Source organism: Priestia sp. 179-F W1.4 NHS (assembly GCF_045369295.1).
GTDB lineage: Bacteria > Bacillota > Bacilli > Bacillales > Bacillaceae_H > Priestia > Priestia zanthoxyli.
Genome location: NZ_JBIQFF010000002.1, coordinates 1 through 230686, shown reverse-complemented (window position 1 = coordinate 230686; position 230686 = coordinate 1). Strand labels below are relative to the sequence as shown.

Genomic DNA, 230686 nt, shown 5'->3' with positions numbered 1-230686 from the left:
TTAGGGCTAGCCACGAACGCGTTGTTAGAAAATATTGAAGAGCGAAACTGGCTTCAAACGAACATTGCTCATGCTGTAACGATGTACCAAGGCATAGCATCTGTAGACAAGCTTGCGGAAAAATTTCTCTTTACGGTTTCAGAAATGACACAAGCTTCTTTCGGAGCATTTTATGTTCGAGAGGAAAATGATAAAGGAAACTTATTCGTCAAACAAGCTGCTTTTGCAGATAGAAAAGGCGACGCGGGAAGAGAGAGCTTTTTGATAGGCGAAGGGCTCATTGGACAAGCTGCTTTAGAGAAAAGAACCTTTGTCATAAACGATGTACCTGACACGTACCAGCTCATTACTTCAGGATTAGGAGACGTAAAACCTAAGAGTATTTTTATTGTACCCGTCTTGTTTGAAGATGAAGTAATTGCTGTTATCGAGCTTGCATCGCTGCACGAGTTTACAGTTTTAGAGCAAGAACTTATTAGTCAAGTGATTGAAACGTTTGGTCTCACTATCAATGGCGTAATTAGACGTATGGAAATTGCTCGTCTATTAAAAGAATCTCAGGCGATGACAGAAGAGCTCCAAGCTCAGTCTGAAGAACTTCAAACACAATCAGAAGAACTGCAAATGCAGTCTGAAGAGCTGCGTATGATTAATGAACAGCTAGAAGAAAGAACAAAAGACGCAGAAGAAAAATCGTTTGAATTAGAGGCTGCAAAAGAAGATTTAGAAGAAAAAGCGCATCAGCTGGAGTTGAATTCTCAATATAAATCTGAATTTCTTGCTAATATGTCGCATGAGCTTCGAACACCACTTAACAGCATTCTTATTCTGTCTGAAATGCTTGAGGAAAACGCAGCTAAAACGCTATCTGAAGATGAAGAAGAATACGCTCGTATTATTCATTCTTCAGGAAAAGACTTGCTCGCGTTAATCAACGATATCTTGGATTTATCAAAAGTAGAGTCTGGAAAACTAGATATTTTACTAGCTGAGATGAATATGAGTGAGCTTCCAGATCAAATCGAACGTAATTTCAGCCACGTTGCTGAACAGAAAAACGTACAATTGAAAATTAATAAAGCACAAGATGTACCGGACATCATTCACACAGATGAAAAGAGATTCCAGCAAATTGTGAAAAATCTTTTATCAAATGCATTTAAATTTACAGAATCAGGATCTGTCACCGTATCCATTCAACGAGTAGCTGACCATCGTCTTACAACAGCTATGCGTACAGTTGATACGGATTGCTGGCTAGAAATAGCTGTAGCTGATACAGGGATTGGTATACCAAAAGAAAAACATCAGCTTATCTTTGAAGCGTTTCAGCAGGCAGATGGAGCTACGGTCCGCAAGTACGGAGGAACGGGACTTGGCTTATCTATTTGCAGTGAGTTTGCAAAATTATTGGGCGGCTGGATTTCTCTAAGCAGTGAAGTAGGAAAAGGAAGTACGTTTACGCTATACCTTCCTAGCCTCTCTAATGGTCTTATTGACTATGAAAAAGTGAATTTTGCATATGAAGAAGTAGCGGTATCTGTAGAAGAAGCTGAACCTGAAGCAGAAATAACTGAAATTGATCATCCTGTACAACCAGTTGAATCTTCACTGCAAGATGATGAAAATGTGTTTCAAGATAAGCGAGTGCTCATCGTAGATGATGACCAGCGCAACATCTTTGCCTTAAAAACTGCGCTAGCTAAACAAGGTATGACCATTATGACAGCTCATAACGGAATAGAGTGTCTTGAAATGATGGAGAATAGTGAACCATTTGATCTCATTTTAATGGATATTATGATGCCGCAAATGGATGGATATGAAGCCATGCAGAAAATCAGAGGAGAGCTAAAGCTTGTTGATTTGCCTATTATTGCATTAACCGCTAAAGCGATGAAAAACGATCGTGAAAAATGCTTGGAAGCTGGAGCTTCAGATTATATCAGTAAACCTTTAGATTTAAATCAGCTGTTCTCCGTTATGCGTGTATGGCTAGTAAATTAAGCGGGGTATGAAACATAAATGGATATGAAGCACCTAGATTTAAGTGAAGACTTAGTTATGAATAAAAAAACAGATTTAGAGATCGATTTACTGCTGACGGCTATTTATCGATTAACGGGATTCGATTTCAGACAGTACGCTAAATCTTCTATTTGTCGCCGAGTCTATAATCGAATGAAAATTGAACGTATTCCAACCGTGTCTCGATTGTTAGAAAAAGCGATTCACGAAGAAGAATTTATGAATCAGCTTTTAAATGATTTTTCAATAAATGTAACAGAGATGTTTCGCGATCCAAGCTTTTTTAAAGCATTTCGCACAAAGGTGATTCCGGTATTAAAGGATTATCCGGAAATTCGTATTTGGCATGCTGGCTGTGCAACAGGTGAAGAAGTATTTTCTATGGCGATTCTTTTGGAAGAAGAAGGGTTAATGGATAAAACAATCATTTACGCAACCGATATGAACGAAGATGTATTAGAAAAAGCAAAGCAAGGTGCCTTTTCTTTACGTAAAATGAAGTCCTATACAAAAAATTATATCCAAGCCGGTGGAAAGAATGCCTTCTCGGAATATTATCAGACGGATCATCACTATGCATATTTTCATCCGTCTCTGTTAAAAAATATTATTTTTGCTCAGCACAATTTAGTCACCGATCAGTCATTTAATGAATTTCACGTCATCATTTGCCGAAACGTTCTTATTTATTTTACAGCTCAGCTGCAAAATCAAGTGTATAATTTATTTTCAGAAAGCCTGTGTACAAAAGGGTTTCTTGGACTTGGCGATAAAGAAACGCTTCGCTTTGCTGAGGGAGCAGCTTCTTATATTGAGTTTGCAGGGAACGAGCGCATCTATCAAAAGCAATAAAAAAAGACCTCATTTGTGAGGTCTTTTTTATTATGCTTGTGCTTGAATCATAAGCACGCACATGTCATCAGGCTGATTTAACTTTTGTTCTTCTGAGAAAATTTCATTCATAAATGCCTGCGGATTTGTCCATTTTTGTTCAGTAAGTTGTTGAAGACGAAGAGCAGATTCATTTTCGCAAGGGCCCATCGATTCAAGAGCTCCGTCTGTAAATAGCAAAATTTGCACATCGTTCTCAAAGCTGACAACAGATTTCTGAACGTCCATTTCTTCAAAAAACCCTACAGGGCAGCTTCCTCGTTGAAGAGGGACGAGCGTATGTTCATCCACTAACATATAACCTTCTGGGTGCCCGGCATTCACATATTCTACTGTCTTAGCTTCCGTATCAATCACTAAATAAATAGCAGTGAAATAGTAAGGAATTTCATCTTTTTCGCTGTGCAATAATTCCATGTAGCGATTCAACTCTGTAATAACCTGCTCAGGGTCTATGAGGGACTTGATAGCTTCTCTGAGCACAGACGAAATAAACATACAAACAAGCGAGGCAGAGATGCCGTGCCCCATCATATCAAAAAGAATAATACCGTACCGGTGCTCGTCAATTTTGTGCCAATAGTACATATCACCCGCTAATTTAAAAGAAGGATAATATGAAACTTCCATTTGAATATCTTTCTCTCGTAAAGGGGGGCTGAGTAAGTTTTGCTGTACGTGCGTAGCTAAATCTAACTCAGTTTGAATTTTCTTTTCATGTTCCGTGTGCCAGTCAATTTCTGCTTTAAGGCGTAAGGCTACCCGCATACGAGCCAGCAGTTCCACTTTATTAATCGGCTTTGTGACGTAATCTGTTCCGCCGGCGTCTAGAGCTTCTACTAATTTGCTGCTGTCTTCTAGGGCTGTGACAAAGATAATTGGAATATGTTTTAAGCGTTCTACCTGTTGAATTCGCCTGCAGGCTTCGATTCCATCAATTTCGGGCATCATAATATCAAGTAAAATCAAATCGACCGAATTCGTTTTTGAGTTCTCATCGTCCAGGTTAAGATAGTCAAAAAGCGCATGGGCAGACGTAAGAGACACACAGTTATCGTAGCCAGCGCCTTTTAGAATTTTTTCAATCACAAATAGATTGACTTGATTGTCATCTACGAGAAGAATGGTCATGCTTTATTTCCCCTTATTATGTTTGAAGACTATTGATTGAGTATGTAGTTTTCAAGCATTTTTTATACTTTTTCTGTTTTTCTATTTATCTATTATACAGAAAACACAGCGTTTAGGGTATTTTTTAAGATTATTCTTTTCTATTAAAAAAGTCACTTGTCCCCAGAAAAGGAGACAAGTGACTTTTTATAGCAACTTGTATAACGCAAATATCCCGAAAGTCAGTACCACCGCTCCCGAAATACGATTTATCCAGATCAAGCTGTTATTCGTAAACTTCGACCGGGCAAGACTAATAGCAAAACTGAGCGAAAGCCACCAGCAGGCCGATCCTAAAAATACGCCTGCAACCATTGTCAGCGCAGAAGCAACATCAAATGCTGATTTACTAATGCCTACACCAGAAAACACGCCAATAAAAAATAAGATCGTCATTGGATTCGTAACCGTTAAAAAAAGAACGGATGTATACGAACGAAGCAACCCTTCTCCTTTAGCAGCAGCAGCGTGCTCTGCAGGTTGAGAACGAAAAGTTTGTACACCTAAATAGCATAAAAATAATCCCCCAATCAGCTGAAGCCAAATCTTTTGGGTTAATAAAAAGGTTGTAATGAACGTTAGGCCAAACGCAGCGATGCATCCATAAAGAGCATCTGCTGTAGCTGCTCCAAGCCCGGATACAAACCCGTGTAATCGCCCTTTAGATAACGTGCGATTAATGCATAAAATACCAATGGGACCGACGGGAGCAGCAACGGAAAAACCGATCACTAACCCCTTTAGAAAATAAAATAAGTTCATCTTTTACGTTGCTCCTATGAAGTTTTTCTTTAGTATAGTACAAAAGCAATTATGAATGAAGCTAATTTTGAGAAAGGTGTTAACGCATGTTTTTAGTCTGTTCGGGTACATCATAATGGTGTGATAGAAAACATTATTAGTGATTTTGTTTTAATCATTAAAAAGTTCAAAGAATAAATTATTTTACATAGAAAATTAAATGTAGTAAAATAATTCACTGTTACATATATAGAAAGATCTACCACTATAAAGTAGTCATTCGTAATGAGATGAAGAGAGGTTAGTCATCATGAGTAATCTGTTTGCAAAAAAAGATGTTAATAAGCTGTTAGAGGAAAATGCAGCAAAAGAATCAGCTAAGACACTAGGGTTATTTGATGTTATTTTGATGGGAGTAGGAGCAACCATTGGGACAGGAGTGCTGGTTATAGCAGGACTAGTTGCCGCCAGGGATGCAGGGCCCTCGGTCTCCATTTCATTTATTATTTCTGCAATAGCCTGTATTCTTGTTGCGTTGTGCTATGCAGAATTTGGTTCAGCTGTTCCAAGTTCAGGAGGCGCATATACATACATATATGTTTCATTAGGAAAATTTGTAGCGCATTTAATAGGGTGGTCCATTGTAGGATGCTATACGGTGTCTTTAGCGTCTGTAGCAGGCGGATGGTCTTCTTATGTGAATAATGTGCTTACTGAGTTTGGTATTAGACTTCCTGAATCGTTAACCGCCATACCGAGCGACGGAGGTATTATTAATCTTCCGGCAGTATTTATTGTCCTATGCATGTCGTTTTTATTAACACGAGGGGTAAAAGAAAGTAAAAAAATAAATAACTTAATGGTTTTAATCAAGATAGGTATTGTTCTTTTATTTGTAGCGGTCGGCGTCTTTTTTATTCATACAAATAACTGGCACCCATTTACTCCTTTTGGTGTGAAAGGGATCTTTGCAGGCGCAGCTTCCGTCTTTTTCGCTTATAACGGATTTGATGCCATTTCTACTTCGGCAGAAGAAGTGAAAAATCCCCAAAGAAACTTGCCGCTAGGTATTTTGATTGCACTGAGTGTTTGTGCAGTCATTTATGTAGTCATTGCATTAGTATTAACAGGGATGGTTTCTTATAAAGAGCTAAACGTGGGCGATGCGTTGTCATATGCGCTCAATAGTGTAGGACAAGAATGGGCAGCGCTCATTGTATCTATCGGAGCGGTTATTGGTATTATGGCCGTCGTATTTGCTTATTTGTTTGTCGTGCCCCGCATACTGATGTCAATGAGTCATGATGGATTATTGCCCTCTCTTTTTTCAAAAGTAAACCGAAAGAACAGTGAGCCTGTTATATCCACATGGCTTGTCGGCGCATTAGGCGCGATTGTAGCTGGTTTTGTTGATTTAAAACAGCTGGCGGATTTAGCAAATATGCTAGCGATTGTTACGTTTGCTGCCGTTTCATTTTCAATTTTAGCTCTTCGAAAAAGTCAGCCTAACTTAAAGCGCGGTTTCAAAGTACCTTTTGTACCGTTCATTCCAATTCTTGCTATTCTGTGCTGTATCTTTCTGATGTTTAACTTATCAATGCAAACGTGGATGTATTCAGTCGGCTGGATGCTGATTGGCGTCTTTATTTACGTTGGATACGGTAGAAATAAAAAGAGCGTTTAACCAAAAAGACTCTAAGCCAACGAGCTAGAGTCTTTTTGGTTTATATATTTTTCTTGAAAGTAGTCCATGCGCATAACGTAAAGAATAAAATTTCATTTGGGACATATGTCCTTTTTATTTTAGGGAGTGTTATTGTTTAATAAAAAGAAACCGTTATGATGGAGAGGAAAACATGAGGGAAATTACAAGTCACAAACAGCTGCTGGAGTATATAAATACTTATAAATTAGAGTCAGTTTTCAAGAAAGACTTAATACCGCATTTGTCACTGTATGAGGTTGAAGCAGGAGAACGCGTTTGTTCTCAAGGAGATGCGTCTCATTGTTTGTACATATTGGTGAAAGGCAAGGTTAAAGTTTATACCATATCGCCCGAAGGTAAGACGCTTGTTCTTTCCTTTAAACAGCCCCTTGAAGTAATAGGCGATATTGAGTATGTACAAGATGTTGATATTATGAATACGGTTGAAGCCGTTTCACCTTTAGTTGTGATCGGTATACCATACAAACGATTAAAACAATATGCGAGCAATGACCCACAGCTGCTGACATTTTTACTGGAAATGCTCACAAAAAAGTTTTGCGCAAAATCGAACTCGCTCAGCTTTAACTTAATGTACCCAGTTGAAGTGCGGCTGGCTAGCTATTTACTTTCTATTTTTTGTGAAGAATCACATTTGGTTATGAACCAAAAAACAGAAAGCCTAAAAGATATAGCTAATTTAATCGGAACGACTTACCGGCATTTAAATCGTGTTCTTCAGAAATTTGTAGCACAAGGAGTTATTGAAAAAAAGAAAGGCTCCATTATTCTCAAAGATAAAGAAAAACTGAGCTGTCTAGCAAATGACAATATATACGAGTAGAAAAAGCAATAGATTAGTTGAAGGGGAGAGAGAAGAATGAAAACATACCAAACGCTGCTATTTGACATTGATAATACGCTTTTAGATTTTAACGCAGCCGAAGAGCAGGCTTTACAGCTTCTTTTTGCTAACCACGATATTCCGCTGACTGAGGAAAGCAAAAAACGTTATAGCTTGATAAACCAGGGGTTATGGACAGCTTTTGAAGAAAATAAAATAAGCCGTGAACAAGTTGTAAATACTCGCTTTTCCATCCTATGTAAAGAATATGGAATAGAGAAGGACGGTCAGCTGCTTGAAGCAGAGTATCGAACGTATTTGAACAATGGTCATCAGCTAATTGATGGAGCAATTGAGGTAATTAAAAACCTGAGCGGTCACTATGAGTTATATGTGGTTACAAATGGCGTATCGGCTACACAATATAAGCGCCTTCAGGACTCAGGTCTATATCCTTATTTTAAAGAAGTATTTGTTTCAGAAGATACAGGTTTTCAAAAACCTATGAAGGAATATTTTGATTATGTTTTTTCACGTATAAAAGAGCTATCCGTACATGAAACATTAATCGTTGGAGATTCTTTGAGTGCAGATATTCAAGGCGGGCAGCTAGCCGGTATTGATACGTGCTGGTTTAATCCTCAGAAAAAAAAGAATGATACAAATTGGAATCCTACCTATGAAATAGGAAGGCTTCAAGAGCTTTATAACCTGCTGAACGTAAATAATGAAGTAGCTTCGGTACAAGTGTAAAAGTGTATAAACGGTAGAAAAACTAAAAAAGCGCCAGCTCTTTTGTTAAATAAAAAGGGCTGGCGCTTTTTCTGTTTTATAGATTTCACAGAGCTTAAAATACTCTAGGGATATCGGTCTAGGTAAAGTAATCAATACAAATTTAAACAGTTTTATCCCAAATGCAATAGGGTATTTTACCAATATCCCAGATAAAGTAAGTAACTAGGAGGTCGTAAAAGATGATTAATGGAAAAAATTTATCTCGTTCAGGAAAGAGTTCATATAGAAGAGAAACAGCGGTTGGAAAAACAGGAATGGTAGCCAGTGCTCATCCAATTGCAACAGACGCCGGAGAACAGATACTAAGAGCGGGAGGCAATGCAATTGATGCGGCAATTGCCGTTCAGTTTGGGCTCAATGTTGGAGAACCGATGATGACTGGTATTGGAGGCAGCGGCTTTTTTATGGTGTACCACAATGAAAGCAAAACAACTAAAATTTTTGACGGGCATTCTCAGGCTCCTAAAGCAGCTTATCCTGAAATGTTTCTTGATGAAAATAAAGAAGTTATTCCGTTTAGAAAGCGTTCTACTCATGCAACGGCAATTGGAATTCCAGGGATTTTAAAGGCGATGGAAGCAGCTCGTAAAGAATATGGAACAAAACCTCTTGCTGAATTAATTGAACCGGCTGCCAAAGCAGCAGAAGCAGGTGTGGAAACAAACTGGGTGCTTGGAGATATTTTAAAAACATATGCCTATCGACTAGGAGAACATGCTAAGCAGCTATATTCCCCAAACGGCAAGCCTATGCAAGAAGGAGATATGATTAATAAAAAAGATCTGGCTAAAACATTCCGTATTCTTCAAGAAAAAGGTATCGAGGCTTTTTATGAAGGTGAAATTGCAGAAGCCATTATTTCAACGATAAAAGAGCACGGCGGTTTTATGGAACTGTCGGATTTGAAAGAATACGAGATTAAGATCGATGAGCCCGTGTGGGGAGATTATAAAGGGTACCGAATTGCTTCTTCCAACATGCCTAGTGCAGGAGGAGCTACGGTGCTGCAAATTTTAAAGCTATTAGAGAACTTCGATGTGTCTCAGTACGACGTGAAATCGTGGGAAAAGTATTATTTGTTTGCAGAAGCTATGCGCATTGCATTTTCAGATAAAATTGCATTCTCTGGAGATCCAGCCTACAGTGACATTCCATTAAAAGGGCTTTTAAATGACGAATATATAAAGGAACGTCAAAAACTAATTAATTGGAAGCATAAAAATGAGAAAGTTGATTTTGGTAACCCGTGGGATTATGAGAAAGGCCAAAAAGTGAACGTTGTGCGTCAGCCTTATGAACCTGAACGTGAGCTTAGTGAAACAACTCACTTCACGGTAGTTGACCGCTGGGGCAATATTGTCGCTTGTACATCAACTGTGGAACATCCTTTTGGTACAGGAATTATGGTTAAAGACCATGGATTTTTACTCAACAACGAGCTTACTGATTTTGATGCTATTCCTGGAGGGTTAAATCAAGCGGATGCGGGAAAGCGTCCGGTTAGCTGTAAAAGCCCAACCATCGTTTTTAAAGACAGTGAACCTGTACTCACTTTAGGGTCTCCAGGCGGACCAACGATTGTAGGCTCTGTGTTTCAAACGCTTATTAATATCTTAGACTATGGAATGGATATAAAAGAAGCGATTGAAGAACCAAGAATTTTTAATAGTACAGGATCACTTATCGGTTGGGAAGCCGGAGTGGATATGAATGCCAAAGGAGAACTAGAAGCCATGGGGTTTAATTTTGGAGATGAACCATTCCCAATCGGAAATGTTCAAGGTATTCAAATTGATAAAGAAAACGGTCGTTTATTTGGAGCAGCTGATTCCAGCCGTGAAGGAAAAGCAACTGGCTTAGACTCTTAATATTTAAAAAATGCATCATACGCTCTCTCTTTTGTAAGAAGGGATGGCGTATGATGCATTAAAAAAGATAAAAATGAGTAGGTAAAAAGAAGGAATATTTTTTTCAGAAAGCATACTTTAGACCTTTATTAGCATCATCCTAATCTCCAGAAAGGAAAAAGAATAGAACGTTTTCATGTCCGAATAATAAAAAAGAGTACTGATTTTTCAAGATATTGATGAAAACAAAATGATTGGAAAGCATAAAAAAAGGAATAGCGCTTTCAATGCTAGAAAGATAGAGTATTTAATCGTGTAAAGAGTATAAAACGCAACGGCTGGAAAACGTAGTTTGGAATGGAAAAAAAGTCGTACACTTTTTTTGAAAAACGGTTACATAAAAAATCTCTTACACGTAAACTTTGGTCCTAGTTACAGCTCAATGAAAAAGATGAAAATGAGAAATAGCTACATTTGGCACGTTTGACTTTCGTCATTTATCCAAGTAATCTTTTGGTTGAACGGAACCGGTTCTGTTTTCGGATTTTTGATAGCTAATTGAATTAATAAATTTATATTTTTTACTAACCCAAAAGGAGAAAACATATGAAAATGAAACGAGTTGCTAAGCATACAACTGCTGCTACACTGGCTGCAGCCCTACTGGTAGGCGGGGGATACCAAACATTTGCTAAAGGAAATGACAGCAAAGACTTTAATAATAGCTACGGAATTTCACATATTACTCGCGATAATATGGTGAAAATTCCACAGCAGCAAAACAGTGATCAGTTTAAGGTTCCTGCTTTTGATGAATCCACTATTAAAAACATTGCTTCTGCTAAAGGAAAGGATGCATCGGGAAATACAATTGACTTAGATGTATGGGACAGCTGGCCATTACAAAATGCTGACGGAACAGTGGCGACTTATCATGGATATCAAATTGTGTTTGCCCTAGCAGGTGATCCAAAAGATTCGAATGACACGTCTGTTTATCTTTTCTATAAAAAAGCTGGAGACAAATCGATTGACAGCTGGAAAAACGCTGGAAGAGTGTTTAAAGACAGCGATAAATTCGTTCCGAATGACCCGCATCTTAAAAATCAAACACAAGAATGGTCTGGTTCTGCCACATTAACGAAAGATGGGAAAGTTCGTTTATTCTACACGGATTATTCAGGTAAACAATACGGAAAACAAACGTTAACGACAGCTCAAGTGAACATGTCTCAGCCAAACGATAATACGTTAAAAGTTGACGGAGTAGAAGATTACAAGTCAATCTTTGATGGTGACGGAAAGATTTATCAAACGGTTCAGCAGTTTATTGATGAAGGCGGTTATGACACAGGCGATAACCATACGCTAAGAGATCCTCATTACATAGAAGACAACGGACATAAGTACCTTGTTTTCGAAGCTAACACTGGAACAGAAGATGGCTATCAAGGCGAAGACTCTCTTTATAACAGAGCATACTACGGAGGAAACAATCCTTTCTTCCAATCTGAAAAGAAAAAGCTTCTTGAAGGATCTAATAAAGAAAAAGCTTCTTTAGCAAACGGGGCTTTGGGCATTATTGAGTTAAATGATGACTATACGCTCAAAAAAGTAATGAAGCCGCTTATCACATCAAATACAGTTACAGACGAAATTGAACGTGCAAACATTTTCAAAAAAGATGGAAAATGGTACTTGTTCACTGATTCTCGCGGATCTAAAATGACGATTGATGGAATCGGACAAGATGATGTGTATATGCTAGGCTATGTTTCAAATACGTTAACAGGAAAATATAAGCCTTTAAATGATACGGGATTAGTTCTTCATATGGATTTAGATCCTAATGATAAAACATTTACGTATTCTCACTTTGCCGTACCGCAAACAAAAGGTAATAATGTCGTTATTACAAGCTACATGACAAACAGAGGCTTTTATGAAGACAACCACTCTACATTTGCACCAAGCTTCTTAGTAAATATTGACGGTTCAAAAACATCTGTTGTAAAAGACAGCGTTCTTGAGCAAGGTCAGTTAACAGTGGATGAAGACTAAGCCCTTTGCAATAGCAACAAAAGAAAATGGTGATTACAATCACCATTTTCTTTTGTTTTATTCGATGTAGACAGAAAAGAGAAAGGCGGGGTTTGTTTGAAGAAAAAAGGTGCTTATAAATGGATAACGCTTGCCGTTCTTTTAGTTGTAATAGCCGGAATCATTATAGCAGGCGTATCCAAAAAAGAGGACACAAAAGATCAAGGAAAAGAAAAAGGGAATAAAAGTGAATCCACTTATCGCCCGGTGTATCATTTTAGCACGCCTGATAAATGGAAAAATGATCCTCAAAAGCCCATTTATTTTGACGGAGAGTATCATTACTATTACTTATATAATCATGATTACCCTAAAGGGAACGGGACGGAATGGCGACATGCAACGTCTAAAGATTTGGTTCATTGGAAAGATAAAGGAGTAGCTATTCCAAAGTATACAAATAAAAATGGCGATATATGGTCCGGATCCGTTGTAGAAGATAAAGAGAACACAGCAGGTTTTGGTAAAGGCGCAATTGTAGCAATTATGACCCAGCCTTCTGCTGATGGACAAAAGCAAGAACAGTATCTATGGTATAGTACCGATAGAGGAAAAACCTTTAAATCATATAGCAAAAATCCTATCATGCCTAATCCAGGCACCAAAGATTTTAGAGATCCCAAAGTCATATGGGATCATGAACATGACAAGTGGGTTCTCGTCATGTCAGAAGGTGAAAAAATCGGATTTTATGAATCTTCTAATCTAAAGGATTGGACGTATACAGGAGGATTTGTAACCAAAGATATTGGTATTACAGAATGTCCAGATCTTTTTCAAATGAAGGCGGATGACGGGACAGTTAAGTGGGTTCTCGGGACAAGTGCAAATGGAAAAGAAAGCGGAAAGCCAAACACCTATGCTTATTGGACAGGAAATTACGATGGAACAACATTCACTCCCGATATGGATGAGCCGCAATGGCTAGATCATGGTTTTGATTGGTACGGAGCAGTCACGTTTAAAGACGGTAAAAATGAGGATTCTTTAGAAAAACGCTACGCTTTTGCATGGATGAACAACTGGGATTATCCAGATAAGACACCAACGATGAAAGATGGGTTTAACGGATTCGATTCAGTAACCCGTGAAATTACGCTTTCAAAACAAGACAACGATCAGTACAGCCTGTTATCAAAGCCTGTCGAAGAATTAAATCAGCTAACTGATTCAACAAATTCTCTCAAGCAAGTAGAAGTAAGCGGAGAGAAAAAGTTAAAGATAAAAGGTGAAGCTTATCAACTTGATACAGATATTTCATGGTCAGATGCAGAAAATGTAGGCTTACGACTTCGAGAGTCCGCAGATCAAAAGCGGCACATTGATGTGGGCATTTTTGCAAAAGATAACGTCTCATATGTGAATAGAAGCTATAGTAATCAGCCTGATCAAAGCAAAAAATATGTGGAAAGCCGCGATTACTTTGATGCAGGCAAGAAAAATGTTCATTTGAAGATATTGGTAGATAAAACAAGTATTGAAGTCTTTATTGATGATGGAAAAACCGTACATTCTAGCGAGGTGTTTCCTCGTCACAACGACCAAGGAATTACACTTTTTTCCCAAGGAGGAACGTCTTTCTTTAAGAACATAGAAATCAAACATTTTCGTTCCAGTCAGTAAATTCCCTATTTTTAAAAAAGGGAGCAGAATATCACCTTATTATGGTTTAGGACTCGTTAAAAAGGGTACATGTCTACTAACAGTAAATGAAAGGGTGTTTATTCAAATGGAAGAGAAAATGAGACAACTAATAGAGGGACTTAATACCGATTTAGCGGGTGAATATTCAGCGGTTATTCAGTACACTTACTATGCGTCTACAGTAACCGGCCTAGAATATCAAATTTTAAAACCTTTCTTTGAAGGAGAAATTCCTGACGAGCAAGGGCATGCCCTTTATTTATCAGAAAAAATTAAAAACCTTGGCGGTGAGCCAACAACAAAGCCAGCTGAGGTGAAGCACGTCTCAAACGTGACGGAAATGCTTAAAGAAGCGAGCAAGGCTGAAAAAGAAACGATCCAGCGCTACGAAGAGCGTAAAAAACAAGCAGAAGAGTTAGGATTAACAGAGCTTGTTGTCAAACTTGAGGATATGATTGCAGATGAAACAAATCATATGGAAGAAATGGAACGTTTATTAAAAGATCCCCGACTAAGTTAATCATACAAAATACGTAAAAAGCATCCCGTAACACCTGTTACGGGATGCTTTTTGTGGTTTGAAACAGAAATAAAACATCATGTACGCATGTTTTTATAAATGAGAGGAAAGTCATATTTTTGAAATTCTCTATCGCTTTGAAAAATTTTATAGTAAAATAATTATTTGGCTGCATATGGCAGTAACTATATGCGGAGCATCACATACATATAAAGGCTAAAAGGGTTTAAGTATATTGAAACCGCTTTTATCTTCTGTAAAAAAAACGATGGTATGCCCGCAGTTGCAAGGAGAGAAAGAGATGAGGAAACGAATCATGACAGCGCTGCTGCTTGTCACTGTTTTAGCTGCAATGGAAGGAACCATTGTCAGTACGGCTGTTCCAAGAATTACAAGTGATTTGTCGGGTATTGAGCTAGTTAGCTGGGTATATGCCATTTATATGCTGACAACCGCTGTATCTACACCTATATACGGAAAGTTAGCGGATTTATTCGGCCGCAAAAAAGTTATGCTTGTTGGAATTATTATTTTCTTAATCGGATCGATACTTTGCGGGCTTAGCTTTTCGATGCAACAATTAATTGTCTACAGAGCAATCCAAGGGCTAGGCGCCGGGGTCGTTATGCCCCTTACAATGATTATTATTGGCGACTTGTATGAAGAAGCAAAAGAAAGAGCCAAAGCCCAAGGTTGGATTAGCGCAGTTTGGGGAGTTGCTGGAGTTCTGGGTCCTCTTCTTGGGGGATTTTTAGTCGATACGCTGTCTTGGCGCTATATTTTCTTTTTAAATATACCGTTTGGACTAATGGCTTTTATTGTTCTTCTAGTAAACTATAAAGAAGAAGTGGTAAAAGAAAAACGCTATATCGATTACATTGGAGCGGTGACGTTTTCAGTTGGAACCATTGCATTTTTATACGCGCTGTTAACCGGAAGTCAGCATCAAAACTGGGGAGATCCGGTCATTATAGGGTTATTTGTTCTAGCTGTTCTGACATTCATTGGCTTTATTTATATCGAAAAGAAATCGCCGGAACCTCTTATTCCGCTTGAGCTGTTTTCTATTCGAAGTGTATCTGTTATAAACTTATTAACACTTCTTGTCGGATCAGTAGTTATTAGTATTACGGTTTACCTGCCAATTTGGAGCCAAGGAGTGATGGGAAAAAGTGCAACCGCTGCCGGTTTTGTGTTAATGCCCATGCCAGTATGCTGGACAATTGGTTCACTGCTTTCAGGGAATTTAGTAGGGCGTCTTAAAACGCACTCCATCCTTACGCTAGGGACGGCAATCGTAAGTACGGCATGTTTTATGCTGTTTTTAGTCTCCACGCACTCACCCGTATTTTTAATTTATGTAGCCGTTGGGATTCTTGGGTTAGGAATGGGGATTATTACGCCTATCTTTATGTTAGTTATTCAATCAGCAGTCCCAGCTAGCAAAAGAGGAGTAGCGGTGGCTCTTAATACGTTTACAAATACATTTAGTCAAACGCTAGGTTCCGCAGTGTTTGGTACAATTTTTAACTTAGTGACGCTTTCACAGGCAAAGAAGTTAGGGCAAGAAAATTTGAATGCTTCGTTTGAGACAGGCGGAGTACCGGCAGAAGAACTGTCAAAGCTGCATGAAATTCTTGCATCAGGTGTTCACATTATTTACAGTGGAACGTTTTTAGCTGCTTTATTAAGCTTTGCTGTCTCATGCTTATTAGTAAAAAACGGCCATAAAAAAATAAAAAACATATCTGTGCAAAAGTAACGGAAGAGACTGTTACAAGAGTAGTTTAATTGAAGGACAATCCGAACGAGTTTGATTAAGGACCAAACTCGTTCGGATTTTTTTATTGGTAGGTGAATGTAGGTGCTTTTAGCTGTTGAATTAGTTATGCATTAGTCTCTTTTTTAAAAGAATTATCAAAGAGAGAAAAGAAAAAAGATATTGTCTAATAGCGTTTGAGAAAAATCGTTAACAGAAGGACGGATTTTTATTATTGCCGGAAATTTCTTATTTTTTGTTTTTTTAGTATGGACATTTACTTGGTTGTTGATTATTATAAATTCTATAAGTATTGAATTTTAAGCGCTTTCAAAAGAAACATTTGTCTTTCTTAGGAATACACTTGAATTTTAACTCATATACTGTAAGTGCTTAGATTAATCTTTTAATGGGGAAAAGAGAAGTTTATAAGACGTGTTGAACAACAATGAGGGGGTATGGAAGATGACAAGCAGACGTTTAAAAGAATTCTTGAATAATAATTTAGAAGATTTAAAAGATAAAGGGCTATACAACGTCATTAATCCAGTAGAGGGACCAAACGGACCTGTGATTCAAATTGAGGGAAAACAATTAATTAATTTATCATCCAACAACTATTTGGGGCTTGCTACAGACGAAAGGCTTATTAACGCGTCCAACGAAGCCACTGAAAAATACGGGGTGGGAGCTGGAGCTGTCCGAACGATTAATGGAACTCTAGATATTCATATTAAGCTAGAGGAAAAGCTTGCCGAGTTTAAGTATACGGAAGCAGCTATAGCTTACCAATCTGGCTTTAACTGCAATATGGCAGCCATCTCTGCAGTTATGGATAAGCATGACGCGATTTTATCAGATGAGCTGAATCACGCTTCAATTATTGACGGGTGTCGGCTATCAAAAGCAAAAATTATTCCTTACAAACATTCGGATATGGAAGATCTCCGTGCAAAAGCAGGCGAAGCACAAAAGTCCGGTGCCTATAATAAAATAATGGTAATTACCGACGGTGTATTCTCAATGGATGGAGACATTGCTAAGCTTCCGGAAATTGTAGAAATCGCACAGGAATTTGATTTAATCACATATGTAGATGATGCTCACGGATCGGGCGTATTAGGTAACGGCATGGGCACAGTCAAACATTTTGGCTTATCTGAAAAAGTAGACTTCCAAATTGGAACATTGTCAAAAGCGATTGGAGCTGTAGGCGGATACGTAGCTGGAAAAAAAGACGTAATTGACTGGTTGAAAGTACGAAGCCGCCCGTTTTTATTCTCGACTGCTATTACACCAGGCACGGCTGCTGCATGTATTAAAGCGATTGAAATTCTAAGCACAAGTACAGAGCTGCAGGATCAAATGTGGGAAAACAGCCGTTATTTAAAGCAAGGATTAAAAGAGCTGGGCTTTGATACCGGCGAAAGTGAAACACCTATTACTCCGTGCATTATAGGAGATGAAAATCAAACGCAGATTTTTAGTGAGAGATTAATAGAAGAAGGGGTATACGCTAAATCAATTGTTTTCCCTACCGTTCCAAGAGGAACAGGACGCGTTCGCAATATGCCAACGGCTGCTCATACAAAAGAAATGTTAGATGAAGCACTTCGTATCTACAAAAAAGTAGGCAAGGAAATGAAATTAATCTAAACGTTGAATCTAAGCAGTACATGAGGAGGATATTGAGATGAAAAAAGTATTAATAACGGGGTCTCTAGGACAAATCGGTTCTGAATTAACAATGAAAATGAGAGAGAGATATGGTTCAGAAAATATTATTGCCACTGATATTCGCAAGACGACGAGCGATGTTGTGACTTCAGGTCCATTCGAGATTTTAGACGTAACGGATCAGACTGCGTTATTTACGATCGCCGAAAAGCATAAAGTCGATACGGTTATTCACTTGGCTGCGCTGTTATCAGCGACAGCTGAGCAAAAGCCGCTTCTAGCTTGGAATCTAAATATGGGCGGATTAGTAAACGCGCTCGAAGTAGCGCGTGAGCTGAAGTGCCAATTTTTTACTCCAAGTTCAATTGGTGCATTTGGTCCAACAACTCCAAAAGACTGGACGCCGCAGGATACAATTCAACGTCCTACCACGATGTATGGTGTTAATAAGGTAGCGGGTGAATTACTTTGCGATTACTATCACCATAAATTCGGAGTCGATACACGAGGGCTGCGTTTTCCAGGCTTAATTTCATATGTAACGCCTCCAGGTGGAGGGACAACGGACTACGCTGTTGAAATTTATTATGAAGCCGTTAAACATAAGCGCTATACGTCTTATATCGACAAAGGAACATATATGGATATGATGTATATGCCTGATGCACTAAACGCTGTTATCCAACTAATGGAAGCAGACGGTTCTAAGCTGAAGCACCGAAATTCATTTAACGTTTCTGCCATGAGCTTTGATCCAGAACAAATGGCAGCGGAAATTCGAAAAACGATTCCGGAATTTGTGCTGAATTACCAAGTAGATCCTGTTCGACAAGCAATTGCTGAAAGCTGGCCTAACCATATAGATTCCAGCTGTGCGAAGGAAGAGTGGGGATTTAAAGCAGAATATAACCTAGAAAAAATGACGAGAGAGATGCTGGGAAAGTTAAAAGTTGAATCACAGCTTGTCTTAACGTAAGCAGAGAAAAATGATTTCTTTCTCGAAAATAAAGTAAGCGCTTACTAAAAGGCAGGTTGCTTGTTTATGCAAGTTCTACTTCGTAAAAGTGGTGGACGGTACACATAGATCTTCTGCCCCTTTAAGTGAGCGCTCGTTCGTTGAATAATCAGCACCCTTTTAGGTATTCGTCTGTTAAAATAATAAGGGGATAGAAGGGAGGGAATGACAGTTGAATAATAAGTTTCAACAAGTTAATGATTTTTCAATGGGAAGATTAACATCTTTACTCGTTCTTTTACACAATACGGAACTAGCTGAAGGTATTGAAAAGGAAATCAATGAGAGAGGATATAGCTACACAGTAGGAAAAGTCGGAGCGATGGAACTGTCTAAAGTCGTGGCGGCAATTGAAACGAGCGCCAAGACAAACAAAATTATTAATGCCCAGTCGTACCGGGAAGTCCACGCTCTTTATCATGCTATACTTGAAGCTATTCAAGGAGTTAGTCGAGGAACCCTGCAGTTAGGTGATATTTTACGGACGGTAGGACTCACATTTTCAATTGTGCGCGGAAAAATTGAGTTCTCAGGATCAAGCGACGAATGGATTAGCGTTTGTGTGTATGGAACAATAGGTGCGCCCAAAAAAGGCTTTGAACATGATACATTAGGCTTTGGTTTTAACCATATCTAAAGAGTAATTGATGAAATAGTATGATAATAAAAAGCGAGTAGCAGATGTACATAGCTGTTTTAAAGAAGATATTTTTCTTATTGAAAGGTTCTGTGCGGCGTGTTAACATAGTGATTAATATAATAACTGCCTTTAAGACGGTCCAGAGAGGCCGAAAAGGACGGATAACTTGTTTACTGCTTCTATGCCTATCTGTGCCCTTTTGCCCTCTGCGACAAAAGGGCTTTTATGCGTTACTTACCTCTTTTAAACGAAGTCCAGAGAGGCTTCAAAAGAGAATGGACATATATTATTTATCCATTCCTTCAAAAAAGAAAGAGCGTTTATACAGACAGAATACAGTGGAGGGTGGAACAACATGAATTATCGTAACAAGACAGTTGTAGCATCAGTAGCAGGTTTGACGTTAGAAGGGATGGACATTATGTTTATCTCGTTTGCTATGTCAATGATTATTGCTGAATTTCACATTGATTTAGCAACAGGTGGACTTATTTCTTCTATTACAAATATAGGAATGCTGATAGGCGGAGTCATCTTCGGAATTTTAGCAGACAAATTTGGAAGAGTGCGGGTTTTTACCTACACGGTTCTTTTATTTGCAGTCGGAACGGCATTAACAGGTTTTGCAGCAAATGTGGAACAAGTGTATGCTTCACGATTTATTGCCGGAATTGGGGCTGGAGGAGAGTACGGAATTGGTATGGCCCTTGTAGCAGAAGCGTGGCCGAAACATAAGCAAGGAAGAGCTTCATCTTATGTTAGTATTGGCGCGCAATTTGGAGTTATTCTTGCGGCGCTTTTAAGTTCTCTGATCCTGCCAATGTTCGGATGGAGAGCCTTATTCTTTGTCGGAATTATACCCGTCATTTTTGCTTTTATCGTACGAAAAAATTTAAACGAATCTCCTGAGTGGCTAAAAGCTCAAAAAGAGAAAACAGCGGTTGCTAAAAACAATGGCAAGCTTCGCCAACTATTTGCTACGCCTAAGACGGCGATGACAACCATTTCGCTGGCAGTGATGGCTACCGTTCAAATTGCAGGCTATAACGGACTCATGATATGGCTTCCGTCTATGCTTCAGCAATCACAAGGCCTCTCTGTTTCAAGTTCAGCTCTTTGGACAATCAGTACAGCTGTTGGAATGATTATAGGTATGCTAACATTTGGTCAATTTATGGATTGTTTTGGTTCGAAACGTACTTTTGGAATCTTTCTCCTTGCTTCAGCGTGTGCGGTGTTTTTATACTCGTATGCCGAAGGAAGTGCAGGGCTGCTTATAGGAGGAGCTGTTGTCGGATTTTTCTCAAATGGAATGTTCGCAGGATACGGAGCCTTGATCAGCAGTCACTATTCGGTAGAAGTTCGCAGTACTGCAACGAACACCATTTTTAACTTCGGGCGAGCGCTCGGAGGGTTGTCACCCATTCTTGTCGGCTATCTTTTGCAAAGCTATGATATGACGGTAGCGATGACGTACTTGGCGGGGCTGTACTGTATTTCGTTTATTTTTATGGTGAGTCTTAAAAAAACGGGAGAAAAGAAAGTGAAACAAATGAACGCTCAATCTGCTCTTTAACATAAAAGATAGATTCTATGCTTTTCTGGAAAAAACCGCGCTTACTCAAAAGGGCGGTTTTTTTGAGTGTATAAAAAAATAAGTTCAGGTGTTAGATGATTGTTTCTTTCACAGATGCTTTATTAACAAAGGCGTCCACAGTATCTATAAAAATATTTATGGATAAGCAGATATTTTCTAATTTGTATTATAGTAATTCCTCTCTTACAATATGATGTGTAAGGCCGAAATAGAAAATACTATCTTTATTTACAGGAGGACGTTACTATGTCTAAACATATATTAATGGTCGTAACAACGGCTGACAAAATGAAGGGAAATTATCCAACAGGCCTTTGGCTTTCAGAATTTGGTGAAGCGTACGTAGAGTTTGAAAAAGCTGGATTTACAATTACTGTAGCAAGTCCTCTAGGAGGAAAAGCGCCGGTGGATGCTCGCAGCCTTGAAGGAGAGACTTCTCAAGAAATCTTAAATACAGCTAAGCATCTAGAGAATACCCTAAAACTTGATACAATTACAGACAGTGCTAAATTTGATGCTGTTTTCTTACCAGGCGGTCATGGCACAATGTTTGATCTGCCAGATAATCAAACGCTTCATGCTTTAATTCGTGAACTATACGAAGGAGACAAAGTAGTAGCCGCTGTATGCCATGGACCCGCAGGCTTAGTAGGTGTTACATTATCAGATGAAAAGCCGTTGGTGGAAGGAAAAGGTGTTGCTGCGTTTACAGATGATGAAGAACGTGAAACAACATTAGACCGCTTCATGCCGTTTCTTTTGGAAACACGTCTGCGTGAACTTGGTGCAAATGTAGTAACTGCTCCAAACTGGACAGATAATGTACAAGCAGATGGCAACCTAATAACAGGTCAAAATCCTCAGTCAACAATCAGTGTAGCAAAAGCAGTCGTGAAACAATTATTAAACTAAGATGTAAAAAAGCCTGTAGGACTACAGGCTTTTTTATTAACAGCATCAACAAAGACCGCCGTAGATAATGTGTATGTTTTGGACTAGAGAGATCCATCATCATACAAAAAATATGATGGTCAGTGTAATGAATACAAAAAGAGGGAAGCTTTTTATGGAGACTATTTTTTAAAAGAAATGAGGAAAAACGATGTCAGAAGTTATTATTAACGCCATTTTACAAGCCAAGCCAGGAAAAGAAGAAGAGCTTCGATCAGAGTTAGTAAAAGTTATTGAACCATCAAGAGAAGAAAAAGGATGTATTCAATACACTCTCCACCAGGATACAGACAAAGCAGGCACATTTGTTTTTTATGAGAAATGGAAAAGCAAAGAAGATGTTGAAGCTCACATTGAAACACCTCACTATCAACAATACAGACAGCAAACAGAACCGTTAATTGAAAGCAGAGCAGTACATCGTTTACAAGAAGTACGTTAATAAAAAAGAAGCTGGAACAAAAGTGTTTTAGTTGAAGGAAGATCCGAACGAGTAATCGAGATTCTTGATGGAGAATCAAACTCGTTCGGATTTTTTTGTGGTTATGGTGAATATGAGTTTCATTTAGTGAGACCAAGCAGAAGCGTAATCGATGAGGAGGCTAATCGACCTCACGCAGAAAGAAAAGGTTTGCAGGGAAATCAACAGCGGAATAACAAATAACCCATACTAGGTCCTTTATCCCATTCGTTTATCTTTAGATCGGATTGATTTCGCTATGACTACATCTCTGTTTGTTATAAAGAACTAAAAAGCTTCAGGGGAAAAATAATTTCAGCTGCGAAAAGCCGACTGGAAAAGGGATAAGGCAGTGAGAGAAACAAAAAATAATATCAGTGGTGTTTGAGAAGCAGACAGGCGGGTAGATAAAAACTAGATGACATAGTTCAACAATTAACAAACTAAAAGGAGAGATCAAATCAATGCGTACAAATTTAAAACACTTTATTAACGGAGAATGGGTTGAATCAACAGGAAACGAAACGTCAGATGTGATCAATCCTGCTACTGAAAAATCAATTGGTAAAATTAGCTTAGGTACAAAAGAAGATCTAGATAAAGCCGTGGCAGCAGCTAAAGCAGCCCTTCCCACATTTTCAAAAACAACAAAAGAAGAGCGAATTAAAATGCTTCGAAATATTGCAAAAGGATATGAGAAGCGTAAACAAGAGCTTATTGAAGTTATGACTGAAGAGCTTGGCGCTCCTTTAAAGATTTCAGAAGAAGTTCACTATGAAATGGGACTTAGCCACTTTAAAGAAGCAGCTAATGCACTTGAAGATTATACATTTGAAAAAGATCATGGAAGCTACAAGGTCGTAAAAGAGTCTATTGGAGTAAGCGGACTTATTACACCATGGAACTTCCCAACAAATCAAACGTCTACTAAAATTGCAGGAGCTATCGCAGCAGGAAGTCCAATGGTATTAAAACCATCAGAACTTACACCGTATGCAGCGATGATATTAGCAGAAATCATTGATGAAGCTGGTGTACCAAAAGGTGCCTTTAACCTTGTAAACGGAACGGGAAGCACAATCGGTGACGGTATTAGTTCTCACCCGGACATTGATTTTGTATCATTTACAGGGTCAGGTGCTGTAGGCGAGAAAATTATGCAAAATGCGGCTAAAACAATCAAAAAAGTAGCCCTTGAGCTAGGCGGAAAATCACCACTAGTTGTATTAGAGGATGCGGATGTAGAAGAAGCGGCTAAAATAGCAGTTTCACACATTGCAATGAATACGGGACAAGTATGTACGGCAGCAACGCGCATTATCATTCCTGCCTCTATGAAAGAAAAATTTGAAGAAGCAGTGAAGAAGGTTCTACCATCATTCCCAGTTGGCGATCCGTTAAATAAAGACAACGTAACTGGACCGCTCGTAGCGGAAAAACAGTGGGATCGCGTACAGGATTATATTAAAAAAGGAATGGATGAGGGTGCAAAGCTTCTTACTGGCGGAACGGGCAAACCAGACGGCTTAGAGACAGGATACTTTGTTAAACCGACAGTCTTTACTGACGTTTCAAATGATATGGTTATTGCACAAGAAGAAATCTTTGGACCTGTAACCACTATTATCACGTATGATGACTTAGAACAAGCTCTTGAAATCGCAAATGATACAGTCTACGGACTTGCAGGCTATGCGGTCGGAAAAGACCAAGAAACGCTTGACTATGTTGCTAAAAATATTAGAGCTGGTCAAATCATCGTCAACGATGCTGAGCAAGACAGAGCTGCACCATTCGGTGGATTCAAACAATCTGGTATCGGACGCGAGTGGGGAGCATTTGGTATTGAAGAATATCTAGAGCCAAAAGCAATCATGGGCGTTAAAGTTCCGGCAAAAGTATAATTGATGTAAAAAAAGAAAGGAGTTTTTCTCCTTTCTTTTTTTTATGGATACATAAAAGAGAGCTAGTTAAAAAAAGAATAACGGAAGCAAAGGTGGATAGCATAAACGTGTATCACATATATGAAGTGCCACGTTAAAGGAGGGAATTATAAAGTGAACAGAGAGATGCATGGAAGTTCATCAACGGAAAGTTTTATTCCCATGAGCTCTATAGCCAGTGGAAAAGGAGTCGAAGTGACGCCGGATATCTACAGCTACACTACACAGATTGTTAACGTATGTTTTATAGGGAACCCAGCTAAGAACGATCACTTTGTCCTAATTGATGCAGGCATGCCTAACTCGGCTTCTATGATTATGAACGAGGCAGAGGAAAGGTTTGGAAAAGGAAAAATACCAAAAGCAATTATTCTTACACATGCACATTTTGATCATATTGGATCTATTATTGAATTAGTGGAGAAGTGGAAAATACCGGTATATGCACATCCGCTTGAACTTCCATATGTGACGGGTAAAAAAAATTATCCCACACCAGACGGTACAGTGGAAGGCGGGCTTGTAGCAAAGCTTTCTCCGCTATTTCCAACGGAATCCATTGATTTAGGTTCTCATGTGCAAGCTTTACCAGCCGACGGCTCTGTACCACATATGCCCAAATGGGAATGGGTTCACACCCCTGGTCATTCTCCAGGACATATTTCTCTTTTTAGAAAGCGGGATCTTGCCCTTATCGCCGGGGATGCTTTTGTTACCACTAGGCAAGAATATTTACTGGATGTACTAGAGCAAGAATTGGAAATTAGCGGTCCTCCTCGTTATTTAACTACGGACTGGGCATCTGCCAAAAAATCAGTTGAAGTTCTTCAGTCACTTTATCCATCTGTGGCGGTGACAGGACATGGAAAACCGGTTTCAGGCGAATGGCTTTCAACTAATTTATTGAAGCTTACGAAGAATTTTGATGAGATTGCTCGTCCGGATTATGGAAAGTATGTATAAGGCTAAAGAAAAAAGTTTACTCTTTACGCAGCTCTTAAAAGCTGCAGGTGAAGATCAAAAGCTCTACGAACTCAGTGAGTTCGTAGAGCTTTTTTAGTTTTTCGTATAAAAGTAAAAAAAGTTACAACTACCCTTATTAAAAATTTTGCTGAATAGCCTGCTGCGCTTCACGTAAATGTCTTAAGTGCTCTTCCATTCGTCTTAATTCTTTATCACCAGACGCAGCTTCTTTTTGTTCATTAATTTGCTGCTGAACGATATTCAAATGCATTTGAGCATTTTGAAAATTAGCTCCATTCAAATTCATCTGTCCTTGATAAACAGCCTGCTCAGCTAATTGTAGTGCTTCTTTAATATGAGTGTATGAATTCATGCCTCTCATCCTTCTGTATAGTATTTACAGTTAACATGCGCCGCTTTTCCGCAGCTATACAAAAGGATTTAGAAATAAAATAAAAATTACGTAGTACAAGCTAAGTAGGCTGCATACATTTATCATAGTTCAATTTATAAAACCTCAGAAGCAGGGAGGGATGTATGTGGGAGCTTTTTTCAGCTATATGTTATTAGGGCTATCGTTAGCCGCACCAATCGGTCCTATCAACGCCGCTCAGCTTGATAAAGGAATTAAAAATGGTTTTTTACATGCTTGGTTCTTAGGGATAGGAGCAACATCGGTTGACGCTCTTTATATGCTTGTAGTTTATTTTGGGTCCGTTCATTTTTTAAGCAGCGATTTTATGAAAACATTTCTTTTTTCGTTTGGATGCTTCGTATTAATTTATACCGGTATTGAAGGATTAATGAGCGCAGGGAAAATTACACAGCATCGGAACGCAAAAGGAGATTCGGTAGTAAAGTGTTTTTTTTCAGGTTTTTTCATTTCATTAACAAACCCGCTTACTATTCTTTTTTGGCTGGGTATTTATGGCTCTGTTTTAGCCAAAACAGCTAATACATACGAAACAGAACAGCTTATTTTATACAGCTGTGCTATTTTTACAGGGATTTTATGCTGGGATATTGCTATGGCAGCTTTAGCAAGCACTTTTCGAAGGTATTTAGCGGCGCCGTTTTTGGCTGCAGTCTCCGTTATATCCGGCCTTTCTCTAATAGGATTTGGTATATATTTCGGCTGGCAAGCTGTACAGCAATTCATTATTTAAAAGGGGAAAAGCAGAATTTAATTTAAAGCGTTCTCTATCTGCTGAAAAATAGTAGAAAGCTGCCTCTTTTTGCGCATAAATTTTTCAAACTATCACACACTACATCGAGGTGTAAGGAGTGATAGTATGAAAAAGAAAATAGGCTGCGGAAGTCAGGTTGAAGGGAAATTAAAATGGTGGCAGCTGTCTTTAATCGGAGTAGGGTGCATCATCGGTACAGGCTATTTTTTAGGATCAAGTATTGCAATAAAAGCCACGGGTCCCTCTGTATTAATTGCTTTTTTACTAGCAGCAGTATGTACATTTATTGTATTTGACGCTCTTGCTAAAATGAGTGCTCAAGATCCTCAAAAAGGTTCGTTTCGCTCCTATGCTAAAAAGGCTTATGGAAGATGGGCAGGTTTTAGCAGCGGATGGGTGTACTGGAGTTCAGAGATGCTGATCATGGGGAGTCAGCTCACGGCTTTATCTCTTTTTACACGTTTTTGGTTTGAAGATATTCCACTGTGGGTCTTTGCCTCTATTTATGCTGTTTTAGGCATTGCTGTTGTATTAATCGGAACAAAAGGCTTTGAACGAATGGAAAATGTATTTGCTGTCACAAAAGTAGCTGCCATTTTGATGTTTATTGTACTAGCTAGTCTCGCTTTATTTGGATTTTTAGACGAAGGTGCCAAACAAGGAGTGCCGCGAACGATAAGTGAAGTATTTCCTCATGGATTTTTAGGTTTATGGGGCGCTTTGCTTTATGCCTTTTATGCTTTCGGCGGCATCGAAGTTATGGGGATCATGACGGTTCGTTTAGAAAAAAAAGAAGACGCACCGAAAGCGGGAAGAAGTATGCTTATTCTCCTTGGAATTATTTATATTGTTTCACTGAGTTTAGCTATTTTAATTGTGCCATTTCATGATTTTCATGGAAATCAAAGTCCATTTATAACGGCTTTAGAAACATATCATCTTCCATTTTTCCCTCATGTTTTTAATGGAGCAATGATTATTGCGGGTTTCTCAACAATGTCAGCGTCTTTTTTTTCCGTAACAACAATGATTGTCACTCTTTCAGAAGATGGAGATGCTCCTGCATTGTTTTCAAAACAAAAACAGAAAAAGCTGCAGTTTCCTTTACCGGCTTTACTTTTAACAACAGCAGGATTAATTGTTTCTATTGTTCTTTCCTTGCTATTGCCCGGGAAAATTTATGAGTACATTACAACAGCAGCTGGACTGATGCTGATTTATAATTGGTTCTTTATTTTAATTTCTTTTCATCGCTTAATCAAACAAACCGTTTGGGATAAAGTAAAACAAGCTGTGGGCCTCTTATTAATTCTGCTAGCAGTAAGCGGTACGCTGTTAGAATCTGCAAGCAGGCCAGGTTTCTTTGCAAGCTTAGGCTTTTTAATTGTTATAAGCGCTGTTATTTTAAAACTGCGCCATAAGTGGAAAGAAGAAGAAGCCGCTAGCTAACATATATTTAATCTTTATGAGGGACACTATGCACGTTGTACAATTACAAAAACAAAAGGTGGTTATGATCATGCCAAAAAACAAGCAGACTCCTTCTTCACAAGTAGATCAAAAACAAGTAGTAGATGACAAAGCAAAAGCGCTACGAGAAAATAATTATGAAGATGGTCATATTCGCAAGATAACTCAAAGCGGGGCAGACGGCCAATAATAAAAAAAGACGCGTTCGCGTCTTTTTTTTGTTGAAGTGTATCCTTACCAACGATGAGCTTTTGCATTACTTCGCAAGATGATGTTCGTTTGAGACATCTCTGTATGTCCATTTACTTGGGACTTTGAACGCTTCGGTCTCGTCCAGTTGTGGCGGAATAGTTCTGAATGCTGATCTACTTGATTTTTATCATTCATCATAATCACCTCAAGGATAGGATACTTTCACGAGATATTTACGGTGAAATATCTCTCTTATAGAATGGGATAAAAAAGAAGAAATACACCTAACACTTTTAACCATACATATAAAGGGAGTGCCTATTCATAAACTATAAAGGGCAACTTCTAACTTTGGACTAAGCTTCGGATTTATAAAGTAAAACTGCCTTAGTGGGGACTAAGGCAGTTTTTTAGTTGAGTAATCAAACTTCAATAATGATGGGAAGGATCATAGGTCTTCTTTTGGTTTGGTTATATAAAAATTGGCCAAGCGTTGTCTTGATTTCTTTTTTCATAATGCTCCATTGGTGAACATGAGCTTTTTGTAATTGATTTACAATTTTAGTCACTTGTCGATTAACATCTTTCAACAACTGTTCTGAATCTCTTGTATAAACAAAGCCTCGTGAAATGGTATCTGGACCAGACACAATTTTCCCTTCCGCTTTATTCAGAGTAATAACAATAACCAGCATACCATCTTCTGAAAGCTGTTTGCGGTCACGTAAAATCGAGTTTCCAACATCCCCAATGCCAAATCCATCTACATATACATTGCCTGCAGGAATTTTCCTTGTTTGAACAGCTGTTCCGCCCTTGATATCAACAATATCACCGTTATTTATAATAAAAATGTTCTCTTTTTCCACCCCGACGGATTCTGCTAATAAGCTGTGGTGATGAAGCATGCGAAACTCGCCGTGAATCGGGATAAAATACTTTGGCTTCATCAATGTAGCCATTAATTTTAGCTCTTCTTGATAGCCATGTCCTGATACGTGCATACCTGTTGCGCTTCCTGAACCGTAAATCACATGAGCCCCGAGTGTGAAAAGGCTGTCGACAATACGAGAGATATTACGTTCATTACCAGGAATAGGCCCTGCTGATAAAATGACCGTGTCTTCAGGAAGAATTTCTACTTGGCGGTGATTTCCGCTGGCTAATCTAGATAAAGCGGCCATCGGCTCGCCTTGGCTTCCAGTACAGAGAATAGCGACTTGTTCAGGCGCAAGTGAATGTACTTCATAAGGTTCAATTAGCATCCCTTCAGGAATGGTTAAATACCCTTTCTCTAACGCAACCGATACAACGTTAACCATGCTTCTTCCTAGCAGCGCAAGTTTTCTGTTCGTTTTAATCGCTGCATCTACAATTTGCTGTACGCGGTTAACATTTGAGGCGAAAGTAGAAATAATCACTTTTCGCTTTGCTTTACGAAAGGCCTCTTCTACATGTTTGCCAACTAGCTTTTCTGAAGGCGTAAATCCAGGGCGCTCGGCATTTGTGCTTTCTGATATTAAAGCGAGTACACCTTCACTTCCGATTTTTGCCATTTTATGAAGATCTGGATATTGGTCGTTAACAGGAGTTAAATCAAACTTAAAATCCCCGGTATGCACAACAGCTCCTTCAGGCGTATGAAAGACAATGCCAAGACAATCTGGAATGCTGTGATTCGTTTTAAAAAAAGAAAGTGGAATATTGCCTAATGTAATTTCTGACTCTTCGTTGATTTCAATAAGCTCCGTCTCTGCAGATAATTGATGTTCTTGGAGTTTAATGTCAATTAATCCAAGGGTAAGGCTTGTTGCATAAATGGGGAGGCTTAACTGTTTTAGAAGATAAGGAATGCCTCCAATATGATCTTCATGACCATGAGTAACAACCAGTGCTCGAACTTTTTCTCGATTCTCTTGTAAGTATGTAATATCAGGTATGATCAAATCAATTCCTAATAAACTTTCGTCAGGAAATTTAGAGCCGCAGTCAATTACAATGATGTCATCATCATATTGAACGGCATACATATTTTTTCCTATTTCATTAATGCCGCCTAAAGCAAAAATCGATAGTGTGTTTCTATTTGTACTCACACTTATTTCCTCCTATATTTTCAAAATGAATGTGCAGAATTTCTATTCTTAGTATGAACATTTATTTCTGGTGCATTCTGTTAAATATGGAGATTTTATTTTTATTTAATAAGAGGGATGCAAGTAAAAAGAAAAGAAGGTCATTTTCCTAATACTACCTCTTATTTTCTTTTTATAACTCCATAAAATATAGACGTTACACATGGAGGTGGATGGAATGAGTAAACAAAATAAAAGCAAAAATCAAGGAGTCAGCAGCAGTGCAGCTGCTGTCGATAATGTGAATAAAAGTATTTTATCAAACGATATTCATACAGATGAGCTTCAAAAAGCAAAAGTAAGTCGTCATAATAAGTAAAAGAATGACAACCAAAAGAGCAGCTTTGAGCTGCTCTGGATAAAATAGAGATAGGGAAGTGAAAAAACGTGTCCGAAAACAAAAATTATCACTATAAAGAAGAAAATAGTTCAACGCCTAGTCGTCCTCTTGAATATAAAGAACGCACAAATGAATCACAGAGTACAAGGCAAATGCTGCGTAGCATTCTCGAATATTCGAGTCGATATCGTTAATAAAATTCTACATATAAAACTGTAAGGATAAGCGGGCAATATAAAAGTTGAAGCACCGCTTTAATACAAAAAAAGCAAGCAGCTATGCTTGCTTTTTTTGTATGTATAGCCCTGTACATATTGAAAAAAAAACATACATACGTTATTTTAGATAAACGTATGTATAATGGTAAAACTGTACATGTATTTTTGGGAAAAGTTAAAGTTTGGAGAAAAGAAGTGGGGGATTTTATGAATTTACATGATTTTGTTCATGGAGTAGATCCAACAATAAAGCTAGTTATTGAAGATGAGTTTCCTGGAACGCGGTGTGTAGGCGGAAAGTACGTTCCTAGCACACATTCTATTTTTTTATATGAAAAAGATATTAACATACAGTGTCAGCACTTATTTGGTTCAAATGATTGTTTAGAATCTTATCAATGGATTATTTTAGCTCACGAATTAGGTCATGCTCTAGATGAAGACCTTTTATCTTTGAGTGCAAAGTTTGATCAAACAGACGATAAAGGTCTCTTGTATCAAATTGAATGTAATGCTTGGGAGATAGGAGAGAAATTGATTCCTTTTATTGATTCAGAACTATTCTCATTCATAAAAGATCAATCGTTAGCCCATTACCATAAAGAGATGGAGAAGATTAGTTAGAAGAAAAAAAGTTCCTATGACTTGTACTATAAGGAACTTTTCTTCTTCGAGTTGTTTATATACTTCAAATACTAGTTAATTATTACGCTGGCTGCTGGATCTGCCGCCTTTTCTTCCAATTTCCTCGTAAAATTCTTTACCTTGATTTTTGGAAGTAGCTTCTCCGCCTTTTTCACCAATTTCTTGGTAAAACTCTTTGTCATGATTTTTGGAAGTAGCTTTTCCACCTTTTCTTCCTGCTTCTTCACGACTCATTTTTTCATTCTTTTTATTAGTTGCCATCTTGCATCCCTCCTAATAAATTTGAATTCATAGTCTGTCTTCCCGGTCAAAAAAGGATTAAACTGGTTATTTTATATTTTTTCTAAAAATTAGATTTTTCTCAAAATCATCAGACCACGAAGCCCTGTATAGCAGTATTTATTAAGTTGAAATTAATCTTAAAAAATTTTATATAAAATATGATATGGTTAAGAGAAATAAGAAAAAGGAGCTTAGAAATATGTCAAAATATGTAGAAATGGATACCGCTTCGCTGCGACGCAAAATACAAGAATACAAAGAATTAATTTGGAGAGTAGGGCCAGGAAGTGAAAGAACAATAGAAGCTGTTCAAGAGATTCAAGGAATGGAAAAAGAGTTAAAAGCACGGGATGCAGAATTTGAAGCTACGGATTGGAAAGCTTTTACTCAGGAAATAAGAGAGAACTACGATTTTATTTATTAAGAAGACACATTCATCATAATGTGCTTGAGATAAATATCTCCAAGTAGAAGGCTTTCTGTTTTCTACTTGGAAACGATAAAAGTAATATGAAGATGATTAAGAGAAATGATCCAGTATCAATGAAGCAAGTAATCCAAGTGCAGCAATCAATCCTGTAATGGAACCTCCTTCTTCATAGGCCTCTGGCATCATTGTAGAACCTACCATAGCAATAATACCACCGCCAGCAAAAGCAGCAATAGCAGCCATAAGTGTCTCAGATGCATGATCTAAAAAAACAAAGCCTGTCCATGAACTAAAAGCTGAAATGAACAAAACAGCTGCCCATAGTAAAAAAATTTTCCTCTTAGAGAATCCGCTTTTTACTAGACCGGTCGTACTGGAGAGTCCTTCAGGAATATTACTTATAAAAATAGCGATAACAAGAAGCCAGCTAACGGTTGCATTTTCAATTAAGCTAGCTCCAATCATAATGGACTCTGGGATTGCATCCATGACGGTTCCTATAAATATAGCAATTCCAGAACTATTCGCGGCCATTTGTTTTGTAGACCTTTTTCTTTTATTCGCTCCTTGACGTGAAATTAGATAGTCTAAAAAAGTAAAAACGACAGCCCCCGCAAGGAACCCAAGAGAAGTAGCTTTTAACCCGCCGCTATGAACCGAGTCTCCAAGCAGCTCATAGGTAGATGCTCCAATTAATACACCCGTCCCAAAAGCCATAATATAACCAATTATCTTTTTGCCGATAGGCAAAAAAACTGCTGCCAAAGCACCAAGAAGGACAGCTGATCCTGAAATTCCGCCCCACATCGCAGCTTGCCACATGAAAAATCCCTCCTCATCTCTATTTTCTATGGATACTTTCCCTAAGAAAAGAAAGAAAAAACGTAAAAGTAGAAAAAAGGAATTTATTCGATTAAGTAATGGTTTCATTTCGTTATCCTTGAGAAAGAGAGTGTTCCAGCATCCAAGCTGAGACTATATTTATTTTAATATTCATAAAATTTTAATTATACTGAAATAAAAAACTATTTTACGAAAATGACTGATTTGACAGAGGTAAATGGTTTACTTAAGTGTTTTTCTGAAAAAAACAATTGTATTTCTGAGGAAAATTTATTATTATAAAATAAGTAATTATACAGTCGAATAGCTAAAAATAGAAAAAATAGTTTAGTTGTAAAGGTACTAGGTAAAAATGGAATGATTTAAAAACGACAGCTGTTCCATCAGAAACAGAAAGTATCTTTCCTAACAGAGCTATAACAAGTTTAGGAGGAGGAAATGGAATGGCAGACAAAGAGTTAAAAAGAGGCTTAGAATCTCGTCACATTCAAATGATCGCGCTTGGTGGAACAATTGGCGTTGGATTATTTATGGGATCAGCAAGCACGATTCAATGGACAGGTCCATCGGTATTGCTTGCTTACGCAATTTGCGGAATGTTTATTTTCTTTATTATGCGTGCTATGGGCGAAATGCTGTACATGGAACCAAGCACAGGTTCATTCGCTACATTTGGCCACAAATATATTCATCCATTAGCAGGTTATATGGCTGCTTGGAGTAACTGGTTTCAATTTGTAATCGTAGGGATGTCTGAAATTATAGCGGTAGGAGCATATATGCATTATTGGTTCCCTCATTTACCAGCTTGGGTGCCTGGTATTATTGCCATGTTGATTTTAGGCACAGCAAACTTAATTTCAGTAAAATCATTTGGAGAGTTTGAATTTTGGTTTGCGATGATTAAGATTGTAACAATTATTTTAATGATTATCGCAGGACTTGGGTTAATTTTCTTCGGATTTGGAAACGGGGGAGACGCGATTGGACTATCAAACCTTTGGGCACACGGCGGCTTCTTTGCAGGCGGATGGTCAGGCTTTTTCTTTGCTCTATCTCTTGTTATTGCAGCCTATCAAGGAGTCGAGCTAATTGGTATTACAGCTGGTGAAGCAAAGGACCCTAAAAAAACGTTAAGAAACGCAATTCAAAGCATCATCTGGCGCATTTTAATTTTTTATATTGGAGCTATTTTCGTTATCGTGACGGTATATCCTTGGAATGAGTTAGATTCTTTAGGAAGTCCATTTGTATCTACATTTGCTAAAGTTGGTGTTACGGCAGCTGCAGGTATCATTAACTTTGTAGTCATTACGGCAGCGATGTCAGGCTGTAATAGCGGAATCTTTAGTGCAGGACGCATGCTTTATACGCTCGGTATAAACGGTCAAGCACCTAAATTCTTTACAAAAATTTCTCGCAACGGCGTTCCAATTTACAGTACGCTCGCTGTTATGATTGGATTAGTAATTGGTGTTGTTTTAAACTACATCGCTCCACCTAATGTATTTGTTTATGTATACAGTGCTAGCGTGCTTCCTGGAATGATTCCTTGGTTCATTATTCTTATCAGCCAAATTCGTTTCCGTAAAGCTAAAGGTGCTGAAATGGATAGTCATCCTTTCAAAATGCCTTTTGCGCCTGTAACGAACTATGTAACCATTGCTTTTCTACTAATGGTGCTTGTAGGCATGTGGTTTAATGATGAAACGCGTATTTCACTTATTGTAGGGGTTATTTTCCTCGCTCTCGTTGTCATTAGTTTTTACGCATTCGGAATAAATAAACGTATGATACCTGATACAGAGAACGGTCAAATAAAGAAATAAATATGCTTTTTCATAATCGAAAAGCAAAACAAAAAAACGGCTGATAAAAGCCGTTTTTTTGTTTTGCTTAAATAAAAGACATAAGAAAAAATGTCATTGTGTACTGATAGTTTGGATAAACTATATTCGTTCATATAACGTAAAGGAGCGAATGTCATGAGAAGTCACAGATATATTATCAAAGATTCACTAAAAGCTGATGAAGTTGCCAAAGATTTGGAACTGCAGCTGGATATAAACCGAATGTCGGATGTCAGAATTCTTTCGGTAAATGCACAAAACGAAATACTCGTTCAAATGCAGGAGGAGAACGAGGAAGCAGGAGATGTTATTGATGTATTTATGAAAGAGTATAAAACAGGAGAAATTATTGAATAGCACGTAATTGAGAAGAATATTGAGTGGTTTTGTTGAATAAATAAAAAGAAAACACCTTTATTTTTTATTGAAAAAGAAACGGACGTAAGAAAACTTCTTGTTTATCAAGAAGTTTCTTTTGTATCTGAACAGTAGTTTGTATACGTAGGGGAGAGGTGATGAAGGTGAAAAAAAATGGTGAAGGTCACGTCCTTTTTATTATTCTCGGAGGCCTGTTTATTTTAATAGGTACACTCTTTGCAAATACTTCCGTTTATTTTCTCATCTCCGGATGGATAGCAGCTGTCTGTTGTTTGGGAATCAGTGCTGTACTAAAGAAAGGAAAAACAAAATCAGTCAGTAAAGAGGATGAGCAATAATAATTTTTATATAAAGATGGAAATTAAATATATGAAAAGGAAGAATGGATATCCATTCTTCCTTAAGTCATGGTGTGTATGAAATTGTCTTAGAAACGTCCGCCGCCAAGTTGTTGCTCAGCTAATTGTACAAGACGTTTTGTGATTTCGCCGCCTACTGATCCGTTTGCACGTGCAGTAGTGTCAGCTCCTAAATTTACTCCGAACTCGCTAGCGATTTCATATTTCATTTGATCGATTGCTTGTTCAGCTCCGTATACTAATAATTCATTATTATTGCTGCTTTTATTGTTTGCCATTGTATTCAACTCCTTTCTGTAACGTTAAGGTGTGAATAAAGGAAGAAGAATATGCAACAAACTGATATTTATTTTATAAAAAACGTATTTTTACGTTGTTTGCCCTTCTAGAAGCTTAACTGGAAGACAGATTTCACGGGGGACATTACTAAATTCTCCTTCAATTTCTTTTAGTAAAATATCAATGGCTGTTTGAGCAATCGATTCAATGGGCTGTTGAATTGTAGTTAGACCAGGTAACAAAGTCTGACTGGCTTCCGTTCCGTCATAGCCCACGATTTTTAAATCTTTTGGAATGCTTTTTCCTCTTTTTTGTGCTTCAGCAACTACTAAAGCTGCAAGTAAGTCATCGCTTGCAAAAATACCATCTACTTCCGGATGTTCTTCAAAAACCTTAGAAATAGTTTCTCGCTGAATGTTGCGGTCAAAGGTATTTGAAATTTCATACGTGATAGGCTGTTTTCCATACTGTTTCATCACATTTTCATAAGCTTTCCTTCTTAAGTTAGCTGGAGTTTCAAGTTTAAGGGGACCGTTAATATGAATAATATGCTTACAATCTTTTGAAATAAGCAATTCCGTGGCTTGTTCTCCTCCAGAATAGTTATCAGAAGATACGGTAGGAATACCTTTTGATAAATAATGATCTACTGCTACTACAGGAAGGCTTTGACTTTCAGAATCAAAAATACCTCTATTATAAGTAACGGCAATAACACCGTCTACCTGATTTCTGATAAGCATTTCTACATATTTTTTTTCTTTATCAATGCGATTCAGACTGTTACAAAGAAGTACTTTGTAGTTAAGAGAAGCACATATACTTTCAATATGAAAGGCTAACTCTCCGAAAAAAGGGTTGCTCGTTTGCGGGACAATCATACCGATTAAATTTGTTCGCTTATTAAATAGCGAACGTGCAATATCATTTGGGAAATAATTAATTTCTTTCATTGCTTTATAAACATTTTCCCGCGTTTCTTTGCTTATGTAACCACGGTTATTTAATACACGAGAAACTGTAGTCGGTGAAACACCTGCAATTTTTGCTACATCACTAATTTTGGCTTTCATCTAGTTTCCTCCTAATTTCTCCAAAACCTTGCTTTTATAGTATATATCAGACATGTAAAAGCCTTAAAATAAATGCAATCAAGCAAGCAGCTTTCCAGTCGCTACGTTTTATTTTGATACATAAAAATCTATGTAAAGATTGTAAACGTTTTATTGAACAATTTAAACATACCATAAAGCTCACTTTTACGCCTAATACAATCTTTTTGCCATATAAAATGTGAAACCGGTTGACATATGAAACCGGTTGACATAAAATCAAATTGAAAGTGCTTTCATTTTGTTAGATAAAAGATTTTATATCTTAAGCTAAAGGGGTAACTAAAATGAAAAGTTCAAAAAGTTTATATTGGAAGCTGAGTGCATATTTTTTCTTCTTCTTTTTTACGTGGTCGTCGAGCTACTCTTTATTTTCTATCTGGCTAGGGCAAGAGATTAAGTTGAACGGATCAGCTACAGGCTTAATCTTTTCTGTAAACGCTATCTTTGCTTTATGTATGCAGCCTTTGTACGGATATATATCTGACAGGATAGGTTTAAAAAAACACATTTTATTTTTTATTAGCTGTCTTTTAGTGTTTGTAGGACCATTTTATATTTTTATTTATGGGCCTTTGCTTCAATACAATGTGTTGATAGGAGCGATTATCGGAGGCTTATATTTAGGAGTAGCATTTTTGGCGGGCATCGGAGCGATTGAAACATACATAGAGAAAGTCAGCCGAAAATATAAATTTGAGTACGGAAAATCTAGAATGTGGGGGTCATTAGGCTGGGCTGCAGCTACATTCTTTGCAGGACAACTATTTAATATTAATCCTCATATTAATTTTTGGGTGGCATCCGTTTCAGCGGTTATCCTAGTGGCTATTATTTTTTCTGTGAAGGTAGAAATGAGCAGCTATGAAATGGAAAAAGCTGAATCCGTCACGCTGAGAGATGTAGGTAATTTATTCTTATTGAAGGAATTTTGGTTTTTTATGATTTATGTTGTTGGCGTTACGTGCGTGTATGGGGTATACGATCAGCAATTTCCTATCTATTATGCATCTTTGTTTCCTACTGAATCGATAGGTAACCAAGTATTTGGCTACTTAAATTCGTTTCAAGTATTTTTAGAAGCTGGAATGATGTTCGCAGCACCGTTTATTGTAAATAAGATTGGTGCAAAAAATAGTTTGATTTTAGCAGGATTTCTAATGGGATTTCGTATTATTGGGTCAGGACTTGTGGTTGGTCCAATTGGAATATCTTCAATGAAGCTTATTCATGCATTAGAACTTCCTATTATGCTCATTGCCATCTTTAAATATTTGGCAGCTAACTTTGACACGCGCCTATCTTCTATCCTTTATTTGGTTGGATTCCAATTCGCTTCACAAATAGGTGCTTCAGTCCTTTCACCTATAGCGGGAGGATTATATGATAGCGTAGGTTTTTCCCATACCTATTTAATTATGGGAGGTATGGTTTTGGTATTTAACGTTATTTCCATGTTTACATTACTAAACTCTAAAAAACATAAGTTTATAAGAAAAGATGTACAAAAAAACACACAGATTATATAGGGGGATATGATGATGTTAACGATAAATAAAATCGAGCAAGCTCAAAATTCATTAAATGAAGCAGAGAAAAAGGTAAATCATCAATATCGGTTGGGGTATCATATTATGGCGCCTGCGAACTGGATTAATGATCCGAATGGGTTGGTTCAGTATAAAGGGGAATATCATGTTTTTTATCAACATCATCCTTATGACGAGAGTTGGGGGCCGATGCACTGGGGACATGTAAAAAGCAAAGATCTTGTTCATTGGCAGCATTTACCGATTGCTTTAGCTCCTGGAGATACATTTGATAAAGATGGATGTTTTTCTGGAAGTGCCGTGGATAACGAAGGAGAGCTTACGCTAATTTATACAGGACATAATTATATAAACAAAGAACTGGATACTTTTTTTCAAAACCAAAATATAGCTGTTAGTAAAGACGGCATTACCTTTGAAAAAGCAGAGGTCAACCCAGTTATTGCTGAGCCGCCGGCAGATAGCTCTCATCATTTTCGAGATCCCAAAGTATGGAAGCACGAGGATTTCTGGTATATGATTCTAGGAAACTCAACAAAGAAACAAGAGGGACGTGTTATCTTATACAGATCTTCAAATTTACGACAGTGGGAATATGTTGGCGTCCTTGCTAAAAGCGATGGAGATCTAGGATACATGTGGGAGTGTCCGGACTTCTTTGAGTTAGACGGAAAGCATGTGTTAATGATTTCTCCTCAAGGGATAGAAGCAAAAGGTGATTCCTATCACAACCTTTTCCAAACGGGATATTTAGTTGGAGAATATAGTTATGAAACCAATACATTTCATCATGGGTCATTGACTGAATTAGATCACGGCCACGATTTTTATGCTGTTCAAACGCTTTTAGATGATAAAGGAAGACGAATTGCAATTGGATGGATGGACATGTGGGAAGCTAATATGCCAACGAAAGAGGATGGATGGTGCGGTGCGCTAACGCTTCCGAGAGAACTAACTTTAAGAGAGGATAAAGTGTTAATGAACCCCGTCCAAGAGCTTACATCACTTCGGCAGACTCAATATAATATGCTAACCAATAAAGCTCTTTTTGAAAGCTATGTAGTAGAAGTAAATGAAGACTTGCTAGAGATACAAGCTGTATTTGATTTAACGGACTGCCAAGCTTCATCAGTAGGAATAAAAATTCGTGGAATAAACAACGAAGAAACGCTTATGTGTTATAACCTTAATGAGCAAAAGCTAGTGCTTGACTGTACTCACTCGGGAAAAGAAGAGGGAGTGAGGAAAGTAGCGTTGCAAGCAGGTGAGACACTAGCTTTACGAATATTTTTGGATCGTTCTTCCATCGAAGTATTTGCAAACGAAGGACAAGCTACCATGACAAGCCGCATTTATCCAAAAGAAAGCAGGCTTGGAATTGAGTTATTTACTGAAGGAGGAGACGTAATCGTAAAAGAGTTAACATATTGGAATTTAAAAGATATTTGGGGGTAAAATACAGAGGAAGAAGTATATTAATACTTCTTCTTTTTTGAGCATTTAATAGCTCGTCAACAAAGTGGCGGTATATAAATGGATAAGGCACTTTAGATTAAAAGTACGAGCAAATACGATATAATAGTAAAAGAGATAATGAATGAAAGAGAAACTGTCCTGCTCTAAGATGCCCAAAAGAAAGCAGGATAGAGCAGGGCTGCTGCACTTATAAAACCACGATCAGTAAAGAAAAGAGTTATGTTTTAAGACACAAGAAGAAAAGGAGATACGATGACTAATCAAAAAGAAACAGGATGGAATTTGCGTAATAGCTATGCGGAGTTGCCAAACATCTTTTTTACCCCCCTTGATCCTAATCCAGTGAGTTCACCTAAAATAGTTAAATTTAACGACTCTTTAGCCGCGTCTCTAGGGTTACAAAAAGAACAGCTGCAAAGCCCAGAAGGAGTTAGTATTTTGGCTGGAAACAGTTTTCCAAAAGGTGCTTTCCCGCTTGCACAAGCTTATGGGGGGCATCAATTTGGCCACTTTAACATGCTAGGAGACGGCCGGGCTATGCTGATAGGGGAGCAAGTTACGCCTTCGGGTGAGAAAGTAGACCTTCAGCTTAAAGGCTCAGGCCGAACACCGTATTCCCGAGGAGGAGACGGCCGGGCAGCTCTAGGACCTATGCTGCGTGAGTATATTATTAGTGAAGCCATGCATGCTCTTGGTATTCCGACTACTCGGAGCCTGGCAGTCGTAACAACAGGTGAATCCATTGTTCGCGAAAAAGAACTGCCGGGGGCGATTTTGACGCGTGTAGCTTCCAGTCACCTTCGTTTTGGCACATTTCAATTTGCTGCCAAATGGGGAACAGTCGAAAACCTTCAAGCTTTAGCTGACTATGCATTAGAACGTCACTTTTCCCACATAGAAAAGAATGAAAAAAAATATTTATCATTGCTTCAAGAAGTGATTAAGCGTCACGCTACCCTAGTTGCTAAATGGCAGCTTATTGGTTTTATTCACGGCGTCATGAATACGGATAATATGACAATTAGCGGAGAAACAATTGATTATGGGCCATGTGCATTTATGGATACCTATGATCCAGAAACTGTATTTAGTTCAATTGATGTACAAGGGCGCTACGCTTATCAAAATCAACCGGGCATTACAGGGTGGAATCTTGCGAGGTTTGCTGAAGCTTTATTACCTCTGTTGGATCAAGATATAGAAAAAGCAGTTGAAATAGCACAAAGCGCCGTGACAGAATTTCCAAAACTCTATCGAGAAAACTGGCTGGCGGGTATGCAGGCTAAACTTGGACTTTTTAACGAAGAAAAAGAAGATGAAGCATTATTCCAAGAGCTTCTTACCATGATGAAAACCTATAAAGCTGACTATACAAATACATTTCGTGCATTAACTTTCAATAAGCTAGGAAAGAGTGACCTGTTTGAAAGCGAAGAATTTGCACAGTGGCAGGAGTTATGGCAGAAAAGACTAGGCAGACAAAAACAATCTAAAGCAGAGTCGGAAAAGCTTATGAAACATAACAATCCCGCTGTCATTCCTCGAAATCACCGAGTAGAAGCAGCGCTAGATGCAGCACAAAAAGGAGACTATAGCGTTATGGAAGATCTTCTAGAAGTGCTTTCTAGCCCATATGAATCGCCGGATCAGTCAGAGTATTGTACACCGTCTGCTCCGTCTAATCAGCCTTATCAAACGTACTGCGGCACTTGATTTATTTAGATAAGAACAGCTATTTAAAGACAGCATAAATGAAATCAAAGAGAGCTCTTTATAAAGAGCTCTTTTTGATTTTCTGAAAAATGTATGATTGATTCATTGAAATGATAGCAATTCCTTGGGAAGAGCTGCATAAAATTTAACAGTATAAAAGAATCAAAAAAAAAAGAGATTACCTAATTCTTTTGTCTCTTATTATTACCAGTAGAAACTATTATATAATAAATTATTCCACTATTTCACAAAAAATACATTAAAGATATTTTTTTGAAAATGGTCTACTTTAATAGCTGTAGAAGAACTTATAAAAAATAGCAGGTTAAATATGACGATCAATTTGCCTACTTAATCAAAAAGTTAAAGATTTAAGACTTTATAACTAAATTGAAAAAATAAAGGGAGAAACAAGGGCATGGTTAATCCATTTTACCTATTTGACTTTTCAATATTATGCAAGTAATCTTGGAAAGGTAATGGAACCGGTTCTGTTATTTCACCAGATTGATATGACTTCTCGATACATAGAAAATGAATTGCTTGTGAGTGATACAAGAAAAAGTATTATACAAAAGGGAGAAAAACAGATGAATATTAAGAAAATCGCAAAGCAAACTACAGCTTTATCTTTTGCTACAGCTCTGTTAGTAGGTGCTGGATCTCAAACATGGGCTGCCGAAAGCAATCATAAAGATACTAATAATAATTATGGAGTTTCCCATATTACGCGTGATAACATGCTGAAAATTCCTCAGCAGCAAAAAAGCGAACAGTTTAAAGTTCCAGCTTTTGATAAATCAACAATCAAAAATATTGCCTCTGCAAAAGGGTATGATAAATCGGGCAATTTAATTGATTTAGACGTATGGGACAGCTGGCCCCTGCAAAATGCTGACGGAACAGTAGCCAACTATCATGGTTACCAAGTTGTATTTGCGCTAGCAGGTGATCCGAAAGATGCTGATGATACATCTATTTATGTGTTTTATCAAAAAATAGGTGAAGAGTCGATTGACAGTTGGAAAAATGCAGGAAGAGTGTTCAAAGACAGTGAAAAATTTGTACCGAATGATCCTCATTTGAAAAAGCAAACACAAGAATGGTCAGGATCTGCTACTTTAACATCAGATGGAAAAATACGCTTATTCTATACTAACTTTTCAGGTACAACCTATGGAAAACAAACCTTAACAACAGCTCAAGTAAATGTATCTCAGCCAAGTGCAGATACGTTAAAGATTGAAGGTGTTGAAGATCATAAATCCATTTTTGATGGTGATGGTAAAAAATATCAAAATATTCAGCAGTTTATTGACGAAGGCGCATATGGTTCAGGAGATAATCACACGTTGAGAGATCCTCACTATGTAGAGGATAAAGGGCATAAGTACCTTGTGTTTGAAGCGAACACAGGAACTGAAGATGGTTATCAAGGTGAAGATTCCCTTTACAATCGAGCTTACTACGGTGGGAATAATCCATTTTTCCAATCAGAAAAAGAGAAATTACTTCAGAGCTCTAATAAAAAGAAAGCCGCTTTAGCAAACGGTGCATTAGGCATTATTGAATTAAATAACGATTATACCTTGAAAAAAGTAATGGATTCACTGATTACTTCAAACACGGTGACAGATGAAATTGAACGCGCAAATGTATTTAAAAAAGATGGAAAATGGTACTTATTCACAGATTCTCGCGGATCTAAAATGACTATTGACGGTATCGGCCAAGATGACGTATATATGCTAGGATACGTATCAAATACGCTGACAGGAAAATACAAACCGCTAAATGATACAGGACTTGTTTTACATATGGACCTCGATCCTAATGACAAAACGTTCACGTATTCACACTTCGCAGTTCCACAAGTGAAAGGAGACAATGTCGTGATTACAAGTTACATGACAAACAGAGGCTTCTATTCAGAGGAACATTCTACGTTTGCTCCTAGCTTCTTGTTAAATATTAAAGGATCAAAAACAGCTGTTGTGAAAAATAGTATTTTACCACAAGGACAATTAAGTACAGATAGATAATTTTTAAAAACGAAAGAAAATGGCGACAACTGCTGCTGTTTTCTTTCGTTTTAGTATGTAATCACAAATATGCTGTAACTGCAGTGCTGATTAAAATAAAAAAGTAGTATATACAGATTCATAGTTATTTTATTTAAAGAAAATGAAACATTCAGACAGACTATAACTTTAAGAATGAAACCGGTTGACATGCAAGGTTGACTAACTTAATATATTTACATATAATGGCTTGAAACGCTTTCATAGATTAGTATAACATGATGATACTTATAGATGAAATAACTTGTAGTAGTAGGGAATGTTTCATTTCTTTGAAAGAGAAAATCCCGTTCGTTAACTGAAAATAAAGAAGGTGCTTCTTAATGAAACGAATTGATAAGGTATATAATCAGCTGTTGAGTAATTTTCAGGAGTTTACAGAAGTAGAACTTTTACATAAACAAGGAAGCTCAGCGATTGAAATTGCTGAACAGTTAGATTTAGAGAGATCTAATGTAAGTCTTGAACTGAATAAACTTGTCCGCATGCAAAAAGTAATTAAAATTAAAATGTTCCCCGTTCGCTACGTTCCGCTAGAGGTTGTCGAAACCATTTTTCGTCAAAAGTGGGATACGAATAAGATGGAAGTGGAAAAACTAGAGCAGCTATCTAATGGAGGAAAAGAAGAAGCACTTCCTGCTAATCCTTTTGAATTAATGATTGGAGCCACAGGCAGTTTAAAAAAATCGATTTCTCAAGCAAAAGCCGCTGTCCTTTACCCGCCCAATGGGTTACATATGCTGCTATTAGGTCCCACGGGATCAGGCAAATCTCTTTTTGCAAAACGAATCTATCAATTTGCTTTATATTCAGAGAGGTTAAAAACAGGGGCCCCGTTCATTACCTTTAACTGCGCTGATTATTATCACAATCCTCAATTACTTCTTTCTCAGTTATTTGGTCATAAGCAAGGGAGTTTCACTGGAGCAACTGAAAGTAAAGTAGGTTTAGTAGAACAAGCAAATGAAGGCATTCTCTTTATGGATGAAATACACCGGCTTCCTCCTGAAGGTCAAGAAATGCTTTTTTACCTCATTGATCAAGGTACGTACAATCGCCTAGGGGAGACAGATCATAAGCGAACATCTAAAGTGTTAATTATTTGTGCTACAACTGAAAATCCTGGTTCAGCCTTACTGCAAACTTTCTTAAGAAGAATTCCGATGACTATCCATATTCCCTCATTAGAAGAGCGATCTCTAAAAGAAAAACTTCGTCTCACAACGTTTCTTTTAGAACAAGAAGCTAAACGAATTAATAAAAAGCTAAGTGTCCACATTGATGTATTAAATGCTTTAATCCACACTGAAAAATTCGGGAATGTAGGGCAGTTAAAGTCCAATGTACAGCTCGTTTGCGCACACGGATTTTTAAATAACCTTGATAGTAAACATATGGTGGAACTTACAGTAAGAGATTTGCCTGATGATATTAAACGAGATTGGATTTCGAATAGTAAAAATATGGAGCGCAGCAGAAAAATTTCTGAATATGTAAACCTCAAAACGATCATTTCTCCCGCTATGGAGAGCCAAGAAATAAAAATGGAGGAAGACGTATCATTTAATTTATATCAGTTAATAGAAGAAAAAGTAGATGTTTTAACAAAAGAAGGTTTATCTCAAGAAGACATCAATCAATATATTCTTACCGACATTCATTTGAATGTTCGGAGCTTTTTTAATCAAAAAAATGGCCAGAGTTCTAATTTAATGAAATTCGTAGAAGACGACGTGATTCAGCTTACAAAAGAATTAAAACATTTAGCAGAAAAAGAATTGAACTGTAAATTTGATCGCAGATTTATTCATTTTTTAAGTATGCATATGGAATCTTTTTTAAAGCGAAAAAAACAAGTAGACGTATTAAATACAAAGGAGATAGATGAAATTCGCGAAACATACCCAAAAGAATATGCGGTAGCCCTGCTTTTTAAAAATCGAATTGAAAAGTTGTTTAACATTGTCGTGCCAGAAATAGAAGTCATTTATCTCACAATGGTTATTCAATCCATTCGAACGTTAGAAGAAAATAAGCGAGTGGGGATTGTAGTTGCTGCACATGGAAACAGCACGGCAACTTCTATGGTAGAAGTGGCTAAGGAGCTTTTAGGGAGCACTCCTATTATAGCTATTGATGTGCCTTTGACGGTATCTCCAGTCGAAATTGTAGATAGGTTAGTCCAGGGAATTAAGAAAGTAGACGAAGGAGAAGGCGTATTAATGCTTGTGGACATGGGCTCGCTTGCCATGTTAGAAAGCAAGTTGGAACAAAAAACAGGGACTAAGATTAAAACAATCAGCAACGTGACGACGTCTATGGTGTTAGACACCGTTAGAAAAGTAAATTATTTAGACTTAAATTTATATGCCATATTTGATTCGGTGCAAAAAGACTTTATGGAATTTATAGATAAACAGCAGCATGTGTTTGGAAAAAAGAAAGCCCTTGTTTCTATTTGTACAACAGGAAGCGGTACAGCAAAACAATTAGAAAAAATCTTAACGATTATTTCACGGAAAGTATCTCAAGAGCCTATTAAAATTCTAACCGTTTCTTCTATTAAATTAGCAGCAAACATTCGGGAAATTCAAAAAGAATATGAAATTGTCGCAACAGCAGGTACCAAAAACCCTAAGATTGATGCGCCTCATGTATCGCTAGAAGTCCTTATTGAAGGGCAGGGAGAGCGGATACTTCAACAGGCAATTACAAAAGAAACGATACGCTATGATGAGGAGCCGACCGAAGGGAATATTGTAGTGCGTGAACTTTGCGAAGAAAACTTACGAAAGTACCTTCTATTTATTAATCCGTATCTCATAAGTGAAATTTTGTTAGAGTGGTTAAATCACGTACAAGATGAGTTAGAAATGGAATTAAGCAACACCGTTATGATTCGAATTGTGATGCATACAGCCTTTGCTTTAGAAAGAATGATAAAAAACGAACCTCTTGCTTTTCCGGAGGATGAAGAAATCACTCCTCAGTTAGAAAATATTTGTCAAAAAACGGAAAAAACATTACAAGCCGTCGAAAAAAAGCTTAAACTTACCTTAACAAGAGATGAAAAATTATTTATTGCCACCATTTTTGCGGATGAAATGTAAAAATCATATGATAATTCTGAGAAACTAGTTTGATTTATATGCCACTAGTTTCTTTTTTTATCCCACTTTTTAAATAACAGAAAAACCTGTATTAAAACGCATGACGTTTTGATACAGGTTTATTTATTTTAAGAAACCTGTATCAACAACAAAGAAAAAGGTATTGAAAAATAAATGAAAGCGCTTAATACTCTTTGTTGGCACGATACTTGCAATAAATAAGTGTAGAACGTAAAAGAGAGGAGCAAGTGTACATGATTTCAGTCATTATTAGTGGGCATGGTGATTTCGCACCAGCATTAGAAGGGTCTTCCAAAATGATATTTGGTGAAGAGAATCACGTAGTAGCCGTACCTTTTCTAAAAGGAGAAGGTATCCAAACGCTTGAAGCAAAATATAAGCAAGCATTAGAGGAAATGCCCTTAGAAAATGAAGTGCTTTTTCTAGTCGATATTTTTGGAGGTACACCTTACAATGCGGCTACTCCCTATATCCTTAAAAATGAAACAGCGGATATGGTATCGGGAGTTAACTTGCCTATGTTATTAGAAGTGTTAGCCATGAGGGAACACGTTACATTAAAAGAGATGCTAGGAAGATTAAAGCAGGTGAATGAAGAAAGTTTTCAAGTGTGCAGTGAACATTTGGAGAAAATCCAGCAAGCAAACCAAATCGGAGAGGATGGATTATTATGAAAATCGTTTTAGCAAGAATTGATGACCGCTTTATTCACGGGCAGGTATTAACAAGATGGATCAAAACAAATGCAGCAGATCGAATTATCATTGTTTCAGATGAGGTGGCAGCGGATGAAATGAGAAAAACGCTGATTCTTTCTGTAGCTCCTTCGAATGTAAAAGCAAGTGCTGTCTCGATTTCTAAAATGACAAAAGCCTTTCATAGTCCGCGTTACCAGGATACAACAGCCATGCTGCTGTTTGAAAACCCCGCAGACATTGTCGCTCTTGTTCAAGCAGGCGTACCTATTGAGACAGTAAACGTAGGGGGCATGCGTTTTGCTAATGACCGAAAACAAATCACTAAATCTGTAAGCGTTACCGAAAAAGATATCGATGCTTTTGAGAAACTGCAGGAACTAGGCGTAAAGCTTGAGCTGCGCCAATTACCTTCAGATTCTAGTGAAAATTTTATTCAACTACTGAGAAACGAAACAAAAATCAAATAAGGAGATGAGTTTATGTCTTCCATACAAATTATTTTATTATTAGTCATTGCAGCGATAACTGGCATCGCAAGCGTGTTGGACGAAGGGCAATCCCATCGTCCTCTCATTGCCTGCACGTTAGTAGGCTTGGTGCTTGGAGATTTAAAAACGGGCATTATTTTAGGTGGAACATTGGAATTAATGGCTCTTGGATGGATGAATGTTGGATTGGCGATGGCACCTGATACGGCTATTGCTTCTGTTATTTCAACTATTTTAGTTATCACAGCTGGTCAGGGTATTGGTGAAGGAATTGCGGTAGCCATAGCTTTAGCAGCTGCAGGGCAAGTACTCACCATTTTTGTTCGTACCATCACAGTATTTTTAATTCATCGAGCTGATAAGTACGCGGAAGAAGGGAACTTTAAAGGAATTGAAATTATGCATATTACTGCTATGGGTTTTCAGGCTCTCCGCGTTATGATTCCAACGTTAATTGTTACATTAATCAGCGTAAGCGCCGTGCAAACTTTCCTCGGAAATATTCCGGAAGTTATTACAAAAGGTCTGCAAATTGGGGGAGGCATTATCGTGGTCGTAGGATATGCCATGGTTATCAATATGATGAACATTCCTCATTTAAAGCCCTTTTTCTATATCGGGTTCTTATTAGCGGCATTTACAGGGTTTAACCTGGTAGGATTTGGGGCGTTAGGTCTTTGTTTAGCACTTCTTTATCAGCAAGTAATGCAGCAGCGAAATCAAATGCAGCCGGCAGGCGTTCCCGCAGCTACAGGGAGCGAACAAGTATATGATGATGACGATGATGATTTAGATGCCTAAACGGCGAACTTAAGGGAGGGATAGAGATGGAAAATGAAAAAAGATTAACGAAAAAAGACATCTTTAGCATGTTTATTCGCTCGAATTTTTTACTCGGTTCATTTAACTTTGAGCGTGTTCAGGCAATGGGCTACTGTTATGTTATGATTCCAGCAATTAAACGTTTATACGGACCAGGGGTACAGCGAAATGCAGCATTAAAGCGACATTTAGAATGGTTCAATACACATCCATGGATTTCCGCACCTATATTCGGCGTCACGGCAGCAATGGAAGAAGAAATGGCAAACAAAAAAGATTTTGATGAAAAAGCCATCAGCGGAATGAAAATTGGATTAATGGGACCGCTTGCTGGCGTAGGAGACCCTATTTTCTGGGGAACGCTGCGACCAGTCCTCGCAGCACTAGGCGCATCTCTTGCGTTAGGCGGGAATATTGCCGGGCCACTGCTGTTTTTCATCTTAATTAATGCAATTCGATTAAGTACAAAATATTATGGGTTAAAATATGGCTATTTAAAAGGAACAGAAATCTTAAAAGATTTAGTAGGCAATCGAATTCAAAAACTGACGGAAGGTGCGTCCATTTTAGGACTCTTTGTAATGGGAGCATTGGTTTCGAAATGGACCACTATTAATATACCAGTGGTTGTTTCTAGGATCAAAGATGATTCTGGTAAAGTTGTCGTAAAAACCGTGCAAGACGTGCTCGATAGTATTTTACCGGGACTGCTTCCTTTAGCGCTAACTCTATTAGTAGCATGGATGCTTCGAAAAGGTACAAATCCGCTTCTTATTATTTTCGGTATTTTCTTAATCGGTATAGGAGGTTATTGGATCGGCTTTTTAGGCTGATAAATAAGAGGGAGTCATCTATTCTTCTAGCATCTGCTGGTGAAAATGTTTTACATAGCCAGTATGCCAATAAAGGAGGAAAGGAAGATGAAAAGAACCGTCAAAAAGTTATTGATGATTGGAGTCGCTTGTTCCATAAGCTTGTTTTCTGTATACCCTGTATTAGCTGATAATACAGGGTATTATCAAGAAAAATATCGGAATCAATTTCATTTTTCTCCAGAAGCGAACTGGATGAACGATCCAAATGGAATGGTCTACTATAACGGGGAGTACCACCTTTTTTATCAGTATTATCCTTATGGTACCACCTGGGGACCTATGCACTGGGGGCATGCAGTTAGTACAGACTTAGTGAAATGGAAACACCTGCCGGTTGCTCTTTCTCCAGATGAGAACGGAGAGATCTTTTCAGGAAGTGCCGTTATCGATTGGAATAATACCGCAGGATTTGGAAAAGAAGCGATGGTAGCTATCTTTACGCACTCGGGCAGTAAAGGGCAAGTTCAAAGTCTAGCATACAGCACGGACAGCGGAAGAACATGGACCAAATATGAAGGAAATCCTGTTATGCCAAATCCCCCAGTTCCTGACTGGCGCGATCCAAAAGTCTTTTGGCACGAGCAAACCAAGCAGTGGGTGATGTCTTTAGCTGCTAAAGATAAAATTATGTTTTATACATCACCTGACTTGAAAAATTGGAAATACGCAAGTGAGTTTGGACCTGATGGAGGCATCCAAGCAAACGGTCAAAGCGGTGCCTACTCATATACTTTATCCGAACAAAAAGGTCAATCCTTTACTCTAGAGGGAGAAATTACGCTTGTAGAAAAGAATGGACGCGAAGGGGCAGGAGGCCTTGTTTTTCGTTCTAATAAAGATGCAACAAACGCATATACCGTCAATTTAGATGCTGAAAAGAACCTCTTAACACTTAACAAAGTAGAGAAAGGAAGCGTAACGACCGTTGTTTCAAAGTCAATGAGGCTTGATACGTCACAAGCGTATCATGTGAAAGTAGAAGCAAACAGTCACCACTTTAAGATACTGCTAAATGGGAAACAGGTTTTAGAAGGTAGTGATGCATCCTTTGAAAACGGTCAGTTTGGACTAACAGCATGGAATTCCACAGCTGTCTTTCGTCATGTTAAATTTACGAATCAATCTAATTTCATAACCAATCTATCTAACTGGAAATCTATTACTGGAACGTGGAATGATACTGCTGCTGGAAAAATCGGTAAATCTGACAGCGACGGATATATTATGAGTGAAGAACAGGGAGACCAGTTCATTTACGAGTCAAATATGACATTTTTAGATGAAAACCATGGTTCAGGTGCACTACTTTTCCGAGCAGACGCGGAAGCCAAAAACGGATATATAGCTAGCGTAGATGCTTCTAAGGGTACAATCAAACTAGTAAAGCTTCAAAATGGCATTTCAACTGTCCTTGCTGAAACAAACAAAAAAATTGATACGAGCAAATCACATCAAGTAAAAGTAACTGCATCGGGAAATGAACTTGATTTGCATATAGACGATAACTTCACCCTTACTGCAAAAGATGAAACTTTTTCAAAAGGATTGTTTGGACTACACGTTAATCAATCTTCAGTCCGGTTTCAAGACGTTAACATGACCAAGTTTATTGATACAGATGAACAAGAAATTAAAAATAAAAGTTTTGAAACAGGGGATCTCACCGGCTGGGAAACGATAAAGGGAAATGCATTCACAAACGATCATGTAACGGATGCAACCGCAAATTGGAGCGGTCTTTTTGAACAAAAAGGAAAGTATCATTTATGGGGTTTTTCTGATAAGCAAGATGGCGATAATGCCACTGGAGAATTACATTCGTCTTATTTTAAATTGAGCGGATCAGGTGAAATCAATTTGTTAATGGGAGGCGGAAACGACCCCGCAAACCGTTATGTAGCCTTAGTCCGGGCATCCGACGACAAAGAATTGATTCGTCAAGCGAATACAAAGTTTGCAGATGAAAAGTATCAGCGCTATGTATGGGATGCTTCTAAGTATATAGGAGAAGTACTGTACATTAAAGCCGTTGATCAAGCTGTAGGCGGATGGGGGCATATTAATCTAGATGATGTGAATGTATTTAATACAGAAAAAATGCCGGATAAAGTAGACAGTGTAGCAAAAGAACCAGAGGAAGCTAAACAAAGAGAAGGCGGAGAGCTTTCAGATTGGAACACAGTGTCAGGAGAATGGGTGAAATCAACTCACGGAAGCAACGGCGGCATTTGGGAGTGTCCTACTTTACTCGAACTGCCGGTTGATGGAGACAGCACGAAGAAAAGATGGGTGCTGCAGGTCAGCATCAATGATGGAGCGGCAGCTGGAGGTTCAGGGATGCAGTACTTTGTTGGCGATTTTGACGGGAAAACATTTAAAAATGAAAATCCGCCAGAAGAAGTACTTTGGACAGATTATGGTGCCGACTTTTATGCCGCTGTAGATTGGAGCGGAGTTGAAGGAGATAACGGAGAAAAGTATTGGCTAGGCTGGATGAGCAACTGGCAATATGCAAACAATACTCCCACTACTACTTGGAGAAGCTCTATGTCAATCCCAAGAAAAATAGAACTCACCAACACAGCAAAAGGGCTTCGTTTAAAACAAATACCTGTTTCAATTGATTCAATCCGCAACAAGCAAGAAAAAAAGATATTGAAGAATCTCATGGTTACTGAAAATGGAAATCTTCTGTCAGGCATACAGGAAAACAAATATGAAATCATTGCAGAATTCGATGTTTCTACTACAGATGCAAAAGAATTTGGTTTTCAAATTCAAAAAGAAGGCAGTGAAAATACGAAAGTCAGCTATAACATAAACAAACAGCGATTATCTGTTGATCGAACAAACTCTGGAAGTTTTGATTTTGGTGAAAATGTGAAAGGCAAACACTCTGTTTCCATGCTTCCAAAAGACGGAAAGGTTAAGCTTCATATGTTTGTAGACCAGTCGTCTGTAGAAGTATTTGGTAATGATGGCACGGAAGTAATAACAGACCAGCTCTTTCCAACGCTTTCAAGTAATAAAATAAAGCTTTATAGCAAAGGAGGCGCTGTAAAATTAAATTCTCTTAAGATGTATCCGTTAAAATCTATTTGGAATAAAAGTCCTGTTGATACAAACTTATCTGGATGGAAGAATATTAGCGGACTATGGGCCGATACAATTAACGGGAAACAAGGACGAAGCAAAGAAGATTCCTTTACCTTATCATCAAAAGAAGCAAAAAATTTCACATATGAGGCAAAGATAAAGGTGTTAAAGGAGGCTGTTTCAAATTCTACAGGAGCAGGAGCAGGAGCGCTAGTATTCCGTTCGGATGAACAGGCAAATAACGCTTACGCTGCGAATGTAGATGTGCTCAATAATCAAGTGAAACTCATTGCGTTTAGAGATGGAATAGGAAAGGATCTCATTATTTACGACGATGGGGGAAAGCTGGATTTAAAACCAAATACGGATTACCATCTAAAAGTAAGGGCTGAAGGAGAGCACATTCAAGTTTATCTTGATGGCAAGCTGGTAATCGATACAATGGACCCTGCCTTTTCAGAAGGTTATGCTGGGCTGAATGTGTGGAATTCTACTAGTTTGTTTAATGAAGTGAAATTTGAAATAGTGAAATAACGGATTGTGAGAGCTGCCGCTTACTAAGGCAGCTTTTTTGAATTTCATAGGTTAATGAAGAGGATTTTTACATATGATAAATATCTTACTAATCTAATTAATCATACATTTTAGTTCTTAAAAGGTCTTTTGAAAAATCCTCATAAAAATATGATAAAATCGGATAGGATATATATTTCGAGGAAGGAAAGTGTTTTTTTATGATTATTGGTAACGAACAAGATTTAGAAAGTTTACGCAAAATTGGACGCATCGTTGCACTTGCGCGCGAAGAGATGAAAAGCCAAGCAAAAGCAGGTATGACAACAAAAGAACTTGATATGATCGGTAAAAAAATATTGGATGAACACGGTGCTATTTCTGCACCTGAAAAAGAATATGATTTCCCAGGTGTAACGTGCATTAGTGTAAACGAAGAAGTGGCTCACGGTATTCCGGGAGATCGCGTATTAAAAGATGGCGATTTAGTAAATGTGGATGTATCTGCCGTACTTGATGGCTATTATTCAGATACAGGCATTTCATTTGTTATCGGGAAAGATGAAGAAAAAGAAAAGCTGTGTCAAGCTGCAGTAGATGCATTTTGGGCGGCTATGAAAAAAGTAAAAGCTGGTTCAAAACAAAACCAAATTGGTCGTGCTGTTTCTAACTTTGCACACCAAAACGGATACGCGGTTATTGAAAATTTAACGGGTCATGGTGTTGGCCGCAGCTTGCATGACGCTCCTAACCACATTTTAAACTATTATGATCCAATGGATAAAGCCCTCTTGAAAAAAGGTCTTGTTATTGCTGTAGAACCGTTTATCTCTATGAAAGCTGATCATATCATTGAACGCGGAGACGACGGCTGGACGTTTGTTACACCTGATAATAGTCTTGTAGCACAATGTGAACATACGATTGTTGTAACAAACGGTGAACCGATTATTTTAACTGAACTATAATCAAGTTGCTCTATAGATCTCGGTAACAAAAAAGCTACTTCACTTAGCAATGTTTTTTCGTTGCATTATAGTGAGGTAGCTTTTTTATTACTATGTAATGAATGACTATTATATTGACTTGCTTTGTTCATACAACGTTTGAAAGATAGTGTAATTGAATATGCTCAAGGGAATGCTAAGTATAAATCGAAATGAAAAGGGGTATGAAATGTGGAATATGTAGGAAGAGAAGCGATTGTAAGTGAACTGACTCATCATATGGATGACATTTTAAACAAATATAACCTTCAAGGCGTTTCTGTATATGAAGAAGAAGGAGAAGGGAATCATTATTATCTTGGGTATACAGTAAAGAAGAATGATCAGGTGTTTATGGTTAACAAACCTTATATAAAAGATAAAGACGGGAAACTAGCAGTAGAAAAGCAAGAATGGACTCTTCAAGGTAACGAAGGAGAAACAAACGGATATACTTCACTTGAAGATGCATTTCAAAAAATTGATGAAACCATACATTAAATAATTTTTTGAATTTCAAGTTCAGATTTTTTCTTTGAATGCGTGAATCTGAACAGTAGAGCGCTAATGGCTGTCGTGCTTCTTTCACCTATACTATCTAACTTTTCTTTGCTATAAAGTCTAGAAAATTACATGTAATAAAAAATTGTTTTTTTAGGTTTTACTATATAAATACGGGGTACACATATAGTACAGCAGCTATTATGCAAATGGTTGTTGTGAAAGGTTAAATACTTAGCGTTTGAAGGGACTGATTAGTTTTGAAAGGCTTAACAGCGACTTCAGCAAACGTATTACCGCAAATTGAAAGTAGATATCCGTATCTCACGCAAGGCACTTTGGTTATGAACCGATATACGTAACGAAAGGGCCTGACTAGGCAAACAAAGGAAAGACTGAATCAACGAGAAGAAGCCTGCATCTAAACATGTAGGCTTCTTCTTTTTTACAGATGAAACTAAGACGATAAATGAGTACATAACAGGTATACATTAAGAAGATTCAGATTCAGTCCATTTTTCGTGCACGTTTTTCTTGAAAAAAGGTCATAAGTTGAAGATACTGTATATAACTATGTAAAAGAATTTTTGAATACAAAATAGTAAATCTGCTTGAGGTGAAAATGATGAGAAAAGCAAATAAAAGTGAATTTCTGTGGAATACGTTAGACGGCTGGCTTTTTATCCCTAGGAACATTCCTTTACTATTTCTTTTTGTATTTCTCTTAGGGGTTTCTTACCTAGGTTGGGTTAAGCTGTTTCATAAATTCGTTTAGGTACGCCAATGAGCTGAAACAAAAAACTGTTTCAGCTTATTGGCGTACTGATTGATTTATTTTATGTATATCTGTACCTTAATTTACCTAAGTTATTCATTCCATCTCTTGCACACATCAACCCATTTTAAGCATTTCGAAAATTCTTCTAGTTCGGGTATTGTTAATTCAATTGCACTATTTCCACTTCCACAGGCAGGGAAAACGGTAACAAAACGTTTCAGAGATTCATCTAGATACACGTGAACACCTTCATTAACGGCAAATGGGCATACTCCGCCTACGGCATGACCAATCAGCGTTTCTACTTCACTTGCTCCAAGCATTTTTGCTTTGGTTCCGAACTCTTCTTTATATTTTCGATTATCAATTTTCGCATCTCCTGCTGCCACAATTAATAAAACGGTTCCTTCTGCGTTAAAAGAAAGACTTTTTGCGATCCGTTGCGGCTCACATTTTAAAGCTTGCGCTGCCAGTTCTACAGTAGCACTGGACTCATCCATTTCAATAATTCGATTCTCCATGCCATATTGTTTAAAATATGCTTTTACTCTTTCAATCGCCATTTTTATATCCATTCCTTTCGTTAACTCTTGCAAATATGTATGATTGCCTTACAGAGGATGTACAGTTTCTCTTTGAAATAAAAAATTCTTATTATTTTGTATATACGGAAATTATACACAACTTCTCAGTTAAAAGCACATATTCGTTTTAATTAAAAAAGTTACGTAGGTAAAGTATTTTTAGCTGATTGAAGCAGGATTACAAAACCCTTTGACGAATGTAACTATGTCGGCTGCGAAAACATAGGCATTAGAACAAAAGATAAATGATGAAATTGAAAAGGCGCAAATGTTCTAGTGAAATGAGGAGAAGGAATGCCAAATTTACACACTATCGTCAGTTTCTTTAGCAGTACATGTATGGCAACGATGAGTATGATTTATTTGTTTTCCCTTGTACCGCGGGCATGGTCTTTTAAATTTCGATTTGGAGCCATGATTGTAGGAATCCCAGTCGGCATTATAATGGGCCAGGTTGCTATGCTGATCGGCTGGCACCATCATTAAAACTTTGAACTTTTTAACAAAAAAGGAGACATGTAAAATGAATATTGTCACATTAAACAACCGCTTAAAAATGCCTCAGCTTGGATTTGGCGTATGGCAAGTAGAAGATAACAAAGCAGCAGCTGCAGTGTCAAAAGCAATTGAAGTTGGATATACCTCTATCGACACAGCTATGATTTATAAAAATGAAGAAGGAGTAGGTCAAGCGATTAAAGAATCTTCTGTTCCTCGGGAAGAGCTGTTTATTACAACAAAAGTTTGGAACAGCGACCAAGGCTATGAAAATGCACTACGTGCGTTTGATGAAAGCCTAGAACGATTAGGACTTGATTATGTGGATTTATATTTGATTCACTGGCCTACTCCTCAATATGATGAGTATGTGGAGACGTATAAAGCATTAGAAAAGCTTTATCACGATGGCAAAGTAAAAGCAATTGGCGTCTGCAACTTTGAAATTGAGCATTTGGAGCGCTTGTTAAATGAATGTGACGTAACGCCTGTTTTAAACCAAATTGAGTGCCATCCGTATCTTGCTCAAAATGAATTAAAAGAGTTTTGCGCCAAACATAATATTTTCGTGGAAGCATGGAGCCCTCTTGATCAAGGAGGAGAAGTGTTACAAGACGAGGTTATTCAAAAAATTGCTGAAGTACATAGCAAAACTCCGGCTCAAGTTGTATTGCGCTGGCACTTACAGAACAACACAATTGTCATTCCTAAGTCAGTTACACCGTCTAGAATAGAAGAAAACTTTAACGTGTTTGATTTTGAACTTACTGCTGATGATATGGCAGAGATTAATGGATTAAACAGCAACCGCCGCAAAGGTCCGCACCCAAGCGACATGAACGTCCGATAACGTTTAAAAAATAAAATTGTGAAGCCGTGAATCATCGCTGCTATAAGAAATAACGATTTTATTTCAGATTATTTAAAATTTTCTTAAATGATAATTGACAAATGATTAATTCAGCGTAATACTTAGTGTAGGTACCCTAGTTGCTTTAAGTTGTACAGCTTAAAGTGTATAGTGATTTAGTCATTTAGCGATTGTATGTATAAGTGAAATACTGATTATTAATAAAAGCCCATAGTGTAAGTAGGTTAGTTTATAGGGGGCTATATCAAAAGGAGCTTGTTTCCTCTTTGATATAGCCCCTTTTTGTGTTCAAAAAGAAAAGGCAGTCTACAGTTTAACAAGGGAGCGGGTATGATGTTTATTCAAATTGATGGAAATTCACTGACGTTCGACCAAATTTACAAAGTTATTTACCAAGGATACTCCGTGAAAATTAGCGATCACGCAGTTGAACATATACAAAAAAGCAGAACGTTAGTTGAAGAGAGCATTACGAACAACAACGTAATTTACGGAGTGAATACGGGATTTGGAAAGTTTAGTGATACGGTTATTTCAAAAACAGACTTAGCTGATCTGCAGATTAACCTGATTCGCAGTCATGCCTGCGGACTAGGAGAGCCATTTTCGTTAGAAGTAAGCAGAGTCATGCTGCTTTTACGAGCGAACGCATTAGCTAAAGGGTATTCCGGAATACGACTGGAAACCTTGCAGCTTCTTATCGATTGCTTAAACCAAAACGTAGTACCGGTTATCCCGAGTCAAGGTTCGCTTGGAGCTAGCGGTGACTTAGCCCCGTTATCACATCTAGCGCTGCTGCTAGTTGGAGAAGGAGAAGCTGTATATAATGGTCAGCGAATGCAAGGAGAAGATGCTTTAAAGCTAGCAGGGCTTGAACCTATACAATTACAGGCAAAAGAAGGGCTAGCTTTGATCAACGGCACTCAGGCAATGACGGCTGTAGGAGTAGTTTCGTACCTTGAAGCTCAAAAGCTCGCTGATCTTGCTGACGGAATTGCAGCACTGACATTAGAAGGTCTGCAAGGTATTGTAGAAGCATTCATGCCTGAGTCACATGCAGTAAGACCTTACCCGGAACAACAGCAGGTAGCTGCCCGAATTCTTTCGTACTTAGAAGGCAGTCAATTAACTACTTCTCAAGGTCAAATAAGAGTGCAAGATGCTTATTCACTGCGCTGCATTCCTCAAGTTCATGGTGCTATTTATCAAGTTTTAAATTATGTAAAAGAAAAGCTGTTAATTGAGATTAATTCAGCAACTGATAACCCGCTCATCTTTGCTGACAGCGGCAAAGTAATTTCTGGAGGGAATTTTCACGGGCAGCCCATTGCATTTGCTATGGATTTTCTAGGAATTGCAATGGCGGAGCTTGGGAATATTTCTGAACGGCGCATTGAACGAATAGTAAACCCTCAGCTTAGCGGGCTGCCCGCATTTTTAAGTGCAGATCCAGGTCTAGAGTCCGGGCTCATGATTACTCAATACGCTGCGGCTTCATTAGTTTCCGAAAATAAAGTATTAGCGCATCCATCAAGTGTTGATTCTATCCCATCTTCAGCGAATCAAGAAGACCATGTCAGCATGGGAACGACTGCTGCACGTCATGCTTATCAAATTATCCAAAATACAAGAAGAGTTCTATCAATCGAAGCAATTTGTGCGGCTCAAGCAGCCGATATTCAAGGAGTGGATAAACTTGCTTCAGAAACAAGAAAAATTTATTCAAGAATTAGAAAAACCGTACCAATCATTATGAAAGATCGAATTTTCTCACGTGATATTGAGGCGTTAGCAGCTGATTTCAAAACTTTTGTGCAAGATACGAATTATGAACTAGCACTGTAATAAAAAGTTAGTTTAACAGTTTTTCATTTTTATAGAGGAGGAAAACGAAATGGAGACAAAACAAAGTGGAATAAAAGCACCTCGTGGAACAGAACTAACGACAAAAGGCTGGGTACAAGAAGCCGCTCTTCGCATGCTTCTAAACAATTTAGATTCCGAAGTAGCAGAGCATCCGGAAAAGTTAGTCGTATACGGAGGGATCGGAAAAGCAGCCCGTAACTGGGAGGCGTTCGATCGTATTGTAGATACGTTAAAAGAATTAGAAGAAGATGAAACGCTTCTCATACAGTCCGGCAAGCCGGTTGCGGTTTTTAAAACGCACAGTGATGCGCCGCGTGTTTTATTAGCAAATTCAAATCTTGTTCCTGCTTTTGCGAATTGGGAGACGTTCCATGAGCTCGATAAAAAAGGGTTAATGATGTACGGGCAAATGACTGCAGGAAGCTGGATTTATATCGGAAGCCAAGGCATTGTTCAAGGAACGTATGAAACATTTGCTGAGTGTGCCAACCAGCATTTTAACGGAACTTTGAAAGGAACGATTACGTTAACAGCTGGATTAGGAGGAATGGGAGGTGCACAACCGTTAGCCGTTACGATGGCAGGCGGCGTTGTCATTGGAATTGATGTTGATCGCACGCGTATTGAAAAACGTATCGAAACAAAGTATTGCGATACGGTAGTCGAAAGTGTAGCTGATGCAATCAAGTTAGCTGAAGATGCAAAAAGATTGGGCAAAGCGCTGTCCATTGGATTAGTTGGAAATGCAGCTGAGATTCTTCCTGAAATGATAAAGCGAGGATTTATCCCAGATATTGTGACAGATCAAACATCGGCACATGATCCGCTTAACGGATATTTGCCGATTGGAGTCAGCTTAGCAGAAGGAGAAAAATTGCGGAATACAAATCCAAATGAATATATAAAACAATCAAAAGCAAGTATGGCTATTCACGTTCAAGCCATGTTAGAGATGCAAAGAAAAGGCGCGGTTGCTTTTGACTATGGCAATAATATTCGCCAAGTGGCGCTCGATGAAGGTGTCGCGAATGCATTTGATTTCCCGGGATTTGTCCCAGCCTACATCCGTCCGCAGTTCTGTGAAGGAAAAGGACCGTTCAGGTGGGTCGCTTTGTCAGGAAACCCAGAGGATATTTATAAAACAGATGAAGTCATTTTACGTGAGTTTTCGGATAATACGCATCTTTGCAACTGGATTAAAATGGCAAGAGAAAAAATTGAGTTTCAAGGATTGCCGGCTCGTATTTGCTGGCTAGGATACGGAGAAAGAGCGCGCTTTGGAAAAATTATTAATGACATGGTAGCAAACGGAGAGCTGTCAGCGCCTATCGTTATTGGCAGAGATCATCTAGATGCCGGTTCTGTGGCTTCACCAAATCGTGAAACTGAAGCAATGAAAGATGGCAGTGATGCAGTAGCAGACTGGCCTATTTTAAATGCATTAGTCAATACGGCAGCAGGCGCAAGCTGGGTATCCGTTCACCACGGAGGAGGAGTAGGTATGGGGTATTCTCTGCACGCTGGAATGGTTGTAGTAGCAGACGGGACGGAAGATGCCGCCAAACGTCTAGAACGTGTTTTAACAACAGACCCTGGTATGGGTGTTGTTCGTCATGTAGACGCCGGCTATGATAAGGCCATTCAAACTGCAAAAGAAAAAGGGATACAAATTCCCACGTTACATGAATAAAAAAGGAGGGATACGTATGACTATTACGTATATCAAATGCGCTGAACAAGTCATTACGGTTAAAGGTGGAAGTCAGCCTAGACGAGCGGAAGAAATGTCAGCTCTAGGAATCATTGAAAATGGCAGCGTACTCGTGAAAAATGGAAGAATTGTATTTGTTGGACCTGACGTCAAAGCGCAGGAATACCTTGAGCATATCCATGAACCTATTAATATAATTGATGCCGAAGGGAAAATCGTAACGCCTGGGTTGATTGATTCCCACACTCATCTTGTGTTTGGCGGCAGTCGTGAAAAAGAATTAGAAATGCGCTTAAACGGGGCAAAGTATATTGATATTTTAAAAGCGGGAGGAGGAATTTTACAAACAACCGTTAGTACACGACAAGCAACAGAAGAGGAGCTAATCAAGCAATCTACAAAACGTTTAAATAAATTTCTGCAGTACGGAGTTACAACTGTCGAAGCCAAAAGCGGGTACGGTTTAAATCTTAAAGATGAAATCAAACAATTAAAAGTAGCGAAACAACTGAATGAACAGCATCCAGTAGATGTTGTTTCAACCTTTATGGGAGCTCATGCGGTGCCGGTTGAGTACAAAGGGAATGAAGATGCGTTTGTTCAACACGTTATTGAAGAAATGATACCAATTGTTGCAAAAGAAGAGCTAGCGGAGTTTTGTGATGTATTTTGTGAAGAAGGTGTGTTTACAGTTGAACAGTCAGAGCGTATTTTACAAGCTGGAAAAGCATACGGACTAAAACCTAAAATCCACGCCGATGAAATTGTGTCTTTTGGCGGGGCAGAATTAGCGGCTAAAGTGGGAGCTGTGTCTGCGGATCATTTACTAAAAGCATCGGATCAAGGAATTAAGCAAATGGCTGAAAGCGGAGTTATAGCGGTGCTATTGCCGGGTACTGCATTCTTTTTAATGGAAGAGCCGGCGCGTGCTAGAAAAATAATCGAAGCAGGAGTACCTGTTGCTTTATCAACAGATCGAAACCCGGGTTCTTCTCCTACGGAATCACTTCCGTTTATTATGAATTTAGCTTGTTTAACGATGAAAATGACGCCAGCAGAAGTGTTAACGGCCTGTACGATTAATGCAGCTCACGCCATTGGCAAAGGGGATCAAATCGGAAGCATTGAAGTAGGTAAAAAAGCCGATTTAGTGCTATTTGATGCGCCTAATTACCAAACGCTGCAATATAACTATGCGGTAAATCTTGTAGACACGGTATTGAAAGATGGAAAAGTAGTGGTTGAAGGCGGTGTGTTACATGAGCTATCCGTACCCACAGCTTGATCGACCGCCTTTTTGCTGGCAGCGTCAAAGCACTCATGAACCAAAAGTAAGCGATTGGATTCAAACAGTTGAAGATGGGAGCAACTTCGACTTTCCATCGATAGATATTACGGTCTTAGGTGTGCCTCTTTCAAGGTCCTCCATTAGCGCTTCTGGAGCCAGTGAGACGCCAATGGCCATGAGGAAGCTCTGGAAATCCTTAAATCCGTATCATATTGAGTATGATACGGATTTAACTTCCCTGTCAGTTTTAGACTTAGGAGACGTTAAACAGCATGTAACGGATATAGAGAAATCCCATCAGCATATAAAAGAAGCGATGATGTCTATGCGAAAACATCATCCGCATGCGCTGCCTGTTATGCTTGGAGGAGATCATTCTATTACAGCTATGTTAGTAAAAGGGTGGAAAGCGTCACATCCTGAACAGAAGATAGGGATTTTACAGTTTGATACGCACTTTGACTTACGCAGTCTAGAAGATAATGGGCCTTCTAACGGAACACCTATACGAAATTTAATCGAAAGCAACACGATTGATGCAAGACATGTATGGAATATTGGACTTCACGGGTTTTATAATTCAAAATCGTTAAAGGAATATGCGGATAGCAAAGGCGTTCATTATGTAACGTTACTGCAAGCAAGAAAAGCGGGAATAACTCATACCGTGAAAGAAGCATTAAAACAGCTGAGCAAAGAGGTAGACATGATCTATTTAACCGTTGATATGGATGTGTTAGATATCGCTTACGCACCGGGAGTTCCAGCAGGAACGACAGGCGGAATGAGGACAGATGAGTTGTTTGAAGCAGTATACACCGCCGGGAGTCATCCACTTGTTCAAGCAATGGATATTGTATGTCTAGATCCGCTGCGTGATGTAGGAGAAATTACCGTGAAAGCAGGCGTACACGTGTTTTTGAATTTTTTAACAGGCGTTGCAAACAGAAAGTAAGGAAGTGTTATTGTTGCTTCAATCATTACTGTAATGCTTAATCAAAAAGCGAAAAAAACAGCTAGATAGTATGAATAAAAGTAAGACAGCACCAGCAAGTGGCAAACTCTGCTATGGTGCTGTCTCACTTTTATAAAGTCATGAACATTACGAAGCCGAATATGTTTTAAGAGCTTTAATCATTAAATCCCAAAATCCGTCTACATCAAGGGTTAAACCAAATTTCGCATTGGGTTTCCTTCCTGTTACTCCCAGCAAATCAACTGAAGTCGTTCCAGCCGTGTATTCTCCGCGTGTTTCTACTACAATATTAACTTCTTTGAACGTAAATAGCTCTGGAGCTACGCAATAAGCAACGGTCAATACATCGTGAACGGGAGGGCCGTCAAAGTCAAAGGTTTCTTTATAGGCAGATTTAAAAAATGCTAATAATTCCCCGACCTTTTTTGCTACGTTATTATCAATGTTCATCACCTGGTTAATAACATTATCTGTTGCAACGGCTTGATGGGTAATATCTAACCCCATTACTACCAGTGGGATACCGCTATCAAACACTTTTTTAGACGCTTCCGGATCTGCCCAAATATTAAACTCAGCCGTTGGCGTCCAGTTCCCAAATGTTCCACCGCCCATAAGGATAATCTCTTCAATGTTTTCTTTCATTTCTGGAGCTTTTATTAAAGCTAAGGCAATGTTTGTTAAAGGTCCTGTTGGTAAAAGCGTAACGCGATCTTCTGACTCTTTGATCATTCGTATAATAGTATCTACTCCGTGTTCTGCGCTCCAGCTGCGAGAGAGAGCCGGGAACTCAGGGCCGTCTAATCCTGAATCCCCGTGTATACTAGGCGCATTTTCACGTCTGCGCATCATTGGTTCGCTTGCTCCTTTTGAAACAATCACGTTATGTAATGATACCAAATCACACACCTTCAAAGCATTCATCGTCGTTTTTTCAATTTCTGCGTTTCCTGAAACAGTTGTAATGGCTAAAATATCTAATTCCGGTCGTGCGGCAGCCAAAATAATAGCAATAGCATCATCATGACCTGGATCACAGTCCATAATAATCTTTCGTTTTTTCATTATGATCACCTCTAGAGAATGGATAAATTGCTGCTAATGTTACATGGATTTTATTTTTTCTAAAATAGCTTCTGTAAACTCAGACGTAGAGGCATGTCCGCCTAAATCTTTTGTTTTCACTTCAGCTTGGAGCGTTTGATAAAGTGCGTGTTCTACTGTAGCAGCCACTTCTGTAAGTTTACGATCCGCATGTTTTTCAGCCAGCCATTTCAATAGCATGGCTGCTGAAGAGATAATGCCGGTTGGGTTTGCTATGTTCAAACCTGCGATGTCTGGCGCAGAACCATGGGCTGCTTGGGCCATAGCGATATGTTCATTTGCATTAAGAGAAGGGGCTAATCCTAAGCTCCCTACAAGCTCGCCAGCTAAATCTGAAAGAATATCACCATACATGTTTTCTGTTACGATGACATCAAAATCGGCTGCACGACGTACGAGATGAGCAGCCATGGCATCGATATGGTAGTCGTCCACCTTTACTTCAGGATATTGCTCAGCTACTTCTCGACAAACGTTTAGAAATAGTCCGGTACTTAATCTTAAAACATTTGCTTTATGTACGATTGTTACTTTTTTACGACGCTGCATAGCCAATGCAAAAGCTTCACGCGCAATTCTTTCTACGGCTTTTCGCGTAAATACGCCCGATGTCACCACAACGTCTTTTGTAATCTGCCATTCGCCGTGTCCAGAATACATATTACGATCGGCATAAAATCCTTCTGTATTTTCCCGGACAATCACTAAATCAGCTTCTTTCACGACGCTTTTAATACCTGGCATTGTTTTAGCAGGGCGAATATTCGCGTAAAGGTCTAAACTGTGACGAAGCTCTCCGCTAGGATTACGCTTTTCTTTGTGCTTGAGAGGATAAGCAGCAGAATCGTGCGGGCCAAGTATCCATCCATGCGTATGTTTTAAAGCATCTATTGTTACTTCTGGAAGAGGATCGTTATATTGTTTAATTCCTTCCCATCCCATCGGCAGATAAATCCACTCCATTTTTACTCCTGCTTTGCAAGAAGCATTTTTAACTATCTTAACTGCGGCATCGACAATCTCCGGGCCGATGCCATCACCCCCCAATACCCCGATACGATAAACAGTCATTGTTTTGAACACCCTTTCATTATGCGCAATGCTTTTATAAATAGATTGAAGGTTTATAGTATTAATCTACTTAAAGAAAAGACAATAATAAAATAGTATTTTTTTATGTTTATAGATTAAATTCTTTTATCTTTCGTTTTGTTGCTTTTTAAAAAAAGAACTAGCTAATGGTTTCATGCTCCAGATTTTCTATCAACTAGCTTCTTAATTGGCGTTATTAAATTTTAAAAAACACCCAATTAACACCTAAAACACATTTTAATTATATCATAATTCAGAAAATTAAACGGTTCTACGTTGGCACGAAAATTGCTTGTACTGTATATGAGGAATGCAAAAGGAAGGAGCAATATGTAGCCGCAGATAAGGAATCTGCTTTTAAAGAACGGGATAGCTGTTTAAAGCTATTATTTCATAATGAAGGGGAGAAGAAGAATGAGTGAACCGCAAAAGGAAATGAGTTCATTAAATAAGGTACGGAAAAAAGAGAGAAAAATAAACGTTTTTGCTTTATTGTTAGGCTTTCTTGTGATTGCTACTATTTTAACGTATATCTTGCCAGCCGGAGAATACGCACGTGTAGAAGTAGACGGACGAACAACGGTAGATCCTCAGTCGTTTAAATGGATTGGTTCTACACCTGTTGGATTCTTTGATATGGTCAAAGCGATACATACAGGAATGGTAGAAGGAGCCGACATTATCTTTTTTGTATTAATTATCGGCGGTTTCTTTGGTGTACTAAGCGCTACGGGGACAGTAGATGTATTGATTACAACGATGGCTAAAAAGCTTGCTACTAGAGAAAAATTATTAATTCCTGTTATGATGCTATTTTTTGCGGTAGGCGGTTCTTTAATGGGGATGGCGGAAGAAACGCTAGCTTATATTCCTCTTTTAATTCCGCTGGCACTTGCTCTTGGATTCGATGCATTAACAGGGACTGCTATTGTTTTAATTGGTGCATCGGCTGGTTTTACTACGGCCGTTATGAATCCATTTACAGTAGGTGTTGCACAAGGAGTAGCAGAGCTTCCTATGTTTTCTGGAATGGGCTTTCGTCTCATCTTATTCGTAGTTGTTTATGCTGTTTCAGTATGGTTTGTCTACCGATATGCGATGAAAGTGAAAAGAAGTCCTTCTATAGGAACATACGGAAAATACAGCATAACTAATGCACATAAACTTTTAAACTCTGATGCGAAGTTAACTAGAAAGCATAAATGGATTATGGCAGCATTTCTTGTTAACTATGTAATTCTTGCTTTTGGCGTTATTAAGTATAAGTGGTACATTACTGAAATTGCCTCTCTGTTTGTGATTTTGACAGTGGTGATTGGGATTATTGGAAGGCTCTCTGTTGAAAATACGGTTAAGTCGTTTACAAACGGGGCAGCAGCACTAGTTGGAGGAGCGCTTGTTATTGGAGTTTCTCGCGCAGTTCTTGTTGTTTTAAATGAAGGTCATATTGTAGACCCTATGCTTCATCAAGTATCTGGAGCTATTCAACATATTCCGGGATATTTAAGCGTCATCGGAATCTACAACTTCCAAGCGCTGATTCATCTTATTTTAGCGTCTGGAACGGGTCATGCTATGCTGACGATGCCAATCATGACCCCTCTTGCAGATTTGCTTGATATTACGCGACAAACGGCTGTATTATCTTTTTCTTTTGCAGACGGCATTGGAAATATTATCTTCCCAACGGCTGGAACATTGATGGCTGGTTTAGCGATTGCGGGGATTTCATGGACAAAGTGGGCAAAATGGGTGTTGCCGTTAGTCCTTATTCAATATGTGATTGGTCTAATAGCCGTTGTGATTGCTTATTTTATCAATTACGGACCATTTTAAGAGATAGAAAAATGTAATTTGTAAGTTGAGCTTACTAGGAGGAATAGAAGTTGTTAACCTTAATCAAAAACGCAGAAGTATATGCACCACAGCACTTAGGAAAAAAAGATATATTGCTTGCAGACAGCAAAATCATCCTTATAAAAGATTGTATTGATCATGTAAATACGTCCATTCCTATTGATGTTGTAGATGCCGCTAATCACATTATAGCTCCAGGCTTCATTGACTCACATGTTCATATTATTGGCGGAGGAGGAGAAGGTGGATATAAAACACGCACTCCTGAACTAATGTTAACCGATGCAACGACTGCCGGTGTTACAACTATTGTAGGTGTACTTGGAACAGACGGTACAACAAGAAGAATGGAAAACCTTCTGGCCAAAGCAAGAGGGTTAGAAGAAGAAGGGATCAGCTGCTTCATTCACACAGGTTCCTATCAAATACCGGTAAAAACGTTAACTAATAGCATTGAAGAAGATCTTATTTTAATTGATAAAATTATCGGAGTAGGTGAAATTGCCATTTCCGACCACCGTTCTTCTGAACCGACATTTGAAGAACTGGTGAAGGTGGCTTCCGCTGCCCGCAATGGAGGGATTTTATCAGGGAAAGCCGGAATATTAGAGATTCACGTAGGAGACGGAGAACGAAAATTATCTTTATTAAATCAAATCGCAGATAAAACAGACCTGCCAATTCGTCAGTTTCACCCTACACATATTAATAGAAATGAAGAGCTGTTTAAAGAAGGAATTCAATTTGCAAAACGAGGCGGATATGTAGATTTTACGACTAGCACGATCCCTCACTTTTTAGAAGAAGGCGAAGTTAAGTGCAGCAAAGGGTTACGCATCATGCTGGAAGAGAAAGTGGCGATTGACAGCATTACGTTTTCATCCGATGGAAACGCGAGCCTGCCGTTTTTTGATGATAACGGAGATTATAAAGGTCTTCAAGTTGGAAAAGTGTCTTCTTTATTTCAAGAAGTACGAGATGCAGTATTAGAGGAATCAGTACCGTTAGAAACAGCTCTTCAAGTCATTACTTCTAATCCTGCCAAAGTATTAAAACTGTCCAATAAAGGGCATATTCAACCCGGAAAAGATGCAGATTTAGTCCTTTTAGACAAAGAGACGCTAACAATTAAAACGGTTTTTGCTCAAGGTAAAGTAATGGTAAAAGACGGTGTCCCTGTTGTGAAAGGAACGTTTGAATAACAGGTTTTAGATATCATTTATCGAAAGTATCGCGGAAAGGATACGAGCTAATTAGAGAAGGGTATTAAAATTTGCGTGGAAAGGATCTTTCAAATGAAAAAGAAACTGGTTTCATGTCTCCTCAGCTTTACATTACTTTCTTCGTTGAGTACACCCCTGCTTGCAAAAGCACAAGAAAATACTGGAGACATTAAAGGCAGCCTTGTTATTGCAGGCGGAGGCGTAGGGACATCTAATCACGATGTATATGAAAAATTTCTCTCGCTTGCTGGAGGAAAAGAAAAAGCAAAAGTAGGGATTATTCCAGCTGCCAGCACAACGCTGCAGTCTTCCAAAAAGTTTAAGGATGACCTCGTGAAATATGGAGTAAACTCAGATTCTATTAAAATTCTTCCCGTTTCAAATCACGATTTTTCTGACACACAAAAAGATGAATCAACCTGGAAGAATCAAGTAAACGATAAGAAGTTATCCCGTACCATTAAAGGACTAACAGCAGTTTGGTTTGTTGGAGGAGACCAAACGAAAATTGTAGATTCCCTTCGGCAAAATAATGGGAGCGATTCTGAAGCGTTAAAAGCTATTTGGGATATATACCGTAAAGGAGCAGTTATCGGAGGTACAAGTGCAGGAGCGGCAATTATGAGTGACGTCATGATTACAGGCGGAGATAGTCTAGGAGCTTTAGAAGAAAGTATAGGCAACAAGGAAACCTTAAATAAATATGTAAACAAAGACCAGCATCATAAAAAAGAGTATGAGCGTTTGTCAGTTCAAAAAGGTCTGGGTTTTTTCCAACACGGAATAATTGATCAGCATATGGATGAACGGGCACGACTTGGGCGACTTGCAGTAGCTGCGTATACTTCTGAACGTGACAAAGAAAAAAACTTTGCATACGGTGTGGACGAGGATACGGCTATGATCGTTAACAATAAAGATCAACAGATTGAAGTTGTTGGACGAAGCGGAGTAGCCGTCTTAGATACGAGCAAAGCTCAGCTTGTGTCTAAACAAAAAGCGCGTTCAGGCTTAGAGAACATAAAGGTTAGTTACTTATCCCCTGGAGATAAAATTAACTATCATTTAAAATCATTTGAATTTCCAAAAGATAAAGTAGAAACGAAGGGATTTGAATATTACTCGTTTAACGCACTGCCTGCTACGGGTGTTTTTACGCCATACGGAAGATTAAAGGCTTATTTATCCTATTCTCTTGTTGACAATAAATCAATGAAATCTGCCAACAGCTATGTTTATGATAGTAAAGGGTCGGGATATGAAATTGCCTTTCAAAAAGACAATGATACAAACGGCTATTGGAGATATACTGACGGACAAAAAGATGACTATTCCATTGTGAATGTCAGAATGGATATTACGCCTAAGACCGTCAAATTCCAGCCGAATAGAAAAACTAGTTTAACGTATAAAAAACCTGCCTTTTCTTCAACTGAAAGTCCTGTATACGACAAGATTAAAGGTAATCTTTTAATTGCAGGAGGAGCGCTAGGCAGCAGTAATTCAAGCGTGTATAACAAGTTCATTAACCTTGCAGGAGGAAAACAAGCCAAAATAGGAATTGTGCCTGCAGCGAGTACTAAGTTCGACTCCTCTAATCAGTTTAAAAGCGACTTAATTAAATACGGAATGAAAGCAGAAAATATAGAAATTTTACCTGTTTCAAATCATGACTTCAAAGGGACCCCAGAAAACGAGTCGAGTTGGAAACCAAATATGAACAATGAAAAACTAGCGCAAAAAGTTAAAGCGCTAACAGGCATTTGGTTTGTAGGAGGAGATCAGACGATGATTACGGGCTCGTTGCGTAATGAAAATGGTTCAGACTCAAAAGTCTTACAAGCTATATGGGATACGTATAAAAACGGGGCAGTACTTGGCGGTACGAGCGCCGGCGCGGCAATTATGAGTAATACTATGCTCGCTGGCGGAGATAGCTACGGAGCTCTTTCGTACGGATTTACAAACACATACGATGATATGACTCAGCAAGAAGGCGGTCCTGCTTATTTAGAAAAAGGGCTCGGCTTTTTCCAATACGGTCTTGTAGATCAGCATTTTGACAACAAAGCAAGACTAGGACGTCTTATTGCAACAGCATATGAAAAAGGAAATAAAAATCAGCTTTCTTACGGCATCGATGAAGATACTGCTATGGTGGTAAACAATAAAGAAAAACAAATGGAAGTTGTTGGAAGAGGTGGTATTACGTTAGTTGACTTAGCCAAAGTACAGGCAAATGACAAATTTCCGAGTGATTACAAAAATATTCTTATCTCTTGTATCGCTCCAGGCGACACAGTAAATCTCACAACAAAAGAAATCGTCATAAACCTAGCTAAAACATCTACTAGAAAAAATGAATACTACAGTGAAAAGGTTGGGCCAAACACGGGTCTTTTCTCTCCGCACGGTGTATTAAGGAAATTTTTAGCTTACGATCTCATCGATAACGATCAGAGCAAAGAAATAAAGAGCTATGCGTTTAACCAAGGCAAAGGTTTTGAGCTTACCTTCAGAAAAAGCCCTGAAAGCAATGGCTATTGGGCTTATACCGACGGTCAAAAAGACGATTATTCTATTGTGAAAGTAGCCTTAGATATCAAACCAATAAACGTAGACATTAAATGAGAAAAAAGTAATTCAATGCATCTAGCACTTTAGCATATCGTGCCTCCACCCATTAAAGTGGAGGCGCTTTTTTCTACTTATTTTTATTTACAAAAGGGACAAACGTCCGCTAGATGAAATGCACAGCAAAGTATAAAATGATAGGTATAGTATTCCAAGACTAATCTCTGAAGGCAAGTCAAGTTAAAGGCCTGTAGAAAGGTGTCCATACGATGAAAAAGAAATTAGTTTTAATAACAGGAAGCAAGCAAACTAGAATCATTTTACACAATCAATTAAAAGAGTTGCTAGGCGATTATATTTTTATTGAATGCTTTGCGATTGATGAAGAATTACCAAGAAAAATTGATGGAGATGTTGTTCTTTATTCATCAGAGAGTATATATCATGAAATGAAGAACAGATTAGACGTTCAGCATGCACATGAAATTGTAGGAAATAGAACAATTCATCATAAGCATATAAATGAATTACTGAAAATCCCTGCCCATACAAAAGTATTAATTGTAAATGATGACGATAAAGAAACTCTTAAATTAATAGAATCTCTTTATCAAGTAGGCATTAATCATGTTCAGTTTATCCCTTTTAAAAAGCAAAAGACCTATTACGAAGGTGTTGAAATTGCAGTTTCTCCAGGTGAGGTTCACTTGTGTCCCCCATACGTAAAGCATGTAATTGATATAGGCGTTAGACTTTTTGACATGGCGACCATTTTTGAACTTATAAAATCATTCGGTTTTAATCAGTCTAATCATTCAATTATTTGGGATCGCTATTTGCGAAACATCATTGTGCTGCAAAAAAAACTAATAGAAGCAGAAGGGAAAATGAAAGAACTTCACCTTCATGTAAAGAGTATTGTAAACGTAGTAGAAGATGGTATTCTTGCCGTGGATTTTAATAGAAAAATTACGTTATTCAATAAAAGGTTAGAATCACTGTTCCAGCTAGCTTCTTCCGATGCTATAGATCATGAGATTCAAAGCGTAATTTCTAACAAAGGCCTTGTGGAGTTTATTATATCGTCCGATGAGAAAAGTCAGTACTTTAACATAAATGGGTACGAAATGGTTATCTATAAGTCGATGATTGAGAAAAGCAATACTACTGTAGCAACGTTTAAAAGTGTTAATCAAGCTGTTGAAATAGAAGGAAAAGCGCAGTCAGAACTTAGAAAAAACGGATTTTCCGCTAAGTATAACTATCAAGATATTATAGGAGAACACCCAGCTTTGCTTAAAACGATTGAAATTTCCCGGGAAATGGCTGCCACTGAGTATCCTATTTTGATTCAAGGAGAAACCGGTACAGGAAAAGAGCTGTTTGCTCAGGCTATCCACAATCATTCTACACGTAAAAACGGACCGTTTCTTGCCGTGAATTGCAGTGCCATGACCGATACATTACTAGAAAGTGAGCTGTTTGGGTACGAAGAAGCCAGCTTTACAGGAGCGCAGAAAGGCGGCAAAAAAGGGCTGTTTGAGAGCGCTGATAAAGGTACAATCTTTCTAGATGAAATTGGTGATATCAGCCCGCGTTTACAAACTCAGCTTTTAAGGGTGCTTCAAGAAAAAGAAATTAGGCGGGTAGGAGGTACAAGAGTCATTCCGATTAATGTAAGAATCATAGCAGCCACTCACAACAATTTACTACATAAAATGAAAGAAGGTCTGTTTCGAGAAGATCTGTACTATCGTTTACATGTATTATCTTTAACGATTCCTCCTTTAAGATATAGAAGAACCGATATTCCTTTACTGATTCATCATTTTATGTCCAAATCGAAAACGTGGACGCATATCCATCCAGAAGCGATGAAGCTGCTTATTGAACATGAATGGTTAGGAAATATAAGAGAATTAAAAGGCGTAATTGAGTATTTACTTACCGTCTGCGATGACAACGAAGTGAAAGCAAAAGACGTAGAGTATAGGCTTAGTAGTCAAAAAGAAGATCATTCTTTGTATGAAGTTGAAAATGAATCGGTTGACTTAATCGAACTTCAAGAAAATCGTGCCCTGTTAGAAACGATAAAACAGTGTAATGATACAGGAAAAGCAGCAAGCAGAAAGTGGATCACCCAGCATTTAAAAGGCTTTACGCTTACAGAACAGCAGGTGAGAAATCGTTTGGATGTACTAGAAGAAAAAGAGTATATTATAAAGCGCAGAGGCAGAGCCGGAACGAAAATAACAGAAAAAGGACTGCATTATCTATATCATTTAAAAACAAAACAGCATTTAATCAATCCTTGATGTGCCTAAGGAAGGGAAACTTTACTGATCAAGCTTCCCTTTTCTTATTCATTTACCGTTTACGGCTGATTTCCGCCGTAAACTTTTCCTGTAGAAGAAGTAATAACACCGCTGTTTACGTTTAAAGTATAAGCTAATCCTCCAGAACCTGTCCAAGTGGAAAGATTAAAAGTGCTGCCATTAAATAGTTTATAGATAGAAATATTATTAAACGTCAGCGGCTGACCGCTTGCACAAGTGGTAGGAGCCATATTCGTTTTAGTTAGATAAACAGCTGCATTTGTAGAGCCGGGCTGTGTTACGACCTTAGCTGAACCATCTTTTTCTACCAACAGTGCTGACTGTTCATTAACAGCAATCCCTTTTGCGCTTGTTCCAGTTTCTTCTCCATCTTTAATATTACGTGCAAGAAAGGTTAAAAAGCGTCCCATTCTATCTCGTTGTTCAAAATGGGTGTCTGTTTGAATGTTGTTGTTATGAGGTGTTTGAATCAAATAATCTGTAAAGGAAATAAGAGAACTATAAGGATTGTTTAGCGCTGTTTTAGAATCTAAAGTTGTAGAGCCTGCTGAGATAGAGTCGTAAATGTGATCCCCTTGAATCATAGTACCAGCACTTGTTCCTCCAAAAGGAATGCCTTGATTAATACGATTATTTAATGCTGTAAGAGCGGGAGACCCTTCTAAAAAATCTACATAATCAGCTTGATTGCCTCCAGCAAAAAAGATGCCTTCTGCTTTGTTAATCTTATTTATTAAAGAAGAGTCTGAACCTGCTCTTATTAAATCATCGACGACAATTGTGCTAACAGAGTTAAGAGGCTTACCCATACTTTTAGCTAGGTCGTAGATATAAGAGTTATAGGCATCAGTACCTGTCGCTCTTATAACTAAGAAATCTCCGCCGTTCGCCTTTTGAATCATCCATTTGAACGCTTCATCTACATCGATGCTTCCACCCATATAGACTTGTCCAAAGCTTGTACTAGTCGCTTTGTCTGCAGTACTTCCCACCTGATAAAGCGTATAAGGTGCAGAAGCAGCAGAAGCTGAAATGGGCAGTAAAAGAGATGCTGCGAGAACAGCACCAGTAATGACCTGCTTTTTAATACTTTTCTTACGTTTAGCTTTTTTCATAAAGTTCTCCTCCTTTAGTAAGTGTTCATAGATGAACATGCAAGTTTTATACCAACTTATTAAACAGCTGAAAAGCTGTGAAAGAAGAGGTCTTTTGAAAAAAACACGGGTGATATAGGTTCTTTATGGGTTCTTATTGAATTGCTTTATAACCAAAAATGACAAGAAGAACTCTAACTTGGATGCCTAATAGTGAAAGGGAAATAGTAAAGGATATATTTTAAAAGTCCATACCTCATTGAAAAATAATCTTTAAAAACTTAAAATTATCATAGAAAGGAAAAACAAGGATACAAAGAAGAGCTGTCCGCAATAGTGACTTATTTATTAAACAGACCTTCATTCTATCAATATCTTCATCTCTTGACCGTTTTCCACCAGCACTTCTACGCAGAAAAAATTATACATGAGAGGATCTATCAAAATGAACAAGCAGGAAAGTAGTTATAGATGGGTGGTTTTTGGAACCGCTCTATTAGCGTATTATTTGATTGTCAGTCAACGAACAGCCCCCGGACTTATTACCGAGCAGTTAATGAAAGATTTTCACGTTTCAGCATCCGTTATAGGATTGATGACGAGTATACAATTTTTAGCCTATGCAGGCCTTCAGATTCCTGTTGGCTTACTTTCTGACCGGTACGGTCCAAATCGATTTCTTATCATCGGATCGCTTTTAACCGGAATAGGAAGCCTTATCTACAGCACATCTCCCAACGAATATGTGTTAATTTTCTCTCGTTTGCTAGTCGGTACCGGAGACTCCATGATTTTTGTCAATTTAGTGTTAATTTTAAGTCAATGGTTCAAGGGAAATGAGTTTGTAAAGCTTTTAGGTTTAATTGGGCTGGTAGGAAGTGTGGGGTCATTATCAGCTACCGTGCCTTTATCTATGTGGATTTCCTTTTCAGGCTGGAGGGTTCCTTTTCTTAGTATAGGTCTAGTTTTAATCGCGGTATCTTATTTGCTTTATGTCGTTTTAGTTATAAAACCTAAACGATTATTTATAGATGATGCTAAAGCAAATAAAGCCTCTGTTAAGACTCAAGAAAGCGTATGGGCGATCCTAAAAAGGGTAATGACGACTCGTCAAGCATGGGCAACATTTCTTTGTCATTTTGGTGTAGTAGGTACATATATAGGTTTTATTGGCTCTTGGGGAGTTCCTTATGGCATGAATGTGTTTCATTTATCTCGCGCTGATGCAAGTCAGCTTATTATGTATGGTTTGTTTGGCGCTATGATTGGCGGACCTTTAATTAGCTGGATATCAAGCAGGTTAAACTCCATTAAAAAAATCTATTCACTCGTCCATCTTATTGTGGTGCTTAGCTGGACAGGATTATTATTAACAGGAGTGAAACCTTCATTCATGCTAGTCGTTATTTTACTTTTTATCATCGGATTTGGAAACGGCGCAAGCGCTTTGACATTTGCCGTAGTACGCCAATCTTTTTCAGTAAAAGAAGTAGGAGTTGTATCAGGTTTTGCTAATATGGGAGGCTTTTTAAGCGCCGTATTATTACCTAGTATTTTCGGAAATGTCCTTGATTTATTCCCTGAACGCTCGCTGCACGTGGGCTATCATTATGCTTTTATGATTCCCATTTTGTTTTCAATGATGGGGTTGTTAGGTGTCTTACTAATTAAAGAAAAAGGAAAAAAGGAGCAGAAGGTGCTGCATGCTTCTTAATTCACAATGACTGTCGCATTTACAGTGCAGAAAAATTCGTATATTTATTATAAGATTCATTTTTATACTTCCAACCAGCCAGAAGATAATCGCTTTTATAAGTGGTTATCTTTTTTAGTCTACCCCATTTCTTCAGAGTCATATAAAGCTATACTTCTAAAAACAATAGTATAACTAAGCATTCTACTCCAAATAGATTTTACTCATATCAATAATACAAAAATGTTTATAAGACAGCACGCTATTAGAATTTACTACTTAAATAAAGAGCCACATCGCGAATGGCTTTATCAGTTTCACTTTCTATTAACTCTCGGTCCTTTGTATACGAATAAAGAGTATCGCCGTGAAGAAGGTGGTCTGATAAATTTAACAAGCCCACAGCGCGCTTGTTGAATTTATGAGCAATCGCTAAAGTGGTAGCTGTCTCCATATCCACGCCGAGAAAATCTGCAAGTGACCATTCTTTTACCATATTATGCGTCTCCATAAGCATGGCACCCATACTGACCACATGTCCTTTAATATAGCTGTAGCCTTTTTGTTCACAATATCTGCAGGCGGCTTCCACTAGCTCTTTGTCAGCTTCTACAAGCGTTTGGTCTGGTAAATACCAGTGCGATACGCCGTCTTGCATTTGTGCTGCAGATACAATTAAAATATCTCCATATTGTATAGTCGAAGATAAGCCTCCAAAATATCCCGTTTGAATAAATAAGTCGGTTCCGCTGGCGGCAAATTGATGTACGATGTTTGATGCCATTGGACTGCCGTACACATTCGCAAACCCTATATTTCTGTTTTTGAACTTACCTACCACCGTGTTCCATTTAGGCATATGAACATTGGTAGATAAAATCTCTTTCCATAAGCTTAGATTATCTTGGAATCCCCACTCACCATGAATAATAAATGCATTAGGCAGCTCTTTTTCTGATAGCTTTAATACGTTTAGCCAATCTTCTTTTTCAAAATCTCCATACAGTTTCATATCGTTCTCCTTACTTTTTACATTTAGACTAGTTGGAGAAGAATTCTTCATTTCTATCTTTTATTCCTTTAATTTTTAAAACGAACAAATACAAAATAAATGACGGTTCTGATTTAGAAATGAAGAATTGCGTGCTTTTTTGCTTGTTTTTCGACAAATATTTATGACTAAAAAAGGAATTCACTAATAATAAAAGAACTTTTTTACTAAACGTTATTTAAATTAGATAAAGCTGTGAGAAAAGATCCGTTCAGTTAATGAATGGATAAGAGGAGGGAAAGTACAGGTGTCAAATCATTTTCCCATAATTAAAACAAAAAGACTTGTACTAAGGGAAATTGTAGCAGAAGACGCAAGCAATATTTTAAAATACCTATCCGATAAAGAAGTAATGAAGCACTACGGTTTAGAGCCTTTTACAGCGGTTGAAGATGCTTTAAATGAGATTTCATGGTATAAATCAATCTTAAACAAAAGATCTGGAATAAGATGGGGCATTACTCTTAAAGAACAAGACGACATTATTGGCAGCTGCGGGTTTCTTAATCGAGTTCATGACCATTACCGTACGGAAATTGGTTATGAATTAGCCAGAGACTACTGGGGAAATGGAATCGCTAATGAGGCATTGGGCGCGGTCATAAAATATGGGTTCACACATTTTAATTTGCGGAGAATCGAAGCTTTGATAGAGCCTGCTAATGCTGCTTCACAAAAATTAATAAAAAAGCACGGTTTTATAAAAGAAGGCCTATTAAGAAGCTATGAATTTACGTGTGGAAAATTTGATGATTTGTACATGTACTCTTTATTAAAACAAGATTTTGACAGGCTTCAACCACATGAAGAGAATATCTAGACATCTTTATTAAAAATACGAATAGCACAATGACAGATAAGTGGAAAATGTATGGCCCATTCTAATGTTGATATTGTTCACTATCATCCACAATTTGCTGAGGCAACGGTAAAAATGTGGAGAGATAGTAAAGAAAAAGCGATTGGACAAAAGGAAATGCACAGTTTTGACCGTCATGTTTATTTTTTAGGTCATATATTGTCAGCACACTATAAAGTTGAATTAGCGTTAATAGATGAACAAATAGTAGGAATGGTCGCCTATAACGCTGATGAAATTAACCAGCTGTACATTCATATAGATTATCAAGGAGGAGGAATCGGACAGCGATTGCTTGAAAGAGCCAAAGCAGAATCAAATGGAAAATTAACATTACGTACATTTGAACAAAATAAAAACGCACAGCGATTTTACGAAAAACACGGCTTCAGTATTATAAAAAGAGGAGGTGAAAACGAAGAGAAACTACCCGATATTACATATGAATGGACAAATAAATGAAAAATACGTAATTCGGATGAAGGAGCGGTTATTTTGAATAAGTTAGCATATGAAACATAACAACGCTGCCTGTATGTTCGTGGCCCGCCTTTTACTAGTTTAGGATAGATGATTAATGCTGACTGACTATTAAAAGGAGGATTTTAACATGATAACGGACAAACATTTTTTAAACGCTGTAAACAATACAAATGTTGATTTTACTGGATGGGATTTTTCTATTATTACTCGTACTGGTCGTATGGATAGTAACATGCTTTCGTGGTCATATGGAAGTGAAGCTTGTCACCTTATTCAAAATTCTAATGTTGCTTTAGATATGGGAACAGGAGGAGGAGAGTTTTTATCTTTGTTACAGCCTTTTCCTCACGTTATGTATGCTACCGAAGGATACAAACCTAACGTTCCAATCGCTAAAAAACGGTTAGAGCCATTTGGTGTCACAGTTGTTGAACGAACTGAAAACGAGAATCTACCGTTTAAAGATGGTACATTTGATTTAATTTTGAACCAGCACGAAGCTTTTTGTGCTTCTGAAGTGAGAAGGATTTTGTCTAAGGGAGGCACGTTTTTCACTCAGCAAGTGGGAGGGTTAGACTGTTCACGAATCAATGAATGTATAGGGGTTCCACTAAATAAAGAGTTTTGTAATTGGAATTTAAAGAAAGCAATAGAAGAGCTCCAACAAAGTTCTTTTAACATCATCTTTTGCAAAGAAGAGTTTCCTGTGCAGCGATTTTATGATATTGGGGCGCTAGTTTTTTATCTAAAAGCAATTCCTTGGCAAGTTCCTAATTTTGATATCGAAACACATATCGGCGGATTGTATAATATCCATCAAATTATACAATCTCAAGGTTTTTTTGACGCAAAACAACATCGCTTTATTATTAAAGCTGAGGCAAAAAAATAGGATAATCACACGCAGAAAGCGGATCTCTGACTGGGGGTCCGCTTTCTGTTTATTAATGATCATTATCCATAAAATTCATGATGTAGACAGAGGCCGTTTCAGTTATGTAATGGAACGTTTATGATTTTGTGAGGTAGGAGATTTTGGTACTATGCAGTCTACTGCTTTTTGAGTAATGGGCATAAAGAAATTAAGCAGCACGCCGCCTAAACACACGGTTAATAACGTTCCAACACCAATTGGTCCGTTTAAAAGCATCGCAGCTAGTAAGAATGTGAGGTAAATAAATGTTCTTGAAAGAAATAAATTGGTTTTAGCTAGTTTTTGTATGATTAATGTTAAGCGGTCAATTGGAATAGGTGCAAAATTTGTATGTAAATAGGCTGAGGTTCCCACTCCTATAATAATTAAACCGATTCCGAAACAACATACTTTGCTGTACCAACTTTCGAACGTAATCCAATTCTTTAAGAAAAAAAGCCATATATCGATACCAAGACCTGTTATGAATGCCGTTAACAGTCCCAGTATTTCTGGCTTTTGTTTGCTTAAAAGAGAATTACCACAAATTAAAATACAGGCAAGTATAATCTCCCAGCTTCCAACGCTAAAACCTACGTTTAGTGACAGTCCAACCAACAGTGCATCAAAAGGTGAAGCTCCTAGGTTAGATTGTATCGTCAAAGCAATTCCAAGAGTTAATAGTAAAATTCCTCCTGCATAAACAACATACTTCACTGACATCATCCTTTTTGCTATTTTTTGTTGCAAATGCAACTATTTTAAGATACATTAAATGTAGATTATTTTTATTGTATTTGCAACAAAAATATGTATAAAGGAGATATTTTATGAGTGAAATTCTGCGTGAAATTGGAATGATAGCAAGAGCATTGGATTCAATTAGTAATATAGAATTTAAAGAATATGACCTGACAAAAGGGCAGTATTTGTATTTGGTGCGAATATGTGAAAATCCAGGAATCATTCAGGAAAAGTTAGCTGAAATGATAAAAGTAGATCGCACAACAGCGGCTCGGGCTATAAAAAAGCTTGAAATGAATGGTTTTATTGAAAAGAAAGATGATCTCCATAATAAAAAAAATAAAAACCTTTTTCCTACTGAAAAAGGGAAGAACGTATACCCGTTTATAAAAAGAGAAAATGATTATTCGGATAAAGTGGCATTAGAAGGTTTTACCCAGGAAGAAGCAGATACCATTCTTAAGCTGGTTCAAAGAGTAAGAAAAAATATCGAAACAGACTGGGAGTTTGTCAAAAAAGGAAACAAGAGAAATTATTGATGATATAAAGGAGAGGCGCATGTCAGTGATGATGCATATAAAAAAGTGTATTCTTGAAGATGTATATGATCTTCAAGACGTTAGCTATAAAACGTTTTATGAGACATTTAAAGATCAGAATTCACAAGAAAATATGACAGCTTATTTAGAAAAAGCATTTACAATCGAACAGCTAGAAAAAGAACTATCCAATACGTCCTCGCAATTCTTTTTTATGTATGTTAATCATGAAATTGCAGGTTATTTAAAGGTTAATATGAATGACGCTCAGTCTGAAGAGATGGGGGAAGAAGCGCTTGAAATTGAAAGAATTTATATAGGTAACAGCTTTCAAAAACAAGGACTTGGTAAACATTTATTTAATAAAGCAGTAGAGATAGCAACGACATTTAATAAAAAGAAAATTTGGTTAGGCGTATGGGAAAAAAATAAAAATGCGATTGCTTTTTACAAGAAACAGGGATTTGTTCAAATTGGATCTCACTCATTTTATATGGGAGACGAAGAACAAATAGATCTCATCATGGTTAAAACACTTTTTTTATAGTTTTAAAAAATAAGGATTATTCACTAATTTAACTGGTAGAGGATAATCCTTATTGCATACAGAGACTTTATGCTTTTTTTCAAAGCAGATGCTTTTAGGGGAAGCAGTAAGCAAACTAATATGGTTGCTGTGCCAACACATAGGAGAATAAAATTAATGTCACATGCTTACCAAAATGTTGGCTTCTTTCATTTTGGAAATTACATTTTTACTTTAATTCTATTTGAAACAACACAAACTAATTAGACATATATCGAATTAGAAGACTTAAAAAATGAACGTTTTTACGTCCACTTTAATAAATAACGGGCCACATCTCTTTCGGATTTAACTCGTATTCTCCATTTTGCCTATACATAAAATGCTGCATAATTAACTCTCTGCGAATCGTTGCATAATCTTCATGATATTTTTTAATATGTTCATTTAATTCTTTTTCTGGATACGTTTTTCCGTGCTGTAAATCACGTATTAAATAGGCTAATATTACGTTCTTTTTCTTTCTTTGACTTGGAATAATTTTTAAAGTACCGTCACTATTTATAAAGTTTTTAACAATAGATAATTTGTCTTTATCCTGTAAATGGTTGTCTTGATTTTCCATCGAATCCTCTCCAATACTTAAAATAGCCTTCGAGTTATATTCAAGTCTTTCAAGGTCTAGATAAAAATAAATAATGTTTCCTTGTCTTCTTTGATAAACAATTCCTACATCTCTTAGCTTTGAAATATGATGAGTAATAGTTGAAGGCTGTAACCCCAGTTTGTAAGCAATTGCTTGCCCGTGAAGAGGCCCTTTTTTTAATAGTGAAATAATTCTAATCCTGGTAGGATCACCAACGGCTTTATGATAATTAACCAACTTATCTAATTGCATAGCTTAATACCTTCTCCCTCTAATTCGATATACATCTAATTTGATATTAATCGAATTGGGTGTACATGTCAAAAAAATATTTAAAGTGAAGACTTGTCACACTGCATATAAAAAATCGGCTCCGTCTAATCTTTAAAGTGTAAAAAAGATCCTGCTTCTCTATATAATTCAACTATTATTTTCACCTGTTCTTTTTATTAGTAAGAAAAAGTTACCATGTTTTCATCAAATAATACCGGGGAACATATTCAAAGAGATAAATGAATTATTAATGATACATGTATGTAAATAATAAATGAAAAAGGAATGAGTAAATCATGGCAGGAAATTCAAAAGTTTTAATGGTTGTTACAAATGGACATACGATGGAAAATGGAGAGCTTGCTGGAATTTGGCTTACGGAATTTTCTGAAGCATATTTAGAATTTAAAAAAGAAGGATACGAAGTAGTCGTAGCAAGTCCAAAAGGCGGAAAATCACCTGTGGATCCTAACAGCTTAACAGATGATGTGACGGACGAAGACAAAGAAGCAGGAAAACTTTTAGAGAATACAAAATCATTAGCTGAAGTAAGTTCACAAGAATTTGCAGGTATGTTTGTACCTGGAGGGCACGGAACAATGTTTGACTTTCCAGACGATACGCACTTACATCGTTTGCTAACAGAATTTGCTGAAGACGACAAGCTAATTGCAGCGGTATGCCACGGACCGGCAGCTCTTGTAGGCGGAAAGCTTAAAAATGGTGAGCCGATTGTAAAAGGAAAACGTATTACAGCGTTTACTGATTCAGAAGAGAAAGATACAACGTTAGATAAATACATGCCGTTTCTTCTTGAAACAAAGCTTCGTGAGCTAGGCGCCGAGTTTATTGCAAAAGATAATTGGAGCGATCATATTGAAGTAGACGGAAAGCTTTTAACAGGACAAAATCCGCAGTCTACAATCAGCCTAGCAAAAGAATTTGTGCGTGCTTTAAACGCGTAAAAGTATGTATAGCCTTAATGGGGATGTCTCATGAGTGTTTGAGACATCCCCATTTCTTTAGGGTGAAATAAAATGAGAATTAAGGAAAACAAAAAGGGCGGCTATCTAAATAGCTGCCCTTTTATTTATTAGAAGATTTATTCCTGAAAATGTATGTAGTAATTCCTGTCACAATGATAACAGCCACAATACAAATGATCAGACGAACAATCTGTGTCACAAAAATATTATCTGCAATACTCATGTGTTTCGTTAGAATTAACGTTCCATAAGCAGCTAAAACAGATAAAAACATATTGACGATTCGTTGAGCCATGTTGTCGTTACTCCTTTCGTTCCACTACTTTACACTTTAACATATGTATTCACTGTAAAAAATATCGAATTACAAGTATGTCAGAAAATCAGCACTCTCGTAAAAGATTCCACACGTAAGGAAGTAGCTGATATCATATTAGTTATGACGACTAAACGCAGTTCAGAGAAGGAAATGAGCTTTCTTTAGTCGAATTTAACATGCTTATATCTTTTTTAGATAGGTGGGAAAAGCTTGTTTGATAAATTGAAAAAGCTATTTATGGATAAACAGGGTCAGGAAGCAGATGACAAATACATTTTAGTCCCTGAGAGTGAAATAAATGAGAATTTAAAAAGAGAGATAGTGAAGTTGGAAGAAGTAGGAGAGGCATACAGCGAAAGTCTTCAGCACAAATATAGAAATAAATTTGAACATGATGGTAAGCAGAACTTAAAAATATGGGTGTGTCGAGATATTGATGGCGACCAACTACCAAATCTAAGTTCGGAGCAGTGTCTAGAAAAAGAATATCGTTCCCAAGTTGCGATAAACTTTGATGGATTTACAGATGAAGAAGATGCATACGTTCATTACCTTCAATTATGGTATTACTTTGGTGGGTATTTTAAAGGGACAGGTGCTTTGTATGATTTGTCAAAAAATCATTTAGAAACAGATATTGAAGAAAAGTTAGAAGAATTACTGAAACAGCTATAACCTTTTAGCATAGAGATTATGTGTTAGCACACAGGGGGAAGGAAGATGAGGGGTCGTCCAGAGTTAGAAATAGAAAGGGAAAAAGTTTATAAAACGAAAAAAAATCCTAGCGGAACATTTATAGCGCGAATTATTCAAGTGCCTAAGGAAGAAAATATGTTAGATTTCATGTTGGAAATCAAACACTTAAGGAAAACGGAACTTACTTATAAAAATCTATTAGTAACGACTGAAAACTGGTATGATTCTTTTCGTCTTGCTAGAGGAGATCTGAAATGGGTATCTTTGCATACAGTAGCTGTGTGGGACTGGTTGGGACATAAATTAGTTGAGGTAGCAGCCCCAACCGGTAAGGAAAATTATCGTATTTCAGATGACCACTGTTCAGCTTACCGAGAAAAGTAATAATGACGATATAGTAAGGAGCAAACGAATGAAAAAGCATTGCTGCGATTATATGAATTATCATGTGAACTTTACGTGTGATATTCATAGTGATCCATTTGAGTGTCCAGGAATACGGTTTAATTATCCATGATGGTGGTTCATCCATCATTGGAATTTCATTTTGCCTATGGTGTGGTAAGAAGCTTTAACTTAAGTATGAAGGGGGATTCTCTTCACTCTCGGAATGGGGGATTATACTTGATCTTACGTTATCTAGCTATGTTATCAGGATTGGGAATAGCTTTATTAAACCTTTTTGACCCTTTACATCAAGGGATTACGCGCTGGTTAATGGTTATCTGTGGCTTGTTGATTTTTATTAGCCATTTAAAATTCATCGTAGATAAGAAATCGAAAACAACGGATAATCAAAAGAAGACCTACTGATAAGATTTTTTTTTGATTTAGTCCTGTTGATAAACGGAGTTATGTAAACGAAAAACTTACTGAATATGTAGGAGAGAAATAAAAAAGAAAAATATATGTTATAATAATCATAAATATCCAAATAAAGGAACTTTGTGTTGTTATGAATCGTAAATTTAATTCTCTATTTATCATCTATCCTATCGTTTTCTTTGTAGTGCGTACTGTTTTTTCTTTTGTGAAAAATAGCGCTGCGGAATCTGTTTATGAGACGTTAGCTATACTTGCCATGTATTATTTTGCAGTTAGTGTTTTCTATTCGATTGACTTGTATAGGCAAAAGAAAAATAGTTAATAGATTAAAAAATGCTGAGAGTCAGAGTAAAAACAAACGATATAAAGGAGTCTAACAGTGCGCATTAAGAATTATTTTTTGTTCGTCTTTCCACTCATTTTACTATTAGTAGCTAGCTGTGATCCATCTTCTACACCTAAAGAAAAATACTATTCAAGCACCAAAAGCACAAACCTTGAATCAGAAAACGTTCAATTAGTATCAATAGGCAGTTCTAAATATGACGTAGCAAGTTGTTTGAAGAAGAAACCAAAATTTATAGAGATTACTGAGCAGCCTCCGTATACTACCTACATTTACGGAAAAAGTACAGAAAAGTATGATGTTGAATTTAAAATTGTAGATAATCAAGTCAGCAGATATGACTTGATTAGTAACAAGTATGCTACAGAGAAAGGAATACATACTGGTGACAGCAAACAAAGTGTCGTTAGGGCATATGGTAAAAATTATTACGAAAGAGAAGATACCGGAGCAACAATAATAGGGTATTTTGATAAAACTCATAAACTCAACATTGAGTTTTCTTTAGATGATAATAGTAAAATTGGAGGAATTTTGTTTCAAAAAATAAATAATTAAGATGAGTAATAATCATTTATTTGCAAAATGAAATATATTGACTAGTAAATTTCAAATAATAGTAATAGAGGAGAATATACTGATGCTTGGGGAACCATTTACACTATTAAGGCCAATTTATTACCTAATCGTGGTTTTTTCAGTAGGCAATTTTTTGTATATAACTTTCTTGAGAAATAAAGTTAAAGCAAATAGTTACGTCCTCGTAAATTCTTTTTTCTTTCTAATAATTGCAGCGGCCTTATTGTTTCAAGAAGGAATCATTGTAGATGAATTTAATCGTTCAGGTGATTCTGTAACCTTTTATTTAACGATGTTATTGGGCTTTTTGTTTATAGCTAGTTTCATTTTTCAAAGAAAGAAAATGAGAGATAAAAATTGAAGTAAATAAATATAATCATGTTTGCTGTAACTTTCAATATTTGCTCTTTTATGTAAATTGAGTGTTAGGGCGACCAATCTACAACAAATAAAGGGAAAGGATTTTTCTATTGAGCAACTTTATTAAAGTAGTACCGTCAACTTTTATACTTTTCTACATAGTATTCTTCTTTTTAAATATTTCGTATCGTTACGGTGTTTCTTATTTATATAGCTTTTTTCTTTTTTTGTTTTTGTCGTTAATATCTGTAGTTTTATGTTTAGTAATATGGTTTAAGAATAAGGAACGTCTTTTTCTATTTTTAACCGTCGTTTCAATCCTCCAACTTATGTTTACTGTTTTTATTTATCTTTTACCAGAAGCAGGAACCAAACCATTGATCTATGAAAAAGCAATTATAAAAGAAGAGGTTTTAAATAAATAAGCTTACAAAAAAAAACTTCAAGAATGTGTATCTAGTATAAGGCTATTAAAGAGATCCCCTTAAATAAAGAGGATCTCTTTGATGTAGGTGTTTGTAATAGTAATTATATTAACTAGAGCTGTATACTTTTTCATTAAAAAGCGTTGTTTCATACTTATTAAAAAAAGAAATGTGTACAGTTAGTTGAGGAAAAGAGATCTGTCACTATAGGTTTCTTTCTTTGTTTCTAAAAAACCATTAATTTATATTTTAACCATAATATGTTATAATGTTTTAAAAATGGTGGTGTGACAATGAGCGAAGATAAAGAAACACCTGAAAGAAGAAGAGAGAGATTAAAACACGAAGAGGTAAAAAGAAATCCAGCTGGGAATATGAACGATGCATTTAATAGAAATGAAGCTGGAAACTTATCTGGTTTAGCAGGCAGCTTAGGATGGAAGGGTCTTGGTGTACTTATTACTGTAATGATTATAGGTTTTATCGTTGCGTCACTATTTTTAAAATAATATCAGGTTTATAAATTAAGAGTACTGGAGGCGCTTTTTTGAAAAACTATACAGTGTTTATTGGTAGTTTTATATTGTTGCTATTTGCTTTTCAAATTGTTTCTGGTCTATTTCTTACACTTACATATGTACCTGAGACTTCACAGCACTTGAGTAGCTCAACGGTCAGTATTTTTTCTGTTAATTATCCATTTTTAAGTTCGATTATAGCGGCCACTTTTTCATTTATTATTTCAAACAAAGTATGTAAAGTTAAGAAGAGTACCTATAAATAAGTAGGTGCTCTTTTTGTGCTGAGAACAGTGATTACTATTTTTAATAAATTACATCTTCCTTTTTATGGTATTGTATATAGATACGTATTAAATACTGTTGAAAGAGGGAGATACTTAATGTTGCAATCACTAATCTTTGATATGGATGGAACGCTGTTTCAAACAGATAAAATTTTAGAATTATCACTTGATGATACCTTTAACCATTTGCGTACACTTAACCAGTGGGATACTAGTACTCCTATTGATAAGTATCGTGAAATCATGGGTGTACCGTTACCCAAAGTATGGGAAGCTTTATTACCTACTCATTCAGATGAAATAAGAAAGTATACGGATGGCTATTTTTTGAAAAGCTTAGTTGAGAATATAAAAAAAGGGAAAGGCGCTTTATACCCCAATGTAAAAGAGGTTTTTAGCTATTTAAAAGAAAATAATTGCTCCATTTACATAGCAAGTAACGGTTTGAAGGAATATTTAGAAGCGATTGTAGACCATTACGATTTGGATAAGTGGGTAACAGAAACATTTAGTATTCAACAAATCCAAACGCTCGATAAAGGAGATTTAGTCAAAACGATTATAAAGAAATACGATGTAAAGCACGCAGCAGTAGTGGGAGACCGTCTATCGGATATCAATGCTGCAAAGGATAATGGTTTAATGGCAGTGGGGTGCAATTTTGATTTTGCTCAAGCAGCTGAGCTTGCGCAGGCCGATGTGGTAATAGATGATTTAATGGAGTTAAAAAGGATTGTATCTAACATAAATAGTAGCTTGTCAGTCTAATAGACTGATCCTCGTACATAACCATTATAGATGGTTAATGTCTCAATTTTATTAAGAAAATAAATTTTTTATATGCATGTAAGAGGATAGGTCTTTAAAGGGCTATCCTTTTCGTTTACCTTACAGTATTGGAATCCACTTGATTTTTTAAATCTTCACTGCAGTTTCTGCTCCGTCAATGAACTCACACATATATAGACTTAAATCTACTGAAGTTGAAACATAAGTAATGAGCGGTTCCCCTGTAATTTAAAATGTTTACATAATCTTTTCTTGTCATTAATAAATGGTTTACAATACTGAGCTATGCTTAGGTTAAGATTTCCAAAATAGTTTTATAAGAAGGGAGAGTTTGGATTATGACTTCACATATGATTCGTAAATCTGATAGCGCTCACTTATATATTAGAGAATACAAAATTAAGTTGACACTCAGCCAGTGGAAGCTTGTAAGCACTCAGAGATAATGGTTAACCCAACTGTAAAAGAGGAAAACCTCCATCTTAATTTAGATGGGGTTTTTTGCATTTCTTTTAGTAACTTTTTAATTGGTTAACTATTTAGACTTTATAATAAAAAAGACTAATAAAAGTTAAAAAATGTAATAAAAAAGAGGAATATTATTTAAGTGAAATTAAAATAAAGCACAACTAAATATGCATTTTTAAAATATTTTACCATTTTTTATTGACCATAAAAATTTAAAAGAATTAAAATAAATATAAAGTAAGTGATTACTTACATTTTTAAAATTAGTTTGTGGGAGGATGAATATTTTTAATGTATAGCTTAAGTTTTCAAAAGGTGGACGAGGCGAATGAACGAGTTGGAGCAAAAGCTTTAAACCTTATAAAAATGAAAAGAAAAAATTTACCGATTCCAGATGGGTTTGTTATTCAAACGGAAGCTTTAAAGCGATATATCGAATGGAACGGGATTGATCGTCAAACGGATAATATACACGAGAGAATTTTACACGGGGAAATTCCTATTGAAATTGAATCAGATCTCATAGAGACATTTCGAAACCTAAAGTGCTCTTATACATCGGTAGCTGTTCGTTCATCATCTAGTGCTGAAGATTTAGAAGGTGCATCTTTTGCTGGCCAGTATGAAACCTATCTTAATGTGAAAAGCACCGAGGATTTTTTGAGTAAAGTGAAAGCGTGCTGGGCCTCATTTTTTACTGAAAGAGTCGAACAATATACTCAAAATATGTATGCTAATTTTGACGAAGTTTCAATGGCAGTTGTTGTTCAAGGGTTAATTGAGTCCGAAGTATCGGGAGTGATATTCAGTCAAAATCCTGTCACTCATAATACAAAAGAAATGATGATTAATGCCAGCTATGGACTAGGAGAAGCAATCGTATCGGGCTTAGTAACACCTGATGTTTACCTAGTTAATAAACAAACTTTTAAAATAGAGAAAGAAAAGGGGCTAAAAGAAGTAAAAATAATTCCACTTGCTGAAGGCGTTGAAGAAATCGAAACAACGGAAGATGAGCAGCAAAGGTTTTGTTTAACAGACGAGAAAATCATTGAATTGGCCGAAATAACAAAAGAAGTAGAAGCTCTTTACCAACATCCCGTAGACATAGAGTTTGGGGTTCAAGACAATCAAGTATATCTATTGCAGGCAAGAGCTATTACCACATTAACAGAGGCCAAAGAATTAACTCCTTTCCAAAAAGATATATCTTTAAGTTTCGACGATATGGAAGAGTTTTGGATTTTAAATGACACAAGTTTTTCTCATGCTGTTAGTCCTTTGTACGCTTCATTTATTATTCCGGCATTTTCTGAAGGAACAGCTGCTAGTTTTAAAAAATTAAAGTTTATGTTTAATAGACTTAATTTAAAACTTTATAAAGGTCATATCTATACAAAAATGGAGCCTTTTAAAGGAGATTCTAGTAAAAGATTCCAAGAAAATAAAGAATTGATGGAAAGTATTTATCCAATCCTAACAAAACGAATGAATCAAATGATTACGGAACAATTCTTGCCTTACTATAACAAATTAAATAGTTTTACCTATGAAAATCTAACCCTTCAGAGAGGAAAAGAGATTCTTCAAAGTTTAGCTGATTTTTATAAAATGGCATATGATCTGCACTTTGATATTGTTATGCCTCAAATGTCTTTAAATACTATAGTTGAAGAGTACTATAAAAACCTTACAAATAAAAAATCCGGACACGATGTTTATGAGCTATTGACGGGGAAAATGAACAAATCGTTGGAAACGGATCAACAGCTTTCTAGACTTGCTTTAACAGTGAAAAGAGATAGTGAACTTACTGAAATCTTTCAAGAAGAATGCACAGAAACTTTATTAAAGAAATTAGAGGGAAATAAAGCAGCAAAAAGCTTTATGGCTGAAGTAGATACTTTTCTAAAACAGTATGGATATCGAAACGTTGTAAGTCACGATTTTGTAGGAGAAACTTGGCTAGAGAATCCTCTTCACGCATTATCAATTATTCAAGGATATGTTAATGACAATTACAACTTTGATGAGAATTTCAAACAGACGGTCAAGAAACGTGAACAGAACTATAATGAATTTCTGGAACAGATAGCGGATAGCAAACACAAAGAAGAGTTTAAAAAATACTATCAGTGGGCATTAGATGCATCCGTTATAAGAGATGACCATCATTTTTATATCGATGCAATGCTGGATGCAAAAGCACGTTTGTTCCTACTTAAGCTAGGTAATTTACTAGTACATCATCATGTTTTTCTAGTGGAAGAAGATGTTTTCTTCTTATATCTTGATGAGCTAGAGTCTCTTTTAGAAAATCCAGCAGACATGACAAAATTAATCGAGAAACGTAAAAAAGAACACGCAGAACATGAGCAAACGTCTAATTTACCTAGATACTTCGGCGTCCCTGAAGCAGCTCATCTGAAAGAAGCTGAGAAATATATGGGAGCTATTGAGGAAGATGACGCGAACAGCGAACATTCTATCAAAGGATTAGCCTCTTCTTCAGGAATCTATACCGGAAAAGTAAAAGTTATTTCAAACACAAAGGAATTTTACAAGTTAGAAAAAGGGGACGTTTTAGTATGTAAGACCACTACTCCACTTTGGACTACTTTATTTCAAACTGCGGGGGCTGTTATCACCGACGCTGGAGGTATTCTTTCTCACTCGGCAATAATTGCACGTGAATATGAAATTCCTGCAGTAGTTGGTACGAAAATAAGTACGGATAAGCTAAAAGATGGCAATATGGTTATGGTCGATGGTACGAATGGAATTGTGACGCTTTTAAATGAATAAATAATTCTCTTTGCTTCCATTTGACAACAGCTCTTTTTCCTTTATATACTGCCTAATGGAAAGTAAATACTTACATTCAGGAAGCATAAAGGATGATCAATATGAAAAAAGATGAAACAAAAAAGAAGATCACAAAAGCTACAATAGAGCTGCTTAAAGAAAAAGGCTATAAAGGTACTACCACTAGAGAAATTGCAGAACAAGCTGGCGTCAATGAATTGACGGTCTTTCGCCACTTTGGCAATAAAGAAGGCATTATTCAAGCTATTGTCAAAACAACAAGCTTTTCACTTGAGATTTTTGATAAATCAATTGAATGGGAGCTTGAAAAAGATTTGACGAATTTCGGTTACCTGTTACTAAAAGACTTTGATAATAACCGAGACATGATTTCAATTGCTTTAAAAGACCCTTTAATTTTCTCACAAGCGCACGAGGAAATTATCAAAAAAATTAATGATACGAAAAAAATATTAAAAGAATATTTTGAAGAAATGCAAAGGAAAGGATCTATCAAAGAATTAGATTGCTGCACACAAGCAGAGATTTTCCTAAGTACGTATTGGGGATATTTTATGTATAAACTAAATTTTGGAGACAAAGCCTTACATGCGGATTATCAAGATATGATAAAAAACAGTATAAACACGTTTATAAAGGGAATTTCTCTCCACTAAAAGGAGGCATTAATGTTTGGGTAAACATAAAGAGCTTATCTTGATTATTTCATTGCTAATCGGGACATTTCTTGTACCAATTAATTCAACCATGATTGCCGTTGCTCTATCAACTATATCAGCTCATTTTAATGAACCACTTGCAAATATTTCGTGGGTAGTAACTATTTATTTGATTGTAATGGCTGTTACTCAGCCTATCGCTGGAAAGCTAGGAGATTTGTACGGAAACAGAAATATCTATTTATGTGGCGTAGTGTTCTTTCTTATAGCATCTTTAGGATGTATATTTTCAACTAATCTCATTTCCCTTATTATTTTTCGATCACTGCAGGCAGTAGGAGGAGCTTTACTCACCCCTAACACGATAGCCATCATTAGATATGTGGTGCCAAAAGAGCGGCTTCCTAAAATTTTAGGTGTATTTGGAATGGGAATGGGATTGGGTGCTGCAATTGGACCATTGCTAGGGTCTGTATTGCTTGAAAACTTCAACTTGGAAGCTATATTCTGGGTGAATGTGCCTTTTCTTTTCTTAGCTTTAATCAGTGGCATAGTTATGATTCCTAAATCTAATGTAAAAAAACAAGCAAGCACTTTAGATATTCAAGGTTCCATCTATTTAGCCATTAGTATTTCCTTATTGATTTTATTAACACACGGTATGGAAATTACTAAGGCTTTAATAATGGGATTAGTATTTGTTTTATCTTCATTCTTGTTTATCAAAAGAGAAAATACGGCAGAAAACCCGATTATCAATTTTTCTTTGTTTAAAAATGCCACCTTTACAAGCGCTAATTTGTCTATTATGCTTAGCAATTTTGTTATGTATGTGATTTTATTAATTATGCCGCTGTTAATGAAGGCTCAATTTCACTTATCTACAGCACAAACGGGTATTGTTTTATCGGTTTTTTCGATTTCAATGTCTTTAAGCGGCTGGATAGGAGGATTGTTAAACAATAAGTTTAGTTCTAAAAAAGTGATTGGATTTTCTTTTGCTATGATCATTTTCTCCAATATTTTTTTTCTATCTTTAGAGAACGTTGGATCTATTCTTTTTCTTATAGTGGCTTTAATTATTGGAGGTTTTTCGACCGGAATAGGTCTAACAAGCATGCAGGTTGCCTCTCTAGACTCGGTAAGCAAAGAGCAGTCTGGTACAGCCTCTGGCATTTATTCAACGTTTCGTTATTTCGGAAGTATTATTTCGTCCACGCTTATTGCTCTTGTTACAAGCTACAACTCCATCTTCATTATTTTAGGGTTATCGGGGGTAGTAGGTATACTAGTAGCTAAAAACATTAAATCTGGTAGCCAAGACATGATAAGCAGCAATAATTCCAGTGCAAAAGCATAGTTGTTTTTTGATAAAGCTTTTGGTTATATATGCGATTTACTAATTAATCTATAAAGATAAGTAATGCTTCTGAAATAGGAGCATTACTTCTTTTTTGACTAAATTTCTATGGATTGCTTTTTTAATGGTAATATTTAGCTGAAGGGATATACAGATAAAAAGTTCAATCACAATGGGAGAAGGGTTAATCTTATTTATCATTACAAGTATATTTATAGTAGCACTAGAGCTAAAAAACGGGGGCGGGGTTTAAAGATAAAACTTTTCATTATGAGAAAGGCGGGGATGAAATGGCAATCGGAATCGCATTAACTGTTTTAGTATTAGGTCTTATGTTTGCGAGTAGACTAAGCCAAGGAAAGTCAGCTAAAAAAAATATATAGTATGGGGAACGACTATTATATTAATAATAACTCCATTCTTTTCCTGTGTTGTTCCTATTCTATTTAGTATTAATCAAGGAGATGGTTTTGCAGAAGTTGGTTTAATGATGCTATCATTGCCGCTTTTCTTTTTAATCGGAATCCTTACTCTTCTGATAGGTATTTTTAAGAAGGACAATATGAATAAAATCTATTTAGAAAGCAAAGAAAGCTCTAAGGTTTATTTATGGGGCTTTCTTTACTTCTTATTATCTCACTTAATAATATGATGATTATAGATATAATGGATCCTATAAAAATAGCAAAATTAACTACTCCAATTCCCATACCAGTTAATCCTCCGTAAAAATAGCTTATAATAACAATACTTAGACTAACTATTCCTGCAATTAAAGGTATTGTATATTTTAAAGAAGATGTTGTTCTGCTCAGTTTGTATGAAAGTAAAAGTAAGCAAGCAACTGTAGTTATAACAATCAAGTACATTATAGGCATTTTTAACCTCCTTGAGCTGTACGGTATAAATATTCCTATAAATTTACACATCGATAAATGTTTTTTTGAATTAAAGAAGTTCGTTAAAAAAAGAGATATTTTCAATTAGTCTTCATTAAAGGAGGAAGGGAATATGAAGGAAAACCCCACTATAACAAAAGTTATGGCTTACATAACTAGATTCAATGATCCCTATACAGAGTTACTAGTTTGCGAACATAGAGATTATCCAGAAGCAGGAGTTCAAGTTCCAGCAGGTACTGTAGAAGAGGGAGAAACAATTGAAGAAGCTTTATATAGGGAGGTCAAAGAAGAATCTGGATTAGTGGAGTTTTTATCCGTCACAAAATTGAAAACATACGTCTATCATCATGAAAGTAAAAGTCAGTATCATGAACGACATGTTTTTCATTTAGAAGTTCAAAAAGAAACGGCAGAACGGTGGGAATATAAGGTGAATTCTGAAGGGGAAGATGCAGGATTAATCTTTTCCTATTATTGGGTTCCTGTTGGAGCTGTTCCAAAGCTAGCTGCAAATCAAGATGACTGCATTAATCAGTTATTCGTATAGCTTTAGATTTACTAATAAGATACTAGGAAAGTTAAAAATAGTGTCGCTAAGCCAAATTCTTGCCGAATTAATGATAAATGTAATGTTTTATTGAGTTGCAAAATAAAAGTATCCATCTCCTGATATACTTATTTAAAAAACCTACTAAAAGGAGAATAGGAAACATGCTTAATCAACTAAAGCTGTGGGCTAAAAAGTTAAAAAAGCAGCTATTTATCTTATACTTAGCTTATAAAGATGAACGAGTATCTTGGTATACCAAAGTATTTACTGCTTGTGTGGTTGCATATGCCTTCAGTCCAATCGATTTAATTCCTGATTTTATACCGGTTTTAGGCTATATTGACGATATAATCATTGTTCCTTTAGGAATTATGCTTGCTTTAAAGATGATACCTAAAAATGTAATAGAGGACTGCACAATAAAAGCAGAAGAGCTCATTCAAAATGAAAAACCTAAAAATTGGGTTGTGGGTTCAATTATTATCATAGTATGGCTACTTATTTTTACGTGGAGCTGTTTTACTGTTTTTAAGTTTTTAAACTGAATGTACTCTTACAAAGAAAAAAATATATTAGGTTTACTATCGATCGTTATGATAAAAAATGGTAAATGATATATACAATTGAAAGGAGTACATTAGAACACATGCAGCAAATTGATATTCAAGAAAAAAATAGACAGAGCTCTCTTTCAATGTATTTCCTCCATATTTATCTTAAAACAGAAACAAAGATTGTACCTTAGCCCATAATTGATAACCATAGGTATCAATTATGGGCTAATTTACCTCTATGCCTTTTGAAAAAATGTTCAGGTTAATGGTTTTTTTATATAAATTATATTAATTTACAATTAGAAATAAAGGTTGAAATCAAGCTAATAATCCATTTGTTTAGTACGGTTTTTTTACTATCCACTTTTTAGAGATGTAGTGTAAGAGAAAGCCTCTGTACTGATTTATAATATAGTAGCTAGCAATATAGAGTATACTTCCAAATAAGAAGCTGTTAAGAATCATGCCTGTTAAAAAATTCTTTCCTACTTTTGCTCCTAGTTCTAGTCGATTATCTAAATCTTCATCTGTATTCTGAAGTAAAGTTTGATCAAGATCGATTGGGAATATATATCCTCCAACTACTGTATTCAAGTAAAACATCAACGGAAAGGCCCACATAAAAAACATTCCACCAATGAGTCCTGCTATGCTGTTTCCTTTACATAATTTAGCTAAACCTACGGATAGTATAAGGCCAAATCCAAAGGTAGGAACAAAGTTCACAACAGAACCTAGACTAAAACCTAGCGCAACTTTATGTGAATGATCTTTTAATCGTAATAGTTTAATAAGTAAGTATTTAAACCGGCGCTTCAAACCCGCTATTTTGCTCACATTATTCCCCCTATCCTTTACCATGCAGCCTCTATTTTTCTTTTTTATGTTCACAATTATAAAAAGGTGCTTTATTGTATGAAAGATTTAGCGGTATATACGTAAAACAGTAAGGTCAAAGAATAGTAACTTTAACCATTATAAGTATATTTATACTTTATATGACAAAACAAATAATTACCTCCTAATAAATCAAGTGATTTTTAGAATTGTCACAAAAAATTCACAAATAGGTTGTTTCTTTTCTATTTCTCCCTGCTAAAATTTTATAGTCAAGAACAAGAAAAATATAACATCGGGGGATATACTTAGTGAAAAAGATAATTTCTTCATTAGCTTTATGCTCATCATTGATTGTTTTACCAACAATAAGCCATGCAGCTTTAGGGGACAAGCTATTAAAAGAAGGTATGACAGATCCAGACGTAAAAGAATTACAGGATGTTTTAAGACAGAAGGGCATATTTTCAGCTACTTCGACTGGCTATTTTGGTTCAATTACAAAAGATTCAGTTCTAAGCTTTCAGCGTTCTCATAGTTTAACCGCTGATGGAATGGTGGGACCTAATACATATCAAGCGTTAATAGCTAATTCAACAAGTGCGGTTACAAGCAGTACACTTCTGAAATATGGAATGACTAGTAATGAAGTTGAAAAAGTACAGCAGCTGTTAAAGGAAAAAGGTTACTTTAACGCCACACCAACAGGCTATTTTGGCACAATTACTCAAACTGCCGTTATGAATTTCCAACGAGATCATGGCTTAGCTGTGGATGGAATAGTAGGTCCAGCTACTTTAAATGCCTTAAATAACGCATCTACTAGCGCCACTGGTTCTTCAACTGTTAATAGTTCAACGCAAGCGACAGCTAGTGATATTGTGGCTTATTCTAAAAAATTCATAGGGGTGCCATATGTTTGGGGCGGAACTTCTCCAAATGGTTTCGATTGCAGTGGTTTCATTTATTATGTATTTAAAAATGGAGGTGGAGTAACTGTACCGCGAACAGTAGCTACCTTGTATCAGTCAGGAAAAAGTACATCTACTCCGAATATTGGAGATATCGTATTCTTCGATACTACTGGAGGTCCTTCACATGCTGGAATTTATATTGGAAACGGGCAGTTTATTCATGCTGGAAGTTCAACTGGTGTAACTATTGCATCGTTAAGCAATTCTTACTGGGCACCTCGTTATTTAGGAAGTAAATCTATCCTCTAATAAATTACTAGTAAAAAACACAGCAATTCTAAGCAGCTGCTTGATTATTATTTATGTAAATAAAGTAAAAAGTCCTGATATATAGTCAGGACTTTTTATTATAGCCACCACTTAGCCATTCAAACGTTAAACATTCCTTATATAAGCTTGTTCCATTGACTGGCTTTTATATGTTTGAGTGTATGTGTTAAACATCGAAACATTGGTAAGTATTCCTGCAGCAAGCATTAACAATGTCAGCGAAGAACCTCCAAAGCTTATAAAAGGTAGGGTGACACCGGTAATAGGAAGAAGACCCGTGACAGCTCCAAGGTTTACAAATACTTGAACAGCTATCATAACGGAAATACCGATAGCTAACAGTGCTCCAAAATGATCACGACACTTAATAGCTGTTTTTAATCCTTTAAAAATAATAAAAAACAGTAGCCCTAATACAAGAAGCACACCCAAAAATCCCAGCTCTTCTGCGATAATGGCCATAATAAAATCCGTATGTGATTCAGGCAAGTAGCCGGTTTTTTGAATGCCTTGGCCCAGCCCCATACCTAATATGCCTCCGTTTCCTATAGCTACATAAGAATTAACAAGCTGATATCCATCTCCTTGTTGATTTTCAAAAGGATGTAAGAATCCAGTGAAGCGAGCTAAACGCCCTGGAGAAAACAAAAGATCCATGTTTCCGGTTACTAATAACACGGCTAACATAATGAGTGTGCCAATTACACCTAGTAAACTAATTTTCAAAATAGATTTTTTTGAAATGCCTGAACATAACACAATAGCTGCAACTGTTCCTAAAATAAGCAAGGCTCCGCCATAATCAGGCTGCAAAATAATTAAAAAACAAATAAAAAGCACAACCAGCATAGGTGGAAGAATCGACCTTTTTAAATCATTGATATACTCTTGTTTGTTTGCAAAAACAGCGGCTAAATAGATAATGAGCGTTAATTTTGTTATTTCTAACGGCTGAATAGCAATAGGCCCAATTTTAAACCAACTTTGTGCATTACCTGCTGTATGTCCAAAAGCTAAAACTAAAATAAGGAGTGCAACAGAGACACCTAATAAAATTTTTAATACTGCTTTTTCCTGATAAATTTTATACGGAACGATAGCCGCTAATGTGAATATGATAAAGCCTGCTATAAGAGCAAGCTTTTGTTTTTTATAAAAGTAATCCCCAGATACACCATAACGACTAATCGCTGTTACCATGCTGGCACTGTAAACCATAATTAAACCGATTAGGCTTAAAACAACTAACGCAGCAATAAATCTGTAATCGTAACACTTTAGAATTTTTTTGAACATAAAAGCTCCTCCTAAAAAAACCATCTAATAACGGCTATATACAAGAGAGAAAATAAAAAAACACACATATATTTCAATACTTGCATACGAATCTTTAGGTCTGAATTTATCTCTTTAGCTATTTTTTTACTACTCATTGTATTACCTCACATCCTGATCAAACATATAAGCCTTTGATCGAAAGCTTATATTTAATACTAGTCCCATCAAAAACATCGCACTCATTAACGCACTTCCCCCGTAGCTTATAAACGGCAGTGGTATTCCCGTTATCGGAAGAAGTCCTATACACATGCCCACATTTTCTAAGACATGAAAGAAAACAATTGAAATAACGCCGGTACAAATGTATGTAGAGAATTGATCTTTCGTATGAAATGCGACGGTAATAATTTGGTAAATAAGCACCATAAATAAGAAAAGGATAAGGCTAGTTCCTACGAAGCCGTAACTTTCTCCAATTGCACTAAAAATAAAGTCTGAATGTTTTTCAGGAACATATACTGAAAACTTTGATGTATCTCTTCCTGAAATAGATCCTGCACCTATTGCTTTTAACACTTGCATATAGTTGTAAGACAAGCTGCTGGCATAAGATTCCGGATCAAACCACGCATAGATACGATCAAACTGATAGGATTGAACGTGCAAATATTTTTCCAATATTTTCGGGTGGTTCAAAACCATATATAAAATACCTGAAGCGATTCCTATAATAGAAGTAAAGGTAGGAAGAATGAGCTTAAAACTTACCCCTGAAACGAATATCATGACAAAGAATAAAAAGATCATCACAAGTGCCGTCCCTAAATCGGGCTGCTGCATAATAAGAAGAATAGGGATAGCTAACGTAGCTCCTAGCTTTCCAACGAGTAAAACATCGCTTCTTATATCTCTTACACGAAATTTTTCGTTGTGATTTCGTATCACTTTACTAAATGCTAAAACTAAAGAGATTTTTGTGAATTCAGACGGCTGTATCGATCCAATACCAGGAAGGACGAACCAGCTTTTTGCACCATTTTTGACAGGAGCAATACTTTGAGGAGAAACGATGAGTAAAATAAGGATAAAAATATTTAGCCCATAAAAGAACCATGTGAATTGGTCCCACTGATCTTCATCAGGCCTCATGGTGAGGAAGATAATCCCAATACCTACTGCGTACCATTCGACTTGTTTAATTACAAAGTTTGTAGAATACTGTCCTGTTTTTTGCGCGTTATAAATAGCTATACAGCTAACGATAAAAAACAGCAGCAGTGTAAAAGCGAGACCATAGTTAAAGCTTTCTGACTTCTTGCGTTCCATCTTTAAAACACCTTTTCTTTATTAAATTTCTATTCTCATCATCGAATATAAGTTTCTCTAATATATGTAGAATTAGAAAAATATCAATAAAATAGATTCCTTCTCATGATTTATCCCAAACCTCCAATCCGTTTCGCCTGTATTTTTTATATAAAAGGTCTATCAAGGGATAGCCTGTATAATTAAAAACGTTTAATAGTCCTAATGTAATGAACAAGATACTTTTTGACTTCAGCTTATTTTTTTTATTAGATGCTATAAATTTGCCTGTAGGAAACTTTTTGGGCATAAGAAACCCTTTAAAAATAAAATTTCGACTTAGAATAGACTGAAGTGCCTATATGCGCTAGCAAATTATATAGTTGAACCTAAATTATTTTTCTTTAGGGAAACAGTTTAACATTAAGGAAAAATAATTGTCTAATAAAAAACTTAGAATCTTACTAAAGATTAAAATGCACTAGCTGAATCAGTATAGAAAGCTATGATGTAGTTACTTCTCTTTTAACGCAAAAAGCTGACCATTATGGTCAGCTTTTTAAATTAATAAATAAATTATTTTGTTTGTTTCTTGTGTCATCGTGATTTTATCATAGAAAAATGAAAAATAAGTGAAAAGATGAATATCAATACAAATAAGTAAAAATATTAAGCTTATAGAAATTAAAGGTGATTCATAAAAATATTTAGAATGAAAGAATGTTTGTTAAAGTTTTACCTTTTAACTTTTATATAAAAGCTGTGATTACCTGCAGCGCACAAAATTTCTTTGAAGATTACCTTTTTATTTTTATGAATATTGAGCTTTATGATAAGATATGAAGTGAACTTTTTAAATGAGGGTCTATATGCAAAAAATTAAAGGTAAAAGAGTAAAGATCAGTATATTCATGCTGGGATTAGGGATGATTTTTTTTCTGTTTGCCGGGAAAGAGCTTGTAGTGAACGAAAAGCCTGTAAAATCTGACGTGATTATTGTGTTAAGTGGTGATAATGATCGACTGGAGAAAGGAATTGAATTATATAAAAAAGGATATGCGTCTCATTTGATCCTTTCGAATGGTCAAGAGAATAATTTTTATCATCAAGCCAAAGACTCTGGAATACCTGAGGATTCAATTATATTAGAAAATCACGCTACAAGTACTACGGAAAATGCTAAATTTACAAAAAAGCTAATGATGAACTATCACTTTCAATCCGCTATCGTTGTTTCTTCAAACTACCATATGAAAAGGGTAGAAAAAAACTTTAATAAAGAATTTGAGGATACCCGAATACAATTAACCTATTGCTCTAGTGGAAGTCGTTATTATAATCCACAGAGATGGTGGGAAACTGCTTTAAATAGAAAAGTTACTTACACAGAATACGTCAAACTTATTGGCAATTATTTTGGTTTGAGCGGAAAGAAATCTAAAGAATTATTAAGAGAATTTATTTAACAAAATAGCAAAAAGTCCATAGGGAATGCCTCTATGGACTTTTTGCTATTTGAAATTCCGGCTAGTTTAACATAGTCTTGTAAGCTCATATGAAACGGAGTGATAGTGGATTATTTGTTTAACATAAAGGAAAGCACGGTGCCCCATATAAAGATTACTAAATAGAATAACCTTTGCAGCAGACCGGTAGGCATAGGAACAAAAAATACAAGCATAATGAGTAGGAGAATGATTAGTAGGGAAATTAAGCAGCCATAAGTCCAATACTTGCCGCTGCTTAAAGATGATGCATACATCCAAAGACCAGCTAAAACAGTAACCATGCCAAGCTGAGCAAGTATTGAATGCCAAAATAAATTAATATCAGCCGGGATAAAGCCTGAAACAATATTACCTAAAGCTAATATAAGAATAAAAGCTGTTGCTAGTTGGCTTTTTCTTGTTTTCTTTAGGTTTTGTGAAATGTACAAAACACCAATTGAAAGTGTCAATCCGTTTATAATAAACAATACGTTCATCCAGAAATGGTGAGGAGAGCAAATTTCATGAGGTGCAATTGAATAGGTGTAGTTTCCACAAGAAGTTACACCAAGATCACTCATTGCGTGATGTAAAAAACTGTAGGGAGCAGTTGAAGTCAAAATAAAGAAAGGTTCAACTAAAAAATACAAGCAAGTAGCAAACCAGCTTAAAATGCCAACCTTTTTTGATATATACAGAATCATCACCTCTTAAAAAGCGTTATATACGAATTATATATCCAAATAATGTTAAAAAGAATGCCCTTGAAGCCTATTTTTATGTAGGGCTTGGGGTTGATGTGAGGAAGGAGGACAAAGTGTTTAACTTGGGGGTGTTTAGGAAAGGACCTCTTTACTAATGCTTTGTAGCGCTAGAGAGGTCCAAAAGCAGCTTGATTAGAAATGAATAACGCTGATTATACGGCCTAACTTACATGGAGTTTAATGTATCCAAAATGCGGTGGCATTCAAGATGTTTTCTCTAGAATTTAATAATCTGCTGTTTTTTGAATATCTACATCATATTCATGTGCAAATGTTTCTAACTCCTTAAAAACATTTGGTGGACTAAATAATGTTATTCGCATATTCCACCCGTTTTCTACTTTTACTACTGCTAATTTTGATTTCCAATTTAACCGTTTAAATACAATTCTTTTAATGTCCCTGGGTTTAACGGTTTTTGCATATACTTTAAACCATAATATATATATTCTATAGGTTAAAGTATCTCTGTCTATCTGAAATTCATATCGGAGAAAAAGGGAAAGAAACAAGCAAAGGATAGCCAAAAGGTGTAAAAAGGCAAGTTCTTTATGTTGACCTGCTTGAATGAGTAATAAAGTATTTAAAAGTAATAAAGGATAAACAACAGTTTTTTGAGCGGTAGCTTTAAATAACATAAAGTCTCCTTCCTTCCTTTAGTAAATAAGCCAACTTATTTTTCTTCTATGATATTATTTAGTTATTGATTTAGATTAGATTTATATTGGGAGGTCTTTTATATGTATAATACCATTTCAGATTTTATCAAAGAATGGAACAACGAAGCCATGCTGACTCAAAAAGTTTTAGATAGCTTGACAGATGATTCGTTGAAACAACAAGTGTATCCTGAAGGGCGTACGTTAGGGAGAATTGCTTGGCATTTTACAACAAATATTCCAGATTACCTAACTGAATTCGGATTAAGTATAGACAGAATTGAAAGTACAGCAAGCGTTCCATCTTCAGCACAGGAAATCGCTATAACCTTTAAAAATGTAAGTTCTCATGCCGCTAAAATTATCGAACAGCAATGGACAGACGAATCTTTAGAACATACGCAAGAAGCGTTTGGAAGAACCCAATCAAATGCCACAATCTTAATGGGACTAATTAAACATATTGTTCATCACCGAGGTCAAATTACCATTCTTATGCGTCAAGCAGGCCTAAAACCTGCTGGAGTTTATGGGCCTCCAAAAGAAGATTGGGTTCATTTAGGTGTGGAAAATCCACCGCTTTAATAATATCAGGTAAATAAAAAAGAGGCTGCCCATAGAAAATACTATAAAATTATTTTCCAGGCAGCCTTTACGTAAAACCTAATTAATCATTTAGTGCTTACTCTGAAAAAGATTTTGAGTAATGTACAACACCTTGCACATTTTTTAGAGATCCTTCTGTTAACTCTATGGCCATAAAAAATTCTTCAGGCACGTCAAATGGAGCATATATATTCCATGAGCTAGCTGGTTTAAATCCAAACTTAGGATAGTAATCTTTGTGCCCTAAAACAATTACTGAATGATAACCAAGCTCTTTTGCGCGTTTTAACGCAGCGTGTATTAGTTGGCTCCCAGCTCCTTGTTTTTGATACTGAGGTGCAACTGAAACTGGAGCAAGTGCTAAAGAAACGGTAGCGTTATCACCATCTATAATTGTTATTTTAGATAGAAGAATATGGCCTATAATATCTACTGCATTCGGATTTAATGCGACTAGTGAAAGTTCAGGAATAAATTCATCTGACTTCCTAATTCGTTTCACAAGTAAATGTTCTTTCTTATCGCTGTATTCTTCATTTAAAAAAGCGCTTTTCACAACTTTTTCAGTTTCATTATATTCTTCAGTGAGTTCTTGTTTAATTAAGATATCCATTTAGAGTCTCCTATCAACTTGCTAAATTACCGCTTTTTATACTCCATAAATGGGGCTTCCTTTATGCACACATTCATTAAGGAAGCTTACTCACCCAGCTCTAAGCATAAGTTTAACAAACAAAAACCTCCAAAATTAGTATGTATATATTTTACAGTGTTTTATTTTGTGAGTCCACCTTTAATACATAATATTGTTTATTGATTATAGTAAAATATACTATATATGTTAAATTAAAGTATGTGGAGAAGGTGTAATGTCTGGTGTTGAAATTATTATTTATAAGTCTAGTAAGCTGTTTAATCATTTATATTGGGAAACGTGTATGGAAAAAAGGTAGTACTAATTTTATTGCTGGATATGGAAAGATATTTACACCTAAGGATGAAAAGCAGCTCGCTAAAGGAATTGGACTTATTATTATGTTGTTTGGCTTTGAAACTATAATATTTCCCATTCTTTCTTTATTTTTTGAAGGGCTTGGCTTTTATTATGGATTGCTGGTTGTATTAAACTTCTTCGCTATATTTGGACTTATGATAAAGGATCAGGTGCAAAGAGAAGCCTAAAGGGGGAGAAAACAATCAATAAAAATATTCGGCTTATGATTGGTTTAATTGGCACTATTATCCTATGTTTTTATGGAATAAGAGGTTTATTCATGCATGAAACAATACCGTTTTCTTCTTATCTCTTTGCGGTAGGTGGAGCTATTTCTACAATTGCTCTTATCTGGGAATTAAAAAAGAAAGATGCAGCTTAAATTGAAAGGAGTGATGATGTGAAAAGACGATGAATTTCCTGGTGGATAGCTAATATAATTTGGATCATACTTTTCGTCGTAGGAACAGCTGTTGTCTGGATAAGAGAAGTGGATGGAGCGGGTGTTACCCAAACACTAGAGCTGAAATTGTTCGCATTTATAGTGTTGCTAATCGCATTTATTTTCCCTTTGATTATTCAAGTTATATGGCTAATTATTAATTTAAAAACTAGTAAGCATGTACTATAGAAAATAGGAATGATGTTATGAAATAGAAAGGGTGATATGTATGCAAAGTAAAAAGTGCTCTAAATGTGATTCATCTCTAACCAAAGCCCGTATTCAATCATCACCTGGAACTAACTGTAGGTGTAAATAAAATACCAAGCAGCGTATTGAATAACAATCAAAATTACAGTGAGTTAATACCTTATGTTTGTTCAAGCTGCGGTTATGTGGATTTTTATGTGGAGGAACCTAGAAAGTTTGTTTAATAGAACTTTTAGGATTGTTCGTTTTCGAATACATTATGATACGTCACTGAACTTGGTATATCGCCTAATGTCAATTTTAATCAAAGGGTAGAAAATGATTTCCGGAGGCTATTATGAAGAGAACACTTAGTTTTCTGTTAGTAGTTTATTTAACCGTTCTAACTGCATGTAATCAAGAAAGTACAGGAACGAATACAGAAAGTTCTTCTGCTATCATTGTTGTAGTTGAAAACAAGGAATATAACGGAACAGAAGATAAACTAGATCAAAAGCAGGAAATAGGAGACCAAATAGGAACAATAGAAAAGAAAACCAAAGCAACTAAAATGCCTGCAGGTAATAATCAATCAAACTATTTTACAGTTGGTTCAGAAATCTATTCAGTAAAAGGAACAGAGGATTATATTATAGTTAAAGATAAAGATCATAAAAGTCAGTTAATGAAAAAGGTAGTTCAAAAAAGGTGAGTGTTATCGAATATTGTCAAACAAGATTTTAAGTCTCTTAACGAATATAAATATTATCTTGATACATTCCGCTTTTCCACCAGGAGTATTTGTCTTACCCTTCAATCAACTGCTAGAAAGACCTAAACAAATGAAGTCTGCGTTTAGCTTAATAAAAAAACAAACTACTAATCGCTTGATCAATAGCTCGTTTTTTACTTCATCTAAAATACTTTTGTCTCAACCTCTTTTCTCACCAGAATCTCTACTTCCGACTTTCTTATTCCCGAAAAAGAACTTTCCTGACACTGTTTTTCTGACCCCGAAATAAGTTCAACTAGATAAAAAAATTGTTGATATGTGTAAGTTTTTGATGATAAATCAGTTGAACTGAAGGATTGAAAATCTACCTTTTCTTTTGTATAATAAGTTCAACAGAAGTTCAACTAAAAAAAGAGGTGTATAGAGATGAAAATTTCACGTTTTAATAAAGACTGTGGGAACTCAGTCGATATGAATATCATAGATGGATATCTATTTGATTTCCAAACCAACGTAGTAGAACTCCAAAAAGAAGCTGCTGATTCATTCTTCACAGATGCTGTTACAGCACCAGAGGAATTTAAAAAGCGCATCTTATTATCTACAACCATTGGAGAGGAAGAAAAAGAACGTTATTTCTTAGTAGGTGACATTGCCGCCAGCCAACAATTAGCAAACAATCATATTAATCGTTTACATAATAAAATTACAAGTCATATTCCATACGTAACATTTTTAGCTGCCGTCGCATACTACCACGCGTTACATACAAAAGATCAAAAGGACAACAACATCCAAATTGACTATTTCTCTACAATGTTACCAATTTGGTTACTAAAAAAAGAAAGTACGTTTGGTGAAGCGCAAAAGGCTATGGCAAATCGCTTTGTGGGTGATCACACTTTTTATATCCATACCCCAGGATTTGAAAAAGAATTAAAAGTATCTGTGGAGGAAAGTGTTTGTTTAAAAGAAGGTGAAATCGCACGTTTTGCGTTAAAGAAAGACCTAACACTTCAAGACCGTGAAGATGCTAATGAATATGTGGAATGTGAAACCGTAATGATCGATATCGGTGGAGGATCCATTGATGTTGTAATCTTACCTGAAGGGTTGAAGGCTGCGAACAGTCGTGAATCGTTCCAAAGTATCGAGGGTATTCCCTACTTAGCACATATCGATAAGTTACGAAAAGAGAAATTCCCAGAGTTGTTTACCGATTTACGCGCTTTCGATCAATTTATTTTAGATAACTACAGCAAACAAAAGTTTGAACTAAAGAATGAAAACACAGGTGAATCCATTGATTTAACAGCTCAAATCAAATCTTCTCTAAGAGATTATGTAGAGATCTTACTAGCTAAGTTAAATGATGTCGCCCCACCACCAGCAAATAAAATCCGAAAATATGTATATAGTGGCGGTGTCGCTCCTACACTAGAAGCAGCGATTATGAATAGCATGCGTGAAAAAATTGGCGAAGAACGCACAGAGAAATATCATAAAGTGCCTGAGGATAGCCGTCACTTAAATTTATTCGGCTTAGAAATCCGAAGCATGGGGTACCTTCAAAAGAAACAAGCCGAGAAGAAAGCCGTTAAATCCTAACAGCGTAGGTGATAACCATGTCAGAGCGTCAAAACGCCTTTACGATTAAAACTAATCAGTTGAGTGATGAAGTCTATGATATACTTGCAAGATATGCAAAGTCTCGAAAATTAGGGGACTATATTTCATCTTTAATTGTTCGTGACCTTCATAGTTCATCTTCCAATCAAGTAGAAGCAGGACATAGAACAGAAGAACTTCTTGAACATATCAATTCCGAACTACGGGAATTAAAGAAATTAGCTCAGTCCAACGGGTTTGTGAGTAAACAAGAGGAGATAGAAGAGAAGCCTTCAGAAAGCCACCAAACCTTCAAAGAAGGCAAGGTTGCAGATCTAGAGCAATTATCCGGGTCATTAGATGATGATGATTTAGAGGAATATAACGATTTTTAATTAAAAAAGCTACTAGTATGTGAGACGAGACTGTCCCACATACTAGTAGCTTTTTTTGTTTTCAATATGTCTATTCGTTTTTGATACATTATCATATGTACAAAAAACGTGTTAAAACTAAAAAAGGGAGGAAACAGTTTATTTATGGATAATAATAATTAGCACGAGTACTTTTATTTATTTTAAATTTGCTTTGTCTCAAGAACATTAATAATTAAGTTTAGGTATTCTAAATACCATATCGAAGCTCAATCACACCATGAAGTGTTAGATAAAAGGAATCAGCACAATCATGTACTAGTAAATAAACATGATATGTGAATAGGTAGGGGGATAAATATGAAAAAGTTCTATCTTGGTTTTTCCGTTATTTGTTTGTTGTTTATCATTACTGCTTGTTCAAAAACGGAATATGTAAACAATGTTGATTACTTAAAATTACAAAAAGCAGAGGTAACGTTAACAGATGATAAAAAAATCGTTGGGGAAATGATAGTACCTGATAAAAAGAACAAAAGTAAACGTATCGTTCCAACGGAGTTACACTATACATTCACGATGGAAAATAAGTCTAATAATATTATGGCTCTCTCTGATCCTGTTAAAACAAACATTCGCATAGAACCAGATAAGGAGTTAGTATCAGCTGTAAAAGAAGCAATTGGTTCAAATATTTATAAGATGGATAACAATAAGTTAGGGGTTGGCATGAGTATAGGAGAAATTCCATCTAAAGGAACAAGTAAATTCACTCTTAATTATACGTTAGGAGCAAAGGAAAAAAACAATGAATTACCTCTTTTACCAACTGAAGAAAAACTAAAAAAGCTACAGGCTAATGCATTAAAAGGCACACTCATTATCTCTCAAGACGACAAGGATATTGCGGAGTTTAGGTTAGATTCAAGCCAATAACCATGATTTTAAGTTTAAATAGGTTAATAGCTCTCTAACTCTGTATATCGTCAGCGTTAGCGAGCTATTGTTTTTATATTTATACGCTTGTATGTGGATTTACTTTTTCCAAAAATAAAATTGATTAGCCTTACTTATTTGGTTACGATAAGCGCTCGAATAATTTCATTCCAGTAGTATTTGAAGCTTTTTTCACTTGTTTCTTTTTGCGTGAGGCTAATTGATTCTTTTGTATTTTCTTTTTTTATAGTCATTATGATTTCCCCTTATCTCTTTATATTTAGTATGTTGTGGTTTGATTTACCATATTTTATAATGAAATTAATGATCGTTACAGATGAATATTCCGATTGAATCAATCGGAATATCCGATTATATAGAGGTGAGGAAAATCGAAATAAAACAACTGATTACATTTAAAACAGCTGCAGAAAATTTAAATTTTACCTATACGGCTAAAATTTTAAACTTTGCTCAATCAAGCGTTACCGCACAAATAAAAGCTCTTGAAAATGAACTTGAAACGCCTTTATTTGAACGTCTCGGGAAACGCTTGGTTTTAACAGAGGCAGGTAGAGAATTTAAAAGATACGCAGATAAAATGATTCAATTGACTAAGGAAGCAAAAAACGCTGTAAGTGGAGTGAAGGAGCCTTCGGGTACGCTTATTATTGGATCTTCTGAAAGCCAGTGTACCTATAGATTGCCTCCCATATTAAAAGAGTTTAAGGATCAGTTTCCTAAGGTTAAAATGATTTTTAAACCTATTTATTCTCAAGAACAAACAAGAGCGCAGCTACTAGACGGCACTCTTGATATCGCCTTTACAATGGAGCCTATTCAGCATCATGATGCAAATCTACATACACAATGTCTTGTTGCAGAAGATTTAAAAATTATTGCTTCTCCTCAGCATCCTTTAGCTGATAAAGCGGAAATCTACTTAGAAGAGCTTGAAAATGAGACTCTCTTGTATACCGAATCAGGTTGTTCATATCGCGTAGTGTTGGAAAACTTGTTTCGTGAGGCGGGTATTTGTACATCCACTAAATTTGAATTTGCAAGCGTGGAAGCTATTAAGCAATGCGTCATGCTGGATTTAGGCATTGCCATATTGCCCGAAGTAGTAGTAAAAGGAGAGCTTGAGAAAGGCATATTAAAAGAATTGGCTTGTACTAAAGTTGATACGACCCTTTATACACAAATGGTTTGGCATAAAGATAAATTTATGTCTCTTCCTTTACAATCTTTTATTCAATTGGCTTGCAGTACTTTTGGTTTAAATTATATAGGTATCCAAAGTGAAAAACTCTAGGTACGTTAATTATGCTGACTAAAGAATTACACAGGATATATAAAATAATCTGATGTCTTTCCCAATAAGATAAGAGGTGAAGGAAATCTTCATTCCTTCACTAATATATAGATGAACCTTAATAAACTAGATTTTAATTGGTGAAATCTGAGTTAGGAGTTGATCTAATTTGAAAATGCAAGTAAATCAAATTGAACTAAATGGTTTAACATTTCAGTATCGAGAGGTGGGCGAAGCTTCGGCACCCGCTATTATTGCACTTCACGCTTTGGGAATGAGTGCAGAGTCGTGGGATGAAGTAGCAGCTGTATTAGGAGAGGAATATCGATTTTTAGCTTTAGATCAGCGAGGACACGGTGGAAGTGAAAGAACCGGCACCTATACGTTTGAACTTATGTGTGATGACTTACTTCAGTTCGTAAATGCCATGAATTTGGAGCGCTTTACGTTGATTGGACATTCTATGGGGGGGACGGTGTCCTATCTTTTTTCTGAAACATCTCCAGAAAGGGTAGATCAATTGATTGTTGAAGACACTCCTCCACCTTTTACAGGAGAAAAGTTCGAAATCCCAGCCAAACCGCCTGGTTCTTTACCGTTTGACTGGGAGGTTGTACCTTCAATTCTTCAACAGTTAAACAACCCCAATCCTAAATGGTGGGGAAGTCTTAAAGAGATAATTGCACCTACTCTCATTATAGGAGGAGGATCCAGCCATATTCCTCAAGATAAATTGCAGGAAGTTTCTAAGCGCATTCCAAATTGTAAATTAGTAACGATAAAAGGGGCTGGACACGAGGTGCACGCAGGAAACTTATCCGCTTTTTTAACTGCTGTGAAAAGCTTTCTTGCTTCGTGACTTTCTGGAGCTTTTATTTAATTTGAAAGTTTGGTTAAGTAAATAGAATTTTTAAAAGTTATTAAACTTTTATAGAAAGGGAGACTATACGTTAGTCTCCCTTTTAATCTGCACATATGTTAATATATAGATTATATGTAATAAAATTCATAATTAAATAGTTTTTATGGAAGATAAATAAATGCCTTTTAATAGTTATAGGGAATGCTATACCTCATTAGATGAGCACTTTTGAAAGGAGGAGAGTTTCTTGTTGAAATTTATAGAAAAAGGTTTTTTCTACGGCCTTATTTTAGGAGGATCATTAGGTTTCTTTGTGATTCCATATAAAGAAGTTGAATCAGTCGGTGATGGTGTAACAGAAACAACCTATTTAAACCTTATTGATTTTATTATTCATCTCATTCGTTTTAGTGTAGTTATGGCTGTACTGGGAGCGGTAATAAGTTTCTTTCTTTATAGAAAAAAGAGTTTGTAGTGATTCACCCAAGCTTTTTCCGACTGGTGATTGGAGGGCAAGGCGAAGACTCCTGCGGGAAAAGCGGAACAGGTGAGACCCCGCAGGAGCGCAAGCGACGAGGAGGCTCAGCGGCCGACCGCGGAAAGCGAAGCCTTGCACGGAAATCAACTGCGGCGTCACAAGCGATTCACCTCATGTATACTAGCTGTTCATCTTTAGATTGGATTCATTTCGTTATGTCTCAATCTTTTATTCTTTTACTATAGGAACATTCTTAAAAAATTTTTCTCGAATAGCTGCCGATTTAACTGTTTTATTTATCTTTTCTTTATTATCATCTATAAATTGCTGTGCTTTTTCTTTATCAAATAATTTATTACTATCCGGTAAAGTTTTAATGTTGCCAGAAATAAACTGTTCCATTTCTTCTCTAGATACTGAGAATTTTTGATTGTCTACTTTAAAACTGTAACCTTGAGCATTAGGCACTAATATTGCTAAATAAATAGCATTATAAAGAAAGTTTTTCTCCAATGTGTTCTTACCGTCAAACCAGTATTTTAACGTTTCATCTTCTGAAAGAGAGCCCGCTTTAGTACCATACGTTATTTTTGGCGTTTTATTATGTAAATCAATTTCTTTAAACGTTTCTCCTCCAGGCAATTCCCTTACGATAGCTACCACGTTAGAATTATTTCCAACATAAGTTCCGCTACGTTCTTTAAGCTTTTTTACATCAACAGTGTTAATGCTTGTGACTTCTTCTTTTTGAGAACAGCCGGTTATGCCTACTAGGAGTAATAAGATTAAACAAAAAAACACCTTAAAATATTTCATAAAAAACCTCCATTTTCTTACTTTAATACCCTTATGTGGATATTTCATGAATTATTAGTGTATCGTAAATAGGCTGTCTTGAAAAGATGTAGGTCCTTTTGTACAAAATACCCTTTGCTATAGAAAACGTTTTTGTCAACTGCTAGTAGAAGGAAGGGATTTTGAAATATGAAAAGACCCCAAAGCTTTCTTGAAAAAGCGCTTTGAAGTCTTCATTTCTCTTTTTTTACTTTTAAGAGCTAATCCCTACAATTGCTTCGATAATTTGGTCCCAGTCCTCACTATGAACTTCATGTCCTGTACCCTCAAGAGCTATTAATTTAGCATGAGAAATAGCTTTTGCAAGCGCAAGTCCATGTTCATAAGGCAGTGCCGGATCTTTTGTTCCATGAATAATCAGCGTAGGTGTGCTAATTTCACTCAATCTGTCATAATATTGGCCTCCTCCTTGAAGTAAAGCATGATTGAATCTACTCGGCAACTGTTTGGCGCGGGCAGCTTCTCTTTTTGCTAGCTTATACATTCTTTCCTTTTCATAAGGTTTTGTTCCACTTAACGTTTTCCATCCACCTGCAAGGTAGTGAACGGTTGCCTCTTGATTTGACCAGTCTATGGAAGTACTTTTTGTATGATAATCAAGTATACGCTGGTCCATTGGAGGCAATTTTTCCGCCTCAGTTCCAAAAATGCTTGATGCAATTAAAGTAAGGGAATCTATGCGTTTTGGATATCTAAGAGCAAGAATCTGACCTATCATCCCGCCCAACGACATTCCAACAATATGAGCTTTTTCTATAGAATAAGCATCTAAAACGCCAATTGCATCATCAGCCATATCCGTTATTGTATAGTTAGAAGTACCCGGCGGATAAGTGGTAGATTGGCCTAAATCACGATGGTCGTAACGAATAACAAATCTCTCCCTTTCAGCGAGGCGAAGACAGAAGTCTTCATCCCACCAATCTAACGAGGACATTGCTCCCATTATTAAAAGTACAGCAGGATTCTCTGGGTTCCCAAAACTTTCTGTGCAAATCTCTACGTTATCTATTTTTAGTATTTGTTCATTCATTTGTGTACCTCCTTTTAAGTGTTAGAAAAATGAAAAGCAGCCCTTTATTCAGTTCTCTAAAATGAGGTTATTTCCTTTTTGAATTTTATTTAGGGAATCGATTATTTTGCCTATCTCTTTACCAAAGAGTGAAATATAACCAAAACTAAGGGAAGAGGACGAGCATAAACTGTTAGAGACCGAGAGTTTACTATCTGTAATAAGTTCTATATTGACTAGAATAGAGCAGGAAAGTTGAATGCACATATGGAAGACTAATCATGTGAGGTGAAAACGCGAATGAATGATTACTATGGAGAGCTCTGCACAATGTTGTACGAGGTTGATAAATCCGCTGCAAATAAAAAAGAGCTTGAGTTTTATCTTTCCTTTGTAAAAGACCAAGATATGAAAGTGTTAGAACCAATGTGCGGGAACGGTAGAATGCTTATTCCATTTATGCAAAACGGAATTGATATTGAAGGGTTCGATATTTCTAAAGAAATGCTTAAAGCATGTGTAGAAAAGGCTGAAAGACTAAACCTTAAACCAAATGTATGGTACCAAGATATCGGAAATTTTAAAAATAGTAACAAGTATGACCTTATTATAATACCTTTTGGCTCTTTTTCGCTGTTAGGTGATGATATTGCTGTTAAGAGTCTTCAAAATATGAAAGCAGTTTTAAAAGATGACGGGAAAATACTTTTAACGATTATAAAGAAAAAAAGTGAAATTGAAGAACTAGTAGATTGGACTGAAACAAATAGAGTATCTTTTAATAAAGAAATCATCGTCGTTTACAAAAAAAGCTTCTACGATAGAAAAGCGAGCTCTTTGAATACTAAGATAAAATATGAGCTACTTCAAGGAAATCAGACAAAAAAGGTGGAGATAATGGATTTCCCTCTTCGACTTTATGGCTCAGAAGAGTTTGAACGTATCCTTAGATCTAATGAATTTAACAATCTTACTGTTCATGAAGTAAAAGATGGCTACGGAGAAGGCATCTCATTCTCTGTCTATGAGTGCAGAATATAGACATTGTAATACCATTTAAACTTTGATTACCTTTTTCATTCATCACAACTTGATAGATTAATATACATATACAGGATTGCTGAAATCGTGTGCTATTGGTGAGCATATAAATTCAGCGTTCCCATGAGGAGATGCTTTATGAAGCGATTAATAAATAAAATTGCGATTGTTACTGGTGCTAGTAGGGCAAAAGGTATTGGTACTGAAATATGCAGGGAGTTAGCTAAAGAAGGTGCAGATATTTTTTTCACTCATTGGTCAAATTATGATCGTTTAATGGATTATTGTAATGAGGATGATTTTAATTGGTCGAAGCATCTGATTGAAGAGATACGCAGTCTGGGAGTACGATGTGAATCGATGGAATTGGATTTATCACAGCCCGATGCATCAAGAAAACTGCTTGACACAGTTCAAACCAAACTGGGTTCTCCATCAATCCTTGTAAATAATGCAACACATTCTGTAGACGTAGATTTTCGTTCGATAGATGCTGATGTTCTCGACGCTCATTATAACGTGAATGTTAGAGGAACATGTCTTTTAACTGTTGAGTTTGCACGTCTAATCGAAGGCAAGCATGGCGGTCGAATTATTAATATGGTATCAGGTCAAGATAAGTCACCTGAGCCTGGCAATTTGGCTTATGTTGCCACCAAAGGTGCCGTTTCTACATTTACTAAATCAGTTGCTATTGAATTAGCACCTCTTAAAATTACTGTTAATGCTGTAGATCCTGGACCAACTAATACTGGGTGGATGAGCAGTAAGTTGAAGGAAGATTTACTGCCGAAGTTCCCAATGGGTCGACTTGGTGAGCCACGGGATGCCGCAAAATTAGTTGTTTTTTTAGCAAGCGAAGAAGCAGAATGGATTACCGGACAAATTATCCACTCAGACGGTGGCTTTTGGTGATTTAACATAGTAGCGGTCTCCCGCTTTTTTAGCGGATTTTTGTATGAAACAAGCAGTCAAAAAGATCTTCGAATGAAGATTCTTTTTTTATAATGTAAAGTAACATTAATGGGCTATGAAGGGAAAAGTACGGGCTGTTCTAAATAGATGGTGAAATAAGGTATATCATTGTGGTAAATGTTTTATCACTTTCACTGATTAACGACAAATCGGGTATATTCAGGGGGAATATTTATATGTCAGGCTTTAAGGACGAAGAAGTACTAACAGGAGGGAATGTTTCTAACGTTTACCGCTCGGGAAATACCGTACGACGAGAATTAAAATCAGATAGTCATAAATTTCATAAGCTATTAAAGCATTTAGAAAACAAGGGGTTTACTTATGCACCAAAATTTTTAGGCATTGACGAAAAAGGGAGAGAGGTCTTGTCATTTATTGAAGGTGAAGCTGGTAATTATCCCTTGAAGAAATATATGTGGTCCGATGCTGTTTTGATAGAAATAGGAAAAATGCTCCGTCTTTATCATGATTCAGTGAGTGATTTTTCATTTGATGACAGCTGGAAATCAATAGATAACACGCCTAAACCATTTGAAATACTATGTCATAATGATTTTGCTATATACAACATTATTTTTAATGATGAGAGACCAATAGGAATTATTGATTTTGATGTTGCTGCACCTGGGCCAAGACTTTGGGACATTGCTTATACTCTTTATACGTGCGTCCCTTTGAGTAGATTTTATCTTTCTGAAACAGGTGAGAAAATTCATTATAATTCATCACAGCATGCTCAAGATAGAAAGCGAAGAGTGAAATTATTTTTTGAATCTTATGGCGAAGAATTACAAGAAGGTTATTTGGAAATGGTATTGCTGCGATTAGAGGGGTTATGTAAAACAATTACAAGAAAAGCTAGTGAAGGTGATATTGCGTTTCAAAAAATGATAGACGAAGGGCATCTTGAGCATTATCAAAACGATATCAAATTCATTTATGAACATAGGAAAGAATGGATTTAATTTTAATAGAGGAGCCCTTGTCATGCGAATTATTAATATTAGAGAACAGGTAGAGTACAAAGACAAAGCTATTGAATATACTCAGCGTAAGTGGGCGAGTAAAGAGAATTTAAAGCTTTACGAAGACTGTATTATACATAGCTTAAACACAAGTAGTTGTCTTCCAGTCTGGTACCTGTTAGAAGACGAAGGAGGAATTATCGGCTGCTCAGGGCTTATCACCAACGATTTTATAAGTCGAATGGATTTATGGCCCTGGGTGTGTTCTCTTTACATTGAAGAAAGTTATCGAGGTAAATCCTTAGGTGAGCAACTTCTTTTAAAGCTGAAAGAAGATACGAAAAATGCCGGATTTGATAATCTTTATTTATGCACCGACTACGTTGGATACTATGAAAAGTATGACTTTTCATATATAGGCGATGGTTATCATCCATGGGGGAGTAGTTCAAGAATCTATAGGGCTAATTTAATAGGTTAACTATCAATTTTTTTATAAAATGTTTTTAGCTGTTTCAATCAGTGAATAGCGGGTATAAGTTGATTATACAAGCGTAGCCCCCCCAGGAACATGCATGTATATTTCTTTTTCTTACTTACCCTGTTGAATCCTCTTTTTCATGGAGGATTCTTTTTTTATGTCTAAAAGAAGACTTCTCAGACTATATACATCAAACACCTTAAACATCCCTTATGTATTTTATACCCACTGAATCTAGGTCACGTTACAAGATGAAAGAGATTCATTCTGTTTTTAAATTGCGGTAACTAAAAAGATCGCTGTTGGAGGAGGCTCCTGTGTTTCAAAGGAGATTTTGCAAACGATATAGAAAAGTTAAAAATATAAAGGCAGATAAAAGGAAAGAGATGAAAAAATGAAAGTACTTGAAACAGAAAGAATGCTTTTAAGGTTGATGAGAGAAGAAGACTCAGATAATCTATTGCAAATTTTCTCTGATTCAGAGGCTATGCGATATTATCCTTCAACAAAGGATCTAGAAGAAACACGTAGTTGGATTAGGTGGACAAGAAAAAATTATAAAGAGCATGGTATTGGTCTATGGATTGCGGAGCTAAGAGAAACTAACGAGTTCGTAGGTCAATGTGGATTGATTCCCCAGGAGATTGAAGGCGAATTAGAAATCGAGATTGGATATCTGTTTGTACGTAAACACTGGGGGAAAGGTTTAGCGACAGAGGCAGCGGCTGCCTGTAAGGATTATGGATTTAATCAACTAGGTTACAATCGATTAATTTCTACAATAGATAAAAATAATGAAGCATCAAAAAGAGTGGCCACAAGGGTTGGGCTACATTTTGAGAAAGAGATTTTTAAGTGGAATAAACCTATTGAGGTTTATTCTGTAAATAACAAAGAATAAAACAGATCCTCCTTAATGGAACAGGGTTGCTACGGCAACTCTTTTTCTTATTATATGAAAGGCTAGCTTTTTTAAATATGCTATGGAAAGAGGTCTCATGTTGATTGTGGATAAATGTAAGAAACCTTGAAGAAATACTAAAGACAGGTATGAGATTTATTCTAGAGAAGAAAATATTTTCTGGAGTCTTTGTTTAATCTATGTAGCGCTATACCATTTTTTGCATTATTTTTTTGATTCATTGGTTCAAAAGAACTTTTGGTATGGGTCTATTTTTTATGTTTATACAAATGTAGGATTACTTCTGCTTGGCTTGTACTACTTCGTGAGAATCTATAAAAATAGAGCCGTACATTAAAATAAATAAAGCTCCTTGTAGGTGAATTTTTAAAATTCTTGTTACGTTAAATTTTTTATAACAGATTGCTTTGCAGAAGATCAATTATTTTTCATTATTTAATAAATAGTATTAAATCTCATGGACTCCTTGTATATTTTTATATTATTTACCGCAATTTAAAAGAAAAAGGTGAGGCTGATATAATGGCTAAAATAATTCCATCCTTATGTATTTTGCTGGGGGCTTATGCTCTTATTGTATTCATCGACGTTTTTCAGGGAAACTATATGTTTCAATCGTTTTATAACCTAAAACAATATTTTGTAATTGCACGTGGAGAAGATTATTTTTTGATTGTTTTATTTGCTTTGTTGTTCGTTACTTTTAGCATTTTCCCTGTTTTAAAAAAACAATAGCCTCCCTTGTCATGAAAGGGTAGGCTTTATTTTTTGTTTAATATATGCTGTAATCAGCAATAGGATAGGAATTGCTATATGAAAAGGGAGGTGTAATAAATAAGGAACAACTTTGAGCCCTTCATTTATATGAGCTTGGTAGCTAGGAGCAATCATCAGTGAGGAGAAAAAAATAACACCACCAATTAGATAAATGTTTGTAACAGAAGGTTTCATACGAAACAAATCAGTTGCCCCAATCACGGCACAAAAGAAATAGATGGATATTTTAACAAAACCTAAAATGACCATGAGAATAAGAATAAAGGTATCCAGCCTTTGAATAAAACTAGCTATGTTAATGTAACTCACAGCTGTAAGAGCTGGGAAAGAAGATCTTAAAACAGTCTCTGGTCCGAGTACACATAAAAGAATAATTGAATTAATGGTTAAGACAATCCCTCCTATTATAATGGCGGATAGTCCAATTGTTGCAGCCTGACTTTTTTTATTCAAATAAGGAAGAAGCATAGTAAAGGTAATCAATTCTCCGAAAGGGACAGTAATGCCAAGAGGGACTAACTCTTTCCCTATGTTTCCCCATCCATTTGCTAATACGGGTTGAAGGTTTTCCACTTTGATATAACCTCCTACTACATACAAAACATTTAATATAAAAAGAGTCAGTAAAATAACAACAAAACATAAGCACGTAACGCGTGCGAATGCTTCTATTCCCAAGTGAATACTATAAATTAACACAAAGGTCATGCATATGCCGAGCGTAATAATCGATGTAACATAGTAAGAAGAGCTAATTAGTAATTCTTCAAAATCACGTAGTACTCTAGAAGCAATATAAACAAAATATATAATATAACAAAAGCTGATAGCACTGCCTACGTATTTACCCCAGATTTTAATAAGATAGCCGGTTAAAGGCATATTAGGGTATCTCTTATATAAGGAGATATAGACTAAATACAGTGCACATCCAAAAATAGTAGCCAAAAAGGGAACGATCCATGCATCTTGCTTAGCAGCCTTTCCTATATCTAAAAGCAACGTACTGCCTAATATAAAGATAAACATCATACAAAATAATTGAAACCCATCGATTTTTATTTTAGTCAATGCTTTTTCAGCTCCTCATCTAATTTACCTCATAAGGATTTGTACGCATTCCGGTATTTACGATAGTGACGTTCACATTCATCGATACCTTCGCACTTGAAAATAGACTCTCCCAATTCTGTTTATGCTGACGCCAATAACTAGGGTTGGTTCGAGATAAGCTATCACCAAAGCCAAATATATCTGCCTTTTCTTTTTGTGCGATGCTAATAGTTTTTGTAATTTCCTTTTGTAGTTCATTTTGGACTTCTTTTTCCAACTCTTTTAACACCTTAGGGTTGCTTAAATCTTTTTGGCATGATGTTTCCGTAATTTCTCCCATCACATTCAGATCTGTATGAATAAAAGGTTGTCCACGGCGGATTTTTGTTTTTATTTCACTTTTTATTCCAGTCGCTGTAACTGTGATATTCTCATTTATATTACAAGGGAAAACAAGAGCTGTGCTCTTCACTTCAGACGTAACAAGTTGAACAGATCGAGCTTCATCCCCATCCAGCCATCGAACTAATTTTCCTTTTCTAAACATAGCTAATCCTTTTACCTGCATAGCACTTGGGCTGGTATTCTCTAAATTGCCTGCTTCTTCTGACTGCTGAGAGGGTTTGTTAATATTGATTCCAGGAAGAGATAGATCTTTTCCCTCACTCAAAAGCATAGAAATAACTTCATATGCTTGTACATTACTAACTATTCCATACATTTTTTGATTGTTCTGGGTTGTACTTAGGATACTTTTGACTGGAGTAACCTCAAAAGGTTCAATCACACCAAGCAATTTCTCAGCAGTTCCATCACGCGCAATAAAAACTGGAATACTTGTACGAGCTTGTTTGCCTCGATCCAAGGCATCAAATAATAAGCTAAGACCATTTCTTGCTAACTTTTCACCTACGACGATAAGCGAAAGATGAGAAGTAATATGTTCTCTTGGAATGACGACAGAGGCTTTTTTTAATGCTTCCACTAACGATTTGGCAGTTACTGTGTAGTTAATGACAGGAAGACCCTGTCCTCCCGACGAACTGCCTTGTGACAAACCGCTTGGGTTAATAATCTGATAGGTTACTTTATAGGGTTCTTCCGAATTTTTATTCTCATCAATTCCCAATCCTATAATGACTCCTATTTGGTTTAATTCTCGGTAATTCGAACATCCTGAAACGCATAAACAAAGGGCAGTGATCCATAAAAGCGAAAGATAAGTTTTCATTTTCTATCCTCATTCATTTTTATACGACGTCTATTTATTTTGATGTTTTTTCAACAGAGATGGTAAAGAGAATCGAACTAACGTATCCTTTTGCTTTTTAAAATCAAAGGGAGCAAAAGGTGAAAAGTAGGGGATACCGAAAGATCTCAGACTACTTATATGAAGCCATATACATAAGGTCATAAGCAAAATTCCATATAAGCCAATAAATGCTGAAATTAGAATCAAGATAAACCGAAAACCACGGGCCGCATTGACAATGCTAGTAGATGGCAGTGTGAAATTGCTGATGGCGGAAATAGCAACAATGATCACAACAGCCGCCGATACAAAACCTGCTTCTACAGCTGCTTGTCCTAAAATGAGCGCTCCTACAATGGAGACTGCTGGTCCGATTGCTCTGGGCATTCGGATTCCAGCTTCTCGCAACATCTCAAAGGCTAGTTCCATCACTACCATTTCTACAATTGCTGGAAAAGGAACTCGTTCTCTTTGCGCCATTAAACTGACCATTAATGTGTTTGGAATAAGTCCCTGATGATGTGTAATCAATGCTAAATAGATAGCAGATGCATACATAGACAGAAAAAAAGAACCAAATCTCAAGATCCTTAAAAAGGACGCAATATAATGATTTTGATAATAATCTTCGGGAGACTGAAAAAATTGAGAAAAAATAGCGGGCGCAATTAATACAAAAGGTGTTCCTTGTACAATAATAGCAATTCGGCCCTCTAATAAATTTCCTACAACGGCATCAGGTCGTTCTGTATTTAATAGAAGTGGAAAAATAGTGGTCCTATCATCCCGGATAAATTCCTCAATATAGTTCGACTCAAGGACTCCATCTACCTTAATCCCTTTTAAACGTTCTTTGATTTCCTCTACAATACGTTCATCTGCATTTCCTTGAATATACATGATCCCTATATCTGTGTGAGTTACGCTTCCAATTTTCATGCTGTCTAAACGTAAATTAGGATCCTGAATTCTAGCTCGTATTAAAGAAGTATTAGTCCTTAAATTCTCTGTGAAACTATCTTTAGGTCCTCTAACAACCGTTTGACTTGTTGGTTCTGTTACTGCGCGGGACTGAAGTTTTTTTGTATTGCCAATGAAGATTTTAGAACTTCCATTCAGCAGTATGACCGTATCACCAGTTAAAACTGCTGACACAAATTCATGCCAATTCTCTCTTATAGTCAATTGAGATACAGTTAATATCTGAGGTATTTGTTCTTCTATCTCTTCGACGGTTACTACTTGATTACTTTCTTTAAGCCACTCAATAAGAGGAGTCATGATATTCTCATTTATAATGTTTTCATCTGCTAATCCGTCAAGGTGAATAACGGCTGCTTTTAACGTATTTTGATACGGAGACTCAACCATTCGAAACGACACATCAGAACTATTTCCTAATTCGTTCAATAGTCTCTCTATATTTTTATTTACATCATCATATAAGGGAGTTGCTGAACAAGCTGCTGTCTTTTCTTTGTTAGGGCTTTTCGGAAGATATCTTTGTCGCACGTTTTACCACCTTTTATATGAGTGAATATTTGTTATACAACGAGTAACGTTATCATTCCTATAAAATGTAAAAAATATGTACGTAAGGAAAATATATAAAATAAAATGCTAGTATTACTTTATATCCAGTGACAGATCAGAAGATATTGTTTTAAGAATTAAGTAATTGGAGAGAAAAGCACATCGTATTTCTCTGTATATCTGATGTTTTTATTGCCGATATCGTACATTATGATAACTAAAAATGAAGTGAATATTCAAATTGGTTGATTCTAAAATTCCCAATGCAAAAGAATAAAAAGCCCTCTCTTAAATATAAGTGCTTAGAGATTGGGCTTTTGTATAGGAATATGTTCAGCATTATAAGTGAATTTCTACTTGGAATGCTTTTCTCTTTTATGCCTTAACAGTCTGTTTTTTTACAGGAATGTAGATGTCAATCTCTTTATTTTCTGAGCCATAACATCTTTTGTCGTACAGTTCAAATTCCATTGATCCGTAGTGCTCATAACCCGATTCAGGGAACCATTCTGTAAAAACATAATTCCACGTGGACTGAATGGAAGAAGTAAAAGATTCTTCATTTGATTTTGGTGTAGTAAATACGGCATATTCTAGTTCAGGGAAGCTTCTGTAAACTGTTCCTTCAGGTGCTGGAGTGTCTTTCTCAACTTCCATACCAATTACATAAACAAACTCACCCGTTTCAGGATTAAAGTCAGTGCAAATACCAAGCTCCACGTTTTTGTTTAAGGGATGGGGTATTCTAGAGCCTAATCCATTTTGCATGTACTGTTGCCAAAATTCAGGAATGTCTTTATTATTCTGGCTACCCTCGTTCTTTGTTTTTAGCTCATATCCAATGACATAAAAAGCAGGTTTAGTGACTAGTTTTGGTTCCATCTTATTTCCTCCTGACAAAATTGTGGTATTTAGGTAGGCTTTTCCCCGCAGCGGTCCAGATATTCTTCTTGCGTTACGGTATTGTTTCGGTGAAACATCATAAAATTTTTTGAACGCTCTGTTAAAAGACTCTTGATAGTGGAAACCAACATCAAGTGCGATATCAATGACTTTTTCATCTGTGAAAAATAAGCGTTCTGCTGCGCGCGTAAGTCTTCGTTTCCTCACATAATCCATCACTGATTCTCCAACCATGGCTTGGAAGACACGGTGATAGTGAAAAGGAGAAAAACAGGCAATTTCTGCTAACTTTTCTAAAGTGATTTGTGTCTCCAAATTCTCCTCAATGTAATCCAGCGTTCTCTGTATACAAGTTACATAATTCATTTACATTCACCTACCTTACGTTCACTATAACAGCAAACAAATCTTTGTTCTTAACATTTTTTTCTATATTCAATTAGGTAGGGGGACTTTTCCAATATACGCCTCTAGATGTATAGTCCTAGGAGGGTTTTAATGTTAAAATTTTCTATGTAAATTAATGGAACGAATACATTGTTAAAGGGAGCGTTTGAATTGAAAAAACTTTGTTTTAGCTTAATAATTATTTTTTTATTAGGCGCTTGTTCTTATCAGGAAAGTACAAAAGAAGCTAGTGGAAAAATTGTATTACCAACTTCCATATTTAGTTCATCGAAAAATAATGCCTTAATTGATGAAAAAGAAATGAAAGAAAGTATACAGACATACTTAGATACTAACGAGGATCTATCCAATACCGGTGATCAATTTGAAGAAATTATGGAGTCCGATCAAAAATTAAATAAAGCTCAAGCGAAAAAATTTGAACAGTTAAAAGACCTGGTGAAAGCAAATGATCATAACTTTTCCACCTATATTTCGCACAATACTTTACCAGAAGGATATAAAAAAGATTCAGAGAGAATTAGCCGCTATATTATGGGTTCCAATCAAATTTTGGATGAACTGGATCAAGCAATCGATGACATGGTTGAGCATATGAGTGAAGGAGATTTTTCTGAAACAGAAATTGAGTCACTTATGAATAAAAATAAAAGTGTAAATGGAAGAGAGCAGATAAAGATAGAGAGTTTCCTAGATGACAAAAATATTGATACAAAAGCTTTTGGACGAAAGAGTTAAAACATTTTAATAGATTTTCTTTGGTTAGGGGGAGTTTACTATTGGAATAGTTAAGTCTACAAACAAACTTGCATTTTCTATTATCTATTTAGTCTTCGGTACAGCTTTGGGGATAGCAACCAAATATTTAGATACTGTTGCAGGTGTTGATGGAAGTTGGCGGATGAATATCATTCCATATTTTGGATGTTTGTGTTCGAGGACAGGGATTTGGGTACTGATTGCTACCCTTATAGCTGCGTATAGTAAAACCCAAATTAGTGCGGCTCTTAATACATTCATGTTCTTTATAGGAATGCTAACAGGCTATTATATATATTCCGCTTTTTTATTTGGATTTTTTCCAACTAGTTATTTTTTACTGTGGGGAAGTATCGCACTAGCGTCTCCGTTTCTAGCAGCTATTGTATGGATGGCTAAAAATAATCTACTTCTAGCTTGGATATTACCAGCTTTGCCTATGGGGTTATTGTTAAGTCTTTCTTTAGCGGTTGGAATATTTTACATACATGTAAACTATATTGAAGAATTCATTATGTATGCTGTTTTATGCGTAGTCTTTTACAAAACTCCAAAGCAGCTAGCGGCAACAATTACTGTTTCGTTTATTATTTCGTTTATTATCAAACAAGTAAGTCCCTTTCACTTTTGATTTAGATTAAGATTTTTGTTTTTTAATGAACGTTTACTATGGGAAAAGAAGATTTCGGTAACTAACTATACATACAATTTAAAGCGTTTTTTTTTTACATATATATTCTTTAAAATACATTAATTAGGAAACTTTTAGAGGAGTAATTCGTATAAAAGGTAGGAGGTGATGGATATTAACACGGAAAAACGTCTGGATGAAATTGAAAGAAAATTAGATGATTTACATAATAAGATAAGTAATCAAGAAAATAGAGCAAAGTATAAACCTATCTTTACAGTTGTACTCATTCTATCTGCAATTCTCATATTTTTTGTGCTGATAGGTGTTGTAAGTTTTTTCACAGGTTAATTTTTTTACTAATCTCTCAGAATTATTTCTGGGAGACCTTTCATTGTTTAAACTAACGGCAATTTGTTTTGTATAGAATATGCCTGAGGATAAAAGGGGATAAAATTATAATGGAAAGTGAAAAGAAATGTTCCGCATTTAGCGCATCTTTCAAAATCTACGAACAGTTTTTAAAAAAGATCTTACATATGTTCTTTACTAGATAATATTCTACGCTCCGTTAACTAAAAATATATAGTTTAATACAATATAAGTTAGTAAAAATGACATTATGCGGTTTACATGGAGGACGAGGATGAGAAAGTTTTGTATTGCTTTATTTAGTCTTTTCTTTTTTGTTTCATTAGTTGGATGTCAAAGTAAAGCTGAGGATCCTTTAGAGTTTTCAGGTGAAACTCAAAGCTGGTCAGCTACTATTACGTTATATCCCGTTGAAAATAGTAAAGAAACAGCTCAAATTAACTTAAATTATCTAGGTAGTAAGGTAGAAAACGTAGGGGATTTTGGAATTAATTTAGACACTTCAAATAATCAAAATGGAATTGCAGTGAGAGACGCAAGGTTAAATGAAGAAGGGAATTTTAAAGAGAAAGTAAAGGTTGAGGCTAGTGAAGGTATAATGAAATCTAAACATTTGATTTTAACTGTTAAATGGAATGACCAATCAGAAGATATTGTTTTAAAAATTAAATAATTTGATAGAAAAGCTCCTCATACTCAGCTAAAATATTCCCTCAGTCCTTTATCTTTACGATTCGTTAAAATGTAATATTGTATATCTGGAATTTTATTTTGTAGTTTAGATTAATATAGTAGCAGTTTTTTGAAAAAATCCTTAGCTCACATAATTTCTATTCGATTCCTTAAAAGGTGAATGTCCCCCTCCAGCCTTCTGAATAGGGGGGCACTATACGAACATTTTTAAAAATCTAATAGAGGATTATTAATGCTCACTTTCGTCTATTTCGTCTTATTTTCACGTAAGTAGTTTGTGATGTACCAATGACGTTCCCGCATGAATCTAATGCTTTGACTTGAAAATAGGGACCACCTGCCTCAGCATGAATATCTGTTTCAAATCCAGTACGAGGGGTACTAAATACCACTACTGACAATTTAAAAGGTGTTGGTCCCGCCAGTACCTGCCAAGCAACCGTTTCGGTTGAACCATTCCATGATGCGTAAACTGTAGCTTGACCGTCGGGCAATAAGTCTACAGTTATGCTAGGCGGATAAAGTGGGAGACCTACCCACTTATTTTTAAAGGCTCGATACGAAAGATTCTGATTTGGATACTGCATATCATATAACAAATTAAATGAAGGGTTTCTCCGTGTATTGCCAGCGTTCCTAAATTCCGAAAGGTACGGTTCTTGTCCCCACCCAATGAGTTGATTTCCATTGGAAAGCTTTTGCGCATTTCCTTGACTTGGAACATATAAAGCGGGGTCATGATAATATGTTCGATCTACATTTGCAACCTTGTGTTTATAATCTAAGTGAAGAATTAAACCACGCGCTTGCCCTTGAGGTGGAGAATCAGGAGAAGCACAGCAGGCATTGTCAAACAAGCTTATCCTGTTTTCGGACCTGTAGCGCGCATCATGCTGCCAAGAAAATTTAGCGTTCGGTCCAAGCTTAAAATCACTTTGCTTTCCACCAAGTTGCCAAATTACCTTTCCCGCTTCTTTGTCAATATTATAAATAGCCCACATACTACGCATGCTCACTAAAAGTGTATTGTTTGGACCTTCTTCGACTGAATTTACGTGGTAACAATCCCATATATTATTAGAGCTTGTTGCGGATGAAGCAGGTACCATCGAATCAGCTGGATTAACATGTTTAAGTACATCCCAAAAGAAAAGAAGCTCTCCCGTCTCAATGTCTACTTCTTGAATAGAGTAATTACTAAAATACCCGTTTAAGGGCCCTCCATACTTAGATAAATCTGCAGGCACTTGTTTTACCGCCGTAAATAAAGCCGTATTCCGTTTGGTGATTGTAAACTCGTGCAAATCAGAGGTAAACCCTTTTTTAGCAAATAACTTTTTAATGACCTCATAATGCTGATTGATAACTTGAAAATAAGCACCAGGCTCAGGTTCACCTACTGGAAGGTTAGGGTTTGAAGTTTGAGTGCCTGAAATTGTCCCTTGCCACATCGTAAGAACAGGGTTCCCGCAGTATATTTGTACTCGAAAATCTGTATTTTGGATATACCTACTAGCAAGCGGTCTAAACCACACTGGATTACCCGTCTGATCCATAATTAGTGCGCCGGTCTGTCCAATCATCGCTGCTCCATATATCGTATAAGGTGCAACAAATAATAGGCCGGGAGCTGTTCCAGGCTTATTAGTATTAATGGTAACCTTCATGGGATGTAAATTAGGAGCTGAAACAAAATTCCATACTTGCGGGTTTGGATGATCAGTGGATGATTGTGAATTAAAATTATCCATTCTCACTCTCATCTCCTCTAACTTTTATTAGTAAACACTGTCTCTTGAGCTATTAATATGTCATTCGCTTCAAAATATGTACATACATTTTAGGTTTACTGGTGTCTTTTGTTTATTTGAAACGGTTATATGTAAGGTAGATAAAATAAATATAAAAAACGAGCTCTTAGCAGATAAGAGCTCGTTTTTCTTGTTCATATACGATTATATATTATCAATACAGCAATACTTTAATTGTGTTTAAAGTTGAAAACCATGCTTATGTAAGCTGAAATTTTCATCTTTTTCTTGAAAAAATTCTATAAAAGGTAAAAACTAAAGCCTATCGCAATGTAAGTACCAACAAGTAAAACACCTTCGAACCAGTTGGAATCACCATCGTTCACAACGGTCACCGTCATGAGAGCGGCAAGAATCATCGCAATCATTTCCGCTGTATTAAACACAAGAGGCAAGAAATCATACAAGTATGAGAACAGAACAAGTATAGGAGCAACAAACATGGCCGTTTGGACGGTTGAACCAATGGAGATCTCCACCATTACGTCCATTCTGTTATTATAGGCCATGGCAATTGCTGACACGTACTCTGCAGCACTTCCCACTATGGCGACAACAATAATTCCAATAAAAACGTGACTCCAGCCTAAAGCAGCACCTACTGGCTCAATGGTGCCAACAAGTTTCTCACTAATATAAGCTAGTACAATTGTCGCCAGTCCAAGCACAACGATTGCTTTCTTTTTTCCCCATTCTGGTTCCTCTCCATTTTCTTCTGCGTTTCCGGTGAAAATCCCTTTATGCGTGACAAGTTTAAAAAGAAGAGCAAGCAGGTAAATGGTCAGCATCACAATAGCAAAAGAAGTGGATAGAACCTGCATATCTTTATCATCCAAGCGTTTTGCAAAGATAAACGGCAATACAAAAGTTACGATAATAGCAAACATTAAGAGGGAAGTATTATGTCGTGTTTTAAACACACTAAATTTTTGCTTTTTAAATCGAATACCTCCAACGATCATGGATATTCCACTGGCAAAAAGAAGGTTAACAAGAACTGCTCCCGTAATTGAGGAAATGACGATTGTATTTAATCCTTTACTTAATGCAAAAAATGAAATAATAATTTCCGCAGCGTTGCCAAACGTAGCATTCAGTAATCCGCCTGCTGTTGGACCTACTACAACGCTAAGGCTTTCAGTGGAACGTCTAATGTAATTAGCCAAACTAATTAATGTCACGCAATAAATAAAAAACATGAAAATATAATTCCAATTAAACATGCTGCCAATAATTGAAAGAGGTACACCAATAATCATAAAAATAAAAAAGACTTTATTCATATTTTCCTCCATGGTCATTTATAGATCTTATAGCAAGAAGAGAAGATCTATATTGTCTTAGCGTTTTTATTAATATAACTCTTAAGACTTTTGTTATTCACATGGAGAGTGCAACTAGCAATTAACTCGATGCATAGAAAGAGAACATATGTAATAGCTGCTACAAAAGGAGACTAAAGTTTAAAAAAGAAAGAAACCTTACAAGATAAAGCGTTATGAACCCCTCAGCATAAGCTTCAAAGTATACCGAATAGTCTTTTCTGAATAACTAATATGTATCTTTTACATGCTAAAAAGATATGAATTTTTCAAACGTTTATAATTGACGTTTGCGTTAACGTCAAGTGCGGGTAATGTAGTTTATAGAGTTGAAAATAATTAGAATGAAGCACGATTTAAATATGATTCAAACTGGTAATTATCATTAAAGGAGAGAGCTATCATGTATACACTTGGAGAACTATTAGAGCAAAGAGCTAAACAATCTGCTGAAAAAGAGGCTTTAATTTGGAGTACATCTTTCCATACATTTAAAGAATATAATGAACGTGTCAATCAGCTGGCTCATTACCTGTTAAGCCATAATGTTAAAAAAGGAGATCGAATTGCAATTCTATGTCAAAATAATCATCCGTTTCCTACCATTCTGCTAGCTGCATTAAGAATTGGAGCCGTAGCGGTTCCTATTAGCTGGCAGCTGACGAAGTATGAAATTATCGATATTTTAGACAGTGCACAACCTAAAGTTATTTTCTACGACCAAAAATTTCATGAGGTTATTCCTTTTGATTCTGAACTATTAAATGACGTTATTACTTTACAAGTAGGAAGAGAAAATAGTGTGGAGACAGTTGAAGAATATAATGACATTTTTTCTACGTATTCTATACTAAATCCAAATATACAGGTCTCTCAAGATGACATTGCGATGCTTCTTTTTACTTCTGGAACAACTGGCAATGCAAAGGGCTGTATGATTGAGCATGGTCATGTGTATTCTTATATACAACCCTCGAGTCAACGAATAGACTATGAAGAAGATGGCCGATTTCTTGCCTCGCATCCTTTTTATCATATGAGTTCTATTAATAATATTTTGAAGTCTGTTTCCAACGGAATGGGGTTATTTTTGTTGTCAGATCCTACACCCGAAATCATTTGGGAAACGATTGAAACTCATAAGATCACGATGATGCTAGCGTTCCCTTCTATGTATATGCAAATGCTTGAAATAGTGAAAAATGCAGAGTCAAAGAGCTCTTCACTAAAGGTTGCTATTGCAGGAGGGGCAAAAGTTCCTGCTTATCTTATTAAGGAGTATGAAAAGTTAGGCATTAGCATGATACAAGGGTATGGAAGTACAGAAGCATGGACAGTGAGTGTATGGACACCGGATATGGGAAATGAAAAAATTGAATCGGCGGGTAAGCCTCTTTCCGGTGTAGAAGTAAAAATCATTGATCCTGAGTCAGGACAAGAAGTAAAAACAGGGGAAGTTGGAGAAATCATTATAAAAAGCCCTTATTGTTTTAAAGGCTACTGGCATAATCAAGAGGCAACTGACAAAGTGCTACGAGACGGTTGGTTCTATATGGGGGACGCTGGAAAGATAGATCAAGACGGCTTTTTATATATTATGGGACGCTATAAAGATGTTATCGTATATGGCGGCGATAATATCTACCCCGATCAGGTCGAAGAAATCATTGAGCAAATGGATACTGTTATAGAAGCTGCTGTAGTAGGAGTAGAAGATCCTGTTTATGGAGAAAAACCTAGAGCTTATGTAGTAAAGGATCCTCATTCTTCTTTAACAAAAGAAGATATTCTAAATTATTGTAGTGATCGTCTAGCAAATTACAAAGTTCCGGAAGTTTATTTTATTGATCAACTCCCTAAAAACCAGCTCGGTAAAGTATTAAAAAGAGAACTAAAATGAAGAGGGTTAAAAGCGCGGACTGAATGTAGTCCGCGCTTTTATAATGGGAGATTATATATTTACAGCAGAAATGTTAAGTGGAAAGTCCTTTTATATCAGGATAACAAATACGAAGTGCATTTTCATATTCAGATTCGTATCCTGTAAATACGAGATTTCTTACTTTATCATCGTAGTGAAATCCGAATTTCTTTAAATCATCTTTCAAAATATCTTCACTAATTTTAATGGAAGAAGCAATATCTTCATAAGAAGCACCATTATTTAGCTTTTGAACAATCTCACCTATTAACAAGTTACAACCTCCAGTAGCATACGTTTATTCACTAAAAATTTAACATAATTTAACATAAATAGCTGCTTTTATGAAAGTTTTGCGGAAAGCCATTCTAGACTATTAAAATTTGCATTGAGTGCTTCGTTTGCTAATTAGTGAATTAATTATGTTTTTTCTTTTTACGATAATCATTAAAACAATAAATGAAAAAAATACTAACAAAAAATCCAACGAAGAGACCAAGGAGACTTTCTAATTGAAAATCTTTTTTCCCAATTATTTTGCCGTAAACGATTCTGAATATAACACCAAAAAAAGAAAGAACAACAGCCGTTGTGGTAATACGTAAAAAGTTAATAAAATCACACCTTTTTACAAAGTGTATTCCCCTTTTTTAATACATTTAAAGTTAAGACTGATTATAGGAGGTTCTAAAGTGCAAGTGAGAATATCACTTAGAAAACATAATAAATAATACAAATATGGAACTTTTATGGAATTCGTTCGTAAAAGATATAGGAGGCGATAATATGGATATATCAAGTTTTAATTGGGTGGACGCAGTTTTTCAAATCTTTTGGTTAATTTTATTGGTTTCTTTAGGTTTGCTTATTTATAAAGTTGTTCAAGTTAAAAAACAAAATGAACGTTTTGGAAAGAATGAATGATCCTTTTATACATAAAAAAGTGAATGGAGTGTTCAAGCAAAAGAGGTGTTTTTTTGAGAAAATTGATAAAAAAATATTCATTTATCTGTACAGGATTCTTATTTGGTTATTTTCTTTTACTGATTTTAGGCTTAGATGTTTCTATTAGTAGTATGTTTAAAGTGTTTATACCAGTAGCAGCTGTAGGACTGTTGCTTGGAGAACTTATAAATATGGCTTTTGATCATCGTCAGACAGACATGAGCTAACATTATGATTTCGCTTTAGAATTATGAAAAATAAATAAAAGCATGAGACAAGAAAAAAGAAAGGTAGAGTATATATGGCTTGTTGCAATCATTGCAATTACAAATGGAGCGCTAAAAATGTATGGTTACTTGGGTTTTCTAAGAAAGGAAAGAAGTGTCCTAAATGCCATACCAGACAATTTATCTCCTTTAAAGGTGCTGGTCCTTTAATAGGGCTAGGTTATTTAAGTGGGATTGTTGCTATATCTCTTATTGGTTTATTTCCGTTTATCGTAAAGCTAACAAATAAAGAAGAGCACAGATGGAAATAAATTAAAAAAGCAAAGAGAATATTAATATTCTCTTTGCTTTTTTCTTGGTTTTACATTCATAGAAGCCATATAGTAAATCAATTATAAAACACCTTTGTTTTACTATTTAATTCTCTTTTTCTGATACCACTTCAGCTTTACCTGGCCAGAAAGCAAATCTTCCTAAAACCGTAGTGATCACAGGTACAAGGAATGGTCGCACAATAAATGTATCTAACAGAACACCTAAAGCCGTGATAATTCCGAACTGAACCAGAACTTGAATAGGCAGTGTTGCTAGAACCGCGAATGTAGCAGCTAAAATAATTCCAGCTGATGTGATCACACCGCTTGTTTCACTTACGCCTTCTTTAATCGCTTGTTTTAACGGCATGTATTTCTTTTTCTGCCAGATGCTTGAGATCATAAAAATATTATAATCCTCACCAAGCGCCACTAAGAATACAAATGCGTATAAAGGAATCGCTCCCTGGATAGCATCTGCTCCCATGATATTGTGGATGATGAGCCAGCCTAAGCCTAAAGCTGCACTGTAAGAGAGGATAACAGTTCCCACTAAATAAAGCATAGCTACAATAGAACGCAAGTAAGCCACTAGCAGCAGCGATATAAAAATAATAATTAACGGGACAATAATACTGTTGTCTTTATCACTAACAGTCATCGTGTCATATTGCGTCGCTGTTTGACCGCCAATCCATACTTTGGATTTTACTGAGGAAACTCCGGACTGTGACAGTGCCTTTTCGGCTGCATCTTTCAAGTCTGGAATAGCTTCCATAGCTGGTATACTATATGGATTTACATTAAACGTGACGTCATATACCTTTAAATCCTTATTACTTTTACCGCTTTGAGGTGCAGAAACGGTACTAATAAGATCGTTTTTCTTTAACTCTTTTTCTAGATCTACCGATTTTCCTTCTGTATCAATTACTACTTGTGCTGGTGCTAGTTCACCAGGAGAGTAAGCATCAGAGATAATCGTAAATCCTTCACGAGAAGGCATATCTTCAGGGAAAGAAGACAATAAATCATACGTGTACTTGATTTGACTAGAGTATATGGATAAAGCTCCAAAAAAGACTAGACAAGCTACAATGATTGTCCATGGTTTAGTCGTAACCACATTACCAATCCAATTCCCGAAACGGTTTTTCTCTTTTCGGTCACGCACCGGTTTTCCTTTCTTTTTCGCCAATTCTTCTTCCATTTCAGGAGTACGAGGAATAAAAGGATAAAAAGAACCTCTTCCCATAACCGAAAGCAGTGCCGGAATAAGAGTCAAGCTTGCTAATCCCATAACCAGAATAGATAAGCTAAACGGGATTGCAAAACGATGGTAAGCCCCGTACTTTGCCACGATTAAAGCTAAAAGAGAGATGACAACCGTAAAGCCACTCATCGCTATAGCACCTGAAGCACCTTTAAAGGCGTTGATAAGTGCTTGTCTCTTATCTTTTACTTTGCGAAGCTCATCGCGATAATGAGAAATTAAAAATAAACAATAGTCTGTTCCGGCTCCAAATAATAAAACGGTCATAATGGATATGGACTGTGAATCGACCGTAATCCATCCTTTATCTGCTAAAATACCGAGAGTTGGACTCAGAACCCCATAGGCAAAACCTACACCAATTAAAGGAATAATCGCTAAAATTGGGGAACGATAAATGACAAGAAGTAAAATTAAGACTAATAAAACTGTCGCAATTAGTAACGAAACGTCTGCTCCTTCAAATAAGCTCGTTGCATCTACTTGAATTCCTACAGGACCGGTAACGCGTGTGCTTAATTTATCTTTTTCATCTATATCCGTCGCAAAAGAATCGTATGAAACGTTTTCTTTTACTTGTTTTTTTATCGTATTTAGATTTTTTTCTAGTACATCCGTCTCAGCGTTTTCTTTAAAGAAAATAGGCTGTACAAGCGTGGTACCATCTTTTGATATCATTTTTTGTAAAGCTGCTAACGGTAATTTATGCAAAGGCGGTGTAGACGTTTGTGCTTCTAATGGTTTTTTTTCTAAAGCTGCCGCCATTTGCTGAATAGATTTTAGATCATCGTTTTTCAAACCTGATTCTTTGTGCCATGTAAGTAAGGCAGGAACCCCTGATGAGTTAGGGAATTCTTTCTTTATGAGATTTTCAGCTTCTACGGAAGGTGAATTCTCACTTAAGTTGGGTGCATTGTTCACTTCCGTTTTATTCACGGCAGGCCAAGCAATTGTTAGAACTGCAGTGGCCAGAATCCATACGGCAATAACAACCCAACGACTCACTTTTCCAGTCATCAATCGACTGAATGTTGCTAAAGGTGATTCTTTCATTAATTCTCCCTCATTTCCAAATCTGTTTGTTTCTATTACAATATATATAGAACCTTCAATAATTATATATACCGGAAGGTTAATTAATCAACTAGTTTAAATGTGGCAATTTCTTGAACTAGAAGGAGGCCCTCTTATGAATACGGATAAGACACCAAAAAAAAAGCCTGGCAGACCCAAAATAACAACTGAAAATAATATAACAAGAGAGCAAATTTTAAAGACTGCTGCCCATTTATTTATGGCATATGGATATGAAAGAGTCTCAATGGAGCAAGTAGCTGAGGCTAGCGATGTGACTAAGGCTAGTGTTTACTACTACTTTAAAAATAAGGCCACTTTATTTACCGTTTCGGTATCAAGCATGTTCCAACGTATTACAAAACAGACAGAGAAATTATTACAAAATTCCAAAGGGCTGAAACATAGATTATACGAGGTAACATTGGATCACTTAAAAAGACCGCATATTGATTTTGAAACATTATTGCAAGAAGCGACTTCTTCGCTTACAGAAGATCATATTCATGAAATTCGTGAAGCAGAGAAAGCCATACATCAGGCATTGGAGAACGTATTCAAACAAGCTGCAAACAACGGTGAAATTGTCGTAACAAGTCCTCGCTTGCTTGCGCATACATTTTCTATGGTCACAATGATTCGGAATAAAAAAGAATTAATAACTGAATTAGGAGGACCTGAAAAAACGGCTCAGGCTCTAGTAGATCTTTTTTGGGTAGGGATTAGTCCTGATTGACCTGTTTTATTGCATGGTGCAAAGAAGAAATAAAGAACGGCTAAAAAATATTCATCAATATTTTTTAGCCGTTCTTTTCATTGGTCGCAAGCACTTTGTGAAAAAAAGCCTGAAATAATAGCCATTACCTATTAACCATCCAACTTATAGAGATGTTGGCCCGAAGTTTTCATTAATCATGTAAAAAAGCGAAGTTATATGATAAAAAACGTAAAAATTTAATAATTTGGTTTTTATTTGTATTTAAAGCAGTATTTTATAGAAGGTTAGTGTTAAAATAATGAAAATCCTATCTTTTAGGGTTGCCTTTAGCATATATGGTTATTCTATTGTAAACAAAACCTTTAGCATAGCAGCTTACATTTTGGAAAGGGGAGAAGCGGATGGAATCTATTTGGCTCGAATACGTATGGGCATTATTGATTCTAATTGGATTAGAAGGATTATTATCAGCTGACAACGCTCTTGTACTGGCAGTTATAGCCAAGCATTTACCCGAGGATCAGAAAAAAAGAGCGATTAATTACGGAATTCTTATGGCATTCATTTTTCGATTTGCAGCTCTTTTTGCTATTTCATTTATTGCCAACGTCTGGTGGATACAAGCGGTAGGAGCAGTTTATCTTCTTTATTTGGGTTTGAAGCATATTATTCAGGCGCGGTTTGGGAAACATAATGAGAATATTCATGATGATGATGAGAAGGAGTCTGCTGGAAAGGGGTTCTGGCCAACAGTGGGGAAAATTGCGTTAGCTGACCTTGCTTTTGCCATAGATTCTATTTTAGCTGCAGTGGCCATAGCTCTTGGGCTTCCGGATTCACAGTTTGGAGAAATCGGTGGGATGGATGGAGGACAGTTTGCAGTTGTAGTTCTTGGAGGAGTTGCAGGTCTTATCTTAATCAAGTTTGCAGCAACCTGGTTTGTAAAACTTCTCGAAAAGCGACCTGCCTTAGAAACGACAGCATATGCAATTGTTGCCTGGGTCGGTGTGAAACTTGCGGTTATTACTTTTGCGCATAAAGATATCGGGGTCTTAGATTCTCATTTCCCTCATAGCACCGCTTGGACCTTGATTTTCTATGGGGTATTAGTTGGTATCGCGCTATTAGGTTGGTTTGCACCGGGCAATAAGTCATCAGAAAAGCCATCGGTTTAAAAAATAATCAATTGCCATACGTAACCCTAAATTAGACTTCTATTAGAGATTATCATTTTTTATTGTTCTATAAACAATACCCATCCTAAATTATCAACCATCCTTACTTTTTTCATCCAAGCGGAGCCTCATTTTTAATATTTAAAAGCATGTTTAGATTCTATAGAAAGAGTGAGGTTTGTTGATTCATGCCTAACTATCAAGTACGTTAATTCAAGCAGGGGTAACGTACTTTTTAATTGAAGCTATTGTGTAGACGAACCTGGTTATCTTGTTTGTTATTTTTGTTCCTTAAAGAAGACCAAATCATTAACGATTTGGTCTTCTTTCTTTTAGTAGAGAGAATGGTTTAGAGGAGTAAATTCGTTTGTGCTAATTATAATATCTCTATTTTCATTTCTGAAGTTTTAAAAAATAACGAATACTTGTTTAAATGGAAATGATTTGGGAATATAATTCACAAGTCAAAAAAATGAAAAGGAGGATGCAAACATGGCAAAGGGACTAGCTATGCACGAAACGTTAGAAGTTCACGAAATCTTAACGCTTAAAACATCATGTGTAACAAAAGGAACAGCGATGTTGGAATTGGTAGAGGATGAGGAATTAAAAAAGATTCTTGAAGAAGATGTTCAAACATCTACTGAAGCGATTAAAGAATTGAAAAAAATCTTAAAGAAAGCTCAATAAATAGGAGGGGTAGAAAAATGACCACTAAAAGTACTCTTACTAAAACGTTAGATGATCTTGCTATTGCGACTGATTTATTATTATCAGCTAAGAGTGGTGTACGAACATATGCTGTAGCGCTTACGGAAACAGCGACACCCGAAGTTCGAAAGGTATTAAAAAAGCAATTAGATGAAACCATCGAGCTTCATGAAAAGATTGCTCAATATATGATTGATAATAAAATGTATCATGCCTATGATATAGAAGAACAAGTAAATCACGATTTAGAAAAGGCAGATAAAGCTTTAGGTGTAGCGAAAGGTTAACTAAAATTCCCCCTCTGACAATAGAGGGGGAATTTTTTCAAGGTTACATAAAAAGTACTCTTTCGATATTTCTACAAAGGAAAAGAAGTCTATATTTTATTCTCTTATAAATAGATAATTCAACTCATTTTATACAATATTTGGATAATATTTTATAGTCTTTTATCCTATATCCGAATAAATTGGTTTTAATTGGATGATGTAGGATACACCTATTAGTAGAACGACATATTCTATGGGGATAGAGGAGGAGAAAATAGTGAAGGAAATTAAAGTAGCAGAAAATAGTGGTCAGGCAAATAAGTTTATTGAAGAGTTCTTTGCCAACGGGTTTAGTAAAAGTGAAATTTATTTATTAACCTATAATAAAGAGCGCTCGGAATATTTAACAAATACAACAAATACAAAAGAATATCGAGCTTCTGAACAAGGAGTTTTTGAATCTGCAGTTAACAAGTTATTTTCTCGTGAAGATGAACTTCATTCTAAAATGGCCTCGTTAGGTTTAACCCAAGAAGAAGCTAAACAATGTGTCGGTGAAATGAAACAAGAACGTATAATCATTATTGCAAAAAAAGGTGTGTAATGGTTTTTCCTTGCAATAACGTTCGAAGAAACTCAGTGATCGAGAAGTATTAGTAAATCTTACTAGCATGCTGCTTTATATATAATATTGTTCTTCTGTACAAATGTTTTATGAATCGGAAAGATACTGAACTGAAAGTATTTTACTAGAGTCGTTTACTAATCTCATAATGGAGGTGAAAGGATAATGATTCAATTTCTTGGTATCCACATAGGGACGTTATACTTTCCTACAAGTATCCTTCTAATTACTTTATTAGTTTTATTAGGTTTTATTATCTATTTTCTTAGTAGAAAAAAAAGAAATAGAGATCAAACGATTCATTCAAATAAGAATAGAGGAAAAGGGAAAAGAGGAAAAGACAAAGCTCTGTAAATAATCTAAAAGAAGAATTCATCTATTTCGTCATCAAAAAGAATTGCAGTATAAAGTGAAAATAAATTATCCTAATCCTACAGTTCCTGATACAGCCTTACATTATGATTTAACTTGTGAGAAAGTATGATTTAAATAAATGCAGAGAAGGCCCTTGAATTCATTTCCAGGGGCCATTTTTATTTTTAGTATGTTTTTTTAAGATCTTAAACAAGCAATTGAACCCTTGATAAATATGAAATAGTAGTCTAACCTTTATGTTAAGGAGTGAAAATTATGAATGAAAACATTTCGGGTATCGATTATCAGGAAGTCATTGAATATGCGCTAGATCCACTTATTATTCATTCAAATCATCAGATTATATATGTTAACCACGCGGCTGAACATTTTTTTAGAGGAAAAAGGGAAGATATCATAGGTGCAAGCCCTTTAGATATATTTCAAGAAACATCTAAAGCAGCAATAAGGAAAAGAATCCAATCTGCCTATGAGCGCCCAGCAGAGCTCATTGAGGAAACCATATTTAGAATGGACGGGACAACTGTTAATGTTGAATTATATTGTCATCCCTTGCTACTGGGAGATAAAAAAGTAATTCAAACCTATGTGAGAGATATTACGGTAAAAAAAGAGAGTGAAACAAGACAAAAAGAAATAATAAAGCAAATAAATGAACTGTCTACAACCCTTGTTCCTCTTTTAGAGGGAATCGCTGTACTTCCCTTAGTAGGATCTATAGATGAGGAAAGAGCACACCAACTTTTAAGGGCGGTTCCAGTAAAAGTGCAGACACAAAATATACATTGTTTAATTATAGATTTTTCAGGTATTTATACACTGGATTCAATTGTAACGGAGCATCTTTTTAAGATTAATAGCGTTATGTCACTACTTGGAGTGCAATGTATCTTAACAGGATTAAGACCAGAATTATCTCGCTCTGCTGTACAGCTAGGTATTAATTTAGCTTATACCCCGACAATGGCCACTGTAAAAAATGCGCTTCATTTTTTAGGAGTTACTTTTAGTAAACAACCGTTAAAATGAAAATACCTAAAGCAACTTTTACGTTTTTAAAGATACATATGATATGAATCTTTAGGTGGTGCTAAACCTTTCAGAGGAAGTTTCTAATTAAAGAAATAGTGGCATCGTCTTTACGGTTTCGTGCTGTTTTAAATATTTTTAGATGTTTTTTTAAAATTAGATTTGTATCTTGTATACATCAGAAAAACAAAAGAAACTCCTGAACATATACCAGGAGTTTCTTTTGTTTAAAATAACATATTGTTCAATCGTAAGTTTGTTAAATAAAAGATAGAAGAATCATTGAATTGCCTTCTTCAGTTTAAGATCTTATATAAAGCTTCAGAAGCGTTATCTATATCATAATCGTTGTAATTTAAGGTTTTTTGATCTGTAAGTGTAGTGATTTGAAAAATCTTAGATGTTTTACAATACGACAATTCCAGTACTTCAGGAATTGTATGAGTAATAGCGCTATCCTCATATTGAATAAGAGTATAAAGCGTTTTTTTTATTTCAAGTATATTCATAAAAGTACCTCTTTCCATTATAAGGAAACCCAGGGTACAAAGAGACCATATAATTTTAATTTATGTTCTTTCTCTATTGTAACATATGCTCGTATAGAAAAATACCTGCCGAGAACAGACAGTATGGTAGCTGCAGAGGTAGATTATTAATCTATTTTATTGCTTTATAGACAACTGGTGATGAAAGTTTGATCAATGTAGATGGCTCTCCAAAAGCCATAGATTCATCAATAAATGTTTCAAGAGATTGAACGGAAGTAGTTAAAACCTTTACTAGATAGTTGTATTGACCCGCCAAACGATGACATTCGATAACTTCAGGGTGTTCTTTACAATATTCTACGAATTGCTTGCATTTTGTATTGCTAAATAAAATAAAAGCAGTTACAGGTTTGTTGAAATTTTCAGGGTTAATTATTGCTCTATATCCATCTATTATGTTTTTCTCTTCAAGTTTTTTTACTCTTTCATTAACAGCAGGGGTGGATAAACCAACCAGCTTTCCCAACTGTGTAACGGACAAACGAGCATTCTCTTGTAGATGTAGTAATATATTTTTATCAATTTCATCCATAAAACATACCCCGCTTTAAATTATAAATTAAAATAATGAATTTTCCGTCAATATTAAAGCTATTAATTAGTAATACAATAAAATAGATATGTGAAAATAGAAATTTATACAATACAATTTAATTATATCAAAAGGAGGGATTTAATGGCTTTAGAAATGAGAAATACATGCGAAAAGTGCAATAAGAAACTCCATAATAGCTCTGTTGCTTATATCTGTACACATGAATGTACATTCTGTGATAAATGTAGTGAAAGTGCGATGTATATTTGTCCTAACTGTGAAGGGGAGCTGGTCAAGAGACCAAGGGGGCAAGAAAATCCGCTAAGCTGCTCATTGATTTAGACACAACACTGTATAGATAGTGCAGTCAGAACAGCTACAATCAATGGGGTGGATGTGACATTAGTGGGTGATGGACATTCAACAATGGACAGTAATGGTTTTAAGTGCTGAACAAATCATAAAGCATTATAAGGAAACTTTACATGGTCATTACAACGTTGCACACTTTTCAATTGTCAGAAATGCAGAGGAAGACTTGTTTTGTCCCACACTTTATTCATAAAGGTAATAGTACACAACTAAAATAAAGCCCTAAAAGTGTTTGATGGACGCTTTTTAGAGCTTTATTTCTGCATTATGTCTCAATCTAAGCAGGAAAGCCTCCCGTTGGCGGTGGCCATGCTCCGTTTAATCTTCTCATAATGACAATTTCACCTAGATGATAGCTGTTGTGAGAAGCAATATTACGCAGTAATCCCCCTGGGGTTTCACTTGGCCAAGCATCCAGAGGTTCTTCAATTGATAATGTCTCAGCTAAGTGACAAGCTTCGTCAATTCCATCACAAAAATGCTGGATCGTCTTTTCCCATTCTTCCTCATCAACCGGAGCAGGATGTTCAGGCCAGCTTTCACTTACACTTTTCGGTCTCTCAGGGTTTTCTCCTTTAGCAAGAGCAAGTAAAAAGTCTTGCCAATAGCTCATATGCTTCACTAATTGATAAATAGAGTAAGGTAATTCCTTTTGTTTATGTGAAGCAAGTTCCATATTAATATCGGTTATTGCATTAATTGTTGGAAGATGACCTCTTTCACCTCTGAGTGATTTGATAAGTGCATCACGAAATGCTGTATTTATTTGTGTCATGTTTTTCAGCCTTTCTTCTTCAAAATCATACGCTTTTAACAGTCTAACACAAATCAGTTTAATATATGTACTTATGTGATTAACGACTTACTATAACAAAGCGACTAAAATAAATAGTATCAATCACAATTTTTTGTTTGTAAGTCACCTTTATGTGAAGAAATATGGTTTAATATAAAATATATAGAAATAAGTAGAAAAAGGTACCCTTTATGGAAAGTGAAAAAGATTATGTGATTTTGAGAAAGACGATACCAACTCTTTCTACAAGCTTTGTTTTAGCGTACCTTTTGACAATAACAGGTCTGATTCAATAGCTAACTAACGGAGAAGAACTATCGTATCATATTGGAAATGACATGGCAGGGTGGTTCCTTGTATATCTTTTTTATGTAGTGGTAGTTATTGCTGTATACGGAAATTTTGTCTCAGTTATACTGGACGCTATTCGAAAGAAGTGGCTTCCCAACATGAGGTGGCTATTTGTCTTCTTCCACGGCATATTAGGTTTAATTAACGGTTTGTTTTTTCAAGATACATATTTGGCTTATTACGGGGTGGCAGCTGCTATGTTATATGCATGTATAGATTGGTAGGTAGAAAGAAGAATTGACAGGGAAAAAAGTACAAAAGTATTGCTAATCATACCTCTTATTCTTTTACTTCTCAGTTGGAGTATATTCGAAGCGCTATCACCTAGCCTTCCGCCATTTACTCAAGAAGGTGCCATAGAGTTTGCGGCAAGTGGTGAAGGAACAGATATTGATTTATTTCCTGCTAAAGTTGGAACATGGAAAGGAACTTTTAGAGGGTATCAAATCGAAAGAACAACTCGTGCTAAAAAATTAAATAAAGAGTTTTATCTAGTAACGTTTGAAGAAAACTGGACTAAAGGTAAACAAAAAGGACGCTATATAATGTCTTATAAAGTAGATCGCAGCAGTGTCTCAGGGTATGGTGGAAGTGGCACAACACCTCCTTATTATGAGAAGGTATTAGAACAATAAAATAGTAAAAATTAAGTTTATGAATAAAGGAGCTTTGATCTATGTCTAAAATTTCTCTAGCAGAGGCTGTGAAATTGAAAAGTGTATTATCAAAACGAATACACGAATTAGAAGAAGAGATGGACCGTGTTGCATTTGTAGAGATTGAAAAAGGGGAGAAGATTCCTCCTCAGGCTCGATCACTAGCTCATGTTGAACAGGATTTAGAGGATATTCGAAAGGATTTGCGTATACTTGATAAATTAATGTATCAAGCCAATATTCAAAATAATATTACTTATAATGAACACAAACTAACAATTGTAGAAGCGATTGAATACGCCACTCAATTACGTGCCAAAGCAAGAAAATACAAAGAGTTTGGATCATCGTCTAAAGAAGAATACCCTTACTATGGAGAAGGGATATCCATTATTAAAGTGGCTACATTTGATCCTGAAGAATATCGTCTAAGAGGGCTAGAGGTTGAAAAGAAAGCAAATAGATTATCGAATTTAATTAACGCTAAAAACTATCAAATAGAGTTAGAGTTTGATGGAGATAAATATTTTTAATCCTTGAAGAGGTGAGACTCCCTTCAAGGCATAGAAGGAGAATGTTTAGTGTACTCAAAGTACTATTGTGATGGCAAGTGATAAAACCAATAATCCAATGACCCATTACACCGTTACTATTTACCAATAACCAACTATAGCAATGGACGGTCGATGACCAATACCTCCTTGTTTTTAACTCCTTCTATGGTGCCCTTACTTATAAGATAAGTAAGGGCCTTATTTATCTTATTTTTATTAGAAAGCTTTCAGTATAATAACACCTGTAATAATAAGAGTAACCGAGATAATCTTTCTTTTGTTTTTTGATTCCTTAAATATATAAATACCTAACAGCGTTGTACTAACAATCGTCAGCCCTGCCCATATAGCAAAAATGATGCCCATTTCAAAATAGTGTGTTGTTAGAGAAATGAAATAAATACAAGCAATGAACAATAAGAATGCACCTATCGTGGGAACAGTTTGTCTAAAGCCTTTAGATAGTTTTACACACATTTGCCCTGCAATGCCTAAAACTAAGCCAATCGTTAAAAATACGTATCCCATTACGCTGCCCTTCTTTCTTTAGAACTTCCTTTAATGTTAAGAGAAACTGCACCAATTACAATAAGAGAAATTCCTAAGATTTTAGATAAGGAAATAGTTTCATCAAAAAAAATAATACCTGTGACAACAACAAGTACGGTTGCTCCTCCTGCATATAAAGCACTTGCTACTCCTACTTCACCTTTAGCGTTAAGGAGCATATAAGCAGCAATCGAAGAACAATAAAATAGTATGGCAAAAACAGTCGGAACAAAGTTTGTGAATCCATTTGTAAGATTAAGAAAAAATACTGCGATTACCTCCAAGATGATGGCAAGAAACAATAGTAAATAAAACAATCAGATTTCCTCCTTTTAGTCACCTCATTTTAAGAACTTTACATAATGGCTACTAAATAGTTGCAGTAACAATTAGATGTCATTATTTTATCTAGAGCTTGATATCTTGTAAAATAATGATAAATGATTGTAGATATCATTATCATTAATACCTAAATGAATGAACGTAATTGGAAAGGAGGATGTTTATGGAAGTAGAAGATATACGTATATTTATGGCTGTGGCAGAATACGGCAGTGTAAGCCTTGCTGCTGATAAGCTAGGTTATGTCCAACCAAATGTAACAGCCCGTATTCGATCTCTTGAGCGGAAAATTGGACACCCATTGTTTCATCGTCACAGACGTGGAATGACATTAAATGTAGAAGGCCGAAAACTTTTAACGTACGGAGAACAAATGATGAGGCTAATGGATGAAATACAGAAAGCATTTCAAGATGAGCGTAACCTTGTTGGATCATTATGTATTGGATTAGTTGAAACGGTAGTAGGGTTTCCTGAAATCATTTCTTCCTATCATAATAAGCACAAAAATGTGGATATTTCTCTAGTATCAGGAGTAAGTACACAATTAATAGAGAAAGTTCTTAAGTTCCAGCTAGACGGGGCATTTGTAGCAGAACCAGTAAATGTGTCAATGCTTGATCAAATTCCGGCTTTTGATGAAGAAATTGTACTTGTATGCAGTGCAAATGAAAAAGGGAAGAAGCAGATTCAGTCTGCCAGAGAGTTACTGCACCTACCATTCATTTTATTTAATGAAGGCTGCCAATATAGAGAAAGACTACAGCAATGGTTAAAAGACGAACAAATCGTATCGCCGAAAATTATGGAATTTGCTACACTCGAAACGATTATGGGGACAGTAGTTTCTGGTCTTGGTGTGACACTTATAGCCCGGTCATTAGCGGAGAGATATGAGAGAGAAGGGGTAGTACAACTCTTTTCAATACCTGAGCCTTACAGAGACCTCAGAATTGTATATGTTCGTCGTTCTGACTCCTATCTAGGCGTAACTGAGCGTGAATTTATAAAGACAATCAGCGAAGTAAGAGAAAGGAAAAATCAGAAATAATCAGACTGTTTTTCGTAAAGATTTTTTTTATTTAGCCTATGTTTAGGATGAATATACCAAGTGTTAATTTGAGCAGTAAAAGTGAGCTTTTTAATATTTAAAGAGGATTACGCTGCTTAACTTTTTATATAGTATACATCTAAGACACGTGTAAAGGAGCAGCTGCAGTGAAGATAGAGGACAAAAAATTTGCGGAACGAGTACTGAAGCACTTACTTATTAGCAGTCAAATAGATGGCGTGAAATTTGGGCTTAATAGCTCTGTAACTCTATTGTATTTTACTAACTATAATAAAAAAGATGATAGTGATTTTGTATTGAATATCGAAACAACTTGGACTGTATATCCTGAAGCCCGCGATACATACCCATCATCAGAGGATGCAGTGCCTTTCCATACAGAAGAACAATATTTTAAGCATATTTGGGATATCAGGAGACAAAAAGTAGTAAATGTTCAGCTGGATGCCGTATCGCCTCATCTTATCATTTCTCTAGAATCGGGGAGAGTATTATTTGTGAACGGTCATGATCCTAACTATGAATGCTGGCAATTAGGAGACCCTTTTGCAGGAAGTGATTGGCTTTTAGTTGCAACTCCGGGGGATGACATAGCTGTTTGATGTCCTGAGGAGTTTGAATGAGCGTTATGTTAACTATTCTTACATGTTGTATACAGAAAAATTACTAAGGGAAATGTTAAAATAAAACTAAAATATGGAGGGGGATTCATGAATACGATCCTAGAGAGCTTTTATGACTTAAAGGAAATACTGAGTTCTTTTAATAATCTTCATGAAAAGTACAATTGGCTGTTGACTGATTTAGATGGATCTTTTCCAGATAAGTACCTTGATTACTTTACTGACTACAGAATTTACAATAATGGAACGAGCGGCAATACATATTGGATTACAGGTGAAAAGCTCACAAAGCTTGCTAATAAAGAGGATATCTATTTTATATGGGGAGTTTTTTCTGCCTTTGATAAGAAAGAAACTATAAATTTAGATATGCTTAAAGAAGAGCCTTATGCTGATGGTAATCCGGATTTTTGGATTGAAACACCGACAATTCAGCACCCTAAAGCAATTATAGAATTAGTTTTTTGGGACTCATCTTTAATTTTACTTCTGAGCAAAGACGAAGAAATATCTAGAAATCTTAGAAACAAGTTTACAAAATGGAAAGACCTAGACAAGTATAATAATAAATAGCTTCATAACGTACATGTACTATCGGAGGATTAACTAACTAGAAGTAGGAGGGAAAAGTTGATGATTGATAATAGGCTACGAAAGATAAAGAATCATGAAACCGATGATTCTTTATCTGAACTTACGGATACGGAAGTTTTATTAAATTTTCAGCGTGCCATTACCAGCTTATATCCCCATCTAATACGCATACATGCTCATGCTTATGAATCATGGGATGATATTGTCATCCCTTTATTTTATGAAATGGTTTATAAAACTTTTTCGTTTAAATATGGCGTTGAGATTATGGTAGATGAAGCACACCCTTTTTTGTTTACTTTAAGGTGTTACGAAGGTATTCATCATATCCAATGCCTTCCCAAAGCGTCATCGTTTCAAGGGATACTAAATAATGAGAACTTTGGTGTTAGCAAAGAGAACGTGGAAGGGAAAAGGCTTATTTTTAAGTCTTTTGGCGATAGTATTAATTGTTTAACAATGGGTCTAGATAGTCAGGATCCTCAGGCTGTTCATTTTAATCTGGTTGAGGTAGATGTAGTATGTGCTCAGTCTAATAAACGCATTGGGATTGACGGATGTACTACATTTTTTATTCATAAAGACGATGTAGAATTTGAATTTGTCGCTGAGACTTTTAACCAGAAGTTGCAAAAATAAAAAGGTAATTAACCTTAATGCCATAAACAAAATAGATTAATACATTCTAATTGTTTAGTTACTTACAAAGAAAGCTTTAGCTGCAAATAAAAGGAGAAAAGCATGAGAAAAGCAATTAGATCAAAATTAGACAAATTAGTGGGCTTAAATATAAGATGCGCGGGGAGAGCCTCAAATTTGTTTTGGCTAGGATTTGGAGAAAAGATTTTAGTAAACAGAAGGGGTAAAACGGAAGAGGTAGCTGAATACGCTTTACATATTCAATGTTCATGGCGTATTGTCAAAGGTAATAAAATTGTAGTAGCCTCACGGGATTTCTATTCTCCAAGAACAGGATTGGAAGATGAAAATGAGTACTTTGAATGGGATGTCCAAGGAAATAATCGATTCGATGAACGAATTGAATTTTTTATAGAAGGTATAAACGAACACACGATTGTTGAAAGAGTTGACTCGGACGAAGTAGGAGGGCTAAAGATCTTTTTATCTCAAGGTTATTTAGTGGAGGGATTTCCGGATACGTCAGAAGACGGTGAATATAGTGAGTTCTGGAGACTTTTCAACCGAAAGGAAGACAGCCCTCACTTTGTTGTCACAGGAAATGGTATTGAAAACGAGTAATCCTATAATTAAAGAAACGAAAAAAGCACAAACCCGTTGGAACCAAACGTTTTTGTGCTTTTTTCTTATTTTATAGTTGAGTTACATATAATCATAAGCGGAATCATCAAAATAGAGCCAGTGATAATATTCAACCTGCGGATCTGTCATTTTTAAAACTTCTTCTTCATTAAATTTTTTATACTCAACTAATTTCTGTACTTTAGAATTTCTTTCCACTTGGCTCATTTTAAATCCTCCTTATAGTTTAAAAAGTAACAATGTATTTAAATTTAGAAAGCGTTTTCTTTTTTTCTTATTTTTATTATATATCTCAATATGAGATTAAAACAATATCAATTATAGATGATTTTTCAAAAAACAATATAGAAATGGTATTATGGCGTCGGATTGGGACAACAAGGCTTCTGCAATCGAAATTAAATAATAGGTGATTGCCAACGGCCAGGTTAAAAATTTTTGTTAGTATCGTTGCTTAATTCCTAAAAAACATTATGATAACTAGCTCTATAAACTAAAAATAAAGCTAGCTGGGTTAAGCTAGCTTTATTTTTTTATGTTGTTTTGCAGAGTGATAAATTTTCAACTGTCGTTCACTTTGGTATAAAAACTCTTTATCAATTTCATCATGTTACGCCCCGAAGTTCTTGACATTGGATGATGATCTTCATCATCACGTGTACTCAGGTACCAGCTTCCCTTGTCATCTTCATTTAATCTATATACCTTATTGGTTCTACTATCTGTATAAAAGTTTCCATCCTTCAGCCTCAAACAATCGCCCCTCTACCAAGTATCTATCCTGTATTATGCCCAAGATATCAATTTTATGAAAAATTTTATATACACAAAAACAAGAGGTTTCTTAATACGCTTATTATTTTGTATGTAATTTACAGAGGTGCAAAAAAGGATAAAGGCTATGAGTGAGAAAATATTTAGTAATGGAGAAATAATAACTATAAGAGTATCGAATGAATCAGTAACAATCTTAAAAAATCATTATGTAAAAAACATGAAAAGATACTCTTATACAGTCGACAAATATCCAAGTACCTTTTTCTTTGAAGAAGAATTAAAAAAACACGAACTATAATTATTGATAAATAAGTTTTGATATAAAAATCTTTTTAAATAAAAACAGACTCTGAAAATAGAGTCTGCTTTTTAGTATGGTTTTTATGCTTTATTTACGTTTGTCGCTTGTGGTCCGCGTTGCCCCTGTTCGATATCAAAAGTCACTTCTTGACCTTCATCCAAGGATTTAAAGCCTTCACCTTGAATAGCTGAGAAGTGAACAAATACATCTTCTCCACCTTCACGCTCGATAAATCCAAAACCTTTGTCAGCATTAAACCATTTCACTTTACCGTGTTCCATTTTTTGTTGCCTCCTAGAATGTAGAAAATAAACCAGATTATCATTAAATCTAGCTTATTTATTATATTATCCCAATAGAGACATCTTAAACTTAAATTAATGTGATCTTTCTAACTTTCTTTATCAATACTCACTTCACTAAAAAGGTGATAGGGGTATGACGATCTACATCATAATGAGGTTCTCATACAAAAACCTCAAAATATTTATAAGTGATCTTCTAAACATCGAAATGATAGAAGTCAAAAATCAACCAATGCCCACATACTCATTATGGGCATTTTATTCATAAATATGAACTAAATTAGATGAGAGAGCACACGGGGACCCGTCTGCCCAAAAGAAAGGGAAGTTCACTCAAAATCTTTTTGAATAGTGGTGTAAAAATAGATTCTATTAGATAAAAATCTATGTACCTTTTCATATAAATCCAACCTTCGCATGAAGCATCCTTAAACTTGTTTACAAATAAAAAATGACGCCGTTGGAGGCGCCATTTTTTATAGAATAGAGAAGGACACACCCTATGCACGGGCGGTACTCTTAACACATCGTCTTGATTTGATAATACCCAGTGTTTAAGTTTAATAAACCTTTTTTTGGTATGACGATTTATGCAGAATATCTACATGTACCTTTTATACGAGTATTCGGCTTATTATTTGTATATGGGATTTTTTACATTCCTTAAAAATGTTACTTTCTCATAATAATTCTTTATAGAGTATTGTCACACTCCCAATCAGTTCACACGGATGAAAGGTTGACTCATCCAATTATTTATACATTATCTAAAAAATGTATTTAACATAAGAATCTAATGGTAACACTATAAACAATAGTTAATGAGTATGATTTCATTCCATATATTTAGGGTTTCGGTTAGTTAAAACGAGAAAAGACGAGATAAGAATTAATGAGCTATTTCTTTCACATAAGCTTGTCAGAATACTATCTAAAGAGAGGTCGAACAATATGAAAGTGACGGACACACTTGTTCAATGTTTAGAAAATGAGGGGGTTGAATATATTTTCGGAATACCTGGTAAAGAGACGTTGGATTTTATTGATTCTTTATCCAACTCTAAACAGATTCAATTCGTGAATGTGCGGCATGAACAAGGAGCTGCTTTCATGGCAGATGTATACGGAAGGTTAACAAACAAAGTAGGGGTATGTTTATCAACATTAGGACCAGGAGCTACTAATTTATTGACAGGTATATCTAGTGCAAAGCTAGACCACTCTCCTGTTGTAGCATTAACGGGACAGGCTGTTTTGGGGAGACAGCATAAAGAGTCACATCAATATATGGAAATTATTAAAATGGTAGAACCAGCAACGAAGTGGCGTGTTCAGATAAAAGATGCACAAACGCTTCCTGAGATTATTCGAAAAGCATTTAAAATTGCACAAATGGAAAAGCCAGGACCCATAGTAGTAGAATTGCCAGAAGACTTAGCAACTCAAATCGTTCCCATCAAACCTATTTCACCTACATCTATACCCGTAAGTATACCTATCATGGAGTCAATTCAGGCTGCCAATACTCTTATTAGGCAGTATGAGAGACCTTTTGTTATTATCGGTAACGGCGTTGTTAGACAGGAAGCCGTGGATGAGCTTCAACTATTTATTGAACGTCTTCAATCACCGGTTACCCATAGTTATATGGCTAAAGGTGTGTTATCTAAAGATCATCCACAAAATTTCTTTACGTTTGGATTTAATGAGAAAGATGAAGTGCTCGCAGGCTTAAAGGAAGCTGATCTGCTTATTGTAATTGGGTTTGATTTTGTCGAAAAGTTACCCAAAGAATGGAACACGGAAAAAATACCAATTTTACATATAGATACCTTACCAGCAGAAATAGATGAATATTATCCTGTAGAAGCTGAATTGGTTGGAGATATAAAGCAGACTTTACGGGTATTCAATCAGCTGGATATTCCTTCTAAACCGTGGATTCCTTCTGGTAATCTCCAGAAACAAATTAAGCAATCCTATCATATTGAAGAGAAAAAGATAGACAGCAATTTACTGCCTTTAACAATCGAGAATATCTTGCATAGTATCGATAAGCTCTCTTCAGAGGAAACAATTGTGATTTCAGATGTGGGAGCTCATAAAGTATCTATAGCTCGAACTTATCAACCCAAAAACGCTAACAAGTTCATTATATCAAATGGTCTAGCTTCCATGGGTATTGCTTTACCAGGCTCAATTGGAGCTAAACTAGCTTGCCCTAATGATTCAGTTATTTGTATTACTGGAGATGGAGGAGCTTTAATGAATTTTGCAGAAATAGAGACGGCAAAGCGCTTAGGGCTTTCATTCATTATTATTGTCTTAAACGACTCTACATTAAAAATAGAGCAGGAAATGATGAACAAAAAGTTTGGTAAGAGCTATGGAGTAACTTTTACAAACCCAAATTTTGTCCAATTGGCAACTAGCTTTGGAATTAAAGGAGAACGGGCAAATAGTTTAGTCGAATTTGAAAATATAATAAAAAGAGCCTTAAAAAATTCAGATGAGATTGTCCTAATTGACGTTCTTCTAAAAAGCTAATTGCGATTTCTCCATTATTTTAACGAGTTATCTCTGTTAAGAGATTAATCTGTAGATTCACTAGGAAATAAATGTTTTTAATTTTTTAAAATAAGCTAGGCTCAGTTCAACCCAAATCCAACTATAAAGAAAAGTAAATACAAAAATTAAACCAGTAGTAGAAAGAGAAAAATTATTGGGAATCGCAGGACCTAGTACTGGGAATTTGAAACCGTACAATAAGGTAATAATCCCAACAGTTAATAGAGTGGCACCACTTATAACAATGTACAATCTCTTGTTAAAAATGTAAAAAGCAGCGCCTATGCCCATTCCCAATATTCCGGTTGTAAAAGGAAAAATAATAAGTTCACTTGGCTGGATAATCAGAAGAAGCAGATTCGTTAGTGTATAGGTAAGAAACCCTAGAGGAAGCGAAAGTATAAAACAAAAAAGAATGGGTGCGGTAGATAATGGACTAATGAAAATTCCTATTCCTGGTAAAAACCCTCCTGCTGATTGAAAAAGGGCTGCTAAGCTGGCGAAAAGAGCGCCTGATACAAGCTGCTTCGTTTTAGATAGTCTATTAAAAAGAAGCTGTGCAGATTTTACTTCATTTGAAAGAGACTTTAAAAAGTACATGAATTCCACCTCTGTTCACTGTTTTTACATTATAAAGGGTTAAAGATTGATTTAAATCACTGCCCGATATATCAACTCTTACGTGTAATATATGAAGAAATGAAAACAGAGGACTAATAAGTCGCATTTACTTTTACAGAAAGAGGTCGTACTTTCTAAAGGTATGGTACTGTAGCCCATAAAATGAATCTTTTATGGGCTTTATTGATTAAAGGCTTTTTTATTTTTTAGAAAGTTCATTTGCTCATTCCTATAAAATAGCTGGTGGAAAAATTAAGCTATACTTTTTTTTAGGGAAACCAATGTTTAGTCAAATTTTATAAATGTAAATCATGGAACAATTTCGAAAACAGTACCTTGATTAAAGTCAGACACTTTCATAGAGCCATAAACTCCTAAATAAAGCCTCGTTTGATCCAAGTTCGTTCCCAAACTAACGTAGTAAGCTGATTGAGAACCAAAATTATAATCAATTTCCACAACATTAAAATCATTTAGCTTACAATCTGTACCTGTCCTGGTATAAGCTAAAACTCCTCTAACTGGGGATTGAGATTCTTTAACCTGAGCAATATCCGTAAACATAACGCTTCCTGTTAAGCTAGGGATTTTATTTCCCATATATGGCTGAACTCCTGTAAGGGAGGTTCCTCCAAATTTATTAGGGCGGGGATCTTTGTGAAAATAACTAGTTAAAGGCTGAAGACGTCTCGCTGAAGTTTTTACTGCTTCATTGTAATAAGCAATTATTTTCTCATCCAAAGCTGGATTTTCAGAACACCTTTTTATAAATGAAGTTGGAAAATCTCCTTCCCATCCCCGCCATCCAAGGTTAATAAATCCTTCTTGACTGGGTTTAGCTCTCATTAAAGAAGCTTGAACAAGTTGAGAAACAGGTATTGGCTTATAATGAACGAATGAAAAAATAGACTCTACCACGTCTTGTCCCACGTTTCCCACATATTTGATGTACTGACTATAAAATCTTTGAAATGAAATGCCCGTTATATTGCGAACTCCTTTGGCAATGAGCGTAAGGATTTCCTGAATAGGTGAAGGGAGTTCAGTAAAGCGTGTGACTGCGGGTGGATTATGGATGAATGTATTCTTACTTACATCAATTTCAATTATTTTTCCGTAAATCTCCATATCATCCTGACTTAAATTAAAGGGGTCATATCCTGATCCGCCATCTCCGATTGTTAAGATAAGTTTTCCAGTTTCAGGTGAAAAGTTTAAGCTGTTAACACCATTATGATTAAAAAATGGTCTTCTTAAGTTAAGTAACGTCCGTCTTTTTTGAGGTTGACCATTTGGCTGGAAAATCCATTCTTCCACTGTATCAATATGATCATATTTAGTTTCTCTATTTATCCACTTTAGTTTTGAAGTTTTAGGATCACACGGGTTAGGCTTAAAATGTTCGGAAAGTGCACCTGGTCCTTGTGTTCCAGCTACTGAGTAATGAAGATAAAACAGACCGTTATAATAAAATTCTGGATGAAACGCTAGCCCTAGCAGCCCTCGTTCATCATATCCACCGCGAGAAACACCTGGTTCAGAAGTACCCAATTTTATGATTTGTGAGCGAATATCTAAAAAAGTCTGTATAGCTTCATCCCTTATATAAAAGATCTCTCCTACTTGGGTTGCAATAAATAAGCTTTCAAATGAGTCACCTGGGAGTATAGCTGTTTTCAAAACGGTAGGTAAATTTATCTTACTAGCAATAGGCCGTAAACTAACCTTAGCTTTTATCAACTAACTTAACACTCCTTTTAATGTTTTGTCTTATAAGAATATGATTGGAACTGTTCTATTAGTATCAATATTATTTTGTAAAGTGCGGTAATTTGATTGAGAGACGTAATCGAGAAGCTTCTTTCATAGAAGTTATTTAGTGTTGGTTAAGCCTGCTATTTTCTTCTCTCAGCACTCAAGATTCTCCCAATGTTCATAACTATTTGTGACTTCCCAAAATTGAAATTAAGAAAAAATAATAATTAATTCATAAAAAATAGTGATATTATTTTATGAATTGGAAAAGAATATGACTTGTGAAAGGAGTGAATGCAAATGTCTATGAAAAACTGGTTAACGGGATGGGTCTTTTTGTTTGCGATGGTTATCGGTGTGATAACTTCGGGGTCACTCGGTGTTTTGGCCGAATCTGACGTGGTAAGACAGCAAGCCATGGAGGTTCAGCTGAACGATGATTACTTTAATCCAGAAACCATCACTATCCCGAGTGGAAAGACGATAACATTGATATTGAAAAATGAAGGTCAGAAAGAGCATACCTTCACAGTAGAAAAACTCGGTATTGACGCTGAAGTCCAGCCTGGAAAAGAAAAAAACATTACCGTGAAACCACAAAACCCAGGTACATATGAACTGATATGTAGGTATCATTTTAATAGTGGAATGGTAGGGAAAGTGATAGTCAAATAACAAGCAGGGCTAATCGGTCTCTGCTTTTTGAAGTGAATATAGCATACTTTCTTAGTTAACATAATAGATTTTAAAGGTGCAAATAAATCATTCACAAGTTCAAAAAAGTAATAAATATTAATTTGAAATATATACTAAATGAAGAAAAGGCACAGGCAAGTATAGAATAAAAACAGCATGTATATCCACATTATGAAAAAACGTATCCTTAATGCGCGATGAACATTGTTTAATTAAAAGGAGGAGTTTTATATGAGTGATAATCAATCAAATGATTTAGAACAGGTATCAGAGGAATTAGCTGATCTTGAGAAAGAGTTTGCAACAAAGCCTTCTGATCCTTATCCCCATAAATATTATACTGGAGACACTTCTATGGTTTCTACTGCTGAGCCAGGAAACGATAAAGAATAAAAATTTCCCCTTATCTATTAATAGATAAGGAGAAATTTAGAGCATATAAGCTTAAGCACTGTATTTTTCCAGAACCAAAATACATCTCATAAAAAGACAGTTATATTTCATTTATTATTTTAAATTAAAAGTAATCGCTTTCATTTTTTACTTTCCCGAAATCATTTGATAGGTTATAATAAATATCTACAAAAATATTAAATGATATGTAAGCAACAAGCAATTACACCCTTAATATTTAACTAAACAGAAAACTCCCTTAAGGTATTAGGGGAGTTTTTCTGTTTTTATGTACACTATATTATATAAGGGTAATTTACCATAATAATAGGACGAACTCATTTTTCAATTCTAACTAATGTTTTTTCTGGCATATCAATATCGTCAATGTCAAAGTAATGGATGTTTAACGTTAATTTCCTCTCTGGTTCTTTAGCTTCTTCTCCTATCCAACAACTATACAATTCAAAAAAGTCTCCTGATTTAAGATAGCGGTCCATCAATTTGCATAGTGTAATTAGTTTCTCTTTTGATTCTTTGCGCCTGCTCTTATTCATATATTCCGTAATCTCAATTCCCCAGTCACTTGCAACTTCATAAACATAAAGGGTAGTAAATTGGTGTTTCTTTATGTTCAATCGATTTCTTTCATCTGAAAAGCAGCTCCCAATAGTAACTAAATCATCTAATTCCTTATTAATAGGTAATTCTACGTTCGAACCTATATAAGTAGCTAAACTCATTTGTATTCACTCCGTTTCTCATCTAAATAACCCGTTAAGTTTTGTGGAACTAACCTAGGTTGTTAACATCCTGTTATCAAAAAGGTGTTTCACTAAACTTTATTACAAATACTCGAGTTTTATTCAAGGTTTACTATTATTCTACTTAACATATGAATAGGCTGCGAAATGTTTATATACCTGTAAATGGGGGATTTACCATATAAGAACATTGATACCTAATTGGAAGGAGAATGAAAAATGAACAATAATACTGAAACCGTTGAAAATAAAGTAGAGGATAAACTAAATGAAATGAGTCAAGAGAAGAAAGACAACATCCTTTCTAGTTTTAACGAATTTAAAAGTTACTTAGGAGATAAAGTCACAAAAGGTGAGAAACTAGGGTTAAATGATAATCAACTAGCTCTAGCAGCTAAAAAAATAGCTGACTATCTCGCAACCCATGAGGAGCCACAAAATGAAGAGCAATACTTGTTACATGAGTTATGGAAAGTTGGAAACGAGGAAGAACAACATCATCTTGCTCATATGCTTGTTAAATTAGTCAAAGAATAATCTAAATCGATTATAGATTGCGTTTTGCCACTATTTAATAGAGGTTCAAGTGAATTCAATCCACATAGCAAAGAGCCACTTGCGTAAAATAAGTGGCTCTTTTTTCTCTTTCATGCTGCACCTCTTTTTATTTTTTAGTAGGTCCCTGCGATGCATCAATTAAAAGATAAAGCTATATTTCCCCAACAATAATTTGACTACATGCTATAACTCACTTCATTGAAAACATCAGTACGAATCCAACGGATTCGTATTTTTCGGTGACATTCAAAATACGTACCAAGCAATAGAAAGAAGAGGTTTTGAACGTTTATAATTCGGTTAAACATGAAGTAATAAATTATTTTTTATTTATTCTGCATATTTAAATTATTCGTTCGTAATGGTACAATAAAATGATGGAAAGAAGATATGATGCTTCTTTCTTAATAAAGGATGAAGAAATATGGATATTAAGGCTCAGCAAACAAAATTGGCGAATAACTTGGGCAAATTGTTACGAGATAACTTTGGAAAAGGCCCCGAGGCTGTTCATGTTACGATTTATGAACCTTATGTTGTTATTTATGTCAGTGGCTTTGTATCGCCGATGGAACAAGTACTGTTAAACCAGAATGAAGAACTTCAGGTTATGACTACAAGAGAGCTTTTGGTAAAGACTCTTGAACCTCAAATCACTGGTCAAATTAAAGGGATTACAGACCTTGACATCCAGCATTTATATTATGATTGGAATTTAGATCATCACTCCGGAATTTTTGTGGGAGTTTGTCTGGACGATTTGAAAGCCGATTTGACTGAGGGTGACCCTTACCCAGGAAAACAAGCAATTCATGATCGGATTATAAAGATGAGTGAAATTGCACAAAAAGGGCCTGAGAAAATCTCTTCGTATAAATTAAGTGATCGTACATTGGTCATCGTAAGAGAAGGAATACTGGTGGCTATTGAAAAGCAGCTAATTTCGTTGGGTTTTGATGACACCTTACGCATCTCTAAACGCCCTTTGGAAAAAGGAATCTTACGACAAAACGATGACTATGATGAGATATTAAATGCAGACATTCTTGATATTTTTGTGGATTGGGATTTTGAAAAGGATAATAGCATTATTACTCTTATCTTAAAACCAAAAAATTAATGAGGCAGTAATGAATTGGACACATTGTGCCAAACATAAGCCGAGGAAGAAAAGCTCATACCTTTTCTTTTTCGGCTTATTTTTGTTGTTTCAAAAGAGTAAGTCCTTTTGTAACGGAATAATTCCCTAAAATAGCATCTGAAAATAGGATGTGCCAACAGAAAGGATTTGGTCGGTATGGCTGATAATCATGAGATTGTATTGTTTATAAAAGAGCTTCGTCGATTGTTGCAGGATTACCAAAAGCATGACAATGAATTTTACAAAGAAGAAATTAGCAAGGATATAATACTTTTAAGTACTATTATCTATGGAAGTAAAATTGGAATTTCAAATAAAAGAAGAATCTTTAAACATAGGAAATACAAAGGTAAACAGAAACCAATCTATTAAAGATATACTAGTGCGCCTCGTTTACACTTTGGAAAAAGTGAATGCTTATTACCGAAATTGACCTTATGATGAAGAAGGAGTTTTCATAAAACATCACGAATAGTATACCTTATGAAACTAGAAACTAGGTGCACCATCTATGGATAAAACGAAACTGGAAAAAGAATTAAGTAGTTATATGGGAAGGTTACTTCGTGAAAACTTTGGAAGAGGTCCTGGAGGTGTATTCACCGTCATTTCTCCTCCTTTTATAACCGTTTATTTTAAAGCCTTTTTATTACCTTTAGAAAAGGCTTTGCTAGACAAGGGACAAGTTATCTATGTTCAAAAAACACGTGATTTGTTAATGGAGACTTTAATTGAAGAGATAAAAGGATATATACAATTAAATATACATTTAGATATTGAAGAATTTTATTATGATTGGAATTTAGAGCTGCAGTCTGGCATGTTTATCATGATCCATTCTGATAAAAATAACATAGTCAACCATTCCTATAAAAATCAGAAATTGCTGCATAAAGAAGTTGAGGAAGTGACTCAAAAAGCAGAAAAACTTCCTCAAGATGTTTCTTCTTATTTATTAGATCAGAGAACACTCCTTATAATCAGGGAAGGTATTATGGTAAATGTAGAGAAAGAATTAGTTCAATTAGGGTTTGAAGAAAACCTTACATTGGCTAAAAGAAATCTCGAAAAAAGGCTACTCCATGAGCATAGCCAATCATTAGAAGTAATTTTAGATTCAAAGGTAACAGATATACTAGTCGCATGGGATTTTCATAAAGATAAAAGTACAATTCTTCTGATTTTAAACCCAACTTCATAACGGCACTGATAAGCTAGGCACTGAACTAGATGTAGGCCAAAAAGAAAGGTTATCTAACCTTTCTTTTTGGCCTATTGTTTTTCCTCTCCTATTAAAATAAAGAAAGTGGTGATAATGATGCTATTTCAATCGGATGAAGGAAAGGAACCTTTAACTGTTGAGATACACACTGAAGTGGATATAGTAGAAGCGCGTCAGAAAGGACGGATGTTCTCTAACTGCTTAGGCTTCAGCACACTTGATCAAGCCCGAATTATTACGACTATTTCAGAATTGTCCAGAAATATATATAAATATGCCACGACGGGAAAAATTATAATGGAAATAATAGAGAATCAACTTGAAATAGGACTCAAAATAATAGCTATAGATAAAGGACCAGGCATTAAAAATATTCAACAAGCGCTAGAAAGTGGCTATACAACGTCAGGGGGATTAGGCGTTGGTTTATCAGGGGTAAAAAAATTAATGGACGAATTCACCATATCATCTCAAGAAGATCATGGCGTTAACATCGAGGTTATAAAATGGAAAAAAAGAAATAAATAAAAGGAACACAAGTTAAAAGGTTAAGAAAGAACTGACTTCCTCTTTACAAAAGACTCCTTTATTAAATAGGAGATAGCTTCTAAAAATATCATCCCCTGATGATCCTGCTCTAGGATACGGTTAAGATATTTCACATGCTTGAGTTGGTGCCTTCAGCATGTGCTTCTCCTCTATTAACTCTTAGCCGTAGGACAAAAATTTTTCTCCGCAGTAATCACAAGAGGCTTAGAAACATGAGAAAAAGGTGTGGAAAATTATGAGCAATTCCATTTAATCGTTAAATGGAAGGAGCAAGCTCTTATGATAGAGAGCTTGCTCTTTTTATTTCTTAATATAATCCTATCTGACAAAAAAACAACCTGTTTCAAGTACACCAAAAACATACATTTATGATACATAAATTTTGAGATAATCTCTGGAACATTTCTACCCGTATTAGGGGCGCAATAGAGGGGGAGTGTGTAAAGAGATTCCCCCTTACTTAACTCAGTTATATAAACAAACAATACTCATATACATTTATTGAATAGCTTTTTTAAACTTGTTGCGGAATAAAACGTAAATAGATAAAGAGTACATAGGAGGAGAAAACATGTTTGTTCATATAGTTCAGCCTGGTGATACGTTATCTTTAATAAGCAGGAGATATGGTTATTCCGTTGCACAGCTCAGGAGCGTGAATGGGTTAGAAGAAGCAAATATTGTTCCCGGTCAAGCCTTGCTCATAGCCCTATATGTATACACAGTTCAACCTGGTGATACGATGAAAGGTATTGCTAAAAAAGCGTACGTGTCCTTGGAGCAATTGAAAAGGGCTAATCCTTCAGTCTCGTATAACTACTTGCAAGTCGGAATGAAAATAAACATTCCTAACATATCAGACTATATTGCAGGGACACTAGAATACTATGCCGTTCGAAATCCAGAAGCAGATCGCGAGTTAATCAGTGATTTTGCAACGTATTCCTCTTCCATTTCTATCTTTGAATATCATTTTGGCAGCAATGGAGATATTATAAATAATTTAAACGATTTAGTAGCGATTGAAACAACGTGGAAAAATCGCGTTACACCGCTAGTTACGATTACTAATCTAACTTCTGAAGGGTTTAGTTCTGATCTTGCCCATCAAGTTTTAAATAATCCTCCGGCACGAAAAAATCTTGTCGATAATATCTTTGATTTAGTATCTAGAAAAGGATACGGAGGGGTAAATATTGATTTTGAACGTGTGAAGACCGAAGACAGAGACCTTTTTACCGGATTTTTACGTCAACTGAGTGAACGTTTAAAACCTGCAGACTATGTGCTAACAATAGCGGTTCCAGCCAAGACAAGCGAAGATATCCCTTGGTTAAAAGGATATGATTACGGAGGAATAGGTGCGGTTGTTAACTTTATGTTCATAATGGCATATGACTGGCACCATGCAGGCAGCGACCCGGGTCCTGTTGCGCCAATTACTGAAGTAAAGAGAACAGTAGAATTTGCGATAAAAAGTGTTCCGCGAAGAAAACTCATCATTGGCGTTCCTTTGTATGGATACAATTGGTCAATTCCTTACAAGCCCGGCACGGTAGCACCCGCTATATCCAATCAAAATGCTATTAAAACAGCCATGAGATATCAGTCTCCCATTCAATATTCAAAGGAGTACAAATCTCCATTTTTTCGGTATAAAGATCAAGCGGGGCAGATGCATGAAGTATGGTTTGAAGATGTAAGAAGCATGAGTGAAAAAATGGTGTTAGTTCGTCAATTCGGCTTGCAAGCAATAGGTGCTTGGCAATTAACGCTTGGGTTTACGCCAGGACCTTGGCTTTTAAAGAAATTCTTTACTATTAGAACAGTATAAATAGCAGTAGTCATTATGGATTAATCTAGAAAATTTTATGTATAGTAAATTATAAGAGGGTGGGGAGTTCTTCTATGGCAAAAAGGATAGATGTCTCAATAAAGCAGCATCAATTAAAACTATATGATGGAGCTAAATTAGTAAAGACATATCCTATTGCTGTAGGGAAAATGATCACTCCAACTCCAATTGGAAAATTTAAAATCATTAATAAAGATACTACCCCTCCAGCTGTATTTGGTCCCTTATGGATGGGACTGTCAAAGCCTACATATGGAATACACGGGACTAATGATCCAGCTTCTATTGGCAGAGATATGTCACATGGATGTGTCCGAATGGATAATGAAGATATTCTAGAACTTTCCTCTGCAGTTCCCATTGGAACGCCGGTTTATATACATAAATAATAGTTTAAGAAGAGCACGACTGTTTACATTTAGCTAATTGTCGAGATCGAGGGTATCAAAGTTTAAGGATATGCTATACAATCATGGTTTTTTATGTAAGACAAAAAAGCACCCCGGTTAACAGAGGTACTTTTAGTATTTTAACTTATTTTGATGCTGGAGACGTAGTAACTTCTGGAGACGTTACTTTGTCATAAAAATCTACGAATTTGTCACGATCCTCGCTATCACGGTAAGCCATAGCAACACGTGGATGTTCATTCAGCACACCCGAAATCATATAAGGGATGATATAGCCCCATTCCCACTTTTGACGCATTTCAAGCATATGCTTTTCAATTACGCCAAGAATCGGCTTCATCTCATAGCTTGGTTTTGGTATGTAGCTAACAAGCAGCTCTGTGTTACAGTTACCAGCTGCACGGCCCATACCATAAACAGATGAATCAAGGAATGTAACGCCATTACGCATCGCAGTTAATGTATTAGCAAAAGCTAGTTGCATGTTGTTATGGGTATGGATCCCAAGCTGTTTGCTAGGAATCATGGCTTGGAACTTTTTCACTTGATGCTCAATATCCGCAGGGTCTAGGCTTCCAAAGGAGTCAACAATATATACAACATCTACGGGGCTTTTCTTTACCATTTCAAATGCTTCAATAAGCTGATTTTCCGGTACGCTAGATAGTGCCATAATGTTAAGTGAAGTCTCATAGCCTAAATCGTGGAACATTTTTATAAGCTCTAAACCTTTATCTACTTCGCGAATATAGCATGCCACTCGAATCATATCTAACATACTTTGCTCACGCGGCAGGATGTCATTCGGATCTACACGCCCGATATCTACTAAAGCAGATAGCTTCGTGAACTTTTTCTCAGGGATAATTTCTTTGAGAAAGTTATCGTCAAGAAATCTCCATGGGTTGGGCTCAGTTGCTTGAAGAAGCTTAGGTGAATTTTTATAACCGATCTCCATATATTCAACGCCGGCTGCGCTTAGGCCGTTATATAAGTCTTGCACAAATTCAACGCTAAAATCCCAATTATTAATTAAACCTCCGTCACGAATGGTACAGTCTATAATTTTGCTATTATGTTCCATGATATTTATTTCCTCCTATGTCGTCTATTTATGTATATTTTTAAACTTTATCGCTTTTATGCTTTTAAGCACTAAACTCTCCTATTGTGTTTATACCATGACTGATTCAAAGGCGTCAATGTATTTTCTAAATGTGTCTATGCTTTACTGTATTCCATGGGTAGAAGATGCTTCGGATTTTTATCCGCTTGATGCTCTTAAAACAACACCAAGTTCAGCACTACAACCCCTAGTATATACAAACACACCCTTTATTACATCACTACTTACTGCAATAAAGGGTGTTTTTTAATTGAAACCGTTTATTAAGGAGAGGAACTGCCATTAGTATCTAATATAGGTTTAGATTTCTCTATAATTAATCCATAAATTTGGAAAGATATTTAAAACCTGAGAAATAAAAGACTTTTTTCACATTAACAGTTGTATACGAAGTATTAGCTGTTACTTAATCATTTTAATTTACTGGTCTTTACATCGTCCAAAACGTAAGAAATGATAAGAGTATAGAGGTAATAAACATCGCAATCAACGGCTTTAATGCTTTTGTTCGAAGAGCCTTCATACTTACATTTAACCCTAAGCCGACCATAGCCATTGTTAAAAGAAACGTGGTTAGAGTTGAAATATCATTCATGATCGTTTTAGGTATGATAAGGTGCTTGCCTACGACATAACTTCCAAAAATACTCATGATGATAAAACCTATTAAAAACCAAGGAAATTCAATCTTCGTATCCTTTTCCATTTTTCCTGTTCGCTTCATCCAGTACATTAAGATAAAGCTTAATGGCACAAGTAAAAGCACTCTGCCTAACTTAGCCAACAGGCCAATAGCTAGGGCGTCGCGTCCAGCTGGTGCTGCAGCTAGAGCTACATGGGCAATTTCATGGAGACCAACGCCTGACCAAATTCCATATTGAATATTTGTTAAATGTATATAGGGTCTTAAAATGGTATATCCAATCGCAAATAGAGTTCCCACTAAAGCGATAACACCAGCTCCAATAGCTGTATCTTCTTCTTTTGCTTTCACAATCGGAGAAACAGCTGCAATAGCTGCCGCACCGCATATTCCTGTCCCTATTCCTAAAAGAAGAGATAAACCACGATCTGCCTTCATCCATTTGGCTAGAAAAACCGTTAAAACAATTGCAAATAAAGCCGTTCCCACATCGCGAAGCAACAATCCTAACCCATGATGAATAACAACATCAATATTAAGCTTTAGTCCATATAAAACAATCGCATAGCGTAACAGCTTTTTAGAAGAAAATTCAATTCCAGATTTTATTTTTTCAGGGTATCCCCAAATTTGACGATAAATGACTGCCATTATAATTGAACAGGCTAGTGGACCGATATGATTAAATCCCGGGACTTTCGCTAATCCATAAGCAAGTAAAGCAAAAAGAAAAGTAAAAGCAATTCCTCCGGCCCATAAAGAAACATTAGATGACGTCTGGGCATTTGTTCGTAAGAATACAGTCCGCTTTTGGGCTTTATTTATATTTATCACACATTTCATCTCCAATATGAGTTCTTATCAAGCGCGGCTTCACACAAGAAGTGTATGATTTAACTATAAAAGACACTTTATCATTAGTAAAATATAGATAAATCATAATTAAGATTAGAAATATTAATAAACAAAACGAAAAAAGAGCAAGTTGATCTTCAAAGTTACTGAAAATCAATTTGCTCCTTTTGTATGTTTTTATCCTTTAATTCTTTAAAAAACGAGCCATACAAAAATATATGTGCTTATGAGAGAGATACAGCCTTGCTAATTGCTAGACCTTTTTTGCGTCTATACCATAGCAATATCAAACTGCTTAGCACGCAAAGGAAAGAAACTAACTGAGCTATTCTGATATGAGAAGTTAGCATTAAGCTATCCGTACGCAATCCCTCTATAAAAAATCTTCCTATCGAATACCATAGTAGGTAAGTAAGAAAGACTTCGCCTCTTTTTAACAAGGATTTTCTTAGTACGATTAGGACAAGAACACCTATGATGTTCCAAAGTGATTCATAGAGAAACGTAGGATGATAGTAGGTTCCATTGATATACATTTGGTTAATAATAAAATCTGGTAAATGTAAAGCTTCTAAGAACTGACGTGTAACAGGTCCGCCATGTGCTTCTTGATTCATAAAGTTTCCCCACCGGCCAATAGCTTGGCCTAATAATAAGCTAGGAGCTAAAACATCAGCCATTTTCCAAAAAGAAAGATTCTTTTTTCTGCAAAACCATATAGCTGTTAATACAGATCCAATAATTCCACCGTGAATAGCTATGCCTCCATGCCAAATTGCTATAATTTCGCCTGGGTGGTCTTTATAATAACTCCATTCAAAAAGTACGTAGTAAATTCGAGCAGTAACGATAGCAATGGGTAGTGCTAGCAGAAGTAAATCAGAGAGGGTTTCTGAAGAGATACCTCGTTTCTTTCCTTCTTTCGAGGCTAACAAAAAGCCTAAAAAAGCTCCTATCCCTATGATAATTCCATACCAATGGACCTCAAGAGGACCAAGGTGGAAGGCGATAGGGTTTAAAGGTTGTGTGTGTTGGTTCATGTTTTTTCTCCTTTACTTCGTATCGGTTTTCTTACATTTTTTTAGAGTGATATTAAATTAGAGTGCCTTTTTAGTATATCTAATTAGATAAAGAAAGGACAACTTTTGCTTACGAACGGCCACTATTTCTTTGCCTGCTTTAGTGTAACAGAATAGTCAAAATTAAAATTAACAGTATCTTGACTTAATTACCAAAATATACTATTATTTTAGACAATATATTGTCTAAAATGGAGGGCTAATATGGATATTTATAAAGATCTTTTTTTAATGCAGCAAACTTACGCTACCTTATTTTCTCTGGCAAATAAAGTCCAGGTGAAAGGAGATCAGTCTCTTGAACTCTTAACATCAAGACAGCATATGGCGATGGTGGCAATTGCTCATTTACCTGAAGATGAAACAACGTTAAATAATATTGCTAGAAAATTAGGAACCACAAAACAAAGCGTCAAGCAGTTAATTACCATTATGGAAAAGAAGGGGTATGTTGACGTGGTTCCTAGCAGTAAAGATAAACGTGCAGTTAACGTGAAAATCACAAAAGAGGGAAAAGAGGCGCTGCTTGTTGTTTCAGAAAAAGGAATTTTCTTTTTGGAAGACCTTTTTAAAAAGTTTTCAACCGAAGAGTTGGAAATAATGTGGAAGCTTTTAAAGAAACTTTATAGCTTTGACGGGGAAGAACATGATGGATTTGAAGAAGAAGGCAACATCAAAATGGATGAAGATCACAATGAATTACAGTTGAGAGTGATAAGGGAGCTTGAAAGTCGAAGAGTTCAAGCAATTGATAATATAAAAAAGAACTTATAAAAATAAATTTGATAGGCTACTTTACTTTGAAGCATATCGATCCTTTTAATGATTTTCGAAATAAAGGATAAGGGAGAGCACTCATTATGTTTGAAATCAGTGATGAAACAGTACGATTAATTAACAAGACCTGTAGAGGAAAAAAGAATTTGAAATTAACCGTTGGCTATTTAACGGACAACCAATATGTTATCAAAATTTATAATGAAAGCGGTGAAATTGACTCATCCAAAAAATATCATTATGAAATTGGTTCTATTACTAAGACTTTCACTATATCGCTGCTATCAAAATACATATCTGAAAACAAGTTGACACTAAACGATTCTATACGAAAGTACATAAAAGAACTTAAGGAAGACACGTATTATCCTACATTGCTCCGCCTCGCTACTCACTCTTCTGGATATTCAGGAAGCTTACCTTTAAATAAACGGGAATATTTTAAAATAATTTTTAATTTGATTTTTGGCGGAAGTGATTTGAATAAAAATAATCCGTTACATATGGATTTTAACAAAATGAAGATGCTGATCGAAAAAAGTAAATTAAAAGAAGTAGATTATTCATGGAAGTATTCCAATTTCGGTATATCCCTTATTGGATACGTGTTGGGAATGATATCGGGGAAGGGATATTGGGATACTATGAATGACTTTCTTCTTAATGAGCTTGGACTAAAGGATACTTGTTTAGGCGCTTCAAACAATAATCTACATGGCTATGACCGCAAAAATAATGATTGTGGCAACTGGCAGTGGGACAAGGGGAATTTTATATCACCTGCGGGCGCAGTATCCTCAACCGCTGATGATTTACTTAAATACGCAAAAATAAATATGGATGAAGATAAACCATATCTGTCTTTTTGTCATAAAAAATACGCCAATGGAACAAAGAAGTTTGATATGGGTCTTGGATGGTTGCTTTTAAAGAAAAACAATAATGTGATATTGCACGGCGGTGGAACAGGATGCTTCAGCTCATTTTTAGGGATTGATAAAGAAAAGAAAGTTGCTTCCGTCGTTTTAGCTAATTATAGACTAAGTAGAAATAAGGATGAACATATAGGAATGTCTTTATTAGAAAGCCTCCAAAATTCAAAAGATATATAAAGATGGAAGACCATTTGAAAGACTGTCGCCGAATATGACCGACCTTCAAGAAGCATAGAATATGCTTCTTTTTTTGAGGAAACCGTGCTATTATCATTAAGGTTTGTAAGGAACAGAAGATTTTTGTCTTTCCGTACATTTTTTTGGTATAGTGTTAGAAATAAGGAGTGGGTAAGTTGGTTTTCACTGAATTTTTCCAGCAGTTTCCCGTAAAGGTTTTAACGGTAGGGCTGCTGATTGTACTTATCATTTATTTTATTCGCAAATTCATTAAGCTTTTCTTTGATAAAACGAGCTTTTTAGATGAAAAAAGAGAAGAGACGCTCATGCACTTTTCTAATCAGGTCACAAGAGTATTGGGGCTGGCTTTTTTCTTTATTTATGTGCTTAGCCATTTCTTTGACTTCGGAAAGATTCTCACTAGTTCGGTAGTGTTGGCCAGTGCCCTGGCAATAATCCTCCAGCATATCATCCGTGATTATATAATGGGACTGACTTACTTGTTTGAACGCCAGATCCACCACGGAGATTATGTTATTCTCAACGGAAACCGTCAAGGGAAAATAGAAGAAATTACGATGCGCTACTTAAAGATTCGTCAATATGACGGCTACCTCTATACCGTCTCATATAGCAACATTACGGAACTTCAGAACGGAACCCGAGGAAGACGCCGGGTAAATGAAAGTCTTATTCTCAACTATAGGCAAAACCCGGACGATGCCTTCAAAGTAATGGAGCAGGTAGCACAAACATGTAACGAGAAATATGGTCAATATTTGTTAAAAGATGTGAATGGAATTCCTATAGAGAGCTTTCAATTCAATCAAATTACTGAACTGAACGTAGGTTTTAAAGGTCACCAATATTCATTATCAGGACTTGTGAAGGAAGCTGATTTTGTAGAAGCGAGCCAAAAGGTGCGATATGAACTCGCAATGGCTGCCTACAAAAATGACCTTATGATGGCTGAAAGCTTCGAGACAAGCCATTAAAAATAAAACTCGTACCTTGTTTATATACAAGCTTTTATATTTAAGATACAAACACCCTTTTGAAAAATCAAAAGGGTGTTTTTTATTTTTAAAAATATCTATTAAGTACTTCTCCAGTAAAGATTAATTATCTGAAACAGAACAAATTAATTAGTACATCTAAATTATTCTTCTAGTGACATGGTAAAATTAAACAAAGTACGTAAAAAGGTAAAGGGGGATTAACTATGACGCAAAAATCTAATTATACAAAAATCAACTCCGAAATGTGGGATGAATGGGCTTCAGCTGGAGGAGAATGGTCATTAGCTATTAATCATCAAGATTTTGTAGATGCAACTCAAGGTAATTTTGATATCTACTTAACACCTTGTAAGCCTGTTCCGCATAACTGGTTTATTCCATTTAAAAAAGCAAAAATATTGGGACTTGCTAGCGGAGGAGGACAGCAGTGCCCAGTCTTTGCAGCCCAACATGCGGAAGTTACGGTTTTTGACTACTCTGATAAGCAATTAGACTTAGAAAAAATGGTGTCCACTAGAGAAGGCTATTCTATTGATTTAGTTAAAGGGGATATGAGTAAGACATTTCCATTTGAAGATGAGACGTTCGATATGATTTTTAACCCTGTATCAAACTGCTATGTTCAAGATGTTAAACACGTTTGGCAAGAATGTTTTAGAGTTCTTAAAAAAGGTGGCTTTCTGCTATCTGGCTTCGCAAATCCTGCTCTTTATTTATTTGGAGAAGATGAGAAAGCATTACAAGTGGTTAATAAATTACCTTATGATGGAACTAAAAACACCGTAGAAAATGATGAAGAACTTATAAAAAATGGCGGTGTACAGTTTAGCCATTCATTAGAAACTCAAATTGGTGGACAGCTAAAAGCTGGATTCACCTTACAAGATCTTTATGAAGATCATCACCATAAGGGGGAAATCACCAAATATATGCCTTGTTATATTGCAACTAAATCTATTAAATAATAGTTAGTTATCATATTGAATGAGCTACCTCAACTTTTTCTAATACGGAGTCATAGTAGAATAATAGCTCAAAAATGAGATGCCATGTTCACCGAGAGAAATGGCAGAAAAAGTGGGCGAGCTTTTAGAAAAAAACTTATAAGCCTATGTTTGGTTAACAGATGCTTCAAAAAAATGAAATGGTCTACCTTTTATTTTTAATTACAGTATTTTTTGTTTTAATGTGGAAAAAAAGGGTAAATATTCTAAGAATCACCTAAAAATAGGAGGAGATCAAATGAGAAGAGCGAAACAAGCTGTTGTAGCTTCTGCCGTAGGTTTAGCTGTGTTAGCGACGCCATTAGCTCTACCGAATTTAGGAGGTTCTGCAGGCTCCGCAGAAGCTGCAGAAGTTGGAGGAGACGTAACAGTTGATCCCGTAGCCATAGGACAAGCGATTGCAGATGCGGCTAAAACGGCCGACAATCGAAGTGGGTTCGTCAAGGGAGCAATGGAAAAAGCGTTTTTTGAATCAGGTCAACAATATAATGTAATGGTTATGAATTTGAGTCAAAGTTATAATTCAGATCAATTACAAGGTGTTCAGTATTTTGATACCGTGGATTATGATGGTATTACGTATGGAGTCTGGATATTTGAAGAAGGAACATTTATTAATGAAGGTGATGGAGGTTATGATAACTGGGCCTTCAGAGGCTGGTTTGAACGCACAGGAGATGACGAGAAAACAGTCAATTTTCATAGACCTTAACTAAAGATAACATAAGACTCCCATCAGGGAAGAGCATATGAAGATCCTTTACCGCCATGGTAAAGGATCTTCTCAATATTTGAAAGCCTGAGACCGGATGTTTATAAGCATGCAGAATAGAAATTTGTATATCATCTACAGCTTAAAAAGAGAAAAACTCCTGTTGCGTCTGAACAGGAGTTTTTCTCTTTGCATTAACAGAAGCCCGATCTCATTCTTTTTTCTCTTTTAGTGAGCAGGAAACTTATACTAATTCAACCTTAGTTTTTACTTTTGGTTTGTAAATATTCTTTTTGAAACATACACATTCTTATAGCGTTATGATAGCTTCCATCGACAAAAAATTCATCTTTTAACTCACCTTCGATAGAAAAACCGACCTTCTTATAGATATGAATTGCTTTTTCGTTTTCCTTGTCTACAATTAAGTAAAGTTTATGCATATTCAATACCGAAAAGGCATAATTCATTGCTAGATTTGTGGCAACCATGGCGTAACCATGACCTTGATATGTAGGGTCAATGATAATTTGAAACTCTGCTCTACGATGAATATAATCAATTTCGACCAATTCCACTAATCCAAGCATATCCCCGTCCTTTTCTAGTATGAACCGACGCTCACCTTGATCGTGAATATGTTTATCATATAAGTCCTGTAGCTCTACAAAAGCTTCATAAGGCTCTTCAAACCAATAAGACATAATATTTGCATCATTATTGAGTTCATGGACAAATTTTAAATCTTCTCTTTCCAAAGGACGTAACTTAAGTTCCTTATTCATTTCTCAAACCTCCATATTCTAGCATTACTTTAGCACTTTCCGTTTTAAATGTAAAAGTTGCTGTAGTTTAAAAAAATAACAAGACATAGTGCGATGTTTTACATACTTATTAAAAGAGCCATAGTATAATTTAAACATCTTGTAAGTGAAACTCATTAACTTTAAGGAGTATCTTATGAAAAAAGCAGTTGGTATTTTTCTTATTTTACTGTGTTGTATAAACCAAAGGGTTGAGGCAGCTAATCAGCCTTCAGTAGAACCTATACATCATGAGATCTACGTTTCTCCTACAGGGGATGACAAAAACTTAGGTACTAAAAGCAAACCTTTTAGAACATTAAGGAAGGCAAGTGAAGCAGCTCAACCCGGAACTACGGTTTACATCAGAGGTGGTATTTATTACGAACAATTAATTATTAGCCGTTCAGGTACTAAACAAGAGCCTATTATTTTCATGAACTATAAAAGTGAAAAGCCCCTTATTAGTGGAGAAAAAATAAAGCAGTCTACACAAATAGACTGCTTCTTGATTAATTATTTACCTGTTTCGGCAAAACGCTGAATACGCTCACCAATTTCATCACGGACACGTTGAAAGAACGCCCATTTCTCTTCATCTGTTCCTTCTGCTTTTGCAGGATCATCAAATCCCCAGTGTTCACGCTTCACATGAGGAGGTGTTACGGGGCAATGATCAGCTGCATGGCCACATAATGTAACCACTAAATCCGCATTATTTAAAATTTCAGGATCAATAATATCAGATGTTTGGTTTGAAATATCAACACCAGCTTCTTTCATTGCTTTTACAGCGTTAGGATTTAATCCATGAGCTTCTAATCCTGCACTGCGTACATCCCATTCATTGTTATTTAGATATTTTTTTGCCCATCCTTCAGCCATTTGGCTACGGAAAGAGTTACCTGTACATAAAAAATAAAGTGTTTTTTTAGACATGTGTAAAATCTCCTTTATGATGTGTTAAGAAATAATTGATAACCAAATATATAAACCAACAAGTGTAATAAACAATGTTGGGATGGTTAAGATAATACCTGTTTTAAAATAAGTTCCCCAAGAAATCTTAACTCCTTTTGTCGAGAGAACATGAAGCCATAAGAGCGTCGCTAGAGAGCCAATAGGTGTAATCTTTGGTCCTAGATCCGAACCAATGACATTTGCATAAATCAGAGCTTCTTTAATCGTACCTGTTGCAGAAGTTGCATCAATGGCCAAAGCATCAATCATCACGGTTGGCATGTTGTTCATAATCGATGAGAGAATGGCTGCAATAAATCCCATACCAATGGTTGCTGCAAATAATCCTTGATCAGCGGTTGTTTGAATAAGGCTTGCTAGTACTTCAGTTAGCCCCACATTGCGTAATCCATACACAACAACATACATACCAATCGAAAAGAAAACAATCGCCCACGGAGCTCCTGCTAACACTTTTCTCGTGTGAACAGCCGGGCTTTTTCTTGCTATTCCTAAGAATAAAATGGCAATAATACCTGCGATAATAGAAACTGGAACATTGAAGAACTCACCAATAAAGTAACCAAGAACTAAAATAAATAAAACGATTCCTGATAAACGGAACATTTTCATATCTTTAATGGCCTCAACAGGTTTCTTTAAATCATCTAGATTGTATTTCTTAGGGATGCTTTTACGAAAATACAAATACAAGACAGTAATACTTGCCAAAAGTGAAAATAAATCTGGCACAATCATGCGTGAGGCAAATTCAGAAAAGCGAATCCCAAAGAAATCCGCTGATACAATATTGACCAAGTTACTTACCACAAGAGGTAATGATGTTGTATCCGCAATGAATCCACTGGCGATAATAAAAGGAAAGACCATTTTATCTTCAAATTTAAGTGCTCGCACCATAGCAAGTACGATAGGTGTTAGAATTAAGGCTGCCCCATCATTAGCGAATAATGCGGCTACTACAGCTCCTAGGAGGGATACATATACAAACATGCGAACGCCATTACCTCCTGCAGCTCGTGCCATATGTAACGCTGCCCACTCAAAAAATCCAATTTCATCTAAAATTAAAGAAATAATAATAACTGCAATAAACGTTAACGTTGCGTTCCATACAATTTGAGTTACATCCAGCACGTCATGGAAATCAACCACACCTGCTAAAAGAGCTAAAACTGCGCCTCCACACGCTGACCAACCAATAGACAAGTTCTTTGGCTGCCAAATGACAAAAATCAATGTCACTAAGAAGATGAGGGAGGCTACTATAACTGATACCACTTTACAAACCTCCTACTATTAGCAACAACTAATGCGTAATCCTTGCTTTTCTAGTTCTTTTAATCGTCCATCTTCGCTTGGTAAAGATTCAAGTATATTAAGGACAAACTGATAATAGCCGTTTTCTTTATTTAATGAATAGAAAATCCAATGTCCTTGTCGTCTTTCCTTTACAAGTTCGATATCTCTTAATTTACGCAAGTGTTGGCTAATAGCCGGTTGACTTGCTTTATAAATTTCAACTAGCTCACAAACACAGCACTCGTTATTTTGGAGCAGTTTCATCATAGATAATCTTGTCTTATCGCCAAGCAGCTTCAGTATCTGTGCTGCTTTCTCCATTTCTATTTGTACTTTTACATCCAATCCAACTCACCTCCTTATTTCCAAATATAATTATATAAGTATTTGATTATACATTCAACAAAAATATACACTACTATTAAACAAAAAAATTTGATTAATGTCTTGATTTATCTAAATTTTCCAGATATGATGAATACATCAAAAAAAATTGATTTATAAAAGTGAGGGGAAAAGCAGTGAGAGTCAACAACTCTGGAAACTTATCCGTTACGTACTTTCGAGCCTATTTTCATTTAGTTATGAACACTCAAGGGATGAACTATAAGGAAGCACAAAGTCTAATCTTTCAGCGTTTTTTTCATCAAGATCCTACGTTAAGAGGGGAAACTACATACAGTAACTTTAAAAAAGCTGCCGAGAGCTTCGAACTTTAAATCAAAAAAAATTGATGAAGGAGAATGACAATGGAAACAGTCAAGGAAGGAAAGCACCCATTTAAACAGTACGAACAAAAATTTAAAGCTCTTGCTGATCAAAAGAGATTAGAAATTATGTATGAGCTCTGCCAGCGAGGACAGACATGCGTATGTGATCTAACTGAATTCTTTGGGATGTCTCAATCTAAACTTTCCTACCACTTAAAGATTTTATTAGAAGCAAACCTCATCACAAAAGAAACAAAAGGGACATGGAGTTATTATGATTTAAATGATAAAGAGGTGAACCACCTCTTATCAGAAGAACTATGCTGCTTGTTTAGAAAAGATACAAGTAAAAGCGGCCCATGCTCTTAATTTACTACATTCCAAATAATATTATTTAGCATGCGAAGGAGGAAGTGTAAATGAAATATGTTCATGTAGGAATTAATGTAACGAATCTAGAGGCGTCCATTAAGTTTTATCAAAAGGTATTTGGCGTTCAACCTGTGAAAACGAAAATAGATTATGCTAAATTCTTGTTAGATGAACCCGGATTAAATTTCACCTTGAACGTACGTGACGATGTAAAAGGTAATCAAGTGAATCATTTCGGCTTCCAAGTAGAAACTCCTGAGGAGATTCATTCTCATAAATCACGACTAGAAAAAGAGGGGTTCTTTGCTCGTGAAGAAATAGATACGACCTGCTGCTATGCTGTGCAAGATAAGTTTTGGGTAACAGATCCTGACGGGAACGAGTGGGAGTTTTTTTATACGAAATCTGATAGTGAGGTTCATAAGACTGAGGATAGCGTTGGAGTGAATGAAAAGTCACCTGCAAGCAACTCATGTTGCTGATGCTTAAATGACAAAAAAGACAGGAAGAAGTAGACTCTTTCTGTCTTTTTTATTTAGCATAAAATCGATTATGTTTAGCGAAGTTTTCTTGCTAAGACAGCTAACTGTAAGCATATATATTTTCTTGCTTATAATTAGAACTCATTTCTATGCCAAAACTTGATTAGAATAGATAGAATTGAATGCTTATATGAACAATAGGTTTGATTGTATGTTAAATGTTAAAGGAATAAAGTGAGGGATTACCCTTAATTATTGAGACTCTTTTATTCCTTCTTCCTGCTTGCTTATATAAGCATTGCCCCATTTCTCTAAAGATTTAAGTATTGGGATAAAACTTTCTCCAAGCTCTGTTAAATAATATAAAACTCTTTTAGGGTTATCATTTGTTTCTTCTCTTTCTATTAATCCGTCTTTTTCCATATCGCGAAGCTGGAGTGTAAGGATGCGCTGAGTAATACCCGGTATTTCACGGCGCATTGCATTATAATACATAGGTGACTTTGATAACAAAGACAAAATAATGCCTTTCCATTTACCGCCCATAATATGCATCGCTAATTCAATTGGACAGGCTTGCTTTACAGTTAACGTACAAGGGCCGTATTGATCACTTTTAAACTCTGACATTTCCTCACCTCAATGGGGAGTAACAAATTTGTGCCTTCTTGTTACTCCTATTTTTTCTGATTACACTTATGATATCAAATAAATCAGAAGAAGGTGTATGAATTGGAATTTGTTCAAATCTCTGAACATGTTTATAGACTCACTTATGAAACCGTCGTTGGTATCCGAGTTAAGATCAATACATGGTACATAGTGGATGGTGAGGATGTTTATCTCATCGATACCGGAATGGAAGACTATGCATATGCGCAGTTGAATGCAGCAAAATCTTTAGGTATTCCCAAAAGTATCTTGCTGACACATGGCCATTTGGATCACATTAATGGTGCCAAGTATTTAAAAGATCATTTAAATATTCCTATTTACGCACACGAAATTGAAACGCCTTTTATCAATGGCGAAAAACCGTATCCAAACAAGGCAGAAAAAGAAACAACAGGCGTAGAACATCAAGTTGAAGGTTTAAGTGACAATATCATTAAAACGTTACCCGTAGACGTATATCTAACACCCGGCCATACCCCAGGACATGTCATATACCATCATAAAGATGACAATGTGCTGCTAACTGGAGACTTATTCTTTTCTAATACCGAATCCTTACATCCACCGATTCGAAAGTTCACAGTTGATATGGATGAAAATATTAATAGCGGGCGAATTATAGATAAAATTAAACCCTCTATTATTTCTTCTTCACATGGCGAAGATGTCAAATACAGCAATGATTTATATTCTATTTATAAATTTATCTATGAATGAGAGGGAAAAACATGAAAATACAATTATTTCAAATGGAGATTATTGAAGGAGAAGTTAAGCAAAACGAAAACCGTATTGTATCCTTATTTGCAGAAAAGCTGGATATAGATACGGAAATTGTTGTAATACCTGAAATGTGGAATACGGGTTATGATTTAGAAAATGTAGCAGAAAAAGCAGACATTGATTTAAAGAGGGCTTTTCCATTTATCCAAAGTTTAGCAACTAAGTATCAGGTGAATATCATTGCAGGTTCAGTTTCGAATAGAAGGAATGGAAATATTTATAATACAGCCTTTGCAGTATCAAAAACGGGCGAACTGCTCTATCAAAAAGATAAGATACATCTTGTGCCGATGTTAGATGAACATCATTATTTAACAGGTGGAGATGAAGTACCGGAAATATTCAAAATTAACGGTATCAAAACTAGTCAAATTATATGTTATGATTTACGTTTTCCAGAAATCACACGTTTTCCGGCTTCTCAAGGTGCAAAAATCATATTCTACGTTGCACAATGGACTACCAAAAATATAAATCATTGGAAAACACTATTGAGAGCAAGAGCTATAGAAAATGGTGTATACGTCATTGCATGTAACAGCGTGGGGAATGTGAATCATAAAAATCATGCCGGCAACACATACGCTGGACATTCAATGGTCATCGATCCAAATGGAAACATTATAAAAGAGGGGAGAGACAAAGAAGAAATCATAACAGCAGAAATTCATATACAGAAAGTTACAGAACAACAAAAAAACATCCCAATGTTTGAAAGCCTGAGACCCAATGTTTATAAGCATGCGGAATAGAGATTTATATATTATTTATAGCGTAAAGGCCAGCACATGACTGTGTCTCATTGCTTTTCCATACTGAAAAGCACCCTTTTTAGAATACTAGTATCAGTATGGAAAAGTTATATGTTTCTTACGTCAGGACTGAAAACTCTACATCTTTTCTTGATAATATTTCCGATAGACGTTAGGAGTTATATTTTCATATTTTTTAAATGTCTTGATGTAATATCCAGGATCATTAAAACCTAATTCATCGCTAATCTGTGCAATAGACAAATCCGTTTTTTCTAATAATTGTTTGGACCACTCTATTTTTTTGAGCGAAATAAAAACAGAAAAATTCATACCCGTTTCTTTGGTAAATATACGGCTGAAATAACCTGTGCTAATGTGACATAAATCAGCCATCTTTTGCTGAGATATTTTTTCTCTTTTATGTTTATAAATGTAGTCAAAGGCTGGCTGTAATACTTTGTTTTTACAAACTAAGTGATCGTTAATAGACGTTTTTACATAAGCATTAGTAACTGTGTTGGCTAATTCCTTTTTTATATTTTGAATATTATCTAGAGAATAACCGTAAGAAATATCTTCAGTAGAAACGTCTTCTTTTACTGGAGCCATTTTTTCATATACTTCTAAAATCAAATTTTTATTCATAGCTTCCTCTACAATGTAGTTACAAAGCCTATATAACATTTGAGCAGCTTCGTTAATTTCTGTATAGGATAGAGTAGGAATAGAATCATATAGACGCTGTATTTCCTCATTATTATTTAACTTCTGTTCAAATCCCTTTGATGGAACAGTAAGCATTTGTTCCAATTGAGGATGTTTGTCACCATCCTCAATTTTTACTTCTCCCGCCATGATAGCGCCTACATATTTATCATCAATTATAATGGGAATGGCAATATCGACAATATTCCAGTGGCATAAATAGATATAAGGAGCATTGGTTCTAACTGCCTCTAATCCTCCCCGCGCATCGCACTTTTCACAAAGTTTTGCCGTATCAGGATTTTTACGCATAGTCTCACAAAATGGACGTACACCACTGTGTTGAGAAATGGGCACTCCTTTATAGTTAACCGTAACAATCGCTAATTTTGTAACAAGCGCAAGTGAATCTTGAAGATTTCGCCATTTCTTTAAATCTAGTATTTTATCTAAATTCATGTAAGTAGTTTTCAATGATGTTTAATCTCCCTTGCTTCTACTTCCCGTGTGGTAGTTTGTATTACCTACTTGAGAATACCTTTATTTTATTCCTGAGTTTGTAAAATAAAAGAGTGTTCAGCGATAAAGGTAACCTCTTTTCAACGTGAACTTAGTAGTATTTTCACCTGAAATAATGTCATAATAATACCATATTAAATGAAGAGAGCAAAAAAATACGATAAAAAGTTGTAAAAACTCGTCATTTAAGACTAATGTAATCTTACACAAAAGATAGTAAAATTTCGATTGTAAGGGATTACAAAGTTAATTAGGAGGTTTTATTTATGAGAAAAGCATTTATTAGTCCTTCAAAATACATTCAAGGTGAAGATGAAATTTTAAATTTAGGTTATTTTGTGAAAACATTTGGTACCTCTGCACTTTTAATAGCACATCCTGAAGATATTAAACGTGTACAAGGCAAATTAGATGCAACAGCAGAAAAATATGGTATTACATTTTTTGAAGGCGGATTCAATGGCGAGTGCTCCAGACCAGAAATTTCTAGATTGCAGGAAATAGCAAAAGAAAACAACTGTGATTGTACAATTGGTTTAGGTGGTGGTAAGGCAATTGATACGGCAAAATGTGTAGCAGAGGGAGAAGGGTTAATTATCGTCCCAACAATTGCTGCTACGGATGCACCTACAAGTCATTCCGCAGTTATCTACACACCAGAGGGTGCTTTTGATGATTACGCATACTTTAAGCAAAGCCCAAGTGTTGTATTAATTGATACAACAGTCATTGCTAATGCACCTACTAGATTCTTAGTATCTGGTATGGGGGATGCGTTATCCACTTATTTCGAAGCAAGAGCAACAGCACGTTCTTTCTCTAATGTAAATGCTGGATTACCTTGTGGAGTGCGTGAGGACGTATGTGCACCAGCAAAAGGTACAAATGCAGCGTTAGTTTTAGCAGAATATTGCTACAACACTCTATTAGAGGACGGGGTTAAAGCAAAAGCAGCAAGCGATCATAATGTTGTTACTCCGGCCTTAGAAAACATTATTGAAGCTAATATTTTATTATCAGGGTTAGGATTCGAAAGTGGTGGATTAGCTGGAGCACATGCCATTCATGATGGGCTTACTCTTTTAGAAAGTGCGCATCACTACTTCCACGGTGAAAAAGTAGCTTTTGGTACATTAGCACAATTGGCATTGGAAAATGCGCCAACTGAGGAAATAGAAGAAGTGTTAGATTTCTGTTTAGCAGTAGGACTCCCAGTTTGTCTTGCTGATATTGGAGTAGAACAAATTACACAAGAAGAGTTAATGGAAGTAGCTAACAAAGCTTGTATTCCAGAGGAATCTATTTATTCTATGCCATTCCCTGTTACTCCAGAGTCAGTAGCTGCAGCTATTCTTGCAGCAGATCAAATTGGAAATGATTATAAGAAGAGGTTAATATAAGATGAAAAAAATTATTAATAAACCAGAAAATGTCGTACTTGAGATGTGTAAAGGAATGGTTCTAGCACATCCGGAACTGAATTTAATTGAAAAATATAAAGTCATTAAAAAAGAGCAAATTAATAAAAATAAAGTAAGCATAATTAGCGGGGGCGGCAGTGGACATGAACCTGCTCACGCTGGATATGTCGGGAAGGGCATGTTAGATGCAGCAGTTTGTGGAGATGTATTTGCCTCACCTTCTCAAATACAGATTTATCAAGCCATTAAAGAAACAGCTAGCGATAAGGGAACTCTACTCGTGATTAAGAACTACAGTGGTGACATGATGAATTTCAAGAATGCGGCTTATCTAGCAGAAGAAGATGGAATTCAAGTGGATTATGTAAAAGTAGATGATGATATTGCTGTACAGGACAGCTTATATACAGTTGGAAGGCGTGGAGTGGCTGGTACTGTTCTTGTCCATAAAATAGCAGGTGCTGCAGCAGAACGCGGATATGATCTACCAAAAGTGAAAGAGGCAGCAGAAAATGCTATTGCGAATGTTAAAAGCATTGGTATTGGACTAACTTCTTGTACAGTTCCTGCTAAAGGAACTCCTACTTTTGAGATTGCAGAAGATGAGATGGAATTTGGCGTTGGCATTCATGGAGAACCTGGTATCCGTCGTGAAAAAATTATTTCAGCAGACGAACTTGCAGAGCGCATGGTAACGGCATTATTAAAAGAAATAGGGATAGAAGATGGAAAAGGAGAAGTGGCTGTCCTAATTAATGGATTTGGAAACACACCTCTTCAAGAACTGTATTTATTAAATCATTCTGTCATTCGTGAACTGTCACGTAGAAAAGTAACGATTGCAAGAACGTTTGTCGGAAACTATATGACAGCCATTGATATGGCCGGTGCTTCTATTTCAATTATGAAATTAGATGAAAACTTAAAGAGTCTTCTATCTGAAGAGTGCGATACTCCTGCGCTAAAACTTAAAGGTGAAGTACCAGCTGTCACTTATGATGAAATCATCGGTACCGCGGAGGCCCCGAAAGTGTCTTATGAGGTGCAAACCAACAAAGAATATTCCGTAGTAACGGAAAATCGATTGACGTTGAATAATATTATTTTTATGGTAGACCAAATGAGTGAATGTATTATTAGAAATGAAATACCGTTTTGTGAATTAGATTCCCATGCTGGTGACGGAGACTTTGGTATGAGTGTTGCTAAAGGGTTCAAACAGTTGAAAGCTGAATGGCACGAAATTCTAGAAAATAAATCAAATGATATTGGCAACTTCTTAGAGGCTTGTTCCATCGTTATCATGGAGCATTGTGGCGGGGCATCAGGGCCTATTTGGGGATCAGCATTTCGTGCGGCTGGAAAGAACACTGAATCTAAAACCGAACTGACTTTAACAGAATTTGCTGAAATGATCCAAGCGTCTGTAAAAGGAATTCAAGCAACAGGAGAACGTTCTTTTGGACGTGGAGCTGTTGTGGGAGATAAAACTTTAATTGATGCCTTAGTACCTTATGCAGATACGTTAACGTCAAGTGCTGCTGAAGGTGAAAGCTTGAAACATGCGCTTGTCAAAGCAGCAGAAGCTGCTGTTGAAGGAGCAAAATCAACTGAACAAATTGTTGCACGTATGGGGCGTGCTGGTACGGTTGGAGAAAGAAGCCTTGGTTATCCGGACGCAGGTGCACATGGCTTAGGCGTAATTTTTACTGAAGTAGCTCAAGTAATGCAAGAAAAACAGTAAAATTTGGTAGTATCTCCTCTAAATATAGTGTAAAGAAATTACTCTTTGAGAGTGAGGGTTACACTATATTTAGTGGGGATTTTTTGTGGTTCATTAAGGACGAGCTTTAACTGATTTAAACTGGAAGTGGTGAAAATATATCAACAAAGAAGTCAAATCGCGGATATCTAGCTCTAGTCTGTTGAAAGCATAGCTAAGAAAGTACAATAGCCATCCAAGATAGAATCTGTGGAACCCGGGGTACAGTTAAACTAAAAATAAGATACTATAGAGGAAATAAATACAGTTTGATGACTAGTTACTTCCTTTTATTTTATAGGGTGTTTTTAGTTGTTTTAGTCAGTGAACAGGGGGTACGAAATGATTGTACAAGTGTAGTACTCCAATTTTATATTGTTAGCTATTAGTAAGTACTAGTTAGAGAAAAACAATTCCAAGTATAAATAAACATATGGTAATAATGTTTATAACATTTTTAGCTTTGTCATCTTCTTTTATTGAAGTTACAAGTTCAAATATTATGACAAGAGTAAGTATAGACAAAGCTATCTGTAGATGTAAGTTAAATGCATATACAGATATTACAATTAGAGCATATATAATACCTAAAATTATATTTTTGTTATTCTTAGTTTTTTCATAATTACTCATTTAAAAACTCCTTATTTAAAAGTATTAGCTGTTCTTTGTTTTTTAAGGGAAGGTGTCAGTAACTAGGAGTAGGGTAAGGAAGATAATAGAAAAGGAAAAGCTATGTATAATATGATTTATATCTTCTTTGTCTGCTTTCTCTCAAATGGATAATTTTACAAAAGTTTAAAAAATGAATACCTCCTATAATTGCTGTAACTAGCGTGTTTAATAATATCAAATACTTCTTTCTAAGAATTGTAGCAAAAATAAAAAGCTCCCCCAGCACCATTTGTTTTAGAAAAACTTGATAAGCAATTTTATTTTTTAATACCCTTTCATCCTTGTTGGGTGAGTACATTGAAAGATGGGGTAGTCCTCATATCATATTCTGTAAAAAGTGTACTAAATATGACTGCCTATATTTCTGAAACAGTACGTTTTCATAAAGATATTCTGTCTAGCTCAACTGTATATTAAAATAAACGTACTAGCTTAATTTATTGCTTGTTGATATGTTGTTAGATATGTACCTGTTTAGAAAAAAATAAAATAACTTACTGATAGTCCTTATGTAGAGCAGAACAAGCAGATTCTTAATTATTAAGAGCCTGCTTGTTTTACTTTACACGTAGCAGTAGATTCTTTATTTACGCTTTTATTGGCAAACAGAGCCTGGCACTGTTCGTCATTAGCAATGGGTCAGAAAAGTGCGTCAGTCTTTTTTCATTCTTAATTAATTACCTGTGGGCTAACGTCTAAATACGCATTAATGCGCCATTAGGCTTTGGTAACTCTTGATCCGTTATCAAATTCATTTTGCAAAAATGTTCAAAAAATTGCTGTGCCTGCTCTCGTTCGTTTGAGTCACTTTTCAATGAAACTATATCAAGCAAAATTTGAGCCATCCATGAATTATCAAAATAACGGTATTTACCTGTATTCCACACCATTTTTGGGGAGTTCTTTTCGTTTATATAATATTTCCAGAAAAGCATCTGATTGGATTCTTGTTCTGTAAGTTGGAGTCTGTACGTTGAATGAGCAGGAATATATCCATCTTCGCAAAGCTTACCGATAAAATTTTCATTGACCATATAGACACCTAAGATGCGTCTGTCTTTTTCAGGCATACTGGAATCTATTGCTGTTAACAAGACAGCGCTATTTTGATGTAGGCGGGTGGGTTTGGTTGGCTTCCCCTTGTAATTACCACTTTTTATTACGCCTGAAAAAACCGTCCACTCTGAAAAAGAACTATTCTGTTCTTCTGTGTCGCACCAAAAAACCATTTGTGATTCGGGATGAAGTTTATGGTTTTTCATAAGTTTTTCATGTCCCCAGCGAAGTTCCTGATTTTTTCGCTGTAATTTTTTTTCTTCTTCCTTCTTCCATTCTTCCTCTTTTCGTTCCGTTTCCTTTTCTTCTAAAATTTTTTCCAGGGAATGAGCAACACTTTTATCATGCAGTTTTAGGTGCTTTCCAAATACATCGGGGAAAACAAATTTTTTGTTTTCTGATGCGAAATTTATTTCAATACTAGAATCATTATATTTAACTATAGTACCTGTTCCAAAATGCTTGTGTGTAACTTTCTTATCGATTAGATTCATCATTCTAGGCCTCCTTGTAGAATAAAAACGCGGTTACTACTTAGATAGTAAATTAATAATTTTATTCAACTAACTTACCTTTTGAGTTAACACAATTATTTTAATTTTATTTAAAAAAGAAAAAGCAACCTCAGTCTTTAATGGCATTCGAGTGAGGTTGCTTTTTGAGATAACTCTATAACTTTAGATAAATGATAACATATTTATACGATAACGACTATCTTTTCCATGACGAGCACATGTATAAAAGGGGAGCTTTTTATACATCATATCTTCAATCACCTGAAAGAAAATAGTTGTTATATCAACGATCTATAAAACGTTTTATGGTAACTGTTTAAATATAGTTCAAACAGCAAAAGAACTACTGTATATTTCAGTAGTCCTACCAGTTCTATAAAGGCAAGCTAAATTAAATTTGATAAATTCTATTCAGGAGTCCCAATTAGTTCTGTTATCGCATCATAACTCATATTATCATTCATTAATCGTTGAAAATTATTATCACAAAGGATATCTTCAGTAATTCTTTGTAATAATGTAGCAGTTGCTCTAAAAGGGGCGGATCCAGTACTTATTCTTTCAATACCAACTTGGGATAATGTATTAATAGAAGGCAAGTTTGGCCCAGACAAAAGATTAATGGGACAAGATAGTTCTTGTCGAACTTTTTTAATGGATTCCATGTCATATAGTCCAGGAATAAAAATACAATCTGCTCCAGCCTTTTGATATGCTTTTCCCCTATTGATGGCTTCTTGAAGTCTTAGATCCGGATCTCCTGTATTTAACCAATACAAATCAGTACGCGCATTAATAAATAATGGGGCTTTTAGCGATTTGGATAGTAATCTAATTTCAGATATTTTTTCTACTTGCAACGAAACATCTAAAATAGGACTATCTAAATCTCCCGTCCCATCTTCTAGGTTTATACCAATTCCTCCTGCTAAAATAATTTGTCTTGTATTATCTACCACTTCATTAGTAGACCTTCCATAGCCAGACTCTAGGTCTACACTGACAGGAATATTGACGGAATTAATAATTCTCTTAACAGCTCCTAACATTTGTTCAAAAGGGATTTTTTCACCATCATTATATCCTAAAGACATTGCTATGCCAGCACTGGTTGTTGCAATAGCTGGAAACCCATTTTTCTCAAAAATTTTAGCACTGATAACATCCCAAGCATTAGGCAATACAAAAGTATAGGGTCTTTTGTGAAGTTGTTGAAACGTCTGAAATTTAAGTAACTGCTTTTCATTATTCACAATGGTTCTTCCCCCTTTAAGTAAACAACTTTATGGCTTTGTATGAGCGTTCTTTAGAGCAGAGAAAAATAAAACAACGGGAGATTAATCAGAAACTTAATCCCATATTATAGGACGTTTAACTTTTGCAGTTCTTAAATAATCTAAAAGTTGTCCTGTATGTACTGATTCATGATAAGCAACTCGTAACAACATATCTCCTAACTCTCGAATATATCCCATCTCCGATCGGTCTATCTTTATCTCTGTTAGCTGCTTTTCATTAAGGATGCCTAAAAACTCTATAAATTTTTCCCTATATGGTTGAGCAAACTTTAATGCTTCTTCAACAGAACTAAATGTTACTGCCTTATAAGGATTATGCTCCTCTGTTAGAGAAAGGTTAAGGGGTTTTTCTAACATTTGATGATAGAGGTATTCTCCTTCAAGAACATGATGTATCATCTCCCTACATGACATTGCTTCTGGATCAGGGCGCCAGTCTAATCTATCTTGAGGTATTGACATCCATACTTTTATACTTCGACGTCTCACTTCTTCAAAGTTTAGTAAAATAAAACTCATCGCATCCATTTTCGCTCACTCCTTTAGTTTTACTATAAATATAACATATCCAAAGTCTTACAATGAAAAATATGGATGGTTTTATAAATATTATCTGTTTATTTAGATTAATCATTAATTTTTCAAGAAAGCCTGTTAATATAGATTTATTAAAAATTAGGAGGAAGTTATGAGACAAAAAATAATTAGAATTAATAAACCAAGCATATATAATTTTGATTTAATTTTAAGGTACATAAAAAACTCGCCCTCTTTTGTAATCGAGAAGGTTATTGAAAACACATATTATAGAGCTTTTATAATAGGGGGAAGAACGTACCTAGTACTAGTTAGGGACGAAGGAATCGATAGTAAGTACTTGGAAGTTAAAGTTATTGGTGAAGAAGTTAAGAATAATCAGGTTCAACTAGTAAAGGAGAAAATTATCACAATATTTTGTCTGGAACAAGATATAAACAAAGCTCAAAAGTCTATAGCTAATGAATCTAAGATAGGAAAATTAATAAAAATGTACGAAGGGTTTAGACCTGTTTTATTAGGAAGTGTCTACGAATCCATCATATGGGCAATCATCGGTCAACAAATTAGTGCAAAAGTTGCTCATAGGATTAAAAAGAGTTTGTTAGAAAAAACAGGAGCTAAAATAATAATTAATAACTGTGAATATTATACAGATTTATGCCCCCACAAGGTGATGAAGTTAAATATAAACCAACTTCGTGACTTAAAGCTAAGTCAAAGGAAAGCTGAATATATTCATGAAATAACTAAAGCCATTATAGATGAAGAGCTAGACTTAAGTTGCTTATATTTATTAGATCGTGAAGGGGGTTGTAGCTATTTAATGAAACATAGAGGTATAGGAAAATGGACGGCAGAGTCAATACTAATGAGAGGTATAGGACGTCAAGACATTCTACCCGCAGGAGATTTAATTATACGTAAAGTAGTAGGAGAGATTTATGAGTATAACGAATTATTAACAGAATCACAAGTTAGAAAAATATCTACTCAATGGAAAACTGCGGAAACCTGGATTACTCATCTATGCTGGTTTTACATGCAAGAAAAAATATTATAAATGGAATATTTGTCGGTTTAAAATAAACGAAAAAAAGTATAATTTACCTGTTTTTGTTTGAATATTATAAAAATTGGATTTAATTGTTGAAAATGCCTTTTTAATGCAATATTATAAATATATCTTTTAAGAAATGGAGGTGTTAGTTATGAAGGTAAAAGTTAAGAAAACAACTAATAAAGCTGCGGTATTAAACGGTATTCCAGGCTAAAACGTTATCATTATGTGAACTACTTACTTATTGTTTAAACTTCAAGTCTGTAAATATAGGGAACTATCATATGATAGTTCCCTATTTCAATAATTAAGAGAAATGGAGTGAAATGTAGAAAATGAAACCTAAGTTCAAAGAGACAATCCCTGTATTTTTTATAAATGATGAAATCCATATTGGTGAAGAAGATGGAGTAGCAGGAGTTATTGAAGATCCCAGTGGAAGTATTAAGTATTTAATTTCTCTTATTAACGGAAAAAATTCTATAGAAGAAATAATACATTTAGTCCAAGAAAAGTATCCAAACATAAAAGAAAATGAGGTATTGGAAGGGATAAAGGCATTAGATACAGAGAAATATTTAGAAGATAATTCTTTGAATCCTCAATCTATAGGAGATTATGAACTCGAAAGATACAAAGCAAACCTTAATTACTTTTCGCTTTTTACGTCTTTAGAGGACAATAAGTACAATGTGCAAGAAACTATCATAAATACAAAGGTTGCTTTGCTCGGAATCGGAGGTTTAGGTAGTCAAATACTATATCATCTATCTGCATTAGGTTTTCATAACATTAATGCATTGGATTTTGATACTTTGGAATTAAGCAATTTTAATAGACAGTTGTTATATTCTGAAAAAGATATTAATAAGTTAAAAACGGAATTAGCAAAGGAAAGAATATCGCGTTTTAATCCTAATGTTAATTTAAACGTTACTAATAAGCGTATAGAATGTGCTGAAGATGTAATGGCACATATTGAAGGTAGTGATTATGTAATTTGTGTAGCCGATAAACCAACCCTTCATATACAGGACTGGGTAAATGAAGCAGTAGTGAAGTTAGGAAAGCCGTTAGTTTCAGGTGGAGTCCTAAACACAAGGGGCAGATTTTATTCTATGTTACCAGGAAAAACTGGGTGTGTAGAGTGTCATAAACAAACCATAATTGAAAGTGATGTTATAGTTAATAAGCAACTTGACAGTATGCATCAGATAAATTTTCAACGAAATAATGCTGCGATTAGTCCTAATGTAGCTATGTTGGCTGGTGCTATTGTAAATGAATTTTTAGGGTTGGTAACAGGTATTCAAACTCCAACATCATTAGGGAAAATGATGGAATTAAATTTCCTTACATATCAAACTTACCCTATTTCAGAGTGGAATAAGAAAGAGGATTGTCCAGTTTGCCATTCCGCACCTGTAACAGCAGGTAAATAATTATGATGGGGGGGTAAATGTTGAAATCTTATGAAGTACTAAAGAACAGAGATTTTTTATGCTTATTTTTAAGTGCCACAACAAGTAAGTTGGGCACGTCTTTTTTTCAAATCGCACTGCCTTTATTAGTATATGATTTGACTAAATCACCAAGTTTAATGGCATTAACATTTGTTTTAGAAATTACGCCTCAAGTATTGTTTAGTTTGTTAGGCGGAGCCTTAGCTGATCGTATAAGTAAGAAATACATTTTATTAATAGGTGATATTTTATCAGCCATTTTAATTATTATCATACCTCTCGCAGCTTTAATAAACGTGTTAGATATATGGATTGTATATGTGGTAGCTTTTTTAATATCAGCTGTGAGTGCATTTTATCATCCAAGTTTTGAATCAGTCATACCAGAAATTTTAGAAGGTGAAAATTTAATACAGGGTAACTCTTTATTCAAGTTATCAGAGACAATTACAACCTTTGCAGGCCCTTCAATAGCAGGCATTTTAATTGCTTTGGTTGGAACTCATAACTTATTATATTTTAATTTTTTTACGTATTTTCTTTCTGGAATATTCATTGGCTTAATAACTAAGAAATATAAAAGCCAGAATCCAGTTAATAGTTCTATAATGAATTCAATAGCTGAAGGAGTTAAATACGTTATAAATACTAAAAAGATTTTGATAGGGACTATTCTCATATTCTTAATCAATGTGGGTTATGGTGCTATGGAAGCTTTATTTATGTTTCATCTAAAGGATAATTTACATTTATCGGCACAGTATATTGGTTTAATATTTTCCCTACAAACCTTAGGGTCATTTGTAGCAATTTATGCTGCAAATAAACTAAATAAATTACCACGGGGAAATATAATTATCTATTGTGGTGTAATAATAGGTTTAGGTCAAACTATCCTTACTTTTTCAAACACTGCAGTTATTTTGTTAATAGTCTGTAGAATTGTAATTGTCGGTTCGGTAACATTATTAGCAATTAATTGGTTTACCCTTAGACAAGAGATTGTGCCATCAGCCTTATTGGGAAGAGTAATTAGCTCAACTCGTATGTTAGCTTTTTTGGCTTTACCGATTAGTGGAATGCTAGCAGGTGTTGCAGCTGAATATATTAGCGTCTCTTTAATTTTTATTTCAGCAGGCATCCTAACGATTGTGGCGTCTTTAATCGGCATTAAGACCTCTCTATTTGAGACCCAACAGTCTATAGATCAACCTATTAATAGTAGCAACAAGTAGATAATTACTTGGGTTGACTTGAAACATATTGATATTTAGTGTATTCTTCTATAAGAACTTCATACTTGGAGTTTAAACAATAAGTAAGAACCCCTTTAACATATGGTTAATAGGGGTTTTTAATTTTTAATCCAAATGTGCATCTGATATACAAGCAAAAATCTTTTTTCATACCGAAAATACGAGTTATGTTAAGTAAAACGTAAAGTATTTGATGAAAATAATCAGTTTAACTATTTACTCTTAGTGATGACAAATGGATGGGTGTCACCAAAAAGTTGGCTTACCGACCATAAACCAAAGCATAGTCATTAATAGAATGATATAAATCCAAATAGATCTCTCTAGTTTAGTTGCCAGTTCTTTTTTATTTTGTCCTTCCTCCTTGTACTTTCGAAGTGTTGGTGAAAAAGCACGGGCCAGAAAGAACAAGGAGCAAAAAAGGAAAATCAGTGTCATTATAATCCACGGCGTAGTCCACGTCCATGGGCCACACATAACGAGGAGTATCCCTGTGATAACAAGAACATGGCCCGTATGTTTTGCGAGCCTAACAACAGATTGAAATGTGATCAAATAGGCATTCATTTCTTGTTCTCTTGAACTATGTAGTTTTTTAACAATTGGTAAGAGAATAAAAAAAGGACCAATCGATAAAATGACACTAGAAACATGAATATATACTAATATACGGTACAACAAATCCATTTCTTTTACCTATCAATCGTTAACTAATCTGAACTCATGCACCCATACCCTCATTTGCGGAAGCCAAGGCATCCCAGGATGATAAGACAAAATAGATTGTTTATATTCCTCTACTGTAGCATAGCCTTCCTGGCGAGCATTTTCATCTGTTAATTCACCTAGTGATTGAGAATAAACTCGTTCAACTACAAATTTTTGATCTTCTAAAACCATTATCTCTCCTACATCAGCATATCTTCCATTTCGGCGAGTTGCTGTTTTGCTGCCTTTAATTACTTTATTTACATCATCCGGCATTGTTACAAGTCGATCGATTGTACATGTTTTTGGTGGCAATTCATTTTGTGCTTCATGGTTACTCATTAAAAAAACTCCTTTCATTTCTTGACTCGTATTTAATGTATCATATTTTTAACGACGAATTACATTTGAATTTATTAGGTGGAAATTTTCTCTAATAAATCTATTATAATTTATCCCTTTTCTTATTCGATAGTCCAAGTACATAACATAATGTATATAAGAGGATGAATTATTTTTTGAGCGTATAATAAGGGTTATTTTATAAATTGAAGTTTCAATAACTGTAAGTATTAAAGGTATAAACCTACTTTTTACAAAAAAGATATTTCTTTGGCTGGTTTGTACAAAACTTTCTCCTTTACAACTAGATGCGTTTATTGTATGATTACACAACAGGAACATTTGTTCGATATTAAGGGTTTAGAGATAAATAAAGGAACAACAGAATAAACCAAGACAGTTAAACACAAAATTTTCTCGCACGGAGCAAAAAAATTTGAGCCAATCCTTATTATTTATCCATATACATTGTCGTTTACTGTAAACGTACTAACAATCGGAGGTTTTAAATTATGAATGATAAACAAGCAGCACTAGATATGGCTCTAAAACAAATTGAAAAACAATTCGGTACAGGATCAATTATTAAGATGGGGGAAGGCACACATACAAAAGTTGAGGCATCTAGCTCAGGCTCACTAGCTTTAGATATCGCTCTTGGAATTAATGGTTATCCAAAAGGAAGAATCATGGAAGTGTACGGACCCGAAAGCTCAGGTAAAACAACAGTTTCCTTACATGCGATTGCAGAAGTACAAAAAAATGGAGGTCGAGCTGCCTTTATTGATGCTGAACACGCACTTGATCCAGTTTACGCAAGAAAACTAGGTGTAGATATTGATGAGTTACTGTTATCTCAACCAGATACTGGTGAGCAGGCACTTGAAATTGCTGAAGCATTAGTTAGAAGTGGTGCTGTAGATATTATTGTTGTTGACTCAGTAGCAGCATTAGTTCCGCAAAAAGAAATTGAAGGGGAAATGGGAGATTCTCACGTAGGTCTACAAGCTCGTTTGATGTCTCAAGCACTTCGTAAACTATCTGGAGCAATTAATAAGTCTAAAACCATTGCTATCTTCATCAATCAAATCAGGGAGAAGGTAGGCGTTATGTTTGGAAATCCGGAAACAACGCCAGGTGGAAGAGCACTAAAATTCTATTCTTCCGTTCGTCTTGAGGTTCGCCGCGCTGAACAACTTAAACTGGGAAATGACATAGTTGGTAACAAAACAAGAATTAAAGTAGTCAAAAATAAGATGGCACCTCCTTTCCGCATTGCTGAAGTAGATATTATGTATGGAGAAGGTATCTCAAGAGAAGGAGAAATCTTAGATATTGGTTCTGAAGTAGATATTGTTCAAAAGTCTGGATCTTGGTTTTCATATAATGGAGAACGTTTAGGACAGGGAAGAGAAAACGCTAAGGTTTTCTTAAAAGAAAACCCTGAAATCAGAGAAGAAATTAGAAAAAACATTATTGATTTTAAATATGGTAATACTGACAACGATAATGATAATGATAATGATAATGATAGCGATAGTGAAAACGAAAGCCAATAAAAACATACAATGCCTTTCCCAGCAACTTCAAGTCCATTCATTTCATTAGAAGCATAAAAAGTTAAAAATAACCTAAATGATAAAGTAATACAGAAACTAAGAGAGAACTTATTCTTTTATCAATAACTATACTTACTACACATATTAAAGCGGAAATCATTCCACTTCCTAGACAATTATTAAGAATTAAAGACCCCTTAATCATATACTTTTTATGCATAGGCCAGTCCTTTAAAAGATAATTGTGAATCCTACTAAAAAGCTACCTTGCTTGCTGAGGTAGCTTTTTAAATTCACTTTTTATACTGTTGAGATAGTTAGATTATTTATTAGAGGTTAGCTCAAAAGAAACAAACAATGAAGTACCTTGGGTGGATATATCTAACCCCATGAAGAATTGTCAGGAAGACCTTATTGAACCAGTAAGAATTAAAGGGATAGACATCAGTTCTCCTCAATAGAGAGCTTAGGAAAAATTGATAGCAGGACAGTGTATAGATATTGAGTTTCAATATAATTATTACTGATAATCATCCTTACCTCAACTGCTTTTTCATCTGACACATCTGCGGTGATAAGTAACACTTCTGCGTTTGGTGCAACTTCTAACACTTTATTTTTTGTTTCTTGTAATGAAGAAGCGTTTAAATCAACGAGTGAAAGTTTTGCTCAGCATCTTAAGCAGTTCTCTTAATACATGTAAGTCTTCTCATTTACATGTATTGAGAAAAAAAGAGTTTAGAAATATGATTCAACAAATCGATTCAAATGTGTGAAGACCTATTAGCAAGATAAACATCTTCGCTTCTCTCAAACACCTGAAAACTTCTTCAGCATATTCACAGCATCTAAACTGTATACATTTTGTATTAGTTTTGTTTATATTTAGTTGAGGGCAAACGTCCCGAAAAAAAAGAAGAGGAGTGGGAAAATGAAAAAAATCTTTTCAGTAATGGCGGCAATGGTTTTATTATTGGCATTTGGGGCTGGTGTTTCTGCGGCTGGCAATGATGCAATGGTCAGAATCGTTCATGCTTCTCCAGATGCTCCGGCGGTTGATGTTGTAGTTGACGGTAAAACAATTGTTGAAGGTGCTGAATTTAAAGCTGCCACAGACTACATGATGCTCCCTGCAGGAGAGCACAAGGTTGAAATTTTTGCAGCCGGAACAGTTGCTGACGGCAAACCGGTCATCTCGTCTGATTTAACAGTTGAAGCCGGCAAGGCCTATACGGTAGCAGCCATCAACAAACTTGACTCTCTTGAACTTAAAGTTCTGAACGATGATCTAAATGTAACAGAAGGAAAATCAAAAGTGCGTGTTGCACACTTTTCACCTGATGCACCTGCAGTTGATGTAGCAGTTAAAGGAGGAGATGTCCTATTTCCTGGAGCAGAATTTAAAGGTGTAACTGAATATTCAGAAGTGGATCCTGGATCCTACGATCTTGAAGTAAGAGGTGCTGGAACAAAAGATGTTGTTCTTGACCTTTCGGATACAGAATTAAAAGCCAATATGTCTTACACTGTAATTGCAGTGGGGCTTGCAGGTGGAGAACCTGCTCTTGAAGCACTTGTTCTTGCTGATCCGGCAATGATGCCTTCTGAAATGCCAAAAACAGGAATGGGCGGAACATCTGAAGATCAAACAAACAGCTATCTACCAATAGCAGCAGTATCAATCCTGGGATTAGGTGCTCTGATGGTATATGGAATCAAGAAAAAAGCAAGCAGTCATTAAAACGGCTGCCCTGTTGCTGCTATTAGCAGGGTGTTCCCAATCTGGTGAAGATTCGGCATCTAAAGTGAAAGACACTCGGATAGAAAATGTTTCTGCGGTCTCGGATTCATCGGGGACGGCAGCTGTAAAGCCAAAACCCTATAAGCACGGTGAAACAAAAGGAATTGAACCGAGCCGAATCAGCATCCCGTCTCTAGGCATACGTGCTGATGTTGAATCCGTAGGCCTTACTTCTAAGGGTACAATGGAACTCCCCTCAGATGACAAGCTGACAGCATGGTATAAGAATGGAGCTCTTCCAGGCGAACAGGGAAATGCTGTCATCGCTGGACACGTTGACAATAAGACAGGACCAGCAGTATTTTTTGATTTAAAAAATATAAAGGTCGGAGAGGAAATCATTATTGTCGGAAAAAATGGCGGCAAGCTTACATTTATTGTACAGGAGAAAAAATCCTATCCGTATGATGATGCACCCATTCCGGCGATATTTGGATTCAGCCAACAAAAGAAGCTGAATTTAATTACGTGTACCGGTAATTTTGACCGCAAAAAGAAGACGCATTTGGAACGTCTTGTTGTAACCGGTTTTCTAAAAGAAGAAAGCCAAGATTGTGAAGTATGACCTTAAGGCACTGATATCTGACCAAGAAGAAACCCGAACTCATCGATGAGTTCGGGTTTCTTCTGCATTTAAAATACATTTGTAACGGTATCGCAGATTTGCAAAAATAGCTGCTGAATTATTAGGTGTAGATGGTGTTAGAATCTACCATGACCAAGCTTTGTGAAATTTTAGGGGAAAGCTACCTCTTTACTTTTATTTATTAAGGATTAAAATTGGGATATGCTCTATTAAATAAAAAAGACTACCTTACTAGAGTTAACGTTTTTTACGCTACTTAGGATGCATGCAAACCAAAAGTTTATACTGTCTGCATTTTAACACTCTTAAAGAAAAGATTTCAGTCTTAAGAACGAGATGAATATCAGTCCTCAACTATACTAACTCCAATATTTCTTCTAATGGACTCTGAGGAAAAGGTATCTTCTTATTTCATCTAGATAACGGAATGAGCGTTAAATTCAGTGGTATTTAGTAATATCAAGTTGGGAAAATTTGTAGAAAAAGAACTATTTTGTCGTCACTAAGTGTAAATAGTAAAAAATAAAATAAATAAAATACTTTATCAATTGCTTAACTAAAAAAACTTAAGTAAGGTTGCTTTTTAAAAACAGAGTCATCACAATGTTTATTTTTAAAGTTATATGTATATGAATCTACAAATCTGGCCAGACTAATAACGTATTCCCAACAGAACAACCTCCTGTACAGGAGGTTGTTCTGTTTTATAAATTATATACTTAGTTACCATCAACCAGCTTATTGGAACAAAAAGGGCATCTATCTATATAGTCGCCCTTTTTTATTTTACTGGCTTGCTTATTTATTAAAAGAACCACATAACTTATAACTGTTCCAAACATATTAAGTAGAACATCGTCTATATCTAAGCTACGCCCCATGAAATATTGAATAAATTCAATTAAACATGTAACAGATAAATCTCAGATTGTTACTTTTTTTACTTAACGAAACTTTCTTGATAGGGGTTTATTTTTATAGAATCCTTCAAAAAGGTTGCTATAGACCCACTTGAACTTGCTTTGTTAGGATAAAAGAGAGGAAACATTATGGAGTCCTGTAGTAGATATCTCCATTCTCGCAAATTCCATCTTGGGAGTAGATGCTGCTCATGATATAACAGCTAAAGTAGAGAATACATTAGCATAAGAACACGGTATAGAGGGTGCTAACTTACATGTGGAAACAAGCCAAATAGTAAACATGCCAATTAAAACGAATACATAAAGGGAAGGAATTAATCATATGGAATTAGGATATAAGAAAAACATACAGCTTAAAGATAGAGATTTAAAGTATAAAATAAAAGATAGTGAGGAAACAATTGAATTGATTGTTTTTATTGCACTTTTAAGTGTGATTTTTATTATTAATACTTTCTTTAAATTCTTATAGTCTTTTTTACATGTGATTGTATGAAAAGATATAGTATGTATGTCTGGACGTGCATATTATAGTAAAAAGCCACCTTTACTTCAAATACTAGATGGCTTTTTATTTTATTAACGATAATAATTTCTTTAACACTCTGCAATAGATTTGAATATTTTGTTCGTGAAAATATATCTTTTTAAAAACACAAAAACTCATTCATAATGTAAGAAAGAGCTGGGAAATAATAATTCGTAAAAGTGAGTCATGATTTTTTTGTCTGTTGACCTATACATTTAGTTTATTATCGACAGCAATATTCTTCAGGGTTTACACATATAAAAACACCAAGTTGTATTAGTGATGACCTTCACGTTTGGTGGTAGAGCAAATAGCTGACTCATCATGAGGGTGCTCTTCGTTTTCTAACTGGATAGTTGCATGCTCAATTTCTTGATGTTGAAGTTTGGATTCAATTTCTCTTAATATGACCTGACTTTCCAGGAAACTTATTTGATTATTTAACACCACATGACAGGATAATGCATTTTTCCCACTAGTTATACTCCAAACATGTAAATCGTGGACATTTAGTACACCTTTAACTGCATGAATTGTTTCCATTACTTTTTCTAAAGAGATTCCTTTCGGTGTGCCTTCCATTAAAATTCCTATTGTCTGCTTTACAATTTTCCATGCGCCCAAAGCAATTAAGAATGCAATAAGAACACTTAGGATTGGATCTACGATATTCCAGCCAGTGAATAGGATAATAAGTCCTCCGATAATAACTCCTGCCGAAGCCATTGCGTCCCCAATCATATGAAGTACGGCGCTTTTCACATTGATGTTGTCTTCCTTCCTTAAGCCAAGACCTAAGTAAAGGTTCATGGCTAAACCAACAGATGCACTAATAAACATCCATGTACTTCCCACTGGTTGGGGATCCTTAAAGCGATCAACCGCTTCGTATAGTATGACAACAGCAATAACAATTAACGTCATGGCATTAATAAAAGCAGCTAGTATCCCTGAACGGTGATACCTGTAAGTGAAATTTTCCGAAGCTGGCTTTTGGGCTTGGTGCATAGCAAACCACGATAGCCCTATGGCTGCATGCAATATCTGTAAGTACATGTCCAGCATCAGAAAGTAGGGCTAAGCTGTGTGAAATGAATCCTCCAATTAATTCGACTACCAGGATAATTAAAGTAAGAAAAAATGCTAATTTCATTTTCCCAATCGGAGCATGGGAGTGATTGTGGTTGTTTCCCATAAAAATCTCTCCTTGCTGCAAAAACATGATCATTGTTTGAAAAAACGTTATTTCTCTTGTTCTGGATTTCACTAAAAGTAGTTTATTCAAAAAACTCAATGGGTGGATCTTTAAATCCCCGAAAGCCTTATATACTAAAGATTCCTTTTAAGACAGTAGATATAGAATGTTAATTCTTTTATGATGGGATGGTGCTTTTAAGTTCTGGGAAACCCTAACAGAAGCTTCATCATTTAAAGATTTAATTTGACCATTTGTTTTAGTATTTTCAACTTCATCAAAAATCATTTATGTCACTCAAAAGCTGTTTCCAAATCAATCTCATACTTCTTTTTAACAAATCAGAAAAAATTCGGATCACGACTTTTGAATTTCTTATGTAATATGATTAATCTTATAAGAATAAAAAAGAGACCTTATAAATTAAGATCTCTAAAATTTTCTATATAAGTTTAATGACTATGAAATAGTGAAAGGGAATAGTGATAAATATAAATAATTAGTACTCCTAGCGATATTAATAGCCATACATGTAGGTTTCTGAAGTGACTAATAGCCTTTCCTATTATTTCATGAAAAATAACAAAAGATAGGGTACCAATTGCTCCTCCGGTCGATAAAGCTTGTATTTTAAGCGAGGAAGCTTGTACACTTTCTCCAAGTAATAAACTCCCTCCTAAAGATAGTGATAGAAGGACTATAATGAATAAAAAGAAGACGTTAGGTATTTTTGCTATGGAGAGAACGGTCATTAGGGCCATACCCTCTGGAATTTGGTGTAAGAGGGTAGCTACGAATACGGAAGTTGACTGATGTAGATCTGTTATCCCAAAGGTAATTCCTGTAATAATATTATGAAAAAAGATTGCAGCCGTTAATAAAATAAGTGACTGAAAAGGTGAAATTGCACTATTTGTTTTATGCAAAAAGAGGTCAATGCATAGCATAACGATATATCCTGCTACGATACCTAATAGAACGCCTTTTAAATCATACAGATGCCATGTGGAAGGAAGGATATCAAAAAATAACAACCCTAATAAGATTCCTCCACATATCGCATACATAAACTGAATTCTACCTCGTGACAGGTGACTAACTAATTTAAGAAGTCCTCCACCTACTAATAAACCCATTAAAGAACCTAAAGTAAATAAGGTATTTATTTCTATATGCATAATTGCTACTTCCTTTCGGCTATATGTTTTTTTACAACTAACCTATTCAAAGGAAGGGCAATCATACCTATGTTTTATAAATGGTTAAAAAATAAAAGTACATGATATTAACTTTGGAGTGATTTTTAGGTGAATCACTAATAAAAACGGACATACTAACGTTATCTAAAGAAGAGGTGTTACTATGGAATCTCCTTTTGAAATGATAACAGATGTGGATAAGGTGGAAAATGCTTATTATATAGAAGTGAAGCCAGGTGAGTACAATGCAAAGTATTGGAATAAAGAATCGGTCTATTTTGCTGATGAAGCTTTTGCTTATTTCTACACCACGATTTGCAAGTATGTGCCACAGTATGAACCTACCCAAGTGACAGAAATCAAAGCAGAAACATGGCTGAGGATCAGTAATCAGCTGCAAGAACTCGCGTATTTTTTGAGCACCAACCCGCCTATGATTAAACTAAAGAAATGGATTGATTTTAGTAAAGTAGAGGAAACGTACAAACAGTTTGATCATCACAAAAACAAGTACATTCGTGAGTTGATTAACATGATCAAAGAATTTACAGTGTGGATAACAAAGGTATGTCAAACACACTCGTATATCACCATTTTGGGCACTTAATGGGAATTGACATTGCTTATTGTAATCTATAAGCTATGCAGAAAGTGAAAGAATTTCTCAAAACGAATATGGCATATTGGATGGAAACCTGAAAAAGAAAACGCGTTAGGTTTCTAGGGACTGGATAATGTCAAATTAATTGGAACTTTTTTATCGACAGCAAGGCACTTTATAATATCTCCAAGCGGTGTATAGTGAAAATTTCACTATATGTCTCAGAGTTGAGATTCTAATGAAACAGTTAGAATCTGAAATGCTGATTATGTTAACTGGGTTTGTATATGTGGTATACATAAGCGCTTAACTTGTTTAATCCCAGACTTTAGGACGATCAACTCCCATTGTTCTTAAATACTGTAAGAGTTGTCCTGCGTGTACGGACTCATGATAACCTATACGCAATAACATATCACCTAAAGAACGAATATAGCCTACATCTGAACGATCTATTTGAATACATGTTAAATCTTCATCTGAAAAGGTACTTATCATCTCTAGAAATTGTTGATGGTATATGTCTGCAAATTCCAATTCACTTTTTACACAAATCAATGGTTTTTTTCAAAAGGAGAGTCAAATTCTTTTAAGCTACCCCTATTTTTAATAGCTAGATGATAATAATATTCTGACTCTAAGACATGTCGAACCATCTCTATGCATGTCATAGCTTCTTTATATGGCTTCCAATCCAATTCAGTTTGAGGAATTGCTTCCCATATCTTTATGCTTCTTCTTCTAATCTCTTTTATGTTTAATAATATGATTTCGGTTGTGCTCATGCTTTCTTCCCCCTTTTTATCTTCTTAGATAATTTCACCAAATTAAAAAGAGAAACATCTAATTATTTCAAATGTTTATGGTTCTTATAATGCGTTTTATGTTAATTAACTCGGCATATTGTATTCATTAATTTATCTTTTCTTATAATGTGTTAAAATGTAATTATAAGGAAAAAGGGGATGTTTATATGTTTACAGTGGGAATTGATGTTAAGAAAACAGAAAAAGAATTAATCATAAAATGGCAACTTGCTAAATTTAATATTGCACTAGAAGATATTATTGAGATTACGGAAGACGATACGTATGGAGGTAAAGAAGTTGATGCAATCCGTATAGGTCCTCCATATGGAACAACTGATCGAATTTTCATTAAAACTAAGAAGCAAAATTACATACTTTTCACTACAAACAGGGCGACAATCATAAACAGAATAAACTCATAATCGATAGTTTTTATTTATACATAATGGCCATATCTAACCACAGATGTGGCCATTAATATTTAGCTTCACTACCAATAAAGTCCATTATATTAATTACAAATCAAATATCGTATGTATTTTTATTTTTATTTATATTTACTTTTAAATACTTTGTAAAGTAAGCAGCGAGTAATAGTAACATCATATTAACAACCCAACTTATTGTACCGTTATAATTTAGCCACATCGATAAAAAACAATTAATGGATATGATATAAAAACATAAACTGGAGAGAAGTTCTTTAGGTTGAAAACCTACCTTTTTTATTCTAGCTCTTAAAATGAAAAAGTAGAGCACAGTTGTTAGTACTAAAAGCGGTATTACTACATGTAACAAATAAAATACACTCCTATTTCTTTATTAATCCTTTAAAGGGTCATTTTACCATATAGTTGAATCTGCGCCAATAACGTGGTTTATAAAAACTAGAGGTATAAAAAAAATTAAATAGAACTTAAAAACAAAAGAACCTACCTTTTGGGAGAGGGGGGAACTTCTTTTGCTCATTAAATAGGAACCCTAGACAGTTGTCTCAGTGTTAACACCTGTCTTTTGTTAATATTCAATACAAAAACGGTTACAGTATTAATTGTTTACAAGTGGAAAATAAAACATAATTTATTCTAATTACTAAAAATCACAATGTTATAATAAAAGGGGTTTGAAAATATTTAACAACTAAGAGGGGATAAACATGATATTTCTTACTCTGTTTTTACTATTAATTATTGTAGGGTATCCAGTATGGGACTATTTTTATTTAAAGAAAATAAAAAACAATCAACTAAACAAATGGAGAATGTACGGGGAAATTGTTATTACTCAATGGATATTGGTCATCATATTTCTAGTCTATTGGTTTTTGACTAAACATACGTTTAACAACTTATTTTCTATTAAAAAACCTTTATTTTCTTTAGATAAAGATTTTTTACTGTCTGCGGGAGTGGGGGCAGGAATTAGTATTATAATGATTGTTTTTATGATTTCCTTTTCCAAAAATGCTAGAGAGAAAATTTCCGAAGGATTAAGTGATGAGAGTATTCAATTCCTGTTGCCATCAAACTTCAAGGAAAGGCTGTTTTTTCTTTTGGTAGCAGTTACAGCAGGAGTTTGCGAAGAGATTATTTTTCGTGGTGCAATGTTTCATTATTTCGACCACCTCCCTTTTCATTTATCTACCGTTGCAATTGGAATTATTTCAAGCCTGTTATTTGGAATTGTTCACCTATACCAAGGCTGGAAAGGGGTACTATTCACTTCCTATTTAGGTGGCATTATGTTTTTTCTTTTTGTGGGGACAGGCTCTTTGTGGGTTCCTATCGCACTACATTTCATTATTGATTCGAAGTTTGTCTTTTTGCCTAATAAAAAGAGCCCTTCAAGTGTAATTAAAGAAAATTAAATCACTATTATCAAGAGATACTTGAATAAATGATTATTCAGGTGTTTTTTTTATTACTATTCATTTCTACCTTTAAATTGAGTATTGAAGTTTCATAAAATTTCCTTTTTAATGTGTTCTGAGAACAGAATTTATAAAGAGAGCTTTTTATATCGTATATAAAGAATTCACTTAGAAAAATGTTAAAATAAAATCAAAAACCACGGAGAAAAATATATGAACCATGATATTCTACACTCATTTTTAGAAAAACATTTTGAAAGACTAATATTAGGCCCTTCTCTATTTTATTCATGGAAAAATAGCATTCGTTTTGAAATATCGGATCCTTTGATACCTTATTATAAGAAGGAACATTTAGAGCAAGCATTTTATCGTTCAATCCGATTATTTGAAGCAGTATTTGAAGAAGAAGATGAGATTCTTCTTGTTACGGATGTACACTCCATAAAAAAAGATATCTTCCTCCAAAAAAGACCTTTAAACGTATATTTAAAATACATAAAAAATAAGGAAAAGCTATATCAATTAAGTCATCATCCTTTACCTAGTGTATTTGATGAGGCAGATGATCAATCTGTCACTCATCGATTTGCACTTTCTTGTAAGAAACCAGAACTAAAATATGTACAACTCTTAAAAGCTATTTGTTATGAAGACTTTGATCATCCATCTAGCATACTTAAAAACAACCCACAAAGTGGTTATGATATTTATTTTGTTAATCTTTCTAAAGAAATCATTTTTCATTTGTATGATGATCGAGGTTGTGATGTATTAGCCTCTAATAAAGAATCTATAAAGTTTCTTTATGAAGAATATAATCATTGGATTTTAGATTATGACCGGGAAGAAATAGATCTTTTATTTAAATAAAAACATTATTAAATGCAGAGTCACTGAACGAAAGGTTACTATATATGCGTAAAAAAGGATCTGTTCTAATAAAAAATGACAATCAACTAAACCATGCAGAATTAGCACAAATAGCATATTGGAAACCAATTACTATAGGGGAAGTTCTTTATAATTACTGGGATTAAATTTTCACTAAGAAGAAAAGAATGGAGATATAACGATGGATTCAAGAAAAGCTATGTTGATGGAAATGCAGAAACTTATACATGAATATTCGCAAATGGATAACCAACTAACTAATATTAATAAAGAACTCGTTTGGCAGGAACTAAACTTAACAGATGAAGAAGCCCTAAGTTTAAGTAGCGAAAATTTATCGCCAGCATCAATAAAAGCAATTGAAAAGATAGTTAAGGATAATATGATGGGCTTATTTCATGATTTTATGTGTTTAGTAGATGGCGTTTCAGATCCGAATGACATTGAAATTGATAACGATGGAGTCTGGCTAGGTCTTCAAATAAAACCAAAGCACTTATTACCTGAACAAGAATTGGAAGATGAACATAGTGAATTAATGCTACATGACGAGGTTTATGATAGTTATTGGGACTGGAAAGACCAATTCGGGGAAAATGATGATAAAAACGGATAATACGTTACTTAAACATTTACTCATCACCACTTCTGTTATGACCCTTATGATGTTTTTAACGATTGTTCTCCTCCCCGAGATATGGCATCTATCTAAAAATTATATGATCGCGATAGGGATTTATTGGGCAATCGTAAAGTGCAAAACGAGAGTAATTTTAATTTCGCAGATTTTTGCTGTTATTTTTAGTATTCCCCTTATGGAATTATTCTTTTGATTTTCAAGCTGAGAGGAACTGTCTGTTTTTGAGATATAGAAGATAAAAAGAACCCTTTGCTACTATAAGCAAAGGGTTTTCAAATTTATTGGGATAGGGGAATACGTTATTAGTCTGACCAGATTTTTAGATTCATATACATATAGCTTTAAAAATAAATATTGTGATTAAATCTCCGAGTGTAAAATAACCTCATCTTCGTTCTATTATTAGTTAAGTAAACATTAAAGTATTTTAGTTATTATTAAAGTTTTATTATTTACACTTAGTGACGACAAATATGAACTTTTTCTACAATGTGTGTAATAGTTAACGATATTTTTAATAAAATACGTTAGATGTTACTTCTATAGAAAAGGGGTCGCAGGAAGAAGAGTTTTTTACTTTATGCATATTTTTATACATCGTTGATTTAACAAGGTTTCTCTTTGAGACAGAGCTTAGAAAAGTGTATAAAAAGCGCACCTTCTGTATGTGGTTTTATTTATTTGTTTGAAAATTCAATAAGTTACCACTATATTTTGTTTACATAATCCTAGTATAATGAGAGAGCGAGAAGAAAGAAGGGATTATGTGTTGAAAAGTAAAATGAATCAGTTGTTTGCAGAACAAAAGAGTATTCATATACTGTATTCCTACGACCAGCAAGAAAATTATATACGACAAGTTGTAAGTTATATCCAAGAGGGGATTTTTGCTGGAGATTGCATTCTTCTTATTGAAAATGACCGTTTTTATCCTTTTATTCATGATCATTTGAAAATACTATTGACCACAGATCAAATGAAAATGATACATCGTATAAACAACTTTGATTTCTATTATTCAAGTGGTAGTTATCATCCTCCCGCCATTCTTAATTATTTTAATAAGAGCGTTCAGCCCTACTTAGAAAATAAAATTTCTTTCAGGTCATGGGCACATGTAGAATGGAGCACAATGGAAGATCCTTTACATCTAATCGAAGATTTTGAAAAAATAGTGGATAGTGCGGTGAATAAACTCTCCTTCCCATTGATTTGTGCATACAAAGGAGAGAGAATGCCAGAGTATCTCAAAACTATTCTGATGGAAACACACCCTTATGTTCTCATTGAAGGTGATTTAATTACGTCTAAACAATACCGGCCATTAACTGATTTGGAATAAAGATAAAAAACGCTTAAGCAATCATACTAAGCGTTTTTTATTTTTAAAGAAATCAATGGTTCCTTTTCATCCATTCAGTTTATTTACCACCATAAGCTCTTTCCTCGTTTTCTTATGTCTCTTCTGGTTAGTTTTTCTATTTCGAGGTAGCTCTTTTTATTGTAAAGAAAGTCTGGTTTAATTATTTAGTTAACCTAATGGAAATCATAAACACAAAGCATACAAAAGCATCATTCTCTTATACACCCTTCATAAAAATACCGGTTTTGATAGGCGAAAATGTGGAATATCAAATGTAAGATTATTTTAAGAGGAAAGGGAGACAGGTATGTTTGGATGGAGTGATATGCCGAAACTATTATTTTCTTTTTTGATTGTCATTCCACTTGTGTCTGTTATTCACCAACTGGGGCACTCACTTATGGCTATTATTTTAGGAGGAAAGGTCGATTTTACCATTGGACAAGGTAGAACGATTTTTAGGTGGAAGAAAATTAAAATAAAATCTATTTATTTTTTGCACTCCTTTTGTATTTACGAAAAATTAAAGTATGATAACCGTTTTACTCATGCTTGTGTTTATGCTGGAGGTACCATAGCTAATTTAGCGTCTATCCTTCTTGTGTATGGTTTAATTATGTTGGGTGTTCTCTCAAAGAATCTCTTTTCTTACCAATTTGTTTATTTCTCTATTTATTATATTGTTTTCTCGCTCTTACCCTTTGAATATTCAGAAACGAGTTTAAGTGATGGGCGAGCTATCTATGATGCATTGAGATATGGAAAGATAACGTGTAATCCGGATTAACAAAGGAAAAGTGGCTAATTAAAACTATACGTCCACAACGTGTATTAACGCGGCAACGGTACTGAAATAGATACTGATTAGTATTCAAGTCTTAATTCTTTAGCTACTATGATGTAGCTACTGCAGTAAACTTACCTGTCTACTCAAAAAATAACAAGGAGCTCTTACTGCAGTAAGTAAGGCGTAGATGTTTATATACGAGAAAAACTCTGATCAGGAAAAAAATAATAGGATTCATGAGTTTTAGTGAGGGGTAAAGTTAACTAAATAATTTAAAAGGAGGGAAGTAGTAATGGAGATTCTATGGATGCTAATTGTAGGTGGAATTATTGGGTGGCTCGCCGGTTTAATTACAGGACGCGACATTCCTGGAGGTATTATTGGTAATATTATCGCTGGCTTTATTGGTTCTTGGTTAGGCGGTCTTACCTTGGGAAGTTGGGGGCCAGTCATTGGCGGTTTTGCAATTATCCCAGCAATTATTGGATCAATCATTTTAGTATTAATTGTAAGCTTTCTTTTAAGAAAAATGGGTCAAAAAAAGAATCATGGTCATCATGTATAAAAATTGAAAAAACTTAAATTGGAGTGACTAAAAATGAGAGAAGAAAATAATTCTATGCTATATGATTTTGTTGAAGGCAATGAATTTGAACTAGATTCTTATCTTACTTATTTATTCGATCAAATTAATAATAACCGCGAAATTCTTTCAGAAGATTAATGAGATTACAGATATTTTATTATAAAGAAACAGACAAAAAAATAATAAATCAAAATATAGTATAAGCGACCTTAGTAACTTTGTTTACAGTATATAGGGTCGCTTATTATTATGGAAAATATTTAAAAATAAAGTGCAGATATGCTTCATTACTGCAGCAGGTAAGGCGTAAAAGGCCCTAGAATCTGTGCTTTTTATAGGTTGAGAATTAGCTTCCTCACTTAAACTGAAGTATCTATTACTCAACCTTATTGAACATAAACAAAAGTTCCCTTTAAATTCTGAAGGGCCTGGTTATCATATATTTATATACTCTTCTTCATGCCACATTCTCTACATTCACGTAAGAACACGCGACCTTTTACGGAGCTTTTGAAGTAAGCTGAGTTACAGTTATCGCAACGGCCACTAACCTTATCCGGAAATTCCACATAGTCATACACTTTTTCAAGATCGATTTCTTGCTCTTTTATTTCTTCCAGGTTGATCACTCTTTTCTATTTGACTTTTATTAGACTAACACAATTAGGTCTATATAAAAGGTGTATGTTAAAATTACTTTGTTTTTTCCATAACAGTTCGTCGTTATTAAAATATCATTCACTTCTATGAGACCTGTCTAAATAAAATGTACGCGAAATGAATAATAATTTCTTGATTTATCTGTCGTATATAAATATAATGTAACTGAAGTACGCAAAAAGAGAACATGAAATTAAAAATATACTTTTCGTTATTATCATTTTTTTGATTCCATTCATTACCTATATACAAGAAACGCATGTTTATTATAATGAGATTACAGTATGAAGAGGATGAAGGAGATACCCCAACTTAATGCTGTAGTTTAGTTAATTAAGTTACACTTGAAATAAATCCTAAATTCCTTTAGCTTTCAGAGAAGATATATGTAGTTACTACGATTGAAATTTTTGAAAGCGATATCATTTAATTTGAAGAAAAACATTTTAAGAGATTTAATTATTTTAACAAGTTATAGAGATATCTAATGTTATGATTTCCTTATCTCTAAATAAAAGAAGAAGATATTTCTTTATCTGAAATGAAGGGATAATAGATTAAGGTACTCTTGTCTAACATTCATATAAATCTAGTAACAGTCACTTCTAGGTTTATATGAATGTTAGACAATAAACAGGATTTCAGAAAGGTTAAAAGGATAATAGAAAATCTCTTTATAAACGATACTATATGCTCAGGTATGTAAGGTGAGCCGAAAAAGTGGATTTTCACAATAAAGATTTTGAAAACGCTTTACTGAAGGGGGGAGTTAATTTCAAATCATATGATTACCATTTATTTTAAAGATTATTCACACATTGGTCTTATTTTTAATTATTGTCTTTTTTATAGACGATAGCCTAAGCATAGGCTCTCTTTAGGTGTTTTAATGAATCGCAAATTGAAAGGGGTTACAACCATGAAGAAATTGGGATTAGCTACACAAATATTTATTGGACTTGCGTTCGGGATTGCTATAGGCGCTATTTTTTATGGAAATAATACAGCGATGGCCATTCTTCAACCTTTAGGAGATATTTTTCTTCACCTAATCAAAATGATTGTTATTCCTATCGTTGTATCTGCACTAATCGTATCTATAGCTGGTGTAGGTGATATTAAAAAGTTAGGAAGACTAGGTGGAAAAACCATTCTTTATTTTGAAATTGTTACTACGATTGCATTAGCAGTGGGATTATTAGCCGCAAATTTATTCCATCCAGGTAGTGGTATAGATATGGGGAACCTTGAGAAAGGTGATATATCCAAGTATGAAGAAACATCTAAAACAACTGAGAGTACAGGTGTAGCAGCTCAAATCGTTCATATTATCCCAACTAATATATTCCAATCATTGACGGAAGGAAATTTATTAGCGATTATCTTTTTCTCAGTCTTATTTGGTCTAGGAGTTGCAGCAATTGGAGAAAAAGGCAAACCAGTTTTAAACTTTTTTGAAGGCGTACTGGAATCCATGTTTTGGATGACAAACTTAGTTATGAAATTTGCTCCATTCGGAGTATTTGCTTTAATTGGTTTGAATGTCGCGAAGTTTGGAATCGGTTCATTAATTCCTTTAGGAAAGTTAGTACTCGTTATATATCTAACCATGATTTTCTTTGTTTTTGTAGTATTAGGTATTATTGCAAAAATGGCTGGAACTAATGTTTTAGTCCTTATAAAAATCTTAAAAGATGAGTTAATTTTAGCGTTTACAACCGCAAGCTCTGAAGCAGTATTGCCAAGGTTAATGACTAAAATGGAGAACTTTGGTTGTCCGAAAGCTGTCACATCATTTGTTATTCCGACAGGATACACCTTTAACCTTGATGGGTCATCCATTTACCAAGCCATTGCTGCCCTTTTCATTGCACAAATGTATGGGATTCATTTATCTTTCATAGAACAAATTACACTTTTACTTGTATTGATGTTGACTTCTAAGGGAATGGCAGGAGTTGCAGGAGCATCATTTGTTGTTGTATTAACAACACTAGGATCAATGGGATTACCTCTAGAAGGTATGGCATTCATTGCTGGTATTGATCGTATTTTAGATATGCTTCGTACATCTGTCAACGTAGTAGGTAACGCATTAGCTGCTATTGTGATGTCTAAGTGGGAAGGCGGATTCGACAAAGAAAAAGCAAAGCATTATACAGATTCTATTAGAAAATCGGACGTAGCATAAAAAAATTTCTTTTTATGTAAAGAAGGAGATCAATGTTATGACAAATATAGAAATACCAGAAAAACAAAATGTAAGAATTGAAAAAGATTTCCTAGGAACAAAAGAAGTTCCTACTTATGCTTACTATGGGATTCAAACTTTACGTGCAGTTGAAAACTTCCCAATAACAGGATATCAGATTCACCCAGAGCTTATTAAAGCATTAGGAATCGTTAAAAAGGCTGCTGCTCTTGCTAACATGGAAACAAAAAGGTTATATGATGGATTAGGTAACGCAATTATTGAAGCAACAGACGAGGTTATCGAAGGGAAAAGAAACAATCAATTTATTGTTGATCCAATACAGGGTGGTGCGGGGACCTCAATGAATATGAATGCAAATGAGGTTATTGCAAATAGAGCTTTAGAGTTACTTGGTCACAAGAAAGGTTCTTATTCCGATTTAAGCCCTAATAGTCATGTAAACATGTCACAATCAACAAACGACGTATTCCCAACTGCTATCCATATTGCAACGCTTAATCTGTTAAATAAGTTACTAAAAACAATGAATTATATGCACAGTGTATTTCAGAAAAAGGCAGAACAATTTGATTCTATTATAAAGATGGGACGTACTCACCTACAGGATGCGGTTCCAATCCGTCTTGGTCAAGAATTTGAATCATATAGTCGTGTTCTTGAGCGAGATATGAAACGTATTAAGCAATCTTATGGACATTTATATGAGGTTAATATGGGAGCAACTGCAGTTGGAACGGGTTTAAATGCAGATCCACGTTATATCGAAAATGTTGTAAGATATCTAGCAAATATTAGTGGTTTACCACTTAAGAAGGCCAATCATCTTGTAGACGCGACTCAAAATACAGACGCTTATACAGAAGTCTCTGCTAGCTTAAAAGTTTGCATGATTAATATGTCTAAAATTGCGAATGATATCCGATTAATGGCATCTGGTCCTCGTGCAGGATTAGCTGAACTTATATTACCAGCTCGTCAACCTGGTTCATCTATTATGCCTGGAAAGGTCAATCCTGTCATGCCTGAAATGATTAATCAAGTAGCTTTTCAAGTTATAGGTAATGATCATACAATTTGCCTGGCATCGGAAGCAGGTCAACTTGAACTAAATGTGATGGAGCCTGTTCTTGTGTTTAACTTGCTTCAGTCAATCAGTATTATGAATAACGCATTCCACGTCTTCACAGACCATTGTCTAAGAGGCATTGAAGCAAATGAGGGACGTTTAAAAGAGTATGTAGAAAAAAGTGTAGGGATTATTACAGCCGTAAATCCACATATCGGATATGAAGTAGCAGCACGAATTGCTAGAGAGGCTATTTTAAATGGAAAGTCGGTACGAGAACTATGTTTGCAATATGACGTATTGACTGAGGAGGAGCTTGAGTTAATTTTAAATCCCTATGAAATGACGAATCCAGGTATATCTGGCAGCTCTCTTTTTGACAGAAATTAATTTTTAAAAGCGTGCTCCATATTAAGTTTATCGTATAAGCCACCTACTTGGGATATCCCTAGGTGGCTTATTTTCGGTATAAACGTCTAAAAATACCAACTGCCATTCAAACCATGCTATTCCTAATAGTCCACCTTTTGCATAAAGTAAATGAGAGTTCAGAAGCTTCCCTAACTATTGAAGATAAATGTGATATTTTAGTGAGCTCTTGAAGTAAGCTGACTTGCAGTGATTGCAACAGCTCCTAATCTTATACAGAAACTCAGCATACTTCTCTTATTTCAGATCAAAATATTTCCAAAATTAAACTAGTTGATTAATTAACCTTCTGGTATATATAATTAAATATATAGTGCTACTTAACTTATAAGGTTTTACCTAACTCTCACTAAGCCCTTAGAATAAAAACATAAATAGAAATGGAAATTAGTTGTAAAAATTCAGAGGAGTAAGAAAGGGGATACATCTATGAAGAAAAAAGTGACTTATTTTTTCATTGGTCTCGTTGCAATAATCATGGTAGGTTTTTTTGGTTTCTTTACATGGTCACAACAAACGTATGAACCATCTCAAAAACTTTATACACTTGTGAATAAAAAGGACATTAAGTATGAAAAAGATTGGATTATTTTCAACTCGAAAAATAATAATCAAGTGGGAATTGTGTTGTATCCTGGAGCAAAAGTAGAACCGGAAGCGTACAGCTATTACGGTAAACAATTAGCAAAACAAGGTTATTTAGTAGCTATACCCAATGTGAACTTTAACTTTGCATTATTTGACTCTAATAAAGCACAGGAGATAATAGATGCTCACTCCTCTGTCCAAAAATGGGTTGTAGGTGGTCATTCCTTAGGAGGGGTTACTGCATCTAAATTTGCTTATAATCATCCTAAAGAAATTGATGGTGTGTTCTTGTTAGGTTCTTATCCAGATGAAGGAACTGATTTCTCAAATAAGAATCTTCCTATGCTTTCAATTTATGGTGAAAAAGATGGTTTATCAACCGTAGAAAAAATTGAAGATACAAAGCATTTATTGTCCCAACAAACAACCATGCATGAAATAAAAGGTGGTAATCATGGTCAATTTGGCATTTATGGAGCACAGAAAGGTGACTCTAAATCATCTATATCTGTAAAGAGACAACAGAACGAAATGGTTCGTGTTACTTCAACATGGTTAAAAGAAAATATTAACTAATTAATGGTTTGTTATAAGAGAATTTTGTTGAAGGGTGACTTTTATGAATTCAATAGATCTTTTAATCAAAGCCTTAAGAGCAAAAAACATTCCAGTTCAAAAGGTAAAAGTAAAAAATAATACGCGCAAGGAGTGGAAAAGTTGCCAATTGCTAAATGAACAAAAGCAACTTTGGGATGTGACACTAAAATAAATTATAAGACTTAGCTTTTAGTTTCGACTTAAATAATCAAGGAGAAAAAAATGATTGATACAATACTCTATTTTCTGTTTAGTATTTGCTATTTAACGTTGCTGATTTTAAGCATAAAGCTTATTAAAAAAAGAAATGTATCCTTTTATATGGTATTTCTACCTCTTGTAATAGTTGGTTTGATTTACGATAATATCATTATTTTTATGGGATCATTTATTGGGGAAGGTAATGTACTCCTTCTGCTTAGTATGTTTCGCTTTTGGTTCCATGCTTTATTCACGCCTACTCTTTTACTTTTTGCTTATGGAGTAGCTAAACAATCTAACCTTCAATGGGTTAACAAATTTATATTCAAAATCATCTTCCTAATGAGTACACTTGCTCTTATTAGTTATGAGATTATAGAAACGATTAATAAAAATCCGGAGATATTACGCGAGTATGGCATTGTTCGATATACTCTTGTAGGAGCCTCTGGTCCACCTTTAATGGTTATTATTGTGGCATTCATTTTACTTGTTGTTGGAGTTTCTCTCTATCGCAAAACACGATGGAAGATAATGATGATTGGAGTAGCTCTTATGGTTGCAGGAAGTGCTATACCCATTAACCTTCCAAGTACAGCTATAATAAATATCTTTGAGCTATTCTTTATTTGTTCTTTATTTTTAACTCAGCGTTATGTTACTTTTTCAATACATGATAAAGATTAAATTGATGTCTTTTATTCTTATGAGATGCTCCATTTAACAAAATCTTTATTTTAAAATGTAAGTATATATGTCTAATTTTAATAAGGAAAAAGAAGAACGGATACCCATTCTTCCTTCAGCCATCATTATAAAATTGTCTTAGAAACGTCCCCCTGTCAAGTGGTTGTTCAGTAATTTGTACAAAACGTTTTGTGATTTCGCCACCTATTGATTCGTTTGCAGGTGCAGTTGTATTAGCACCAAGGTTTACACCAAATTCGCTCGCGATTTCATATTTCATTTGATCGATTGCTTGTTCAGCACCGTATACTAATAATTCGTTGTTGTTGCTGCTTTTGTTGTTTGCCATGTAGGAGATAGAGTGTTGAGAATTAAGTTTTATACAAATGAAGTATGCATGTCACAGTAAATTGGAAACCTGAAAAAACTACCTCATCTAATTGTTTAGTTACTTTTTTAAGTAGTTTTTTCGGCTTCACGATGTTCATTTTGCCACAATGAGAATAAACAAATTGCCGCTTCACAGCATCTTTTGTAGTTTGGTCTGGCTAGTTCAATTCATAAAAGGATGCGTTGAGTTCTTTTTTAGATAACATGCTGCCTTATAAGTCTTAATGACAATCTGTTTAAAAAGTGAAAAGCTACCTTTTATATAAAGGTAGCTTTTCGACTGGTACAACAAGTTGTAAGTGGAGTTACAATGTTATCTAGTAGTTTGTTCAAAGGTAGCATTAATATGCAGTACTTTTAGCTTATTAAAAAAATAAGCGTAATAAAGGGTTCTTCCAATCACGATGGAAGAACCCTTTTAACGCAAATTCTGTTATTTACCAGAATTTTGGTTTTTGTTCGCAGCAGCTTGAGCGTTTTGACGTTTCACGTGTTGAACGTCCGTTTCGCTAGCAAATTCTGTACCGTATTTACTAGAAGAAGCTTGAGCATTTTTTTGCTTCACATGTTGTACGTCTGTTCCTGAAGCAGTCTTGTTAGTGTATTTATTGTTTTCCATTACAATCACCTCCACAAAAATTAATATATCCAAGTGTCTCTGCCTTATCCTCATAAGTACAAAGTTATAAAAAATCTTTAATATGTAAGTGATCACAGGTAATTATGCGTAAGTAGGAAAGTAGTCTTCGGCGCATAATAACCTAAATAAGGAGGAATCGTGATGGAATACAAGTCATCTCAGGAAATTGAGTATGAAACTGCCCTACTGGTCCGTCTTATTACGTCTCTTGGGCCTCGTTTTAGAAACTTGGAGTGGTCTGAGTATTTGTTATTAACTGAACTGCAAGAAAGGGATTCCTTATCTATTAATGCACTTTCTTGCAACTTAAGGCTAACTATTTCTACAACAAGCAGACAAGTTTCTACATTAGAAACTAAGGAATTGGTTCAACGTTTTCCTTATCCTAAAAATAGAAAAATTAGCCTTATTACTATTACACCTAAAGGGAAGGCGCTTCTGCAGGATGTTCAAACTGCACGTAAGGAAGCGTACGCTGATATTCTTTATGAATGGTCAAAAGAAGAATTAAAAGTACTGGCGAAGCAATTAACTCGCTTGAATAACGATTTGAGAAACTGCAAAAAGTAGTGATTGTATATTGGATACACTGTTAAAAATGACTAATAGACGAGAGTGGGTTTATATTTAGTTTTCAACTAGGAATGTGTCGTTCTTATAAGGAAAGTTCCCCCTACATCTTATAATCGAACAATTTATTCTTAGGATAGGACAAAAATGTCCCTTTTGCTTATGATAGAATCAGTAAATCTCAAGGATTTTTATAACAGGTATTCTAAAATAATGGAAGAATAGGTGATAGTGATGGCTACAATCGATGATTTTTTAAAGTTAGATATCCGTGTTGGTACGGTAGTAAAAGCCAAGCCGTTTCCAGAAGCAAGGAAGCCAGCAATAAAACTAGAGATAGACTTTGGTGAGCTTGGAGTAAAATGTTCTTCAGCTCAGATTACAAGACGCTATAAACCAGAACAACTGATTGGATCTCAAGTAATCGCTGTGGTGAATTTTCCTCCTATGCGCATTGCGGGTTTTAAGTCTGAGGTACTAGTCATGGGTGGAGTCCTAGAAGAAGGAGATGTGGTGCTACTAAAGCCTAGTGAGTTTATTAAAAATGGTACACCCATCGCTTAATCATATTGTCATGTTTAGATCTTTCAAAATAGATATTAAAGTATACATGAAAGAATAAAGTATTTCGTTGAATTAATTAGTTTTATTGTTTTTAATAAAAGTAATAGTTAACGTATTTTATTAAAATAGTTATATCATTTACCTAACTTATAGAAAAATACGAAGGTTTTCTACGATATTAGTAATATACAAAAGTATTTTTAAGGAAGTACTTTAGAAATTACTAAAGCGTAGTGGATGTTTATATACAACTTAATAACTTGTAAAAGAGATACTATTGAATTTTGAATAATTTGTTTATTCTAAAAAATCCGTTGACAAATTGAGTAGATAGATATAATATTGCATGTAATCAAATAATAATAAGCAAAGATTGGAAATAGTAGAAGGATGTATAAACTTTTCAGAGAGCCGATGGTTGGTGAGAATCGGTAGTTATTGCCTTTGAACTCATCCAAGAGCTACTCTCTGAATATTATAAGTAGGGGATGTCGGTTTTCTACCGTTATGAAGATAGGTGGTGATAGCTGCCGAAAATGAGTGGGTTAATTATGTAATGATTAATCAATTAGAGTGGTACCGCGAGCAACGCCTCGTCTCTATGTTTTTATAGAGACGGGGCTTTTTTTTATACATTAATATGACAAAGGAGTGTTTCTGAAATGACGAGAAAAATTTGGATGTTTGATACGACTTTAAGAGATGGCGAGCAAGTTCCGGGGGCTAAGCTGAACCTGTATGAAAAACTAGAAGTAGCACAGCAACTAAAGAAACTGAAAGTCGATATTATCGAAGCTGGTTTTCCTTCGTCTTCAGCTGGTGATTTTAATGCTGTGAAAGAAATTGCTATGAAAATAGGAAATACAGACGAAACGATCATTACAGCGTTAGCAAGAGCAGTAAAGGCTGATATTGAAGCTGTTTATAATAGTGTGAAATACGCTAAAAAACCTTTAATTCATATAGTTTTAGGCGCTTCAGACATTCACGTGGAAAAGAAGTTTGGGAAATCGAAAAGTCAAATTTTAGATCTTGGTGTTGATGCAGTAAAATATGCAAAAACACTTCTACCAGAAGTACAATATTCAACGGAGGATGCATCTCGCTCCGATTTTGAATATTTATGGGCAACGATTGAAGCTGTTGTAAAGGCAGGAGCTACCATTATTAATGTGCCCGATACAGTCGGCTATGCCGAGCCAGAAGAGTTTGGTGAACTAATCTTTAAAATAAATAATCGCTTGAAAAATTTGAATGATAAAGTGCTTTTAAGTGTCCATTGTCATAATGATCTTGGTATGGCAACTGCGAATACGTTAGCTGCAATTAAAAATGGAGCAGATAAAGTCGAGTGTACGATAAATGGCATTGGTGAGCGTGCAGGTAATGCTGCACTAGAAGAGGTCGTGATGGCAATTAATACGCGCTCATCAGTTTATAATGCATACACAAATATTAATACGAAAGAAATCATGAATACATCTAGGTTAGTAAGTAGTTTAATGGGACTTGATGTACAAGTAAATAAAGCCATTACAGGAGATAATGCCTTTGCTCATTCTTCAGGTATACATCAAGACGGCCTATTAAAAGCAAGAGATGCTTACGAAATCATTAGCCCAATTGAAATTGGTTTAGATGATATGGAACTTGTTTTAACTGCCCGTTCTGGACGTCATGCGGTGAAAAATGCCCTTGAATCATTAGGCTTTAATGAGATGACTAAAACACAATTTGAAGGGATATTTGACGCTTTCCTTGCATTGGCAGATGCGAAAAAAGAAGTATATAATCATGACTTATATGTCATCGTTGAGAATTATTATGCGAAAAATGATGTTCATAATCAGGATATAATGCACTATAGTCATCATTTTTATGAACTAATCGACTTGCAAGTGATTAGTAATACAAATTTCCCGTCTGCAAGTGTGAAAATTAAAAAGGGTGATCAAATATTGAAAAGTAGTGCCGTCGGTTCTGGCCCAATTGATGCTTTGTATTCTGCTATTACAGAAATTAGTGATTTAGATATTAGATTGATTGAATATAGTATTAGCAGTGTATCAAGAGGTAAGGAAGCATTAGGAAAAGTAAAGATTCAAGTGGAATACAAAGGCGAAAAGTATATAGCCAAGGCAACAGATACGGATGTTATGAAAGCAAGTGCATTTGCGTATATCAATGCTGTAAACAGTATTGTGGTTGATACTTTACTTCCGATCGAATAGATAAAAGGTAATATTCACCTTGATATACTTAGTTTGTTAAGGTAATTGATTCAGGCGACCTACATTGTTAAAACAAAGAGCAAAAGGTACCTCGTTCTAATGACATTGGAGAAGGAGGTACCTTTTTAAAAAATCTATAACTGGAAATAAAGCTTGGGGATAGGTTACATCTAGTTGGACAAAATTTTCAAGGTCAAGTAGACTACAGATAATATGCTAAAGGAGCATATGTCTAAACGTTCGATGTTATTGAAAAACTGAAATTCTATATAACAAACAAAAGAGTAATCAGTGCTAAAATAGCTGGAAGTCCCTGTTTTATAATAATTGACTTGTTAGATGTAAAACCACCGTAAATAGCTGCTATCACCACACAAATTATGAAAAACAACTGAATCATATAACCAACTGAATTAAATCCGAGTATGAGCCCCCAAACGAGCCCTGCGGCTAAAAATCCATTATATAATCCTTGATTTGCAAACATAATAGCTACATTCCGATCTCCTTCCAAGTGCTTAGGCAACTGGAATGCTCGTTTTGCTACCTTCGAATGAATAAAAAACATTTCAAGAATCATAATGAATAAATGTTCTAATGCTAAAATTCCAACTAAAATAGCTGAAAGTATCTCCATGCGCCATTCTCCCATTCTGTTTTCTAATTTTTCCGTATCCATAACAACTCACGAATGAACTTAATGTATTTTTCTCAAGTAAAATCAATAACGCCTAAATTGGCTTATTTAGGTGCGTTTATTAGTTCAGTTTATAGAATAGATACTTTGAATTTTAAATCCTTTTTAGATAACCTGCTTGTTTTTAGTAGGTTAACTTATTGTACAGTTAGAAATCCTCATTATTTTTTTTAAATTAACGAATCAATTGTCCCTCTTATTTTATATCCAAATGTTTACGAGTCAATACTGTTATCAATAAAACTTTTCATTAAGAGTAAATGATAAAACCATAATTTTAATAATATAGTTTCGGTATTTACTTCTTTAAATGATATAAATTCAATGTTTAATTTGATTAATGAATAATTTATAAAAATCTTATTAAGTGAAAATTGTTATGAAAATTATATTTAATGACTATATTTTTAATAATTTACCTAAAGATAGGAAGATATAATAGTGGTTTATAAGAAGTAGGGGTATTAGCTTTTTAATTACAGTGAATGTATAAACGAAATACAAATAGGCGACTTATTCCTTCTATTGAGAAAGAGCAAGTCACCTAGACTTTTTTACATCCATCATTAGTATTCCTTTCAGCTTATAACATTTATTGGTTTACATGTTCCAGTTTTAACAGATTTACTACATTACTCTAGCATTACTTTAGCACTTTCCATTTTAAATGTAAAAATGATTGTAGTTTAAGAAAATAATAAGACATAGTGCGGTGTTCTACACACTTATCAACGAAGCGATAGTATAATTGAAAGGTCTTGTAAGTGAAATTCATGAATATTAAGGAGTATCTTATGAAAATAGCAGGTAGTATTCTTCTTCTTTTCCTATGTTGTATAAATCAACGGGTTGAGGCTGCTGATCAACCTTCAGTAGAGCCTATACATCATGAAATCTACGTTTCTCCTGCAGGAAGTGATGAAAATGCAGGTACTAAAAACAGCCCCTTTAAAACTTTGAAAAAAGCAGGTAAAGTAGCTAAACCTGGGACGACTGTTAATATTCGAGGTGGTGTTTATCACGAAAAGTTAGTGATTGGTCGTTCGGGTAATAAACAGCATCCCATTATCTTCAGAAATTATAAAAATGAAAGGCCAATTATTAGTGGAAAGAAAATAAAGAGTGGTTCTTCAGATGGAGGGCTAGTTACCATAAAAAACAAGAGCTATATTACAATTCAAGGTCTAAATATAGGACATTTTTCTACTTTGAAAGAACAAAGTACACCATGCGGTATTTTAGTGGAGGGAAGGGGAAAAGGTCTTCGGATTATTAACAATCATATTTTTGATATTAAGACCGCACATAAAAAAGGAAATGCACATGGAATAGCTTTTTATGGATCCGAAGCGCCACGTTCATTAAACAATATTGAAATATCGGGAAATTTACTTGAAAACCTAACTTTAGGTTTTAGTGAAGCGCTGACTCTAAACGGGAATGTTAAAAAATTTGTAGTCCGTGCGAATACGATTCGTAACGTTGATAATATAGGAATTGATATAATCGGCTTCGAAAAGATAGCTCCTAATCAAAAATTTGATCAAGCTCGTGAAGGAGTTATCAGTGAAAACTCTATTTACAACGTAAGCAGTTATTCCAACCAAGCCTACAGACATGAATATTCTGCTGGGGGAATCTATGTAGATGGAGGAAAGGATGTTGTTATTGAACATAATATTTCAAGTCATAACGATTTAGGAATAGAAATCGCTAGTGAACACCAAGGTAAAAAAACTAGCAACATTCAAGTTATAGGAAACATGATTTATGAGAATCGTTTTACAGGAATCTCAATTGGGGGATATGATCAAAAGCGTGGGGGAACAATGAATACTTCGATTGCACAAAATATCTTATATGGGAACGATACCATAAAAATGGATGGTGGACAATTATTAATGCAATATCACGCGACCCATAACATCATCAATGATAACATTATGGTTTCAGTAAAGTCTAACTTACTTCTAGCCAATCTTCATTACTCAAATAAATATAATGAGATTAGCAATAACGTATATCTAAATAAAAGTAGCCACACAATGAATCGATGGATATGGAATGGACAAGAAATAGAAAGTTCTACATTCGGATCCTCTAGGTTTTTTCAATAAACTTTCTTTAAAAAAGATACTCTTGGCTAAGCTTTTTGCTGAAGTTCTACCTGTCACTATGACCTATTTGTTGTATATTTTATATTGTATAAAAAGTTCATATTTGTCGTCGGTTAGTGTAAATAATACAAATAAGATTTTTATAAGTAAGTTTATCTATTTACTTTTATAAATAAAATGCAGTATTTTTGTATTTCTACTTGAAAATATCTAGTTAAATGTATTGTAAGATTAAATGTTTCACTATTTTTCTGTTAGGATAATATAAACAAATCAATTTCTTGAAAGAAAAGTAGGAGATAGATTAGTTATGATAAAAAGCGTAATTATTTACTTCTTATTAATATTGATCCTTGTTACGTATTCTCAATAAGTATTATAGTGCTTTATTTCGTTGTGAAAGAAACAAAAACTCGTTATACTGTATACAAATTAGGGAGGAGTTAGTATGGATAAAAGACAACAGTTAATGAGTGAGCTTATGGATTTGTGTAATGAGATAATCTGGCGGAATAAACCTGAAGTAGAAATAGCTTTAAAGGACTATAAGTTGAGTGAAATAGAATTAATCGAAAATATTGCTTTAATTCCAAATGCAAATGTAACAAAACTTGCAGCTGTAAGCTACATGACTAGAGGTGCTATAAGCAAGCTCACCAAGAAGCTTATAGCTAAAAATATGATTGAGAGTTATCAAAGTGCCGAAAACAAAAAGGAGATCTATTTTCGATTAACAACTAATGGACAAAAAATAAATGCTATCCATCAAGAATTACACCAATCTTTTCTTGAACGTGATAAAGAAGTATTTAAGCACATGACCAATGAAGAATTTGATACTATTTTTCGTTTCATTGGTCGATATAGACATCATCTGAAAAATATCACTGAGTAAGTGGTGTTTTTTTACGTCGATTTATTGTTGACAAGGAAACAATTAAGAGATAAACTTGTTATTGTTTCCTTGTTAACAATAACTTTAAAGGAGAACGATCATGGATACTTCAATAAATAAACATGCCCTAACGTTTGGGCTTATCACGGTCTTCTTAGCGGGTCTTGGATTGACTATAGTTAGCCCTGTTTTACCTTTTTTAGTAAGGACTTATACTAGTAGTCCTAGTAGTCAGGCTACTGCAGTAACATTACTTACGTCTATATACGCTCTTTCTGTCTTTTTGGCTGCACCAGTCTTAGGTGCGTTAAGCGATAGATATGGTCGTCGTCCAGTATTAATTATTAGTCTAATCGGTTCTTCCCTTGGTTATTGTATCTTTGGACTTGGAGGTGCACTTTGGATTCTCTTCCTTGGTCGTATCATTGAAGGTTCAACAGGTGGCGAAATTTCAGCAATTTTTGCTTACTTTGCAGATATCACCCCTCAAAATGAACGCACTAAGTACTTTGGTTGGATTAGTGCTGTTGTTGGGGTGGGCACTGCTTTGGGCCCTATCATTGGAGGTGCACTTGCGACTTTTGGAAACAGTGTTCCTATGTATGCTGGTACGGTTATTACATTACTTAATGCCATATATGGCTATTTTTTTATGCCTGAGAGTCTTGAGAAGTCCAGACGCTCTCCCAGTATCTCTGCTAGACATCTTAATCCATTTATACAATTATCAAAGGTTTTTTCCTTTCACTCTGTTAAATGGTTGCTAATTGCCGGGTTTCTAATTTGGATTCCTAATGGATCATTACAAGCGATCTTCTCTCAGTTTTCAATAGATACATTTGCGTGGCAGCCTCTATTTATTGGTCTGACATTTTCTATAATAGGTCTACTAGATATCTTTTCCCAAGCACTTATTATGCCACGACTACTCAAATCTTTGACGGATAAAAAAATTGCTCTATTAGGCATGATAAGTCAAATTATTGGTTTTATCCTTATTGCGATTTCAGCCCTTACAGCCTTTTATCTAGTCTTTATTGCTGGGATGGTTTTCTTCGGACTTGGTGATTCAATCTTTGGGCCATCATTTAACGGGATGCTTTCAAAATCTGTTAGTGACAGTGAACAAGGTCAAATACTAGGGGGAGCTCAGAGTATTCAATCTCTAGCCCGATTTAGTGGACCTATCATTGGTGGTCAGCTGTATTCAATAGTTAGTCACACTACTCCAGCCATCATGGGTGTGGTAATGATTGGTACCTCTGCTCTCGTTTTATCCAAAAAGCATCGTTATATTTAATAGAGAACAACCATTAAACAAGAACAGAAAAACTGCCTTCACCGATGGCAGTTTTTTCTGTTTTATAACTGTATACCTTATAAGCGTTTAGTTAACATAAACACTCTTAACGGAACCCACGCAAAAAGAGAACCCTTATGGGAGTAAGGGTTCGAAAGAGGTCTCAATTATGAGTTATGCAGCTTTTTATACATCGTTGATAGAATAGGCATTCTATTGAGCAAATCAAGGAAAACAATGTATAAAAAGTGCACCTTTTATACATATGTAGAGCACATCGAAAATAGTATGAATATTAAAAACATGTTATAGTTAGGTTGTTCATTCTCGGATACGTTTGAACGACCCCTTATATGAAAGCAACCTCGCTTGCCAATAGCGAGGTTGCTTTTTGTTTTGCTAATATTAAGTTTTCTCGAATGCGGGTGGTCTAGAAGTACATAGTTTTTTAGACACCATTGTACTCAAAAGTATCTAACCTAACAAATAAAGAAACTTTAAGCATCTATATAAAAAACATATCTATTATCATCCTAAAATACTGTAAATTTTATTACTTATTTGTATGTAATAAAATTTACAGTATTTTAATAATCATATTGTTATAAAATATATAAGTTGGTAAAATAAAGAAAAATGATTGGTGGTATTTAGATATTAATGAGTATCAAAGAGAAAGTATTAATGAAATTTGCAGAGAAGAAATTAAATAAGTTACAGATTAATCTTGTACATTTCATTCCAGGAAGAATTAGACTTCGTTCAACTATTTGGAAAGATAATAGTAAGCTAGTTGAATTAATTATTTTAAATTTGAAATCTCAACCCCTTGTCTATGACGCAGTATTTACACCAGATACCGGGAGTTTACTTATTACATATAAAGCTTCCCACATGACAAATAACAAAGAAATTGAAGAGTGGTTTCGACTTATTGAACAAATATATCAAGAAGAATATAGAGCTTAAGGAAAGGGAGGGATGAGCATGCTTCCTACTGTAATTGGTTTAGGAGCTTCTTTTATTGCTCCAAAAATTATGTCTCAATTCCGTGATCAAAAAATAAAAGTAGTGCATGCGATGCCGGGTCGACTGCGTATACAATGTGACAGTTGGAAGCACCATATCATTGCACATGCTCTAACGGAAGAACTCAAAAAACATCCTCTTATTTTAACATCGGAAGCTTCAGAACTAACCGGAAGTTTGCTGCTTCAATTTGTTGTACCTCATATTAACCAGGAAGAGCTAGATGAACTGATGAGTTATATCGTACAAATAGCAGCTAACGCCATTTTAAACAAAGATGCTACATTGATGAATGGCATGACTAACACACTTGGATTTATAGATAAAGGGATTAAAAAGCAAACTAATGGCTTTGCTGACTTCGATAGTTTATTTGTTCTATTTTTATTAGGAAAAGGAATTCAGACGTTTGGAAGTGCGCCTGCTTTCTCTGCAAGCTTACTTTATTGGTCATACAACATCATTAAGTATAAGGGGGAAAAGAATAGGTGATGATGTTAGGGGTAAAGGTAGCTCATTCTCTCCCTGGAAGAACCCGATTTTATATACCTAAACAGCTAGATACAAACTACATTGAAACTTGGTTACGCTCTTTTCCAGGGGTATATTCTGCAAGCTATAATCAAGTAACCGGAAGTCTACTCATTTATCATCATATTACTCTTTCTTTATACAGTCTCAAATCGTTCATCCATAAATACAAACATACACTCAAGAAAGCAGCATGTTCATGGAAAAAGGCTATACCTATCATAGCTTGTGGAACTATTTTTTTAGTTAACTGGTACCTTCAACGTTCTTCGTATCCTGCTATAGTAAAAGCACTTTCCTATTGGGTTAGCACCTTTACTGCTATCAGTACTTCCTATGATGTAATTAAAGATGGTGTTATTCATGTCCTAAAAGAACGAAAAGGGAATGCTAATACATTAACAGCTGCTTCTATATTCGCTTCTTTGTATATGAAGAATCCAGGATCGGCTTTAATTATTACTTTGATGTCTACTATTAGCGAGCTATTAACAGACTATACGTCTGAACAAACCAAATATTATATTCACTCCGTCCTAAAATTAGATGTCTCATATGCCTGGAGAGTAAAGGAAAAGGGCGTTGAAGAAAAGGTTTTAGTCGAGGATATTCAAGTTGGTGATAAGGTTGTCGTTTTTACGGGAGAAAAAATTCCTGTGGATGGAATCATAATAGAGGGTAATGGTACAGCAGATGAAGCTTCCATTACTGGGGAGTATATGCCAAGAGAGATAAGTGGTGGAGATAATGTGTACGCTGGAAGTGTTTTGCAGAGTGGACATGTTACTGTAACAGTTGAAAAAGTAGGAGAAGATACATCTCTCTCTAAAATTGTAAAACTGTTGGAGGAAGCACAAGATAAACGCGCTCCTATTCAAAATATAGCTGATAGAGTAGCTGAAAAAATGGTGCCTTTCTCTTTTGGTTTGGCACTAGTTACGTTTTTCTTCACGCGAAACCTTAATAGAGCGATGAGTATGTTAGTTATTGATTTCATTTGTGGAATCAAATTATCAACAGCCACAGCTTTATACGCATCCATTGGACGTGCTGCAAAAGAAGGGGCTATTGTTAAAGGCAGTGATCATATTGAAAAGATGTCTAAACTAAATACAGTTATTCTTGATAAGACCGGAACTATTACAGAAGGCACGCCTGTGGTTCAGCAAGTAATTGCTGCTGAAGGTTTTAATCAAGAAGATGTCATTCGTTTAGCTGCAGCAGCTGAGAAAAATTCTACCCATCCTATTGCTGATGCAATTATGAAGCAAGCAAAAGATTGGAACATTTTAATTCCTATTAGAGACAATAATGCTCAGGTAGAAACAACGGTAGGAAAAGGAATTTCCATTTGGCTAAATGGTAAAAGAGTTGTGGTTGGAAGTTTACGTTTTATGAATGAATTAAAGATTAAAACAACCAACTTACTTCAACACATGCAAAACGATGAAAATGTAATTTATGTAGCCTATGATCAAACACTCGTAGGAGTAGTTAGCATTTTTGACAAAATACGTTCTGGTATGCACCGCGCAGTGAATAATCTTCGACATCAAGGTATCAACGACATCATTATGCTTACTGGAGACAAGAGAACGGTTGCAAGAGAGATGGCGCGTCGCTTAAAACTGAATTGGTATCATGCAGAGGCTCTGCCAGATGATAAAGCCTTTTATGTGAAGAAGTATGGAAGAACGGGAGCTGTCATGATGGTAGGTGACGGCATCAACGATGCACCAGCTTTAGCTCATGCTCATGTAGGTGTAACTATGGGTGCTAAACGAACAGACATTGCTTCAGAAGCCAGTGATGTTATTATTACATCCGATAACCCAGAAATGCTTTCTGAGTTAGTTGGACTATCTAAAAAGACCATGAACATTATTAAACAAAACTTCATTGCCACGTTTGCTATTAATGGTATTGCAATTTTATTTGGTGCTTTAGGTATCTTCTCTCCAATTGTGGGAGCAGCTATTCATAATGCGGCCACTATTGGTGTAGTAATAAATAGTGCAAGAATTTTATGGCTAGGGAGGGAAACCAATGAATCCCAAATTCTACGTTCTGCATGATATACCAGGTCGTATTCGATTTCATATCCCAGCATTGAGAGATAAGAAAAATCATGTGGAAATAGAGCATATGTTTTCTGCTTTAAAAGGTATAACGAGTGTGAGAATAGAACCGACTATTCAAACCATGCTTATTTACTATGATGTTTCACAACTTTCTCGCAATACCATTTTTCGTTATGTATCTATCTTTTTTCAGCAAACGCGTTTAGATCCATTAGATGATATTATGATTCAAATGGATCCTGCCACACGAAATGATTGGCTACGTACATTGTTTTCTGGGGGATTACTTCTACTGGCAGGTATTCGAAAAGCATCTTTTTATAAACCAGATGCACTCGTATATGGAGCAGTAGTTGCGACAGGCTATACGGTCTTATCCCACGGTACGAGCAATAAAATGAGGCACCCAGATATTTTAACTGGAATTGTTACGATGTTATCTCTAGGGCCCTCAAATATGCTATATGTAGCAATGATTACATGGATTGTGAATGTATTGGAATTGTTACATGAAAAGCAGAAAGTGCAATCACAAAAGCTATCTACAATTACGTAAGATATTCATTCATACCTTTTGTATGAATTGATATAAAAAACTTAAGATTATGGGGGAGTTTTATAATGATTAATCGCGATTTTCTAATGGGATTTGTATCAGGAACAGTGGTAGGCGCAGTAGGCTACCGTTTATATGAACAAAACGGTGGGCAATTACAACGTTTGGTTCAACCTAAACAGGCATATGGTGGACAACAAACTATATCATCTTATCAACCTTCTATGGAAGAGCTTCAAGCACAGAAAGAGCGTCTAGAAGATATGATTGCTGAGCTACAAGTAAAATAATGATAAAAAGAGTGAGAGATAGTTCCAGGCTACCTCTCACTCTTTTTATTCATGATGAGGGAATCATTTTAAATGATTAAACGCTTATTTACCGTACGCTAAAAAGTTTCCTGTGGTAAACTCTTGTTATTATTATATTCTGCAATTTGAAAATTATCAATAATTGTAGAGGGAAATGTTCTATTTTTACAAATGAGCAGAAGGAGTAATTTACTTTTTATTCAAACATCGTTAAAAAGTTACAAATAAAACTCTTGACTTTACCTCTATAATTTTTGAAGAAAATTGCACGTACCGACCGTAAAAGTATACATTTACGGACTTTTCTTTTATGTAATAAATCTATCATTTTTATTGTTCGTTTAAGTCAAAAAACAAATTGCGAACGTGCACTTGAATTCAATAACTTTTACGAACGTTTTTTTGCAGAATAAGAGAAATCTTTACAGAGTAAACGTAAAAATGAAATTTATAGTGCCAAAATAAGGGTGCCATGTAAATAATAAAAAAATTCATACCTATTATAGGTATGAACCTTTTTAAAATATAATTAGTTTCCAATAGATATTTTTTATAATAGAACCAATCCAGCTACTAATAAAACAGCACCAAGCATAATACGGAACCCTGAAGAAGAGACCGGATCCGTTACTATATCCGATGCTACTGCTAAAAAAGCTAAAGTTTTCTTAGTCTTTCCTTTTGTGTTTTTATCTTTTACAACTATTAAAATTCCTGAGATTAATAGATACAAACCAATTAATAAAACTAATATAGGTATGAAAATCCTTTCCACCTGCTTTTATGTATTATAGTGTATTTATTTTCTATGCTTTTTATAATTTCACTTAACCTTCCGATAAACCATATTTCGTCGCAGTTCTCATATTCATATTCAGCATCAATCGGTTTATAGCCTTTAACGCTTAATCCTTCAGGTATGTTTATCTTCCACTTATTTTCAAGATTTTGAGTTTGGTGTAAACGTATAAACGGTGTTTCATCTATCTCTGTACTAAAAAAACCTTCATAGAAGCTATCCATCCCTTTTTTAGTAAATAAAATTAGCACAACAGAATCGTCCAAATCAAATGAATTAAAGCTAAAAAATATGCGATATTCCTTTTGCGTTTCCGTTCGTATGTCAAGAAGATATTGTATTTTATTAACAATCTTCTGTACAAAATATCTTTTTACGTTAATTGGAACATTCTTTGAATGGGTAAAAAACATACTAAAAGGAATATGAAGAGAGGTATATCCTTTATAATTTGGATCTTTATTATTCTGTACAGGTAGAGAATCAATTTGTTCATTAAGATATTTTGAAAAAGTACGAAGCCTTCTTCCTAAGCCTCTTACTTTCTTTTTTGAATAACAATTCTGGTTCCATTGATTCATGTATTGATTTTCCTCCAATTAATCTTTTTCTCAGTGTCCATGTTAAATTTATAAACTCTGTCTATAATACTACCTAGACAGAGTTTATATTAGTTTTTGCATATTCACATATTTTTTTAGTGAATATTCACCTTAAAATCAAAAAAAAGTTTTTTGGTTCCGATAATCAAACTTATGGTAACTAAACTAGAAAATAAAAAGCCTGAATCTCCTTAGATACAGGCTTTTTCTCAACTCTGTTGTTTAAGTAGAAAAAAGTACTTACTTTAAATTCAAGGTTACTTCCTTATTTAGATATGGAGATGTAAAAGTTACTGTTTGTTCATTTCCCCATTGTGCATCATGAGCTCCTAAAACATTTAAATCGCTCATATCCGTATTTCGTGTCATGACATGAAGAGGTTCTTGGTTTATTCGTTTTTTCACCAAAGGGAATTCCGTTTGTTTATAAAAATCATAGTAATGGTTAGTTTCTCCAAGACTCCAATTATAATAACCAATAATAAGTTTTTGGGTATTCTTAGGCGAACTTAGATCATAATAGTCAACTTTATTAGTATAAAAGAACGTGAACCACCCAACGATTGCTATAGGTACAATCAAAAACGGCCCAATTACTCCCCAAAAAACTTTAGACTCTTTTGTTTTGCTAACAGTTATAAGGACTATGTATAAATAGATAAAGTGGAGGACAAAAATCAAAAGATATATTGAAACCCTTGAAGAGAAAACGTATAGGCTCTTTAGTGCTAAAAGATAAAGGAATAGATCTATAGAAAGAAGGATGATAGCTAACATTTTTAGTATTCTCTTATTATTGTTATACTTCATTGACTACGAACCCTCCTTCTTTTAATTTAGAAATGTTAAATATTGCTGCTATTAATATCAAGTGAGTAGCTACGAGGTATATAATTTTGGAATTTTCCAGGTGATTTAAATAGATCACTCTTACTGAATATCGTAAATCCAACCTCTTCCACATCCACAAATGTATCGACTTTATCTATATCGACATTTTTAAATTCTATAGGTTTATTCCATTGTTTCGAAGGAATTAAATCCTGCTCTACAATACCTTCTCCGTAGAAAATGAATATACTCAGCCCATTATTAACTAATTCTTCTGCTAATCCACTAACATAGCTCAATTTTTCTTCAGAATCAACTTTAATAATAGCACCATCTAATGAATGCTCATAAAAAGGAATTTTATTTTTAATCAATGTTTCTTTTCCATGTCCACAGAGCATTGAGTCTAAAACAAAAAAAACAGGCAAACCAAACATTTTTCGAACTAAAGAGATGATCAAATCATGATTAATGTCCCTAATCCCTACAGTAATAGATACAAATTTATCTTCTGGAAAGCCAAAACTATCAATTATACTTTGGTCTGAATATTGCACAAAATATTCTTTTTTCAACATTTATCCCCCTTTAGGGTTTAGTCTTTTTGAACTCTTACTATTACGTTATGTAGTAGTTACTTCTGTTAATGTAACAATAAATTCTATGCAAGTGATAACAATAATCGGGAAAAATTTAGAATTTCCATTGAATAAAGAACGTTTGTTCGTATATAATAGAGAACAAACGTTCTTTATCTAAGGAGTTCTTTCAATGGATTATGCCCAGCTACCAAACAGAGTCATTATATGCATCGACATGAAAGCATTTTTTGCTTCAGTTTCTTCTGTCATACGGGGGTTAGATCCGCTGAAAGCAAAGCTTGCGGTGGTAGGAGATATCAAACGGTCTGGATCGGTTGTGTTAGCTGCCACACCTTTATTAAAGAAAAAAGGAATCAAAACAGGAAGTCGTCTTTTCGACATTCCTAAAAGAAAAGATATCCATGTCGTGAATCCATCTATGGAGAGGTATATCAAAGCTTCGAACTATATTTCTAGTTTGGTGTTACAGTATGTGGCTCCTGAAGATTTTCATGCGTACAGCATTGATGAGTTGTTTATTGATGCGACAGCTTCTTTGCATTTATTCGCTAAAACACCAGAAGAATTAGCTCATAAAATCATCAACGAGATTTACCGTAAGACACGGCTGACAGCTACCGCAGGCATCGGTCCCAATCTCTTACTGGCAAAAGTGAGCTTAGATCATGAGGCTAAGAATAGCCCAACAGGAGTTGCGTATTGGCGATATGAGGATATTCCCTTTAAACTGTGGTCCATTCATCCGATGAAGGATTTCTGGGGAATTTCGTCTGCTACGGAAAGGCGCTTACAACGGTTAGGCATTCACACCATCAAAGAACTCGCTCTTTCTTCAAAGGAGATGTTACAAAAAGAATTTGGCATTCTGGGTGAAGAGTTGGTGCGCCTATAAGGGCGTGTATTGAAAGTGCTGATAGCAAGGCATCAGGTTAGATTGCAAAGCCTGTC

General features: G+C 35.5%; 232 protein-coding genes, 5 pseudogenes and 1 other annotated feature (1 of these 238 cut by a window edge). Of the genes and pseudogenes, 166 read left to right on the top strand and 71 right to left on the bottom strand.

The genetic code is table 11. The annotated features are described in order from the left end of the window. Both ACH0CI_RS11670 and ACH0CI_RS11665 read left to right on the top strand, forming a co-directional pair. Positions 1-2007, top strand: the 3' portion of a protein-coding gene (locus tag ACH0CI_RS11670; RefSeq protein WP_406901475.1) for a CHASE3 domain-containing protein. The gene continues 747 nt to the left of window position 1, outside the view; 2007 of the gene's 2754 nt are visible here — the last part of the coding sequence; its start codon lies beyond the left edge, outside the window; its stop codon occupies positions 2005-2007. Between the two features lie 18 nt (positions 2008-2025). After that, complete coding sequence (locus ACH0CI_RS11665) at positions 2026-2880, top strand: CheR family methyltransferase (protein ID WP_335388356.1); 855 nt, start codon at positions 2026-2028, stop codon at positions 2878-2880. A 30-nt stretch (positions 2881-2910) separates the two neighbouring features. Here ACH0CI_RS11665 and ACH0CI_RS11660 read toward each other — a convergent pair whose 3' ends face one another. Next, positions 2911-4050 carry a SpoIIE family protein phosphatase gene (locus ACH0CI_RS11660; protein ID WP_028413961.1) on the bottom strand — a complete coding sequence of 380 codons (1140 nt, stop codon included), beginning with the start codon at positions 4048-4050 and terminating at the stop codon, positions 2911-2913. Between the two features lie 186 nt (positions 4051-4236). Then, positions 4237-4851: a LysE family translocator gene (locus ACH0CI_RS11655; protein WP_335388359.1), complete on the bottom strand. Its 615-nt coding sequence runs from the start codon at positions 4849-4851 to the stop codon at positions 4237-4239. A gap of 289 nt (positions 4852-5140) precedes the next feature. Here ACH0CI_RS11655 and ACH0CI_RS11650 point away from each other — a divergent pair, with 289 nt between their 5' ends. From ACH0CI_RS11650 to ACH0CI_RS11575, 16 genes are all read left to right on the top strand, one after another. Then, positions 5141-6514: an amino acid permease gene (locus ACH0CI_RS11650; protein ID WP_335388361.1), complete on the top strand. Its 1374-nt coding sequence runs from the start codon at positions 5141-5143 to the stop codon at positions 6512-6514. 172 nt (positions 6515-6686) lie between these two features. Beyond that, positions 6687-7379 (top strand): Crp/Fnr family transcriptional regulator, encoded by a 693-nt coding sequence (locus ACH0CI_RS11645; RefSeq protein ID WP_335388363.1) that lies wholly within the window; start codon positions 6687-6689, stop codon positions 7377-7379. Between the two features lie 36 nt (positions 7380-7415). Continuing rightward, positions 7416-8132 carry a YjjG family noncanonical pyrimidine nucleotidase gene (locus tag ACH0CI_RS11640; RefSeq protein ID WP_335388365.1) on the top strand — a complete coding sequence of 239 codons (717 nt, stop codon included), beginning with the start codon at positions 7416-7418 and terminating at the stop codon, positions 8130-8132. 221 nt (positions 8133-8353) lie between these two features. Beyond that, positions 8354-10042, top strand: a complete 1689-nt coding sequence (ggt, locus tag ACH0CI_RS11635; RefSeq protein ID WP_406901473.1) for a gamma-glutamyltransferase — start codon at positions 8354-8356, stop codon at positions 10040-10042. Positions 10043-10627: 585 nt separating this feature from the next. After that, a complete protein-coding gene (locus ACH0CI_RS11630; protein WP_028413955.1) occupies positions 10628-12082 on the top strand; it encodes a glycoside hydrolase family 68 protein in 1455 nt (484 codons plus the stop codon). Positions 12083-12178: 96 nt separating this feature from the next. Beyond that, positions 12179-13744 carry a glycoside hydrolase family 32 protein gene (locus tag ACH0CI_RS11625; protein ID WP_335388369.1) on the top strand — a complete coding sequence of 522 codons (1566 nt, stop codon included), beginning with the start codon at positions 12179-12181 and terminating at the stop codon, positions 13742-13744. A 106-nt stretch (positions 13745-13850) separates the two neighbouring features. Continuing rightward, positions 13851-14285 carry a ferritin-like domain-containing protein gene (locus ACH0CI_RS11620; protein WP_013056263.1) on the top strand — a complete coding sequence of 145 codons (435 nt, stop codon included), beginning with the start codon at positions 13851-13853 and terminating at the stop codon, positions 14283-14285. A gap of 301 nt (positions 14286-14586) precedes the next feature. Beyond that, positions 14587-16047, top strand: coding sequence for an MDR family MFS transporter (locus ACH0CI_RS11615; RefSeq protein ID WP_335388372.1), 1461 nt, complete (start codon positions 14587-14589; stop codon positions 16045-16047). 462 nt (positions 16048-16509) lie between these two features. Continuing rightward, entirely contained in the window at positions 16510-17700 is a 1191-nt protein-coding gene (locus ACH0CI_RS11610; RefSeq protein WP_406901470.1) for a glycine C-acetyltransferase, read from the top strand. A 37-nt stretch (positions 17701-17737) separates the two neighbouring features. Further along, on the top strand, positions 17738-18697 hold the full coding sequence (locus ACH0CI_RS11605) for an L-threonine 3-dehydrogenase (RefSeq protein ID WP_406901469.1): 960 nt from the start codon (positions 17738-17740) through the stop codon (positions 18695-18697). 211 nt (positions 18698-18908) lie between these two features. Next, positions 18909-19373 (top strand): histidine utilization transcription antiterminator HutP, encoded by a 465-nt coding sequence (hutP, locus tag ACH0CI_RS11600; protein WP_060747532.1) that lies wholly within the window; start codon positions 18909-18911, stop codon positions 19371-19373. 358 nt (positions 19374-19731) lie between these two features. Then, a complete protein-coding gene (locus tag ACH0CI_RS11595; protein WP_406901468.1) occupies positions 19732-20952 on the top strand; it encodes an MFS transporter in 1221 nt (406 codons plus the stop codon). 267 nt (positions 20953-21219) lie between these two features. Next, entirely contained in the window at positions 21220-21885 is a 666-nt protein-coding gene (locus tag ACH0CI_RS11590; protein WP_406901467.1) for a type 1 glutamine amidotransferase domain-containing protein, read from the top strand. A 190-nt stretch (positions 21886-22075) separates the two neighbouring features. Then, positions 22076-22366, top strand: a complete 291-nt coding sequence (locus tag ACH0CI_RS11585; protein ID WP_033578504.1) for a putative quinol monooxygenase — start codon at positions 22076-22078, stop codon at positions 22364-22366. A 482-nt stretch (positions 22367-22848) separates the two neighbouring features. Next, the gene (locus ACH0CI_RS11580) at positions 22849-24288 is read left to right on the top strand and encodes an aldehyde dehydrogenase family protein (protein WP_335706858.1); all 1440 of its coding nucleotides are present in this window, start codon (positions 22849-22851) and stop codon (positions 24286-24288) included. 153 nt (positions 24289-24441) lie between these two features. Further along, complete coding sequence (locus tag ACH0CI_RS11575) at positions 24442-25290, top strand: MBL fold metallo-hydrolase (protein WP_406901466.1); 849 nt, start codon at positions 24442-24444, stop codon at positions 25288-25290. Positions 25291-25426: 136 nt separating this feature from the next. Here the strand turns inward: ACH0CI_RS11575 and ACH0CI_RS11570 are convergent, their stop codons facing one another. Continuing rightward, positions 25427-25663, bottom strand: coding sequence for a hypothetical protein (locus tag ACH0CI_RS11570; protein WP_014460820.1), 237 nt, complete (start codon positions 25661-25663; stop codon positions 25427-25429). Between the two features lie 166 nt (positions 25664-25829). Between ACH0CI_RS11570 and ACH0CI_RS11565 the strand changes: the two genes are divergently transcribed. The 3 genes from ACH0CI_RS11565 (at position 25830) to ACH0CI_RS11555 (ending at position 28137) form a co-directional block, all read left to right on the top strand. Further along, entirely contained in the window at positions 25830-26456 is a 627-nt protein-coding gene (locus ACH0CI_RS11565) for a LysE family transporter (RefSeq protein ID WP_335706860.1), read from the top strand. A gap of 126 nt (positions 26457-26582) precedes the next feature. Then, the gene (locus ACH0CI_RS11560; protein ID WP_335706861.1) at positions 26583-27926 is read left to right on the top strand and encodes an amino acid permease; all 1344 of its coding nucleotides are present in this window, start codon (positions 26583-26585) and stop codon (positions 27924-27926) included. Positions 27927-27996: 70 nt separating this feature from the next. Continuing rightward, positions 27997-28137 carry a hypothetical protein gene (locus ACH0CI_RS11555; protein ID WP_013082476.1) on the top strand — a complete coding sequence of 47 codons (141 nt, stop codon included), beginning with the start codon at positions 27997-27999 and terminating at the stop codon, positions 28135-28137. A gap of 44 nt (positions 28138-28181) precedes the next feature. Here ACH0CI_RS11555 and ACH0CI_RS11550 read toward each other — a convergent pair whose 3' ends face one another. Together ACH0CI_RS11550 and ACH0CI_RS11545 are read right to left on the bottom strand one after the other, a co-directional pair. Beyond that, a complete protein-coding gene (locus ACH0CI_RS11550) occupies positions 28182-28334 on the bottom strand; it encodes a YpzG family protein (RefSeq protein WP_013056278.1) in 153 nt (50 codons plus the stop codon). A 227-nt stretch (positions 28335-28561) separates the two neighbouring features. Beyond that, positions 28562-30235 carry a ribonuclease J gene (locus ACH0CI_RS11545; RefSeq protein WP_406901465.1) on the bottom strand — a complete coding sequence of 558 codons (1674 nt, stop codon included), beginning with the start codon at positions 30233-30235 and terminating at the stop codon, positions 28562-28564. Between the two features lie 217 nt (positions 30236-30452). On the opposite strand from ACH0CI_RS11545, the gene ACH0CI_RS11540 reads away from it, so the two are divergent. Beyond that, positions 30453-30593 carry a hypothetical protein gene (locus ACH0CI_RS11540; RefSeq protein ID WP_013082478.1) on the top strand — a complete coding sequence of 47 codons (141 nt, stop codon included), beginning with the start codon at positions 30453-30455 and terminating at the stop codon, positions 30591-30593. A gap of 446 nt (positions 30594-31039) precedes the next feature. Then, positions 31040-31456 carry a hypothetical protein gene (locus ACH0CI_RS11535; protein ID WP_406901464.1) on the top strand — a complete coding sequence of 139 codons (417 nt, stop codon included), beginning with the start codon at positions 31040-31042 and terminating at the stop codon, positions 31454-31456. A 78-nt stretch (positions 31457-31534) separates the two neighbouring features. On the opposite strand, the pseudogene ACH0CI_RS11530 reads toward ACH0CI_RS11535, so the two are convergent. Further along, positions 31535-31738, bottom strand: a pseudogene (locus ACH0CI_RS11530) (KGG domain-containing protein); the annotation flags it as partial. 220 nt (positions 31739-31958) lie between these two features. Here ACH0CI_RS11530 and ACH0CI_RS11525 point away from each other — a divergent pair. Beyond that, the gene (locus ACH0CI_RS11525; protein ID WP_335706864.1) at positions 31959-32183 is read left to right on the top strand and encodes a transcriptional regulator; all 225 of its coding nucleotides are present in this window, start codon (positions 31959-31961) and stop codon (positions 32181-32183) included. Positions 32184-32279: 96 nt separating this feature from the next. Here the strand turns inward: ACH0CI_RS11525 and ACH0CI_RS11520 are convergent, their stop codons facing one another. Then, entirely contained in the window at positions 32280-33011 is a 732-nt protein-coding gene (locus tag ACH0CI_RS11520) for a ZIP family metal transporter (RefSeq protein WP_048018558.1), read from the bottom strand. A 464-nt stretch (positions 33012-33475) separates the two neighbouring features. Between ACH0CI_RS11520 and ACH0CI_RS11515 the strand changes: the two genes are divergently transcribed. From ACH0CI_RS11515 to ACH0CI_RS11505, 3 genes are all read left to right on the top strand, one after another. Further along, positions 33476-34861 carry an amino acid permease gene (locus ACH0CI_RS11515; protein WP_406901463.1) on the top strand — a complete coding sequence of 462 codons (1386 nt, stop codon included), beginning with the start codon at positions 33476-33478 and terminating at the stop codon, positions 34859-34861. 156 nt (positions 34862-35017) lie between these two features. Further along, the gene (locus ACH0CI_RS11510) at positions 35018-35239 is read left to right on the top strand and encodes a hypothetical protein (RefSeq protein WP_016763596.1); all 222 of its coding nucleotides are present in this window, start codon (positions 35018-35020) and stop codon (positions 35237-35239) included. Between the two features lie 158 nt (positions 35240-35397). Next, a complete protein-coding gene (locus ACH0CI_RS11505) occupies positions 35398-35598 on the top strand; it encodes a hypothetical protein (protein WP_045291392.1) in 201 nt (66 codons plus the stop codon). Positions 35599-35687: 89 nt separating this feature from the next. Here the strand turns inward: ACH0CI_RS11505 and ACH0CI_RS11500 are convergent, their stop codons facing one another. Beyond that, positions 35688-35897, bottom strand: a complete 210-nt coding sequence (locus tag ACH0CI_RS11500) for an alpha/beta-type small acid-soluble spore protein (protein ID WP_013058452.1) — start codon at positions 35895-35897, stop codon at positions 35688-35690. A 90-nt stretch (positions 35898-35987) separates the two neighbouring features. Next, complete coding sequence (locus ACH0CI_RS11495; protein WP_045291391.1) at positions 35988-36971, bottom strand: LacI family DNA-binding transcriptional regulator; 984 nt, start codon at positions 36969-36971, stop codon at positions 35988-35990. 326 nt (positions 36972-37297) lie between these two features. Here ACH0CI_RS11495 and ACH0CI_RS11490 point away from each other — a divergent pair, with 326 nt between their 5' ends. From ACH0CI_RS11490 to ACH0CI_RS11435, 12 genes are all read left to right on the top strand, one after another. Next, positions 37298-38539 carry an MFS transporter gene (locus tag ACH0CI_RS11490; protein ID WP_335708380.1) on the top strand — a complete coding sequence of 414 codons (1242 nt, stop codon included), beginning with the start codon at positions 37298-37300 and terminating at the stop codon, positions 38537-38539. A 21-nt stretch (positions 38540-38560) separates the two neighbouring features. Then, entirely contained in the window at positions 38561-40018 is a 1458-nt protein-coding gene (locus ACH0CI_RS11485; protein WP_406901776.1) for a glycoside hydrolase family 32 protein, read from the top strand. Between the two features lie 273 nt (positions 40019-40291). Next, a complete protein-coding gene (locus tag ACH0CI_RS11480) occupies positions 40292-41752 on the top strand; it encodes a protein adenylyltransferase SelO (protein WP_406901462.1) in 1461 nt (486 codons plus the stop codon). A gap of 590 nt (positions 41753-42342) precedes the next feature. Then, entirely contained in the window at positions 42343-43794 is a 1452-nt protein-coding gene (locus ACH0CI_RS11475; RefSeq protein WP_406901461.1) for a glycoside hydrolase family 68 protein, read from the top strand. 362 nt (positions 43795-44156) lie between these two features. Further along, positions 44157-46943: a sigma-54-dependent transcriptional regulator gene (locus ACH0CI_RS11470; RefSeq protein ID WP_406901460.1), complete on the top strand. Its 2787-nt coding sequence runs from the start codon at positions 44157-44159 to the stop codon at positions 46941-46943. Between the two features lie 254 nt (positions 46944-47197). Beyond that, entirely contained in the window at positions 47198-47638 is a 441-nt protein-coding gene (locus ACH0CI_RS11465) for a mannose/fructose/sorbose PTS transporter subunit IIA (RefSeq protein ID WP_335706565.1), read from the top strand. Beyond that, positions 47635-48129: a PTS sugar transporter subunit IIB gene (locus ACH0CI_RS11460; protein WP_013056296.1), complete on the top strand. Its 495-nt coding sequence runs from the start codon at positions 47635-47637 to the stop codon at positions 48127-48129. Before ACH0CI_RS11465 ends, ACH0CI_RS11460 begins: the two co-directional genes overlap by 4 nt. Positions 48130-48141: 12 nt before the next feature. Then, positions 48142-48951 carry a PTS mannose/fructose/sorbose transporter subunit IIC gene (locus ACH0CI_RS11455; RefSeq protein WP_114894738.1) on the top strand — a complete coding sequence of 270 codons (810 nt, stop codon included), beginning with the start codon at positions 48142-48144 and terminating at the stop codon, positions 48949-48951. A 26-nt stretch (positions 48952-48977) separates the two neighbouring features. Next, the gene (locus ACH0CI_RS11450; RefSeq protein ID WP_116073090.1) at positions 48978-49805 is read left to right on the top strand and encodes a mannose/fructose/sorbose PTS transporter subunit IID; all 828 of its coding nucleotides are present in this window, start codon (positions 48978-48980) and stop codon (positions 49803-49805) included. Positions 49806-49892: 87 nt separating this feature from the next. After that, the gene (locus ACH0CI_RS11445; protein ID WP_406901459.1) at positions 49893-53477 is read left to right on the top strand and encodes a glycoside hydrolase family 32 protein; all 3585 of its coding nucleotides are present in this window, start codon (positions 49893-49895) and stop codon (positions 53475-53477) included. Positions 53478-53677: 200 nt separating this feature from the next. Then, positions 53678-54424 (top strand): type I methionyl aminopeptidase, encoded by a 747-nt coding sequence (gene map / locus ACH0CI_RS11440; RefSeq protein ID WP_045291382.1) that lies wholly within the window; start codon positions 53678-53680, stop codon positions 54422-54424. Positions 54425-54634: 210 nt separating this feature from the next. Beyond that, positions 54635-54943, top strand: coding sequence for a DUF5634 family protein (locus ACH0CI_RS11435; RefSeq protein WP_335706563.1), 309 nt, complete (start codon positions 54635-54637; stop codon positions 54941-54943). Between the two features lie 867 nt (positions 54944-55810). Here ACH0CI_RS11435 and ACH0CI_RS11430 read toward each other — a convergent pair. Beyond that, the gene (locus ACH0CI_RS11430) at positions 55811-56284 is read right to left on the bottom strand and encodes a YbaK/EbsC family protein (RefSeq protein ID WP_223546488.1); all 474 of its coding nucleotides are present in this window, start codon (positions 56282-56284) and stop codon (positions 55811-55813) included. A 315-nt stretch (positions 56285-56599) separates the two neighbouring features. Here ACH0CI_RS11430 and ACH0CI_RS11425 point away from each other — a divergent pair, with 315 nt between their 5' ends. The 6 genes from ACH0CI_RS11425 (at position 56600) to ACH0CI_RS11400 (ending at position 63494) form a co-directional block, all read left to right on the top strand. After that, positions 56600-56791: a hypothetical protein gene (locus ACH0CI_RS11425; protein ID WP_033578521.1), complete on the top strand. Its 192-nt coding sequence runs from the start codon at positions 56600-56602 to the stop codon at positions 56789-56791. A gap of 37 nt (positions 56792-56828) precedes the next feature. Continuing rightward, a complete protein-coding gene (locus tag ACH0CI_RS11420) occupies positions 56829-57653 on the top strand; it encodes an aldo/keto reductase (protein ID WP_335706562.1) in 825 nt (274 codons plus the stop codon). A gap of 354 nt (positions 57654-58007) precedes the next feature. Further along, positions 58008-59519 carry a histidine ammonia-lyase gene (gene hutH, locus ACH0CI_RS11415; protein ID WP_406901458.1) on the top strand — a complete coding sequence of 504 codons (1512 nt, stop codon included), beginning with the start codon at positions 58008-58010 and terminating at the stop codon, positions 59517-59519. Between the two features lie 49 nt (positions 59520-59568). Next, positions 59569-61230: a urocanate hydratase gene (gene hutU, locus ACH0CI_RS11410; protein WP_406901457.1), complete on the top strand. Its 1662-nt coding sequence runs from the start codon at positions 59569-59571 to the stop codon at positions 61228-61230. A 16-nt stretch (positions 61231-61246) separates the two neighbouring features. After that, positions 61247-62536, top strand: coding sequence for an imidazolonepropionase (hutI, locus tag ACH0CI_RS11405; RefSeq protein WP_335706559.1), 1290 nt, complete (start codon positions 61247-61249; stop codon positions 62534-62536). Next, the gene (locus ACH0CI_RS11400; protein WP_335706558.1) at positions 62511-63494 is read left to right on the top strand and encodes an agmatinase family protein; all 984 of its coding nucleotides are present in this window, start codon (positions 62511-62513) and stop codon (positions 63492-63494) included. The genes hutI and ACH0CI_RS11400 overlap by 26 nt, the downstream gene beginning before the upstream one ends. A gap of 147 nt (positions 63495-63641) precedes the next feature. On the opposite strand, the gene ACH0CI_RS11395 is transcribed toward ACH0CI_RS11400, so the two are convergent. Together ACH0CI_RS11395 and ACH0CI_RS11390 are read right to left on the bottom strand one after the other, a co-directional pair. Next, positions 63642-64580, bottom strand: a complete 939-nt coding sequence (locus ACH0CI_RS11395; RefSeq protein ID WP_335706557.1) for a nucleoside hydrolase — start codon at positions 64578-64580, stop codon at positions 63642-63644. Between the two features lie 39 nt (positions 64581-64619). Beyond that, complete coding sequence (locus ACH0CI_RS11390) at positions 64620-65690, bottom strand: isocitrate/isopropylmalate dehydrogenase family protein (RefSeq protein WP_335706556.1); 1071 nt, start codon at positions 65688-65690, stop codon at positions 64620-64622. A 435-nt stretch (positions 65691-66125) separates the two neighbouring features. On the opposite strand from ACH0CI_RS11390, the gene ACH0CI_RS11385 reads away from it, so the two are divergent. The 4 genes from ACH0CI_RS11385 (at position 66126) to ACH0CI_RS11370 (ending at position 73680) form a co-directional block, all read left to right on the top strand. Further along, positions 66126-67547 carry a YfcC family protein gene (locus ACH0CI_RS11385; protein WP_028413919.1) on the top strand — a complete coding sequence of 474 codons (1422 nt, stop codon included), beginning with the start codon at positions 66126-66128 and terminating at the stop codon, positions 67545-67547. Between the two features lie 50 nt (positions 67548-67597). Then, on the top strand, positions 67598-68770 hold the full coding sequence (gene iadA / locus ACH0CI_RS11380) for a beta-aspartyl-peptidase (protein WP_028413918.1): 1173 nt from the start codon (positions 67598-67600) through the stop codon (positions 68768-68770). Between the two features lie 93 nt (positions 68771-68863). Continuing rightward, entirely contained in the window at positions 68864-71422 is a 2559-nt protein-coding gene (locus tag ACH0CI_RS11375; protein ID WP_406901454.1) for a cyanophycinase, read from the top strand. A 212-nt stretch (positions 71423-71634) separates the two neighbouring features. Then, entirely contained in the window at positions 71635-73680 is a 2046-nt protein-coding gene (locus tag ACH0CI_RS11370) for a sigma 54-interacting transcriptional regulator (protein ID WP_406901452.1), read from the top strand. Between the two features lie 59 nt (positions 73681-73739). On the opposite strand, the gene ACH0CI_RS11365 is transcribed toward ACH0CI_RS11370, so the two are convergent. After that, positions 73740-74816, bottom strand: coding sequence for a cyanophycinase (locus ACH0CI_RS11365; protein ID WP_406901451.1), 1077 nt, complete (start codon positions 74814-74816; stop codon positions 73740-73742). Positions 74817-75240: 424 nt separating this feature from the next. On the opposite strand from ACH0CI_RS11365, the gene ACH0CI_RS11360 reads away from it, so the two are divergent. Continuing rightward, positions 75241-76509 carry an MFS transporter gene (locus ACH0CI_RS11360; protein ID WP_335708395.1) on the top strand — a complete coding sequence of 423 codons (1269 nt, stop codon included), beginning with the start codon at positions 75241-75243 and terminating at the stop codon, positions 76507-76509. Positions 76510-76753: 244 nt separating this feature from the next. Here the strand turns inward: ACH0CI_RS11360 and ACH0CI_RS11355 are convergent, their stop codons facing one another. Beyond that, entirely contained in the window at positions 76754-77500 is a 747-nt protein-coding gene (locus ACH0CI_RS11355) for a phosphorylase family protein (RefSeq protein WP_154972753.1), read from the bottom strand. Between the two features lie 286 nt (positions 77501-77786). On the opposite strand from ACH0CI_RS11355, the gene ACH0CI_RS11350 reads away from it, so the two are divergent. The 3 genes from ACH0CI_RS11350 (at position 77787) to ACH0CI_RS11340 (ending at position 79773) form a co-directional block, all read left to right on the top strand. Further along, complete coding sequence (locus ACH0CI_RS11350; RefSeq protein WP_335706974.1) at positions 77787-78359, top strand: GNAT family N-acetyltransferase; 573 nt, start codon at positions 77787-77789, stop codon at positions 78357-78359. A gap of 51 nt (positions 78360-78410) precedes the next feature. Further along, positions 78411-78860 (top strand): GNAT family N-acetyltransferase, encoded by a 450-nt coding sequence (locus ACH0CI_RS11345; protein WP_335706973.1) that lies wholly within the window; start codon positions 78411-78413, stop codon positions 78858-78860. 148 nt (positions 78861-79008) lie between these two features. Beyond that, a complete protein-coding gene (locus ACH0CI_RS11340; RefSeq protein WP_406901448.1) occupies positions 79009-79773 on the top strand; it encodes a class I SAM-dependent methyltransferase in 765 nt (254 codons plus the stop codon). 102 nt (positions 79774-79875) lie between these two features. On the opposite strand, the gene ACH0CI_RS11335 is transcribed toward ACH0CI_RS11340, so the two are convergent. Continuing rightward, entirely contained in the window at positions 79876-80511 is a 636-nt protein-coding gene (locus ACH0CI_RS11335; protein WP_335706971.1) for a YczE/YyaS/YitT family protein, read from the bottom strand. Positions 80512-80624: 113 nt separating this feature from the next. Here ACH0CI_RS11335 and ACH0CI_RS11330 point away from each other — a divergent pair, with 113 nt between their 5' ends. Both ACH0CI_RS11330 and paiA read left to right on the top strand, forming a co-directional pair. Then, positions 80625-81077 carry a MarR family winged helix-turn-helix transcriptional regulator gene (locus ACH0CI_RS11330; protein ID WP_013056339.1) on the top strand — a complete coding sequence of 151 codons (453 nt, stop codon included), beginning with the start codon at positions 80625-80627 and terminating at the stop codon, positions 81075-81077. Positions 81078-81096: 19 nt separating this feature from the next. Next, positions 81097-81624 (top strand): spermidine/spermine N(1)-acetyltransferase, encoded by a 528-nt coding sequence (paiA, locus tag ACH0CI_RS11325; protein WP_033578540.1) that lies wholly within the window; start codon positions 81097-81099, stop codon positions 81622-81624. Positions 81625-81919: 295 nt separating this feature from the next. On the opposite strand, the gene ACH0CI_RS11320 is transcribed toward paiA, so the two are convergent. Next, positions 81920-82501: a DUF2087 domain-containing protein gene (locus tag ACH0CI_RS11320; protein ID WP_028413907.1), complete on the bottom strand. Its 582-nt coding sequence runs from the start codon at positions 82499-82501 to the stop codon at positions 81920-81922. Between the two features lie 317 nt (positions 82502-82818). Between ACH0CI_RS11320 and ACH0CI_RS11315 the strand changes: the two genes are divergently transcribed. Beyond that, positions 82819-83487 carry a type 1 glutamine amidotransferase domain-containing protein gene (locus ACH0CI_RS11315; RefSeq protein ID WP_028413906.1) on the top strand — a complete coding sequence of 223 codons (669 nt, stop codon included), beginning with the start codon at positions 82819-82821 and terminating at the stop codon, positions 83485-83487. 121 nt (positions 83488-83608) lie between these two features. On the opposite strand, the gene ACH0CI_RS11310 is transcribed toward ACH0CI_RS11315, so the two are convergent. After that, the gene (locus tag ACH0CI_RS11310) at positions 83609-83803 is read right to left on the bottom strand and encodes a hypothetical protein (RefSeq protein ID WP_013056341.1); all 195 of its coding nucleotides are present in this window, start codon (positions 83801-83803) and stop codon (positions 83609-83611) included. Positions 83804-84037: 234 nt separating this feature from the next. On the opposite strand from ACH0CI_RS11310, the gene ACH0CI_RS11305 reads away from it, so the two are divergent. The 10 genes and pseudogenes from ACH0CI_RS11305 to ACH0CI_RS11260 all read left to right on the top strand — a co-directional run bounded on the left by ACH0CI_RS11305 (position 84038) and on the right by ACH0CI_RS11260 (position 93965). Then, positions 84038-84502: a hypothetical protein gene (locus ACH0CI_RS11305; protein WP_033578541.1), complete on the top strand. Its 465-nt coding sequence runs from the start codon at positions 84038-84040 to the stop codon at positions 84500-84502. A 45-nt stretch (positions 84503-84547) separates the two neighbouring features. Further along, positions 84548-84907 (top strand): hypothetical protein, encoded by a 360-nt coding sequence (locus ACH0CI_RS11300; RefSeq protein WP_335708462.1) that lies wholly within the window; start codon positions 84548-84550, stop codon positions 84905-84907. After that, a pseudogene (locus tag ACH0CI_RS11295) lies at positions 84876-85098 on the top strand (DUF6980 family protein). The gene ACH0CI_RS11300 and the pseudogene ACH0CI_RS11295 overlap by 32 nt, the downstream one beginning before the upstream one ends. A 629-nt stretch (positions 85099-85727) precedes the next feature. Then, complete coding sequence (locus tag ACH0CI_RS11290) at positions 85728-86252, top strand: hypothetical protein (RefSeq protein ID WP_406901447.1); 525 nt, start codon at positions 85728-85730, stop codon at positions 86250-86252. A gap of 82 nt (positions 86253-86334) precedes the next feature. Continuing rightward, positions 86335-86634: a hypothetical protein gene (locus tag ACH0CI_RS11285; RefSeq protein WP_406901446.1), complete on the top strand. Its 300-nt coding sequence runs from the start codon at positions 86335-86337 to the stop codon at positions 86632-86634. A 717-nt stretch (positions 86635-87351) separates the two neighbouring features. Further along, entirely contained in the window at positions 87352-87567 is a 216-nt protein-coding gene (locus ACH0CI_RS11280; RefSeq protein ID WP_099000008.1) for a DUF6366 family protein, read from the top strand. A 392-nt stretch (positions 87568-87959) separates the two neighbouring features. Next, positions 87960-88631, top strand: coding sequence for an HAD family hydrolase (locus ACH0CI_RS11275; protein WP_406901444.1), 672 nt, complete (start codon positions 87960-87962; stop codon positions 88629-88631). Positions 88632-89411: 780 nt separating this feature from the next. Beyond that, positions 89412-91925 (top strand): PEP/pyruvate-binding domain-containing protein, encoded by a 2514-nt coding sequence (locus ACH0CI_RS11270; RefSeq protein ID WP_406901443.1) that lies wholly within the window; start codon positions 89412-89414, stop codon positions 91923-91925. A gap of 101 nt (positions 91926-92026) precedes the next feature. After that, on the top strand, positions 92027-92602 hold the full coding sequence (locus ACH0CI_RS11265) for a TetR/AcrR family transcriptional regulator (RefSeq protein ID WP_223546497.1): 576 nt from the start codon (positions 92027-92029) through the stop codon (positions 92600-92602). 16 nt (positions 92603-92618) lie between these two features. Beyond that, positions 92619-93965, top strand: a complete 1347-nt coding sequence (locus tag ACH0CI_RS11260; protein ID WP_406901442.1) for an MFS transporter — start codon at positions 92619-92621, stop codon at positions 93963-93965. Positions 93966-94561: 596 nt separating this feature from the next. On the opposite strand, the gene ACH0CI_RS11255 is transcribed toward ACH0CI_RS11260, so the two are convergent. Further along, on the bottom strand, positions 94562-94843 hold the full coding sequence (locus ACH0CI_RS11255; protein ID WP_155008570.1) for a YesK family protein: 282 nt from the start codon (positions 94841-94843) through the stop codon (positions 94562-94564). A 133-nt stretch (positions 94844-94976) separates the two neighbouring features. On the opposite strand from ACH0CI_RS11255, the gene ACH0CI_RS11250 reads away from it, so the two are divergent. Together ACH0CI_RS11250 and ACH0CI_RS11245 are read left to right on the top strand one after the other, a co-directional pair. Beyond that, a complete protein-coding gene (locus ACH0CI_RS11250) occupies positions 94977-95414 on the top strand; it encodes an NUDIX hydrolase (RefSeq protein ID WP_406901441.1) in 438 nt (145 codons plus the stop codon). Between the two features lie 164 nt (positions 95415-95578). Beyond that, positions 95579-95962, top strand: coding sequence for a DUF1232 domain-containing protein (locus ACH0CI_RS11245; protein WP_176344304.1), 384 nt, complete (start codon positions 95579-95581; stop codon positions 95960-95962). Between the two features lie 348 nt (positions 95963-96310). Here ACH0CI_RS11245 and ACH0CI_RS11240 read toward each other — a convergent pair whose 3' ends face one another. Beyond that, complete coding sequence (locus ACH0CI_RS11240) at positions 96311-96808, bottom strand: DUF2062 domain-containing protein (RefSeq protein WP_028413888.1); 498 nt, start codon at positions 96806-96808, stop codon at positions 96311-96313. A 311-nt stretch (positions 96809-97119) separates the two neighbouring features. On the opposite strand from ACH0CI_RS11240, the gene ACH0CI_RS11235 reads away from it, so the two are divergent. Beyond that, positions 97120-98031 carry a C40 family peptidase gene (locus ACH0CI_RS11235; RefSeq protein ID WP_033578555.1) on the top strand — a complete coding sequence of 304 codons (912 nt, stop codon included), beginning with the start codon at positions 97120-97122 and terminating at the stop codon, positions 98029-98031. 126 nt (positions 98032-98157) lie between these two features. Here the strand turns inward: ACH0CI_RS11235 and ACH0CI_RS11230 are convergent, their stop codons facing one another. After that, entirely contained in the window at positions 98158-99348 is a 1191-nt protein-coding gene (locus tag ACH0CI_RS11230; RefSeq protein WP_406901440.1) for an FtsW/RodA/SpoVE family cell cycle protein, read from the bottom strand. A 141-nt stretch (positions 99349-99489) separates the two neighbouring features. Further along, a complete protein-coding gene (locus ACH0CI_RS11225) occupies positions 99490-100659 on the bottom strand; it encodes an FtsW/RodA/SpoVE family cell cycle protein (protein ID WP_406901439.1) in 1170 nt (389 codons plus the stop codon). Between the two features lie 848 nt (positions 100660-101507). Here ACH0CI_RS11225 and ACH0CI_RS11220 point away from each other — a divergent pair. Then, on the top strand, positions 101508-102104 hold the full coding sequence (locus ACH0CI_RS11220) for a YdcF family protein (RefSeq protein ID WP_406901438.1): 597 nt from the start codon (positions 101508-101510) through the stop codon (positions 102102-102104). Between the two features lie 110 nt (positions 102105-102214). On the opposite strand, the gene ACH0CI_RS11215 is transcribed toward ACH0CI_RS11220, so the two are convergent. Both ACH0CI_RS11215 and ACH0CI_RS11210 read right to left on the bottom strand, forming a co-directional pair. Continuing rightward, a complete protein-coding gene (locus ACH0CI_RS11215) occupies positions 102215-102829 on the bottom strand; it encodes a DUF998 domain-containing protein (protein WP_121944808.1) in 615 nt (204 codons plus the stop codon). A 284-nt stretch (positions 102830-103113) separates the two neighbouring features. Beyond that, positions 103114-103527 (bottom strand): diguanylate cyclase, encoded by a 414-nt coding sequence (locus ACH0CI_RS11210; protein ID WP_335708443.1) that lies wholly within the window; start codon positions 103525-103527, stop codon positions 103114-103116. Between the two features lie 102 nt (positions 103528-103629). On the opposite strand from ACH0CI_RS11210, the gene ACH0CI_RS11205 reads away from it, so the two are divergent. Beyond that, entirely contained in the window at positions 103630-104133 is a 504-nt protein-coding gene (locus tag ACH0CI_RS11205; RefSeq protein WP_028413883.1) for a DinB family protein, read from the top strand. A 97-nt stretch (positions 104134-104230) separates the two neighbouring features. On the opposite strand, the gene ACH0CI_RS11200 is transcribed toward ACH0CI_RS11205, so the two are convergent. Continuing rightward, positions 104231-104767 carry a GNAT family N-acetyltransferase gene (locus ACH0CI_RS11200; RefSeq protein ID WP_099330808.1) on the bottom strand — a complete coding sequence of 179 codons (537 nt, stop codon included), beginning with the start codon at positions 104765-104767 and terminating at the stop codon, positions 104231-104233. 263 nt (positions 104768-105030) lie between these two features. Between ACH0CI_RS11200 and ACH0CI_RS11195 the strand changes: the two genes are divergently transcribed. The 10 genes from ACH0CI_RS11195 to ACH0CI_RS11150 all read left to right on the top strand — a co-directional run bounded on the left by ACH0CI_RS11195 (position 105031) and on the right by ACH0CI_RS11150 (position 112330). Next, positions 105031-105336 (top strand): hypothetical protein, encoded by a 306-nt coding sequence (locus ACH0CI_RS11195; protein ID WP_099330809.1) that lies wholly within the window; start codon positions 105031-105033, stop codon positions 105334-105336. Between the two features lie 227 nt (positions 105337-105563). Beyond that, entirely contained in the window at positions 105564-105779 is a 216-nt protein-coding gene (locus ACH0CI_RS11190) for a DUF3923 family protein (protein WP_406901775.1), read from the top strand. Between the two features lie 358 nt (positions 105780-106137). Beyond that, positions 106138-106491 carry a hypothetical protein gene (locus tag ACH0CI_RS11185; RefSeq protein WP_048018620.1) on the top strand — a complete coding sequence of 118 codons (354 nt, stop codon included), beginning with the start codon at positions 106138-106140 and terminating at the stop codon, positions 106489-106491. Between the two features lie 447 nt (positions 106492-106938). Next, on the top strand, positions 106939-108120 hold the full coding sequence (locus tag ACH0CI_RS11180) for an Alp7A family actin-like protein (RefSeq protein WP_406901435.1): 1182 nt from the start codon (positions 106939-106941) through the stop codon (positions 108118-108120). A gap of 17 nt (positions 108121-108137) precedes the next feature. After that, positions 108138-108515 (top strand): hypothetical protein, encoded by a 378-nt coding sequence (locus ACH0CI_RS11175; RefSeq protein ID WP_406901434.1) that lies wholly within the window; start codon positions 108138-108140, stop codon positions 108513-108515. Positions 108516-108854: 339 nt separating this feature from the next. Then, positions 108855-109430 (top strand): hypothetical protein, encoded by a 576-nt coding sequence (locus ACH0CI_RS11170; protein WP_048018622.1) that lies wholly within the window; start codon positions 108855-108857, stop codon positions 109428-109430. A gap of 391 nt (positions 109431-109821) precedes the next feature. Next, positions 109822-110745, top strand: coding sequence for a LysR family transcriptional regulator (locus tag ACH0CI_RS11165; protein WP_335707382.1), 924 nt, complete (start codon positions 109822-109824; stop codon positions 110743-110745). A gap of 169 nt (positions 110746-110914) precedes the next feature. Further along, positions 110915-111604 (top strand): alpha/beta fold hydrolase, encoded by a 690-nt coding sequence (locus tag ACH0CI_RS11160; RefSeq protein WP_406901433.1) that lies wholly within the window; start codon positions 110915-110917, stop codon positions 111602-111604. A gap of 250 nt (positions 111605-111854) precedes the next feature. Next, entirely contained in the window at positions 111855-112082 is a 228-nt protein-coding gene (locus ACH0CI_RS11155; RefSeq protein WP_049163909.1) for a hypothetical protein, read from the top strand. A 26-nt stretch (positions 112083-112108) separates the two neighbouring features. Beyond that, on the top strand, positions 112109-112330 hold the full coding sequence (locus ACH0CI_RS11150; RefSeq protein WP_406901774.1) for a hypothetical protein: 222 nt from the start codon (positions 112109-112111) through the stop codon (positions 112328-112330). Here ACH0CI_RS11150 and ACH0CI_RS11145 read toward each other — a convergent pair. Both ACH0CI_RS11145 and mle read right to left on the bottom strand, forming a co-directional pair. Next, positions 112314-112901, bottom strand: coding sequence for a DUF4825 domain-containing protein (locus ACH0CI_RS11145; RefSeq protein WP_406901432.1), 588 nt, complete (start codon positions 112899-112901; stop codon positions 112314-112316). The genes ACH0CI_RS11150 and ACH0CI_RS11145 overlap by 17 nt on opposite strands. Positions 112902-113133: 232 nt before the next feature. Next, the gene (mle, locus tag ACH0CI_RS11140; RefSeq protein ID WP_335707377.1) at positions 113134-113973 is read right to left on the bottom strand and encodes an alpha/beta fold macrolide esterase; all 840 of its coding nucleotides are present in this window, start codon (positions 113971-113973) and stop codon (positions 113134-113136) included. A 279-nt stretch (positions 113974-114252) separates the two neighbouring features. On the opposite strand from mle, the gene ACH0CI_RS11135 reads away from it, so the two are divergent. From ACH0CI_RS11135 to ACH0CI_RS11110, 6 genes are all read left to right on the top strand, one after another. Further along, complete coding sequence (locus tag ACH0CI_RS11135; protein ID WP_406901431.1) at positions 114253-114993, top strand: class I SAM-dependent methyltransferase; 741 nt, start codon at positions 114253-114255, stop codon at positions 114991-114993. Between the two features lie 138 nt (positions 114994-115131). Then, a complete protein-coding gene (locus tag ACH0CI_RS11130) occupies positions 115132-115908 on the top strand; it encodes an SDR family oxidoreductase (protein WP_033578569.1) in 777 nt (258 codons plus the stop codon). A 236-nt stretch (positions 115909-116144) separates the two neighbouring features. Next, entirely contained in the window at positions 116145-116936 is a 792-nt protein-coding gene (locus ACH0CI_RS11125; protein WP_063246968.1) for a phosphotransferase, read from the top strand. 22 nt (positions 116937-116958) lie between these two features. Then, the gene (locus ACH0CI_RS11120; RefSeq protein WP_406901430.1) at positions 116959-117417 is read left to right on the top strand and encodes a GNAT family N-acetyltransferase; all 459 of its coding nucleotides are present in this window, start codon (positions 116959-116961) and stop codon (positions 117415-117417) included. Between the two features lie 394 nt (positions 117418-117811). Further along, complete coding sequence (locus ACH0CI_RS11115) at positions 117812-118318, top strand: GNAT family N-acetyltransferase (protein WP_335707381.1); 507 nt, start codon at positions 117812-117814, stop codon at positions 118316-118318. 543 nt (positions 118319-118861) lie between these two features. Next, on the top strand, positions 118862-119074 hold the full coding sequence (locus ACH0CI_RS11110) for a YczF family membrane protein (protein WP_406901429.1): 213 nt from the start codon (positions 118862-118864) through the stop codon (positions 119072-119074). A 9-nt stretch (positions 119075-119083) separates the two neighbouring features. Here the strand turns inward: ACH0CI_RS11110 and ACH0CI_RS11105 are convergent, their stop codons facing one another. The 4 genes from ACH0CI_RS11105 to ACH0CI_RS11090 form a co-directional block, all read right to left on the bottom strand. Then, on the bottom strand, positions 119084-120187 hold the full coding sequence (locus tag ACH0CI_RS11105) for a GerAB/ArcD/ProY family transporter (RefSeq protein WP_033578576.1): 1104 nt from the start codon (positions 120185-120187) through the stop codon (positions 119084-119086). Between the two features lie 19 nt (positions 120188-120206). Continuing rightward, complete coding sequence (locus ACH0CI_RS11100; protein ID WP_406901428.1) at positions 120207-121400, bottom strand: Ger(x)C family spore germination protein; 1194 nt, start codon at positions 121398-121400, stop codon at positions 120207-120209. A 30-nt stretch (positions 121401-121430) separates the two neighbouring features. After that, on the bottom strand, positions 121431-122933 hold the full coding sequence (locus ACH0CI_RS11095; RefSeq protein WP_335708449.1) for a spore germination protein: 1503 nt from the start codon (positions 122931-122933) through the stop codon (positions 121431-121433). A 396-nt stretch (positions 122934-123329) separates the two neighbouring features. After that, positions 123330-124223, bottom strand: a complete 894-nt coding sequence (locus ACH0CI_RS11090; protein WP_406901427.1) for an AraC family transcriptional regulator — start codon at positions 124221-124223, stop codon at positions 123330-123332. Positions 124224-124415: 192 nt separating this feature from the next. Here ACH0CI_RS11090 and ACH0CI_RS11085 point away from each other — a divergent pair, with 192 nt between their 5' ends. The 4 genes from ACH0CI_RS11085 to ACH0CI_RS11070 all read left to right on the top strand — a co-directional run bounded on the left by ACH0CI_RS11085 (position 124416) and on the right by ACH0CI_RS11070 (position 126700). Beyond that, the gene (locus ACH0CI_RS11085; protein ID WP_049163922.1) at positions 124416-125003 is read left to right on the top strand and encodes an NDxxF motif lipoprotein; all 588 of its coding nucleotides are present in this window, start codon (positions 124416-124418) and stop codon (positions 125001-125003) included. Between the two features lie 163 nt (positions 125004-125166). After that, positions 125167-125655 carry a hypothetical protein gene (locus ACH0CI_RS11080; RefSeq protein WP_406901426.1) on the top strand — a complete coding sequence of 163 codons (489 nt, stop codon included), beginning with the start codon at positions 125167-125169 and terminating at the stop codon, positions 125653-125655. A gap of 168 nt (positions 125656-125823) precedes the next feature. Beyond that, positions 125824-126006 carry a hypothetical protein gene (locus ACH0CI_RS11075; RefSeq protein WP_014460704.1) on the top strand — a complete coding sequence of 61 codons (183 nt, stop codon included), beginning with the start codon at positions 125824-125826 and terminating at the stop codon, positions 126004-126006. A gap of 295 nt (positions 126007-126301) precedes the next feature. Further along, entirely contained in the window at positions 126302-126700 is a 399-nt protein-coding gene (locus ACH0CI_RS11070) for a hypothetical protein (RefSeq protein ID WP_335708138.1), read from the top strand. Between the two features lie 256 nt (positions 126701-126956). Here ACH0CI_RS11070 and ACH0CI_RS11065 read toward each other — a convergent pair whose 3' ends face one another. Both ACH0CI_RS11065 and cax read right to left on the bottom strand, forming a co-directional pair. After that, positions 126957-128471, bottom strand: coding sequence for an arylsulfotransferase family protein (locus ACH0CI_RS11065; RefSeq protein WP_335708137.1), 1515 nt, complete (start codon positions 128469-128471; stop codon positions 126957-126959). Between the two features lie 299 nt (positions 128472-128770). Further along, a complete protein-coding gene (gene cax, locus ACH0CI_RS11060) occupies positions 128771-129814 on the bottom strand; it encodes a calcium/proton exchanger (RefSeq protein WP_154991489.1) in 1044 nt (347 codons plus the stop codon). A gap of 442 nt (positions 129815-130256) precedes the next feature. Between cax and ACH0CI_RS11055 the strand changes: the two genes are divergently transcribed. Further along, on the top strand, positions 130257-131753 hold the full coding sequence (locus ACH0CI_RS11055; protein ID WP_335708136.1) for a class I adenylate-forming enzyme family protein: 1497 nt from the start codon (positions 130257-130259) through the stop codon (positions 131751-131753). A 73-nt stretch (positions 131754-131826) separates the two neighbouring features. Here the strand turns inward: ACH0CI_RS11055 and ACH0CI_RS11050 are convergent, their stop codons facing one another. Next, positions 131827-132048, bottom strand: a complete 222-nt coding sequence (locus ACH0CI_RS11050; RefSeq protein WP_335708135.1) for a hypothetical protein — start codon at positions 132046-132048, stop codon at positions 131827-131829. 512 nt (positions 132049-132560) lie between these two features. On the opposite strand from ACH0CI_RS11050, the gene ACH0CI_RS11045 reads away from it, so the two are divergent. Next, entirely contained in the window at positions 132561-132698 is a 138-nt protein-coding gene (locus ACH0CI_RS11045) for a hypothetical protein (RefSeq protein WP_406901425.1), read from the top strand. A gap of 53 nt (positions 132699-132751) precedes the next feature. Then, a complete protein-coding gene (locus ACH0CI_RS11040) occupies positions 132752-132946 on the top strand; it encodes a hypothetical protein (protein WP_335707992.1) in 195 nt (64 codons plus the stop codon). Between the two features lie 417 nt (positions 132947-133363). Here the strand turns inward: ACH0CI_RS11040 and ACH0CI_RS11035 are convergent, their stop codons facing one another. Continuing rightward, positions 133364-135586 carry an MMPL family transporter gene (locus ACH0CI_RS11035; RefSeq protein ID WP_406901424.1) on the bottom strand — a complete coding sequence of 741 codons (2223 nt, stop codon included), beginning with the start codon at positions 135584-135586 and terminating at the stop codon, positions 133364-133366. Between the two features lie 136 nt (positions 135587-135722). Here ACH0CI_RS11035 and ACH0CI_RS11030 point away from each other — a divergent pair, with 136 nt between their 5' ends. From ACH0CI_RS11030 to ACH0CI_RS11005, 6 genes are all read left to right on the top strand, one after another. Continuing rightward, positions 135723-136343: a TetR/AcrR family transcriptional regulator gene (locus ACH0CI_RS11030; RefSeq protein ID WP_406901423.1), complete on the top strand. Its 621-nt coding sequence runs from the start codon at positions 135723-135725 to the stop codon at positions 136341-136343. 383 nt (positions 136344-136726) lie between these two features. Further along, the gene (locus ACH0CI_RS11025; protein ID WP_335708404.1) at positions 136727-137500 is read left to right on the top strand and encodes a TerC family protein; all 774 of its coding nucleotides are present in this window, start codon (positions 136727-136729) and stop codon (positions 137498-137500) included. Between the two features lie 492 nt (positions 137501-137992). Continuing rightward, positions 137993-138190 (top strand): hypothetical protein, encoded by a 198-nt coding sequence (locus ACH0CI_RS11020; RefSeq protein WP_016766364.1) that lies wholly within the window; start codon positions 137993-137995, stop codon positions 138188-138190. Between the two features lie 17 nt (positions 138191-138207). Next, positions 138208-138498 (top strand): spore coat protein, encoded by a 291-nt coding sequence (locus tag ACH0CI_RS11015; RefSeq protein WP_406901422.1) that lies wholly within the window; start codon positions 138208-138210, stop codon positions 138496-138498. Between the two features lie 259 nt (positions 138499-138757). After that, positions 138758-139084, top strand: coding sequence for a YflT domain-containing protein (locus ACH0CI_RS11010; RefSeq protein WP_034264999.1), 327 nt, complete (start codon positions 138758-138760; stop codon positions 139082-139084). 651 nt (positions 139085-139735) lie between these two features. Further along, complete coding sequence (locus ACH0CI_RS11005) at positions 139736-140509, top strand: PAS domain S-box protein (protein WP_406901421.1); 774 nt, start codon at positions 139736-139738, stop codon at positions 140507-140509. Between the two features lie 296 nt (positions 140510-140805). On the opposite strand, the gene ACH0CI_RS11000 is transcribed toward ACH0CI_RS11005, so the two are convergent. Beyond that, complete coding sequence (locus ACH0CI_RS11000; protein ID WP_047751259.1) at positions 140806-141018, bottom strand: hypothetical protein; 213 nt, start codon at positions 141016-141018, stop codon at positions 140806-140808. A gap of 151 nt (positions 141019-141169) precedes the next feature. Continuing rightward, entirely contained in the window at positions 141170-141592 is a 423-nt protein-coding gene (locus ACH0CI_RS10995) for an Lrp/AsnC family transcriptional regulator (RefSeq protein ID WP_176344278.1), read from the bottom strand. Between the two features lie 144 nt (positions 141593-141736). On the opposite strand from ACH0CI_RS10995, the gene ACH0CI_RS10990 reads away from it, so the two are divergent. Both ACH0CI_RS10990 and ACH0CI_RS10985 read left to right on the top strand, forming a co-directional pair. Continuing rightward, on the top strand, positions 141737-141937 hold the full coding sequence (locus ACH0CI_RS10990; RefSeq protein WP_028413848.1) for a DUF1272 domain-containing protein: 201 nt from the start codon (positions 141737-141739) through the stop codon (positions 141935-141937). Next, positions 141938-142160 (top strand): annotated as a pseudogene (locus tag ACH0CI_RS10985) (cysteine hydrolase); the annotation flags it as partial. An 84-nt stretch (positions 142161-142244) separates the two neighbouring features. Here ACH0CI_RS10985 and ACH0CI_RS10980 read toward each other — a convergent pair. Next, on the bottom strand, positions 142245-142742 hold the full coding sequence (locus tag ACH0CI_RS10980; RefSeq protein ID WP_406901420.1) for a DinB family protein: 498 nt from the start codon (positions 142740-142742) through the stop codon (positions 142245-142247). A gap of 359 nt (positions 142743-143101) precedes the next feature. Here ACH0CI_RS10980 and ACH0CI_RS10975 point away from each other — a divergent pair, with 359 nt between their 5' ends. Genes ACH0CI_RS10975 through ACH0CI_RS10965 form a run of 3 tightly spaced genes read left to right on the top strand, consistent with a single transcriptional unit; the run spans position 143102 to position 144303 of the window. Next, positions 143102-143338, top strand: a complete 237-nt coding sequence (locus tag ACH0CI_RS10975) for a hypothetical protein (RefSeq protein ID WP_406901419.1) — start codon at positions 143102-143104, stop codon at positions 143336-143338. A gap of 39 nt (positions 143339-143377) precedes the next feature. Continuing rightward, complete coding sequence (locus ACH0CI_RS10970) at positions 143378-143749, top strand: hypothetical protein (RefSeq protein ID WP_335707539.1); 372 nt, start codon at positions 143378-143380, stop codon at positions 143747-143749. A gap of 41 nt (positions 143750-143790) precedes the next feature. Then, a complete protein-coding gene (locus ACH0CI_RS10965; protein WP_406901418.1) occupies positions 143791-144303 on the top strand; it encodes a DIP1984 family protein in 513 nt (170 codons plus the stop codon). A 237-nt stretch (positions 144304-144540) separates the two neighbouring features. On the opposite strand, the gene ACH0CI_RS10960 is transcribed toward ACH0CI_RS10965, so the two are convergent. Together ACH0CI_RS10960 and ACH0CI_RS10955 are read right to left on the bottom strand one after the other, a co-directional pair. Next, positions 144541-144852 carry a DMT family transporter gene (locus tag ACH0CI_RS10960; RefSeq protein WP_264133467.1) on the bottom strand — a complete coding sequence of 104 codons (312 nt, stop codon included), beginning with the start codon at positions 144850-144852 and terminating at the stop codon, positions 144541-144543. Further along, on the bottom strand, positions 144852-145190 hold the full coding sequence (locus ACH0CI_RS10955; RefSeq protein WP_335707537.1) for a DMT family transporter: 339 nt from the start codon (positions 145188-145190) through the stop codon (positions 144852-144854). Before ACH0CI_RS10955 ends, ACH0CI_RS10960 begins: the two co-directional genes overlap by 1 nt. A gap of 188 nt (positions 145191-145378) precedes the next feature. Here ACH0CI_RS10955 and ACH0CI_RS10950 point away from each other — a divergent pair, with 188 nt between their 5' ends. The 5 genes from ACH0CI_RS10950 to ACH0CI_RS10930 all read left to right on the top strand — a co-directional run bounded on the left by ACH0CI_RS10950 (position 145379) and on the right by ACH0CI_RS10930 (position 148764). Then, positions 145379-146266, top strand: coding sequence for a LysR family transcriptional regulator (locus ACH0CI_RS10950; RefSeq protein WP_406901417.1), 888 nt, complete (start codon positions 145379-145381; stop codon positions 146264-146266). Between the two features lie 167 nt (positions 146267-146433). Then, positions 146434-146889 carry a hypothetical protein gene (locus ACH0CI_RS10945; protein ID WP_406901416.1) on the top strand — a complete coding sequence of 152 codons (456 nt, stop codon included), beginning with the start codon at positions 146434-146436 and terminating at the stop codon, positions 146887-146889. Positions 146890-146997: 108 nt separating this feature from the next. Next, positions 146998-147483: a hypothetical protein gene (locus ACH0CI_RS10940; protein ID WP_406901415.1), complete on the top strand. Its 486-nt coding sequence runs from the start codon at positions 146998-147000 to the stop codon at positions 147481-147483. A 60-nt stretch (positions 147484-147543) separates the two neighbouring features. Then, the gene (locus tag ACH0CI_RS10935; protein ID WP_406901773.1) at positions 147544-148143 is read left to right on the top strand and encodes a hypothetical protein; all 600 of its coding nucleotides are present in this window, start codon (positions 147544-147546) and stop codon (positions 148141-148143) included. 102 nt (positions 148144-148245) lie between these two features. Next, positions 148246-148764, top strand: a complete 519-nt coding sequence (locus ACH0CI_RS10930; RefSeq protein ID WP_335707533.1) for a hypothetical protein — start codon at positions 148246-148248, stop codon at positions 148762-148764. An 81-nt stretch (positions 148765-148845) separates the two neighbouring features. On the opposite strand, the gene ACH0CI_RS10925 is transcribed toward ACH0CI_RS10930, so the two are convergent. After that, positions 148846-148992, bottom strand: a complete 147-nt coding sequence (locus ACH0CI_RS10925; RefSeq protein ID WP_014460666.1) for a BH0509 family protein — start codon at positions 148990-148992, stop codon at positions 148846-148848. A 951-nt stretch (positions 148993-149943) separates the two neighbouring features. After that, the gene (locus tag ACH0CI_RS10920; protein WP_013056409.1) at positions 149944-150144 is read right to left on the bottom strand and encodes a cold-shock protein; all 201 of its coding nucleotides are present in this window, start codon (positions 150142-150144) and stop codon (positions 149944-149946) included. A gap of 975 nt (positions 150145-151119) precedes the next feature. On the opposite strand from ACH0CI_RS10920, the gene ACH0CI_RS10915 reads away from it, so the two are divergent. Continuing rightward, the gene (locus ACH0CI_RS10915) at positions 151120-152715 is read left to right on the top strand and encodes an acetolactate synthase large subunit (RefSeq protein WP_406901414.1); all 1596 of its coding nucleotides are present in this window, start codon (positions 151120-151122) and stop codon (positions 152713-152715) included. A 60-nt stretch (positions 152716-152775) separates the two neighbouring features. Here the strand turns inward: ACH0CI_RS10915 and ACH0CI_RS10910 are convergent, their stop codons facing one another. Both ACH0CI_RS10910 and ACH0CI_RS10905 read right to left on the bottom strand, forming a co-directional pair. Next, a complete protein-coding gene (locus ACH0CI_RS10910) occupies positions 152776-153336 on the bottom strand; it encodes a hypothetical protein (protein ID WP_098999941.1) in 561 nt (186 codons plus the stop codon). Positions 153337-153666: 330 nt separating this feature from the next. Further along, positions 153667-155097 (bottom strand): PQQ-dependent sugar dehydrogenase, encoded by a 1431-nt coding sequence (locus ACH0CI_RS10905; protein ID WP_406901413.1) that lies wholly within the window; start codon positions 155095-155097, stop codon positions 153667-153669. 315 nt (positions 155098-155412) lie between these two features. Between ACH0CI_RS10905 and ACH0CI_RS10900 the strand changes: the two genes are divergently transcribed. Both ACH0CI_RS10900 and ACH0CI_RS10895 read left to right on the top strand, forming a co-directional pair. After that, on the top strand, positions 155413-155787 hold the full coding sequence (locus ACH0CI_RS10900) for a cupredoxin domain-containing protein (protein WP_406901412.1): 375 nt from the start codon (positions 155413-155415) through the stop codon (positions 155785-155787). Positions 155788-156039: 252 nt separating this feature from the next. Beyond that, positions 156040-156201, top strand: a complete 162-nt coding sequence (locus ACH0CI_RS10895; RefSeq protein ID WP_406901411.1) for a hypothetical protein — start codon at positions 156040-156042, stop codon at positions 156199-156201. A gap of 338 nt (positions 156202-156539) precedes the next feature. On the opposite strand, the gene ACH0CI_RS10890 is transcribed toward ACH0CI_RS10895, so the two are convergent. Further along, complete coding sequence (locus ACH0CI_RS10890) at positions 156540-156944, bottom strand: hypothetical protein (RefSeq protein WP_406901410.1); 405 nt, start codon at positions 156942-156944, stop codon at positions 156540-156542. Between the two features lie 240 nt (positions 156945-157184). Here ACH0CI_RS10890 and ACH0CI_RS10885 point away from each other — a divergent pair, with 240 nt between their 5' ends. From ACH0CI_RS10885 to ACH0CI_RS10855, 7 genes are all read left to right on the top strand, one after another. Beyond that, on the top strand, positions 157185-157502 hold the full coding sequence (locus tag ACH0CI_RS10885; protein WP_014460657.1) for a DUF3243 domain-containing protein: 318 nt from the start codon (positions 157185-157187) through the stop codon (positions 157500-157502). Between the two features lie 445 nt (positions 157503-157947). After that, complete coding sequence (locus tag ACH0CI_RS10880; RefSeq protein WP_014460656.1) at positions 157948-158643, top strand: Na-translocating system protein MpsC family protein; 696 nt, start codon at positions 157948-157950, stop codon at positions 158641-158643. 177 nt (positions 158644-158820) lie between these two features. Further along, entirely contained in the window at positions 158821-159036 is a 216-nt protein-coding gene (locus ACH0CI_RS10875) for a hypothetical protein (protein ID WP_048018665.1), read from the top strand. A gap of 139 nt (positions 159037-159175) precedes the next feature. Beyond that, positions 159176-159865, top strand: coding sequence for a Na-translocating system protein MpsC family protein (locus tag ACH0CI_RS10870; protein WP_033578617.1), 690 nt, complete (start codon positions 159176-159178; stop codon positions 159863-159865). A 117-nt stretch (positions 159866-159982) separates the two neighbouring features. After that, entirely contained in the window at positions 159983-160414 is a 432-nt protein-coding gene (locus tag ACH0CI_RS10865; protein ID WP_033578618.1) for an ATP-binding protein, read from the top strand. A 592-nt stretch (positions 160415-161006) separates the two neighbouring features. Next, positions 161007-162269 carry a glycosyl hydrolase family 18 protein gene (locus tag ACH0CI_RS10860; RefSeq protein WP_406901409.1) on the top strand — a complete coding sequence of 421 codons (1263 nt, stop codon included), beginning with the start codon at positions 161007-161009 and terminating at the stop codon, positions 162267-162269. 74 nt (positions 162270-162343) lie between these two features. Continuing rightward, positions 162344-162679 (top strand): L,D-transpeptidase, encoded by a 336-nt coding sequence (locus ACH0CI_RS10855; RefSeq protein ID WP_033578620.1) that lies wholly within the window; start codon positions 162344-162346, stop codon positions 162677-162679. A gap of 145 nt (positions 162680-162824) precedes the next feature. Here the strand turns inward: ACH0CI_RS10855 and ACH0CI_RS10850 are convergent, their stop codons facing one another. The 3 genes from ACH0CI_RS10850 to lgt form a co-directional block, all read right to left on the bottom strand. Then, positions 162825-163784, bottom strand: coding sequence for an aldolase catalytic domain-containing protein (locus tag ACH0CI_RS10850; protein ID WP_034264917.1), 960 nt, complete (start codon positions 163782-163784; stop codon positions 162825-162827). 472 nt (positions 163785-164256) lie between these two features. After that, positions 164257-165303, bottom strand: a complete 1047-nt coding sequence (locus tag ACH0CI_RS10845) for a YeiH family protein (RefSeq protein ID WP_406901408.1) — start codon at positions 165301-165303, stop codon at positions 164257-164259. 245 nt (positions 165304-165548) lie between these two features. Continuing rightward, complete coding sequence (gene lgt / locus ACH0CI_RS10840) at positions 165549-166364, bottom strand: prolipoprotein diacylglyceryl transferase (protein WP_406901407.1); 816 nt, start codon at positions 166362-166364, stop codon at positions 165549-165551. A gap of 243 nt (positions 166365-166607) precedes the next feature. Here lgt and ACH0CI_RS10835 point away from each other — a divergent pair, with 243 nt between their 5' ends. From ACH0CI_RS10835 to ACH0CI_RS10815, 5 genes are all read left to right on the top strand, one after another. Then, positions 166608-167177: a MarR family winged helix-turn-helix transcriptional regulator gene (locus ACH0CI_RS10835; protein WP_028413823.1), complete on the top strand. Its 570-nt coding sequence runs from the start codon at positions 166608-166610 to the stop codon at positions 167175-167177. Positions 167178-167263: 86 nt separating this feature from the next. Continuing rightward, positions 167264-168292, top strand: a complete 1029-nt coding sequence (locus ACH0CI_RS10830) for a serine hydrolase domain-containing protein (RefSeq protein WP_034264908.1) — start codon at positions 167264-167266, stop codon at positions 168290-168292. Between the two features lie 176 nt (positions 168293-168468). Then, the gene (locus ACH0CI_RS10825) at positions 168469-169287 is read left to right on the top strand and encodes a mechanosensitive ion channel family protein (RefSeq protein ID WP_406901406.1); all 819 of its coding nucleotides are present in this window, start codon (positions 168469-168471) and stop codon (positions 169285-169287) included. Between the two features lie 227 nt (positions 169288-169514). Beyond that, entirely contained in the window at positions 169515-170276 is a 762-nt protein-coding gene (locus ACH0CI_RS10820) for a class I SAM-dependent methyltransferase (RefSeq protein ID WP_406901405.1), read from the top strand. Positions 170277-170553: 277 nt separating this feature from the next. Beyond that, positions 170554-171027, top strand: a complete 474-nt coding sequence (locus ACH0CI_RS10815; RefSeq protein ID WP_063247007.1) for a hypothetical protein — start codon at positions 170554-170556, stop codon at positions 171025-171027. A gap of 260 nt (positions 171028-171287) precedes the next feature. Here the strand turns inward: ACH0CI_RS10815 and speG are convergent, their stop codons facing one another. Further along, entirely contained in the window at positions 171288-171812 is a 525-nt protein-coding gene (gene speG / locus ACH0CI_RS10810; RefSeq protein ID WP_028413819.1) for a spermidine N1-acetyltransferase, read from the bottom strand. A 175-nt stretch (positions 171813-171987) separates the two neighbouring features. Here speG and ACH0CI_RS10805 point away from each other — a divergent pair, with 175 nt between their 5' ends. Next, a complete protein-coding gene (locus tag ACH0CI_RS10805) occupies positions 171988-172374 on the top strand; it encodes a DUF1565 domain-containing protein (RefSeq protein WP_301858762.1) in 387 nt (128 codons plus the stop codon). Here ACH0CI_RS10805 and arsC read toward each other — a convergent pair. Genes arsC through ACH0CI_RS10790 form a run of 3 tightly spaced genes read right to left on the bottom strand, consistent with a single transcriptional unit; the run spans position 172347 to position 174458 of the window. Continuing rightward, entirely contained in the window at positions 172347-172769 is a 423-nt protein-coding gene (gene arsC / locus ACH0CI_RS10800; protein ID WP_406901404.1) for an arsenate reductase (thioredoxin), read from the bottom strand. The two genes, ACH0CI_RS10805 and arsC, sit on opposite strands and share 28 nt — an antisense overlap. A gap of 24 nt (positions 172770-172793) precedes the next feature. Next, positions 172794-174092, bottom strand: coding sequence for an arsenic transporter (locus ACH0CI_RS10795; RefSeq protein WP_406901403.1), 1299 nt, complete (start codon positions 174090-174092; stop codon positions 172794-172796). Positions 174093-174110: 18 nt separating this feature from the next. Continuing rightward, on the bottom strand, positions 174111-174458 hold the full coding sequence (locus ACH0CI_RS10790; protein WP_014460639.1) for an ArsR/SmtB family transcription factor: 348 nt from the start codon (positions 174456-174458) through the stop codon (positions 174111-174113). 176 nt (positions 174459-174634) lie between these two features. Between ACH0CI_RS10790 and ACH0CI_RS10785 the strand changes: the two genes are divergently transcribed. From ACH0CI_RS10785 to ACH0CI_RS10775, 3 genes are read left to right on the top strand one after another with little or no spacing between them, the layout of a single operon-like run. Continuing rightward, positions 174635-174832, top strand: a complete 198-nt coding sequence (locus tag ACH0CI_RS10785; protein WP_028413815.1) for a hypothetical protein — start codon at positions 174635-174637, stop codon at positions 174830-174832. 30 nt (positions 174833-174862) lie between these two features. After that, the gene (locus ACH0CI_RS10780; RefSeq protein ID WP_033578631.1) at positions 174863-175192 is read left to right on the top strand and encodes an ArsR/SmtB family transcription factor; all 330 of its coding nucleotides are present in this window, start codon (positions 174863-174865) and stop codon (positions 175190-175192) included. Positions 175193-175242: 50 nt separating this feature from the next. Continuing rightward, positions 175243-175677, top strand: coding sequence for an ArsI/CadI family heavy metal resistance metalloenzyme (locus ACH0CI_RS10775; RefSeq protein WP_033578632.1), 435 nt, complete (start codon positions 175243-175245; stop codon positions 175675-175677). A 252-nt stretch (positions 175678-175929) separates the two neighbouring features. Here the strand turns inward: ACH0CI_RS10775 and ACH0CI_RS10770 are convergent, their stop codons facing one another. Then, positions 175930-176307 carry a winged helix-turn-helix transcriptional regulator gene (locus ACH0CI_RS10770; RefSeq protein WP_047751227.1) on the bottom strand — a complete coding sequence of 126 codons (378 nt, stop codon included), beginning with the start codon at positions 176305-176307 and terminating at the stop codon, positions 175930-175932. A 102-nt stretch (positions 176308-176409) separates the two neighbouring features. Here ACH0CI_RS10770 and ACH0CI_RS10765 point away from each other — a divergent pair, with 102 nt between their 5' ends. Further along, complete coding sequence (locus ACH0CI_RS10765) at positions 176410-177069, top strand: MBL fold metallo-hydrolase (protein WP_034264876.1); 660 nt, start codon at positions 176410-176412, stop codon at positions 177067-177069. An 11-nt stretch (positions 177070-177080) separates the two neighbouring features. Further along, on the top strand, positions 177081-177887 hold the full coding sequence (locus ACH0CI_RS10760) for a carbon-nitrogen family hydrolase (protein WP_406901402.1): 807 nt from the start codon (positions 177081-177083) through the stop codon (positions 177885-177887). Positions 177888-178025: 138 nt separating this feature from the next. Here ACH0CI_RS10760 and ACH0CI_RS10755 read toward each other — a convergent pair whose 3' ends face one another. Continuing rightward, positions 178026-179069 carry a PocR ligand-binding domain-containing protein gene (locus ACH0CI_RS10755; protein ID WP_335707819.1) on the bottom strand — a complete coding sequence of 348 codons (1044 nt, stop codon included), beginning with the start codon at positions 179067-179069 and terminating at the stop codon, positions 178026-178028. Positions 179070-179380: 311 nt separating this feature from the next. On the opposite strand from ACH0CI_RS10755, the gene ACH0CI_RS10750 reads away from it, so the two are divergent. Together ACH0CI_RS10750 and dhaK are read left to right on the top strand one after the other, a co-directional pair. Next, entirely contained in the window at positions 179381-180514 is a 1134-nt protein-coding gene (locus ACH0CI_RS10750; RefSeq protein ID WP_406901401.1) for a glycerol dehydrogenase, read from the top strand. Position 180515: 1 nt separating this feature from the next. Then, on the top strand, positions 180516-182279 hold the full coding sequence (dhaK, locus tag ACH0CI_RS10745; protein ID WP_034264871.1) for a dihydroxyacetone kinase subunit DhaK: 1764 nt from the start codon (positions 180516-180518) through the stop codon (positions 182277-182279). Between the two features lie 417 nt (positions 182280-182696). On the opposite strand, the gene ACH0CI_RS10740 is transcribed toward dhaK, so the two are convergent. The 4 genes from ACH0CI_RS10740 to ACH0CI_RS10725 form a co-directional block, all read right to left on the bottom strand. Further along, complete coding sequence (locus tag ACH0CI_RS10740) at positions 182697-182930, bottom strand: hypothetical protein (RefSeq protein WP_028413804.1); 234 nt, start codon at positions 182928-182930, stop codon at positions 182697-182699. Positions 182931-183667: 737 nt separating this feature from the next. After that, positions 183668-184522 (bottom strand): malate synthase, encoded by an 855-nt coding sequence (locus ACH0CI_RS10735; protein ID WP_406901771.1) that lies wholly within the window; start codon positions 184520-184522, stop codon positions 183668-183670. A 428-nt stretch (positions 184523-184950) separates the two neighbouring features. Beyond that, complete coding sequence (locus ACH0CI_RS10730) at positions 184951-185796, bottom strand: isocitrate lyase/PEP mutase family protein (RefSeq protein ID WP_047751223.1); 846 nt, start codon at positions 185794-185796, stop codon at positions 184951-184953. A 96-nt stretch (positions 185797-185892) separates the two neighbouring features. Further along, a complete protein-coding gene (locus ACH0CI_RS10725) occupies positions 185893-186369 on the bottom strand; it encodes a DinB family protein (protein WP_335708505.1) in 477 nt (158 codons plus the stop codon). Positions 186370-186529: 160 nt separating this feature from the next. Between ACH0CI_RS10725 and ACH0CI_RS10720 the strand changes: the two genes are divergently transcribed. The 3 genes from ACH0CI_RS10720 to ACH0CI_RS10710 all read left to right on the top strand — a co-directional run bounded on the left by ACH0CI_RS10720 (position 186530) and on the right by ACH0CI_RS10710 (position 190136). Then, positions 186530-187441 (top strand): DNA-3-methyladenine glycosylase family protein, encoded by a 912-nt coding sequence (locus ACH0CI_RS10720; RefSeq protein WP_406901400.1) that lies wholly within the window; start codon positions 186530-186532, stop codon positions 187439-187441. A gap of 332 nt (positions 187442-187773) precedes the next feature. Further along, on the top strand, positions 187774-188880 hold the full coding sequence (locus tag ACH0CI_RS10715) for a HesA/MoeB/ThiF family protein (protein WP_098113348.1): 1107 nt from the start codon (positions 187774-187776) through the stop codon (positions 188878-188880). Between the two features lie 20 nt (positions 188881-188900). Further along, positions 188901-190136 (top strand): MFS transporter, encoded by a 1236-nt coding sequence (locus tag ACH0CI_RS10710; RefSeq protein ID WP_372452327.1) that lies wholly within the window; start codon positions 188901-188903, stop codon positions 190134-190136. Between the two features lie 267 nt (positions 190137-190403). Here the strand turns inward: ACH0CI_RS10710 and ACH0CI_RS10705 are convergent, their stop codons facing one another. Together ACH0CI_RS10705 and ACH0CI_RS10700 are read right to left on the bottom strand one after the other, a co-directional pair. Next, entirely contained in the window at positions 190404-190838 is a 435-nt protein-coding gene (locus ACH0CI_RS10705) for a DUF2269 family protein (RefSeq protein ID WP_028413797.1), read from the bottom strand. An 18-nt stretch (positions 190839-190856) separates the two neighbouring features. Then, the gene (locus ACH0CI_RS10700; protein ID WP_033579502.1) at positions 190857-191207 is read right to left on the bottom strand and encodes an ASCH domain-containing protein; all 351 of its coding nucleotides are present in this window, start codon (positions 191205-191207) and stop codon (positions 190857-190859) included. 512 nt (positions 191208-191719) lie between these two features. Here ACH0CI_RS10700 and recA point away from each other — a divergent pair. The 3 genes from recA to ACH0CI_RS10685 all read left to right on the top strand — a co-directional run bounded on the left by recA (position 191720) and on the right by ACH0CI_RS10685 (position 195132). Further along, a complete protein-coding gene (recA, locus tag ACH0CI_RS10695; protein WP_406901399.1) occupies positions 191720-192766 on the top strand; it encodes a recombinase RecA in 1047 nt (348 codons plus the stop codon). A gap of 931 nt (positions 192767-193697) precedes the next feature. After that, positions 193698-194507 carry a DUF4397 domain-containing protein gene (locus ACH0CI_RS10690; RefSeq protein ID WP_217028207.1) on the top strand — a complete coding sequence of 270 codons (810 nt, stop codon included), beginning with the start codon at positions 193698-193700 and terminating at the stop codon, positions 194505-194507. Beyond that, positions 194476-195132, top strand: a complete 657-nt coding sequence (locus ACH0CI_RS10685) for a class F sortase (protein WP_406901398.1) — start codon at positions 194476-194478, stop codon at positions 195130-195132. Before ACH0CI_RS10690 ends, ACH0CI_RS10685 begins: the two co-directional genes overlap by 32 nt. A 740-nt stretch (positions 195133-195872) precedes the next feature. Here ACH0CI_RS10685 and ACH0CI_RS10680 read toward each other — a convergent pair. Beyond that, positions 195873-196055, bottom strand: a complete 183-nt coding sequence (locus ACH0CI_RS10680; protein ID WP_406901768.1) for a VanZ family protein — start codon at positions 196053-196055, stop codon at positions 195873-195875. 343 nt (positions 196056-196398) lie between these two features. Here ACH0CI_RS10680 and ACH0CI_RS10675 point away from each other — a divergent pair, with 343 nt between their 5' ends. Further along, positions 196399-196548: a hypothetical protein gene (locus ACH0CI_RS10675; RefSeq protein ID WP_155017187.1), complete on the top strand. Its 150-nt coding sequence runs from the start codon at positions 196399-196401 to the stop codon at positions 196546-196548. 333 nt (positions 196549-196881) lie between these two features. Here ACH0CI_RS10675 and ACH0CI_RS10670 read toward each other — a convergent pair whose 3' ends face one another. The 3 genes from ACH0CI_RS10670 to ACH0CI_RS10660 all read right to left on the bottom strand — a co-directional run bounded on the left by ACH0CI_RS10670 (position 196882) and on the right by ACH0CI_RS10660 (position 198978). After that, positions 196882-197613: a cation diffusion facilitator family transporter gene (locus ACH0CI_RS10670; protein ID WP_335708509.1), complete on the bottom strand. Its 732-nt coding sequence runs from the start codon at positions 197611-197613 to the stop codon at positions 196882-196884. Continuing rightward, the gene (locus ACH0CI_RS10665) at positions 197534-197758 is read right to left on the bottom strand and encodes a cation efflux transmembrane domain-containing protein (RefSeq protein ID WP_406901766.1); all 225 of its coding nucleotides are present in this window, start codon (positions 197756-197758) and stop codon (positions 197534-197536) included. Before ACH0CI_RS10665 ends, ACH0CI_RS10670 begins: the two co-directional genes overlap by 80 nt. A gap of 494 nt (positions 197759-198252) precedes the next feature. Beyond that, entirely contained in the window at positions 198253-198978 is a 726-nt protein-coding gene (locus ACH0CI_RS10660; RefSeq protein ID WP_098113343.1) for a ZIP family metal transporter, read from the bottom strand. 184 nt (positions 198979-199162) lie between these two features. Between ACH0CI_RS10660 and ACH0CI_RS10655 the strand changes: the two genes are divergently transcribed. Next, a complete protein-coding gene (locus ACH0CI_RS10655; RefSeq protein ID WP_406901397.1) occupies positions 199163-199606 on the top strand; it encodes a hypothetical protein in 444 nt (147 codons plus the stop codon). A gap of 309 nt (positions 199607-199915) precedes the next feature. Here the strand turns inward: ACH0CI_RS10655 and ACH0CI_RS10650 are convergent. Next, positions 199916-200385 (bottom strand): annotated as a pseudogene (locus tag ACH0CI_RS10650) (DinB family protein). 188 nt (positions 200386-200573) lie between these two features. Between ACH0CI_RS10650 and ACH0CI_RS10645 the strand changes: the two are divergent. The 8 genes from ACH0CI_RS10645 (at position 200574) to ACH0CI_RS10610 (ending at position 206687) form a co-directional block, all read left to right on the top strand. Next, on the top strand, positions 200574-200831 hold the full coding sequence (locus ACH0CI_RS10645) for a SunI/YnzG family protein (protein WP_028413788.1): 258 nt from the start codon (positions 200574-200576) through the stop codon (positions 200829-200831). Between the two features lie 734 nt (positions 200832-201565). Next, positions 201566-202276 carry a CPBP family glutamic-type intramembrane protease gene (locus tag ACH0CI_RS10640; protein ID WP_406901396.1) on the top strand — a complete coding sequence of 237 codons (711 nt, stop codon included), beginning with the start codon at positions 201566-201568 and terminating at the stop codon, positions 202274-202276. Positions 202277-202492: 216 nt separating this feature from the next. Then, on the top strand, positions 202493-203152 hold the full coding sequence (locus ACH0CI_RS10635) for a DUF3885 domain-containing protein (protein WP_406901395.1): 660 nt from the start codon (positions 202493-202495) through the stop codon (positions 203150-203152). Between the two features lie 202 nt (positions 203153-203354). Further along, the gene (locus tag ACH0CI_RS10630; RefSeq protein ID WP_335708471.1) at positions 203355-203789 is read left to right on the top strand and encodes a hypothetical protein; all 435 of its coding nucleotides are present in this window, start codon (positions 203355-203357) and stop codon (positions 203787-203789) included. A 790-nt stretch (positions 203790-204579) separates the two neighbouring features. Then, positions 204580-205155 (top strand): MEDS domain-containing protein, encoded by a 576-nt coding sequence (locus ACH0CI_RS10625; protein WP_335708444.1) that lies wholly within the window; start codon positions 204580-204582, stop codon positions 205153-205155. A gap of 328 nt (positions 205156-205483) precedes the next feature. Beyond that, the gene (locus ACH0CI_RS10620; RefSeq protein ID WP_335708445.1) at positions 205484-205963 is read left to right on the top strand and encodes a site-2 protease family protein; all 480 of its coding nucleotides are present in this window, start codon (positions 205484-205486) and stop codon (positions 205961-205963) included. 292 nt (positions 205964-206255) lie between these two features. Next, positions 206256-206528, top strand: a complete 273-nt coding sequence (locus ACH0CI_RS10615) for a GlsB/YeaQ/YmgE family stress response membrane protein (RefSeq protein ID WP_406901394.1) — start codon at positions 206256-206258, stop codon at positions 206526-206528. A gap of 33 nt (positions 206529-206561) precedes the next feature. Next, positions 206562-206687, top strand: a complete 126-nt coding sequence (locus ACH0CI_RS10610) for a hypothetical protein (protein ID WP_335707742.1) — start codon at positions 206562-206564, stop codon at positions 206685-206687. Between the two features lie 305 nt (positions 206688-206992). Here the strand turns inward: ACH0CI_RS10610 and ACH0CI_RS10605 are convergent, their stop codons facing one another. Further along, positions 206993-207169 carry a DUF8096 family protein gene (locus ACH0CI_RS10605; RefSeq protein ID WP_483880016.1) on the bottom strand — a complete coding sequence of 59 codons (177 nt, stop codon included), beginning with the start codon at positions 207167-207169 and terminating at the stop codon, positions 206993-206995. A gap of 959 nt (positions 207170-208128) precedes the next feature. Between ACH0CI_RS10605 and ACH0CI_RS10600 the strand changes: the two genes are divergently transcribed. The 5 genes from ACH0CI_RS10600 (at position 208129) to ACH0CI_RS10580 (ending at position 212992) form a co-directional block, all read left to right on the top strand. Then, positions 208129-209400, top strand: coding sequence for a cation:dicarboxylate symporter family transporter (locus tag ACH0CI_RS10600; RefSeq protein WP_047751186.1), 1272 nt, complete (start codon positions 208129-208131; stop codon positions 209398-209400). A 37-nt stretch (positions 209401-209437) separates the two neighbouring features. Beyond that, entirely contained in the window at positions 209438-210880 is a 1443-nt protein-coding gene (gene aspA, locus ACH0CI_RS10595) for an aspartate ammonia-lyase (protein WP_335707409.1), read from the top strand. Between the two features lie 468 nt (positions 210881-211348). Further along, positions 211349-212083, top strand: a complete 735-nt coding sequence (locus ACH0CI_RS10590) for an alpha/beta fold hydrolase (RefSeq protein ID WP_406901392.1) — start codon at positions 211349-211351, stop codon at positions 212081-212083. Between the two features lie 43 nt (positions 212084-212126). Further along, positions 212127-212276, top strand: coding sequence for a hypothetical protein (locus tag ACH0CI_RS10585; protein WP_155726308.1), 150 nt, complete (start codon positions 212127-212129; stop codon positions 212274-212276). Positions 212277-212326: 50 nt separating this feature from the next. Continuing rightward, positions 212327-212992 carry a hypothetical protein gene (locus ACH0CI_RS10580; RefSeq protein ID WP_406901391.1) on the top strand — a complete coding sequence of 222 codons (666 nt, stop codon included), beginning with the start codon at positions 212327-212329 and terminating at the stop codon, positions 212990-212992. Positions 212993-213107: 115 nt separating this feature from the next. On the opposite strand, the gene ACH0CI_RS10575 is transcribed toward ACH0CI_RS10580, so the two are convergent. Both ACH0CI_RS10575 and ACH0CI_RS10570 read right to left on the bottom strand, forming a co-directional pair. Beyond that, positions 213108-213341 carry an alpha/beta-type small acid-soluble spore protein gene (locus ACH0CI_RS10575; protein ID WP_335708291.1) on the bottom strand — a complete coding sequence of 78 codons (234 nt, stop codon included), beginning with the start codon at positions 213339-213341 and terminating at the stop codon, positions 213108-213110. Between the two features lie 474 nt (positions 213342-213815). Beyond that, positions 213816-214001 (bottom strand): gamma-type small acid-soluble spore protein, encoded by a 186-nt coding sequence (locus tag ACH0CI_RS10570; RefSeq protein ID WP_048018718.1) that lies wholly within the window; start codon positions 213999-214001, stop codon positions 213816-213818. Positions 214002-214163: 162 nt separating this feature from the next. Between ACH0CI_RS10570 and ACH0CI_RS10565 the strand changes: the two genes are divergently transcribed. The 3 genes from ACH0CI_RS10565 (at position 214164) to ACH0CI_RS10555 (ending at position 217387) form a co-directional block, all read left to right on the top strand. Beyond that, entirely contained in the window at positions 214164-214592 is a 429-nt protein-coding gene (locus ACH0CI_RS10565; RefSeq protein WP_335708292.1) for a MarR family winged helix-turn-helix transcriptional regulator, read from the top strand. A 234-nt stretch (positions 214593-214826) separates the two neighbouring features. Further along, positions 214827-215156: a chaperone CsaA gene (csaA, locus tag ACH0CI_RS10560; protein ID WP_406901765.1), complete on the top strand. Its 330-nt coding sequence runs from the start codon at positions 214827-214829 to the stop codon at positions 215154-215156. A 360-nt stretch (positions 215157-215516) separates the two neighbouring features. After that, positions 215517-215760: a binding site (T-box leader), on the top strand. A 58-nt stretch (positions 215761-215818) separates the two neighbouring features. Further along, positions 215819-217387: a 2-isopropylmalate synthase gene (locus tag ACH0CI_RS10555; protein WP_335707358.1), complete on the top strand. Its 1569-nt coding sequence runs from the start codon at positions 215819-215821 to the stop codon at positions 217385-217387. 265 nt (positions 217388-217652) lie between these two features. Here the strand turns inward: ACH0CI_RS10555 and ACH0CI_RS10550 are convergent, their stop codons facing one another. After that, entirely contained in the window at positions 217653-218024 is a 372-nt protein-coding gene (locus tag ACH0CI_RS10550) for a DUF1304 domain-containing protein (RefSeq protein ID WP_406901390.1), read from the bottom strand. Positions 218025-218878: 854 nt separating this feature from the next. Between ACH0CI_RS10550 and ACH0CI_RS10545 the strand changes: the two genes are divergently transcribed. From ACH0CI_RS10545 to ACH0CI_RS10510, 8 genes are all read left to right on the top strand, one after another. Beyond that, entirely contained in the window at positions 218879-220201 is a 1323-nt protein-coding gene (locus ACH0CI_RS10545; protein WP_406901389.1) for a right-handed parallel beta-helix repeat-containing protein, read from the top strand. 448 nt (positions 220202-220649) lie between these two features. Further along, the gene (locus tag ACH0CI_RS10540; protein WP_406901388.1) at positions 220650-221096 is read left to right on the top strand and encodes a MarR family transcriptional regulator; all 447 of its coding nucleotides are present in this window, start codon (positions 220650-220652) and stop codon (positions 221094-221096) included. Positions 221097-221196: 100 nt separating this feature from the next. Beyond that, positions 221197-222396, top strand: a complete 1200-nt coding sequence (locus ACH0CI_RS10535) for an MFS transporter (RefSeq protein ID WP_243494482.1) — start codon at positions 221197-221199, stop codon at positions 222394-222396. 684 nt (positions 222397-223080) lie between these two features. Continuing rightward, complete coding sequence (locus ACH0CI_RS10530; RefSeq protein WP_048021449.1) at positions 223081-223365, top strand: HMA2 domain-containing protein; 285 nt, start codon at positions 223081-223083, stop codon at positions 223363-223365. Between the two features lie 18 nt (positions 223366-223383). Further along, positions 223384-223917: an HMA2 domain-containing protein gene (locus ACH0CI_RS10525; protein ID WP_406901387.1), complete on the top strand. Its 534-nt coding sequence runs from the start codon at positions 223384-223386 to the stop codon at positions 223915-223917. After that, positions 223917-226031, top strand: coding sequence for a heavy metal translocating P-type ATPase (locus ACH0CI_RS10520; RefSeq protein WP_406901763.1), 2115 nt, complete (start codon positions 223917-223919; stop codon positions 226029-226031). Before ACH0CI_RS10525 ends, ACH0CI_RS10520 begins: the two co-directional genes overlap by 1 nt. Next, the gene (locus ACH0CI_RS10515) at positions 226003-226593 is read left to right on the top strand and encodes an HMA2 domain-containing protein (protein WP_048021443.1); all 591 of its coding nucleotides are present in this window, start codon (positions 226003-226005) and stop codon (positions 226591-226593) included. Before ACH0CI_RS10520 ends, ACH0CI_RS10515 begins: the two co-directional genes overlap by 29 nt. A gap of 65 nt (positions 226594-226658) precedes the next feature. Beyond that, a complete protein-coding gene (locus ACH0CI_RS10510; protein WP_011106165.1) occupies positions 226659-226883 on the top strand; it encodes a hypothetical protein in 225 nt (74 codons plus the stop codon). Positions 226884-227651: 768 nt separating this feature from the next. Here the strand turns inward: ACH0CI_RS10510 and ACH0CI_RS10505 are convergent. The 3 genes from ACH0CI_RS10505 to ACH0CI_RS10495 all read right to left on the bottom strand — a co-directional run bounded on the left by ACH0CI_RS10505 (position 227652) and on the right by ACH0CI_RS10495 (position 229714). After that, positions 227652-228284, bottom strand: coding sequence for a DUF3916 domain-containing protein (locus ACH0CI_RS10505; RefSeq protein ID WP_406901386.1), 633 nt, complete (start codon positions 228282-228284; stop codon positions 227652-227654). A gap of 261 nt (positions 228285-228545) precedes the next feature. Beyond that, positions 228546-229115 carry a hypothetical protein gene (locus tag ACH0CI_RS10500; protein WP_406901385.1) on the bottom strand — a complete coding sequence of 190 codons (570 nt, stop codon included), beginning with the start codon at positions 229113-229115 and terminating at the stop codon, positions 228546-228548. 35 nt (positions 229116-229150) lie between these two features. Beyond that, positions 229151-229714: a hypothetical protein gene (locus tag ACH0CI_RS10495; RefSeq protein WP_406901384.1), complete on the bottom strand. Its 564-nt coding sequence runs from the start codon at positions 229712-229714 to the stop codon at positions 229151-229153. A gap of 193 nt (positions 229715-229907) precedes the next feature. On the opposite strand from ACH0CI_RS10495, the pseudogene ACH0CI_RS10490 reads away from it, so the two are divergent. After that, positions 229908-230618 (top strand): annotated as a pseudogene (locus tag ACH0CI_RS10490) (Y-family DNA polymerase); the annotation flags it as partial. Between the last annotated feature and the right edge of the window lie 68 nt (positions 230619-230686).

Bases quoted from the DNA above. Each gene is read 5' to 3' on its own strand.
- ACH0CI_RS11665 (WP_335388356.1), top strand. From the start codon at position 2,026: ATGGATATGAAGCACCTAGATTTAAGTGAAGACTTAGTTATGAATAAA.
- ACH0CI_RS11660 (WP_028413961.1), bottom strand. From the start codon at position 4,050: ATGACCATTCTTCTCGTAGATGACAATCAAGTCAATCTATTTGTGATT.
- ACH0CI_RS11655 (WP_335388359.1), bottom strand. From the start codon at position 4,851: ATGAACTTATTTTATTTTCTAAAGGGGTTAGTGATCGGTTTTTCCGTT.
- ACH0CI_RS11650 (WP_335388361.1), top strand. From the start codon at position 5,141: ATGAGTAATCTGTTTGCAAAAAAAGATGTTAATAAGCTGTTAGAGGAA.
- ACH0CI_RS11645 (WP_335388363.1), top strand. From the start codon at position 6,687: ATGAGGGAAATTACAAGTCACAAACAGCTGCTGGAGTATATAAATACT.
- ACH0CI_RS11640 (WP_335388365.1), top strand. From the start codon at position 7,416: ATGAAAACATACCAAACGCTGCTATTTGACATTGATAATACGCTTTTA.
- ggt (WP_406901473.1), top strand. From the start codon at position 8,354: ATGATTAATGGAAAAAATTTATCTCGTTCAGGAAAGAGTTCATATAGA.
- ACH0CI_RS11630 (WP_028413955.1), top strand. From the start codon at position 10,628: ATGAAAATGAAACGAGTTGCTAAGCATACAACTGCTGCTACACTGGCT.
- ACH0CI_RS11620 (WP_013056263.1), top strand. From the start codon at position 13,851: ATGGAAGAGAAAATGAGACAACTAATAGAGGGACTTAATACCGATTTA.
- ACH0CI_RS11615 (WP_335388372.1), top strand. From the start codon at position 14,587: ATGAGGAAACGAATCATGACAGCGCTGCTGCTTGTCACTGTTTTAGCT.
- ACH0CI_RS11610 (WP_406901470.1), top strand. From the start codon at position 16,510: ATGACAAGCAGACGTTTAAAAGAATTCTTGAATAATAATTTAGAAGAT.
- ACH0CI_RS11605 (WP_406901469.1), top strand. From the start codon at position 17,738: ATGAAAAAAGTATTAATAACGGGGTCTCTAGGACAAATCGGTTCTGAA.
- ACH0CI_RS11595 (WP_406901468.1), top strand. From the start codon at position 19,732: ATGAATTATCGTAACAAGACAGTTGTAGCATCAGTAGCAGGTTTGACG.
- ACH0CI_RS11590 (WP_406901467.1), top strand. From the start codon at position 21,220: ATGTCTAAACATATATTAATGGTCGTAACAACGGCTGACAAAATGAAG.
- ACH0CI_RS11585 (WP_033578504.1), top strand. From the start codon at position 22,076: ATGTCAGAAGTTATTATTAACGCCATTTTACAAGCCAAGCCAGGAAAA.
- ACH0CI_RS11580 (WP_335706858.1), top strand. From the start codon at position 22,849: ATGCGTACAAATTTAAAACACTTTATTAACGGAGAATGGGTTGAATCA.
- ACH0CI_RS11570 (WP_014460820.1), bottom strand. From the start codon at position 25,663: ATGAATTCATACACTCATATTAAAGAAGCACTACAATTAGCTGAGCAG.
- ACH0CI_RS11560 (WP_335706861.1), top strand. From the start codon at position 26,583: ATGAAAAAGAAAATAGGCTGCGGAAGTCAGGTTGAAGGGAAATTAAAA.
- ACH0CI_RS11555 (WP_013082476.1), top strand. From the start codon at position 27,997: ATGCCAAAAAACAAGCAGACTCCTTCTTCACAAGTAGATCAAAAACAA.
- ACH0CI_RS11550 (WP_013056278.1), bottom strand. From the start codon at position 28,334: ATGAATGATAAAAATCAAGTAGATCAGCATTCAGAACTATTCCGCCAC.
- ACH0CI_RS11540 (WP_013082478.1), top strand. From the start codon at position 30,453: ATGAGTAAACAAAATAAAAGCAAAAATCAAGGAGTCAGCAGCAGTGCA.
- ACH0CI_RS11535 (WP_406901464.1), top strand. From the start codon at position 31,040: ATGAATTTACATGATTTTGTTCATGGAGTAGATCCAACAATAAAGCTA.
- ACH0CI_RS11525 (WP_335706864.1), top strand. From the start codon at position 31,959: ATGTCAAAATATGTAGAAATGGATACCGCTTCGCTGCGACGCAAAATA.
- ACH0CI_RS11520 (WP_048018558.1), bottom strand. From the start codon at position 33,011: ATGTGGCAAGCTGCGATGTGGGGCGGAATTTCAGGATCAGCTGTCCTT.
- ACH0CI_RS11515 (WP_406901463.1), top strand. From the start codon at position 33,476: ATGGCAGACAAAGAGTTAAAAAGAGGCTTAGAATCTCGTCACATTCAA.
- ACH0CI_RS11510 (WP_016763596.1), top strand. From the start codon at position 35,018: ATGAGAAGTCACAGATATATTATCAAAGATTCACTAAAAGCTGATGAA.
- ACH0CI_RS11505 (WP_045291392.1), top strand. From the start codon at position 35,398: ATGAAGGTGAAAAAAAATGGTGAAGGTCACGTCCTTTTTATTATTCTC.
- ACH0CI_RS11500 (WP_013058452.1), bottom strand. From the start codon at position 35,897: ATGGCAAACAATAAAAGCAGCAATAATAATGAATTATTAGTATACGGA.
- ACH0CI_RS11495 (WP_045291391.1), bottom strand. From the start codon at position 36,971: ATGAAAGCCAAAATTAGTGATGTAGCAAAAATTGCAGGTGTTTCACCG.
- ACH0CI_RS11490 (WP_335708380.1), top strand. From the start codon at position 37,298: ATGAAAAGTTCAAAAAGTTTATATTGGAAGCTGAGTGCATATTTTTTC.
- ACH0CI_RS11480 (WP_406901462.1), top strand. From the start codon at position 40,292: ATGACTAATCAAAAAGAAACAGGATGGAATTTGCGTAATAGCTATGCG.
- ACH0CI_RS11475 (WP_406901461.1), top strand. From the start codon at position 42,343: ATGAATATTAAGAAAATCGCAAAGCAAACTACAGCTTTATCTTTTGCT.
- ACH0CI_RS11470 (WP_406901460.1), top strand. From the start codon at position 44,157: ATGAAACGAATTGATAAGGTATATAATCAGCTGTTGAGTAATTTTCAG.
- ACH0CI_RS11465 (WP_335706565.1), top strand. From the start codon at position 47,198: ATGATTTCAGTCATTATTAGTGGGCATGGTGATTTCGCACCAGCATTA.
- ACH0CI_RS11460 (WP_013056296.1), top strand. From the start codon at position 47,635: ATGAAAATCGTTTTAGCAAGAATTGATGACCGCTTTATTCACGGGCAG.
- ACH0CI_RS11455 (WP_114894738.1), top strand. From the start codon at position 48,142: ATGTCTTCCATACAAATTATTTTATTATTAGTCATTGCAGCGATAACT.
- ACH0CI_RS11450 (WP_116073090.1), top strand. From the start codon at position 48,978: ATGGAAAATGAAAAAAGATTAACGAAAAAAGACATCTTTAGCATGTTT.
- ACH0CI_RS11445 (WP_406901459.1), top strand. From the start codon at position 49,893: ATGAAAAGAACCGTCAAAAAGTTATTGATGATTGGAGTCGCTTGTTCC.
- map (WP_045291382.1), top strand. From the start codon at position 53,678: ATGATTATTGGTAACGAACAAGATTTAGAAAGTTTACGCAAAATTGGA.
- ACH0CI_RS11430 (WP_223546488.1), bottom strand. From the start codon at position 56,284: ATGGCGATTGAAAGAGTAAAAGCATATTTTAAACAATATGGCATGGAG.
- ACH0CI_RS11425 (WP_033578521.1), top strand. From the start codon at position 56,600: ATGCCAAATTTACACACTATCGTCAGTTTCTTTAGCAGTACATGTATG.
- ACH0CI_RS11420 (WP_335706562.1), top strand. From the start codon at position 56,829: ATGAATATTGTCACATTAAACAACCGCTTAAAAATGCCTCAGCTTGGA.
- hutH (WP_406901458.1), top strand. From the start codon at position 58,008: ATGTTTATTCAAATTGATGGAAATTCACTGACGTTCGACCAAATTTAC.
- hutU (WP_406901457.1), top strand. From the start codon at position 59,569: ATGGAGACAAAACAAAGTGGAATAAAAGCACCTCGTGGAACAGAACTA.
- hutI (WP_335706559.1), top strand. From the start codon at position 61,247: ATGACTATTACGTATATCAAATGCGCTGAACAAGTCATTACGGTTAAA.
- ACH0CI_RS11400 (WP_335706558.1), top strand. From the start codon at position 62,511: ATGAGCTATCCGTACCCACAGCTTGATCGACCGCCTTTTTGCTGGCAG.
- ACH0CI_RS11395 (WP_335706557.1), bottom strand. From the start codon at position 64,580: ATGAAAAAACGAAAGATTATTATGGACTGTGATCCAGGTCATGATGAT.
- ACH0CI_RS11390 (WP_335706556.1), bottom strand. From the start codon at position 65,690: ATGACTGTTTATCGTATCGGGGTATTGGGGGGTGATGGCATCGGCCCG.
- ACH0CI_RS11385 (WP_028413919.1), top strand. From the start codon at position 66,126: ATGAGTGAACCGCAAAAGGAAATGAGTTCATTAAATAAGGTACGGAAA.
- ACH0CI_RS11375 (WP_406901454.1), top strand. From the start codon at position 68,864: ATGAAAAAGAAACTGGTTTCATGTCTCCTCAGCTTTACATTACTTTCT.
- ACH0CI_RS11370 (WP_406901452.1), top strand. From the start codon at position 71,635: ATGAAAAAGAAATTAGTTTTAATAACAGGAAGCAAGCAAACTAGAATC.
- ACH0CI_RS11365 (WP_406901451.1), bottom strand. From the start codon at position 74,816: ATGAAAAAAGCTAAACGTAAGAAAAGTATTAAAAAGCAGGTCATTACT.
- ACH0CI_RS11360 (WP_335708395.1), top strand. From the start codon at position 75,241: ATGAACAAGCAGGAAAGTAGTTATAGATGGGTGGTTTTTGGAACCGCT.
- ACH0CI_RS11355 (WP_154972753.1), bottom strand. From the start codon at position 77,500: ATGAAACTGTATGGAGATTTTGAAAAAGAAGATTGGCTAAACGTATTA.
- ACH0CI_RS11345 (WP_335706973.1), top strand. From the start codon at position 78,411: ATGGCCCATTCTAATGTTGATATTGTTCACTATCATCCACAATTTGCT.
- ACH0CI_RS11340 (WP_406901448.1), top strand. From the start codon at position 79,009: ATGATAACGGACAAACATTTTTTAAACGCTGTAAACAATACAAATGTT.
- ACH0CI_RS11330 (WP_013056339.1), top strand. From the start codon at position 80,625: ATGAGTGAAATTCTGCGTGAAATTGGAATGATAGCAAGAGCATTGGAT.
- paiA (WP_033578540.1), top strand. From the start codon at position 81,097: ATGTCAGTGATGATGCATATAAAAAAGTGTATTCTTGAAGATGTATAT.
- ACH0CI_RS11320 (WP_028413907.1), bottom strand. From the start codon at position 82,501: ATGCAATTAGATAAGTTGGTTAATTATCATAAAGCCGTTGGTGATCCT.
- ACH0CI_RS11315 (WP_028413906.1), top strand. From the start codon at position 82,819: ATGGCAGGAAATTCAAAAGTTTTAATGGTTGTTACAAATGGACATACG.
- ACH0CI_RS11310 (WP_013056341.1), bottom strand. From the start codon at position 83,803: ATGGCTCAACGAATCGTCAATATGTTTTTATCTGTTTTAGCTGCTTAT.
- ACH0CI_RS11300 (WP_335708462.1), top strand. From the start codon at position 84,548: ATGAGGGGTCGTCCAGAGTTAGAAATAGAAAGGGAAAAAGTTTATAAA.
- ACH0CI_RS11285 (WP_406901446.1), top strand. From the start codon at position 86,335: ATGCTTGGGGAACCATTTACACTATTAAGGCCAATTTATTACCTAATC.
- ACH0CI_RS11280 (WP_099000008.1), top strand. From the start codon at position 87,352: ATGAGCGAAGATAAAGAAACACCTGAAAGAAGAAGAGAGAGATTAAAA.
- ACH0CI_RS11275 (WP_406901444.1), top strand. From the start codon at position 87,960: ATGTTGCAATCACTAATCTTTGATATGGATGGAACGCTGTTTCAAACA.
- ACH0CI_RS11270 (WP_406901443.1), top strand. From the start codon at position 89,412: ATGTATAGCTTAAGTTTTCAAAAGGTGGACGAGGCGAATGAACGAGTT.
- ACH0CI_RS11265 (WP_223546497.1), top strand. From the start codon at position 92,027: ATGAAAAAAGATGAAACAAAAAAGAAGATCACAAAAGCTACAATAGAG.
- ACH0CI_RS11255 (WP_155008570.1), bottom strand. From the start codon at position 94,843: ATGCCTATAATGTACTTGATTGTTATAACTACAGTTGCTTGCTTACTT.
- ACH0CI_RS11250 (WP_406901441.1), top strand. From the start codon at position 94,977: ATGAAGGAAAACCCCACTATAACAAAAGTTATGGCTTACATAACTAGA.
- ACH0CI_RS11245 (WP_176344304.1), top strand. From the start codon at position 95,579: ATGCTTAATCAACTAAAGCTGTGGGCTAAAAAGTTAAAAAAGCAGCTA.
- ACH0CI_RS11230 (WP_406901440.1), bottom strand. From the start codon at position 99,348: ATGTTCAAAAAAATTCTAAAGTGTTACGATTACAGATTTATTGCTGCG.
- ACH0CI_RS11225 (WP_406901439.1), bottom strand. From the start codon at position 100,659: ATGGAACGCAAGAAGTCAGAAAGCTTTAACTATGGTCTCGCTTTTACA.
- ACH0CI_RS11220 (WP_406901438.1), top strand. From the start codon at position 101,508: ATGCAAAAAATTAAAGGTAAAAGAGTAAAGATCAGTATATTCATGCTG.
- ACH0CI_RS11215 (WP_121944808.1), bottom strand. From the start codon at position 102,829: ATGATTCTGTATATATCAAAAAAGGTTGGCATTTTAAGCTGGTTTGCT.
- ACH0CI_RS11210 (WP_335708443.1), bottom strand. From the start codon at position 103,527: ATGTTATTTAAAGCTACCGCTCAAAAAACTGTTGTTTATCCTTTATTA.
- ACH0CI_RS11205 (WP_028413883.1), top strand. From the start codon at position 103,630: ATGTATAATACCATTTCAGATTTTATCAAAGAATGGAACAACGAAGCC.
- ACH0CI_RS11200 (WP_099330808.1), bottom strand. From the start codon at position 104,767: ATGGATATCTTAATTAAACAAGAACTCACTGAAGAATATAATGAAACT.
- ACH0CI_RS11185 (WP_048018620.1), top strand. From the start codon at position 106,138: ATGAAGAGAACACTTAGTTTTCTGTTAGTAGTTTATTTAACCGTTCTA.
- ACH0CI_RS11180 (WP_406901435.1), top strand. From the start codon at position 106,939: ATGAAAATTTCACGTTTTAATAAAGACTGTGGGAACTCAGTCGATATG.
- ACH0CI_RS11175 (WP_406901434.1), top strand. From the start codon at position 108,138: ATGTCAGAGCGTCAAAACGCCTTTACGATTAAAACTAATCAGTTGAGT.
- ACH0CI_RS11170 (WP_048018622.1), top strand. From the start codon at position 108,855: ATGAAAAAGTTCTATCTTGGTTTTTCCGTTATTTGTTTGTTGTTTATC.
- ACH0CI_RS11145 (WP_406901432.1), bottom strand. From the start codon at position 112,901: ATGAAATATTTTAAGGTGTTTTTTTGTTTAATCTTATTACTCCTAGTA.
- mle (WP_335707377.1), bottom strand. From the start codon at position 113,973: ATGAATGAACAAATACTAAAAATAGATAACGTAGAGATTTGCACAGAA.
- ACH0CI_RS11135 (WP_406901431.1), top strand. From the start codon at position 114,253: ATGAATGATTACTATGGAGAGCTCTGCACAATGTTGTACGAGGTTGAT.
- ACH0CI_RS11130 (WP_033578569.1), top strand. From the start codon at position 115,132: ATGAAGCGATTAATAAATAAAATTGCGATTGTTACTGGTGCTAGTAGG.
- ACH0CI_RS11125 (WP_063246968.1), top strand. From the start codon at position 116,145: ATGTCAGGCTTTAAGGACGAAGAAGTACTAACAGGAGGGAATGTTTCT.
- ACH0CI_RS11120 (WP_406901430.1), top strand. From the start codon at position 116,959: ATGCGAATTATTAATATTAGAGAACAGGTAGAGTACAAAGACAAAGCT.
- ACH0CI_RS11115 (WP_335707381.1), top strand. From the start codon at position 117,812: ATGAAAGTACTTGAAACAGAAAGAATGCTTTTAAGGTTGATGAGAGAA.
- ACH0CI_RS11110 (WP_406901429.1), top strand. From the start codon at position 118,862: ATGGCTAAAATAATTCCATCCTTATGTATTTTGCTGGGGGCTTATGCT.
- ACH0CI_RS11100 (WP_406901428.1), bottom strand. From the start codon at position 121,400: ATGAAAACTTATCTTTCGCTTTTATGGATCACTGCCCTTTGTTTATGC.
- ACH0CI_RS11090 (WP_406901427.1), bottom strand. From the start codon at position 124,223: ATGAATTATGTAACTTGTATACAGAGAACGCTGGATTACATTGAGGAG.
- ACH0CI_RS11080 (WP_406901426.1), top strand. From the start codon at position 125,167: ATGAATATCATTCCATATTTTGGATGTTTGTGTTCGAGGACAGGGATT.
- ACH0CI_RS11075 (WP_014460704.1), top strand. From the start codon at position 125,824: ATGGATATTAACACGGAAAAACGTCTGGATGAAATTGAAAGAAAATTA.
- ACH0CI_RS11070 (WP_335708138.1), top strand. From the start codon at position 126,302: ATGAGAAAGTTTTGTATTGCTTTATTTAGTCTTTTCTTTTTTGTTTCA.
- ACH0CI_RS11065 (WP_335708137.1), bottom strand. From the start codon at position 128,471: ATGGATAATTTTAATTCACAATCATCCACTGATCATCCAAACCCGCAA.
- cax (WP_154991489.1), bottom strand. From the start codon at position 129,814: ATGAATAAAGTCTTTTTTATTTTTATGATTATTGGTGTACCTCTTTCA.
- ACH0CI_RS11055 (WP_335708136.1), top strand. From the start codon at position 130,257: ATGTATACACTTGGAGAACTATTAGAGCAAAGAGCTAAACAATCTGCT.
- ACH0CI_RS11045 (WP_406901425.1), top strand. From the start codon at position 132,561: ATGGATATATCAAGTTTTAATTGGGTGGACGCAGTTTTTCAAATCTTT.
- ACH0CI_RS11035 (WP_406901424.1), bottom strand. From the start codon at position 135,586: ATGAAAGAATCACCTTTAGCAACATTCAGTCGATTGATGACTGGAAAA.
- ACH0CI_RS11030 (WP_406901423.1), top strand. From the start codon at position 135,723: ATGAATACGGATAAGACACCAAAAAAAAAGCCTGGCAGACCCAAAATA.
- ACH0CI_RS11025 (WP_335708404.1), top strand. From the start codon at position 136,727: ATGGAATCTATTTGGCTCGAATACGTATGGGCATTATTGATTCTAATT.
- ACH0CI_RS11020 (WP_016766364.1), top strand. From the start codon at position 137,993: ATGGCAAAGGGACTAGCTATGCACGAAACGTTAGAAGTTCACGAAATC.
- ACH0CI_RS11015 (WP_406901422.1), top strand. From the start codon at position 138,208: ATGACCACTAAAAGTACTCTTACTAAAACGTTAGATGATCTTGCTATT.
- ACH0CI_RS11005 (WP_406901421.1), top strand. From the start codon at position 139,736: ATGAATGAAAACATTTCGGGTATCGATTATCAGGAAGTCATTGAATAT.
- ACH0CI_RS11000 (WP_047751259.1), bottom strand. From the start codon at position 141,018: ATGAATATACTTGAAATAAAAAAAACGCTTTATACTCTTATTCAATAT.
- ACH0CI_RS10995 (WP_176344278.1), bottom strand. From the start codon at position 141,592: ATGGATGAAATTGATAAAAATATATTACTACATCTACAAGAGAATGCT.
- ACH0CI_RS10990 (WP_028413848.1), top strand. From the start codon at position 141,737: ATGGCTTTAGAAATGAGAAATACATGCGAAAAGTGCAATAAGAAACTC.
- ACH0CI_RS10980 (WP_406901420.1), bottom strand. From the start codon at position 142,742: ATGACACAAATAAATACAGCATTTCGTGATGCACTTATCAAATCACTC.
- ACH0CI_RS10975 (WP_406901419.1), top strand. From the start codon at position 143,102: ATGGCAGGGTGGTTCCTTGTATATCTTTTTTATGTAGTGGTAGTTATT.
- ACH0CI_RS10965 (WP_406901418.1), top strand. From the start codon at position 143,791: ATGTCTAAAATTTCTCTAGCAGAGGCTGTGAAATTGAAAAGTGTATTA.
- ACH0CI_RS10960 (WP_264133467.1), bottom strand. From the start codon at position 144,852: ATGGGATACGTATTTTTAACGATTGGCTTAGTTTTAGGCATTGCAGGG.
- ACH0CI_RS10950 (WP_406901417.1), top strand. From the start codon at position 145,379: ATGGAAGTAGAAGATATACGTATATTTATGGCTGTGGCAGAATACGGC.
- ACH0CI_RS10940 (WP_406901415.1), top strand. From the start codon at position 146,998: ATGAATACGATCCTAGAGAGCTTTTATGACTTAAAGGAAATACTGAGT.
- ACH0CI_RS10935 (WP_406901773.1), top strand. From the start codon at position 147,544: ATGATTGATAATAGGCTACGAAAGATAAAGAATCATGAAACCGATGAT.
- ACH0CI_RS10930 (WP_335707533.1), top strand. From the start codon at position 148,246: ATGAGAAAAGCAATTAGATCAAAATTAGACAAATTAGTGGGCTTAAAT.
- ACH0CI_RS10925 (WP_014460666.1), bottom strand. From the start codon at position 148,992: ATGAGCCAAGTGGAAAGAAATTCTAAAGTACAGAAATTAGTTGAGTAT.
- ACH0CI_RS10920 (WP_013056409.1), bottom strand. From the start codon at position 150,144: ATGGAACACGGTAAAGTGAAATGGTTTAATGCTGACAAAGGTTTTGGA.
- ACH0CI_RS10915 (WP_406901414.1), top strand. From the start codon at position 151,120: ATGAAAGTGACGGACACACTTGTTCAATGTTTAGAAAATGAGGGGGTT.
- ACH0CI_RS10910 (WP_098999941.1), bottom strand. From the start codon at position 153,336: ATGTACTTTTTAAAGTCTCTTTCAAATGAAGTAAAATCTGCACAGCTT.
- ACH0CI_RS10900 (WP_406901412.1), top strand. From the start codon at position 155,413: ATGTCTATGAAAAACTGGTTAACGGGATGGGTCTTTTTGTTTGCGATG.
- ACH0CI_RS10895 (WP_406901411.1), top strand. From the start codon at position 156,040: ATGAGTGATAATCAATCAAATGATTTAGAACAGGTATCAGAGGAATTA.
- ACH0CI_RS10890 (WP_406901410.1), bottom strand. From the start codon at position 156,944: ATGAGTTTAGCTACTTATATAGGTTCGAACGTAGAATTACCTATTAAT.
- ACH0CI_RS10885 (WP_014460657.1), top strand. From the start codon at position 157,185: ATGAACAATAATACTGAAACCGTTGAAAATAAAGTAGAGGATAAACTA.
- ACH0CI_RS10880 (WP_014460656.1), top strand. From the start codon at position 157,948: ATGGATATTAAGGCTCAGCAAACAAAATTGGCGAATAACTTGGGCAAA.
- ACH0CI_RS10875 (WP_048018665.1), top strand. From the start codon at position 158,821: ATGGCTGATAATCATGAGATTGTATTGTTTATAAAAGAGCTTCGTCGA.
- ACH0CI_RS10870 (WP_033578617.1), top strand. From the start codon at position 159,176: ATGGATAAAACGAAACTGGAAAAAGAATTAAGTAGTTATATGGGAAGG.
- ACH0CI_RS10865 (WP_033578618.1), top strand. From the start codon at position 159,983: ATGCTATTTCAATCGGATGAAGGAAAGGAACCTTTAACTGTTGAGATA.
- ACH0CI_RS10860 (WP_406901409.1), top strand. From the start codon at position 161,007: ATGTTTGTTCATATAGTTCAGCCTGGTGATACGTTATCTTTAATAAGC.
- ACH0CI_RS10855 (WP_033578620.1), top strand. From the start codon at position 162,344: ATGGCAAAAAGGATAGATGTCTCAATAAAGCAGCATCAATTAAAACTA.
- ACH0CI_RS10850 (WP_034264917.1), bottom strand. From the start codon at position 163,784: ATGGAACATAATAGCAAAATTATAGACTGTACCATTCGTGACGGAGGT.
- lgt (WP_406901407.1), bottom strand. From the start codon at position 166,364: ATGAACCAACACACACAACCTTTAAACCCTATCGCCTTCCACCTTGGT.
- ACH0CI_RS10835 (WP_028413823.1), top strand. From the start codon at position 166,608: ATGGATATTTATAAAGATCTTTTTTTAATGCAGCAAACTTACGCTACC.
- ACH0CI_RS10830 (WP_034264908.1), top strand. From the start codon at position 167,264: ATGTTTGAAATCAGTGATGAAACAGTACGATTAATTAACAAGACCTGT.
- ACH0CI_RS10820 (WP_406901405.1), top strand. From the start codon at position 169,515: ATGACGCAAAAATCTAATTATACAAAAATCAACTCCGAAATGTGGGAT.
- ACH0CI_RS10815 (WP_063247007.1), top strand. From the start codon at position 170,554: ATGAGAAGAGCGAAACAAGCTGTTGTAGCTTCTGCCGTAGGTTTAGCT.
- speG (WP_028413819.1), bottom strand. From the start codon at position 171,812: ATGAATAAGGAACTTAAGTTACGTCCTTTGGAAAGAGAAGATTTAAAA.
- ACH0CI_RS10805 (WP_301858762.1), top strand. From the start codon at position 171,988: ATGAAAAAAGCAGTTGGTATTTTTCTTATTTTACTGTGTTGTATAAAC.
- arsC (WP_406901404.1), bottom strand. From the start codon at position 172,769: ATGTCTAAAAAAACACTTTATTTTTTATGTACAGGTAACTCTTTCCGT.
- ACH0CI_RS10780 (WP_033578631.1), top strand. From the start codon at position 174,863: ATGGAAACAGTCAAGGAAGGAAAGCACCCATTTAAACAGTACGAACAA.
- ACH0CI_RS10775 (WP_033578632.1), top strand. From the start codon at position 175,243: ATGAAATATGTTCATGTAGGAATTAATGTAACGAATCTAGAGGCGTCC.
- ACH0CI_RS10770 (WP_047751227.1), bottom strand. From the start codon at position 176,307: ATGTCAGAGTTTAAAAGTGATCAATACGGCCCTTGTACGTTAACTGTA.
- ACH0CI_RS10760 (WP_406901402.1), top strand. From the start codon at position 177,081: ATGAAAATACAATTATTTCAAATGGAGATTATTGAAGGAGAAGTTAAG.
- ACH0CI_RS10750 (WP_406901401.1), top strand. From the start codon at position 179,381: ATGAGAAAAGCATTTATTAGTCCTTCAAAATACATTCAAGGTGAAGAT.
- dhaK (WP_034264871.1), top strand. From the start codon at position 180,516: ATGAAAAAAATTATTAATAAACCAGAAAATGTCGTACTTGAGATGTGT.
- ACH0CI_RS10740 (WP_028413804.1), bottom strand. From the start codon at position 182,930: ATGAGTAATTATGAAAAAACTAAGAATAACAAAAATATAATTTTAGGT.
- ACH0CI_RS10735 (WP_406901771.1), bottom strand. From the start codon at position 184,522: ATGAATCTAATCGATAAGAAAGTTACACACAAGCATTTTGGAACAGGT.
- ACH0CI_RS10725 (WP_335708505.1), bottom strand. From the start codon at position 186,369: ATGGATGCGATGAGTTTTATTTTACTAAACTTTGAAGAAGTGAGACGT.
- ACH0CI_RS10720 (WP_406901400.1), top strand. From the start codon at position 186,530: ATGAGACAAAAAATAATTAGAATTAATAAACCAAGCATATATAATTTT.
- ACH0CI_RS10715 (WP_098113348.1), top strand. From the start codon at position 187,774: ATGAAACCTAAGTTCAAAGAGACAATCCCTGTATTTTTTATAAATGAT.
- ACH0CI_RS10700 (WP_033579502.1), bottom strand. From the start codon at position 191,207: ATGAGTAACCATGAAGCACAAAATGAATTGCCACCAAAAACATGTACA.
- recA (WP_406901399.1), top strand. From the start codon at position 191,720: ATGAATGATAAACAAGCAGCACTAGATATGGCTCTAAAACAAATTGAA.
- ACH0CI_RS10690 (WP_217028207.1), top strand. From the start codon at position 193,698: ATGAAAAAAATCTTTTCAGTAATGGCGGCAATGGTTTTATTATTGGCA.
- ACH0CI_RS10685 (WP_406901398.1), top strand. From the start codon at position 194,476: ATGGAATCAAGAAAAAAGCAAGCAGTCATTAAAACGGCTGCCCTGTTG.
- ACH0CI_RS10675 (WP_155017187.1), top strand. From the start codon at position 196,399: ATGGAATTAGGATATAAGAAAAACATACAGCTTAAAGATAGAGATTTA.
- ACH0CI_RS10670 (WP_335708509.1), bottom strand. From the start codon at position 197,613: ATGCACCAAGCCCAAAAGCCAGCTTCGGAAAATTTCACTTACAGGTAT.
- ACH0CI_RS10665 (WP_406901766.1), bottom strand. From the start codon at position 197,758: ATGAAATTAGCATTTTTTCTTACTTTAATTATCCTGGTAGTCGAATTA.
- ACH0CI_RS10660 (WP_098113343.1), bottom strand. From the start codon at position 198,978: ATGCATATAGAAATAAATACCTTATTTACTTTAGGTTCTTTAATGGGT.
- ACH0CI_RS10655 (WP_406901397.1), top strand. From the start codon at position 199,163: ATGGAATCTCCTTTTGAAATGATAACAGATGTGGATAAGGTGGAAAAT.
- ACH0CI_RS10645 (WP_028413788.1), top strand. From the start codon at position 200,574: ATGTTTACAGTGGGAATTGATGTTAAGAAAACAGAAAAAGAATTAATC.
- ACH0CI_RS10640 (WP_406901396.1), top strand. From the start codon at position 201,566: ATGATATTTCTTACTCTGTTTTTACTATTAATTATTGTAGGGTATCCA.
- ACH0CI_RS10635 (WP_406901395.1), top strand. From the start codon at position 202,493: ATGAACCATGATATTCTACACTCATTTTTAGAAAAACATTTTGAAAGA.
- ACH0CI_RS10630 (WP_335708471.1), top strand. From the start codon at position 203,355: ATGGATTCAAGAAAAGCTATGTTGATGGAAATGCAGAAACTTATACAT.
- ACH0CI_RS10620 (WP_335708445.1), top strand. From the start codon at position 205,484: ATGTTTGGATGGAGTGATATGCCGAAACTATTATTTTCTTTTTTGATT.
- ACH0CI_RS10615 (WP_406901394.1), top strand. From the start codon at position 206,256: ATGGAGATTCTATGGATGCTAATTGTAGGTGGAATTATTGGGTGGCTC.
- ACH0CI_RS10610 (WP_335707742.1), top strand. From the start codon at position 206,562: ATGAGAGAAGAAAATAATTCTATGCTATATGATTTTGTTGAAGGCAAT.
- ACH0CI_RS10600 (WP_047751186.1), top strand. From the start codon at position 208,129: ATGAAGAAATTGGGATTAGCTACACAAATATTTATTGGACTTGCGTTC.
- aspA (WP_335707409.1), top strand. From the start codon at position 209,438: ATGACAAATATAGAAATACCAGAAAAACAAAATGTAAGAATTGAAAAA.
- ACH0CI_RS10590 (WP_406901392.1), top strand. From the start codon at position 211,349: ATGAAGAAAAAAGTGACTTATTTTTTCATTGGTCTCGTTGCAATAATC.
- ACH0CI_RS10585 (WP_155726308.1), top strand. From the start codon at position 212,127: ATGAATTCAATAGATCTTTTAATCAAAGCCTTAAGAGCAAAAAACATT.
- ACH0CI_RS10580 (WP_406901391.1), top strand. From the start codon at position 212,327: ATGATTGATACAATACTCTATTTTCTGTTTAGTATTTGCTATTTAACG.
- ACH0CI_RS10575 (WP_335708291.1), bottom strand. From the start codon at position 213,341: ATGGCAAACAACAAAAGCAGCAACAACAACGAATTATTAGTATACGGT.
- ACH0CI_RS10570 (WP_048018718.1), bottom strand. From the start codon at position 214,001: ATGGAAAACAATAAATACACTAACAAGACTGCTTCAGGAACAGACGTA.
- ACH0CI_RS10565 (WP_335708292.1), top strand. From the start codon at position 214,164: ATGGAATACAAGTCATCTCAGGAAATTGAGTATGAAACTGCCCTACTG.
- csaA (WP_406901765.1), top strand. From the start codon at position 214,827: ATGGCTACAATCGATGATTTTTTAAAGTTAGATATCCGTGTTGGTACG.
- ACH0CI_RS10555 (WP_335707358.1), top strand. From the start codon at position 215,819: ATGACGAGAAAAATTTGGATGTTTGATACGACTTTAAGAGATGGCGAG.
- ACH0CI_RS10550 (WP_406901390.1), bottom strand. From the start codon at position 218,024: ATGGAGATACTTTCAGCTATTTTAGTTGGAATTTTAGCATTAGAACAT.
- ACH0CI_RS10545 (WP_406901389.1), top strand. From the start codon at position 218,879: ATGAAAATAGCAGGTAGTATTCTTCTTCTTTTCCTATGTTGTATAAAT.
- ACH0CI_RS10540 (WP_406901388.1), top strand. From the start codon at position 220,650: ATGGATAAAAGACAACAGTTAATGAGTGAGCTTATGGATTTGTGTAAT.
- ACH0CI_RS10535 (WP_243494482.1), top strand. From the start codon at position 221,197: ATGGATACTTCAATAAATAAACATGCCCTAACGTTTGGGCTTATCACG.
- ACH0CI_RS10530 (WP_048021449.1), top strand. From the start codon at position 223,081: ATGAAATTTGCAGAGAAGAAATTAAATAAGTTACAGATTAATCTTGTA.
- ACH0CI_RS10525 (WP_406901387.1), top strand. From the start codon at position 223,384: ATGCTTCCTACTGTAATTGGTTTAGGAGCTTCTTTTATTGCTCCAAAA.
- ACH0CI_RS10520 (WP_406901763.1), top strand. From the start codon at position 223,917: ATGATGTTAGGGGTAAAGGTAGCTCATTCTCTCCCTGGAAGAACCCGA.
- ACH0CI_RS10515 (WP_048021443.1), top strand. From the start codon at position 226,003: ATGAATCCCAAATTCTACGTTCTGCATGATATACCAGGTCGTATTCGA.
- ACH0CI_RS10510 (WP_011106165.1), top strand. From the start codon at position 226,659: ATGATTAATCGCGATTTTCTAATGGGATTTGTATCAGGAACAGTGGTA.
- ACH0CI_RS10505 (WP_406901386.1), bottom strand. From the start codon at position 228,284: ATGAATCAATGGAACCAGAATTGTTATTCAAAAAAGAAAGTAAGAGGC.
- ACH0CI_RS10500 (WP_406901385.1), bottom strand. From the start codon at position 229,115: ATGAAGTATAACAATAATAAGAGAATACTAAAAATGTTAGCTATCATC.
- ACH0CI_RS10495 (WP_406901384.1), bottom strand. From the start codon at position 229,714: ATGTTGAAAAAAGAATATTTTGTGCAATATTCAGACCAAAGTATAATT.